Origin of the sequence: Streptomyces sp. NPDC008121, from assembly GCF_042957155.1 — a bacterium.
Classification (GTDB): domain Bacteria; phylum Actinomycetota; class Actinomycetes; order Streptomycetales; family Streptomycetaceae; genus Streptomyces.
Genome location: NZ_JBIBHT010000008.1, coordinates 211,101 through 435,111 on the forward strand (window position 1 = coordinate 211,101; position 224,011 = coordinate 435,111).

General features: G+C 71.7%; 213 protein-coding genes, 4 tRNA genes and 3 pseudogenes (1 of these 220 running past the window's edge). 153 read left to right on the top strand and 67 right to left on the bottom strand.

The annotated features are described in order from the left end of the window. Positions 1-70: 70 nt before the first annotated feature. From ACFZBD_RS26025 to ACFZBD_RS26065, 9 genes are all read left to right on the top strand, one after another. The gene (locus ACFZBD_RS26025) at positions 71-859 is read left to right on the top strand and encodes a TIGR03084 family metal-binding protein (protein WP_391143826.1); all 789 of its coding nucleotides are present in this window, start codon (positions 71-73) and stop codon (positions 857-859) included. Next, positions 859-2,553 (top strand): acyclic terpene utilization AtuA family protein, encoded by a 1,695-nt coding sequence (locus ACFZBD_RS26030; protein WP_391143827.1) that lies wholly within the window; start codon positions 859-861, stop codon positions 2,551-2,553. Before ACFZBD_RS26025 ends, ACFZBD_RS26030 begins: the two co-directional genes overlap by 1 nt. Then, positions 2,550-4,148 carry a carboxyl transferase domain-containing protein gene (locus ACFZBD_RS26035; RefSeq protein ID WP_391143829.1) on the top strand — a complete coding sequence of 533 codons (1,599 nt, stop codon included), beginning with the start codon at positions 2,550-2,552 and terminating at the stop codon, positions 4,146-4,148. Before ACFZBD_RS26030 ends, ACFZBD_RS26035 begins: the two co-directional genes overlap by 4 nt. Positions 4,149-4,155: 7 nt before the next feature. After that, positions 4,156-6,048, top strand: coding sequence for a biotin carboxylase N-terminal domain-containing protein (locus tag ACFZBD_RS26040; RefSeq protein ID WP_391143830.1), 1,893 nt, complete (start codon positions 4,156-4,158; stop codon positions 6,046-6,048). After that, positions 6,045-7,178 (top strand): acyl-CoA dehydrogenase family protein, encoded by a 1,134-nt coding sequence (locus tag ACFZBD_RS26045; protein ID WP_391143833.1) that lies wholly within the window; start codon positions 6,045-6,047, stop codon positions 7,176-7,178. The genes ACFZBD_RS26040 and ACFZBD_RS26045 overlap by 4 nt, the downstream gene beginning before the upstream one ends. Positions 7,179-7,223: 45 nt before the next feature. After that, positions 7,224-8,798: an AMP-binding protein gene (locus tag ACFZBD_RS26050; protein ID WP_391143836.1), complete on the top strand. Its 1,575-nt coding sequence runs from the start codon at positions 7,224-7,226 to the stop codon at positions 8,796-8,798. Further along, on the top strand, positions 8,795-9,517 hold the full coding sequence (locus ACFZBD_RS26055; protein ID WP_391143838.1) for an enoyl-CoA hydratase family protein: 723 nt from the start codon (positions 8,795-8,797) through the stop codon (positions 9,515-9,517). The genes ACFZBD_RS26050 and ACFZBD_RS26055 overlap by 4 nt, the downstream gene beginning before the upstream one ends. Then, on the top strand, positions 9,505-10,083 hold the full coding sequence (locus ACFZBD_RS26060; RefSeq protein WP_391143841.1) for a TetR family transcriptional regulator: 579 nt from the start codon (positions 9,505-9,507) through the stop codon (positions 10,081-10,083). Before ACFZBD_RS26055 ends, ACFZBD_RS26060 begins: the two co-directional genes overlap by 13 nt. A 230-nt stretch (positions 10,084-10,313) precedes the next feature. Beyond that, positions 10,314-11,345, top strand: a complete 1,032-nt coding sequence (locus ACFZBD_RS26065; protein ID WP_391143843.1) for a 2-oxoglutarate and iron-dependent oxygenase domain-containing protein — start codon at positions 10,314-10,316, stop codon at positions 11,343-11,345. Here the strand turns inward: ACFZBD_RS26065 and ACFZBD_RS26070 are convergent. Then, a complete protein-coding gene (locus ACFZBD_RS26070) occupies positions 11,324-12,424 on the bottom strand; it encodes a citrate synthase (RefSeq protein WP_391143846.1) in 1,101 nt (366 codons plus the stop codon). The two genes, ACFZBD_RS26065 and ACFZBD_RS26070, sit on opposite strands and share 22 nt — an antisense overlap. A 223-nt stretch (positions 12,425-12,647) precedes the next feature. Here ACFZBD_RS26070 and pdxH point away from each other — a divergent pair, with 223 nt between their 5' ends. From pdxH to ACFZBD_RS26090, 4 genes are all read left to right on the top strand, one after another. Beyond that, the gene (pdxH, locus tag ACFZBD_RS26075) at positions 12,648-13,274 is read left to right on the top strand and encodes a pyridoxamine 5'-phosphate oxidase (protein ID WP_391144384.1); all 627 of its coding nucleotides are present in this window, start codon (positions 12,648-12,650) and stop codon (positions 13,272-13,274) included. A 205-nt stretch (positions 13,275-13,479) separates the two neighbouring features. Then, a complete protein-coding gene (locus ACFZBD_RS26080; RefSeq protein ID WP_391143848.1) occupies positions 13,480-14,658 on the top strand; it encodes a hypothetical protein in 1,179 nt (392 codons plus the stop codon). 479 nt (positions 14,659-15,137) lie between these two features. Continuing rightward, a complete protein-coding gene (locus ACFZBD_RS26085; RefSeq protein WP_391143851.1) occupies positions 15,138-16,490 on the top strand; it encodes a PAS domain-containing protein in 1,353 nt (450 codons plus the stop codon). A gap of 122 nt (positions 16,491-16,612) precedes the next feature. Then, positions 16,613-19,510: a hypothetical protein gene (locus ACFZBD_RS26090; protein ID WP_391143854.1), complete on the top strand. Its 2,898-nt coding sequence runs from the start codon at positions 16,613-16,615 to the stop codon at positions 19,508-19,510. A 129-nt stretch (positions 19,511-19,639) separates the two neighbouring features. On the opposite strand, the gene ACFZBD_RS26095 is transcribed toward ACFZBD_RS26090, so the two are convergent. From ACFZBD_RS26095 to ACFZBD_RS26110, 4 genes are read right to left on the bottom strand one after another with little or no spacing between them, the layout of a single operon-like run. After that, entirely contained in the window at positions 19,640-20,908 is a 1,269-nt protein-coding gene (locus ACFZBD_RS26095) for an FtsX-like permease family protein (RefSeq protein WP_391143856.1), read from the bottom strand. Then, entirely contained in the window at positions 20,908-21,633 is a 726-nt protein-coding gene (locus ACFZBD_RS26100) for an ATP-binding cassette domain-containing protein (protein ID WP_391143859.1), read from the bottom strand. Before ACFZBD_RS26100 ends, ACFZBD_RS26095 begins: the two co-directional genes overlap by 1 nt. After that, entirely contained in the window at positions 21,630-22,688 is a 1,059-nt protein-coding gene (locus ACFZBD_RS26105; protein ID WP_391143862.1) for a peptidoglycan-binding protein, read from the bottom strand. The genes ACFZBD_RS26100 and ACFZBD_RS26105 overlap by 4 nt, the downstream gene beginning before the upstream one ends. After that, complete coding sequence (locus tag ACFZBD_RS26110; protein WP_391143865.1) at positions 22,685-23,197, bottom strand: hypothetical protein; 513 nt, start codon at positions 23,195-23,197, stop codon at positions 22,685-22,687. Before ACFZBD_RS26110 ends, ACFZBD_RS26105 begins: the two co-directional genes overlap by 4 nt. Before the next feature lie 89 nt (positions 23,198-23,286). Between ACFZBD_RS26110 and ACFZBD_RS26115 the strand changes: the two genes are divergently transcribed. After that, on the top strand, positions 23,287-23,955 hold the full coding sequence (locus ACFZBD_RS26115; protein WP_391143868.1) for a response regulator: 669 nt from the start codon (positions 23,287-23,289) through the stop codon (positions 23,953-23,955). Beyond that, entirely contained in the window at positions 23,952-25,178 is a 1,227-nt protein-coding gene (locus ACFZBD_RS26120; RefSeq protein WP_391143871.1) for an ATP-binding protein, read from the top strand. Before ACFZBD_RS26115 ends, ACFZBD_RS26120 begins: the two co-directional genes overlap by 4 nt. Positions 25,179-25,204: 26 nt before the next feature. Here the strand turns inward: ACFZBD_RS26120 and ACFZBD_RS26125 are convergent, their stop codons facing one another. After that, positions 25,205-25,972 carry a sugar isomerase domain-containing protein gene (locus ACFZBD_RS26125; protein WP_391143873.1) on the bottom strand — a complete coding sequence of 256 codons (768 nt, stop codon included), beginning with the start codon at positions 25,970-25,972 and terminating at the stop codon, positions 25,205-25,207. A gap of 149 nt (positions 25,973-26,121) precedes the next feature. Between ACFZBD_RS26125 and ACFZBD_RS26130 the strand changes: the two genes are divergently transcribed. Beyond that, positions 26,122-26,814, top strand: a complete 693-nt coding sequence (locus ACFZBD_RS26130) for an iron dependent repressor, metal binding and dimerization domain protein (RefSeq protein WP_391143876.1) — start codon at positions 26,122-26,124, stop codon at positions 26,812-26,814. Between the two features lie 389 nt (positions 26,815-27,203). Next, positions 27,204-28,082 (top strand): alpha/beta fold hydrolase, encoded by an 879-nt coding sequence (locus ACFZBD_RS26135; protein ID WP_391143879.1) that lies wholly within the window; start codon positions 27,204-27,206, stop codon positions 28,080-28,082. Positions 28,083-28,271: 189 nt separating this feature from the next. Here ACFZBD_RS26135 and ACFZBD_RS26140 read toward each other — a convergent pair. Next, positions 28,272-28,493, bottom strand: a pseudogene (locus ACFZBD_RS26140) (DUF397 domain-containing protein); the annotation flags it as partial. Continuing rightward, positions 28,490-29,308, bottom strand: coding sequence for a Scr1 family TA system antitoxin-like transcriptional regulator (locus ACFZBD_RS26145; RefSeq protein WP_391143882.1), 819 nt, complete (start codon positions 29,306-29,308; stop codon positions 28,490-28,492). The gene ACFZBD_RS26145 and the pseudogene ACFZBD_RS26140, both read right to left, overlap by 4 nt. 82 nt (positions 29,309-29,390) lie before the next feature. Between ACFZBD_RS26145 and ACFZBD_RS26150 the strand changes: the two genes are divergently transcribed. After that, a complete protein-coding gene (locus tag ACFZBD_RS26150) occupies positions 29,391-29,801 on the top strand; it encodes a hypothetical protein (protein ID WP_391143885.1) in 411 nt (136 codons plus the stop codon). A gap of 98 nt (positions 29,802-29,899) precedes the next feature. After that, positions 29,900-31,201 carry a hypothetical protein gene (locus tag ACFZBD_RS26155; protein WP_391143887.1) on the top strand — a complete coding sequence of 434 codons (1,302 nt, stop codon included), beginning with the start codon at positions 29,900-29,902 and terminating at the stop codon, positions 31,199-31,201. On the opposite strand, the gene ACFZBD_RS26160 is transcribed toward ACFZBD_RS26155, so the two are convergent. From ACFZBD_RS26160 to ACFZBD_RS26175, 4 genes are all read right to left on the bottom strand, one after another. Next, positions 31,141-31,593, bottom strand: a complete 453-nt coding sequence (locus ACFZBD_RS26160) for an SSI family serine proteinase inhibitor (RefSeq protein WP_391143889.1) — start codon at positions 31,591-31,593, stop codon at positions 31,141-31,143. The two genes, ACFZBD_RS26155 and ACFZBD_RS26160, sit on opposite strands and share 61 nt — an antisense overlap. A gap of 324 nt (positions 31,594-31,917) precedes the next feature. Beyond that, a complete protein-coding gene (locus ACFZBD_RS26165) occupies positions 31,918-33,561 on the bottom strand; it encodes a transporter (RefSeq protein WP_391143892.1) in 1,644 nt (547 codons plus the stop codon). After that, positions 33,558-34,493: an ATP-binding cassette domain-containing protein gene (locus ACFZBD_RS26170; RefSeq protein WP_391143894.1), complete on the bottom strand. Its 936-nt coding sequence runs from the start codon at positions 34,491-34,493 to the stop codon at positions 33,558-33,560. Before ACFZBD_RS26170 ends, ACFZBD_RS26165 begins: the two co-directional genes overlap by 4 nt. A 73-nt stretch (positions 34,494-34,566) precedes the next feature. Next, complete coding sequence (locus tag ACFZBD_RS26175) at positions 34,567-35,253, bottom strand: bifunctional DNA primase/polymerase (RefSeq protein WP_391143896.1); 687 nt, start codon at positions 35,251-35,253, stop codon at positions 34,567-34,569. A gap of 293 nt (positions 35,254-35,546) precedes the next feature. Between ACFZBD_RS26175 and ACFZBD_RS26180 the strand changes: the two genes are divergently transcribed. After that, complete coding sequence (locus ACFZBD_RS26180) at positions 35,547-36,929, top strand: transcriptional regulator (protein WP_391143897.1); 1,383 nt, start codon at positions 35,547-35,549, stop codon at positions 36,927-36,929. 142 nt (positions 36,930-37,071) lie between these two features. Beyond that, positions 37,072-38,778 carry a hypothetical protein gene (locus tag ACFZBD_RS26185; protein WP_391143900.1) on the top strand — a complete coding sequence of 569 codons (1,707 nt, stop codon included), beginning with the start codon at positions 37,072-37,074 and terminating at the stop codon, positions 38,776-38,778. A 28-nt stretch (positions 38,779-38,806) separates the two neighbouring features. Here ACFZBD_RS26185 and ACFZBD_RS26190 read toward each other — a convergent pair whose 3' ends face one another. Then, positions 38,807-40,108 carry an ABC transporter substrate-binding protein gene (locus ACFZBD_RS26190; RefSeq protein ID WP_391143902.1) on the bottom strand — a complete coding sequence of 434 codons (1,302 nt, stop codon included), beginning with the start codon at positions 40,106-40,108 and terminating at the stop codon, positions 38,807-38,809. 181 nt (positions 40,109-40,289) lie between these two features. On the opposite strand from ACFZBD_RS26190, the gene ACFZBD_RS26195 reads away from it, so the two are divergent. Both ACFZBD_RS26195 and purU read left to right on the top strand, forming a co-directional pair. Then, positions 40,290-40,736, top strand: coding sequence for a hypothetical protein (locus tag ACFZBD_RS26195; RefSeq protein ID WP_391144386.1), 447 nt, complete (start codon positions 40,290-40,292; stop codon positions 40,734-40,736). A 46-nt stretch (positions 40,737-40,782) separates the two neighbouring features. After that, on the top strand, positions 40,783-41,634 hold the full coding sequence (gene purU / locus ACFZBD_RS26200) for a formyltetrahydrofolate deformylase (protein ID WP_391143905.1): 852 nt from the start codon (positions 40,783-40,785) through the stop codon (positions 41,632-41,634). Positions 41,635-41,692: 58 nt separating this feature from the next. Here purU and ACFZBD_RS26205 read toward each other — a convergent pair whose 3' ends face one another. Then, the gene (locus ACFZBD_RS26205; RefSeq protein WP_391143908.1) at positions 41,693-43,060 is read right to left on the bottom strand and encodes a zf-HC2 domain-containing protein; all 1,368 of its coding nucleotides are present in this window, start codon (positions 43,058-43,060) and stop codon (positions 41,693-41,695) included. Next, the gene (locus tag ACFZBD_RS26210; protein WP_391143911.1) at positions 43,057-43,638 is read right to left on the bottom strand and encodes a sigma-70 family RNA polymerase sigma factor; all 582 of its coding nucleotides are present in this window, start codon (positions 43,636-43,638) and stop codon (positions 43,057-43,059) included. The genes ACFZBD_RS26205 and ACFZBD_RS26210 overlap by 4 nt, the downstream gene beginning before the upstream one ends. A 220-nt stretch (positions 43,639-43,858) precedes the next feature. On the opposite strand from ACFZBD_RS26210, the pseudogene ACFZBD_RS26215 reads away from it, so the two are divergent. Together ACFZBD_RS26215 and ACFZBD_RS26220 are read left to right on the top strand one after the other, a co-directional pair. After that, a pseudogene (locus ACFZBD_RS26215) lies at positions 43,859-44,224 on the top strand (STAS domain-containing protein); the annotation flags it as partial. Between the two features lie 126 nt (positions 44,225-44,350). Next, entirely contained in the window at positions 44,351-44,854 is a 504-nt protein-coding gene (locus tag ACFZBD_RS26220) for an EF-hand domain-containing protein (RefSeq protein WP_391144389.1), read from the top strand. Positions 44,855-45,042: 188 nt separating this feature from the next. On the opposite strand, the gene ACFZBD_RS26225 is transcribed toward ACFZBD_RS26220, so the two are convergent. Both ACFZBD_RS26225 and ACFZBD_RS26230 read right to left on the bottom strand, forming a co-directional pair. Next, entirely contained in the window at positions 45,043-45,807 is a 765-nt protein-coding gene (locus tag ACFZBD_RS26225) for a TipAS antibiotic-recognition domain-containing protein (protein WP_391143913.1), read from the bottom strand. 695 nt (positions 45,808-46,502) lie between these two features. Beyond that, a complete protein-coding gene (locus ACFZBD_RS26230; RefSeq protein WP_391143916.1) occupies positions 46,503-48,029 on the bottom strand; it encodes an AMP-binding protein in 1,527 nt (508 codons plus the stop codon). Positions 48,030-48,173: 144 nt separating this feature from the next. Here ACFZBD_RS26230 and ACFZBD_RS26235 point away from each other — a divergent pair, with 144 nt between their 5' ends. The 4 genes from ACFZBD_RS26235 (at position 48,174) to ACFZBD_RS26250 (ending at position 52,258) form a co-directional block, all read left to right on the top strand. Continuing rightward, complete coding sequence (locus tag ACFZBD_RS26235) at positions 48,174-49,364, top strand: amidohydrolase family protein (protein ID WP_391143918.1); 1,191 nt, start codon at positions 48,174-48,176, stop codon at positions 49,362-49,364. Then, a complete protein-coding gene (locus tag ACFZBD_RS26240; protein WP_391143921.1) occupies positions 49,364-50,503 on the top strand; it encodes an acyl-CoA dehydrogenase family protein in 1,140 nt (379 codons plus the stop codon). Before ACFZBD_RS26235 ends, ACFZBD_RS26240 begins: the two co-directional genes overlap by 1 nt. A gap of 7 nt (positions 50,504-50,510) precedes the next feature. After that, a complete protein-coding gene (locus tag ACFZBD_RS26245) occupies positions 50,511-51,392 on the top strand; it encodes an acyl-CoA dehydrogenase family protein (protein WP_391143924.1) in 882 nt (293 codons plus the stop codon). 395 nt (positions 51,393-51,787) lie between these two features. Then, the gene (locus tag ACFZBD_RS26250; RefSeq protein ID WP_391143926.1) at positions 51,788-52,258 is read left to right on the top strand and encodes an ATP-binding protein; all 471 of its coding nucleotides are present in this window, start codon (positions 51,788-51,790) and stop codon (positions 52,256-52,258) included. A 30-nt stretch (positions 52,259-52,288) separates the two neighbouring features. On the opposite strand, the gene ACFZBD_RS26255 is transcribed toward ACFZBD_RS26250, so the two are convergent. Continuing rightward, positions 52,289-53,239, bottom strand: a complete 951-nt coding sequence (locus tag ACFZBD_RS26255) for a cyclase family protein (protein WP_391143928.1) — start codon at positions 53,237-53,239, stop codon at positions 52,289-52,291. A 102-nt stretch (positions 53,240-53,341) separates the two neighbouring features. On the opposite strand from ACFZBD_RS26255, the gene ACFZBD_RS26260 reads away from it, so the two are divergent. Both ACFZBD_RS26260 and ACFZBD_RS26265 read left to right on the top strand, forming a co-directional pair. Further along, on the top strand, positions 53,342-54,274 hold the full coding sequence (locus tag ACFZBD_RS26260; RefSeq protein ID WP_391143930.1) for an SDR family oxidoreductase: 933 nt from the start codon (positions 53,342-53,344) through the stop codon (positions 54,272-54,274). After that, positions 54,271-55,326 carry an alcohol dehydrogenase catalytic domain-containing protein gene (locus tag ACFZBD_RS26265; protein WP_391143933.1) on the top strand — a complete coding sequence of 352 codons (1,056 nt, stop codon included), beginning with the start codon at positions 54,271-54,273 and terminating at the stop codon, positions 55,324-55,326. The genes ACFZBD_RS26260 and ACFZBD_RS26265 overlap by 4 nt, the downstream gene beginning before the upstream one ends. A 122-nt stretch (positions 55,327-55,448) precedes the next feature. On the opposite strand, the gene ACFZBD_RS26270 is transcribed toward ACFZBD_RS26265, so the two are convergent. Beyond that, positions 55,449-56,420, bottom strand: a complete 972-nt coding sequence (locus ACFZBD_RS26270) for a helix-turn-helix domain-containing protein (protein ID WP_391143935.1) — start codon at positions 56,418-56,420, stop codon at positions 55,449-55,451. A 49-nt stretch (positions 56,421-56,469) separates the two neighbouring features. On the opposite strand from ACFZBD_RS26270, the gene ACFZBD_RS26275 reads away from it, so the two are divergent. Beyond that, positions 56,470-57,762 (top strand): MFS transporter, encoded by a 1,293-nt coding sequence (locus tag ACFZBD_RS26275; RefSeq protein ID WP_391143938.1) that lies wholly within the window; start codon positions 56,470-56,472, stop codon positions 57,760-57,762. A 63-nt stretch (positions 57,763-57,825) separates the two neighbouring features. Next, positions 57,826-59,130, top strand: a complete 1,305-nt coding sequence (locus ACFZBD_RS26280; RefSeq protein ID WP_391144391.1) for an MFS transporter — start codon at positions 57,826-57,828, stop codon at positions 59,128-59,130. Here the strand turns inward: ACFZBD_RS26280 and ACFZBD_RS26285 are convergent. The 5 genes from ACFZBD_RS26285 to ACFZBD_RS26305 form a co-directional block, all read right to left on the bottom strand. Further along, the gene (locus tag ACFZBD_RS26285) at positions 59,127-59,753 is read right to left on the bottom strand and encodes a flavin reductase (protein WP_391143939.1); all 627 of its coding nucleotides are present in this window, start codon (positions 59,751-59,753) and stop codon (positions 59,127-59,129) included. The genes ACFZBD_RS26280 and ACFZBD_RS26285 overlap by 4 nt on opposite strands. A gap of 65 nt (positions 59,754-59,818) precedes the next feature. After that, positions 59,819-60,979, bottom strand: a complete 1,161-nt coding sequence (locus ACFZBD_RS26290) for a hypothetical protein (RefSeq protein ID WP_391143942.1) — start codon at positions 60,977-60,979, stop codon at positions 59,819-59,821. A gap of 64 nt (positions 60,980-61,043) precedes the next feature. Beyond that, positions 61,044-61,781, bottom strand: coding sequence for an enoyl-CoA hydratase-related protein (locus ACFZBD_RS26295; protein WP_391144393.1), 738 nt, complete (start codon positions 61,779-61,781; stop codon positions 61,044-61,046). A 75-nt stretch (positions 61,782-61,856) separates the two neighbouring features. Next, positions 61,857-64,100 carry an acetate--CoA ligase family protein gene (locus ACFZBD_RS26300; RefSeq protein ID WP_391143945.1) on the bottom strand — a complete coding sequence of 748 codons (2,244 nt, stop codon included), beginning with the start codon at positions 64,098-64,100 and terminating at the stop codon, positions 61,857-61,859. 140 nt (positions 64,101-64,240) lie between these two features. Next, positions 64,241-65,479: an NAD(P)-binding domain-containing protein gene (locus ACFZBD_RS26305; RefSeq protein ID WP_391143947.1), complete on the bottom strand. Its 1,239-nt coding sequence runs from the start codon at positions 65,477-65,479 to the stop codon at positions 64,241-64,243. A 157-nt stretch (positions 65,480-65,636) separates the two neighbouring features. On the opposite strand from ACFZBD_RS26305, the gene ACFZBD_RS26310 reads away from it, so the two are divergent. Both ACFZBD_RS26310 and ACFZBD_RS26315 read left to right on the top strand, forming a co-directional pair. Next, a complete protein-coding gene (locus ACFZBD_RS26310) occupies positions 65,637-66,089 on the top strand; it encodes a DoxX family protein (protein WP_391143950.1) in 453 nt (150 codons plus the stop codon). After that, entirely contained in the window at positions 66,086-66,487 is a 402-nt protein-coding gene (locus ACFZBD_RS26315; RefSeq protein WP_391143952.1) for an OB-fold domain-containing protein, read from the top strand. Before ACFZBD_RS26310 ends, ACFZBD_RS26315 begins: the two co-directional genes overlap by 4 nt. 100 nt (positions 66,488-66,587) lie before the next feature. Here ACFZBD_RS26315 and ACFZBD_RS26320 read toward each other — a convergent pair whose 3' ends face one another. Then, positions 66,588-67,475 carry a sigma-70 family RNA polymerase sigma factor gene (locus ACFZBD_RS26320; protein ID WP_391143954.1) on the bottom strand — a complete coding sequence of 296 codons (888 nt, stop codon included), beginning with the start codon at positions 67,473-67,475 and terminating at the stop codon, positions 66,588-66,590. A gap of 86 nt (positions 67,476-67,561) precedes the next feature. Between ACFZBD_RS26320 and ACFZBD_RS26325 the strand changes: the two genes are divergently transcribed. Next, positions 67,562-68,020 carry a carboxymuconolactone decarboxylase family protein gene (locus ACFZBD_RS26325; protein ID WP_391143955.1) on the top strand — a complete coding sequence of 153 codons (459 nt, stop codon included), beginning with the start codon at positions 67,562-67,564 and terminating at the stop codon, positions 68,018-68,020. Between the two features lie 31 nt (positions 68,021-68,051). Here ACFZBD_RS26325 and ACFZBD_RS26330 read toward each other — a convergent pair whose 3' ends face one another. Together ACFZBD_RS26330 and ACFZBD_RS26335 are read right to left on the bottom strand one after the other, a co-directional pair. Next, on the bottom strand, positions 68,052-68,297 hold the full coding sequence (locus tag ACFZBD_RS26330; RefSeq protein WP_391143957.1) for a DUF397 domain-containing protein: 246 nt from the start codon (positions 68,295-68,297) through the stop codon (positions 68,052-68,054). Further along, complete coding sequence (locus ACFZBD_RS26335; protein ID WP_391143960.1) at positions 68,294-69,157, bottom strand: Scr1 family TA system antitoxin-like transcriptional regulator; 864 nt, start codon at positions 69,155-69,157, stop codon at positions 68,294-68,296. The genes ACFZBD_RS26330 and ACFZBD_RS26335 overlap by 4 nt, the downstream gene beginning before the upstream one ends. Positions 69,158-69,248: 91 nt before the next feature. Between ACFZBD_RS26335 and ACFZBD_RS26340 the strand changes: the two genes are divergently transcribed. Then, positions 69,249-69,677 carry an ATP-binding protein gene (locus ACFZBD_RS26340; RefSeq protein ID WP_391143962.1) on the top strand — a complete coding sequence of 143 codons (429 nt, stop codon included), beginning with the start codon at positions 69,249-69,251 and terminating at the stop codon, positions 69,675-69,677. 25 nt (positions 69,678-69,702) lie between these two features. Here the strand turns inward: ACFZBD_RS26340 and ACFZBD_RS26345 are convergent, their stop codons facing one another. From ACFZBD_RS26345 to ACFZBD_RS26355, 3 genes are all read right to left on the bottom strand, one after another. Beyond that, a complete protein-coding gene (locus tag ACFZBD_RS26345; protein WP_391143965.1) occupies positions 69,703-70,218 on the bottom strand; it encodes a DinB family protein in 516 nt (171 codons plus the stop codon). Positions 70,219-70,381: 163 nt separating this feature from the next. After that, positions 70,382-70,801: a DnaJ family domain-containing protein gene (locus ACFZBD_RS26350; RefSeq protein WP_391143968.1), complete on the bottom strand. Its 420-nt coding sequence runs from the start codon at positions 70,799-70,801 to the stop codon at positions 70,382-70,384. A 162-nt stretch (positions 70,802-70,963) separates the two neighbouring features. After that, positions 70,964-71,167, bottom strand: coding sequence for a cold-shock protein (locus tag ACFZBD_RS26355; protein ID WP_008738468.1), 204 nt, complete (start codon positions 71,165-71,167; stop codon positions 70,964-70,966). A 271-nt stretch (positions 71,168-71,438) separates the two neighbouring features. On the opposite strand from ACFZBD_RS26355, the gene ACFZBD_RS26360 reads away from it, so the two are divergent. Continuing rightward, complete coding sequence (locus ACFZBD_RS26360) at positions 71,439-72,305, top strand: MqnA/MqnD/SBP family protein (RefSeq protein ID WP_391143972.1); 867 nt, start codon at positions 71,439-71,441, stop codon at positions 72,303-72,305. Positions 72,306-72,316: 11 nt separating this feature from the next. Here ACFZBD_RS26360 and ACFZBD_RS26365 read toward each other — a convergent pair whose 3' ends face one another. After that, positions 72,317-73,372: an alpha/beta hydrolase-fold protein gene (locus tag ACFZBD_RS26365; protein ID WP_391143973.1), complete on the bottom strand. Its 1,056-nt coding sequence runs from the start codon at positions 73,370-73,372 to the stop codon at positions 72,317-72,319. 142 nt (positions 73,373-73,514) lie between these two features. Here ACFZBD_RS26365 and ACFZBD_RS26370 point away from each other — a divergent pair, with 142 nt between their 5' ends. From ACFZBD_RS26370 to ACFZBD_RS26390, 5 genes are all read left to right on the top strand, one after another. After that, positions 73,515-75,239 (top strand): protein kinase, encoded by a 1,725-nt coding sequence (locus tag ACFZBD_RS26370; RefSeq protein WP_391143976.1) that lies wholly within the window; start codon positions 73,515-73,517, stop codon positions 75,237-75,239. A 58-nt stretch (positions 75,240-75,297) separates the two neighbouring features. After that, positions 75,298-76,497, top strand: a complete 1,200-nt coding sequence (mqnC, locus tag ACFZBD_RS26375; RefSeq protein ID WP_391143979.1) for a cyclic dehypoxanthinyl futalosine synthase — start codon at positions 75,298-75,300, stop codon at positions 76,495-76,497. A gap of 5 nt (positions 76,498-76,502) precedes the next feature. After that, the gene (locus ACFZBD_RS26380; RefSeq protein ID WP_391143981.1) at positions 76,503-77,156 is read left to right on the top strand and encodes a hypothetical protein; all 654 of its coding nucleotides are present in this window, start codon (positions 76,503-76,505) and stop codon (positions 77,154-77,156) included. Between the two features lie 139 nt (positions 77,157-77,295). After that, positions 77,296-77,988: a demethylmenaquinone methyltransferase gene (locus ACFZBD_RS26385; RefSeq protein ID WP_391143984.1), complete on the top strand. Its 693-nt coding sequence runs from the start codon at positions 77,296-77,298 to the stop codon at positions 77,986-77,988. Between the two features lie 65 nt (positions 77,989-78,053). After that, complete coding sequence (locus ACFZBD_RS26390; protein WP_391143986.1) at positions 78,054-79,337, top strand: geranylgeranyl reductase family protein; 1,284 nt, start codon at positions 78,054-78,056, stop codon at positions 79,335-79,337. Here the strand turns inward: ACFZBD_RS26390 and ACFZBD_RS26395 are convergent. Then, on the bottom strand, positions 79,303-80,298 hold the full coding sequence (locus tag ACFZBD_RS26395; protein WP_391143989.1) for a helix-turn-helix domain-containing protein: 996 nt from the start codon (positions 80,296-80,298) through the stop codon (positions 79,303-79,305). The genes ACFZBD_RS26390 and ACFZBD_RS26395 overlap by 35 nt on opposite strands. Positions 80,299-80,328: 30 nt before the next feature. Here ACFZBD_RS26395 and ACFZBD_RS26400 point away from each other — a divergent pair, with 30 nt between their 5' ends. Beyond that, positions 80,329-81,267 carry an NAD(P)-binding domain-containing protein gene (locus ACFZBD_RS26400; RefSeq protein WP_391143991.1) on the top strand — a complete coding sequence of 313 codons (939 nt, stop codon included), beginning with the start codon at positions 80,329-80,331 and terminating at the stop codon, positions 81,265-81,267. Positions 81,268-81,369: 102 nt separating this feature from the next. Here the strand turns inward: ACFZBD_RS26400 and ACFZBD_RS26405 are convergent, their stop codons facing one another. Continuing rightward, positions 81,370-82,197 carry an NlpC/P60 family protein gene (locus ACFZBD_RS26405; RefSeq protein WP_391143993.1) on the bottom strand — a complete coding sequence of 276 codons (828 nt, stop codon included), beginning with the start codon at positions 82,195-82,197 and terminating at the stop codon, positions 81,370-81,372. A gap of 690 nt (positions 82,198-82,887) precedes the next feature. On the opposite strand from ACFZBD_RS26405, the gene ACFZBD_RS26410 reads away from it, so the two are divergent. The 15 genes from ACFZBD_RS26410 to nuoN are packed head-to-tail and all read left to right on the top strand — an operon-like array spanning position 82,888 to position 98,825. Continuing rightward, entirely contained in the window at positions 82,888-83,247 is a 360-nt protein-coding gene (locus ACFZBD_RS26410; RefSeq protein ID WP_030494815.1) for an NADH-quinone oxidoreductase subunit A, read from the top strand. 19 nt (positions 83,248-83,266) lie between these two features. Then, a complete protein-coding gene (locus ACFZBD_RS26415; RefSeq protein WP_355779461.1) occupies positions 83,267-83,821 on the top strand; it encodes an NADH-quinone oxidoreductase subunit B family protein in 555 nt (184 codons plus the stop codon). Next, positions 83,818-84,549 carry an NADH-quinone oxidoreductase subunit C gene (locus ACFZBD_RS26420; protein ID WP_391143997.1) on the top strand — a complete coding sequence of 244 codons (732 nt, stop codon included), beginning with the start codon at positions 83,818-83,820 and terminating at the stop codon, positions 84,547-84,549. Before ACFZBD_RS26415 ends, ACFZBD_RS26420 begins: the two co-directional genes overlap by 4 nt. Then, positions 84,549-85,871: an NADH-quinone oxidoreductase subunit D gene (locus tag ACFZBD_RS26425; protein ID WP_391143998.1), complete on the top strand. Its 1,323-nt coding sequence runs from the start codon at positions 84,549-84,551 to the stop codon at positions 85,869-85,871. The genes ACFZBD_RS26420 and ACFZBD_RS26425 overlap by 1 nt, the downstream gene beginning before the upstream one ends. Beyond that, positions 85,868-86,611 (top strand): NADH-quinone oxidoreductase subunit NuoE, encoded by a 744-nt coding sequence (gene nuoE / locus ACFZBD_RS26430; RefSeq protein WP_391144001.1) that lies wholly within the window; start codon positions 85,868-85,870, stop codon positions 86,609-86,611. The genes ACFZBD_RS26425 and nuoE overlap by 4 nt, the downstream gene beginning before the upstream one ends. Further along, positions 86,608-87,960: an NADH-quinone oxidoreductase subunit NuoF gene (gene nuoF / locus ACFZBD_RS26435; protein ID WP_391144004.1), complete on the top strand. Its 1,353-nt coding sequence runs from the start codon at positions 86,608-86,610 to the stop codon at positions 87,958-87,960. Before nuoE ends, nuoF begins: the two co-directional genes overlap by 4 nt. Continuing rightward, positions 87,957-90,446: an NADH-quinone oxidoreductase subunit G gene (locus ACFZBD_RS26440; protein ID WP_391144007.1), complete on the top strand. Its 2,490-nt coding sequence runs from the start codon at positions 87,957-87,959 to the stop codon at positions 90,444-90,446. The genes nuoF and ACFZBD_RS26440 overlap by 4 nt, the downstream gene beginning before the upstream one ends. Then, positions 90,443-90,592, top strand: a complete 150-nt coding sequence (locus tag ACFZBD_RS26445; protein WP_391144009.1) for a hypothetical protein — start codon at positions 90,443-90,445, stop codon at positions 90,590-90,592. Before ACFZBD_RS26440 ends, ACFZBD_RS26445 begins: the two co-directional genes overlap by 4 nt. Continuing rightward, the gene (gene nuoH, locus ACFZBD_RS26450) at positions 90,589-91,980 is read left to right on the top strand and encodes an NADH-quinone oxidoreductase subunit NuoH (RefSeq protein ID WP_391144012.1); all 1,392 of its coding nucleotides are present in this window, start codon (positions 90,589-90,591) and stop codon (positions 91,978-91,980) included. Before ACFZBD_RS26445 ends, nuoH begins: the two co-directional genes overlap by 4 nt. Further along, complete coding sequence (nuoI, locus tag ACFZBD_RS26455; RefSeq protein WP_391144014.1) at positions 91,955-92,548, top strand: NADH-quinone oxidoreductase subunit NuoI; 594 nt, start codon at positions 91,955-91,957, stop codon at positions 92,546-92,548. Before nuoH ends, nuoI begins: the two co-directional genes overlap by 26 nt. Further along, positions 92,545-93,387: an NADH-quinone oxidoreductase subunit J gene (locus tag ACFZBD_RS26460; protein ID WP_391144017.1), complete on the top strand. Its 843-nt coding sequence runs from the start codon at positions 92,545-92,547 to the stop codon at positions 93,385-93,387. The genes nuoI and ACFZBD_RS26460 overlap by 4 nt, the downstream gene beginning before the upstream one ends. After that, positions 93,384-93,683 carry an NADH-quinone oxidoreductase subunit NuoK gene (nuoK, locus tag ACFZBD_RS26465; protein ID WP_069927518.1) on the top strand — a complete coding sequence of 100 codons (300 nt, stop codon included), beginning with the start codon at positions 93,384-93,386 and terminating at the stop codon, positions 93,681-93,683. The genes ACFZBD_RS26460 and nuoK (ACFZBD_RS26465) overlap by 4 nt, the downstream gene beginning before the upstream one ends. An 11-nt stretch (positions 93,684-93,694) precedes the next feature. Then, complete coding sequence (gene nuoL / locus ACFZBD_RS26470; RefSeq protein ID WP_391144020.1) at positions 93,695-95,590, top strand: NADH-quinone oxidoreductase subunit L; 1,896 nt, start codon at positions 93,695-93,697, stop codon at positions 95,588-95,590. A gap of 5 nt (positions 95,591-95,595) precedes the next feature. Further along, positions 95,596-97,167, top strand: a complete 1,572-nt coding sequence (locus tag ACFZBD_RS26475; RefSeq protein ID WP_391144022.1) for an NADH-quinone oxidoreductase subunit M — start codon at positions 95,596-95,598, stop codon at positions 97,165-97,167. Beyond that, the gene (gene nuoN / locus ACFZBD_RS26480) at positions 97,164-98,825 is read left to right on the top strand and encodes an NADH-quinone oxidoreductase subunit NuoN (RefSeq protein ID WP_391144025.1); all 1,662 of its coding nucleotides are present in this window, start codon (positions 97,164-97,166) and stop codon (positions 98,823-98,825) included. The genes ACFZBD_RS26475 and nuoN overlap by 4 nt, the downstream gene beginning before the upstream one ends. 111 nt (positions 98,826-98,936) lie before the next feature. Here the strand turns inward: nuoN and ACFZBD_RS26485 are convergent, their stop codons facing one another. From ACFZBD_RS26485 to ACFZBD_RS26510, 6 genes are all read right to left on the bottom strand, one after another. Further along, positions 98,937-101,648 carry a fumarate reductase/succinate dehydrogenase flavoprotein subunit gene (locus tag ACFZBD_RS26485; RefSeq protein WP_391144028.1) on the bottom strand — a complete coding sequence of 904 codons (2,712 nt, stop codon included), beginning with the start codon at positions 101,646-101,648 and terminating at the stop codon, positions 98,937-98,939. Positions 101,649-101,713: 65 nt separating this feature from the next. After that, complete coding sequence (locus ACFZBD_RS26490) at positions 101,714-102,403, bottom strand: ATP-binding cassette domain-containing protein (protein WP_391144030.1); 690 nt, start codon at positions 102,401-102,403, stop codon at positions 101,714-101,716. Continuing rightward, a complete protein-coding gene (locus ACFZBD_RS26495; RefSeq protein ID WP_391144032.1) occupies positions 102,400-103,335 on the bottom strand; it encodes an ABC transporter permease subunit in 936 nt (311 codons plus the stop codon). The genes ACFZBD_RS26490 and ACFZBD_RS26495 overlap by 4 nt, the downstream gene beginning before the upstream one ends. Beyond that, positions 103,332-104,678 carry an ABC transporter substrate-binding protein gene (locus ACFZBD_RS26500; RefSeq protein WP_391144033.1) on the bottom strand — a complete coding sequence of 449 codons (1,347 nt, stop codon included), beginning with the start codon at positions 104,676-104,678 and terminating at the stop codon, positions 103,332-103,334. The genes ACFZBD_RS26495 and ACFZBD_RS26500 overlap by 4 nt, the downstream gene beginning before the upstream one ends. Before the next feature lie 15 nt (positions 104,679-104,693). Then, on the bottom strand, positions 104,694-104,921 hold the full coding sequence (locus ACFZBD_RS26505) for a ferredoxin family protein (RefSeq protein WP_384238753.1): 228 nt from the start codon (positions 104,919-104,921) through the stop codon (positions 104,694-104,696). Positions 104,922-104,960: 39 nt separating this feature from the next. Next, positions 104,961-105,731, bottom strand: coding sequence for a UTRA domain-containing protein (locus ACFZBD_RS26510; protein ID WP_391144037.1), 771 nt, complete (start codon positions 105,729-105,731; stop codon positions 104,961-104,963). 303 nt (positions 105,732-106,034) lie between these two features. Between ACFZBD_RS26510 and ACFZBD_RS26515 the strand changes: the two genes are divergently transcribed. Beyond that, positions 106,035-107,015 (top strand): helix-turn-helix domain-containing protein, encoded by a 981-nt coding sequence (locus tag ACFZBD_RS26515; protein WP_391144039.1) that lies wholly within the window; start codon positions 106,035-106,037, stop codon positions 107,013-107,015. A gap of 39 nt (positions 107,016-107,054) precedes the next feature. After that, the gene (locus ACFZBD_RS26520) at positions 107,055-107,942 is read left to right on the top strand and encodes a carbohydrate-binding protein (protein ID WP_391144041.1); all 888 of its coding nucleotides are present in this window, start codon (positions 107,055-107,057) and stop codon (positions 107,940-107,942) included. A gap of 174 nt (positions 107,943-108,116) precedes the next feature. Here the strand turns inward: ACFZBD_RS26520 and fahA are convergent, their stop codons facing one another. After that, positions 108,117-109,343, bottom strand: a complete 1,227-nt coding sequence (gene fahA / locus ACFZBD_RS26525; RefSeq protein ID WP_391144042.1) for a fumarylacetoacetase — start codon at positions 109,341-109,343, stop codon at positions 108,117-108,119. A 285-nt stretch (positions 109,344-109,628) separates the two neighbouring features. Between fahA and ACFZBD_RS26530 the strand changes: the two genes are divergently transcribed. Next, the gene (locus ACFZBD_RS26530; protein WP_391144044.1) at positions 109,629-110,909 is read left to right on the top strand and encodes a peptidase; all 1,281 of its coding nucleotides are present in this window, start codon (positions 109,629-109,631) and stop codon (positions 110,907-110,909) included. Between the two features lie 70 nt (positions 110,910-110,979). On the opposite strand, the gene ACFZBD_RS26535 is transcribed toward ACFZBD_RS26530, so the two are convergent. After that, positions 110,980-112,977 (bottom strand): CocE/NonD family hydrolase, encoded by a 1,998-nt coding sequence (locus tag ACFZBD_RS26535; protein WP_391144047.1) that lies wholly within the window; start codon positions 112,975-112,977, stop codon positions 110,980-110,982. A 9-nt stretch (positions 112,978-112,986) separates the two neighbouring features. Then, entirely contained in the window at positions 112,987-114,492 is a 1,506-nt protein-coding gene (locus tag ACFZBD_RS26540; protein WP_391144050.1) for an oligopeptide:H+ symporter, read from the bottom strand. Positions 114,493-114,667: 175 nt separating this feature from the next. Here ACFZBD_RS26540 and ACFZBD_RS26545 point away from each other — a divergent pair, with 175 nt between their 5' ends. Continuing rightward, on the top strand, positions 114,668-115,678 hold the full coding sequence (locus ACFZBD_RS26545; protein WP_391144052.1) for a polyprenyl synthetase family protein: 1,011 nt from the start codon (positions 114,668-114,670) through the stop codon (positions 115,676-115,678). A 155-nt stretch (positions 115,679-115,833) separates the two neighbouring features. Then, positions 115,834-117,021 (top strand): sigma-E factor regulatory protein RseB domain-containing protein, encoded by a 1,188-nt coding sequence (locus ACFZBD_RS26550; protein ID WP_391144054.1) that lies wholly within the window; start codon positions 115,834-115,836, stop codon positions 117,019-117,021. Between the two features lie 98 nt (positions 117,022-117,119). Here the strand turns inward: ACFZBD_RS26550 and ACFZBD_RS26555 are convergent, their stop codons facing one another. The 5 genes and pseudogenes from ACFZBD_RS26555 to ACFZBD_RS26575 form a co-directional block, all read right to left on the bottom strand. Further along, positions 117,120-118,433 (bottom strand): M28 family peptidase, encoded by a 1,314-nt coding sequence (locus ACFZBD_RS26555; RefSeq protein ID WP_391144056.1) that lies wholly within the window; start codon positions 118,431-118,433, stop codon positions 117,120-117,122. Positions 118,434-118,695: 262 nt separating this feature from the next. Further along, complete coding sequence (locus ACFZBD_RS26560) at positions 118,696-119,271, bottom strand: VanZ family protein (protein WP_391144396.1); 576 nt, start codon at positions 119,269-119,271, stop codon at positions 118,696-118,698. Positions 119,272-119,615: 344 nt separating this feature from the next. Beyond that, positions 119,616-120,068, bottom strand: coding sequence for a VOC family protein (locus ACFZBD_RS26565; RefSeq protein WP_391144058.1), 453 nt, complete (start codon positions 120,066-120,068; stop codon positions 119,616-119,618). Positions 120,069-120,229: 161 nt separating this feature from the next. Further along, a pseudogene (locus ACFZBD_RS26570) lies at positions 120,230-120,421 on the bottom strand (IS5/IS1182 family transposase); the annotation flags it as partial. Positions 120,422-120,561: 140 nt separating this feature from the next. Beyond that, positions 120,562-121,143, bottom strand: coding sequence for an AAA family ATPase (locus ACFZBD_RS26575; protein ID WP_391144061.1), 582 nt, complete (start codon positions 121,141-121,143; stop codon positions 120,562-120,564). 171 nt (positions 121,144-121,314) lie between these two features. Between ACFZBD_RS26575 and ACFZBD_RS26580 the strand changes: the two genes are divergently transcribed. The 16 genes from ACFZBD_RS26580 to ACFZBD_RS26655 all read left to right on the top strand — a co-directional run bounded on the left by ACFZBD_RS26580 (position 121,315) and on the right by ACFZBD_RS26655 (position 136,012). Further along, a complete protein-coding gene (locus ACFZBD_RS26580; protein ID WP_391144062.1) occupies positions 121,315-121,746 on the top strand; it encodes a hypothetical protein in 432 nt (143 codons plus the stop codon). Positions 121,747-122,228: 482 nt separating this feature from the next. Further along, entirely contained in the window at positions 122,229-122,522 is a 294-nt protein-coding gene (locus ACFZBD_RS26585; RefSeq protein ID WP_391144063.1) for a hypothetical protein, read from the top strand. A gap of 52 nt (positions 122,523-122,574) precedes the next feature. Further along, positions 122,575-123,561, top strand: a complete 987-nt coding sequence (locus ACFZBD_RS26590; RefSeq protein ID WP_391144065.1) for an ATP-binding cassette domain-containing protein — start codon at positions 122,575-122,577, stop codon at positions 123,559-123,561. Continuing rightward, positions 123,558-124,613 carry an ABC transporter permease gene (locus tag ACFZBD_RS26595; RefSeq protein ID WP_391144067.1) on the top strand — a complete coding sequence of 352 codons (1,056 nt, stop codon included), beginning with the start codon at positions 123,558-123,560 and terminating at the stop codon, positions 124,611-124,613. Before ACFZBD_RS26590 ends, ACFZBD_RS26595 begins: the two co-directional genes overlap by 4 nt. After that, positions 124,610-126,127: a YcaO-like family protein gene (locus ACFZBD_RS26600; RefSeq protein ID WP_391144069.1), complete on the top strand. Its 1,518-nt coding sequence runs from the start codon at positions 124,610-124,612 to the stop codon at positions 126,125-126,127. The genes ACFZBD_RS26595 and ACFZBD_RS26600 overlap by 4 nt, the downstream gene beginning before the upstream one ends. 188 nt (positions 126,128-126,315) lie before the next feature. Continuing rightward, positions 126,316-126,966 (top strand): TOMM precursor leader peptide-binding protein, encoded by a 651-nt coding sequence (locus ACFZBD_RS26605; protein ID WP_391144071.1) that lies wholly within the window; start codon positions 126,316-126,318, stop codon positions 126,964-126,966. A gap of 133 nt (positions 126,967-127,099) precedes the next feature. Further along, positions 127,100-128,719, top strand: a complete 1,620-nt coding sequence (locus tag ACFZBD_RS26610; RefSeq protein ID WP_391144072.1) for a nitroreductase family protein — start codon at positions 127,100-127,102, stop codon at positions 128,717-128,719. Next, complete coding sequence (locus ACFZBD_RS26615; RefSeq protein ID WP_391144075.1) at positions 128,716-129,510, top strand: hypothetical protein; 795 nt, start codon at positions 128,716-128,718, stop codon at positions 129,508-129,510. The genes ACFZBD_RS26610 and ACFZBD_RS26615 overlap by 4 nt, the downstream gene beginning before the upstream one ends. Before the next feature lie 118 nt (positions 129,511-129,628). Continuing rightward, complete coding sequence (locus ACFZBD_RS26620; protein WP_391144078.1) at positions 129,629-129,793, top strand: thiocillin family RiPP; 165 nt, start codon at positions 129,629-129,631, stop codon at positions 129,791-129,793. 141 nt (positions 129,794-129,934) lie between these two features. After that, the gene (locus tag ACFZBD_RS26625) at positions 129,935-130,102 is read left to right on the top strand and encodes a thiocillin family RiPP (RefSeq protein ID WP_141302866.1); all 168 of its coding nucleotides are present in this window, start codon (positions 129,935-129,937) and stop codon (positions 130,100-130,102) included. Between the two features lie 47 nt (positions 130,103-130,149). Continuing rightward, positions 130,150-130,335, top strand: coding sequence for a thiocillin family RiPP (locus ACFZBD_RS26630; protein WP_260615470.1), 186 nt, complete (start codon positions 130,150-130,152; stop codon positions 130,333-130,335). A gap of 71 nt (positions 130,336-130,406) precedes the next feature. Next, positions 130,407-130,586 carry a thiocillin family RiPP gene (locus ACFZBD_RS26635; RefSeq protein WP_055642953.1) on the top strand — a complete coding sequence of 60 codons (180 nt, stop codon included), beginning with the start codon at positions 130,407-130,409 and terminating at the stop codon, positions 130,584-130,586. A gap of 227 nt (positions 130,587-130,813) precedes the next feature. Further along, positions 130,814-131,866 carry a PqqD family peptide modification chaperone gene (locus tag ACFZBD_RS26640; RefSeq protein ID WP_391144081.1) on the top strand — a complete coding sequence of 351 codons (1,053 nt, stop codon included), beginning with the start codon at positions 130,814-130,816 and terminating at the stop codon, positions 131,864-131,866. Beyond that, positions 131,863-134,502: a hypothetical protein gene (locus ACFZBD_RS26645; protein WP_391144083.1), complete on the top strand. Its 2,640-nt coding sequence runs from the start codon at positions 131,863-131,865 to the stop codon at positions 134,500-134,502. Before ACFZBD_RS26640 ends, ACFZBD_RS26645 begins: the two co-directional genes overlap by 4 nt. Continuing rightward, complete coding sequence (locus ACFZBD_RS26650; RefSeq protein WP_391144085.1) at positions 134,499-135,374, top strand: lantibiotic dehydratase C-terminal domain-containing protein; 876 nt, start codon at positions 134,499-134,501, stop codon at positions 135,372-135,374. Before ACFZBD_RS26645 ends, ACFZBD_RS26650 begins: the two co-directional genes overlap by 4 nt. Positions 135,375-135,388: 14 nt before the next feature. Next, complete coding sequence (locus ACFZBD_RS26655; RefSeq protein WP_391144088.1) at positions 135,389-136,012, top strand: GPP34 family phosphoprotein; 624 nt, start codon at positions 135,389-135,391, stop codon at positions 136,010-136,012. Positions 136,013-136,132: 120 nt separating this feature from the next. Here ACFZBD_RS26655 and ACFZBD_RS26660 read toward each other — a convergent pair whose 3' ends face one another. Both ACFZBD_RS26660 and rarD read right to left on the bottom strand, forming a co-directional pair. After that, a complete protein-coding gene (locus ACFZBD_RS26660) occupies positions 136,133-137,110 on the bottom strand; it encodes a helix-turn-helix transcriptional regulator (protein ID WP_391144090.1) in 978 nt (325 codons plus the stop codon). Positions 137,111-137,406: 296 nt separating this feature from the next. Beyond that, positions 137,407-138,399, bottom strand: coding sequence for an EamA family transporter RarD (rarD, locus tag ACFZBD_RS26665; protein ID WP_391144400.1), 993 nt, complete (start codon positions 138,397-138,399; stop codon positions 137,407-137,409). Positions 138,400-138,694: 295 nt separating this feature from the next. On the opposite strand from rarD, the gene ACFZBD_RS26670 reads away from it, so the two are divergent. From ACFZBD_RS26670 to ACFZBD_RS26680, 3 genes are read left to right on the top strand one after another with little or no spacing between them, the layout of a single operon-like run. Then, positions 138,695-139,522, top strand: a complete 828-nt coding sequence (locus ACFZBD_RS26670; RefSeq protein WP_391144092.1) for a hypothetical protein — start codon at positions 138,695-138,697, stop codon at positions 139,520-139,522. Continuing rightward, positions 139,519-142,068, top strand: coding sequence for an ABC transporter substrate-binding protein (locus tag ACFZBD_RS26675; protein ID WP_391144094.1), 2,550 nt, complete (start codon positions 139,519-139,521; stop codon positions 142,066-142,068). Before ACFZBD_RS26670 ends, ACFZBD_RS26675 begins: the two co-directional genes overlap by 4 nt. A gap of 2 nt (positions 142,069-142,070) precedes the next feature. Beyond that, positions 142,071-144,284, top strand: a complete 2,214-nt coding sequence (locus ACFZBD_RS26680; protein WP_391144404.1) for an ABC transporter substrate-binding protein — start codon at positions 142,071-142,073, stop codon at positions 144,282-144,284. 69 nt (positions 144,285-144,353) lie between these two features. Here ACFZBD_RS26680 and ACFZBD_RS26685 read toward each other — a convergent pair whose 3' ends face one another. From ACFZBD_RS26685 to ACFZBD_RS26705, 5 genes are all read right to left on the bottom strand, one after another. Beyond that, on the bottom strand, positions 144,354-145,406 hold the full coding sequence (locus ACFZBD_RS26685) for a thiamine pyrophosphate-dependent enzyme (RefSeq protein WP_391144097.1): 1,053 nt from the start codon (positions 145,404-145,406) through the stop codon (positions 144,354-144,356). Beyond that, positions 145,399-147,336, bottom strand: a complete 1,938-nt coding sequence (locus ACFZBD_RS26690) for a 2-oxoacid:acceptor oxidoreductase subunit alpha (RefSeq protein WP_391144099.1) — start codon at positions 147,334-147,336, stop codon at positions 145,399-145,401. The genes ACFZBD_RS26685 and ACFZBD_RS26690 overlap by 8 nt, the downstream gene beginning before the upstream one ends. 279 nt (positions 147,337-147,615) lie before the next feature. Further along, positions 147,616-148,287 carry a response regulator gene (locus tag ACFZBD_RS26695; protein WP_391144100.1) on the bottom strand — a complete coding sequence of 224 codons (672 nt, stop codon included), beginning with the start codon at positions 148,285-148,287 and terminating at the stop codon, positions 147,616-147,618. Positions 148,288-148,657: 370 nt separating this feature from the next. Continuing rightward, positions 148,658-149,944 carry a sensor domain-containing protein gene (locus ACFZBD_RS26700; protein WP_391144103.1) on the bottom strand — a complete coding sequence of 429 codons (1,287 nt, stop codon included), beginning with the start codon at positions 149,942-149,944 and terminating at the stop codon, positions 148,658-148,660. A 344-nt stretch (positions 149,945-150,288) separates the two neighbouring features. Next, positions 150,289-151,473, bottom strand: a complete 1,185-nt coding sequence (locus ACFZBD_RS26705) for a sensor domain-containing protein (RefSeq protein ID WP_391144105.1) — start codon at positions 151,471-151,473, stop codon at positions 150,289-150,291. A gap of 201 nt (positions 151,474-151,674) precedes the next feature. Between ACFZBD_RS26705 and ACFZBD_RS26710 the strand changes: the two genes are divergently transcribed. From ACFZBD_RS26710 to ACFZBD_RS26770, 13 genes are all read left to right on the top strand, one after another. Continuing rightward, positions 151,675-152,082, top strand: a complete 408-nt coding sequence (locus ACFZBD_RS26710; protein ID WP_391144107.1) for an NADH-quinone oxidoreductase subunit A — start codon at positions 151,675-151,677, stop codon at positions 152,080-152,082. Continuing rightward, positions 152,073-152,681: an NADH-quinone oxidoreductase subunit NuoB gene (locus tag ACFZBD_RS26715; protein ID WP_391144109.1), complete on the top strand. Its 609-nt coding sequence runs from the start codon at positions 152,073-152,075 to the stop codon at positions 152,679-152,681. The genes ACFZBD_RS26710 and ACFZBD_RS26715 overlap by 10 nt, the downstream gene beginning before the upstream one ends. After that, the gene (locus tag ACFZBD_RS26720) at positions 152,678-154,360 is read left to right on the top strand and encodes an NADH-quinone oxidoreductase subunit C (protein ID WP_391144111.1); all 1,683 of its coding nucleotides are present in this window, start codon (positions 152,678-152,680) and stop codon (positions 154,358-154,360) included. Before ACFZBD_RS26715 ends, ACFZBD_RS26720 begins: the two co-directional genes overlap by 4 nt. Next, positions 154,357-155,325, top strand: coding sequence for an NADH-quinone oxidoreductase subunit H (locus ACFZBD_RS26725; protein ID WP_391144113.1), 969 nt, complete (start codon positions 154,357-154,359; stop codon positions 155,323-155,325). Before ACFZBD_RS26720 ends, ACFZBD_RS26725 begins: the two co-directional genes overlap by 4 nt. Beyond that, complete coding sequence (locus ACFZBD_RS26730; protein ID WP_391144116.1) at positions 155,325-155,984, top strand: 4Fe-4S binding protein; 660 nt, start codon at positions 155,325-155,327, stop codon at positions 155,982-155,984. The genes ACFZBD_RS26725 and ACFZBD_RS26730 overlap by 1 nt, the downstream gene beginning before the upstream one ends. Beyond that, the gene (locus tag ACFZBD_RS26735; protein ID WP_391144119.1) at positions 155,981-156,586 is read left to right on the top strand and encodes an NADH-quinone oxidoreductase subunit J; all 606 of its coding nucleotides are present in this window, start codon (positions 155,981-155,983) and stop codon (positions 156,584-156,586) included. Before ACFZBD_RS26730 ends, ACFZBD_RS26735 begins: the two co-directional genes overlap by 4 nt. Further along, positions 156,586-156,966, top strand: coding sequence for an NADH-quinone oxidoreductase subunit NuoK (gene nuoK / locus ACFZBD_RS26740; RefSeq protein ID WP_391144122.1), 381 nt, complete (start codon positions 156,586-156,588; stop codon positions 156,964-156,966). The genes ACFZBD_RS26735 and nuoK (ACFZBD_RS26740) overlap by 1 nt, the downstream gene beginning before the upstream one ends. Beyond that, a complete protein-coding gene (locus ACFZBD_RS26745; protein ID WP_391144124.1) occupies positions 156,963-158,954 on the top strand; it encodes an NADH-quinone oxidoreductase subunit L in 1,992 nt (663 codons plus the stop codon). Before nuoK (ACFZBD_RS26740) ends, ACFZBD_RS26745 begins: the two co-directional genes overlap by 4 nt. A gap of 27 nt (positions 158,955-158,981) precedes the next feature. Then, positions 158,982-160,535 carry an NADH-quinone oxidoreductase subunit M gene (locus tag ACFZBD_RS26750; RefSeq protein WP_391144406.1) on the top strand — a complete coding sequence of 518 codons (1,554 nt, stop codon included), beginning with the start codon at positions 158,982-158,984 and terminating at the stop codon, positions 160,533-160,535. Next, on the top strand, positions 160,532-162,085 hold the full coding sequence (locus ACFZBD_RS26755; RefSeq protein WP_391144126.1) for a proton-conducting transporter membrane subunit: 1,554 nt from the start codon (positions 160,532-160,534) through the stop codon (positions 162,083-162,085). The genes ACFZBD_RS26750 and ACFZBD_RS26755 overlap by 4 nt, the downstream gene beginning before the upstream one ends. A 199-nt stretch (positions 162,086-162,284) precedes the next feature. Further along, on the top strand, positions 162,285-163,148 hold the full coding sequence (gene htpX / locus ACFZBD_RS26760) for a zinc metalloprotease HtpX (protein WP_391144129.1): 864 nt from the start codon (positions 162,285-162,287) through the stop codon (positions 163,146-163,148). Continuing rightward, positions 163,145-163,546, top strand: a complete 402-nt coding sequence (locus ACFZBD_RS26765) for a YccF domain-containing protein (protein ID WP_391144131.1) — start codon at positions 163,145-163,147, stop codon at positions 163,544-163,546. The genes htpX and ACFZBD_RS26765 overlap by 4 nt, the downstream gene beginning before the upstream one ends. Before the next feature lie 76 nt (positions 163,547-163,622). After that, positions 163,623-163,892 (top strand): GlsB/YeaQ/YmgE family stress response membrane protein, encoded by a 270-nt coding sequence (locus ACFZBD_RS26770; protein ID WP_391144133.1) that lies wholly within the window; start codon positions 163,623-163,625, stop codon positions 163,890-163,892. Here ACFZBD_RS26770 and ACFZBD_RS26775 read toward each other — a convergent pair. From ACFZBD_RS26775 to ACFZBD_RS26785, 3 genes are all read right to left on the bottom strand, one after another. After that, positions 163,884-164,525 carry an alpha-ketoglutarate-dependent dioxygenase AlkB gene (locus ACFZBD_RS26775; RefSeq protein ID WP_391144136.1) on the bottom strand — a complete coding sequence of 214 codons (642 nt, stop codon included), beginning with the start codon at positions 164,523-164,525 and terminating at the stop codon, positions 163,884-163,886. The genes ACFZBD_RS26770 and ACFZBD_RS26775 overlap by 9 nt on opposite strands. Further along, on the bottom strand, positions 164,522-165,025 hold the full coding sequence (locus tag ACFZBD_RS26780) for a methylated-DNA--[protein]-cysteine S-methyltransferase (protein ID WP_391144139.1): 504 nt from the start codon (positions 165,023-165,025) through the stop codon (positions 164,522-164,524). Before ACFZBD_RS26780 ends, ACFZBD_RS26775 begins: the two co-directional genes overlap by 4 nt. Positions 165,026-165,144: 119 nt before the next feature. After that, positions 165,145-165,633, bottom strand: a complete 489-nt coding sequence (locus tag ACFZBD_RS26785) for a YajQ family cyclic di-GMP-binding protein (protein WP_356886185.1) — start codon at positions 165,631-165,633, stop codon at positions 165,145-165,147. Between the two features lie 183 nt (positions 165,634-165,816). Between ACFZBD_RS26785 and ACFZBD_RS26790 the strand changes: the two genes are divergently transcribed. After that, positions 165,817-165,898 (top strand) — tRNA-Tyr (locus tag ACFZBD_RS26790). Between the two features lie 80 nt (positions 165,899-165,978). Here ACFZBD_RS26790 and ACFZBD_RS26795 read toward each other — a convergent pair. Together ACFZBD_RS26795 and ACFZBD_RS26800 are read right to left on the bottom strand one after the other, a co-directional pair. Further along, on the bottom strand, positions 165,979-166,635 hold the full coding sequence (locus ACFZBD_RS26795) for an NAD(P)H-binding protein (protein WP_391144140.1): 657 nt from the start codon (positions 166,633-166,635) through the stop codon (positions 165,979-165,981). A gap of 2 nt (positions 166,636-166,637) precedes the next feature. Beyond that, entirely contained in the window at positions 166,638-167,906 is a 1,269-nt protein-coding gene (locus ACFZBD_RS26800) for an amidohydrolase family protein (RefSeq protein WP_391144141.1), read from the bottom strand. 217 nt (positions 167,907-168,123) lie between these two features. On the opposite strand from ACFZBD_RS26800, the gene ACFZBD_RS26805 reads away from it, so the two are divergent. From ACFZBD_RS26805 to ACFZBD_RS26845, 9 genes are all read left to right on the top strand, one after another. Then, positions 168,124-168,196 (top strand) — tRNA-Thr (locus ACFZBD_RS26805). Positions 168,197-168,240: 44 nt separating this feature from the next. After that, positions 168,241-168,313, top strand: a tRNA-Met gene (locus tag ACFZBD_RS26810). An 89-nt stretch (positions 168,314-168,402) separates the two neighbouring features. After that, a complete protein-coding gene (gene rpmG, locus ACFZBD_RS26815; protein ID WP_003956487.1) occupies positions 168,403-168,567 on the top strand; it encodes a 50S ribosomal protein L33 in 165 nt (54 codons plus the stop codon). 95 nt (positions 168,568-168,662) lie between these two features. Continuing rightward, on the top strand, positions 168,663-169,115 hold the full coding sequence (locus tag ACFZBD_RS26820) for a MaoC family dehydratase N-terminal domain-containing protein (RefSeq protein ID WP_391144142.1): 453 nt from the start codon (positions 168,663-168,665) through the stop codon (positions 169,113-169,115). A gap of 3 nt (positions 169,116-169,118) precedes the next feature. Then, a complete protein-coding gene (locus tag ACFZBD_RS26825) occupies positions 169,119-169,547 on the top strand; it encodes a MaoC/PaaZ C-terminal domain-containing protein (protein WP_391144145.1) in 429 nt (142 codons plus the stop codon). Between the two features lie 81 nt (positions 169,548-169,628). Continuing rightward, positions 169,629-170,198 carry a TetR family transcriptional regulator gene (locus tag ACFZBD_RS26830; protein ID WP_391144146.1) on the top strand — a complete coding sequence of 190 codons (570 nt, stop codon included), beginning with the start codon at positions 169,629-169,631 and terminating at the stop codon, positions 170,196-170,198. Between the two features lie 78 nt (positions 170,199-170,276). Beyond that, positions 170,277-171,719, top strand: a complete 1,443-nt coding sequence (locus tag ACFZBD_RS26835; RefSeq protein ID WP_391144148.1) for a DHA2 family efflux MFS transporter permease subunit — start codon at positions 170,277-170,279, stop codon at positions 171,717-171,719. Between the two features lie 108 nt (positions 171,720-171,827). Next, complete coding sequence (locus tag ACFZBD_RS26840) at positions 171,828-172,883, top strand: UDP-N-acetylmuramate dehydrogenase (RefSeq protein ID WP_391144150.1); 1,056 nt, start codon at positions 171,828-171,830, stop codon at positions 172,881-172,883. A gap of 117 nt (positions 172,884-173,000) precedes the next feature. Then, positions 173,001-173,756, top strand: coding sequence for a hypothetical protein (locus ACFZBD_RS26845; protein ID WP_391144152.1), 756 nt, complete (start codon positions 173,001-173,003; stop codon positions 173,754-173,756). On the opposite strand, the gene ACFZBD_RS26850 is transcribed toward ACFZBD_RS26845, so the two are convergent. Together ACFZBD_RS26850 and ACFZBD_RS26855 are read right to left on the bottom strand one after the other, a co-directional pair. Continuing rightward, positions 173,701-174,744, bottom strand: a complete 1,044-nt coding sequence (locus ACFZBD_RS26850; protein ID WP_391144154.1) for an adenosine deaminase — start codon at positions 174,742-174,744, stop codon at positions 173,701-173,703. The genes ACFZBD_RS26845 and ACFZBD_RS26850 overlap by 56 nt on opposite strands. 130 nt (positions 174,745-174,874) lie before the next feature. Next, positions 174,875-176,101: an aminotransferase class I/II-fold pyridoxal phosphate-dependent enzyme gene (locus ACFZBD_RS26855; protein ID WP_391144157.1), complete on the bottom strand. Its 1,227-nt coding sequence runs from the start codon at positions 176,099-176,101 to the stop codon at positions 174,875-174,877. Positions 176,102-176,304: 203 nt separating this feature from the next. On the opposite strand from ACFZBD_RS26855, the gene ACFZBD_RS26860 reads away from it, so the two are divergent. The 15 genes from ACFZBD_RS26860 to ACFZBD_RS26930 all read left to right on the top strand — a co-directional run bounded on the left by ACFZBD_RS26860 (position 176,305) and on the right by ACFZBD_RS26930 (position 197,454). Then, positions 176,305-176,377: transfer RNA gene (locus tag ACFZBD_RS26860), tRNA-Trp, on the top strand. Positions 176,378-176,480: 103 nt separating this feature from the next. Further along, a complete protein-coding gene (gene secE, locus ACFZBD_RS26865; protein ID WP_391144159.1) occupies positions 176,481-176,768 on the top strand; it encodes a preprotein translocase subunit SecE in 288 nt (95 codons plus the stop codon). A gap of 43 nt (positions 176,769-176,811) precedes the next feature. Further along, on the top strand, positions 176,812-177,711 hold the full coding sequence (nusG, locus tag ACFZBD_RS26870; protein WP_391144162.1) for a transcription termination/antitermination protein NusG: 900 nt from the start codon (positions 176,812-176,814) through the stop codon (positions 177,709-177,711). Positions 177,712-177,888: 177 nt separating this feature from the next. Beyond that, the gene (rplK, locus tag ACFZBD_RS26875) at positions 177,889-178,323 is read left to right on the top strand and encodes a 50S ribosomal protein L11 (RefSeq protein ID WP_030318720.1); all 435 of its coding nucleotides are present in this window, start codon (positions 177,889-177,891) and stop codon (positions 178,321-178,323) included. Positions 178,324-178,427: 104 nt separating this feature from the next. Further along, on the top strand, positions 178,428-179,156 hold the full coding sequence (gene rplA / locus ACFZBD_RS26880; RefSeq protein ID WP_391144164.1) for a 50S ribosomal protein L1: 729 nt from the start codon (positions 178,428-178,430) through the stop codon (positions 179,154-179,156). 170 nt (positions 179,157-179,326) lie between these two features. Beyond that, positions 179,327-180,244, top strand: coding sequence for a hypothetical protein (locus ACFZBD_RS26885; RefSeq protein ID WP_391144165.1), 918 nt, complete (start codon positions 179,327-179,329; stop codon positions 180,242-180,244). A gap of 265 nt (positions 180,245-180,509) precedes the next feature. Then, positions 180,510-181,040, top strand: coding sequence for a 50S ribosomal protein L10 (gene rplJ, locus ACFZBD_RS26890; protein WP_365715440.1), 531 nt, complete (start codon positions 180,510-180,512; stop codon positions 181,038-181,040). Positions 181,041-181,154: 114 nt separating this feature from the next. Continuing rightward, a complete protein-coding gene (gene rplL, locus ACFZBD_RS26895) occupies positions 181,155-181,538 on the top strand; it encodes a 50S ribosomal protein L7/L12 (RefSeq protein ID WP_391144169.1) in 384 nt (127 codons plus the stop codon). A 544-nt stretch (positions 181,539-182,082) separates the two neighbouring features. After that, positions 182,083-185,565, top strand: coding sequence for a DNA-directed RNA polymerase subunit beta (rpoB, locus tag ACFZBD_RS26900; RefSeq protein ID WP_391144171.1), 3,483 nt, complete (start codon positions 182,083-182,085; stop codon positions 185,563-185,565). A gap of 108 nt (positions 185,566-185,673) precedes the next feature. Beyond that, a complete protein-coding gene (locus ACFZBD_RS26905) occupies positions 185,674-189,573 on the top strand; it encodes a DNA-directed RNA polymerase subunit beta' (protein WP_391144173.1) in 3,900 nt (1,299 codons plus the stop codon). Positions 189,574-190,244: 671 nt separating this feature from the next. Then, positions 190,245-190,616, top strand: coding sequence for a 30S ribosomal protein S12 (gene rpsL / locus ACFZBD_RS26910; RefSeq protein ID WP_003948652.1), 372 nt, complete (start codon positions 190,245-190,247; stop codon positions 190,614-190,616). 2 nt (positions 190,617-190,618) lie between these two features. Next, the gene (gene rpsG / locus ACFZBD_RS26915) at positions 190,619-191,089 is read left to right on the top strand and encodes a 30S ribosomal protein S7 (RefSeq protein WP_007445917.1); all 471 of its coding nucleotides are present in this window, start codon (positions 190,619-190,621) and stop codon (positions 191,087-191,089) included. Between the two features lie 39 nt (positions 191,090-191,128). After that, positions 191,129-193,258: an elongation factor G gene (gene fusA, locus ACFZBD_RS26920; RefSeq protein ID WP_391144175.1), complete on the top strand. Its 2,130-nt coding sequence runs from the start codon at positions 191,129-191,131 to the stop codon at positions 193,256-193,258. Positions 193,259-193,410: 152 nt separating this feature from the next. Then, positions 193,411-194,604, top strand: coding sequence for an elongation factor Tu (tuf, locus tag ACFZBD_RS26925; protein ID WP_147980746.1), 1,194 nt, complete (start codon positions 193,411-193,413; stop codon positions 194,602-194,604). A 174-nt stretch (positions 194,605-194,778) separates the two neighbouring features. Further along, positions 194,779-197,454, top strand: coding sequence for an N-acetylmuramoyl-L-alanine amidase (locus ACFZBD_RS26930; protein WP_391144177.1), 2,676 nt, complete (start codon positions 194,779-194,781; stop codon positions 197,452-197,454). A gap of 137 nt (positions 197,455-197,591) precedes the next feature. Here ACFZBD_RS26930 and ACFZBD_RS26935 read toward each other — a convergent pair whose 3' ends face one another. The 6 genes from ACFZBD_RS26935 to ACFZBD_RS26960 all read right to left on the bottom strand — a co-directional run bounded on the left by ACFZBD_RS26935 (position 197,592) and on the right by ACFZBD_RS26960 (position 205,308). Then, the gene (locus ACFZBD_RS26935; protein WP_391144180.1) at positions 197,592-199,547 is read right to left on the bottom strand and encodes a PIG-L family deacetylase; all 1,956 of its coding nucleotides are present in this window, start codon (positions 199,545-199,547) and stop codon (positions 197,592-197,594) included. Between the two features lie 281 nt (positions 199,548-199,828). Beyond that, entirely contained in the window at positions 199,829-200,506 is a 678-nt protein-coding gene (locus tag ACFZBD_RS26940; protein WP_391144184.1) for a toxin glutamine deamidase domain-containing protein, read from the bottom strand. A 16-nt stretch (positions 200,507-200,522) separates the two neighbouring features. Next, on the bottom strand, positions 200,523-201,671 hold the full coding sequence (locus ACFZBD_RS26945) for an ADP-ribosylglycohydrolase family protein (protein WP_391144409.1): 1,149 nt from the start codon (positions 201,669-201,671) through the stop codon (positions 200,523-200,525). A 414-nt stretch (positions 201,672-202,085) separates the two neighbouring features. Further along, on the bottom strand, positions 202,086-204,281 hold the full coding sequence (locus ACFZBD_RS26950; RefSeq protein WP_391144187.1) for a putative T7SS-secreted protein: 2,196 nt from the start codon (positions 204,279-204,281) through the stop codon (positions 202,086-202,088). Beyond that, positions 204,281-204,982, bottom strand: a complete 702-nt coding sequence (locus ACFZBD_RS26955; RefSeq protein WP_391144188.1) for a hypothetical protein — start codon at positions 204,980-204,982, stop codon at positions 204,281-204,283. The genes ACFZBD_RS26950 and ACFZBD_RS26955 overlap by 1 nt, the downstream gene beginning before the upstream one ends. After that, on the bottom strand, positions 204,979-205,308 hold the full coding sequence (locus ACFZBD_RS26960) for an SseB family protein (RefSeq protein ID WP_391144190.1): 330 nt from the start codon (positions 205,306-205,308) through the stop codon (positions 204,979-204,981). The genes ACFZBD_RS26955 and ACFZBD_RS26960 overlap by 4 nt, the downstream gene beginning before the upstream one ends. Before the next feature lie 487 nt (positions 205,309-205,795). On the opposite strand from ACFZBD_RS26960, the gene ACFZBD_RS26965 reads away from it, so the two are divergent. From ACFZBD_RS26965 to truA, 32 genes are all read left to right on the top strand, one after another. Then, positions 205,796-206,947 (top strand): hypothetical protein, encoded by a 1,152-nt coding sequence (locus tag ACFZBD_RS26965; RefSeq protein ID WP_391144193.1) that lies wholly within the window; start codon positions 205,796-205,798, stop codon positions 206,945-206,947. Between the two features lie 430 nt (positions 206,948-207,377). Beyond that, positions 207,378-207,686, top strand: coding sequence for a 30S ribosomal protein S10 (gene rpsJ / locus ACFZBD_RS26970; RefSeq protein ID WP_003948644.1), 309 nt, complete (start codon positions 207,378-207,380; stop codon positions 207,684-207,686). 13 nt (positions 207,687-207,699) lie between these two features. Next, positions 207,700-208,344, top strand: a complete 645-nt coding sequence (gene rplC, locus ACFZBD_RS26975) for a 50S ribosomal protein L3 (protein ID WP_147980750.1) — start codon at positions 207,700-207,702, stop codon at positions 208,342-208,344. 7 nt (positions 208,345-208,351) lie between these two features. Then, positions 208,352-209,002, top strand: a complete 651-nt coding sequence (gene rplD / locus ACFZBD_RS26980; RefSeq protein ID WP_158989419.1) for a 50S ribosomal protein L4 — start codon at positions 208,352-208,354, stop codon at positions 209,000-209,002. Then, entirely contained in the window at positions 209,002-209,325 is a 324-nt protein-coding gene (gene rplW, locus ACFZBD_RS26985; protein WP_355105121.1) for a 50S ribosomal protein L23, read from the top strand. Before rplD ends, rplW begins: the two co-directional genes overlap by 1 nt. Positions 209,326-209,364: 39 nt before the next feature. Then, positions 209,365-210,201, top strand: a complete 837-nt coding sequence (gene rplB, locus ACFZBD_RS26990; RefSeq protein WP_391144198.1) for a 50S ribosomal protein L2 — start codon at positions 209,365-209,367, stop codon at positions 210,199-210,201. Positions 210,202-210,213: 12 nt separating this feature from the next. Beyond that, positions 210,214-210,495 (top strand): 30S ribosomal protein S19, encoded by a 282-nt coding sequence (gene rpsS, locus ACFZBD_RS26995; RefSeq protein ID WP_024755409.1) that lies wholly within the window; start codon positions 210,214-210,216, stop codon positions 210,493-210,495. A gap of 42 nt (positions 210,496-210,537) precedes the next feature. Then, positions 210,538-210,885 (top strand): 50S ribosomal protein L22, encoded by a 348-nt coding sequence (gene rplV / locus ACFZBD_RS27000; RefSeq protein ID WP_004571827.1) that lies wholly within the window; start codon positions 210,538-210,540, stop codon positions 210,883-210,885. After that, on the top strand, positions 210,885-211,733 hold the full coding sequence (gene rpsC / locus ACFZBD_RS27005) for a 30S ribosomal protein S3 (protein ID WP_017239578.1): 849 nt from the start codon (positions 210,885-210,887) through the stop codon (positions 211,731-211,733). The genes rplV and rpsC overlap by 1 nt, the downstream gene beginning before the upstream one ends. A gap of 5 nt (positions 211,734-211,738) precedes the next feature. Continuing rightward, positions 211,739-212,158, top strand: coding sequence for a 50S ribosomal protein L16 (rplP, locus tag ACFZBD_RS27010; protein WP_015035580.1), 420 nt, complete (start codon positions 211,739-211,741; stop codon positions 212,156-212,158). Further along, complete coding sequence (rpmC, locus tag ACFZBD_RS27015; RefSeq protein WP_017239580.1) at positions 212,158-212,382, top strand: 50S ribosomal protein L29; 225 nt, start codon at positions 212,158-212,160, stop codon at positions 212,380-212,382. The genes rplP and rpmC overlap by 1 nt, the downstream gene beginning before the upstream one ends. Beyond that, positions 212,382-212,666, top strand: coding sequence for a 30S ribosomal protein S17 (rpsQ, locus tag ACFZBD_RS27020; RefSeq protein ID WP_158989424.1), 285 nt, complete (start codon positions 212,382-212,384; stop codon positions 212,664-212,666). Before rpmC ends, rpsQ begins: the two co-directional genes overlap by 1 nt. A 100-nt stretch (positions 212,667-212,766) precedes the next feature. Further along, positions 212,767-213,135 (top strand): 50S ribosomal protein L14, encoded by a 369-nt coding sequence (gene rplN, locus ACFZBD_RS27025; protein WP_003956455.1) that lies wholly within the window; start codon positions 212,767-212,769, stop codon positions 213,133-213,135. A gap of 2 nt (positions 213,136-213,137) precedes the next feature. After that, the gene (gene rplX, locus ACFZBD_RS27030; RefSeq protein ID WP_391144204.1) at positions 213,138-213,449 is read left to right on the top strand and encodes a 50S ribosomal protein L24; all 312 of its coding nucleotides are present in this window, start codon (positions 213,138-213,140) and stop codon (positions 213,447-213,449) included. Next, positions 213,449-214,006 (top strand): 50S ribosomal protein L5, encoded by a 558-nt coding sequence (gene rplE / locus ACFZBD_RS27035; protein WP_147987686.1) that lies wholly within the window; start codon positions 213,449-213,451, stop codon positions 214,004-214,006. The genes rplX and rplE overlap by 1 nt, the downstream gene beginning before the upstream one ends. Before the next feature lie 5 nt (positions 214,007-214,011). Beyond that, positions 214,012-214,197 (top strand): type Z 30S ribosomal protein S14, encoded by a 186-nt coding sequence (locus ACFZBD_RS27040; RefSeq protein ID WP_003956452.1) that lies wholly within the window; start codon positions 214,012-214,014, stop codon positions 214,195-214,197. Between the two features lie 207 nt (positions 214,198-214,404). Next, a complete protein-coding gene (gene rpsH / locus ACFZBD_RS27045; RefSeq protein WP_030209003.1) occupies positions 214,405-214,803 on the top strand; it encodes a 30S ribosomal protein S8 in 399 nt (132 codons plus the stop codon). A 21-nt stretch (positions 214,804-214,824) separates the two neighbouring features. Next, positions 214,825-215,364: a 50S ribosomal protein L6 gene (gene rplF, locus ACFZBD_RS27050; RefSeq protein ID WP_391144208.1), complete on the top strand. Its 540-nt coding sequence runs from the start codon at positions 214,825-214,827 to the stop codon at positions 215,362-215,364. A gap of 3 nt (positions 215,365-215,367) precedes the next feature. Then, complete coding sequence (rplR, locus tag ACFZBD_RS27055; RefSeq protein WP_056651228.1) at positions 215,368-215,751, top strand: 50S ribosomal protein L18; 384 nt, start codon at positions 215,368-215,370, stop codon at positions 215,749-215,751. A 45-nt stretch (positions 215,752-215,796) separates the two neighbouring features. After that, complete coding sequence (gene rpsE, locus ACFZBD_RS27060; protein WP_017239585.1) at positions 215,797-216,399, top strand: 30S ribosomal protein S5; 603 nt, start codon at positions 215,797-215,799, stop codon at positions 216,397-216,399. Further along, entirely contained in the window at positions 216,399-216,581 is a 183-nt protein-coding gene (gene rpmD, locus ACFZBD_RS27065) for a 50S ribosomal protein L30 (protein WP_041130781.1), read from the top strand. The genes rpsE and rpmD overlap by 1 nt, the downstream gene beginning before the upstream one ends. Position 216,582: 1 nt before the next feature. Next, positions 216,583-217,038, top strand: a complete 456-nt coding sequence (gene rplO, locus ACFZBD_RS27070) for a 50S ribosomal protein L15 (protein WP_391144213.1) — start codon at positions 216,583-216,585, stop codon at positions 217,036-217,038. Positions 217,039-217,251: 213 nt separating this feature from the next. After that, complete coding sequence (gene secY / locus ACFZBD_RS27075) at positions 217,252-218,571, top strand: preprotein translocase subunit SecY (protein WP_391144215.1); 1,320 nt, start codon at positions 217,252-217,254, stop codon at positions 218,569-218,571. Continuing rightward, positions 218,571-219,218, top strand: a complete 648-nt coding sequence (locus tag ACFZBD_RS27080) for an adenylate kinase (protein WP_391144216.1) — start codon at positions 218,571-218,573, stop codon at positions 219,216-219,218. Before secY ends, ACFZBD_RS27080 begins: the two co-directional genes overlap by 1 nt. A 97-nt stretch (positions 219,219-219,315) precedes the next feature. Beyond that, positions 219,316-220,152: a type I methionyl aminopeptidase gene (map, locus tag ACFZBD_RS27085; protein WP_391144219.1), complete on the top strand. Its 837-nt coding sequence runs from the start codon at positions 219,316-219,318 to the stop codon at positions 220,150-220,152. 216 nt (positions 220,153-220,368) lie between these two features. Beyond that, the gene (infA, locus tag ACFZBD_RS27090) at positions 220,369-220,590 is read left to right on the top strand and encodes a translation initiation factor IF-1 (RefSeq protein ID WP_003956442.1); all 222 of its coding nucleotides are present in this window, start codon (positions 220,369-220,371) and stop codon (positions 220,588-220,590) included. Between the two features lie 66 nt (positions 220,591-220,656). After that, positions 220,657-220,770 (top strand): 50S ribosomal protein L36, encoded by a 114-nt coding sequence (rpmJ, locus tag ACFZBD_RS27095; protein WP_003956441.1) that lies wholly within the window; start codon positions 220,657-220,659, stop codon positions 220,768-220,770. A gap of 199 nt (positions 220,771-220,969) precedes the next feature. Beyond that, positions 220,970-221,350 carry a 30S ribosomal protein S13 gene (rpsM, locus tag ACFZBD_RS27100; protein WP_365718491.1) on the top strand — a complete coding sequence of 127 codons (381 nt, stop codon included), beginning with the start codon at positions 220,970-220,972 and terminating at the stop codon, positions 221,348-221,350. Between the two features lie 66 nt (positions 221,351-221,416). Next, positions 221,417-221,821 (top strand): 30S ribosomal protein S11, encoded by a 405-nt coding sequence (rpsK, locus tag ACFZBD_RS27105; protein WP_003956432.1) that lies wholly within the window; start codon positions 221,417-221,419, stop codon positions 221,819-221,821. Between the two features lie 130 nt (positions 221,822-221,951). Continuing rightward, complete coding sequence (locus tag ACFZBD_RS27110; protein WP_069171149.1) at positions 221,952-222,974, top strand: DNA-directed RNA polymerase subunit alpha; 1,023 nt, start codon at positions 221,952-221,954, stop codon at positions 222,972-222,974. A gap of 174 nt (positions 222,975-223,148) precedes the next feature. Next, positions 223,149-223,640 (top strand): 50S ribosomal protein L17, encoded by a 492-nt coding sequence (rplQ, locus tag ACFZBD_RS27115; protein WP_391144222.1) that lies wholly within the window; start codon positions 223,149-223,151, stop codon positions 223,638-223,640. An 89-nt stretch (positions 223,641-223,729) separates the two neighbouring features. Beyond that, positions 223,730-224,011 carry the 5' end (the start) of a tRNA pseudouridine(38-40) synthase TruA gene (truA, locus tag ACFZBD_RS27120; RefSeq protein WP_391144225.1) on the top strand. 573 nt of this gene lie beyond the right edge of the window, so the window shows 282 of its 855 coding nt (coding positions 1-282); its start codon is at positions 223,730-223,732; its stop codon lies off the right edge, out of view.

A 224,011-nucleotide genomic window follows, 5' to 3' on the forward strand; every position in this document is an offset into this window, starting at 1 on the left:
CCATGCTCCTCGGCACGCCCGTGTCCCACCGTTCACGCCCGTGTCCCACCCTTCCCGAGGGGAGCGCACCGTGTCCGACCCCGCCGTCGTCCTCGACGATCTGCGTGAGGAGAGCGAGGAGGTCGACCGGCTCGTCCGAGGGGCGGCCGACGAGAGGTGGGCCGCGCCCACCCCCGCCCCCGGCTGGACCGTCGCCCATCAGATCGCCCATCTCGCCTGGACCGACCGGGCCGCCCTGCTCGCCGTCACCGACCCCGACGCCTTCGCCGCCGAGACGGAGAAGGCGATGGCCGCGCCCGACCGATTCGTCGACGACGGGGCCGCCGAGGGCGCCGCGCTGCCGCCGGCCGTGCTGCTCGACCGCTGGCGCGAGGGGCGCGAACGGCTCCAGGAGGCCCTGCGGGCCGCACCGGCGGGCGCCCGGTTCCCCTGGTACGGGCCGCCGATGAGCGCGACCTCCATGGGAACCGCGCGGCTCATGGAGACCTGGGCGCACGGCCGGGACGTCGCCGACGCCCTCGGCGTCGTGCCCGAACCGACCGCCCGGCTGCGGCACGTGGCGTGGATCGGCCTCAGGGCCCGCGACTACGCCTATCTGGTGCGGGGCATCCCGGCGCCGGCCGAGCCGTTCCGGGTCGAACTGACCTCCCCCGACGGCGAGGAGTGGGTCTACGGCCCGCCGGACGCCACCCAGCGGATCACCGGGCCCGCCCTCGACTTCTGCCTCCTGGTCACCCAGCGGGTCCACCGCGACGACACCGCCCTGACCGCCGAGGGCGCCGACGCCGAGCGGTGGCTCCGCATCGCCCAGGCCTTCGCCGGCCCCGCGGGCCCCGGCCGCCCGCGCCGGGACGCCTGATGGACGTCCTGCGGATCGGCAACGCCTCCGGCTTCTACGGCGACCGCTTCGACGCCGTCCGCGAGATGCTCACCGGCGGCGAACTCGACGTCCTCACCGGCGACTACCTCGCCGAACTCACCCTCCTCATCCTCGGCCGCGACCGGCTCAAGGACCCGTCCTCCGGCTATGCCAAAACCTTCCTGCGCCAGATGGAGGAGGGCCTCGGCCTCGCCCACGAGCGCGGGGTGCGGATCGTCGCCAATGCCGGCGGCCTCCACCCCGCAGGGCTCGCCGACGCCCTGCGCGCCCTGGCCGCCCGCCTCGGCGTCCCCGCCCGGATCGCCCACGTCGAAGGCGACCTCCTCCCGCCCCCGGACGGCGCCCTCACCGCCAACGCCTACCTCGGCGGCGCGGGCATCGCCGCCTGCCTGGAGGCCGGCGCGGACGTCGTCGTCACCGGCCGGGTCACCGACGCCGCCCTCGTCACCGGCCCCGCCCAGTGGCGGTTCGGCTGGAGCCCGGACGATCCCGGGTGGCACGACAGGCTGGCGGGCGCCGTCGTCGCCGGACACGTCCTGGAGTGCGGCACCCAGGCCACCGGCGGCAACTACGCCTTCTTCGCGCAAGCCGGCCACGACGTCCGCCGCCCCGGCTTCCCCCTCGCCGAGATCCACGCCGACGGCAGCTCCGTCATCACCAAGCACCCCGGCACCGGCGGCGTCGTCGACATCGGCACCGTCACTGCCCAGCTCCTTTACGAGACCTCCGGCGCCCGCTACGCCGGACCCGACGCGACCGCCCGCCTCGACACCGTACGGCTCACCCAGGCGGGCCCCGACCGGGTCGCGATCGACGGCGTGCGCGGAGAGGCCCCGCCCCCCACCCTCAAGACCGGACTCACCCGCCTCGGCGGCTTCCGCAACGAGGTCGTCTTCGTCCTCACCGGCCTCGACATCGACGCCAAGGCGCGCCTCGTCCGGGACCAGATCGACGACGCGCTCGACCGCGCCGGCTCCCGGCCCGCCGAACTCCGCTGGGAACTCGCCCGCACCGACCGGCCCGACGCCGCCACCGAGGAGACCGCGAGCGCCCTCCTCCGCCTCGTCGCACGGGACCCCGCGCCCGAACCGGTCGGCCGCGCCCTCACCGGCGCCGCCATCGAACTCGCCCTCGCCAGCTACCCCGGCTTCCACGTCACCGCCCCGCCCGGCAAGGGCGCCCCCTACGGCGTCTTCGAGGCCGCCCACGTGCCCGCCGTCGACGTCCCGCACACCGCCGTCCTGCCCGACGGGACCCGGCTCGCCCTCCCCGTACCCGCGCGGACCCGGGAGCTGGAGCCGCTGCCCGCGCCGCCGCTCCCCGAGCCGCTGCCGCCGGGACCGGTGCGGCGCGCCCCGCTAGGGCTCGTCGCCGGAGCCCGCAGCGGCGACAAGGGCGGCGACGCCAACGTCGGGGTGTGGGTGCGGACCGACGCGGCCTGGCGCTGGCTGGCCCACACCCTGACCGTCGAGCGGTTTCGTGCGCTGCTGCCGGAGACCGCCGGGCTCCGCGTCGTCCGCCACGACCTGCCGAACCTGCGCGCGGTGAACTTCGTCGTCACCGGCCTCCTCGGCGAAGGCGTCGCCTCCCAGGCCCGCTTCGACCCCCAGGCCAAGGCCCTCGGCGAATGGCTCCGCGCCCGCGCCCTCGACATCCCGGAGGAACTGCTGTGACCGTCCTCGCCTCCGCCCTCGACACGGACGGATCCGACTACGCCGCCCACCGCGCCGCCATGCTCGACAAGCTGGCCGCCCTCGACGCCGCGCACGCCACGGCGCTTGCGGGCGGCGGCGAGAAGTACGTCCAACGGCACCGCCGGCGCGGCAAGATGCTCGCCCGCGAGCGGATCGAGCTGCTGGTCGACCCCGACACGCCCTTCCTGGAGCTGTCGCCGCTCGCCGCCTGGGGCAGCGACTATCCGGTGGGCGCCTCGATCGTCACCGGCATCGGCGTCGTCGAGGGCGTCGAGTGCCTGATCACCGCCAACGACCCCACCGTGCGCGGCGGGGCCTCCAACCCGTGGACGCTGAAGAAGGCCCTGCGCGCCAACGAGATCGCGTACGCCAACCGGCTGCCGTGCATCGCGCTCGTCGAGTCCGGCGGCGCGGACCTGCCCTCCCAGAAGGAGATCTTCATCCCGGGCGGGGCGCTGTTCCGGGACATCACCCGGCTGTCGGCCGCCGGGATCCCCACCCTCGCGGTCGTCTTCGGCAACTCGACGGCCGGCGGCGCGTACGTCCCCGGCATGTCCGACCACACCGTGATGATCAAGGAGCGGTCGAAGGTCTTCCTCGGCGGTCCGCCGCTGGTGAAGATGGCGACGGGGGAGGAGAGCGACGACGAGTCGCTCGGCGGCGCCGAGATGCACGCCCGGACGTCGGGGCTCGCCGACCACTACGCCGTGGACGAGGCGGACGCGCTGCGCCAGGCGCGCCGGATCGTCGCCCGCCTCAACCACCGCAAGGCGCACCCCGATCCGTCCCTCGCCGAGCCCCCGGCGTACGACACGGACGAGCTGCTGGGGATCGTGCCGGGGGACCTGAAGACGCCGTTCGACCCGCGCGAGGTGATCGCCCGGATCGTGGACGGCTCCGACTTCGACGAGTTCAAGCCGCTCTACGGACAGAGCCTGGTGACCGGCTGGGCGTCCCTGCACGGCTATCCGGTGGGCATCCTCGCCAACGCCCGGGGCGTCCTGTTCTCCGCCGAGTCGCAGAAGGCCGCGCAGTTCATCCAGTTGGCGAACCAGCGGGACATCCCGCTGGTCTTCCTCCACAACACCACCGGCTACATGGTCGGCAAGGAGTACGAGCAGGGCGGCATCATCAAGCACGGCGCGATGATGATCAACGCGGTGGCGAACTCGAAGGTCCCGCACCTGTCCGTGCTGATGGGCGCCTCCTACGGCGCCGGCCACTACGGCATGTGCGGCAGGGCGTACGACCCGCGGTTCCTCTTCGCCTGGCCGAGCGCCAAATCGGCCGTCATGGGCCCGCAGCAGCTCGCCGGCGTCCTCTCGATCGTCGCCCGCGCCTCGGCCGCCGCCAAGGGACAGCCGTACGACGACGAGGCCGACGCCGGTCTGCGCGCGATGGTCGAGGCGCAGATCGAGTCGGAGTCGCTGCCGATGTTCCTGTCCGGGCGGCTGTACGACGACGGCGTCATCGACCCCCGCGACACCCGCACGGTCCTCGGGCTGTGCCTGTCCGCGATCCACACGGCACCGGTCGAGGGCGCCCGCGGCGGCTTCGGCGTCTTCCGAATGTGAGGCTTCGATGATTCAGTCGGTACTGGTCGCGAACCGGGGCGAGATCGCCTGCCGGGTGTTCCGTACCTGCCGGGAGCTGGGCATCGCGACGGTCGCGGTGTACTCCGACGCCGACGCCGGTGCGCTGCACGTCCGCGAGGCCGACGCGGCGGTCCGGCTGCCCGGCGCGGCCCCCGCCGAGACGTATCTGCGCGGGGACCTGGTGGTGAAGGCGGCGCTGGCGGCCGGCGCGGACGCGGTCCACCCGGGCTACGGCTTCCTGTCGGAGAACGCGGACTTCGCGCGGGCGGTCCTCGACGCGGGCCTGGTCTGGATCGGGCCCCCGCCGGCCGCGATCGAGTCGATGGCGTCGAAGACCCGGGCGAAGGAGCTCCTCGGCATCGCCCCGCTCTCCGCCGACGACGTCACCGGGGCCGACCTCCCGGTCCTGGTCAAGGCGGCGGCGGGCGGCGGCGGCCGGGGCATGCGGATCGTCCGCGACCTCGCCGACCTGCCCGGCGCGCTGGCCGCCGCGTCGGCCGAGGCGGCGAGCGCGTTCGGCGACGGCGAGGTGTTCGTCGAGCCGTACGTCGAGAACGGCCGCCACGTCGAGGTGCAGGTCCTCGCCGACACGCACGGCACGGTGTGGACCCTGGGGACCCGCGACTGCTCCCTGCAGCGCCGGCACCAGAAGGTCGTCGAGGAGGCCCCGGCGCCCGGTCTGCCGCCGGCGCTGGAGGCCTCGCTGGTGGAGACGGCCGCCCGGGCGGCGAAGGCCGTCGGCTATGTGGGCGCGGGAACGGTCGAGTTCCTGGTCGCGGACGGCCGGGCGCACTTCCTGGAGATGAACACCCGCCTCCAGGTGGAGCACCCGGTGACGGAGGAGGTCCACGGCGTCGACCTCGTCGCCCTCCAGATCGCCGTCGCCGAGGGCGCCCCGCTCCCGGGAGACGCCCCGCCCGCGCGCGGCCACGCGATCGAGGCCCGGCTGTACGCCGAGGACCCGGCGGCGGGCTGGACCCCGCAGACCGGCACGCTGCACGCGCTCGCGTTCCCCCCGGGCACGCGCGTCGACACCGGCTACGCCCCGGGCGACACCATCGGCGTGCACTACGACGCCATGCTCGCCAAGGTCGTCGTCCACGCCCCCACCCGCGCCGAGGCCGTCCGCCGACTCGCGCACGCCCTGGAGACGGCCCGGGTGCACGGGCCCGTCACCAACCGGGGCCTGCTCGCCGCCTCCCTGCGGCACCCCGACTTCCAGGCGCCGGAACGGCTCGACACCGGCTTCTACGAACGGAACCTCGACGCCCTCACCCAGGCCCCGCCCGGGGAGGCGTACGCCGCCGTCGCCGCCGCGCTCGCCGAGGCGGCCGCCCGCCCCGGCCGGTTCGGCGGCGGCTGGCGCAACGTCCGCGCCCAGGACCAGAGCCGGACCTACGGCCCGCACGAGGTGCGCTACCGGCCCACCCGGGACGGCGGCCACACGGTCACCGCCCCCGAGGGGGTCCGCGCGGTCCACGCCACCCCGCACCGGGTGCGGCTCGACATCGGCGGAGTCGTCCGGGACTTCGACGTCGCCCGGTACGGCGACACCGTCCACGTCGGACCTCACCGGCTCACCGCGCGCCCCCGCTTCCCCGACCCCCGCGAGCAGACCGCGCCCGGCTCGCTGCTCGCACCCATGCCCGGCACCGTCGTCCGGGTCGCGGACGGCCTCACCGTCGGCGACCGGGTCACCGCCGGTCAGCCGCTCCTCTGGCTGGAGGCCATGAAGATGGAGCACCGCGTCACCGCCCCCGCCTCCGGCACGCTCACCGCGCTCCACGCCGCCCCCGGCCGCCAGGTCGAGGTCGGTGCCCTGCTCGCCGTCGTACAGGACTCCGTACAGACCGAAGCACAGGAGGAACAGACCGTATGAGCACCGTCATCGAACCCCCCGAGCACACCGCCCTGCGCTCCGCCGTCTCCGCGCTGGGCCACCGCCACGGCCGCGGCTTCGACCGGGCCGCGTTGTGGGCCGAGGCCGGGAAGCTCGGTTATCTCGGGGTGAACCTGCCCGAGGAGTACGGCGGCGGGGGCGGCGGCATCGCCGAACTCTCCATCGTCCTGGAGGAGGCGGGCGCGGCCGGCGCGCCCCTCCTGATGATGATCGTGTCCCCGGCGATCTGCGGCACGGTCATCGCCCGGTTCGGCACCGAGGAGCAGAAGGGCGCCTGGCTGCCGGGCCTCGCCGACGGCAGCCGCACGATGGCCTTCGGCATCACCGAGCCCGACGCCGGGTCCAACTCCCACCGCATCACCACCACCGCCACCCGCACCGAGGACGGCTGGACCCTCAACGGCCGCAAGGTCTTCGTCTCCGGCGTCGACATCGCCGACGCCACCCTCGTCGTGAGCCGCACCTCCGACGCCCGCACCGGCAATCTCAAGCCCTGCCTCTTCATCGTGCCGCGCGACGCGCCCGGCTTCGGCCGCCAGGTCATCGAGATGGAGCTCGCCGCCCAGGAGAAGCAGTTCGAGCTGACCCTGGACGACGTCCGCCTCCCCGCCGACGCGCTCGTGGGCGACGAGGACGCGGGCCTGCTCCAGCTCTTCGCCGGACTCAACCCCGAACGGATCATGACCGCCGCCTTCGCCATCGGCATGGGCCGCTACGCCCTCGACCAGGCGGTCGCCTACGCCAAGGAGCGCCAGGTCTGGAAGGCGCCGATCGGCGCCCACCAGGCCATCGCCCACCCCCTCGCCCAGGCCCACATCGAGCTGGAGCTGGCCCGGCTGATGATGCGGAAGGCCGCCGTCCTGTACGACGCGGGCGACGACATCGGGGCCGGCGAGGCCGCCAACATGGCGAAGTACGCGGCCGGCGAGGCCTGTGTGAAGGCTGTCGACCAGGCCGTCCACACCCTCGGCGGCAACGGCCTCACCCGCGAGTTCGGCCTCGCCCAGCTCGTCACCGCGGCCCGCGTGGCCCGGATCGCCCCCGTCAGCCGGGAAATGATCCTGAACTACGTGTCCCACCAGTCCCTGGGTCTCCCCAAGTCGTACTGATGCACGCGATCCTGACGCCACCTTCCACCACTCCAGGGGGCACGCATGGTGTTTCACAGCGAGTACGCGGACGTCCCGGCCGTCTCCCTCCCCATCCACGAGGCCGTCCTCGGCCGGGCGGCCGAGTTCGGCGACGCCCCGGCCCTGATCGACGGGGCCGGCGAGCTGACCCTCACGTACGCCCAGGTCGACGCCTTCCACCGGCGGATAGCCGCCGGGCTCGCCGAGGCGGGCGTCCGCAAGGGCGACGTCCTCGCCCTGCACAGCCCCAACACCGTGCTGTTCCCGGTGGCGTTCTACGCCGCCACCCGGGCCGGCGCGTCCGTCACCACCGTCCATCCGCTGTCCACGCCGGAGGAGTTCGCCAAGCAGCTCCGGGACTCCTCCGCGCGCTGGATCGTCACCGTCTCCCCGCTCCTCGGCCCCGCCCGCCGGGCCGCCGAACTCGCGGGCGGGATCGAGGAGATCCTCGTCTGCGACACCGCAGGGGACTGCCGCTCCCTCCAGTCGTTCCTGGCCTCCACCGCCCCCGAGCCGCACGTCGCCATCGACCCCGACGAGGACGTCGCCGCCCTGCCGTACTCCTCCGGCACCACCGGCGTCCCCAAGGGGGTGATGCTCACCCACACCTCCATCGCCACCAACCTCGCCCAGCTCGAACCCTTCGTCCCGATGGGTCCCGGCGACCGGATCCTCGCCGTCCTGCCGTTCTTCCACATCTACGGCCTGACGGCCCTGATGAATGCCCCGCTGCGGCAGGGCGCCACCGTCGTCGTGCTGCCCCGCTTCGACCTCGACACCTTCCTCGCCGCGATCCAGAAGCACCGCATCAACGGGCTGTACGTCGCCCCGCCGATCGTCCTCGCCCTCGCCAAGCACCCGGCCGTCGCCGACTACGACCTGTCCTCCCTGGAGTACGTGGTCAGCGCCGCCGCCCCGCTCGACGCCTCCCTCGCCGAGGCGTGCTCGGCCCGGCTGAAGCTGCCCCCGGTCCGGCAGGCGTACGGCATGACGGAGCTGTCCCCGGGCACCCACGTCGTCCCGCTCGACGCCGTGGACCCCCCTCCCGGCGCGGTCGGCAGGCTGCTGCCCTCCACCGAGATGCGGATCCTCTCCCTCGACGACCCGGCGCGGGACGCCGAGCCGGGCGCGGAGGGCGAGGTCGCCATCCGGGGCCCGCAGGTCATGAAGGGGTACCTGGGCCGCCCCGACGCGACCGCCGCCATGATCGACGCCGACGGCTGGGTGCACACCGGCGACGTCGGCCGGGTCGACGCCGACGGCTGGCTGTTCGTCGTCGACCGGGTCAAGGAGCTCATCAAGTACAAGGGGTTCCAGGTCGCCCCGGCCGAGCTGGAGGCGCTGCTGCTCACGCACGACGGCGTCGCCGACGCGGCGGTGATCGGCGTCCCGGACGAGGACGGCAACGAGGTCCCGAAGGCGTACGTCGTCCGGCAGCCGCACGCGCCCGGTCTGACCGGCGAGGACATCATCGCGTTCGTGGCGGGGCAGGTTGCCCCGTACAAGAAGATCCGGCGGGTGGAGTTCACCGACACGGTCCCCCGGGCCGCGTCGGGGAAGATCCTGCGCCGCGAGTTGAGGGAGCGAGAAGGCTCATGACGCTGGTCTCCGCCGTCGAGGAACGCGGCATCACCACCCTGACCCTGGACTCGCCCGGAAACCGCAACGCGCTCTCCGCGGGGCTGGTCGCCGAGCTGGCCGAGGCGCTGACCGCGTGCGGGAAGGACCCGCGGGTACGGGCGGTGGTGCTGACCCACTCCGGCTCCACCTTCAGCGCGGGAGCGGACCTGAAGGCGCCGCCCAACCCGTACACCTTCGTGTCGCTGCTGCGGCAGATCGTCGAGCTGCCGAAACCGGTGGTCGGCGTGGTGCGCGGACACGCCCGGGCGGGCGGCCTGGGGCTGCTGGGCGCCTGCGACCTGGTGGTGGCCTCCCCGGAGGCGGACTTCGCGCTGACGGAGGTGCGGATCGGGGTGGCCCCCGCCGTCATCTCGCTGACGCTGCTGCCGAAGCTGGAGCCGCGGGCGGCGGCCCGCTACTACCTCACGGGCGAGCGCTTCGGCGCGGCGGAGGCGGCCCGCATCGGCCTCGTCACGGCCGGCGAGGAGGAGCTCGAGCCGATCCTGGACGGGCTGCGCAGGGGCTCGCCGCAGGGCCTGGCCGAGTCCAAGCGCCTGGTCACGGCTACAGTCCTGGAGACCTTCGAGCAGCACGCGGAGGAGCTGGTGCGGCGCTCCGCCTCGCTGTTCGCCTCCGCCCAGGCGCGCGAAGGGATGACGGCCTTCCTCGAACGACGGGACCCCGAATGGGCGTTGTGACCGCTCCCAAGCAGGACCGCAGCCGGGCCACCCGGCAGCGGCTCCTGGAGGCGGCGGTGTCCTGCCTGGCCGCACACGGCTGGGCGGGCTCCACCGTCTCCGTCGTCGCCGAACGCGCGGGCGTCTCGCGCGGCGCGGCCCAGCACCACTTCCCGACCCGCGAGGACCTCTTCACGGCGGCCGTCGAGTACGTCGCCGAGGAACGCTCCCAGGCCCTGCGCACCCTCGCGGCCCGCGACCGGCGTGAGGTGGTCGCCGCCCTCGTCGACCTCTACACCGGCCCGCTCTTCCGCGCCGCCCTCCACCTGTGGGTGGCCGCCTCCGACGAGGAGCAGCTGCGCGCCCGCGTCACGGACCTGGAGGCCCGCGTGGGCCGCGAGTCCCACCGCATCGCGGTCGAACTCCTCGCCGCCGACGAGTCCCGCCCCGGCGTCCGCGAGACGGTCCAGGGCCTCCTCGACATGGCCCGCGGCCTCGGCCTCGCCACCCTTCTCACGGACGACCGCGCCCGCCGCGAACGGGTGGTGGCGGAATGGGCCCGCCTGGTGGACGAGGCGCTGGGCTGACGGGACCCCGCAGGAGGCGAGCCCTGTGAGGGCGGCCACATACAGCCCCGCGCCCCCGCAGTACGCTGGTCGCATGCTTTCGCTCGTACGCCGCCGCCACGTGGACTTCCTCCGCGTCGCGAGCATGGGCTGTCGGCCGTCCGTCTGACCCCGGCACGCCCACCCCTCCCGGTCACCCCGGCGGAGACCCCGCCCGGCCGGGCCCCGTACACCCCACGCGGACGCACACCATGACCTACAGCTCCCAGCTCCCCATCGTCGACCTCGCCGCCGCCGACCGCGGCCCGCAGGCCCGGCGGCTGCTCCACGCGCAGCTCCACTCCGCCGCCCACGACGTCGGCTTCTTCCAGCTCGTCGGGCACGGCGTCACCCCGGCCGAGACCCAGGCGCTCACCGCCGCCATGCGGGCCTTCTTCACGCTGCCGCAGGCCGACCGGTTCGCCATCGACACGACGTACTCACCGCACTTCCGCGGCTACACCCGGGTCGGCGACGAACGCACCGGCGGCTCCCGCGACTGGCGCGACCAGCTCGACATCGGCGCCGAGCGCCCCGCCCACGTCCCCGCCCCGGGCGAGGCCCCGTACTGGTGGCTCCAGGGCCCCAACCAGTGGCCCGCCGCCCTCCCCGAGCTGCGCCTCGCCGCCCTGAACTGGATCGAGCGTCTCAGCGGGGTCGCCGAGCGGCTGCTGCGCGAGCTGCTCGTCTCCATCGGCGCGCCCGCAGGCTTCTACGACGACATCTTCGGCGCCCAGGCCCACCCGCACCTCAAGCTGGTGCGCTACCCCGGCTCCGCCGCCGACGGCGACGGGCAGGGCGTCGGCGCCCACAAGGACTACGGCTTCCTCACCCTGCTCCTGCAGGACCACGTCGGCGGGCTCCAGGTCGAGCGGGAGGACGGCGTCTTCCACGACGTACCGCCGCTGCCCGGCGCCTTCGTCGTCAACCTCGGCGAGCTCCTCGAGGTCGCGACGAACGGCTACCTCCTCGCCACCCACCACCGGGTCGTCTCCCCGCCCGGTGCGACGGAACGCTTCTCCGTCCCGTTCTTCTACAACCCGCGCCTGGACGCCCGCATCCGCCCGCTGGAGTTCCCCTACGCCGAGTCGGCGCCCGGCGTCACGGCCGACCCGGCGAACCCGCTGTTCGCCGAGTACGGCCGCAATGAGCTCAAGGGCAAGCTGCGCGCCCACCCGCTGGCGGCGGCCCGCCACCACGCGGGCCTGCTCACCGGCGGGAATCAGCCCGCGATGTCGTCGTAGCCCTCGATCTCGCGCGGGTTGCGCTGGCCCGGGCCGGTGTAGCGCGCCGACGGGCGCACCAGGCGGCCGGTCCGCTTCTGCTCCAGGATGTGCGCCGACCAGCCGGCCGTACGGGCGCAGGTGAACATCGACGTGAACATGTGCGCCGGGACCTCGGCGAAGTCGAGCACGATCGCCGCCCAGAACTCCACGTTCGTCGCCAGGACCCGGTCCGGGCGGCGGTTGTGCAGCTCCTCGAGCGCCGCCTTCTCCAGCGCCTCGGCGACCTCGAAGCGCGGCGCGGCCAGCTCGCGCGCCGTGCGGCGCAGCACGCGGGCGCGCGGGTCCTCGGCGCGGTAGACGCGGTGGCCGAAGCCCATCAGCCGCTCGCCCTTGTCCAGGGCCTGCTTGACGTACGCGGTGGCGTCGCCGGTCCGCTCGATCTCCTCGATCATGCCGAGGACACGCGACGGCGCTCCGCCGTGCAGCGGCCCGGACATGGCGCCCACGGCGCCGCTCAGCGCCGCCGCCACGTCCGCGCCGGTCGAGGCGATGACGCGCGCGGTGAAGGTGGAGGCGTTCATGCCGTGCTCGGCGGCCGACGTCCAGTAGGCGTCGACGGCCTGGACGTGCTTGGGGTCCGGCTCGCCGCGCCAGCGGATCATGAACCGCTCGACGACGGACTGCGCCTTGTCGATCTCGCTCTGCGGCACCATCGGCAGGCCCTGTCCGCGCGCCGACTGGGCGACGTACGACAGCGCCATGACGGCGGCCCGGGCGAGGTCCTGGCGGGCCTGCTCGGCATCGATGTCGAGCAGCGGCTTGAGCCCCCACACCGGGGCGAGCATGGCGAGCGCGGACTGGACGTCGACGCGGATGTCGCCGGAGTGCACCGGGATCGGGAAAGGCTCGGCGGGTGGCAGACCGGGGTTGAACGCCCCGTCGACCAGCAGGCCCCAGACGTTGCCGAACGAGACGTGGCCGACCAGATCCTCGATGTCGACGCCGCGGTACCGGAGGGCGCCGCCCTCCTTGTCGGGTTCGGCGATCTCCGTCTCGAACGCGACGACTCCTTCGAGTCCGGGTACGAAGTCGGACATCAGGCGGCTCCTCTATCGATGATCAATCATCCGTCGGGGCGGGCATGGTCGGAAGTAACAGTCATCCAGCCGAAGAGTCTGTACGGTTCCGACGATGCGGGGAAGCGTGACATCCGGCACACTCCGCCGATCCGGCGAGGAAGGGTTAGCGTCCCGTGGTGCCGGGCAAACTCCGTCGCTACGGCAGGATGGCCCCGTGACCGACGCTCTCGATCCCGCCGACATGCGCGAGCAGTACCGGACCCCGCGGATCTCCGCGGCCGACCTCGCCCCCGAACCGATCGAACAGTTCGCGCGCTGGTTCAAGGAGACCGCCACGAGTCCGGCGATCCACGAGCCGAACGCCATGGTCGTCTCCACCGCCACGCCCGAAGGCCGCCCGTCGTCGCGGACGGTGCTGCTGAAGCACTTCGACGAGGCGGGCTTCGTCTTCTACACCAACTACGGCTCCCGCAAGGGCGAGGAGCTGGCCGCCAATCCGTACGTCTCGCTGCTCTTCCCCTGGCATCCGCTGGCCCGTCAGGTCATCGTGACCGGCCGGGCGGCCCGCACGGGCCGCGACGAGACGGTGGCGTACTTCCGCACCCGCCCGCACGGCTCGCAGCTCGGCGCCTGGGCGAGCCGCCAGTCCTCCGTGATCGAGTCGAGCGCGGAACTGCTGTCGCGGTACGAGGAGTTGGCCGCCCGCTATCCGGAGCGCGAGCAGGTGCCGGTGCCGCCGGAGTGGGGCGGCTTCCGGGTCGTGCCGGAGGCGGTCGAGTTCTGGCAGGGCCACGAGAACCGGCTGCACGACCGTCTGCGGTACGTCGGCACCGGCGAGGGCTGGCGGATCGAGCGCCTCTCGCCCTGACGTCGAGTTGCGGGACGGGGTGGGGAAGCGAAGAGTGGTGGGTGGAACGCGTGGGACACCGTTGAGCAGTGGATCTCCGGTGACTTCGGACCGTACGACGGTCGGACTTCGGGCCGTACGACGGTCGGACCCGTTCGGCGGGCCGAGCCCGCAAGGGCACGCCGACACCCCCCGGAACGCACCTCGGAACGCACCTGGAATCGTCATGCCCCTCATCGCCCGGCGCCGGATCTCCCGTCTGGTCGGCGCCTCCTGTCTGGCCGCGGCGCTCGCCGTACCGGCGGGGGTGGCCACGGCCGCGTCCGCGGCCGACGCCGCCCCGCGCACACCGGCCGCGGTGCTCGATCCGCCCAATCCGCCGCCCGAGCCCGAGGCCCCGCAGCAGCCGCAGGAGCCGGCGGATCCGCCGGCCGAGCCGGACGCCCCGCAGGAGCCGCAGGAGCCGGCCGATCCGCCGGCCGAGGAGGACCCCGCCGACCCGCCCGCCGAGGAGGAGGACCCGGGTCAGCAGCAGCCGCAGCAGCTCCAGCAGCTCACGAACACCGAGCGGCAGGAGACCGTGGCCCTGGTGGACAAGCTCCCGGCCGCGGAGAAGGCGAAGCAGAAGGAACAGCTGGACCAGGCGCTGAAGGACATCGACGACCCTTCGACGCCGAAGGAGGCGAAGGCGGCGGCCGAGCGGTACGTGGAGGGGCTCAACGCGGGGCTGAAGAAGATCCAGGACCCGAAGACGCCGCCGGCGGAGCTGGCCGCCTACAAGAAGATGGTGGCCGGGCTCAACCAGGCGCGCGCGCTGAGCGGGGACCCGAAGCTCAGCGCGGGCGAGAAGGAGTTCTACCGGGCGATGACGGCCACGCTCGGCGGGGGCCTGAAGAGTCTGGACGCGCCGAACCAGAATCCCGCCGAGAAGGCGCAGTTCATGCGGTTCCTGACGCTCCTCAGCGACGGGGTGCTGGCCACCCAGAAGCCCGCGACGGCTCCGAAGGAGAAGGTGGACAAGGAGAAGGTCCAGAAGAAGATGGAGGACGTCGCCAAGGCGCTGGTGGTCGTGGGCAACCCGAACGCGACGCAGCAGCAGAAGGACGACGCGCAGAAGACGCTGGACGAACAGGCCGCGGCGCCGCAGAACCCGCAGTACCTGGCGCTCGTCGAGGAGCTCAAGCGCCTGAAGGCGCCGACCGCCTGCCTCGACGCGGTGCAGAACCGGACCGCCCAGGCCGGCTGGCCCGACGGATCCCTGTGGGGTCTGACCGACCCGGCGTGCGAGGACACGGTGGCCGCGGGCGCCGCCGACACCGACAGCCGGTGGAGCGCGCTCTTCGAGTGCGTGCGGGAGGAGCCCTTCTCCACCTGCGCGGTGAACATCCCCAAGGAGAACGAGTGAGGGTGACGCACCACGGCCCCACGACCGAGCCCCCCGCGATTCTCCGCGGGGGGCTCGGCCGTACGCACACGTCCTGGGACGCGGACGACCCGTGGGCCTTGGTCCCGTCCGCTCGAGTTCGGACGAGAGCCGGCCGGACTTACCGGCGGCCCACGGGTCGGGTGACTGCTGGGGTTTTCGGCAGCTGACCTGCCGAGGCACAGAGTGCGACGACAGGCCTTAGCCCGCAGTCACCTCACGAGTCCGAAAAGAAACCATTTTTTCGGATCACCTCCTTTCGCGTGTACCCACACCTTAAGAACCCCGGAGCGAGGGCTCAAGTGTTTTTTCGCGCGAGGTCCCACGAGCTCGCACGGTGTCCGTTCGTTTCCGGGGCGCAACTTTTTCGTTGAACGGGGTGTGTCCTGCGTCACGTTCCAGTTGAATTGGCCGGGGCGTGCGGATGCACGCGCGTACACCGTCCTGCCAGGGGGTTCGGGATGAGTGCTTCCACGAGCGAGACCGCGGAACGGGCGGCCGACGGGCAGGGGCCCGGGGCGGATCTGCTCGCCGCGCTGCTGGACGGGATGGACGCGGCGCTCTGCGCCCTCGACGCGGACGGCACCGTCACGCACTGGAACCGCGAGGCCGAGCGGATCCTCGGCTGGTCGGCCGCGGAGGCCGTCGGGCGGCGCGGCTTCGAGGGGTGGGCGGCGCGCAGCGCGGACGCGGCGGAAGCCCTCGCGCGGCTCATGACGGCCATGGGGGCACCGGGCCGGCAGGTCCACGAGTTCGCGTTACTGCGCAAGGACGGCGGCCGGGTGCTCGTCCGCACCCAGTCGGCGGGGGTGCGCGGCGCGGACGGGTCACCGGCCGGGGTGTACTGCGCGTTCAGCGAGGTGCACGCCCAGATCGACCTGGAGCGGTCGATCGCGCTCAGCGAGGCCCTGTTCGAGGACGCGTCCTGGGGCGTGGTCCTGGTCGACGTCGATCTGCGGCCGACCGTCGTCAACGGACACGCGGCCCGGGCGATGGGGGTCGGCCCCCGGACCCCGCTGGGGCGGCCGCTCGGCGAGCTGGTCGTCCAGGGCGTGGAGGAGCTGGAGGGCGCGCTCCAGCACGTGCTGGCGGAGGGGGCGCCCCGGGCGGCCGCCGAGGTGTGGGTGACGCTGCGGTCGGCGGAGGGCGAGCGCCGGCGGTGCTGGCGCAACGCCTTCGTGCGGCTCTCGTCACCGCTGGCCGAGGAGCCCGTGCCGCTCGGCGTGGGCTGGCTGTTCCAGGACGTGACCGAGGAGCGGCTGGCGGAGCAGGAGGCCGACCGGCTGCGGTTCCGCTACAGCCAGCTGCACCGGGCGGGCGCGGCGGCGGCGGAGTGCGAGGACCCGATGGAGGCGGCGACCGTGCTCCTGGACTTCGCCCTGGCGGGCTTCGCCGACCACGCGCTGGTCGACGTCACGGCGGGCGAGCGCCGCCTGTCCCGCGCGGCGGCCACCCCCGCGGGCGCCCCGGGCCCGGTCGCCCCGGTCACGGGCGGCGGCATCCCGCTCCGCTACCCCTCGGGCCACCCCGCCCTCCAGTCCCTCTCCCGCCAGGGCCCGATCCGCGCCTCGGCCCCCACGTCACCCCCGGAGGCCGCCGCGGCCTGGGCGGCGGAACGCCACTGGCCCCGCGACGCGGCCCACGCCCTCTGCCTCCCCCTGCGCAGCCGCGGCCGCACGGTCGGAGTGGCGACCTTTCTCCGCTCGCCCTGCCGCCCCTCGTTCGAGCGTCAGGACAAGGTCTACGCGGAAACGGTCGCGGCCCGGGTGGCGGCGTATCTGGACCTGGCGGCCCTGGAGACCACGGAGAGGTGAGGGCCAACCCTCGCGGGGGCGGGCTGTGGACAACGCCGGAGCGTGTGTCGGTCACGTGTGCGATCATCGCGACAGATCGGTCAGGGGACCGGTTCGGAGTGAAATTCCCGGGGGGGGGAATCGTGCGATACCGCGTGCTCGCGCGCGCCGGCTCGAAGAGACCGGCTGCGTACGTCACCACCGTCCTGCTGGTCCTGTCCGCGCTGCTGTCGCTGCTCCTGCCCGCGCCCGTCGCCTCGGCCGCGCCGGCCGCGCCGGCCGACGAGACGTGCGGTACGGCCGCCGTCGCGGGCCTCAACAGGGGCACCCTGGAAGCGGCGGACGAGGTCGACTGTTTTGTCCTGCCGTTCCCCGCGGGCGCCGTGATCACGATGCCGCAGGACCGGATGGCGGGCTCGGCGGTGCCCGCGATCGAGATCGTCGACGGTGCGACCGGCACGAAGCTCTGCGAGCCGGCGTACCACGCCCCGGGGACCTGCAAGCTGGTCGGAGCCGGGCCGCACCACGTGAAGGTGCGTGCCTCGGACGGGACGATCACGCCGGGCGTCCCGTACGGCTTCTTCCTGCGGCGCGTCGACGAGGTCGGCGGCTGCCCAATGTTCCCCGCCGGCGACTTCACGGCGGAGACCGCCGAGGCCCGCTTCAGCACGGCGGACGGCGCCTTCGCGCACTGCGTGAGCATTCCGGCCTCCGACCACTCGGAGATGGAGATCGTCCAGGCCCGGAGGATCAGCGGGGCCAAGGACGCCAATGTCCGCTTCTGGGTGGTCGACGACACCGGTCGGCACGTCTGTGACCAGCCGGACTACCGCAACTACTGGGCGCGGTGCGACCTGGCGGCGGGCCGGTCGTACAGCGTCGTCGTCGCCGGTCACGGCGGGGCCGGCGCGTTCGGCCTCGTCCGACGCGACGTGACCGCGACCGCCCGCGGCTGCGAGACCGGCAAGGCGACGGCGGTGGGCGGGCCGGCCGCGGTCGGCACCTTCTCCTCGTGGCCGGGCGCCCCGGTCTGCCGGCAGGTGACCACGGACGACGCCCGCGACGTCCTGTACGTCAACGAGCGCGACGGCCACAACGACGCGTACCACGCGGTCTTCGGCCCGCAGGGCCAGCTCTCCTGCAACCTCACGTGGGACCAGTGCGCGGTGTCGGGCGCGACCCGCTACCAGGCCATCGTGACCACGCGCTCGAACAGCTCCTACGCCTCGGCCCCGTTCCGTCTCGACGTCCAGCGCATCCGCACGCCCGACGGCCCGGCGCCCGAGTGCGCCCGTCCGGTGAACATCAGCTACGGCTACGGTCCCCTCGCCGGCCGCCTCGACGAGGAGCACACCGCGGTGTGCGCGGCGCTGCCGACGTACACCGGCGACGCCTTCGACGCGGTGATCGAGGACACCGAGACCGAAGGCCGGCGCGCCGTCCTCTCCGTCTTCGACGTCTCCGTCGACCAGTGCACCGACTTCAGCACGAGGATCGACTGCTCCGTCGGCTCGGGCCCGCGCCGGCCGAAGCCCACGGTGATGGTCCTCGGCCTGGCGGAGTGGAGCTCCCGGGCGGCCTACTCCACCGAGTTGGTCTGCGCCCAGCCCGTCTGCGGTGCGGACGAGGTGGCTTTCACCGCCCTCACGCCGGCGGTCGCCGCCTCCGGGACCAAGGCCCGGGTCACCGTGTCCGGGACGGCCCTCCGGGCCGAACACCGGCTGCGGATCACGCATCCGTCCGGGACGACGGTGGAGAGCACGACGCTCGCGGTCTCGGCCGACCGGCGTTCGATGACGGCCGAGTTCGACCTGACCGGCGCTCCCGTCGGGGCCTGGTCCGCGGTGGCGGTGCACGGTCCCTCCAGTCCCCAGCGGGTCACCTCGCTCGGCACGTTCGCGGTCACCAAGCCCGGCACCGCCGGTCTCGGCCTGTTCCAGCCCCTCACCCCCACGCGCCTGATGGACACCCGGGCGGGGATCGGCGTGCCGAAGGCGAAGGTCGGTCCCGGTGGGACGGTCACGCTCCAGGCGGCCGGTGCGGCCGGGATTCCGGCGAGCGGGGTGACGGCCGTGGTCCTGAACGTGACGGCGACCGCCCCGACGGCGGCGGGTTTCGTGTCGGTGTATCCGGCCGGTACGGCCCGCACCAGCGCGTCGAACCTGAACTTCTCGGCCGGTCAGACGATCCCGAACCTGGTCGTCGTGCCGGTGGTGAACGGGAAGGTGAGCTTCTACAACCGCGCGGGCTCCGTCGACCTCCTCGCCGACGTCGCCGGGTACTACACCACCGCCGAGCCGGGCTCCACGTACAAGCCGGTCACGCCGACCCGGCTGATGGACACCCGGGCGGGGGTCGGCGTGCCGAAGGCGAAGGTCGGTCCCGGTGGGACGGTCACGCTCCAGGCGGCCGGTGCGGCCGGGATTCCGGCGAGCGGGGTGACGGCCGTGGTCCTGAACGTGACGGCGACCGCCCCGACGGCGGCGGGCTTCGTGTCGGTGTATCCGGACGGTACGACCCGTACGAGCGCGTCGAACCTGAACTTCACCGCCGGGACCACCATCCCCAACCTGGTGATCGTCCCCGTCGTCAACGGGAAGGTCAGCTTCTACAACCGCGCGGGCTCGGTCGACCTCCTCGCCGACGTCGCCGGGTACTTCACGACCGACGGAACGGGCTCCGGGTACGAGCCGGTCACCCCGACCCGGCTGATGGACACCCGGACGGGGCTCGGGGTCCCGCGGGCCAAGGTGGGAGCCGACCGGACCGTCACCCTCCAGGTGGCGGGCAGGAACGGTGTCCCGGACGGGGTCACGGCCGTGGTCCTGAACGTGACCGCGACCGCCCCGACGGCGGCGGGCTTCGTGTCCGTGTATCCGGACGGTACGACCCGCACCAGCGCGTCGAACCTCAACTTCACCGCCGGGACCACCATCCCCAACCTGGTGATCGTCCCCGTGGTCAACGGGAAGGTCAGCTTCTACAACCGCGCCGGCTCGGTCGACCTGCTGGCCGACATCGCCGGCTACTACACCGGATAGCCGGGACGGCCGGAGCACGGCCGCAGACGACTGAGGGGGCCGTGGCGAGAAGTCGCCACGGCCCCCGGTCGTGCCATTCCCCGTCCCCGTCCCGTCCCCGTCCCCGTCCCGGCCCTCGTCCCCCTCGCCCTACGCCTGCAGTGCCAGCGTCGGGGACAGGCGCGACGCCCGGACCGCCGGGTAGAGGCCGGCCACCGTGCCGATCACCAGCGTCGCGCCGAAGCCGCCGCCGACGGCCCAGGGCGGGACGACCCAGGGGAGGCCGCCCGTGGACGCGTACACGCCCGTCGCCGCCCCGCCGAGGGCCACGCCCGCGAGGCCGCCGAGGCCGGACAGCATCAGGGACTCCGTCACGAACTGGATCCTGATCTGGCCCCGGGTCGCGCCGAGCGAGCGCCGGAGGCCGATCTCGTGGCGGCGTTCCAGGACCGAGATGATCATGGTGTTGGCGACGCCGACCCCGCCCACCAGGAGCGCGATCCCGCCGAGCCCCAGCAGCAGCGACGAGAACGCGCCCTCGGTCGCCGCCTTCGCCTGAAGGGCCGAGGAGGGGTCCCCGACCGCCACGTTCTGCGGGTTCCGCGGGTCGATCGTCGAGGCGAGCAGGCTCTGGACGGTGCGTACGGACGCGTCCGTGGACCGCTCGTACACCGCCGTCGGATGCCCGTCGAAGCCGAGCAGCCGCTGCGCGCCCTCCCAGCCCACCAGGGCCGAGCGCTCGATCTCCGGCGCCAGCGGCAGCGGGTCGAGGATGCCGACGACGGTGAAGTACCGGTCGCCGATCCAGACCTGCCGGCCCGGCTCGCCGATGCCGAGCCGCTCCGCCGCCACATGGCCGAGGACGACGGACGGATAGCGGCCGTTGGCCGCGTTCAGCCAGGTGCCCGAGGCGGTGCCGCCGCGCAGCACGTCCAGCATGCCCTCGGTCGCCGCCTTCACCGCGATGCCGCCGGTCTCGCCCTCGGGGATCTTCTCCGAGCGCCGCACGGAGTGCTTGAGGTCCGCGGTCGCGCCGACGTCCTCGACGCCGTCGATCCGGCCGACCATGCCCACCGCGTCCTTCGGCAGCTTCACCTCCTCGCCGCTGAACATGCCCTCGCCCGGCTTCGCGACCAGCATGTTGGTGCCGAGCGCGTCGAGCTGGCGCATCAACTGCGCCTGGCTGGAGGCCGAGATGCCGACCACCGCGATCATCGTGGCGATGCCGATCGCGATGCCGAGCGCCGAGAGCACCACGCGCACGGGACGGCTGCGCAGCCCGGCCGAGCCGACGTGCAGGACGTCCCGCGGCCCCAGCCGCGCGGCCCGCAGCCCAGCCCGCGGGCCCCGCGCCCCCTTCCTCCGCGCGGACCCGTCGCCGCCCGTGCGCCTTCTCTCCGCCCTTCCCGTACGTGCCATCAGGCGGCGACCTTCCCGAGCGAGGTGTCCGCCACGACCCGGCCGTCCCGGATGCGGACCTGGCGCGGCAGCCGCCCGGCGATCTCCGTGTCGTGGGTGATGACCGCGATCGTCGCGCCCTGCGCGTTGAGTTCGTGCAGCAGCTCCATCACCGCCTCGCCGGACGCCGAGTCCAGCGCCCCGGTCGGCTCGTCCGCGAGCAGCAGATCGGGCTCCCCGACCACCGCCCGCGCGATGGCGACGCGCTGCTTCTGTCCGCCGGACAGCTCGTGCGGCCGGTGCTTCATCCGGTCGGCGAGCCCCACGCGCGCCAGCGCCTCCGCGGCCATCGCCCGCCGCCGGGCCCGGGGCAGCCCGGAGTACAGCAGCCCCTCGGCGACGTTCTCCAGCGCGCCGACCCCGGGCACCAGATGGAAGGCCTGGAAGACGAAGCCGATGTGCCGGGCGCGCAGCGCCGACAGCCTGCGGTCGGTCAGCGCGGCCACGTCGTGGCCGGCGATCTCCACCGTCCCGGCGCTGGGCCGGTCCAGGGTGCCGACGATGTGCAGCAGGGTGGACTTCCCGGAGCCGGACGGGCCGACGATGCCGAGGAGTTCCTCCCGGTGGACGTGCAGGTCGACCCCGTCGAGGGCCCGCACGCCGCCGGCGTACTCCTTGGTGACTCCGGAGAGGCGCACGACCGTGGCCGCCGGGGCGCCCGTGTCCTTCGGGGTGGTCGTCGTCATGCGGACGGCACCCCGACCTTCATGCCCTCGCGCAGCCCGCCGCCGCTGACCTCGACCCGGCCCTGTCCGAACATGCCGAGTTCGACCTCGACGTCCCTGGCCCGGCCGTTCTCCACGACCTGGACGCCGAAGCCGCCGCCCGGCAGGGCGAGCAGCGCGTTGACGGGCACCGAGAGAACGTTCCTGCGGGTCTCGCCGGTGAGGTTCACGACGACCGGCGACTGGTCGACCCCCTTGATCTTCCCGGGGTCGTCGAAGGAGACCGTGATGTCGATCTTCGGGGTGCGGTCCTGCGGATCGTCGCCCGCCGACGCGGTCCTGCCGACCGAGGACACCTTGCCCGGCGCCCGCGTCCCGTCCGGCAGCTCGACGGTGACCCGCGTGCCGGCCTTCGCCCGCCCCGCATCCGCGACCGGCAGCTTGAACCCGACGACCCGCTCGGAGCCGCTGACGGTGAGCACCGGCCGCCCCGGCCCCACCTGGTCGCCGGTCGCCGCGCCCGCCTCCTTCACGCGCACCGCGCTCCCCGCGAAGGCGATCGCGTCGGGCCCGAGGGTGCCGGTCCGCTTCAGGTCGTGCGACTTCTGCCACCGCTTCACGGCGGCGGCGGTCTTCTCCGTGTACTCCTCGTCGACGGTGAAGCCGGTGTACCCGAGGGCCGCGAGGTTCTCCTCCACCTGCCGTACGTCCTTGCCCTCGTCGCCCGTCTTCAGCGTCCGGTACATGGGCTCGGAGCCGTACATCAGCCGGACGGGCCTGCCGTCGACCTCGTACAGCCGCTCGTCCCGCTCCACGACGGAGCCGGTCGGGGCGATCCAGTTCAGGGTCCCCGCCGCGCCGCCGTTGATCTTCCGCTCGCCGAGGTAGCCGAGCGTGCCGTCCTGCTGGGAGCTGTCGCTGAGGTCGCCCCGGGTGACCGGGGTCGTCGCGGGAGGCAGCCCCGAGCGCTCGGCGACGGGCCGCGGCTCGGGGGCGGTCAGGGCGGTGGCGGCCGCGCCGGCTCCGGCGACGGCGACGATCGCCGCCAGGGCGACGACGAGCCTGCGCCGGCTCATCGCGACACGCTCTCGCAGGCCTTGTTGGCCTTGTCGAACTTCTCCTTCTCCGCGCCCTGCGGCATCGGCCGGGCCTCCGCCATCGCGCCGCCGCCCCCGAACGTCGGGTCGGGCATGTCGACGCCGTTCTTCCGCATGCACTGGGCGTACTTGATCATCTTGTCCTTGTCGGCCTGGGTCAGCTCCTTGCCCATGCCGGCCCCGCCCTTGTCACGGCAGGCCTTGAACGCCTTCTCCATCTTCTCCTTCGACATGCCGTCGCCGCCGATGGTCAGGCCCACGCCCTCCTCGCCCGGCTTCGGCTCGGGCACGTCGAGCCCCTGCTCGCGCAGGCACTTGCGGTGCTCCAGCGCCTGGTCGGCCTTCTTGCCCTCGTCGCTGACCGTCTCGCTCCCGCCGCCGGCCTTGTCGCCGCCGTCGGCGGTGCAGGCGGTCGTGAGGAGGGAGAGGGCGGCCAGGCCGGTCGCGGCGGCCAGCGTGATGTTCCGTCGAGTCGTCCGAATCGTCATGGGCGGGAGCCTGCCGCGGAGGGATGTTTCGCTTCTCTCAGCGGAAGGGTTAACACCGGCGAAAGCCCCCCGTCGGGTACACAGGGCCCATGCGCGTACTGGTGGTGGAGGACGAGGCGTTCCTGGCCGAGATGATCGCCGAGGGGCTGCGTCGTGACGCGCTCGCCGTGGACGTGGCCGGCGACGGCCTGGAGGCGCTGCGGAAGCTGCAGTTCGGGGAGTACGACGTCCTCGTCCTCGACCGCGACCTGCCCGGGATGCACGGCGACGACGTCTGCCGCCGGGTCGTGGAGCAGCGGCTCCTGACCCGGATCCTGATGCTGACGGCGGCGGGGACGGTACGGGACCGGGTCGAGGGCCTCGGCCTCGGCGCCGACGACTATCTGGCCAAGCCCTTCGCGTACGACGAACTGCTCGCCCGGGTCCTCGCCCTCGGCCGGCGCGCCCGGCCCGCGCTGCCGCCCGTCCTCGAACGGGCCGGCCTGGTCCTCGACACCGCACGCCGCCAGGCCAGCCGCGACGGACGCCACCTGCACCTGTCCCGCAAGGAGTTCGCGGTCCTGGAGGCGCTGCTGCGGGCCGAGGGGGCCGTCGTCAGCGGCGAGGACCTCATCGAGCAGGTCTGGGAGGAGCACACCAGCTACCGCACGAACGCGGTACGGGTGACCCTGAGCAAGCTCCGCGCCAAGCTGGGCGAGCCGCCGGTGGTCGAGACGGTCCCGGGCGCGGGCTACCGCATCACATCGGGGCGGGCATGAGCGTCAAAAGCTTCCTGCGGGGCGAGCGGGCCCGGCTGACGGCGCTCTACGGCGGGCTGCTGCTGCTGGCCGGCGGACTGCTCACCGCGGTGGTGTACCTGCTGGTCAAGGAGGGGCTGTACTCGACGATCAGCGTCGCGGTGAACGGCGCCGTCCCCGCGAAGCGGCTGGACGAGCTGCCGGCCTCCTCCCTCCCGGCGTCCCCCGCGCCGTACGCGCTGCCGAGCTGGTCGGAGGCGGCCCGGTCCGCGAGCCCCGGGGCGCTGCCGCCCGGGGTGACCCGGGGCATGACGGTCACCAGCCGGGTCAGCGACGCGGTCGAGAACGCCGCCCTGGAGCGGCTGCTGACGGTCTCGCTGCTGGTCCTCGCGGTGTACGCCGTGCTCTCCGTGGTCCTCGCCTGGTGGATGGCGGGCCGGGTGCTGCGCCCGGTCGCCGTGATCACCGAGACCGCCCGCCGGCTCTCCGGCGAGAACCTGCACGAGAGGATCGCCCTGGACGGCCCGCCGGGGGAGCTGAAACGGCTCGCGGACACCTTCGACGGCATGCTGGGACGGATGGAACGACTGGTGTCGGCGCAGCAGCGGTTCGCCGCGAACGCCGCGCACGAGCTGCGGACCCCGGTCGCGGTGCAGCGGGCCGCCGCCGAGATCGGCCTCGCCGGGGAGCCCGACCAGGAGCGGGTCGCCCGGATCCGGGCCAAGCTGATCGATGTCGCCGACACGAGCGAGCGGATCATCGAGGGCCTGCTGCTCCTCGCCGCCTCCGACCAGGGGCTGGTGGCGCGGCGCCCGGTGGCGGTGCACGAGGTGGCCCGCCGGGCGGTGGACGCGCTGGCGGCCGAGGCCGCGGCGAGCGGGGTGACGGTCACCCTCGACGCCCGCCCGCTGACGGTCCCCGGGGACGCGGTGCTCCTGGACCGGCTGGTCCACAACCTCCTCGCGAACGCGGTACGCCACAACGTCCCGGGCGGCCGGGTGCGGGTGCGGACGGGCCCCGACGGCATCGAGGTGGTGAACACCGGCCCGGTCGTCCCGGCCGCCACGGTCCCGCTGCTCTTCGAGCCGTTCCGCCGCCTGAACGAACGCACCCACGCCCCGGGCGGGGGCGTCGGCCTGGGGCTCTCGATCGTCGACTCCGTCGCCCGCGCCCACGCGGCGACGGCGACGGCCACGGCGAACCCCACCGGCGGCCTCACGGTCCGGGTCCGCTTCGGCCCGTGAACCGCGCGCCCGCAGGGGCGGGCCCCTCAGTGCCGGAAGAAGATCCGGTCGCCGTACTCCGTCATCACGCGGCCGTTCCACTCGTGGCCGCCGTCCACGTTCCCCGAGCGCAGCAGCGGGGGCTCGATGCCCAGGCGGACCAGTTCCTCGGCCGCCGCGGCCATGGTGGCCTGCATCAGGGCGCTGGTGACGACGGTGGAGGCCGGGGCGAAGGGGGCCTCGATGTCCGGGTGGCTCAGCTCGGCGTCGCCGACGGCGATCCGGGAGTCGAGGACGATGTCGCAGTGGTCCTTGAGGTACGTCCCCGACACGTGCCGGGACTTCGTCTCGGTCGCGTACGCCACCGAGGTCACCCCGATGACCTTCAGGCCGAGCGCCCGCGCGTTCATGGCCATCTCGACGGGCAGGGCGTTGCGGCCGGAGAGCGAGACGATGATCAGGACGTCGCCCGCGGTGGCGGGGGAGGAGTCGAGGACCGCGCCCGCGAGGCCGTCGACGCGTTCCAGGGCGGAGCCGAGGGTGGCGGGCATGACGTCCACGCCGACGACGCCGGGCACCGCGAGGAGGTTCATCAGGGCCAGACCGCCGGCGCGGTAGACGACGTCCTGCGCGGCGAGCGAGGAGTGGCCCGCGCCGAACGCGAAGAGGCGGCCGCCCGCGGCGACGGCCTCGGCGATGGCCGTACCGGCGGCGGCGATCTCCCCGGCGTCCTCGTCGCGGACCCGCTGCAGGAGGCCGATCGCGGCGTCGAAGAACTGTCCCGCCAGCTTGCTCTCGCGCGCGCCGTCGCCCATTCCCGAAGCTCCTTCTCGTCGTGTCGCGGATCACGTTGCGGTCTGGACCATTGCTCTGTCAATACCGCCCGTCCGCGCGGCGGCACGGTTGTCGGCGCGATGCGTCAGAATTGGGGCAGGGCCAGCGCACGACTCATCGAGGGGCACGTATGTCCGGACTGATCGACACAACGGAGATGTATCTCCGCACCATCCTCGAGCTTGAGGAGGAAGGTGTGGTCCCTATGCGCGCCCGGATCGCGGAGCGGCTCGACCAGAGCGGCCCCACGGTGAGCCAGACGGTGGCCCGTATGGAGCGCGACGGTCTGGTGACCGTCGCCGGCGACCGCCATCTGGAGCTGACGGAGGAGGGCCGCCGCCTGGCGACGCGGGTCATGCGCAAGCACCGCCTCGCCGAGTGTCTGCTCGTCGACGTCATCGGTCTGGAGTGGGAGCAGGTGCACGCGGAGGCGTGCCGCTGGGAGCACGTGATGAGCGAGGCCGTCGAGCGGCGCGTCCTGGAGCTGCTGCGGCATCCGACGGAGTCGCCGTACGGCAATCCCATCCCCGGGCTCGAGGAGCTGGGCGAGAAGGCCGAGGCGGAGTCCTTCCTGGACGACTCCATGGTGTCGCTGGCCGATCTCGACCCGGGCCGGGAGGGCAAGACGGTGATCGTCCGCCGGATCGGCGAGCCGATCCAGACGGACGCCCAGCTGATGTACACCCTGCGCCGCGCGGGCGTGCAGCCCGGATCGGTCGTCAGCGTGACGGAGTCGGCGGGCGGCATCCTGGTCGGCAGCAGCGGCGAGGCGGCCGAGCTCGAGGCGGACGTGGCGGCGCACGTCTTCGTCGCCAAGCGGTAACCCGCCACCCGATTTACGTCGGATGCGCCACGCCCGCTTCCTCGGCGTGCCACGCTGGGTCCAGCCGTGCGAGGCCGGGAGGGGTGGGCGGATGAGGGCGTCGGGGGCGGTGCGACGAGCGACAGAGGGCCCCGGCGCCCATGGGCGCCGGGGCCTGTCCTCCCCTGTGCTGACCCGGAGCCCCGAGCTCCCAGGGTCATTCCCTGCGGACCGTTTTCCCCGAGCGGTCCGCCTCCCGCTGAAGATCTCCCCTCGGCGGCGCGCGTCAATCCTTGAGTGCCGTCACTCGAACGAGGGGTGTTGTGTGGCAGACCCCCATTTTCGAATACAGGTTCGATAGTCTGACGGTGCTCGACACGCTCGATGGGAAAGAGGGGGTGCCAGGGAACATGGTGCGACGTCTCGACGTCACCGGAGCCGCCGGCGTACGCCTGGCTGCCTGGGAGTACACGGAGCAGGGAGTGCCGGGGGCCCGGCGCGAACGGGGACCGGGCGCCGCCGCGTCCGGGGTGTTACTGCTCCACGGCCTGATGGGCCGTGGCTCCCACTGGGCGCCCACCGCCGGCTGGCTCGCCGGGCGGCACCGCCCCGTCGCCCTCGATCAGCGGGGCCACGGCGCCAGCGACAAGCCCGCGTCCGGCCCCTACACCCGCGAGGCGTACGTCGCCGACGCGGTCGCCGCGGTCGAACAGCTCGGCCTCGGGCCGGTCACCCTCATCGGCCACTCCATGGGTGCCCTCACCGCCTGGCAGGTCGCCGCCGAGCATCCCGAGCTGGTCCGCGCGCTGATCATCTGCGACATGCGGGCCTCGGCCCTTGGCGCCGCCTCGCAGCGGGAGTGGCAGGACTGGTTCCGCCGCTGGCCCCTCCCGTTCGCCTCTCTCGCCGAGGTGCGCCAGTGGTTCGGCGAGGACGACCCGTGGGTCGAGCGGCCGAATCCGGGCCGCGGCGAGTTCTTCGCCGAGGTGATGACCGAGCGCCCCGACGGCTGGTATCCGGTCTTCGACCCGGCCCAGATGCTGACCTCCCGCGAGACCTGGGTCCACGACGCCCACTGGGAATCCCTCGCCCAGGTCCGCTGCCCCACCCTGGTCGTCCGTGGCCTCGACGGCGAACTGGGCCGCGCCGAGGCCCAGGAGATGGTCCGCGTCCTCCCCCACGGCGCCTACGCCGAAATCCCGGACGCCGGCCACCTCCTGCACTACGACCACCCGGAGGCCTGGCGGGAGGCGATCGAGCCGTTCCTCAACGGGGTGCTGACGTCCTGACGGTGGGCGTGCGCCGTACCCGCTGTGCGTGTGCGGCGTCGCTCACCGCGTACCTGCCTGGGCCAGGCGCCGGTCCAGCTCGTCGTCCAGGTCCTGCTGCTTGGCCGGCTCAGGGGCGTAACCGTTCCACTTTTTGAGGGCGGCCAGCGCCTTCTCCTCGGCGAAGCGGGTCGGATAAGTCAGGTCGCGCAGGAACGCGGACCAGGCGGAGGGGGTGAGGGTGAGGGCGGGGCGGGTGGTGTCCTTGGAGTCGCGGACGTGGACGGTGTGGGGGCAGGTGGCGACCTCGACGCAGTTGCCGCCCTGCTCGCTGCTGTAGGAGGACTTGGTCCAGGCGATGGCGACCTCGACGCAGTCGCCGCCCTGCGGGCCGCTGTAGCTGCTTTTGAACCAGATGAGGTCGGTGCTCATAGCTCTCGTGCCACCTGTTCGATCAGTCGTGCCGAGTCTTCCGGGGTGAGGGCCTGCGCCCGCAGCGAGCCGTAGCGGGCGAAAACATCCCCCACGTCCGGCTGTTCGCTGAGAAAGTACCTCCCACCTTGTCCCTCGACATAGACAAGTTGACTGCGACGCTCGGCAGTCTCCAACAGAGTGAAGGGTCCATCGAGCCCGGCATGAGTCTCTCGGGTCTCTGACATCACCTGGATGGTGACGTTGCGCAACTCCGCGTACTGGCGCACGTGCAGCAGGTTCTTCCTCAGGACGTCCGGGCCGCCGAGCGGTTTGGTGAGGGCGGCCTTCTCCAGGACGAAACTGATGAGGGGGGCGGGCTTGCGGAAAAAGACCTCCTGTCGGGCGACTCGGGCGGCGATCGCCGTCTCGATCTCGTCGTCGTCCAGGGCTGGCACCGCGCATCGGAAGACGGCCCGCGCGTACTCCGCAGTCTGGAGCAGTCCCGGAATCAGCAGGCACTCGTACTTATGGATGCCCGCCGCCCTGGCCTCCTCCAGCAGATAGTCCTCGAACCACGCCGCCACCCCACTCACCGTCACCTCCTCCGCCACTTCCAGAAGTGCACCTTGTGCACACAGCAGCTCGTCCGCGATCGCGACGAAGTTCCCCTTCGCCCGCCGCTCCCCGCGCTCGATCATCGCCACCTGGGACTTGGAATACCCGGTCTCCTTGCCCAGCGCGTCCTGCGACACCTTCGCCCGCTCCCGGTAGAAGCGCAGGAGGCGGCCGAAGACCTTCGCCGCCCCCGGGCTCCCGTTGTTTCCGATGTTCACACCAGACCTCCCCGAGTGCACAGTCCGCCACAGACATCGTGTGGCGCTGGTCACAGTAGAGCGGCGCCGGAAAGCTGGCGTCATGAATTCGCGCAAGTCACTTGACAGGGTGCCGTCTTGGGTTCCGGTGGACGGGCATGCCCTGCGGCACGCGGGCGTGCACTTCGACGCCGTACGGATCGGGGGCTTCCTCGGGGAGGACGTGGCGTACCGGCTCATGGAGTACACGGACTTCCAGGCCGGGCCGATCGTCCGCCAGGCCACCGGCGAGCGGTACCTCTACTTCCTGCTGCCACCGCGGACCGCCGCCGCCTATGCCTGGCCGGCCCCCGCGAGGGCGCTGAGCAGGAGCGGCGGGGCGCTGGCCTTCGTCGGGATCCCGGCGCTGCGCGGCACGACCTGGCCGCTGGACTGGCGATCTCGCCCGACGCTCGAAGATCCGTTCGTGCGACCGGAGTTGTTGCACGAGATGGTTGTGTGTGCGGTACGGTGACCGCGACATCACGCTCCGTGAGAAATGGAGCGGTCCCCGGGGGTGCGCCAACACCATCCGAGGACCTTCACCGCGAGTACTTCGAAGGAGTACCCGAAATGCTTCGGCATGTTATCGCGCCCGTTCGCTCCTACACCAAGGCCTCGAACGATGTCGTGCGCCATCCGCGTCTCAACGTGGAAGCCAAGCTTCTGGTCCTCTACATGCAGGGCCTGCCCGAGAGCGACGCCGACAAGCCCCTCAGCGAGCATGCCACTGCGCTGAATCTGAAGCCCTGCGCCTTCAAGCGGGCGAAAAAGTGCCTGATCGCCTGCGGTTACTTCCACCAGTGGAAGTGGCAGGGCGCGCGCGGGCATTGGTTCACGGATCAGTTGTTCACCAACGTCACCCTCACGCGTGAGGAGGCGAACGCCGTCCGCGACGGCCGGCCACCGACCGGCGTTTCGCCGACGGTCGGTTCCCCGGATGTCCCGCGTGTCGGCTGCTCTCCTACAGAAGAGAAAGACCAAGAGAAGAAGAACCTTCCCCACCCCCCTCCCGAAAGGCCGGACCCGGCGCCGACGGCACCCGACCCGGCCCCGGAGCCGGCCCCGGATCCCGTCACGGATCCGGAGCCGGATCTCGGGCCGAGCCCGGAGCCTGCCGTAGATCCGGAGCCGGCGCCTGACCCGACGCCTGATCCGGCACCGGCGCCTGAGGCGGAGCCACAAGCGGCGGCACCCGGCGCGGAGCCCGGCGCGGAGCCGAGCGCCGGACCCGCGCCGGAATGCCCCGACCCCGCCCCCGACCCCGAAGTCGTCGAGGCCGAGCGGCTGTTGCTGTCGCTCCGCCACCGCAACCGGGATCTGCACCTCGGTGCCCGGGAAGCGCGCGGTCTCGCCGAGGCGGCGGCGGAGTGGCTGCGGCGCGGGGTGTCCGCCGCCGATCTGTGCCACGCCCTGACCCACGCGCTGCCCCGCACGGGCATCCGCTCGGCCGTGGGCTTCCTGCGCTACCGGCTGGTCGAGAAGCTGCCCGCACCGGTCGCCCCGCCGCCCACGGCCTCCCTGGAGGCCCTGGGAGCCCCGGGGGCCCCGGGAGCGCCGGACGCTCCCGGAGCCCTCGCCCCGGGAGCGCTGGTCTCCTGCGACGGCCCGGGGGACGATCACGTCTTCCGGCCGGTCGGGGGTGAGACCCGCTGCCGCCGGTGCCGTACGGAGCAGGCCGCCCGGCAGGGCTCCCGGCCCGGCGGCCCGCCCCGGGCACCCTGGCGGACGCTCGTCGAGGAGGCGGCGGCACACGCCCTGGGGAGCGCGCCGGGCGGCCTGCGGCACCTGCCGGTGCCGGGGTCAGGCGGCGGTCAGAACGAGAAGACCGTGCCGCGGGCCATGCCGGCGTTCATCTCGCACTCGTTGCCGTAGGTGGCGGACCAGCTGATCCGCTTGCCCTTCCAGACGCCGTCGCCGGTCACCGTGACCGGGTCCCAGATGCGCGTACAGGGGGTGTTGCCGCCGCCCCACATCGTGGTCAGCGCGGCCAGGTCGCCGTTGACGGACTCCAGCTCGGCACAGGCGGCCTTCGGGGCCGGGTGGGTGCCGCTCGGGCGCGGTGCGCAGTTGAGGGTGACCGCCCTCGCGATGGACGCCGTGGCGGCGTCCTCGCCGTGACCGACCGTCAGCACCAGCGCCGACGGCGGGTACAGACCCGCGGGGGCGGCGGGCGCCGCGTGGGCGACGCCGGTGGTCGCCGTTCCGACGAGCGCGAGGCCAGTGGCGACGGCGGCGGAGAGAGCGGCTTTACGGAGGTAACGCACGGGATGGATCCCTTCGGAGGGTTTGGGTTGTTGCGATTGCGGTCCGGAGTCTTGTCGACGCGAAGGGTGATCGCACATCGCCCGGCCGTTTCCGGCCGTATACAGCGATGTGCACGTGTCACCGACTGAACGATCGGTCGTCTGGGCAGCTCGAAAGGGGTGCAACACCAGTTCGGGTACTACTCCGAAGGGGTGAGGCCGGGATTGGTACAACCAGGAACAAACCGCTGACCTGCGGTGACGCGAAATTGGTTCAGTCTTGCAGCACTCATGAACGTGCGGGGTCGACCGGAACCCTCCGGTCGACCCCGCACGGAAGGGGGCTCAGCCCTTGCTGACCGCCGTGAGAATCTCCGGCAGCCGGTACGCGGTGCGCGGCGCCGCCAGCCGCAGGCCCGCCCACACCAGCAGCCCGCCGTAGACCGCGCCGAGCGGGAACAGCAGCCACAGGAAGGAGTGCAGGTCGGCGACGTGGAGCCAGATCGTCGCCCCGATCACCGGGCCGCACAGCAGCGCCCCCGCGACCATGCCGCCGAGGATCGACATCCAGGCCAGGCCGCCCTGGCCCGGGGCCGCGCTCTTGAAGGCGCCGTCCTGCGGGATCGAGTACGGGAAGGCCGCCGAGGTGAACGCCCCGGCCCCCGTCATCGCGCCCAGCAGGGCCAGGGCGAGGCCCAGCCCCTCCGGCAGCGCCGACCAGTCGCCCAGGAGCGCCGCCGTGCCCACCGTCACCAGGACCGTGAACGGGAGCGTGACCAGCAGCAGCGCCAGCGCACGCGCGCGGAGCTCGGCGTAGGCGTCCGCCGGGGTCGAGATCGTCTGGGCGACCATCCAGAACGCCGAGGTGTCCTGCCCGAACTGGTTGTACATCTGGATGCCGAGCATCCCGGTGGCGAAGCAGGCGAAGTAGATCGACCCCGTGCCCTGGACGGCGTTGAGGAACGGCACGATCGCCCCGACCGCCAGCGAGGAGACCCAGGACGCCTTCGTCTTCGGGTCCCGCCACATGTAGCGCAGGCCGCGCTCCATCACCGTGCCCGTACGGCCGCCGGGCAGCAGCCGCGCCAGGCGGCCCCGGCCGGCCTTGTCCGCCGCGGTCGCGCCGCCGGCCGCCCCGATCGTCGAGCCGTCCGGCGCCGTCATCAGCGTGACCAGGCTCCGCTGCCACCACACGAGGAGCGCGCAGAGGACGAGGACCGTCACGGCCGACTGCCCCGCCGCGACGCCGTAGTCGCCTCTGGACGCCGCGTCGACGGCCGCGACCGCCGACGCGGGCGGCAGCCAGCTCACGACGGCCGTGACCGGCTCCAGCGAGGACAGGCCCCCCGCCCTGCCGAGCTGCTGCGCCCCGAAGTTGACGAACTGGATCCCCACCGCGATCAGCAGACCGCTCAGCACCGCCAGATCACGGCCCTTGCGCGAGGTCAGCAGCCGTACGTTGGCCGCCGCGACCGCCCGCGCCAGCGCCACGCACACCAGTACCGTCAACGGCACGGCCACCACCGCGACCAGCACGCCCGCAGCGCCCCGCGCCAGGGCCAGGACGGCGCCGAGCGCCATGCACAGCGTGAACGCCGGACCGATGCCGATCAGCGAGGAGACGAGCAGCGCCCGGACCAGCGGCCGGGGCCGCAGCGGCAGCATCACGAGCCGTGAGGGGTCCAGCGTCTCGTCGCCGCCCGCCGCGAACAGCGGCATCACCGCCCAGGCGATCGCCAGCACGCCGATGAGCAGCACGGCGATGATGTCGGCGTCGGCGTTGCCCCGCATCAGCACGAAGGCCAGGAGTATCGCGGCCGCGAAGACCGCGGCGCACACGGCAGAGGTGACGAACACGGCGGTGCGTCCGCTCGACTGGCGCAGTCCGTTGCGCAGCAGCGCCAGCTTGAGCCCGACGAAGACGGAGGTGAGGGAGGGCGCGGAGGGGGAGGGGGCGGAGGCCGCCGGCGCGGCCGTCGGGGCGCTCATCGTCCCGTACCGCCGCTGCCGCCCGCGCCGTTGCCGCCGCCGAGATCCTTCCCGGCCCCACCGGCTCCACCGGTCCCACCGGCACCCGCGTCCCGGATCGCGCCGCCGCCCAGCCAGTCCAGCGACTCGCCGGTGTCCCGGCCCTGCGCCCCGACGAGCTCCAGGAACGCGGCCTGCAGGGAAGGCGCCTCGCCGCGGACCTCCGCGAGCGGGCCCTGCGCGCGGATGCGGCCGGCCGCCATCACCGCGACCCAGTCGCACAGCGACTCCACCAGCTCCATCACGTGGCTGGAGAACACGACGGTCGCGCCCGACGCGGTGTACCGCTCCAGGACGCCCCGGATGGTCTGCGCGGAGACGGGGTCGACACCCTCGAACGGCTCGTCCAGGAAGAGCACCTCGGGGTTGTGCAGCAGCGCGGCCGCCAGACCGATCTTCTTGCGCATACCGGTGGAGTAGTCCACCACCAGCTTGTGCTGCGCGCCCGCCAGGTCCAGGACGTCGAGCAGCTGGGTGGCCCGCTTGTCGACCTCCGCGCCGGGCAGGCCGCGCAGCCGGCCGGTGTACGCGAGGAGTTCCCGCCCCGACAGCCGCTCGAAGAGGCGCAGCCCCTCCGGCAGGATGCCGATCCGGGCCTTGACCTGCGCCACCGACTCCGGATCGGCCCAGACGTCGTGCCCGGCGACCAGGACGCGCCCCTGGTCGGGACGGAGCAGGCCGGTGATCATCGAGAGGGTGGTCGTCTTGCCCGCGCCGTTCGGTCCGACGAGGCCGATGAACTTCCCCGCGGGCAGGACGAGATCGACGCCGTTCACCGCGATCTGCTGGCCGAAACGCTTCCACAGCCCCTCGACGCGGACGGCGGGCGTCGCACCGGTGTCCGGTGCGCCGCCCGCCGCGTGGAACGCTTCGTCGAATGCCTGGTCAGGCATGGTCCGTCAACCCCTCGGTCGTCCCCGTGCGATGGAGGGACAACCTTACGGGGACGGCTCCTTGGCCGTCCGGTCAAGCGTTGCGGTCCCTCGCCGCCGCCGCTTCCCGGCCACACGCGTACGCGAGGGGGCTGATCAGCTCCTCCGCGTCGGGGAGCCAGCGGTTGGCGGCGGTCGGCCGCCGCGCCCACTGCACGGCGCCGTGCCCGCCGACCCGGGTGGGCGGCGCCGCCACGTAGTGGCCCTCGCCGCGCGTGAGCAGGTCGATCGAGGTCGGGGCCCAGCCGAGCTTGCGCACCAGGTCCGGCACCTTCGTCGCGGCACCGGGCAGGACGAAGAAGAACATCCGGCGGTCGGGGGTGCAGGTCACCGGGCCGAGCGTGAGCTCCATGCGCTCCATCCGGGCCAGCGCGAGGAAACCGGCCGCCTCGGGCACGTCGATCGCGTCGAAGGTACGGCCGGTCGGCAGCAGGATCGACGCCTTCGGCTGCTTCGACCACATGCGCCGCGCCCCGACGGCGCTGCCCGTCGCCTGGGTCGACCAGTCGGGCCTCGCCGGGTGGGCGCCCGGCGAGACGCAGCTGTCGACGCCGCAGGAGCAGCGCTCCCTGCCCTCGACGGCTTCCAGCCAGGTCCCGGGGAACACGTCCCAGTGCCGCTCTTCCGCGTACCGCACGGCGCAGTCCAGCAGCTGCTCGCCTCGCTGCTTGGGGATGTGTGCGGCTTCCGTGACTCCCATGGTCTCTTCCACGGTGAACACAACTGCCGCCGTCACCTGGAGTTACGGGCATGGCCCAAGAGCGGTGCGGGGCATCGATCCTGCACGCGGGGCGCATGGGTGCACGGGCGGGGGCGCGCGTGAGGCCCGGGCGCGAGGGCGGGGTAACCAGGGTGGGGGCCGGCGGCGGCGAGGGAGCGGCCGATGCGTCCGGTTTCGCGTGTTCACATCGGCATTGACCGGATATCCGTCGGGCAGTGATCAGTTCACTTCAGTCGGGTTCGACCGATCACCGACCGGAGCCACCGATCACGACCGGCCTCAGGGGGTTTGTCATGGCAGCCAGGCCACTCGTTGCCCGTCAGCCGAACGAACGGCTGCAGGCGCTCATTCAGGAGGCCGGGTGTTCCAACGCCGGCCTCGCCCGCAGAGTCAACATGGTCGGGGCCGAACGCGGCCTGGACCTGAGGTACGACAAGACGTCCGTGGCGAGGTGGCTGCGCGGGCAGCAGCCGCGCGGCCGGGCGCCCGGCGTCATCGCCGAGGCGCTGGGCCGCAAGCTGGGACGCACGGTCACGATCGACGAGATCGGGATGGCGAACGGCCGGAACCTCGCGGGCGGTGTGGGGCTGCAGTTCGCGCCGACCGTGCTGGGCGCGATCGAGCAGGTCTGCGAGCTGTGGCGCAGCGACGTGGGGCGCCGGGACTTCCTGTCGGGTTCGACGGTGGCGGCCTCCGCGCTGGTCGAGCCGAGCCGGGACTGGCTGATCACCGGCGCGGACGCGCAGGTGGCCCGGTCGGCGGGGGCGCGGGTCGGGTCGGCGGACGTGGCGGCGGTCCGGGCCATGACGAGCGCGCTGGTCGACCTGGACCGGCGGTTCGGCAGCGGGCACGTGCGGCCGGTGCTGGTGCACTACCTCAACAGCGCGGTGTCCGGGCTGCTTTCGGGATCGTACCGCGAGTCGGTGGGCCGGGAGCTGTTCGGGGCGGTCGCGCGGCTCACCGAACTGGCCGGGTACATGGCCGTGGACACCGGGCAGCCGGGTCTGGCCCAGCGCTATTACATCCAGGCGCTGCGGCTCGCGCAGGCGGCGGGCGACCGCGGCTACGGCGGCTATGTCCTCGCGGCCTCGATGAGCCACCTGGCGGCGGACCTGGGCAACCCGCGCGAGATCGCGCAGTTGGCGCGGGCGGCGCAGGAAGGGGCGCGGGGGCACGTCACGCCGAGGGCGGAGGCGATGTTCTACGCCGCGGAGGCCCGGGGGCACGCGCTGCTCGGGGACGTCCGCTCCTTCGAGGTGGTGGCGGGGCGTGCCGTACGCGCGCTGGAGCAGGCCGATCCGGAGTCGGGCGAGGACCCGGCGTGGATCGCGCACTTCGACCACGCCTATCTGTCGGACGAACTGGCGCACTGCTACCGCGACCTGGGGATGCCGGCGGAGGCGGCGCGGGCGGCGGAGGACTCGCTGCGCGGGCATCCGGAGACGCGGGCGCGGCGGCGGGTGATCGGCCTGGTGCTGCTGGCGTCGGCGCAGCTGCAGCACCGGGAGGTGGAGCAGGCCTGCGACACGGGCTCGCGGGCGGTGGAACTGCTCGCCACGCTGCGGTCGTCGCGGGGCGCGGAGTATCTGGACGATCTGAAGGACCGCTTCGAGCCGTTCGCCCGGGAGCCGGCGGTACGGGAGTTCGGGGCGCGGCTGGAGACGCTCGCCGCGTGACGGGGGTCACGAGGGCCCGGGCGGTGCGGCGGCCCGGGCGCGCGTGGGGGCTTTGTAGCGGGTTTCACACGCGTGTGCGGACCGCTGGGCGCACCCGGTAGCGTGAGCCGACGATTCCGTAGGTCCATCAGTAGGAGTCCCGGTGACGCAAAGCGGACAGGGTCCGGAGCCGCAGTATCCGCCGGCGGTACGGCCCGCGCACGAAGGTGTCGTGCTGCCCGCAGAAGGCGGCGCGGAGGGCGGCCCGGCCGCCGGCCCCGCCGGCGGTCAGCCGTGGGGCGGTGCCTGGGGTCCCGGCGGCGGCCGTCCGGGCGGCGGGCAGCCTCTCCCCCCGGCGCAGCCGCTGCCGCCGGAGACGGTGCCGGGCGCGGCCGCGGACATGCAGGCGACGCAGTACATCGCCCCGTTCCCGCCCCACGGCGGGCAGCCGGGCCCCATGCCGGGTCCGATGCCGGGCGCCGCGCAGGGTCAGGGCGGGGCACCCGGGCAGGGCCACGGGCCGGGCCCGATGCCGGGTCCGATGCCGGGCGCCGCGCAGGGTCAGGGGCCGGGGTCCGCGCCGGGGGCGATACCCGGGGCGCACCCGCACCAGTCGTCCGGGCCGCTTCCGCCGCAGGGCGGGTACGGCTATCCGCAGCAGGCGCAGGCGTCCGGGGGAGACCCGCGCGGGCAGCAGGCGCCGGGGCCGCTTCCGCCGCAGGGCGGCTACGGCTATCCGCAGCAGGCGCAGGCGTCCGGGGGAGACCCGCGCGGGCAGCAGGCGCCGGGGCCGCTTCCGCCGCAGGGCGGCTACGGCTACCCGCAGCAGGCGCAGGCGGCCGGCGGGTACGGCTATCCGCAGGCCGGGGCCGCCGACGACATGCAGGCGACCCAGCACATCCCGCCGGTCACCGGGCAGGGCGGCGGCTCCGACACCCAGTTCCTGGGGACCGGGCCGCTGAGCCGGCAGCCGGCCGGCGCCTCCGACGCGACGCAGTACATCGCTCCCGTACCGTCGCAGCCCGCCGGTGAGCGGCAGCCGCCCGCCGAGTTCGACAACCTCTTCCGCAGCGACTCGACGCAGCACCTGCCGCAGCAGCCGCCGCACCACCAGGCCCCCCAGCCCCCGCAGCACCACCAGCCTCCGTACGGGAACCAGCCGCAGGGGCCGCGGCCGCCGCAGCCTTACGGATTCCAGGACGCCTACTACGACGGCGACGACGAGCCCGCGCCGCGCCGGAAGTCACCGGTCGCGCTGATCGCCGCCGTCGTCGTCGGCTGCGCGGTCGTGGGTCTGGGCGCCGGGGCGCTGCTCAGCGGCGGGGACGACGACAAGGGCGAGAAGCCCGGCCAGAGCGCGAGCGCCGGTACGGGCGCCCCGTCCACCACCGCCCCGACCGAGAAGGCCGCCGAACCCGCCGAACCGCAGGCGCAGGCGCTCGACAAGCTGCTCGCGGACAGCAACAACAGCCGGGACGCGGTGATCCGCTCGGTCGAGTCCATCAAGCAGTGCAAGAACCTCGACCAGGCCGCCACCGACCTGCGGGGCGCCGCCGCGCAGCGCCGGGAGCTGGTGACGCGCCTGGGGGGCCTGTCCGTCGACAAGCTGCCGGACAACGCCGCGCTGACCGCCGCCCTCACCAAGGCGTGGCAGGCGTCGGCCTCCGCCGACGACCACTACGCCGCCTGGGCCGTCCAGATGAAGGCCAAGAAGGCGTGCAAGGGGGGCAAGGCCCGGAGCACCAGCCGGACGGCCGAGGCGAACAAGAAGAGCGGCGAGGCCACCACCGCCAAGCGCGAGGCGGCCGGGCTGTGGAACCCGACCGCCACGAAGTACGGCCTGCCGCAGCGGACCCCGACCCAGCTCTGAGGCCGGACGTCCGCGTCCGCAAGGGGGCTCAGGGAGCGCTGAGGACGGTCTCGCCGACGTCGACGAAGCCGGGCTTCTGTGCCACGAGCCGCCCCTGGCGGACCACTTGGAACGTCACCTCGTGGTTGACGATCCGGGGGAAGCCGGGGGCGCCGAGCATGTCCTCGTAGTGCCATCGCAGTTCGGGTGTGAGGCCGCCGGTGTCGATCCGGACGCCCTGGTCGAGGGCGTGCGAGACGGCGCTCGCCTCGATGGAGTCGGTGTCGAGGGACTCGATCACCTGCTTCAGGACGGTGTACGCGATCCAGGTCGTCTGGACGCCCGCGTCGGAGGGGTCCACGCGGTTGTCGGCGAAGGCGTGCTCCTGGATGACCTTGCGCATGGGCTCCCAGCGCGGGTCGTCCGCCTCCGGGTACCAGCCGGTGACGTACGCGCCCTCGAAGGGGCTGCGGGCGCCGCCCGTGCGGTCGATGACCGGCTGGCTGACGCTGCCGAGGACCGAGGAGATCCGTACCCCGGAAGTCTTCTTCGCGTCGCCCCCGCCGTCCCCGCCGTCCTCCGTGGCCGGGCTCCCGTTCGCGGGCAGGCGGCGGAAGGAGTCGAAGAAGGTCTGGGTGCGCTCGCCCAGGACGGCGGCCACGCAGCCGTCCTCCCGCCCGGCCTTGCTGCGGGCGCGGCCGGCCTGCTGGGTGTACTCGGCGGCGTCCTCCAGGGCCGGGATGTCGGTGGCCCCGCCGTGCCGGGAGGTGCGGAGCCCGGAGTCGAGGAGGGCGGGCAGCTTGTCGCCGGCGATGGTGTCGGGCCGGACGAGGGAGACCTTGCGGCAGGACTCGGCGAGCTGCATGCCGTGGCCGGCCATGAGGGAGGCCTGGCCGCCGTTGACCGGATAGGAGAGCGGGCTGGTGAACTCGTCCTCGGAGATGCCGTAGCCCCCGACGTACGGGATGCCCGCCGCCTCCAGGGGGGCCATGAAGCCCCGGCCGTTCTGGCTGTAGGAGCCGACGACGGCGACGACGTCCTCGCGGACCGCCCGGCGGGCGCAGGCGGCGGCGCCGGCGGAGGTGTTCTGTTCGTTGCAGGTGAGGATGCGCAGCTCGTGGCCGTCGATGCCGCCCGTGGAGTTGATCCAGCGGGCGTAGGCCTGCGCCATGGCGGGCATGCCGGGCATGTTGGTGGCCCGGGTGCCGTCGGGTGCCCAGGTCATCACGGTGACGGGCTCCCTGGAGCCCCCCGTGGCCCCAGGGATCACGCCGCAGCCGGCGAGCAGTGCCGCGCCTGCCGTCGCCGTCGTGACGTACGCGAGGAGTGAGGTCAGTCGCCTACCGGTCATGGGCATGCACATTTCCGCCTCACGGGTAACGCGGGAGTGAGCATGGTTCAACGGTGGGTGACGCGAAGGTGAATTACGGGGGCCGGTCGGCCGTCAGGAATGGGGAACGTACGATCGAAAGGTGTCCAGTCCTGTCTCCGGTTCGGTGAACTCTTCCCGTCGCGGCCGTCGCTCCCCCACCATGGGCGGCATGCCGCTCAACGACATGCCCTGGTGGCGCTGGCGCAGTAACGTGCGCTCGGCGCTGCACATGCTCTCCGACCCCGGGTTCCACGAGACGACCTGGCTGGCCGGCCACGAGGGGTACGGCGACGTCACCGACGCCGTCTACCGCCTGGTCGAGGACACCTGGCTGGACAACTGGTCCGCCGAGAAGTACGTCGGGACGATCTTCCGCGACTCGGGCGAGGCCGCCCTGGTGGACGTCGCCGTGCTGCGCGTGCTGCGGATCATGCACCAGGTGGGCCCCGACGCGCCGGTCTCGGCGTACATGGAGCACCACGGCTGGCCGGAGGCGGTCCGGGCCGCCCGCGAGGCACACGTGCGGATGGCGTCGGCGGACGGCGAGGACCCGGACGAGCCGCCCCGCTCCCTGGACGTCCTGCGCATCATGACGCGTTCCGCCTGACGGACGCCGTCCCTGACGGGCCCGCGCCGTGTGGCAGGCTAGCGGGATGACCGACCAGTACGTCCTCACTCTCTCCTGCCCCGACAAACAGGGCATCGTGCACGCCGTGTCGAGCTACCTCTTCATCACCGGCTGCAACATCGAGGACAGTCAGCAGTTCGGAGACCGGGACACGGGTCTCTTCTTCATGCGCGTCCACTTCTCGGCGGAGGCGCCGGTCACGGTGGACAAGCTGCGGGCGAGCTTCGCGGCGGTGGGCGACGCGTTCACGATGGACTGGCACATCAACCGCGCCAACGAGCGCATGCGGGTCGTGCTCATGGTGTCGAAGTTCGGTCACTGCCTCAACGACCTGCTGTTCCGCTCGCGGATCGGGGCGCTGCCCGTCGAGATCGTGGCGGTCGTCTCCAACCACACCGACTTCGCCGAGCTGGTGAGCTCGTACGAGATTCCGTTCCGGCACATTCCGGTCACCAAGGAGAACAAGCCGGAGGCGGAGGCGGAGCTGCTGGAGCTGGTCCGCTCCGAGCGGGTGGAGCTGGTCGTCCTCGCCCGGTACATGCAGGTGCTCTCCGACGACCTGTGCAAGCAGCTCTCCGGCCGGATCATCAACATCCACCACTCCTTCCTGCCGAGCTTCAAGGGCGCGAAGCCCTACCACCAGGCGCACACGCGCGGGGTGAAGCTGATCGGCGCGACGGCGCACTACGTGACGGCCGATCTCGACGAGGGGCCGATCATCGAGCAGGAGGTCGAGCGGGTGGGCCACGAGGTCACCCCGGACCAGCTGGTGGCGGTCGGCCGCGACGTGGAGTGCCAGGCCCTGGCCCGCGCCGTGAAGTGGCATGCCGAGCGGCGCATCCTCCTCAACGGCCGCCGCACGGTCGTCTTCGCCTGACGTCTCGCGGCCCGGGCGGCCGGGCGGTCCCTGCCGGACGGGGTTCTCGGCACACGCCCTACAGCCTGCTCAGTGACGCCGCCGCGAAGAGGACGTCCCTGATCGCCTCCCGGTCGCCGTCCTGACCGGCCGCCGCCTCCTCCGGAGGCACGTGGCCCGCGACGAGCTGGCAGAACTCGACCCCGTCCATGGCCACCTGGGCCACCGCGTGGTCCGGGGAGCCGACGGCCGCCGGGGAGTCCAGGGCTATGTACCAGTGGCCGCCGCCCGAGCCCTCGACCTCCAGATGGAGCGAGCGGCCGGGGGCGCCCGCCGCGACCAGATGGCGGGGCGGTGAGGCCAGGCCCGCGCGACGGCGTCCCGCGAGGGCGGCCGGAAGCAGCCGGGCCGCCAGGTCGATCATGTCGTGCAGGTGCGGGCCGCTGGGCGGTTCGTACGGATACGCCACCGCGTTGGCGATGTCGTCGGCGTGCACCCAGCATTCGAAGGCCCGCTCCAGCAGCGAGTCCCGCAGCGGCAGCGCGAAGTCGCCGTAGGTGACGGTCATGTCGGCGACGCCCCGCCCGGCGAAGGACACCGTGCGGATCAGCGTGTGGCTCTGCTCCCGCCACGGCTCGCGGACCTTGCGCGTCGGCGGATGGTACGAGCCCTGCCAGTACGCCTCCGTGCGCGCCGTGGGGGCCTGTTCCGGTGCGTCGGCGCCCAGCGGGTCGTCCAGGCCGAGCGCCGTCGAGACCAGGCCGTCCACGGTCAGCAGATGCCCGATCACCCCGGCGACGGTCGTCTTGCGCCGGGCCGGGCGCTCGCCGTCGAACCACTTCAGCCGCACCGGGGCGTGCCACTCCGACTCGCCGATGTCCCGCAGCAGCGCGTCGAGGCGGGCGGTCTCCGCGTCGTACGGGGTCGCCCAGGCGGGCACCGGGATACGGGCGGGGCGGCGGCCCAGGCAGTTCTCCAGGACCCGGGAGCGCAGCAGCGGGTCGAGGTCCAGGTCCCGCTCGGCGTGCAGCAGGCCGACGGCGTCCCGCAGCCGCAGCGCCTCGTCCGCGCAGGGGGCGCACTCGGTCAGGTGGTCCTCGACGGCCTGGGTCTCCTCCGGGGAACACGCGGAGAGTGCCCAGGCCCCGAGCAGGGACTTGAGCACGGCATGGGTCGGGGGCGCGGCGGGCGGCACGGGCGCGGGCTCGGCCACGGGCGACGTCACCGGCTCGGGCGGGGGAGCGGGCGCCGGGTCGGACGCCGTCACCGCGTCGGGGCCGGGCAGCGGCTCCGGGTCCCGCATCGACTCCGGTTCCGGCTCCGGCTCCGGCTTCGACGCGGGCGCCGGGGGCGCGGAGAGGTCCGCGTGGTCGTCCGGGGCCCAGCGCGGCCCGGGTATGCGGGGAGCGCGCGCGACCTCGTCCGGGTCGCCGTTCGCGTCGTTCACAGCGAACGTCCGTAGCCGGGCGGTGAGGAGTTCTCCAGCGGGCGGGTGTTCGCCGTGGACAGCAACTGCAGTCCGAGCCGCAGCCGGCGCCGCGCCTCGTCCTCCGTGACACCGAGGTCGGCCGCCGTCTGGCGATAGTCGCGCCGCTGGAAATAGGCCAGTTCCAGCGCGGCCCGCAGCGGCGCCGGCATCGACGTCACGATGTAGTCCGCGCGAGCCGCGACCGAGGCCCGCCGCACCTTCTGCTCCAGCTCCTCCGCCGAGCCCTCGCCGGTCTCCGCGAACGCCGTCGCCTCGTTCTGCCGCAGCCGGTGCACGGCCTGCCGCTGGGTGAGCTTGGCGACCCAGGAACGGAGGTTGCCCTGCTTCGGGTCGTAGGCGTCGGGGTTCTCCCAGACGTAGCCGAAGACCTCCCGGGTGACCTGGTCCGCCGCGTCGTCGTCGTCCAGCACCCGGTGGGCGAGGCTGTGCACCAGGGAGGCGAACCGGTCGTACAGCTCGCCGAGCGCGGCCGCCTCACCGCGCGCGAGCCGCTGCTGCATCCTGCGGTCCCAGCGCGGTGGTGTGTCCTTCGCCATACGAAGCCCTCCGGAGCTCTTCGGCGCCCTCCCGACCCGAGTTCACCGTCCAAAGTAATGCGCCGCACCGGCACACACCCCCCTTTGCGACAAGTGCGCCCCCCGGACCGGCCCTGGATGGTAAGGAAAGCGTCATTCCGTGCACGATGGGTTTCAGTGCGACGAGAGCGGGCAGCGGGAGGGGACAGGAACGACTCCCTCCGCTTGAAGGGCGCGCCGCGTGACGCTCACCGTCGACGAAGACGAGCAGGGCCCCTGGACCGTGCTGCGGGTCCAGGGGGAACTCGACCTGGTGACGTCCCCTGTGGTCCGCAGACGCGTGCACGCGGCCGTCGCGGTCGGCCGCCACCACGTCGTCCTCGACCTGTCCGGCGTCGAGTTCTGCGACTCCAGCGGGGTCGGCGTCCTCATCGCCTCCCGCCGGCTGATGCGTTCCTGCGGCGGCCGGCTGCGGATGGTGCTCCCCGCGCGCGGCGACCTGGAGGGCTCGCACGTCAACCGGGTGCTGGCCGCGCTGGGCGTCCGGCGGCTCTTCGACGTGTACGCCGACACCGCCGACGCGGTCGACGAGCGCGCCCGCCCGCTTCCCGTGGACTCCCTCGCCGGTCAGACCGCCTCCGTACCCCCGCAGTCGTCCTCCGGGCGGCGCCTGACCGCTCCGCCCCTCTCGGCATAGGGCGCCTCCGCGTCGTAAGGTCCGCACATGGAGCCCATGGAATCCGAGCAGCTCTACCAGCGCCGTATCGCCTCCCGCTTCGCCGCGTTCGATCAGGACGGTGACGGGACCATCTCCCGCGAGGACTTCAACACGGCGGCGAAACGCCTCCTGACGGAGTTCGACACCTCCTTCCGCTGTGACAAGGGCCAGGCGCTGGTCACCGGCGCCGAGGCGTTCTGGCAGGGCATGGCGGGGATCGCCGACGTCGACGGCGACCAGCGGGTGAGCCAGCAGGAGTTCGTCGGCGGCGCGATCAAGCGCCTGCACGACCACCCCGAACGCTTCGCCGAGATCGCCCGGCCCTTCCTGCACGCCCTGTTGGCCATCGCCCCCACCAGGGACGACGTGGAACGGGCGCTGCGGGCGCTCGGCATCGAGCAGTCGGCGGCGTCCCTGAGCGCCCGTTCGCTGCCGGCCGACGACGCGGGCAAGATCGACGAGGAGGCGGCCGTGACCGCCTTCGCCCGCTACTTCATGACGGAGGTCCGCGAGGCCTAGGTCGTGTCCGACGGGTCATGTGACCGGCGAGTGGCGAGATCGTTCCGGTGGGTGTTCGGCGGGTCGGTGATGACGCGTCCACTGCCGCCCCGGCTCACGTTCTCCGGAAGGTGCGGCACCGTGAGCGTCGCAGCCGTTCGCCTCCGGCTGCGCCCATGACCCGCCGAACAGCCTTGAGCCGCGTGCGGTCAACTCAGCCGGTTGTCGGCGTACACAGCCATCGCATCGCGCTGGTAGACGGCGAGACCGTCGGCGATCTTGTCGAAGTTGGCCCGCATCCGCGGGTCGTCGACATAGGTCTGGCCCACACCCTTGTACGCGGCCGCGGTCGGGGTCCAGAACCGGCAGATGCCCTGGTAGTTGGCGTCCACCTCGTCCTGAACCGCAGGGTCGGACACCGGCGTGCCGGCCATCATGAACTCCGCCATACGGATCATCTGCGCCGTCACCTCACGTTGCCAGCGCTCCATCTCCTCGGAGGTCATCGCATCGACGGCCTGCCGGGACTGCTCCCATGCCTGCGGCCACCGCTCCCGTACCTCGGCCTCTGCCGCGGAGGGGGCCTGGAATCCCTCGAACAGGTTCTCCGGCTTGTTGATCTTCGTCATATCGCCCTTGCCCTTGCCTTCTTCCAGTTCGGCGATGGTGCGGCCGACCGTACGGGCCAGCGTCTCCAGCCGATCCCGCTCCGCGAGCAGCCGTCGGTGGTGCTCACGGAGCACAGTCACCTGGTCGAGCCGGCGGTCCAGGACCGTCTGGATCTCGCGCAGCCCCAGGCCCAGCTCCCGCATCAGCAGGATCTGCTGCAACCGCAGCAGATCGGCCTCCTCGTAGTAGCGGTGCCCGTTGCTCCCGATCCGCGCGGGCGGCAGCAGGCCGATCTCGTCGTAGTGCCGCAGCGTCCGCGAGGTCACCTTGGACATCCGCGCCACCTCCGCGATAGGCCAAACCACTGCCGGTGCCTCCCTCGCCGGGCCGGTCTCTCCGGCCACACACATGACCGTAGAAGTTGCCGCAACGGAAAGCGCAAGCCCGAAGCCCCCGCCGCGGACCTGTCGTTCACACCGGCGGTGGTGCGCCCCACAACGGCGAGAGCGAGGAGCCGGCCGAATCCGGATGCCCTAAACCCTGTGTGACCGACCTATGACTCTATGGTGCCCCGGGGGCAGGCGTGCCCCTATTGCGTTCCGGGGCGCGACGGCCCGTCGCTTGGGTTCGGGTCTGTCTGTTTGCAACACATGAAGAAGCGTTCATACGAATGCGACGAGTACGTCTCCGGAGTGCGTGCCGAGCGTTCGAACTGCTCCGGGGCGGACGCCCACAGGGGTACGGATGACGAGCACACGCCGTGCCTCTACTGCCGGGCGTTGGAGCAGGCCGACAAGGAGGCCGGCCGCCGTTCCCGCCGGGAGGGATAGCGAATCGTCGCGGCGCCCCGGTCGGCTGCGGAGGGGGCCCGTGTCCGGAGTGCGGCGCTGTCCTGTCGGCGTCGGGGCGACAAGGGATCGGGCCGAGCGCGCACATCCCCGCCATGCTGGAGAGCCGACGTGCTCGACCGGTGGTTCAGGAGTCTAGGGATCGGGCGAGTGCGGAGGCCCGGCCCGCGAGGCGTGTCGGCAGGGGGGCGGGCCTGAGCGGGGCCGCCGGCTCAGGTGTACCGTTCGCGCAGCTTGTACTTGAGGACCTTCCGCAGGGTCTCGTTGCGGGGCAGGGCCTCCACCACCTCCAGTTGCTCCGGCAGCTTGTGGACGGAGAGGCCCTGCGCGCGCAGGAAGTCCGTCACCGACGCCAGGGTCAGCGGGCCCGCCCCGGGCGGCTGTTCGATCACCGCGCAGACCCGCTCGCCGCGTTCGGCGTCCGGCAGGCCGACGACGGCGGCGTCGCCGACGGCCGGGTGCCGGTGCAGCAGGTCCTCGATCTCCTTGGCGGAGATGTTCTCTCCCTTGCGGATGATGATGTCCTTGATCCGGCCGGTGAGGACCAGGTGCCCGCTCGGCGTCAGGTGGCCCACGTCGCCCGTGATCAGGAAGCCGTCCTCGTCGAAGGCGGCCGCGGTCTGCGCCGGGTCCAGATAGCCCTGGCAGACCGCCTCGCCGCGGAGCCGGACCCCGCCGTCGTCGGCGATGCGTATCTCCATGCCCGCGGGCGGCCGCCCCTCCGTGGTCGCCAGGTTCTCGGCGGTGTCGTCCGGCGACCCCATGGTGATCATCGGGACCTCGGTCATGCCGTACCCGTGGGTGAGCTCGCAGCCCATCTCCCGCACCACCGCGTGGTAGACCTCCGGCGGCTTCGGCGCGCCGCCGCCCGCGAGCAGCCGCAGGGTCGGGATGAGCGGCTCCCCGGGCCGCTTGCGCTGCTCGGCCAGGAACATCGAGTAGAAGGCGGTGGACCCGCCCGCCACGGTCACGCCGTGCGCGCGGTACTCCTCCAGCGCGTCGGGGAGCGCGAACTGTTCGAACATCACCGCGGGAAAGCCGTACAGCAGGAGCATCACCGTGTAGTCGGGCCCGGCGATATGGGCGTACGGGAAGGCCATCGAACCCACGTCCTCGGGGGTGAGGTGCAGCGCGTGGGCGAGGCAGGAGCCGCCCGCGATCAGGGAACGGTCGGTGTGCAGCACGCCCTTGGGGTCGGAGGTGGTGCCCGAGGTCCAGTAGATCCAGCGGACCGAGGCCCCCTCGGCGGGCGGCGGCGGCAGGACGGCGGGGTCGCCGTCGGGCAGGGAGTCGTACGCCTCGAAGACGCCGCGTGCGCCGAGCCGGCGGGCCATCTCCGTGTGGTCGAAGCCGCGCCACACCCCGGGCACGGCGAAGAACTCGGCCTTCGACTCGCGCAGCGCGAAACCGACCTCGCGGTCGCGGTAGAAGGGGATGACCGGCGACTGCACGGCGCCGAGGCGGGCCAGGGCGAAGGTGAGCACCGCGGTCTCGATGCGGGTGGGCAGCTGCCAGGCGACGACGGTGCCGGGGCGGACGCCCATGGCGTACAGGCCGGCGGCGCACCGCTCGGCGCGGTCGCGCAGTCCGCCGAAGGTGAGGGACCGCTCGCCCTGGAGCAGGACGGGCCGGTCGGGGGTGCGGCCGGCCCGCCGTTCGACCAGCTCCCACAGGGTGCGCGAGCCGCCCAGCGCGTGCGCGGTGGCGGTCTCGTCCGGGGCGTGGGTGGTGTCGGTCACGGCGCCTCCTCGGTCTCGGCTGAACCTGACGAAGCGTCAGATGGTGCGGAGAGCGTAGAGGCCCGCTCCTTGTCGGTCCAGGGGTGCGGAGCTAGCCTGAGAGCCGACGGTATCTGACGGGTCATCAGAAATGGGAGTGGGTCCATGACCGAACTGCCCCGCATCATCAGCGTCGACGACCACGTGATCGAACCCGCGCACCTCTTCGAGACCTGGCTCCCCGCCAAGTACCGCGACCGCGGACCGAAGCCCCTGACCGCCGGGATCGGGGAGCTGGCCTACGTCGGCGGCAAGTACCGGATCACCATGGACCCCGACGGCCCGCCGACCGACTGGTGGGTCTACGAGGACCTGAGGTTCCCGTACAAGCGCAACATCGCCGCCGTCGGATTCGACCGCGACGACATGACGCTGGAGGGCATCACCCGCGCCGAGATGCGCCCCGGCTGCTGGGACCCGGCCGAGCGGCTCAAGGACATGGACCTCAACCACGTCGAGGCGTCCCTGTGCTTCCCGACCTTCCCGCGCTTCTGCGGCCAGACCTTCGCCGAGGCCCACGACAAGGAGGTCGCCCTCGCCTGCGTGCGCGCCTACAACGACTGGATGGTCGAGGAGTGGTGCGGCGACAGCGGCGGCCGGCTCATCCCGCTCTGCATCATCCCGCTCTGGGACATCGACCTGGCCGTCGCCGAGATCCGGCGCAACGCCGCCCGCGGGGTCAGAGCGGTGACCTTCTCCGAGATCCCCACCCACCTCGGACTGCCGTCGATCCACTCCGGCTACTGGGACCCCTTCTTCGCCGTCTGCCAGGAGACCGGCACGGTCGTCAACATGCACATCGGCTCGTCCTCGCAGATGCCGGCCGCCTCCCCCGACGCCCCGCCCGCCGTCCAGGCCGCCCTGAGCTTCAACAACGCCATGGCCTCGATGATGGACTTCCTCTTCAGCGGCGTCCTGGTGAAGTTCCCGGCGCTGAAGCTCGCCTACAGCGAGGGCCAGATGGGCTGGATCCCGTACGCCCTCGAACGCGCCGACGACGTCTGGGAGGAGCACCGCGCGTGGGGTGGGGTGCGCGACCTGGTCCCCGAGCCGCCCTCCACGTACTACTACCGGCAGATCTTCTGCTGCTTCTTCCGCGACAAGCACGGCATCGCCTCGCTCGACGTCGTCGGCCGGGACAACGCCACCTTCGAGACCGACTACCCCCACGTCGACTCCACCTTCCCGCACACCAAGGACGTCGCCCTCGACCACGTCAAGGGGCTCGACGACGAGACCGTGTACAAGCTCATGCGCGGCAACGCGATCCGGATGCTGGGCCTGGACCTCGTCTGATGGACCTGACGTACACCGCCGAGGAGGAGGAGTTCCGGGCGCGGCTGCGGGCGTGGCTCACCGCCGTCCTGCCCACCCTGCCGCCCAGGCCCGACCCGCTGGACTGGCCGGGCCGGCGCGCCTACGACTGCGGCTGGCAGCGGCGGCTGTACGAGGCGGGCTACGCGGACGTGCGCTGGGACGCCCCGCCGACCCGGCTGCTGATCTTCCTGGAGGAGACCGAGCTGGCCGGCGCGCCCTACGTCGGCGCCAACTTCGTCGGGCTCCTGCACGCCGGGCCGACCATCGCCGCCGAGGGGACGCCGGAACAGCGCGAGCGCTGGCTCCCGCCCGTGCTGCGCGGCGACGAGGTGTGGTGCCAGGGGTTCAGCGAGCCGGACGCCGGCTCCGACCTCGCCTCCCTGCGGACCCGCGCCGTCCGGGACGGCGACCACTACGTCGTCTCCGGATCCAAGATCTGGACCTCGCACGCGGAGGTCGCCGACTGGTGCGAGCTGCTCGTGCGGACCTCGTCGGACCCGGACGCCGGGAAGCACCGGGGCATCAGCTGGCTGGCCATGCCCATGGACACGCCCGGGATCACCGTCCGGCCGCTGCGGACGCTCGCCGGCTCGGCCGAGTTCGCCGAGATGTTCCTCGACGAGGTGCGGATCCCCGTCTCCCACCGGGTCGGCGAGGAGAACGACGGCTGGCGCGTGACGATGGTGACCCTCTCCTTCGAGCGCGGCACCGCGTTCGTCGGCGAGGTCGTCGCCTGCCGCCGGGTCCTCGGCGAACTGGCCCGCACCGCCCGCTCCAACGGCACCTGGGACGACCCGGCGGTCCGGCGGGCGCTCGGCAGGCTCGCCGCCGAGTTCCGGGCCCTGTGGCGGCTGACCCAGTGGAACGTCAGCGAGGCGGAGGCGACGGGCGGAGTGCCGGGGATGGGCGGCTCCGTCTTCAAACTGCGGTACTCCCACGCCCGCCAGGAGCTGTACGACACGGCCGCCGCCGTCCTCGGCCCGGACGCCCTCGACCTCGGGCACGAGTGGACCCAGGACCGGCTGTCCTCGCTCTCGTACACGATCGCCGCCGGCACCTCCCAGATCCAGCGCAACATCGTCGCCGAGCGCATCCTCGGCCTGCCGAAGGGACGGTGAGCGGCACGTGGACTTCCGGCTGACGGACGACCAGCAGGCGCTCAGGAAGGGCGTACGCGAGCTTCTGGAGCGCCGTTTCGACCGCGACGCGCTGCGGGCGGCGGCCGAGACCCCCGGCCGCCTGGACCGGGCGCTGTGGCGGGAGCTGGGAGCCGCCGGGTTCTTCGCGCTGCGGGTGCCGGAGGCGGACGGCGGCGTCGGCCTGGGGCTGCCGGAGGCGGTGCTGGCCTTCGAGGAGGCGGGGCGGGCGCTGCTGCCGGGCCCGCTGGTGGCGACCCACCTGGCGGCGGGGGAGGTGGCGGGCGCCGCCGAGGGCGAGGTGGTGGTGACGGCCCCCGACGGGCCGCTGGTGGAGTGGCTGGACGCGGCGGACGTGGTCCGGGGCGACGTCGGGGGCGCCCGGCCCGTGCGGTCGGTGGACCCGCTGACGCCGCTGCACCGCCTGCCGGGGACCGCCGGGGCGGCGGGGGAAGGGCGACTGACCGCCGCGCTCCTCACCGCCGCCGAGCAGCTCGGGAGCGCGGCGCGGACCACCGAGACCGCCGTGGCGTACGCGCGGACCCGGGAACAGTTCGGCCGGCCCATCGGCGCCTTCCAGGCCGTCAAGCACCTGTGCGCGGGCATGCTCGTACGGACCGAGGTCGCCCGCGCCGCCGTCTACGCCGCCGCCGTGACCGGCGACCCCGTCGAGATCGCCGGGGCCAAGCTCCTCGCCGACGAGGCGGCCGTGGACTGCGCCCGCGACTGCCTCCAGGTGCACGGCGGCATGGGCTTCACCTGGGAGTCCGACGTCCATCTGCATCTGAAGCGGGCCTGGGTGCGGGCCCGGCGGTGGATGCCCAGGGCCGTCGCCGAGGAGGCGGAGGCGGCGCACCTGTCGCCGTGGTGACCCCGCGCGCTCACGGAGCGTCGATATCGGGTTGTGTCCTTCGGGCGGGCCGTCACGGCCCGGAGTCGGGGCGCCGCTCCGGTACCCTCCGTGGGATGCGAGTGGTTGTGCTCCCGGTTCGTCCCGGTGTTGCCCGTGCGGCGGCTCCGGCGCCCGGAATGCCTGCCGCTCGCGCCCCCTGGAGGCGCCGTACGCGCCCCTGTTCGACTACCCGCAGCGCGCGTCGCACAGTATGGGCCATGCGTACTCCTTCGCGCTGGAATATGCCCGAAGCGCTTGTTGCGGTGACTGTACGTCAACCATGCTGTCTCGCAAGGAAATCACGTTCCGTCAGGGCGTCGATGGCTGTTGTGAGGCGCGAGGCGATGTGTCCGCCGGTTCGGATGGTGTGAGCGGTGCAGGTGCTTCAGGTTCAGTTGGAGGTCGGGCCCGACCCGGCCGAGGTGGGGCGCGCCCGGCGATGGGCCCGTTCGAGGCTCGCCGGATCGGGCATAGGGGACGACGAGCCGCTCGCCGACACGCTGGTGCTGCTCATCTCCGAGCTCGTCACCAACGCCGTGGTGCACACCGGCTGTCCGGCCGTGCTGCGCATGCTGTTCGGCGCGGGCTGTCCGGAGGCGGGGACGGTACGGGTGGAGGTCGCCGACCGGAGCGACCGCCCGCCCCGCCCCCGCCACGCCGAAGGCGAGGACACCAACGGCCGCGGCCTCGAGCTGGTCGACGGCCTCGCCGACCGGTGGGGCTGGCAGCCCGAGGGCGCCGGGAAATCCATCTGGTGCGAGATCGACCGGGGAGCACCGACGGCCGCACCGGCCGTCACACCCCCCGCCGGGCCGCCCGCCCAGGTCTCCGTGGCGCATTACTGACCGCACGGTCATGCCCGTCGGGCCCCGGCGTCAGAGGATCGCGACCGGGGCCACCGGCGTGCCCGTACCGCCCACGAAGGGCTCGGGCATCGCGGAGAGCAGGAAGGCGTAGCGGCCGCTCTGTGCACAGGCTGTGGACAGACTTTCCAGATTCCAGTTCTGGCCCTGGAGCATGCCCATCTCCACCAGGTCGAGGGCGTGCACCGGCAGCCAGAGATCCTCGATCTCCGGCGGGAAGATCTCGAAGGTGAGCGTGTCGTTGGCGACGGCCGCCACGTCGCGGGCGTGGAACCACTCCGGCGTACGGATCGACAGCCCCGGGGACGGAAAGGCGTAGCCGTGCCTGTCCCCGGCCAGATACGACCGCATCTGGCCCGTGCGCACCAGCACGATGTCGCCGGACCGCACGGACACCCGCCCGAACTCCGCCGCCTCGTCCAGATCCTCCGGCGTCACCGCGTGATCGCCCGGCAGCCGGTCCACCCCCTTGGCGGAGGCCACGTCCAGCAGCACGCCCCGGCTGACGACGTGCCGGGCCGTGTGGATGCCGCTGAACTCGGAGCGGCCGTGCGGGGTGATCGTCGCCGCCGGGCGGCCGTTGTAGATCCGGCCCGAATGCGAGACATGGGTCAGCGCGTCCCAGTGGGTGGCCGCCTGCAGCCCGAACGTCACGGCGTCGTCGCTGGTCGCGACCGTACCCGGCCCGAACAGCTCCTGATTGACCTGGACCATGACGTGCAGCGGGTTCACCCGGCCCGGGATCATGCCGGTCTGCACGCCGTCCTGCTTCAGATCGAGGGCCAGCGGTATCCGCTGGCCCGACCGGACCGACAGGACCGCCTCCCGCACCACCGCGTCGGTGATCAGGTTGAGCGTCCCCACCTCGTCCTGCGGACCCCAACGCCCCCAGTTGTTGACCCGCTTGGCGATGTCGTGGAAAGCGGGGGGCAGCGCCGGGGGGTGAGCGGCGGGACGTGACATCGGGGCCTCCGCGGGTCTTGTTCTCCGGTATCCGACGGGCCGTAGAATCCAGCTGACGAACGAATCTAACGGACCGTCAGAAAATGCGGGAAGGGGTCGGGCGTGGGGAACTTCTTGGCAGGCAAGGTCATCGCCGTCACGGGCGCGGGGCGGGGCATCGGACGGGCCGTCGCCCTCGCCTGCGCGGCCGAGGGCGCGCGGGTCGTGGTCAACGACTACGGCGTCTCCATCGAGGGCGGGGAGCCGACCTCCGAGGTCGCGCTCCGTGTCGTCAAGGAGATCGAGGCGGCCGGCGGCACCGCCGTCGCCGTCGCCGACGACATCTCCACGATGGCCGGCGGGCAGCGGATCGTGGACGTGGCGCTCACGGAGTACGGACAGCTCGACGGCGTCGTCTGCGTCGCCGGCATCCTGCGCGAGCGGATGCTCTTCAACATGTCGGAGGAGGAGTGGGACCCCGTGGTCGCCACCCACCTCAAGGGCACCTTCACCGTCTTCCGGGCCGCCTCGGCGGTCATGCGCCGGCAGGGCGGCGGCACGCTCATCGGCTTCACCAGCGGCAACCACCAGGGCTCGGTCGCCCAGGCCAACTACTCCGCGGCCAAGGGCGGGATCATCTCCCTCGTCCGCAGCGCGGCCCTCGGCCTGCACAAGTACGGGGTCACGGCGAACGCGGTCGCCCCCGTCGCCCGCACCCGGATGTCGGCCAACGTGCCCATGGAGCTGAAGGAGATCGGCGAACCGGAGGACGTGGCCGCCCTCGTCGTCTACCTGCTGTCCGACCGGGCCAGGGAGGAGCGGATCACCGGCCAGGTCTACACCATCGCCGGTCCCAAGATCGCGGTCTGGGCGCAGCCCAGGGAGCTGCGCGCGGGGTACGCCGAGGGCGGGGCGTGGACGCCGGAGCGGATCGCCGACTTCCTGCCGGGGACGGTCGGGACGGACCCGATGCCGATGCTGGCGCGCCTGGAGGAGATGTCCCGGGCCGCCGCCTCGGGGAGCCGCCCCAACGCCGGGACGGAGCCGACGTCATGAGGGGGGTGGTGTTCGACGGCAGGCGGGTCGAGGTCGTGGACGACCTGGAGATACGCGACCCGGGACCCGGCGAGGTGCTCGTCGCGGTCGCGGCCGCGGGGCTCTGCCACAGCGACCTCTCGGTCGTCGACGGCACGATCCCCTTCCCGGCGCCCGTCGTCCTCGGCCACGAGGGCGCCGGAGTCGTCGAGGCCGTCGGCCCCGGCGTCACCCATGTCGGCCCCGGCGACCACGTCGCCCTCTCCACCCTCGCCAACTGCGGGGCCTGCGCCGACTGCGACCGCGGCCGCCCCACCATGTGCCGCAAGGCGATCGGCAGGCCAGGGCAGCCGTTCTCCCGGGCGGGGCGGCCGCTGTTCCAGTTCGCCTCGAACTCCTCCTTCGCCGAGAAGACCGTCGTCAAGGCCGTCCAGGCCGTACGGATCCCCTCCGACATCCCCCTCACCTCGGCGGCGCTCATGGGCTGCGGGGTCCTCACCGGCGTCGGAGCCGTACTCAACCGCGCCCGGGTCGACCGCGGCGAGAGCGTCGTCGTCATCGGCACCGGCGGCATCGGGCTCAACGTCCTGCAAGGCGCCCGGATCGCCGGCGCCCTCACCGTCGTCGCCGTCGACACCAACCCGGCGAAGGAGGAGACGGCCCGCCGCTTCGGCGCCACCCACTTCCTGACCTCGGCCGACGGCGTACGGGAGATCCTGCCCACCGGCGCCGACCACGTCTTCGAGTGCGTCGGACACGTGGGCCTCGTCCGCACCGCGATCGACCTGCTCGACCGGCACGGCCAGGCGATCCTCCTCGGCATGACCGCCCCCACGGCGGAGGCGAGCTTCCCGCCCGCCGCGATGTTCCTGGACAAGTCGATCCTCGGCTGCCGCTACGGCTCCTCCCGGCCGCAGAAGGACATCGCCCTCTACGCCGAGCTGTACCGCGAGGGCCGCCTCCTCCTCGACGAGCTGGTCACCGCGACCTACCCGGTGGAGGACTTCGCCAAGGCGGCCGAGGACGCGGAACAGGGGCGGGTCGCGCGGGGGGTGCTGACCTTCGGGTGCTGACCTTCAGGTGAGGGCCGGCGCCCGCCGGGCCGGTGTACGACGGGCGCCGATCGCAGGTCGGGTGGGTGCCGGCCGGGCCGGTGCCCGGGGCGCCTCGCGTGCGGGGTGCCGGGTGCCGCCGGTCAGTCCGCCGCGCCCGCGCGGAAGGTGCGGCGGTAGGCCGTCGGGGTCACCCCGATCGCCGCCTGGAGGTGCGAGCGCAGCGACTGGGGCGTGCCGAAACCGGCGCTGTGCGCGATCCGGTCGACCGGCAGGTCGGTGGACTCCAGGAGGTGGCGGGCGTGCTCCACCCGCTGCCGGGTCAGCCACTGGCCGGGGCTGACACCCACCTCCTCCCGGAAGCGGCGGGTGAACGTCCGCACGCTCATCGACTCCCGGGCCGCCAGGTCCCGCAGCTGGATCGGCTCGTGCAGGTGCGCCAGCGCCCAGGCGCGCGCCGCCGTGGTGGTCGCCGTCCCCGGCTCCGGGAGGGGGCGTGCGATGTACTGCGCCTGCCCGCCGTCCCGGTGCGGCGGTACGACGGTCCTGCGGGCCACCTCGTTGGCGACCGCCGTGCCGTGGTCCCGGCGCACGATGTGCAGGCACAGGTCGATCCCGGCCGCGACGCCCGCCGAGGTCAGCACGTCGCCGTCGTCGACGAAGAGGACGTCCGCGTCCACCAGGACACTCGGGAAGAGCCGCTGGAAGTGCGCGGCCGAGGCCCAGTGCGTGGTGGCCGGCCGGCCGTCGAGACGGCCGGCGGCGGCGAGGACGTACGCGCCGGTGCAGATGGAGACGAGCCGGGTGCCGGGCCGGATGTGGGCGAGCGCGGCGGCCAGCTCGTCGGTCAGCCGGCCCTCCTCGTAGACGGGCCCGAGTTCGTAGGAGGCCGGAACGACCACCGTGTCCGCCGTCGCCAGCGCCTCCGGTCCGTGCTCCACGTGGACGGCGAAGTCCGCGTCCGTGGCGACCGGCCCGGCGACCGGGGCGCAGGTCACGATCGTGTAGAGCGGACGGCCCGCGGCGTCCTTGGCGCGGCCGAAGATGCGGTGCGGAATGCCCAGTTCGAAGGGGAGGAGACCGGGCAGGGCCAGGACGGCTATGCGGTGCGGCACGAGGAAATCCCTTTGTGGTCCAGACCAATTACTGCTACAAGTCGGGTCCGTGACGGACAAGCCATCGGAGCACTCCCCGCCCCACCCGTACAAGTCCGGGGTCCGGGACGCCCCTCCCGTGCCGATCGGGGCCCCGGCCCTCTGGAACCGTAACTTCCGGCTCTTCTTCGTGGCCAGGGCCGCCGCCGTGTTCGGCGAAGGCATGGTCCCGGTCGCGCTCGCGGCCGGGCTGCTCGGCGCCGGGCACTCCGGCTCCTCCGTCGGCTACGCCCTGGGTGCCTGGATCGGTCCCTTCGCGCTCTTCGTCGTCGTCGGCGGCGTGCTCGCGGACCGCTTCACCGCCCGCCGGATGATGATCATGGCGGATCTGCTGCGGCTGCCCGGCGCGGCCGTCCTCGCGGTCTCCTTCGCCGCCGGCGGCCCGCCGCTGTGGAGCGTCTACGCGCTCTCCGCCCTCAGCGGTGTCGGCGCGGCCCTCTTCCAGCCCGGCGTCGCCTCCACCATCCCGCGCATCGCCCCGGACGTGCAGCGCGCCAACGCCGTCCTGCGGGTCGTCGAGTCCCTGATGACGATGGCCGGCCCGGCGGTGGCCGGACTCCTCGTCGCGCTCTCCGGCGCGGGCGCGGCCTTCGCCGCCAACGGCCTGACCTTCGTGGTCAGCGCCCTCTGCCTCTTCCTCATGCGGATCCCGGCCGCCCCCGCCGACACGGCCGTGCGCGGCTCCCTCGGCTCCGAGATGGCCGTCGGCTGGCGGGAGTTCCGGGACCGCAGCTGGCTGTGGGGGGTCATCGCGATCTGGACGGTGTACGGGCTGACGGTGGCGGGCCCGATGGTCCCGCTGACCGCCACCCTCGTCACCGGGGAGCACGGCTCGGCGGCGTACGGCGTGCTGATGGCCGTGCAGGGCGCGGGAAGCGCGGCCGGCGGCCTGCTCGCCCTGCGGCTGCGCCCGCGCCGACCGCTGGCGGCGGGCGCGGTGGCCCTGCTCGGCCTGCCGGTGAACCTCGTCCTGCTCGGCTCGGGCGCGTCCGTGCAGGTGCTCGGCGCGGGCCAGTTCCTGGGCGGGGCGGCGTTCGCGTTCTGGCTGGTGATGTGGTCCACCTCGGTCCAGACGCACGTGCCGCAGGACGCCCTGAACCGCATGCACGCCTACGACGTGGCCGGATCGCTGCTGATGATGGCGGCCGGCCGCGCGCTCGCGGGCCCGGCGGCGGAGGCGGTGGGCGCGGAGCGGGTGCTGCTGGCGGGGGCGGGGATCGCGGTGCTCGTGGTGGCGGCGCTGCTGCTGGCCCGGCCGATCAGGACGCTGCCGCGGGCCGGCGGCCCCGCCGTAGGGGGATGATGTCCCGATCCTTGCGAAAGCTGTCATTCGGGCCAATGGCGAGGGCGGGGCCGGCCCCCGAAGCTGTGTGACGTGACCCAGACAACCGAGACCCCCGCACCGCCCGCTTCCGCCCGCACGCCCCGCGTCCACCGCGCCTGGTCCGTCGCGGCCGTCACCTTCGTCACGGTCATCGGTGCGGCCGCCTTCGCCTCCCTGCCCGGACTGCTGATCGATCCGCTGCACGAGGAGTTCCGCTGGTCGCGCGGGACGATCGGCTTCGCGGTCTCGGTGAACCTCGCGCTCTACGGCCTGACGGCGCCGTTCGCCGCGGCCCTGATGGACCGGTTCGGGATCCGCCGGATCGTCGCCCTCGCCCTGGGCGTGATCGCCCTCGGCTCCCTGCTGACCGTGTGGATGACGGCGGCCTGGCAGCTCGTCCTCTTCTGGGGGGTCCTCGTCGGGCTGGGCAGCGGCTCGATGGCGCTGGCGTTCGCGGCGACGGTGACGAACCGGTGGTTCGTGGCCCGGCGCGGCCTGGTGACCGGCCTCCTCACGGCCGCCGGCGCCTCGGGGCAGCTCGTCTTCCTGCCCCTGCTCTCCTGGCTGGTCGAGAACCACGGCTGGCGCCCGGCCTCGGTGACCGTCGCCCTGTCCGCCCTGGCCGTCGTCCCCTTCGTCTGGCTGCTGCTGCGCGACCACCCCGCGGACGTGGGCCTCGCGCCGTACGGCGGCGAGTACGCCGAGAAGCCCGCCCCGGCCGTCGGCGCGGCGCGCCGGGCGGTGACCGTCCTCCTCAAGGCGACCCGCACCGGCCCGTTCTGGCTCCTCGCGGGCACCTTCGCGATCTGCGGGGCGACCACGAACGGACTGGTCCGCACGCACTTCGTGCCCGCGGCCCACGATCACGGCATGCCCGTCGTCGCGGCGGCCTCGCTGCTCGCCGTGATCGGGGTCTTCGACGTCGTCGGCACGATCGCGTCGGGCTGGTTCACGGACCGCTTCGAGTCGCGGCGGCTGCTCGCGGTGTACTACGCGCTGCGCGGGGTCTCGCTGCTCTTCCTCCCCGTGCTGCTCGCCCCGGCCGTCGACCCGCCGATCCTCTTCTTCATCGTCTTCTACGGCCTGGACTGGGTCGCCACGGTCCCCCCGACGATCGCCCTGTGCCGCGAGCACTACGGCGAGGACGGCGCGATCGTCTTCGGCTGGGTCCTCGCCTCCCACCAGGTGGGCGCCGCGGTCATCGCCTTCGCCGCGGGCGCGGCCCGCGACCTCTTCGGCTCGTACGACGTCGTCTGGTACACCTCGGGCGCCTTGTGCGCTGCGGCGGCCCTGATGGCCCTGGTGATCCGCCGCAGCGACCCCGGAAAGATCGGCAGCACTCTCTAGGGGGCCGTCCGGTCGCTGAACCCCCCGAACCGCCCTCGGTGGAAGAGCAGCGGTCCGCCCTCGTCATCGGCCGGGGTGCCCAGCGCCTCCACCCGGCCCACCACGATCAGGTGGTCGCCGCCCGTGTGCACGGTGGCGATGGTGCAGTCGATCCAGGCCGGGGCGCCGGTCAGGCGGGGTGAGCCGGTCGCCGGGGCGGCGTCGTACTCCACCCCCGCGAACTTGTCCGCGCCGCTCCTCGCGAACCCCAGGCACAGGTCCCGCTGGTCCGCGCCCAGGACGTTGACGCAGAAGACGCCGGCCCGGGCGAGCCGGGGCCAGGTCGTCGACGTACGGGCGACCATGAAGGCCACCAGGGGCGGGTCCAGGGAGAGCGAGGCGAAGGACTGGCAGGCGAACCCGGCCGGACCGTCGGGATCGAGGGCCGCCACGACGGTGACCCCGCTCGCGAAGTGCCCGAGGACCCGCCGGAACTCGGCCGGGTCCACGGGCGGCCGCTCGTCCTCCCGTACCGCACGCAGCAGCGGCCGTGGATGCGGTTCGACGGCCGTCGGCGATCCGGCCGATCTGAGGTATCGGACGGCGGTGGCCGCCATCCCGGCATGTCCCATCACAGCACCCATTGAAGCTGACGAACCGTCAGATGGGAACCCGTGGGGCCCGGGACTCCCGCCCCGGGCCCCCGGCGTCAGATCAGCGCGTCCTTGTACGCGATGTTCACCCGGCGGTCCCCCGACAGGCCCGAGGCGAAGCCGAAGGTCAGCCGGGGCAGGAACGAACCGGGACGGGCCGGGTCGGGCACCAGCATGATGTTCATGCCCTCCGGCTCACGGAATTCGAGGCTCTTCAGCGCCCGCGTGAGGCCGCGCTCCGAGACGCCCGTGTTCAGGTCGATCTTCGTGATGTGCGTGGTGCCGACGTCCGCCGTGTTCGTCGGGCCGCCGCCGGTGTACGCCTCGCCCTCGTACATGTAGATGTACGAGCCGTAGAGGCAGAACCCCTGCGCGTCGTACACGGGCCGCGGCAGGTCCGCGAAGTGGTGCAGCGGCGCGCCCAGCGGCGCGGCGGACGCGGTGTCCAGGTCCCACACCGCGCACTGCCACTGGCCGTTGCGGTTGAAGCGCACCAGCACACGGCGGTGCTGCATGTCGACGACCGGCCGCGGCGAGGTCAGCGTCGTACCGGCGCCCGGCAGCTTGAGCGGGTCGGGCGTGCGGTCCTTGAAGTTCATGGCCGTACGGTCCGCCGCGTCGTCCCAGTGGAAGCTGCGCGGCGGCTGGTCGGCGGCCGGACCCACGTACTTGATCCGGCAGAGCCTGCTGCCGAAGCCCGTCTTCTCGGAGTTCGGCTTCGAGTCGTACTCGATCCAGATGTACGGCGCCGAACCCGCCGCCGTCGCCTCGATGCCGATCTGGGCGCCGTGCCCGAACCCGCGCAGGTACATGCGCCCGAGCTTGGTCGAACCGTCCGCGCTCAGCTTGGTGATGGCGATGTCGCCTTCGAGCTTGCGCGTGGCGTAGGAGACGCCGTCGTCCGGGTTGTACATGACCTGGGCGACGTACCAGTGCTTGTTGAGGTGGTCGTAGCCCGCGCACTGCATCACCGTCGGACACCACGCCTGCTTGTGCATGAACAGGGCGGTCGCTCCGTCGCCGAAGTCGAAGGACGGCGAGACGGGCAGCGCCAGGGCCCCCGCCTCCGCCGTTACGGCCCCCGTCGGCGCCCCGGCCCGCGCCGTGGCGCCGGCGGTCCCGGCGGCCGCACCCCCCAGGACCAGACCCGCGGCCGCCCCGCCGCCGAGCCGTATGAGCCCTCGCCGGCTGACCGGCCCCGTTCCGAACGTGCCCATGATGTTCCCCTCGTGAACCCTCGTGAAAAGGATGTTGAGGGGACAACCTAACCGCCGGGATGATCTAGCGGCCCTCGTACCGCGGTGCCCGCCGTTCCCTGAAGCTCGCCACCCCCTCGTTCGCGTCCCGGGTCGTCATGGTGATCTCGGCCGCCGCGGCCTCCGCCGCGAAGGCGCGGGAACGGTCCCCGTCCAGGGAGGCGTTGACGAGCTGCTTGGTCAGCGCGAGCGCCCGCGTCGGGCCCTGGGCCAGCCGCTCGGCCCACTCCCGCGCCGTCTTCTCCAGCTCCTCCGCCGGGACGACCCGGTTCACCAGACCCAGCTCACGGGCGTCCCGCGCCGGGACCGCGTCGCCGAAGAACATCAGCTCCTTCGCCCGCTGCGGCCCGATCAGCCGGGGCAGCAGATACGCCCCGCCCCCGTCCGGCACGAGACCCCGCCGTACGAACACCTCGATGAAGGACGCCGACTCGGCGGCCAGCACCAGATCGCAGGCGAACGCCAGATGCGCCCCGATGCCCGCCGCCGTCCCGTTCACCGCCGCGATCACCGGCTTCTCGCAGTCCAGTACGGCCCCGATCAGCCGCTGGGCCCCCCGCCGGATCATCCGCGCCACGTCCCCGGCCACCCGCTCGCCCGGCGCCCGTTCCCCGCCGGCCGGGGGCGCCCCGCGCAGATCCGCGCCCGCGCAGAAGCCCCGACCGGTCGCGGTCAGCACCACCGCCCGTACGTCCGGGTCGGCGGAGGCGTCCCCGAGCAGCGCGATGATCCGCTCCCGCTGGTCCCAGGTGAGGGCGTTCATCGCCTCCGGCCGGTTGAGCGTGATCCACGCGACGCCGTGCTCGACGCGGTGCAGTACCTCTTCCACCAGGGCTCCTTACCGGCACACCGCGAGGGCGTCCAGGGCCACCGCGCCCTGCCCGCGCGGCAGCACCATCAGCGGGTTGATGTCCAGTTCGGCGAGGTCGCCGTCGAGTTCGAGCGCCATCCGCTGCACCCGCAGCACCACCTCCACCAGCGCGTCCACGTCCGCCGGCGGCGCCCCCCGCACCCCGTCGAGCAGGGCCCGCCCGCGCAGCTCGCCCAGTATGTCCCGCGCCTGCTCCTCGCCGAACGGCGGCACGCGCACGGCCGTGTCCCGCAGCACCTCCACCAGGACCCCGCCGAGGCCGACCGTCACGGTCGGCCCGAAGAGCGGGTCCCGGGCCACGCCCACCACCATCTCGATCCCGCGCCCGACCATCTGGCAGACCAGGATCCCGTCGAGGTCGACGCCTTCGTAGCGGGCGATGTCGGTCAGTTCGCGGTACGCGTCCCGGACCTGGCTCGCCGAGGTCAGCCCGACCTTCACCAGTCCCAGCTCCGTCTTGTGGGCGATCTGGGCGCCGGACGCCTTCATCACCACCGGGTAGCCGACCTGCCCGGCCGCCCGCACCGCCGCCGCCGCGCTCGTCACCAACTGCTCGCGCGGCACCCGGATCCCGTACGCCCGCAGCAGCTGCTTCGCCGCGTGCTCGCTCAGCCGGTGACCCGGCCGCATCAGGGCCTGCGCCTTGCGGAAGGAGGGGGAGGGGGTGCGGGGGGCCTCGTCGAAGGGGGAGCGGTACGCGGTGGTGAAGCGGTGGTGGTCGAGATGCGCCTTGACGGCCCCGATGCAGTTGGCGAACGTACGGAAGGTCGCGACGCGCGAGGAGCCGAGCAGGGTCTCGCGGTAGGCCGCCTCGGTCCCCACCGGCGACCCCCACACGACGCACACCAGCTTGTCCGTGGCCTCGGCCGCGTCGACCAGGTCCCGGGCCAACCGGTCGCTCATCGGCGGGAAGGGCCCGGTGATGGGACAGATGAGGACCCCTACGGACGGGTCGGCGAGGATCGCGTCGATGATCTTCCGGCCGCGCCAGTCGCCCACCGGATGGCCGCCGTTGTCGACCGGGTTCGCCACGTTCAGATACTCCGGGATCCACTGGTGCAGCTCGTCCTGCCTGGCCTCCGACAGGGTCGGCAGCCGCAGTCCGGCGGCGGTGGCCAGGTCGGAGAAGTGCGCGCCGGTGCCGCCGGAGATGGAGTAGACGACGACCCCGTCGGCGACGGGCCTGCGGGCTCGGGCGAGGAGGGCGGCGGTGTCCTGGAGCTGGTCGAGCCCGTCGACCCGGATCACCCCGAACTGCCGCATGGCGGCGTCCACGACCCGGTCCGCGCCGGTCAGCTTGCCGGTGTGCGAGGCGGCCGTCCGCGCCCCGGTCTCGGTGCGCCCGACCTTGACCGCGACGACCGGCACGCCCTCGCGCGCGGCCCGGTCGGCGGCGAGCAGGAAGGAGCGCCCGTCCTTGAGCCCTTCGACGTAGCAGGCGATGGCCCCCACCTCGGGCCGGGTCGCGAAGTACGAGATGAAGTCGGCGGTCTCCAGGTCGGCCTCGTTGCCGGTGGGCGCCCAGTGGGAGAGCCGTATCCCCAGCTCCTGGAGGGTGTGGACCGGCCGGCCCTGGTGTCCGGACTGGGTGATCAGGGCGATCGCCGGGCCGTCGAGGTCGTCGCGGAAGCGCTCGAAGGCGTTGAGGTTGGTGTTGGGCCCGAGCAGCCGGACCCCGGAGCGCCGCACGGCCTCGGCGAGCCGCTCCTGGGCGTCGGCGCCCGCCTGCCCGGTCTCGGCGAACCCGGACGCGAACGCCACCGCGAACCGCACCTTCGCCTCGGCCAGCTCCTCGATCACGGGCAGCGGGTCGGCGACCAGGAGCACGGCGAGGTCGACGGGCTCCGCGAGCGTGGCGGCGAGCGCCCCGACCGACGGCACGCAGGGGATCCCGAAGACGGAGGCGCGGGTGGGATGCACGGGCACCAGCTCGGCGCCGACCCGCTCGGCCCAGGCGACGAGCTGCCGGGTGATCCCGGTGTTGGGCCGCCCCTCGGCGTCGGACGCCCCGACGACGGCGACGGACCGCGGCCGGAAGAACCGGTCGAGGTCCGGCACGGGCGCGTGCAACGGCCGGCCGCTGACGTCCCGGTCCCCGTCCACGGCGGTGACCCCGTGGACGGCGCTGCCGGGCGTCCCGGCATGTTCTCCGCAGGCGACCACGCGGGCGCGGAGATCGGTGGTGAAGGTGCCGTGAGTCGATCCAAGCATCGTTCCGCCCGTCCCTCGTCGTGACCTGACGCACAGTCAGATTACAAGTCTGACGCCGCGTCAGGAACACTCTTGCACCGACGAGCGCGACGGGTGCTTCCGAAGGCCGTCCGGGAGGCGGGCGGGAGGCCGTCCGGGAGCTATCGGACGGACGCCTTCCGGCCCTCCTGGCCCTTCCACCCCTCCTGGCCCTTCCGGCCCTTCCGTTCCTCGCGACCCTTCCGGCCCTGCGTCCTGGCGATCGCCCGCGCGATCTTCCCGGCATCGCGCGCCATCTCCCGGAGCATCCCGCTGATCGGGTTGGTGAACCCCGTGAAGTACAGGCCCGGCGCCTCGCCCGGTGTCCGCCTCCCGTGGGTCAGCGGGCCGCCCCGCTCGTCGAGCACGCCCAGGTGGCCGACCAGGGGTTCCAGGCCCCGGCGGTAGCCGGTCGCGGCGATGACGGCGTCCGGGGCGAGGCGGGAGCCGTCCGCGAGGACCACCTTGTCGGTGTCGAAGGACTCGACCGCGCCGACGATCTCGACCTTCCCGGTCCGTACCGCGTCGACGAGGCCCACGTCCTGCACCGGCACCGCCCCCTCGCGCACCCGCGAGTACAGGCCGGTGTCCGGGCGCGGAAGGCCGCGGTCCGTCAGGTCCGGCAGCAGGATCCGGCACATCAGCGCACCCATCCGGTCCACCAGCCGCACCGGCAGCCGCCGCACCAGGATGCCCATCCGCTGCGCGGGCCAGCCGGCCGTCGAGCGGCGGACGATGTGCGGCACCGTGCGCACCGCGAGCCGTACCCGCGCCGCCCCGCCCTCCGCGAGGTCGGCCGCGATCTCCGCGCCTGTGTTCCCCGCCCCGACGACCAGCACGTCCCGCCCGGCGTACGGGGCCGGGTTCCGGTACGCGCTCGCGTGCGCGAAGTCGCCCGTGTACCCGTCGAGCCCGGGCCAGTCGGGCAGCCGCGGCGTGTGGTTGTAGCCGGTGGCCACGACGACCGCGCTGCCCGTCAGCCGGCGCCCGCCCGTCGCGTGCAGCAGCCAGCTCACGCCGTCCTCGGCCCGCTCCACCCGCGAGACCTCCACCCCCGTCACGATCTCCAGCTCGTGGACGTCGGCGTACTTCTCCAGGTAGCGCACCATGTCCGCGCGGGCGACCCACCGACCGAAGGAGCGGGGTATGGGGAGCCCCGGCAGCGCCGAGAGCCGCCGGGTGGTGTGCAGCCGCAGCCGGTCGTAGTGGGAGCGCCACGAGGCGCCCACGGCATCCGACCTCTCCAGGACGACGGCCCGTACGCCCTGCTCGCGCAGGGTGGCGGCGACGGCGAGTCCGCCGGGGCCGCCACCGATGACGTAGACGGGGTGGCCGGGGTGCTCGTGGGGGGTGTGGTCCATGAACGCCGAGCGTAACGACATGCTCACTTGTTGGGTCTCGGTCAAGAGGGGGTTCGGTTGCGAATCGGTCACGCCTGCAAGGGGCTTGCGCGGACGGTGTGAAGTCCGCTGAACTGACGTATCGTCAGATTTTTCGTTCGGGAGGGGTCCGGAAGCGATGCAGACCATCTGGCTCACCGGCGCGGAATGGCTCGCCGTCCTCCGGATCGGCCTCGGCCTGTGGTGGCTGGAGAGCTGGCGCCACAAGGACCGGAAGGCCTGGTTCGAGCGCGGCACCGGCATCGCGTGGGCGGCCGACGTCGCCGCCGAGCACCGCTGGCGCGCGGTACGGACCGGCTTCGCCCGGGTCGTCGCCCCCCGCCCCAAGCTCATGGCGTACGTCGTCGTCTACGCCGAACTCGCCCTCGGCCTCGGCCTGGTCCTCGGTTTCCTCACGCCGATCGCCCTGGTCGGCGGCCTGCTCCTGAACCTGCTCTACCTCGTCCTGATGATCCACGACTGGGCCGAGCAGGGGCAGAACGCGATGATGGCCCTGACCTCCGTCGTCGCCCTCTTCGCCATGTCCTGGCAGACCCTCTCCCTCGACCACGCGATCGGACTCTTCGGATGACCGCCGCCACCCCGGACGTCGACGCCTTCACCCGCCCCTACTGGGACGCGGCCGCCGCCGGCCGCCTCCTCCTGCGGCGCTGCGGCGCCTGCGGCCGGGCGCACCACTACCCGCGCGAGTTCTGCCCGCACTGCTGGAGCGAGGACGGCGGCTGGGAGACCGCGAGCGGCCGCGCCACCCTCTACACCTGGTCCGTCGTCCACCGGAACGACCTCCCACCGTTCGGCGCGCGCGTGCCGTACGTCGCCGCGGTGGTCGACCTCGCCGAGGGACCCCGCATGATGACCGAGGTCGTGGACGTCCCCGAGACCGACCTCCGCGTCGGCATGGAGCTGGAGGTCGGCTTCCGGGCGGAGGGGGACGTCACCGTCCCGGTGTTCCGGGCGGCCGCGGGCTGAGAACGGCGGGGACGGCGCTCTCGGCCCGCGGGGTCGGGGCGCGGGTCCCGACGGGCTCACGCTGTACCCCGGAAGGGCTCACGCCGTTCCCCGCAGGGAGTCACACCGGTTCCGGCAGGTCCATGAGCGCGAGTTCGGCCGGGTCGACCACCGCGGTGATCTCGGTGATGCGGCCGTCGACGACGGTGAAGGCGAGAACGGCGAGCGGGGTGCCGTCGACGCTCCAGGAGATGACGCCGGGGCGGCCGTCGACGATCGCCGCATGGCCGCGTGCCGCACTTCCCGCCAGCCGGGCGCGGCCGGCGACTTCGGTGGCCCCGAGCGTGACGAACCGGCCGTTCGGGCTGTGGACGGTGAACCTCACCTCGGGATGGAGCAGCTGGAGCAGGTGCTCGAACCGGCCCTCACCGGCCGCGGCCAGGAAGGCTCGTACCACCTCGCGCTGCCGCCGTTCCGTACTCTCCGGCCGCCGGGCGGTCCGCACCTTCCTGCGGGCACGGCTCGTGAGCATCTTGGTCGCGTCGGCGGACTTGCCGAGGATGGCGCCGATCTCCCCGTGGGGCACGGCGAACACGTCGTGCAGGACGAACGCCAGTCGTTCGTCCGGGCGCAGCGAGTCCAGGAGCGTGAGGAGCGCCAACCCCACGGAGTCCCCGAGCGCCACGAGGTCGTCCGGAGCGGAACCGTCGTCGAGCGTCACGGTGTACGCGGCCGGCTGGTCGTCCAAGGGGACTTCCGGGCGCGTCCGGCCCGACCGCAGGACGTCCAGGCTGATGCGGCCGACCACGGTGGTCAGCCAGCCGCCGAGGTTGTGGAGGGCGCCGGGGTCCTGCCGGGAGAGACGCAGCCACGCCTCCTGGACCACGTCCTCCGCGTCGGCGGGTGATCCGAGCACGCGGTGGGCGATGGCGCGCAGCCGATCGCGGTGGGCCTCGAAGGCATCGGCGAGGGAATCGGCGATCGGATCCGTGGGCTGGGTGCCGGGCATGGTGTTACCTCCCTGGAAGCTGCTCCGTCATAGGGGTGACGGGCGCGAGCCCCGCGACGTAACCCGATGAAGGAGAGCACCCTCGCATGGAGAACCGACTCAAGAACAAGAGCGTGGACAACCCCGACCTGTGGACCGCGATCCGGCACCTCCACCAGGCGATAGCCGCCGGGGGCGTCGACCCGAAGCTGCTGACACTCGTCCACCTGCGCGTCAGCCAGATCAACAGCTGCTCGGCGTGCGTCTACGCCGCCGTGACCGGGGGCAAGAAGGCCGGTGAGACCGACGAGCGGCTGCACCTCGTGGCGGCATGGCGCGAGGCGCCGTTCTACACCGGTGCGGAGCGGGCGGCACTGGCGCTGGCCGAGGCCGCGACCCGCTTGCAGGACGGTGCGGAGGGCGTGACCGACGAGGTCTGGGACGAGGCCAACGCCCATTTCACCGAGGAGCAGATCGGCGCGATCAACCTGGAGATCGCGCTCACCAACTTCTTCAACCGGCTCAACCGCACCGTCAAGGAACCGGCCGGCCGTACCTGGGGCTGAGCCCGGCACGGCACGACGGACTTCCTACGGCTCACACGACGGGGGCCACGACCACGAACGCCGCCCAGGCGGAGGGGGTGAGGGCGAGCTGGGGGCCGTCGGGGTCCTTGGAGTCGCGGACGTGGACGGTGGTGGGGTGGGCGGCGACCTCGACGCACTCGCCGCCTTCGCCGCTGCTGTAGCTGGACTTGCGCCAGTCGTAGGCGACTTCGATGCACTCGCCGCCCTCGGAGTCGCTGTAGCTGCTTTTGAACCAGGCCAGTTCCGTCGTGTTCATCGCTCTCCCAGCAGTTTCTCGATCCAGTCCAGGGACTCCTGAGGGGTGAGTGCCTGCGCCCGGATGATCCCATAGCGCTCGGCGTAGGTGCGCGCCTCCTCCGGGTCCGTAATCAGCCGCGCGTGTCCGTAGATCTCGGTGTATGCCACCTCCCGGCGCCCGCGCGGCGTCAGCAGAGTGAACGCGCCACCCAGGTAAGGGTGTTCGTGCCGGTCCTGGGGCATCACCTGCAAGTCGATCGTACGACGCATCGCCACGTCCCGGATGCGGCGGAGCTGCTCCCGATGCACCTCGGGGCCGCCGAAGGGGCGGAGGAGGACCGCTGCCTCCAGTACGAAACTGATGGTCGGCGCCGGCCACTTGTCGAGGATGGCCTGACGGGCCAGGCGGTCCGCCACCCGCTTCTCGACGGTCTCCTCGTCCAGCATCGGGCGTCGATGGGCGAAGAGCGAGCGCGCGTACGCCTCCGTCTGCAGAATCCCCGGTACGGCCTGCACGGCGTAGTAGTGCAGCGCCACCGCCTCCGCCTCCGCCTTCGCGAAGTCCCGGAACCAGTCCGGATGCCTCGTCCTCGCCTTCGCCAGCGCCTCCCGTACGTCGTCGACGGTTGCCGCCAGGACACCCCGCGCCCCCAGCGCCTGGTCCGCCCGCAGCAGGAAGTCCGGCTGGGGTGTCCGTACTCCCCGCTCCACCGAGGAGATCAGGTCCTCGCTGCAGTGCGTGGCCTCGGCCAGTTCCGCCTGGCTCAGGCCCGCGTTCTTGCGCAGGGCCTTGGTGATCTTTCCGAGCGCACTGAACAGGTGCGCCGTACCGTCGACTTCGGAGGGCCGTTCCGGCCGCTCCTCGTGGTTCCCCGACATGCGTACCGCCTTCTTGGCGTACTCGTACCGTTACTCAGCGTCGTGGCGTCGCTGCTGGTCAGGGTAGGGCGGGGCGGCCAGGCTCGGGGGCATGAAGTCCGAAATCGCCACTCCAACCGGTGAGCCCCCCGCCGCGTTCGCGCAGCGCCTGTCGGCCACCCGCCGCGGCGCCCGTCTCGCTCGTCTGCTCGCCGTGCAGCAGCTCCGCGACTGGGGCGTGACCGCCACCGATGCCGTGGAACTCGTCGTCGCCGAGCTGGCCGCCAACGCCGTCACGCACGGCCGGGTGCCCGGCCGCGACTTCGAGGTGCGGCTCGCCCTCGCCGAGGACCACGTCCGGGTCGAGGTGTCCGACGCCCGTGGCGAGCGGGAGCCCGAGCCCGTCGCCGTACCGGACGAAGGGGGGTACGGGCTGCTGCTGGTCGCGGCCCTCGCCACCGCGTGGGGCGTCGAGAGCCGCTGCGTCGGCAAGACGGTGTGGGCCACCTTCGCCCTCGCCGGCCGCGGCGACCGCTCGTGAGCCCCCGGCCGCCCCGGTCGTCCCGTCAGGCGGTCGCCCGGCGCTCCACCACGCCCCGGACGTACGCCGCCTGGCCCACGTGCTGGTTGTCCTCCGCGACCACGCTGACCAGGCGTACGCCCAGGGTGACCGGCGGGTCCCAGGAGTCGTCCACGATCCGGTCGAGGTCCTTGTCGGACAGCGAGCGGACGTGTTCGAGGGTCCGCTCGTGCACGGCGTCGTAGTAGCCGAGCAGCAGCTCGGCCGGGGCGCGGACCTGGCCGACCTGCTTGCTGGAGTGGCCGAAGCCGATCGTGTCCTTCGGGAACGGGAGGCCGAAGCGGGACGCCCAGTCGCTCTCCGTCCACACCTGCTCGGTGTCGAAGGCGCCCGCGATGTGGTCGTCCTGGACGCGGGCCAGGTGCCAGGCCAGCCAGGCGATCGAGTTCGCGTCCTCGTCGACGCGGAACGCCAGCTCCTCCTCCGACAGTCCTTCGACGGCCCCGTGCACGGCTTCCCGTACGCGGTCGAACAGGTCAAGCAGCAGCTCGGCGCTCTTCATCCGGTCACTCCTCCACGGTGGGCGCGCGCGGTCCGGCCGGATCGCGCGGTGCTCTCCTCCCAGTGGGCCACCGAAGGCGGACCGGGCCGGGGCCGCGCGGCCGGGGCGGGGCCGGGAGCCGGGCGAGGTTCACCTGGCCGGGGGAGGCGCCCGGGGGCGGGGCTCAGCCGTCCCGCCGCGTCCGGTCCTCCCGGCCCTTCCGCCACTCCTCGACCATCGCGTCGACGTCGAACGGCTTCAGGTTCAGCGGCGGACCGGACGGCGGCCGCTTCAGGGCCTCGGCGATCTTCTTGTTGATCTCGTCGAGGATCCGGCGGACCTGGGACTCGGAGACGGCCCGGCCGGCCGCCTCGACGGCGTCCTCGGCCTCCTTGCGGAGGGTGAGCGACGGGGGCAGGACGGAGCCGCCCTCGCTGTGGATCTTTCCCTTGATCCACCACAGCTCGTCGTAGGGCGCGCGGTCGTCGTCGAGAGGCCGTCCGAAGCCGGCCAGCCGCTTGAATTCGCCCCGTTCCGCCGCCTCGCGGATCTGCTTGTCCACGAATGACTCGAAGCTGACGCCGGGGGGTTTGCGTTCGGTCATGCGTCCAGCGTACGAAGCCGGGCGGGCGAGGGGGAGGGGCAGGAGGGCGGAAGCGGGTGCGCGGGGGCCGGGAAAGGCAGGAGCCCCGCTTCGCGCCCGAAGGCACGGAGCAGGGCTCCTTGGGTACTTCTCTAGCCGTGCGCGACCGCCGACCCGGGCAACTTAGGCCGGGGTGACGTTCTCCGCCTGCGGGCCCTTCGGACCCTGCGTGACGTCGAAGTTCACGAGCTGGTTCTCCTCAAGCGAGCGGAAACCAGACGCGTTGATCGCGCTGTAGTGGACGAAGACATCCGGGCCGCCGCCGTCCTGGGCGATGAAGCCGAAGCCCTTTTCAGCGTTGAACCACTTGACGGTTCCGGTAGCCATAAGCCCTCCTTGGGCCAAAGGGTTGCCCTGCTCCAGAACCTGCAAAGAAGTCTGAAAACTACAAAAGCCTGCGGGTCACATGCTCCGCAGGCTCTGTACTGCAAGGGAAACCAAACTGCAACTTGCGACGAGCGTAGCACGCAGGGTGCGGTGCGCACTAGAGGGAAAGATCACGTCACTCGCGCGTTTGCATCACGCGTCGGAGGGGCCGACGTGCCGACGCGCCGCCCCCGGCGATGTCCACCGTACGAGACGGGTCTAGCCTCGCGCTGTGGACAATGCAACCGATGACCACCAGCGCAGCCGGCCCCGCGTCGGGCACATCCAGTTCCTGAACTGTCTGCCCCTCTACTGGGGCCTGGCCCGCACGGGAACGCTCCTCGATCTGGAGCTCACGAAGGACACTCCGGAGAAGCTCAGCGAGCGCCTGGTGCGCGGCGATCTCGACATCGGCCCGATCACCCTCGTCGAGTACCTCCGCAACGCCGACGACCTCATCGCCCTGCCGGACATCGCCGTGGGGTGCGACGGCCCCGTCATGTCCTGCGTGATCGTCTCCCAGCGTCCGCTGGAGCGGCTGGACGGTGCGCGGGTCGCGCTCGGTTCCACCTCCCGCACCTCCGTGCGCCTGGCGCAGCTGCTGCTCGCCGAGCGGTACGGCGTCGAGCCCGAGTACTACACCTGCCCGCCCGACCTGGGGCTGATGATGCAGGAGGCGGACGCCGCCGTCCTGATCGGCGACGCCGCCCTACGGGCCTCGCTGCACGACGCCCCGCGCCTGGGGCTCCAGGTCCACGACCTGGGGCTGATGTGGAAGGAGTGGACGGAGCTGCCGTTCGTCTTCGCGGTGTGGGCGGCGCGCAAGGACTTCCTGGCCCGGGAGCCGGAGACGGTCCGCGAGGTGCACGAGGCGTTCCTGGCCTCGCGCGACCTGTCGCTGGTGGAGGTCGCCAAGGTCGCCGAGCAGGCCGCCCGCTGGGAGTCCTTCGACGAGGCGCTGCTGGAACGGTACTTCCGGACGCTGGACTTCCGCTTCGGGCCCGAGCAGTTGGCGGGCGTCCGCGAGTTCGCCCGCAGGACCGGCCCGACGACCGGCTTCCCCGCCGACGTACGGGTGCAGCTGCTCGGCGCCCGGTAGGACGCACCGGCCTACGGCGCGGGGACCGGGCCCTGCATGTGGCCGCTGATCCAGGCGATCGAGCCCTCGCCCATGCCCCGCACATAGCTCTTGGCGTTGTGCCCGCCTCCCTGGATGACCTGGAGGCGGGTCTTCACCGGGCCCTTGGTGTAGCTCTTCATGAACGCCTTGATCCGGGCCGCCCCCGACTCCTGGGTGCCGATCTGGAACGCCAGGTACACGTCGTTCGCCCGGGTGTCCGGCTTCGCGCCGAGCGCCTGGGCGAGCCGCTCCGGATTGATCGCCTGCCGCTCGGCCTCGTGCCCGGCCCACAGCGGCGAGTCCGGGACGATGTCGGGTCCGGAGGCGATCACGGCCTTGAACCGGTCCGGCCGCTGGAGAACGGATTTCAGCCCGACGAAGCCGCCCGAGGACGAACCCATGAACGCCCAGCCGTCCCGGGACGCGAACGTACGGAAATTGGCGCGGACGAAATCCGGCACGTCCTCGGTCAGCCAGGTCCCCATGCGCGGTTGGCCCGGAATGTCGCTGCCGTCGTAGTAGAAGTCGTCGTCCGGATTGAGGACGGGCATCACGACGATGAACGGAAGGCTCTTGCCGGCCTTCGACCACGTGCTGATGCTCGACTGGAGTTTGAGGTCCGTCCCCATCCAGTAATTCGTCGGATAACCGTTTCCGCCGGGCAGGGCCACCAGGACGGGAAAGCCGCTGTCCGCGTACGCCGGGTCGAAATACTGCTCCGGCGCCCACACCCACACCTTGCCCGTGAACCCGGACTTCTCGCCCCGCAGGGTGGTGACCCCGATCTTGGTGCCGTCCTCCAGGGTGTTGGCCGTGGTGAAACTCGCCTTGGGGCCGGTGGGGAGAACCGTCTCCGGGACCTTCGTCGCCGGCTTCGCCCGGACGTTCGCGGGGTGGTCCGGGGCCGGCGTACGGGGCTGCGCCGTCGACCTCGGGGTGTCGAACGTGACCGGCGCGCCTTCGTCGGAACAACCGGTGACCAGGACGGCCGCCGCGCCGAGGGCGAGGGCGGCGGCGACGATCCGGGACGGGTGCTGGCGATTCATGGTGCGGCTCCGGGTGCTTTCGGACACGACGGGGGATGACGGAAGGGAGGAGGGGCGGGAGCGGCGTTCGGTTGGCTCGATACCGTCTCGAATCACCGTGACACGGGCCACGAGGGCCGTCGCGCGCCCTGGAGGGGAAGACATGCAGCCGCTCGAAGCAGAGGAACCGAGGACCATCGGTGGCTACCGCATCCTCGGAAGGCTCGGTTCCGGCGGCATGGGGCGCGTCTACCTCGCCCGCAACGAAGGCGGCAGGACCGTCGCCGTGAAGATCGTGCACCCGCACTTCGCGCTCGACGAGCAGTTCAGGGCGCGGTTCCGGCGGGAGGTGGAGGCGGCCCGTCTGGTCGGCGGGCGGTGGACCGCTCCGGTCCTCGACGCCGACCCGGAGGCCGCGGTGCCCTGGGTGGCGACCGGCTACGTCGCCGGGCCGACGCTCGCCCGGGCCGTCGAGAGCGTCGGCCCGCTGCCGGAGCACACCGTACGGACCCTGGGCGCCGGCCTCGCCGAGGCGCTGGCGGGCGTCCACGCGCTGCGGCTCGTCCACCGCGACGTGAAGCCGTCCAACGTCCTCCTCACCCTCGACGGCCCCCGGCTCATCGACTTCGGCATCGCCCGGGCCTCGGACGGCACGGCCTCGCTCACGGCGACGGGCGTCTCCATCGGCTCGCCCGGCTACATGGCGCCCGAGCAGATCCTCGGCCGGGGAGCGAGCGGCGCCTCCGACGTCTTCTCCCTCGGCGCGGTCCTCGCCTTCGCGGCGACCGGCGCCCCGCCCTTCCCCGGCGACTCCTCCGCCACGCTGCTGTACAAGGTCGTCCACGAGGAGCCCGAACTGGGCGCGCTCGCCGGGGAGCTGCGGGAGCTGGTGGCGGGCTGCCTCGCCAAGGACCCGGCCTCCCGCCCGACCCCGGCCGCCGTCGCGGCCCGCCTCGCCCCGGCGGGCCCGGCGGCCCTGGTCTCGACCGGATGGCTCCCGGCGCCCCTGGTCGAGGAGGTGAGCCGTACGGCGGTCCGCCTCCTGGAACTCGACGCGCGCGGCCCGGGGGAGTCCCCGGGCACGGAGCCGGGCGCGGGCGTGGCGGCGGGGGACCCGCACGTCTCGGGGCCCGTCCCCTTCACGGCGCCCTCGGTGGCCCCTCCCGGCGCCTTCGGCCCGCCGGTGGAACCGCCGCCCGGCCTCTGGCCGAGCCCCGGAACCGCCCCCCTGGGCGGCGGGCCCGTCCCCCGCCCCCGTGCGGCCGACCGGTCCGAGGCGGAGACGGGACACGGCGGCACGGGAGGCGGCGGGACGGGCGGCACGCGGAGGCTGTCGTTCTCCCTCGCCGGCCGCCGGGCCGGCTGCACCGTCGCGCTCACCGTCACCGCCGCCCTCGCCGCCGTCACCCTCGGGGCGGGCCACCTCCTCGACCTGATGCCGGGCGGCGACCGCGACGCCTCCGCCGACCGGACCGGGGCGAGCCCGTCCCGGCCGCCGGCCGCCACCTCCGCCCCCGACGGCGCCGTGCCCACCGCCTTCCTCGGCACCTGGACCGGCCCCACCACCGAGCGCAACGGCTCCCCGCACGGCGACGTCACCGCCGTCGTCACCCGGGGCCGCACCGGCGAGGACGTCGTCCGCACCAGCCACGTCATCAGCGTCCTGGGAACCACGGTCCGGTGCCACGGCATCGGTCGGCTCACCTCCGCCTCCGCCACCCAGCTGCGCATCGCCGACCGCACCGACCCCGACCGGCCCGGCACCGAGGGCCTGTGCACCGGCGGCACCTCGTCGTTCACCCTCACCCTCGGCAAGGACGGCACCCTCGCCTACCGCTCCGACGAGGAGGCCGCGGGCCGCCCGACCGGCACCCTGCGGAAACGGTGAGAGACGCTGGCGTAGGCTGGCTCGGTCAGTCCAGCACCCCTCCGAAAGGGACCACCCGGTGACCGAGAAGGCCGACCTTCAGTCCGTCCTCGACCGCGCCGCAGAGGGTGGCCGGATCACCCCCGAGGAGGCGCTCGACCTGTACCGCTCGGCGCCGCTGCACGCGCTCGGCTCGGCCGCCGACGCGGTGCGCCGCCGCCGGTACGCGGGTACGGAGCACATCGCGACGTACATCATCGAGCGGAACATCAACTACACGAACGTGTGCGTCACGGCGTGCAAGTTCTGCGCCTTCTACGCCCCGCCGACGGCGAAGACCAAGGGCTGGACGCGCGACCTCGACGACATCCTGCGCCGCTGCGCGGAGACGGTCGAACTCGGCGGGACGCAGATCATGTTCCAGGGCGGGCACCACCCGGACTACGGCGTCGAGTACTACGAGGAGCACTTCGCCGCCATCAAGAAGGAGTTCCCGCAGCTGGTCATCCACTCCCTCGGCGCGTCCGAGGTCGAGCACATGGCCCGGATCTCCAAGGTGTCCGTGGAGGAGGCGATCCAGCGCATCCACGCGGCCGGCCTCGACTCCTTCGCCGGCGCCGGCGCCGAACTGCTGCCGGCCCGGCCGCGCACGGCGATCGCCCCGCTCAAGGAGAGCGGAGAGCGGTGGCTGGAGATCATGGAGATCGCCCACGGGATGGGCGTGGAGTCCACCTCCACGATGCTCATGGGCACCGGCGAGACCAACGCCGAGCGGATCGAGCACCTGCGGATGATCCGTGACGTGCAGGACCGGACGGGCGGCTTCCGGGCCTTCATCCCGTACACGTACCAGCCGGAGAACAACCGCCTCAAGGGCCGTACACAGGCGACGATCTTCGAGTACCTGCGGATGATCGCGGTGGCCCGGCTCTTCATGGACAACGTCGCGCACATCCAGGGGTCCTGGCTGACCGTCGGCAAGGAGGCCGGCCAGCTGTCGCTGCACTACGGCGCCGACGACCTGGGCTCGATCATGCTGGAGGAGAACGTCGTCTCCTCGGCCGGCGCCAAGCACCGCTCCAACCGCATGGAGATCATCGACCTGATCCGCAAGGCGGGCCGGGTCCCGGCGCAGCGCGCGACGACGTACGAACACCTCCTCGTCCACGACGACCCGGCGAACGACCCGGTGGACGAGCGGGTCGTCTCGCACATCTCGTCGATCGCGATCGAGGGCGGCACGGCGCACCCGGAGCTGAAGCTCCTCGACGCCAACTGACGCGTGTGCTGACGATCCACGCGGCGGACCTCCTGCTGCCCGGCGGCGGCCGCGCGCCGGTGCCGGGCGGGGCGGTCGCGGTACGGGGCGCGGAGATCGCCGCCGTCGGCCCGTACGAAGAGCTGGCCGCCGCCCACCCGACCGCGCGGGTCCGCCGCTGGCCGGGCGTCCTCACCCCGCCGCTGCTCAACCCGTACGGCCCCGAACTGCTGGAGCGGGCGTACCACCCGGATCCGCGGGAGGCCGACGTGCTCGGCACCGAGCCGATCACCGGCGAGGCCCTCGCCGCGCTCGCCCCGGACGAGACCCGCTGGGGCGCGAGCGCCCGGCGCGGCCTCCAGCGGATGCTGGCGCACGGCACGGTGGCGGTCGCCGGTGAGCTGCGGCGGGGAGCGGTCGTCGACGCCGTCCGCCGGGCCGGCCTCGGCGTCGTGGAGCGCTCCGGGGCCCCGGCGGGCCCGCCGTCGCTGGACCCGTTCGCGGGGCGGGCGGCCCAGGAGGCCTTCCTGACGCCGCTCGGCGCGGCGGGCGCGGCCGCCGCGTTCGCCGTCTTCGACGTACCGACCGGCCCCGACCCGTACCGCGCCCTCGCCGAGGCGGGCGCGCGCACCTGCGTCGCCACGGTCCTCGCCGGCCGCCTGGTCTTCCGCCGCCGCTGACACCGCCCGCCCGCCCGGCACCCCCGGGACCGGGGCGGAGGCGCACCGGCATGCCCCCCGCCGGTGGCGGGAGGCGTCCTGAGACAATGGGGCCGTTACCTCCGTACCGCCCGTACCGATCCTGCGAGGCCGAACGCCAGTGACCCGCGCATCCTTGGACAAGCAGCCGCACGAAGTCGCCTCGATGTTCGACGACGTGGCGGCGAACTACGACCTCACCAACGACGTGCTGTCGCTCGGGCAGGACCGGCGCTGGCGCAAGGAGGTCGCCAAGGCCGTCGACGCGCGGCCCGCGCAGAAGGTCCTGGACCTGGCCGCCGGGACCGGGACCTCGTCGCTGCCGTTCGCGGCGACCGGGGCGTTCGTCGTCCCCTGCGACTTCTCGCTCGGCATGCTCCGTGAGGGCAAGAAGCGGCACGGCTGGCTCCCGCTGACCGCCGGTGACGGGACGCGGCTGCCCTTCCGCGACGACGCCTTCGACGCGGTGACGATCTCCTTCGGCCTGCGCAACATCCAGGACACGGAGGCCGCGCTCCGCGAGCTGTACCGGGTGACGAAGCCCGGCGGCCGCGTCGTGATCTGCGAGTTCTCGCACCCCACCTGGGCGCCGTTCCGCACCGTGTACGAGGAGTACCTCATGCGCGCCCTGCCCCCGGTGGCCCGCGCGGTGTCCTCCAACCCCGACGCGTACGTCTACCTCGCCGAGTCCATCCGGTCCTGGCCGGACCAGCCGGCCCTCGCCGGGCTCCTGCAGAAGTCCGGCTGGTCGAAGGTCGCCTGGCGCGACCTCTCGGGCGGCATCGTCGCCCTGCACCGGGGCTTCAAGCCGTAACACCCCGCGATACCCCCGCCCTACACTGCAACCGACCTTCCCTCGACCCTCCGGGAGACCCCGCCGTGACCGAGCCCCTCTCCGAGCACAGCGCAGATGTGATCGTCGTCGGGGCAGGCCCGGCCGGTTCCACGACCGCGTACTACCTGGCCAAGGCCGGCCTCGACGTCCTGCTCCTGGAGAAGACCGCCTTCCCCCGCGAGAAGGTGTGCGGCGACGGCCTCACCCCCCGCGCCACCAAGCAGCTCGTCTCCATGGGCATCGACATCTCCGAAGAGGCCGGCTGGCTGCGCAACAAGGGGCTGCGGATCATCGGCGGCGGCTCCCGGCTCCAGCTCGACTGGCCGGACCTCGCCTCCTACCCGGACTACGGACTCGTCCGCAAGCGCGACGACTTCGACGAGCAGCTCGCCCGGCAGGCCCAGAAGGCCGGTGCGCGGCTGTACGAGCGGTGCAACGTCGGCGCCCCGATCGTCGACGACCGCACCGGCCGGATCACCGGCGTGCACGCCAAGCTCGGCGAGGAGAAGCGCGAGGTCACCTTCCACGCGCCGCTCGTCGTCGCCGCCGACGGCAACTCCACCCGGCTCTCCCTCGCCATGGGCCTGCACCGGCGCGAGGACCGGCCGATGGGCGTGGCCGTGCGGACGTACTTCACCAGCCCCCGGCACGACGACGACTACCTCGAGTCCTGGCTGGAGCTGTGGGACCGCCGCGGCCCGCAGGACCGTCTCCTGCCCGGCTACGGCTGGATCTTCGGCATGGGCGACGGCACGTCCAACGTCGGCCTCGGCATCCTCAACTCCTCCTCCGCCTTCAAGGAGCTGGACTGGCGCGAGGTCCTCAAGGCCTGGTGCGCCTCCATGCCGGAGGACTGGGGCTTCACCCCGGACAACATGACGACGCCGATCCGCGGCGCCGCCCTGCCGATGGCCTTCAACCGCCAGCCGCACTACACCAAGGGCCTGCTGCTCGTCGGTGACGCGGGCGGCCTGGTCAACCCGTTCAACGGCGAGGGCATCGCGTACGCCATGGAGTCCGGCCAGATCGCCGCGGACGTCATCGTCCAGGCCCACGCCCGGGCGACCCCGGCCCAGCGGGAGCTGGCGCTGCACAACTACCCGAAGATCCTCAAGGACACCTACGGCGGGTACTACACCCTCGGCCGCGCCTTCGTGAAGGTCATCGGCAACCCGAAGATCATGAAGATCGCGACGCAGCGGGGTTTGACCCACCCGGTCCTGATGAAGTTCACCCTGAAGATGCTGGCGAACCTCACCGACCCGACGGGCGGCGACGCGATGGACCGCATCATCAACGGCCTCTCGAAGGTGGCCCCGAAGGCGTGAACGCCCGGCGGTAGTCGCTCGGCGAGACCCCGACGGTCCGCAGGAAGTGACGGCGCAGGTTCGCGGCCGTGCCCAGACCGCTGCGGGCGCCGATCTGCTCCACGGGCAGGTCGGTCGACTCCAGGAGCGTCTGGGCGCGGGCCACGCGCTGCTGCAGCAGCCACTGCAAGGGCGTGGTCCCGCAGGCCTGCTGGAGCCTGCGGTGGAAGGTGCGCGGGCTCATCCGGGCCCGCCGCGCGAGGTCCTCGACGGTCAGCGGCTCGGCGAGCCGCTCGGCCGCCCACTGGAGCACGCCCCCGAGCCCGTCGTCGTCGCGGGGCGGCACCGGCGCCTCGATGAACTGTGCCTGGCCGCCGGCGCGGTGCGCCGGCACGACCAGACGGCGGGCGAGCTGCCCGGCGACCGCGGCCCCGAGGTCCCTGCGTACGAGGTGCAGACAGAGGTCCAGCGCGGCGGTGGCCCCCGCGCTGGTGAGAACGGACCCCTCGTCGGTGTAGAGCACCGAGTCGTCGACCACGACCTCCGGGTGGCGGGCCGCGAGCTGCGCGGTGTGCTGCCAGTGGGCGGTGGCCCGGCGGCCGTCGAGCAGCCCGGCGGCGGCGAGGGCGAAGGCGCCGGTGCACAGGGAGACCATCCGGGCGCCGGAGTCGGCGGCCGCCCGCAGCGCTTCCACCAGCTCGGCGGGGACCTCCGCGCCCTCCTCCACGACCGCGTCGGGGACGGACGGCACGATGACCGTGTCCGCGCCGGCGAGCCCGTCGAGGCCATGGGTCGTCCGGAGCGCCAGGACGCCCCCCGGATCGCCCTCCCCGCACAGCCGCAGCTCGTACCAGGGGTCGGCGAGGCCCGGGTGCGGGATGCCGAAGACCGTGGCCGCGATGGCAAGTTCGTACATCTCCCACAGGGTCGTCCCGACCCGGGGGTCGGGGACGACGGCGAGGGCGACGGTTCCGGGGTTCATGACCCCGAGCCTATGGCGGGAACGGTGCGGATGTCGTCAGTCCTGCCACTGTCGGCCGGTTCCGGCCGCTGGAACGGTGAGGGCATGAACGCGAACACGCACACGCACACCCCCACCGCCGTCTCCGTCCTCGGCCTCGGGCAGATGGGCGCCGCCCTCGCCGCCGCCTTCCTGGCGGCGGGCCACCCGACCACCGTCTGGAACCGCACCCCGGCCAAGGCCGAGCCGCTCGTCGACCGGGGCGCCGCCCACGCGGCCACGGTCGCCGAGGCGGTCGCGGCGAGCGACCTGATCGTCGTCTGCGTCCTCGACTACCCCGCCGTGCGCGCCCTCCTGGGCCCCGAGGCACCGGCGCTGCGCGGCAGGACCGTCGTGAACCTGACGACCGGCTCACCGGAGCAGGCCCGCGCGGAGGCCGAGTGGGCGGCGGGCCACGGCATCGGCTATCTGGACGGCGGCATCATGACGACGCCGCCCGGGATCGGCGACAGCGCCCACATGATCCTGTACGCGGGGGACGCCGAGCCGCTGGCACGGTACCGCCCGGTCCTCGCGGTGCTCGGCGACCCGGTCGACCTCGGCCGGGACGCCGGACTCGCCTCGCTCTACGACGCCGGACTGCTGGGGCTCATGTGGTCGGTCTTCGGCGGCTGGCTGCACGCCACCGCCCTCACCGGGGCCGACGGAGTCACGGCCCGGGACTTCACCAGGGTCGCCGACCGCTGGCTGCGGACGGTCGCCTGGTTCATGGGCGGGTACGCGGAGCAGATCGACCAGGGCGAGTACCCGGGTGCGGACGCCACCATCGACGTCCAGGTGGCGGCGATCGGACACCTGCTGCACGCGGGGGACGCCCGGGGCGTCGACGGCCGGCTGCCCCGGCTGCACCTGGAGCTGATGCGGAGCGCGGTCGACGCGGGCCACGGCGGCGACAGCTACGCCCGGCTCATCGAGGCGTTCAGGAAATAAGCCGCATACGGGGCCTGTCGCCGGCGGGCGGCATACGGAAGGGCCGTCGCTCCCCCGAGGAGTGACGGCCCTTCCGTGCCCGGGCGTACTGCCCGGCGTGGATCAGAGGACGCGCACGGCGCCCGAGGGGGTGTCCCAGTCCAGGGACCGCTCGACCACACCGGTGGACGGGTTCTGCGCGCCGACGTAGTTGCCGCCGCCCACGTAGATCGCCACGTGGTAGGAGCCGCTGCGGCTGCCCCAGTAGAGGATGTCGCCCGGCTGCAGGTTGCTCAGCGAGACGGACGTACCCATCGACGACTGGTCGCTGGAGATGCGCGGCAGGTCGACGCCGGCCTGGCGGTAGGCGGCCTGGACGAGCCCGGAGCAGTCCCACGAGTTCGGGCCGGTGCCGCCCGAGATGTAGGCGTCGCCGACCTGGGCGCGGGCGAAGGCGACGATCGCGGCGGCGGAGCCGGTGGCCACCTGGCCGCCGTCGTCGCTGGAGGAGGAGCTGCCGGAGGAGTCGTCCGAGGAGGACGCGGCGAGGGTCGTGCGCTCCGCGGTCCGGGAGGCGCGCTGACGGGCTTCCTCGCGGGCCTTCTCCGCACGCTCGGCCTCCGCCTTGCGGTCGGCCTCGGCCTTGGCCTTCTTGGCCTCCTGGGCGGCCTTGCGGTGCGCGGCCTCCTCCTGAGCGCGCAGGCTCAGGTCGAGGGCCTCCTGCTGGGACGCCTCGGCCGAGGCGGACACGGCGCTCGCCAGGTCGGTCTCGAGGGAGCCGAGCGTGGGCATCTCGATGGTCTCGGTCACAGGGTCGGCGTTCGCCGGCCCGGCAGCACCGGCCACCGCGATGGTGCTGAGGACGCCACCGGCGACTCCGGCACGGAGCGCGAGCTTGGACGCGCTGCGGCGGGGCTTCCGGTGGCTGGGTATGTGAGCGGTCTGGGACATGAGAACAACCGCTATCAGGGGTTCACGGTTCCCATCAAGAAACGTGTGTTGCGCCACAGTTATGACCGGAACCACTCAATCCGCTTCTGTGACGCCCTTATTGACGCCGTAACGGGCAATTCGGGCACGCCCCTTCAGGCCCGTGATCACGGGTTTTCCGCGAAAGGTCCGAATTGACCGGCGCTTACCACCTCTTCACGCGGTTGGCCAAGCCCCATAGTTGACGGCCCGTAGGCTTGGTGACGCAGGTCACAAGGCGGCAACTCCGGGGCCATGCGGGGCTCTCGCGCCCGCCGGAGCGCGTCCACTTCGCTCCGCGTGACCCCTCGGCCGGGTGAGGTGAGCCCCCTATCACCCGTGCGAGTCCATCGCGAATTTGCCTGTAGCTGACACCATTTGATAGAGCAAGGCCGCCCCGACCAGCGACGATCGCTGTCGATGTCACGTCTCGTGCTCATGTGGCTACTTCTCGTATGAAGATCACCGTTCATCCGAATTCATGATCGTTCGCCTCGTGGTGGAGATCACAAAGTCCTTGGCGCACCCCGTGTCGCAGATCACAGAGCGACAGGCATAAGATGCGAGTCAATCGGGCTTGTGAACTGCCTCACATGTACGCGATCTTCGAGGCGGCGATCCGGATGCCCGCTGCGGTCCAAAGGTCAAGGACGACTGGAAGGAGCGAGGAGCGTGAATGCGTACGCGCCCATCCTCGTGCTCGGCGCCCTCGGGGCAGGGTTTGCGATCTTCTCCGTGGTCATGGCCACGCTAATCGGCCCGAAGCGGTACAACCGGGCCAAACTCGAGGCGTACGAGTGCGGCATCGAGCCGACGCCCACTCCCGCCGGAGGGGGCCGCTTCCCGATCAAGTACTACCTGACGGCGATGCTCTTCATCGTCTTCGACATCGAGATCGTCTTCCTCTACCCCTGGGCGGTCACCTTCGACGCCCTGGGGCTTTTCGGGCTCGTGGAGATGCTGCTCTTCGTGCTCACCGTCTTCGTCGCCTACGCGTATGTGTGGCGGCGCGGCGGCCTGGAATGGGACTGAGGGGCTGAAGGGCACACTCATGGGACTCGAAGAGAAACTGCCGAGCGGTTTTCTGCTCACGACGGTCGAACAGGCAGCGGGCTGGGTGCGCAAGTCGTCCGTCTTCCCCGCCACCTTCGGCCTCGCCTGCTGCGCCATCGAGATGATGACGACCGGCGCCGGCCGGTACGACCTGGCGCGGTTCGGCATGGAGGTCTTCCGCGGCTCGCCGCGCCAGGCCGACCTGATGATCGTCGCCGGCCGGGTCAGCCAGAAGATGGCGCCCGTCCTGCGGCAGGTCTACGACCAGATGCCCGACCCCAAGTGGGTCATCTCCATGGGGGTCTGCGCCTCCTCGGGCGGCATGTTCAACAACTACGCGATCGTGCAGGGCGTCGACCACATCGTGCCGGTCGACATCTATCTGCCGGGCTGCCCGCCGCGCCCGGAGATGCTGATGGACGCGATCCTCAAGCTCCACCAGAAGATCCAGACCTCCAAGCTCGGCGTCAACGCGGAGGAAGCGGCCCGCGAGGCGGAGGAGGCGGCGCTCAAGGCCCTGCCGACCATCGAGATGAAGGGTCTGCTCCGGTGAGTGACGAGACACCCAATCCCGACAAGGAGCTCAGCGAGCAGAACCTGCCGGGCCAGCGCGGGGACCACGGCGAGGAGGTCCGGGTCCAGCGCGGGATGTTCGGCGCCCAGAGCGGAGCCGACACCAGCGGCTACGGCGGCCTCGTCCGCTCCGTACGCCTGCCCGGCCCGGCCACCCGCCCCTACGGCGGCTGGTTCGACGAGGTCGCCGACGAGCTCGAAGGCGCCCTCGACGAGCAGGGCCTCCTCCCCGGGAACGCCATCGAGAAGACGGTCGTCGACCGCGGCGAGCTGACCTTCCACATCGCCCGCGAGCACCTCGTGCGGGTCGCCCGCACCCTGCGCGACGACCCCGCGCTCCGCTTCGAGCTCTGCACGGGCGTCTCCGGGGTCCACTACCTCGGGGACAAGGGCCGCGAGCTGCACGCCGTCTACCACCTGCGCTCGCTGACCCACGGCCGGCTGATCCGGCTGGAGGTCGCCGCCCCGGACGCCGACCCGCACATCCCGTCGCTCGTCGCGGTCTACCCGACCAACGACTGGCACGAGCGCGAGACGTACGACTTCTTCGGCATCGTCTTCGACGGCCACCCCGCCCTCACCCGGATCATGATGCCGGACGACTGGCAGGGCTTCCCGCAGCGCAAGGACTACCCCCTCGGCGGCATCGCCGTCGAGTACAAGGGCGCCCAGATCCCGGCTCCTGACCAGCGGAGGTCGTACAGCTGATGAGTACTTCACATGCCTCCGCACGGGAGACGACCGAAGGCACCGTCTACACCGTCACCGGCGGCGACTGGGACGAGGTCGTCGAATCGGCGGCCAAGGCCGACGACGAGCGGATCGTCGTCAACATGGGCCCCCAGCACCCCTCCACCCACGGAGTGCTCCGCCTGATCCTGGAGATCGACGGCGAGACCGTCACCGAGGCCCGCTGCGGCATCGGCTACCTCCACACCGGCATCGAGAAGAACCTCGAGTTCCGGACCTGGACGCAGGGCACCACCTTCGTGACGCGCATGGACTACCTCACCTCGTTCTACAACGAGACGGCGTACTGCCTCGGCGTCGAGAAGCTGCTCGGCATCACCGAGCAGATCCCGGACCGGGCCAGCGTCATCCGCGTCCTGCTGATGGAGCTCAACCGGCTCTCCTCCCACCTGGTGTGCATCGCCACCGGCGGCATGGAGCTGGGCGCCACCACGATCATGATCTACGGCTTCCGGGACCGCGAGATGATCCTGGACCTGTACGAACTGATCACCGGCCTGCGCATGAACCACGCGTTCATCCGCCCCGGCGGCCTCGCCCAGGACCTCCCGCCCGGCGCCGTCGACGCCGTGCGCGAGTTCGTGAAGACCATGAAGAAGAACCTGCCGGAGTACGACAAGCTCGCCACCGGCAACCCCATCTTCAAGGCCCGCATGCAGGACGTCGGCTACCTCGACCTCACCGGCTGCATGGCGCTCGGCGCCACCGGCCCGATCCTGCGCTCCGCCGGCCTCCCGCACGACCTGCGCAAGACCGACCCGTACTGCGGCTACGAGAACTACGAGTTCGACATCCCGACCGCCGACACCTGCGACTCCTACGGGCGCTTCCTCATCCGCCTCGAGGAGATGCGGCAGTCGCTGCGGATCGTCGAGCAGTGCCTCGACCGCCTGGAGCCCGGCCCGGTCATGGTCGGCGACAAGAAGATCGCCTGGCCCGCCCAGCTCGCGCTCGGCCCCGACGGCCTCGGCAACTCCCTCGACCACATCAAGAAGATCATGGGCACCTCCATGGAGGCCCTGATCCACCACTTCAAACTGGTCACCGAGGGCTTCCGGGTCCCCGCGGGACAGGCCTACACCGCCGTCGAGTCGCCCAAGGGCGAACTGGGCGTGCACGTCGTCAGCGACGGCGGCACCCGCCCCTTCCGGGTCCACTTCCGCGACCCGTCCTTCACCAACCTGCAGGCCATGGCGGCCATGTGCGAAGGCGGCCAGGTCGCCGACGTCATCGTCGCCGTCGCGTCCATCGACCCCGTGATGGGAGGCGTCGACCGATGACGGACGGACAGACCAGTCTCGGGATGCCCCAGCTCCCCGCCCCCGACTACCCCGCCGAGGTCCGCACCCGGCTGGAGGCGGATGCCAAGGAGATCATCGCCCGCTATCCGGGGTCCCGCTCCGCCCTCCTGCCGATGCTGCACCTCGTGCAGGCGGAGGACGGATACGTCACCCGCACCGGCATGCGGTTCTGCGCCGACCTCCTCGGCCTGACCACCGCCGAGGTCACCGCGGTCGCCACCTTCTACTCCATGTACCGGCGCCGCCCCTCCGGCGACTACCAGGTCGGCGTCTGCACCAACACCCTCTGCGCGGTCATGGGCGGCGACGCCATCTTCGAGGAGCTTCAGGCCCACCTCGGCGTCGGCAACCAGGGCACCACCGACGACGGCAAGATCACCCTCGAACACATCGAGTGCAACGCCGCCTGCGATTTCGCCCCCGTGGTGATGGTCAACTGGGAGTTCTTCGACAACCAGACCCCCGAGTCAGCCAAGGCGATGGTCGACGACCTGCGGGCCGGCCGCCCCGTCGAGCCCACCCGCGGCGCGCCCCTGTGCACCTTCCAGGAGACCGCCCGGATCCTGGCCGGATTCCCCGACGCGCGCGAGGGCGCGGTCGAGGCCACCGGCGGGGCCGGCCCGGCCTCCCTCGTCGGACTGCGCCTGGCGAAGGGCGAAGCCCCGCACCACAAGATCGTCCACCCGCGCGGCGAGTCAGCCGGTGGGGAGGGGGAGTGATGACCTTGGCAGCCGAGATCGACCACAGCAGCCCCGAGAAGCTGCTCGCACCCGTCCTGTCCGCGTTCTGGGACCAGCCCGACTCCTGGACGCTGGAGACGTACAAGCGGCACGAGGGGTACGAAGGGCTGAAGAAGGCCCTCGCGATGTCGCCCGACGACCTCATCGCGTACGTCAAGGACTCCGGCCTGCGCGGCCGCGGCGGCGCCGGCTTCCCCACCGGGATGAAGTGGCAGTTCATCCCGCAGGGCGACGGCAAGCCGCACTACCTCGTCGTCAACGCCGACGAGTCCGAGCCGGGCACCTGCAAGGACATCCCGCTCCTCTTCGCCAACCCGCACTCCCTCATCGAGGGAATGATCATCGCCTGCTACGCGATCCGCTCCGAGCACGCGTTCATCTACCTCCGCGGCGAGGTCGTGCCCGTCCTGCGCCGCCTGCACGAGGCGGTACGCGAGGCGTACGACGAGGGCCTCCTCGGCGAGAACATCCTCGGCAGCGGCCTGAACCTCGACATCACCGTCCACGCGGGCGCCGGGGCGTACATCTGCGGCGAGGAGACCGCCCTGCTCGACTCGCTCGAAGGACGGCGCGGCCAGCCCCGGCTGCGCCCGCCCTTCCCCGCGGTCGCCGGTCTGTACGCCTGCCCCACCGTGGTGAACAACGTCGAGTCCATCGCCTCCGTTCCCGCGATCCTCAACCGCGGCAAGGACTGGTTCAAGTCGATGGGCAGCGAGAAGTCGCCCGGCTTCACGCTCTACTCGCTGAGCGGGCACGTCGCCTCCCCCGGACAGTACGAGGCCCCGCTCGGGATCACGCTGCGCCAGCTCCTCGACATGAGCGGCGGCATGCGCCCCGGCCACCGGCTGAAGTTCTGGACCCCCGGCGGCTCCTCCACCCCCATGTTCACCGACGAACACCTCGACGTCCCACTGGACTACGAAGGCGTCGGCGCCGCCGGCTCGATGCTCGGCACCAAGGCGCTCCAGTGCTTCGACGAGACCACCTGCGTCGTGCGGGCCGTGACCCGGTGGACCGAGTTCTACGCCCACGAGTCCTGCGGCAAGTGCACCCCGTGCCGCGAAGGCACCTACTGGCTCGTGCAGTTGCTCCGCGACATCGAGGCCGGCAAGGGCGCCCTGTCCGACCTCGACAAGCTGAACGACATCGCCGACAACATCAACGGCAAGTCGTTCTGCGCGCTGGGCGACGGCGCCGCCTCCCCCATCTTCTCCTCGCTGAAGTACTTCCGCGAGGAGTACGAGCAGCACATCACCGGCCGGGGCTGCCCCTTCGACCCGGCCAAGTCGACCGCCTGGGCGGACCACCACAAGGAGGTGACGGCATGACGGTGACCACGGCCGGCCCGGCCGGCGGCGCAGCCGCCCTCCCGCCCGAGGACCTCGTCACGCTGACCATCGACGGCGCCGAGATCTCCGTCCCCAAGGGGACCCTCGTCATCCGCGCCGCCGAGCAGCTCGGCATCGAGATCCCCCGCTTCTGCGACCACCCCCTCCTCGACCCGGCCGGCGCCTGCCGCCAGTGCATCGTCGAGGTCGAGGGCCAGCGCAAGCCGATGGCGTCCTGCACCATCACCTGCACCGACGGCATGGTGGTGAAGTCGCAGCTGACCAGCCCGGTCGCGGAGAAGGCCCAGCACGGCGTGATGGAGCTGCTGCTCATCAACCACCCGCTGGACTGCCCGGTCTGCGACAAGGGCGGCGAGTGCCCCCTGCAGAACCAGGCCATGTCCCACGGGCAGTCGGAGTCCCGCTTCGAGGGCCACAAGCGGACCTTCGAGAAGCCGGTGCCGATCTCCACCCAGGTGCTGCTCGACCGCGAGCGGTGCGTGCTCTGCGCCCGCTGCACCCGCTTCTCCAACCAGGTCGCGGGCGACCCGATGATCGAGCTGATCGAGCGCGGCGCGCTCCAGCAGGTCGGCACCGGCGAGGGCGACGACTTCGAGTCGTACTTCTCCGGCAACACGATCCAGATCTGCCCGGTCGGCGCGCTGACCTCGGCGGCGTACCGCTTCCGCTCCCGCCCCTTCGACCTGGTCTCCTCGCCGAGCGTCTGCGAGCACTGCGCCGGCGGCTGCGCGACCCGCACCGACCACCGGCGCGGCAAGGTCATGCGGCGGCTCGCCGCGGAGGACCCGGAGGTCAACGAGGAGTGGGTGTGCGACAAGGGCCGCTTCGGCTTCCGGTACGCCCAGCAGCGCGACCGGCTCACCACCCCGCTGGTCCGCAGCGCCGAGACCGGTGAGCTGGAGCCCGCCTCCTGGCCCGAGGCGCTGGAGGCGGCGGCCCGCGGGCTCGTGCGCGGCCGCACCGGTGTCCTCGCGGGCGGCAGGCTGACCGTCGAGGACGCCTACGCCTACGCGAAGTTCGCCCGGGTCGCCCTCGACACCAACGACGTCGACTTCCGGGCCCGCGTCCACTCGGGCGAGGAGGCCGACTTCCTCGCCTCCCGGGTGGCCGGGCGCGGCCGCGACCTGGACGGCAGCGGAGTCACGTACACCGCCCTCGAAGCCGCCCCGGCCGTGCTGCTGGCCGGCTTCGAGTCCGAGGAGGAGGCCCCCGGCGTCTTCCTCCGGCTGCGCAAGGCCTGGCGCAAGAACGGCCAGAAGACCTACGCCCTGGCCTCGCACGCCACCCGCGGCCTGGTGAAGGCGGGCGGCACGCTGCTGGCCGCCGCCCCCGGCACCGAGACCGAGTGGCTGGACGCCCTCACCTCCCGGGTCGGGCTCGACGGGCCCGGCACGGACGCGGCGGAGGCGCTGCGGCAGGACGGCGCGGTCCTCGTCGTCGGCGAGCGCCTGGCCGCCGTCCCGGGCGGACTGACCGCCGCCGTACGGACCGCGGCGGCGACCGGCGCGACGCTGGTGTGGATCCCCCGCCGGGCGGGCGAGCGCGGCGCGCTCGAGGCCGGCGCGATCCCCACGCTGCTGCCCGGCGGCCGCCCCGCGACCGACCCCCGCGCGCGTGAGGAGGTCGCGGCCGCCTGGGGCGTACGCGAACTCCCGCACGGCTACGGCCGGGACACCGGCCAGATCGTGGAGGCCGCCGCCACCGGCGAACTGGGCGCGCTGCTCGTCGGCGGCGTCGAGGTCCGCGACCTGCCGGACCCGGCACGCGCGCGTGAAGCCCTCGACGCGGCCTTCGTGGTCTCGCTGGAGCTGCGGCCGAGCGAGGTAACCGAGCGGGCCGACGTGGTCCTGCCCGTCGCCGCCGTCGCCGAGAAGGCGGGCACCTTCCTCAACTGGGAGGGCCGGGCCCGCCTCTTCGAGGCCGCGCTCAAGCCCGAGCAGATGACCCGCCGCCTGCCCCCGGCGGACGGGCGCGTCCTCCACATGCTGGCGGACGCCCTCGACGCGCACCTGGCGCTGCCCGACCTGCGGGCCGCACGGCGGGAGCTGGACCGGCTCGGCGGATGGACCGGCCAGCGGGCCTCCGAGCCCGTCGAGCCGGCGCAGCCCGCGCCCCGGCCGAGCGAGGGCGAGGCCGTCCTCGCCGGGCACCGGCTCCTGCTCGACCTCGGCCGGCTCCAGGAGGGCGACGCGGCGCTGGCGGGCACCCGGCACGCCGCGCCCGCCCGCCTCTCGGCCGCCACCGCCGCCGAGACCGGCGTCAAGGACGGCGACCTCCTCGCGGTGACCGGCCCGGCGGGCTCGCTCCACCTCCCGCTCCAGGTCACCGAGATGCCCGACCGGGTCGTCTGGCTGCCGCTGAACTCGGCGGGCGGCGGCGTCCTCTCGGACACCGGCGCCCACCCGGGCGACCTGGTCCGCATCGGTCCCGCGGGAACCGTCGAAGCGGCGGAGGTCCGGTCATGACCGTCTCCCTCGCCCGCCCGGGCGCCGCCGGCTCCCGGGCCGGGGACGGCGTCCCCGCCGGCTCCGGCGCGGTGTTCGCGCCCCGCGCCCACGTCGTCCGGCCGGCCGCAGGCCCGGCCCTCCCCGTACCGGAGGTGCGCGCGTGACCGCCCTCGCCCCACTCGCACAGGCGCCGCACAGCGTCCTGGCCGCCGAAGACCTGTCCATGTTCGGCACGGACCCCTGGTGGCTCGTCGCGATCAAGGCCGTCTTCTGCTTCGCCTTCCTGATGATCACCGTGCTCTTCTCCATCGTGTGGGAGCGCAAGGTCGTCGCCTGGATGCAGCTGCGCATCGGCCCCAACCGGCACGGCCCCTGGGGCCTCCTCCAGTCCCTCGCGGACGGCATCAAGCTGATGCTGAAGGAGGACGTGGTCGTCAAACGGGCCGACAAGGTCGTCTACATCCTCGCGCCGATCATCGCCGCGGCCCCGGCGTTCATGGCGATCGCCGTGATCCCCTTCGGCCCGGCAGGCAACGAGGTCTCGATCTTCGGCCACCGCACCTCGATGCAGCTGACCGACCTGCCGATCGCCATGCTGTACGTCCTGGCGATCGCCTCCGTCGGCATCTACGGCATCGTGCTCGCCGGCTGGTCCTCCGGCTCCACGTACCCGCTCCTGGGCGGGCTGCGCTCCTGCGCGCAGATGATCTCCTACGAGATCGCGATGGGCGCCGCGTTCGCCTCGGTCTTCCTCTACTCCGGGTCGATGTCGACCTCGGCGATCGTCGAGGCGCAGGCGGACCGGTGGTTCATCATCCTGCTGCCGGTCTCCTTCATCATCTACGTGGTCACGATGGTCGGCGAGACCAACCGCGCGCCGTTCGACATGCCCGAGTCCGAGGGCGACCTGGTCGGCGGCTTCAACACCGAGTACAGCTCGATCAAGTTCGCGATGTTCATGCTCGCCGAGTACGTGAACATGGTGACGGTCTCGGCCGTGTCGGTGACGCTCTTCCTGGGCGGCTGGCGGGCGCCGTACCCGGTGTCCACCTTCTGGGAGGGCGCGAACCACGGCTGGTGGCCGATGCTCTGGTTCGTCCTCAAGGTGCAGCTGCTGCTGTTCTTCTTCATCTGGCTGCGCGGCACCCTGCCCCGCGTCCGCTACGACCAGCTGATGAAGCTCGGCTGGAAGGTCCTCATCCCCGTCTCGGTGGTCTGGCTGATGCTGGTCGCCACCGTCCGGGCGCTGCGGAACGAGAACTACGACTTCCAGACGATCGTGCTCTACGTCGCCGGCGCGGTCCTGGCCGTGCTGCTGCTCTCCTTCATCGCCGACATGTTCCGCGACAAGAGGGCGAAGGGCGCGGCGGAGAAGGAGGGCCCCGAGGCCCCGTTCGACCCGATGGCCGGCGGGTTCCCCGTACCGCCCAAGCCGGGGCAGTCCCTGCCGCCGGTGCCGCGGCGCCGGTCCCGCCACGAGGCGGAGCTGGTTGTCAGTGGCGCCCCCGATACTGCTACTGCGAGTGATGGAAAGGAGACGGACGGTGTCTGATTTCCAGAATCCGGTGGCCGGCTTCGGCGTGACCTTCAAGGCCATGTTCAAGAAGCGACTGACCGAGCAGTACCCGGAGCAGCAGAAGACGACGGCGCCGCGCTTCCACGGCCGGCACCAGCTCAACCGTCATCCGGACGGGCTTGAGAAGTGCGTGGGCTGCGAGCTGTGCGCCTGGGCGTGTCCCGCCGACGCCATCTATGTGGAGGGCGCGGACAACACCGACGAGGAGCGCTACTCCCCGGGCGAGCGGTACGGCGCGGTCTATCAGATCAACTACGCCCGCTGCATCCTGTGCGGTCTGTGCATCGAGGCGTGCCCGACCCGGGCGCTGACGATGACCAACGAGTTCGAACTGGCCGACTCCTCCCGCGAGAACCTGATCTACACCAAGGAGCAGCTCCTCGCGGGTCTGGAGGAGGGCATGGTCGACGCGCCGCACGCGATCTTCCCCGGCACGGACGAGCAGGACTACTACCGGGGCCTCGTCACCGAGGCCGCCCCGGGCACGGTCCGTCAGGTCGCCGCGTCCAAGGGGGAGAAGGGCGAGAAGGAGGTGGACGCATGAGCGCCGACCTCACGGCCACCACGCTGGCGGCGTACGCCACCTCCTCTGGCGAGGCCGTCCAGTTCTGGGTCCTCGGCACGATCGCCGTGATCGGCGCCCTGTGCACGATCCTGATGCGCAAGGCCGTGCACAGCGCGCTCTGCCTGGCCGGCACGATGATCATCCTCGCGGTGTTCTACCTCGCCAACGGCGCGTACTTCCTCGGCATCGTCCAGATCGTCGTCTACACCGGCGCGATCATGATGCTCTTCCTCTTCGTCGTCATGCTGGTCGGTGTCACGGCCGCGGACTCGCTGAAGGAGACCATCAAGGGGCAGCGCTGGTGGGCCGCGGCCTGCGGGCTCGGCTTCGGCGCCCTGCTCGTCGCCGGGATCGGCCGGGCCTCCCTGACGGAGTTCAACGGCCTGGGGGCGGCCAACGCCGCCTACGGCGGGAACGTCGAGGGCATCGCCGCCCTGGTCTTCACGAAGTACGTCTTCGCCTTCGAGATCACCGGCGCGCTGCTCATCACGGCGGCCGTCGGTGCCATGGTCCTCACCCACCGCGAGCGCACGGAGAAGGCCCGCACCCAGCGCGAACTCGCCGAACAGCGGGTGCGCGAGGGCCGGCACGTGCCGCCGCTGCCGGCGCCCGGTGTCTACGCCCGGCACAACGCCGTGGACGTCCCCGGCCTGCTGCCCGACGGCACGCCCGCCGAGCTGACCGTGATGCAGACCCTGCGCAAGCGCGGCCAGATCCGCGACGTGTCCTCCGAGGCGCTGTCCGACCTCAAGGCGCTGGAGCAGCGCGCGGAGGAGCGGCTCGGCCGGGACCGGGACGAAGAGGAGGCCTCGCGGTGAACCCCGTCAACTATCTGTACCTCGCCGCCCTGTTGTTCACCATCGGCGCGGCCGGGGTGCTGATCCGGCGGAACGCGATCGTGGTCTTCATGTGCGTCGAGCTGATGCTCAACGCGTGCAACCTCGCGTTCGTCGCCTTCTCCCGCATGCACGGCAACCTCGACGGCCAGATCATCGCCTTCTTCACGATGGTCGTCGCCGCCGCGGAGGTCGTCGTCGGGCTCGCGATCATCGTGTCGCTGTTCCGTTCCCGCCACTCGGCCTCGGTCGACGACGCCAGCCTGATGAAGCTGTGAGGGGCTGAATCGTGGAGAACCTGATCGCGCTGCTGGTCGCGGCGCCTCTGCTGGGAGCGGCCGTCCTGCTGTGCGGGGGGCGGCGCCTGGACAAGTCCGGGCACTGGCTCGGCACGCTGCTCGCGGCCGCCTCCTTCGTCATCGGCGTCGTGCTGTTCACCGACATGCTGGGCAAGGGCGCCGAGGACCGCGCCCTGCACCAGCGGCTGTTCACCTGGATCCCCGTCGAGGGGTTCCACGCGGACGTCGCCTTCCAGCTCGACCAGCTGTCGATGACCTTCGTCCTGCTGATCACCGGTGTCGGCTCGCTCATCCACGTGTACTCCATCGGGTACATGGAGCACGACGAGCGCCGCCGCCGCTTCTTCGGCTATCTGAACCTGTTCCTCGCGGCGATGCTGCTGCTCGTCCTCGCGGACAACTACCTCCTGCTGTACTTCGGCTGGGAGGGCGTCGGCCTCGCCTCGTACCTCCTGATCGGCTTCTGGCAGCACAAGCCCACCGCGGCGACCGCCGCGAAGAAGGCGTTCCTGGTCAACCGGGTCGGCGACATCGGCCTGTCGATCGCGATCATGCTGATGTTCACCACCTTCGGGACCTTCGCCTTCGGGTCGGTGCTCGGCTCGGTGGGGGAGACGTCCGAGGGCACCCTGACGGCCATCGGCCTGATGCTCCTCCTGGCGGCCTGCGGCAAGTCGGCCCAGGTGCCGCTGCAGTCCTGGCTCGGGGACGCGATGGAGGGCCCGACCCCGGTCTCGGCCCTGATCCACGCGGCCACCATGGTCACCGCCGGTGTCTATCTCATCGTCCGCTCCGCCGACATCTTCAACGCCGCCCCGGACGCGCAGCTCGCCGTCACCGTGGTCGGCGCGGTCACGCTCCTCTTCGGTGCGATCGTCGGTTGCGCGAAGGACGACATCAAGAAGGCGCTCGCCGGCTCGACCATGTCCCAGATCGGCTACATGATCCTGGCGGCCGGCCTCGGCCCCATCGGCTACGCCTTCGCGATCATGCACCTGGTGACGCACGGCTTCTTCAAGGCCGGGCTCTTCCTGGGCGCCGGTTCGGTCATGCACGGCATGAACGACGAGGTGGACATGAGGAGGTACGGCGGCCTGCGGACGTACATGCCGGTCACCTTCGTCACCTTCGGCCTCGGCTACCTCGCGATCATCGGCTTCCCGGGCCTGTCCGGCTTCTTCTCCAAGGACAAGATCATCGAGGCGGCGTTCGCCAAGGGCGGCACCGAGGGCTGGATCCTCGGCGCGGTCACCCTGCTCGGCGCCGCCATCACCGCGTACTACATGACCCGCGTGATGCTGATGACCTTCTTCGGCGAGAAGCGGTGGCAGGCCGACGAGAAGGGCGAGATGCCGCAGCCGCACGAGTCCCCGAAATCGATGACGGTCCCGATGATCCTGCTGGCCGTCGGCTCCGTCGGCGCCGGCGCCTTCTTCGGCATCGGCGACCGCTTCGTCCACTGGCTGGAGCCGGTCACCTCGTTCGAGCACGGGCACCCCCCGCTCAGCGCCGCGGTCATCACCTCCGCCACGGTCGCCGTCATGGTGATCGGTGTCGCGACCGCCTACGTCCAGTACGGCCGCAGGCCCGTCCCGGTGGTCGCCCCGCGCGGCTCGCTCCTCACCCGGGCCGCCCGCCGCGACCTGCTCCAGGACGACCTCAACCACGCCGTCTTCGTCACGGGCGGCACCCACCTCACCCGCTCGCTGGTCTACGTCGACCACACCCTGGTCGACGGCGTGGTCAACGGCACCGCGGCCTCCGTCGGCGGACTGTCCGGCCGGCTGCGCAGGCTGCAGAACGGCTACGCCCGCACCTATGCGGTCTCCATGTTCGGAGGTACGGCGGTGCTGATCGCCGCGACCCTGCTGATGAGGGCGGTGTAACTCCCATGTCCTTCCCTCTTCTGACGGTGACGGCAGCGGTGCCGGCGGTCGGTGCGATCCTCACCGCCGCCGTGCCCGCGGCCCGCCGCACCGTCGCCAAGTGGCTGGCGCTGTTCGTCTCCCTCGTCACGCTCGTGCTCGCCGTGCTCGTCTTCGCGCGCTTCGAGCCCGGCGGCGAGCGGTACCAGCTCGTCGAGTCCCACTCCTGGATCAAGGACTTCGGGGTCCGCTACGAACTGGGCGTGGACGGCATCGGGGTGGCGCTGATCGCGCTCACCGCGCTGCTCATCCCGTTCATCATCCTGGCCGGCTGGCACGACGCCGATCCCCTGGAGACGAAGTCCAGCCGCTGGCGGCCGACGCAGGGCTTCTTCGCCCTGATCCTGATGGTCGAGGCGATGGTGATCCTCTCCTTCGAGGCCACCGACGTCTTCCTCTTCTACATCCTCTTCGAAGCCATGCTCATCCCGATGTACTTCCTCATCGGCGGCTTCGGCGACCGGGCGCACGCGGGCTCCGACGAGAACGCCGCCGCCCAGCGCTCGTACGCGGCCGTGAAGTTCCTGCTGTACAACCTGGTCGGCGGACTGATCATGCTGGCCGCGGTCATCGGGCTGTACGTCGTCGCCGGGAACTTCTCCCTCACCGAGATCGCCGAGGCGCGGGCGAGCGGTCAGCTGGAGATGGCGACCAACACCGAGCGGCTGCTCTTCCTCGGCTTCTTCTTCGCCTTCGCGGTGAAGGCGCCGCTGTGGCCGCTGCACACCTGGCTGCCGAACGCGATGGGGGAGGCGACCGCTCCGGTCGCCGTGCTCATCACCGCGGTCGTCGACAAGGTCGGCACGTTCGCGATGCTCCGCTTCTGCCTCCAGCTCTTCCCGGAGGCCTCGAAGTGGGCGACGCCGGTGATCATCGCCCTCGCCCTGATCAGCATCGTGTACGGCGCGCTGCTCGCCGTCGGCCAGCGGGACATCAAGCGCCTGGTCGCCTACGCCTCGATCTCGCACTTCGGCTTCATCATCATGGGCATCTTCGCGATGACCACCCAGGGCCAGAGCGGCGCCACGCTCTACATGGTCAACCACGGGATCTCGACGGCCGCGCTGATGCTGGTGGCCGGCTTCCTGATCTCCCGGCGCGGCTCCCGGCTCATCGCCGACTACGGCGGTGTGCAGAAGGTCGCCCCGGTCCTCGCCGGCACCTTCCTGATCGGCGGTCTGGCCACCCTCTCGCTGCCCGGCCTCGCGCCCTTCGTCAGCGAGTTCCTGGTCCTGGTCGGCACCTTCGCCCGCTACCCGGTGGCCGGCATCATCGCCACCACCGGCATCGTCCTGGCCGCGCTCTACACCCTCGTCCTCTACCAGCGGACGATGACCGGCCCGGTGAAGGAGGAGGTCCGGACCATGCCGGACCTGCGGGCGCGGGAACTGGCCGTCGTGGCCCCCCTGATCGCCCTGCTGATCTTCCTCGGGGTGTTCCCGAAGCCGCTGACGGACATCGTCAACCCGGCCGTCAGCCACACCATGTCCGACGTGCAGCAGAAGGACCCCAAGCCCGAAGTGGAGGCGGCCAAGTGAGCACATCCGCCGTCGCGCCAGCCGTCCACAGCCTGTGGACGACGGCCGCCGAGCCGTTGAACAAGATCCCGTCACCCCACATCGAGTACGTCCAGCTCTCGCCCGTCCTCATCGTGGTCGGCGCGGCGATCCTCAGCGTCCTGGTCGAGGCCTTTGTGCCCCGCCGGGGCCGGTACTACAGCCAGGTCTTCCTCAGCGTCCTGGCCCTCGTCGCCGCGTTCGCCGCCATCGTCGGCCTCGCGGCCGGCGGGTACGGCTCCACCAAGGCGCACATCGCCGCCATGGGCGCCATCGCCGTCGACGGCCCGGCGCTCTTCCTGCAGGGCACGATCCTCCTCGCCTCGATCGTCGCCGTCTTCACCTTCGCCGAGCGCCGGCTCGACCCGGCCGACCACGGCCACAAGGTCGACTCCTTCGCCGCAGAGGCGGCCGCCGTGCCCGGCGGCGACCAGGAGAAGGCGGCGGTCAAGGCCGGGTTCACCACCACCGAGGTGTTCCCGCTGGCGCTGTTCGCGGTGGCCGGCATGCTGGTCTTCCCGGCCGCCAACGACCTGCTGACGCTGTTCATCGCCCTGGAGGTCTTCTCCCTCCCGCTGTACCTCCTCTGCGCCGTCGCCCGCCGCAAGCGGCTGATGTCGCAGGAGGCCGCGGTCAAGTACTTCCTCCTCGGCGCCTTCTCCTCCGCGTTCCTGCTGTTCGGCATCGCCCTGCTGTACGGCTACGCCGGCTCCGTCTCGTACGCCACCATCGCGAACGTCGTCGACGGCAACGTCTCCTCGGCCGACCCGGCGCTCGCCGCCACCATGGGCAACGACGTCCTGCTGCTCATCGGCTTCGCCATGGTGCTGATGGGCCTGCTGTTCAAGGTCGGCGCGGTGCCGTTCCACATGTGGACCCCGGACGTCTACCAAGGCGCCCCGACCCCCGTCACCGGCTTCATGGCCGCCGCGACGAAGGTCGCCGCCTTCGGCGCGATGCTCCGCCTGCTGTACGTGGTGCTGCCCGGCCTCACCTGGGACTGGCGGCCGGTCATGTGGGGCGTCGCCATCATCACCATGCTGGGCGGCGCGGTCGTCGCGATCACCCAGACCGACATCAAGCGGCTCCTGGCGTACTCCTCGATCGCGCACGCCGGGTTCATCCTGGCCGGTGTCATCGCGGCCACGCCCACCGGCGTCTCGTCGGTGCTGTTCTACCTCGGCGCCTACTCCTTCGTGACGATCGGCGCGTTCGCGGTCGTCACGCTGGTGCGCGACGCGGGCGGCGAGGCCACCCACCTGTCCAAGTGGGCCGGTCTGGGCCGCCGTTCGCCGCTCGTCGCGGCGGTCTTCGCGGTCTTCCTGCTCGCCTTCGCCGGCATTCCGCTGACGTCCGGCTTCTCCGGCAAGTTCGCGGTCTTCAAGGCGGCGGCGGAGGGCGGCGCGGGCGCGCTGGTCGTCGTCGGTGTCGTCTCGTCGGCGGTCGCCGCGTTCTTCTACATCCGGGTCATCGTGCTGATGTTCTTCAGCGAGCCCAAGGCCGACGGACCGACCGTCGCGGTGCCCTCGGGCTTCACGACGGTCACGATCACGGCCGGTGTGGTGGTGACGCTGGTGCTCGGCGTCGCGCCGCAGTACTTCCTGGACCTCGCGAACCAGGCGAGCGTGTTCGTCCGGTAGACCGCACGGCGCCCGACGACGACAGGGCCCGGCCCCCGCTCAGGCGGGGGCCGGGCCCTGATCCGTGTCCCGGAGCCCCGGCACCGGCCGCCGGCCCGCTCCGAGGGGCCGTCACCGGGCGGCGGCGACCTCGCCCCGGGCGGCGTAGGCCCGGACGTCGGCGTCCGGGTCGCCCGCCGCCCGCGCCAGCACCGGGCCCGTCCCCGGATGGCGCAGCAGCGCCAGGACCGCCGCCTTGCGGACGTCCGCGTTGGCGTCCCCGAGCGCCTCGGCGAGGGCGGGCACCGCCGTCCCCGGGGCCGCCGCCGCGAGACCGGCCGCCGCGCCCACCCGGACCTGCCAGGCCGGGTCGCCGAGCGCCCGGACGGCGTCCGCGGCGTACGGCTCCGGGCATCCGACCGTCCCGAGCGCCTGGAAGGCCGCGGCCCGCACGAGGGCGTCCTCGTCGCCCAGGAGCGGAGCGAGCAGGTCGGGGGTCGTGCCCCGGGCCGCCGCGAGGCCCTTCGCCACCGCCACCCGCACCTCGCGGGACGGGTCGCCCGCCGCGTCGGCGAGGGGGCCGAGCGCGTCGACCGAGACCAGCGCGCGGACCGCCTCCGCCCGGACCTCCCGGCGCGGGTCGGACAGCAGACCGGCGAAGAGCGTGGCCGAACCGAGCCGCAGCACCCGCAGCACCGTCAGCGCGGCGGCCCGGGCGCCCGGGTCCGGGCCGGCCAGCGCGGCGACGAGCGGCGCCCGCAGGGCGGCCTCCGGCGGCAGCGTCTCGACCAGCTCGCGCAGCGAGTCCCCGGCCACGGCCCGTACCGCCGCGTCCTCGTCGAGCAGCGCCCCCGCCAGCGCCGGACCCGTACCGGTCGGGACCGTCTCGGTGAGGGCGGCCACCGCCGCCCGCCGCACGGCGGGGTCCGGATCGGTCAGATAGGGCCGCAGCGCGTCCAGGTCCGGCTCCGCCTCGGCCAGGGCGTGCAGCTCCAGGATCCGGGGCGCGTGGCTGACGGCGCCGTCCGCCACCCGTACCTCCGGCGCGCGTGCCCCGGAGCCGACGGGGGCGAGGTCGCGGGGGCCCGCCGTGGCGACGTGCTCCGGGTGGACCTCGCCGAGATGCCGGGAGGCGCCGCCGACGGGGGCGTAGTCGTCGACCGGTACGAGATAGGGCGCGACCGGCCGGGCCGTGAACTCCATCGTCCCGGACGGCGACTTGCGCAGGTCCAGGTGGTGCAGCCAGTCCCGGTCGTCCCGCTCGGGGTGGTCCGTCCGCGCGTGGTAGAGGCCCCAGCGGGACTCCGTGCGGGCGAGGGACGAGCGGGCCGCCATCTCGGCGCAGTCCCGGATGAAGGAGACCTCCGCGCAGCGCATCAGCTCGTGCGGGGTCGTCGCGCCCATGGCGTCGATCTCCGTCCGCATCCGCTCGAAGTGCTCGACCGCCAGGGAGAGCCGGGCCCCCGACTTGGGCGGGGCGACGTAGTCGTTCACGAACCGGCGGAGCTTGTACTCGACCTGGGGCTGCGGCGGACCGTCGGGGTGGCGCAGCGGCCGGTAGACCAGCTCGTGCGCCGCCCGGAGCTGGTCCTGCGGCAACTCCCCTTCGTACGCGCGGTACTTGGCGGCGTCCGCACCGGCCAGGTCGCCGAAGACGAAGGCGCCGATCATGTAGTTGTGCGGGACGCAGGCCAGGTCGCCGGCGGCGTAGAGGCGGGGGACGGTGGTCCGGGCGTGGTCGTCGACCCGGACCCCGGAGGCCGAGTGCCCGCCGCACAGGCCGATCTCCGAGATGTGCATCTCGATGTCGTGGGTGCGGTAGTCGTGGCCGCGGCCCGCGTGGAAGGTGGCGCGGGTGGGGCGTTCGGTGGTGTGCAGGATCGATTCGAGGGCGGCGACGGACTCCTCGGGGAGGTGGCTCAGCTTGAGGTAGACCGGGCCGCGGTCGGAGGCCAGCTCCTCGGCGAACTCGGCCATCATCTGCCCCGACCAGTAGTCGGAGTCGACGAACCGTTCGCCGTGCCGGTTGACCTGGTAGCCGCCGAACGGATTGGCGACGTAGGCGCAGGCCGGGCCGTTGTAGTCCTTGATCAGCGGGTTGATCTGGAAGCACTCGATCCCGGTCAGCTCGGCGCCCGCGTGGTACGCCATGGCGTAGCCGTCGCCCGCGTTGGTGGGGTTCTCGTACGTGCCGTAGAGATAGCCCGAGGCGGGCAGCCCGAGCCGGCCGGCGGCGCCGGTCGCCAGGATCACCGCGCCCGCCCGTACGGTGACGAAGCCGCCGGTACGGGTGTGGAGGCCGGCCGCGCCGATGGCCCGCCCGTCCGGGTCGGTGAGGATCCGGACCGGCATCACCCGGTTCTCGATCCGGATGCGCTCGCGCATCTCGCGGCGGCGCAGCTGCCGGTAGAGGACCTTCTTGACGTCCTTGCCCTCCGGCATCGGCAGGACGTACGACCCCGAGCGGTGGACCTGGCGGACCGCGTACTCCCCGTGCTCGTCCTTCTCGAACTTCACGCCGTACGACTCCAGGCGCTGGACCATCGCGAAGCCGCGGGTCGCCGTCTGGCGGACGGTGGACTGGTCGACGACGCCGTCGTTGGCGCGGGTGATCTCGGCGACGTAGTCGTCGGGCTCGGCCCGGCCGGGGATGACCGCGTTGTTGACGCCGTCCATGCCCATGGCGAGGGCCCCGGAGTGGCGGACGTGCGCCTTCTCCAGGAGGAGGACGTCGGCACCGTGTTCGGCGGCGGTGAGCGCGGCCATCGTGCCGGCGGTGCCTCCGCCGATGACGAGGACGTCGCAGGAGAGTTCCTCGGCGTCCGCGAGGGCGGGGATCTGCATCGGAGGGCCTTTCGGGCGTCGGGCGTCGTGGGGCGGGCGGTTTCCGGGGTGCGGGGCCTCGGACGTCAGGCGGGGAGGGAGGTGAGGGAGGAGAGGAGGTCGCGGCGCAGACCGGAGAGGTCGGCGCCCCGGTCGCGCGGCCGCGGGTTGTCGAGGACCGTGCCGGTGCCGAGGACCGCGATCCGGTCGCCGAGGTAGAGGGCCTCGTCGACGTCGTGCGTCACGAAGACGACGGTCGCGCCGGTGCCGTGCAGCACCTCGACCAGGAGGTCCTGCATGCCGGCCCTCGTCTGCACGTCCAGGGCGCCGAACGGCTCGTCCATGAAGACCGCCCGGGGCGCGGGAGCGAGGGCCCGGGCGAGCTGGACGCGCTGGCGCTGACCGCCGGAGAGCTGGTGCGGCAGGCGCCGCGCCTGGTCGGCGAGCCCGACCCGGCCGAGCCACTCCTCGGCGGCGGCCCGCCGCTCGGCACGCGGGACGCCCCGGATGGCGAGGGGCAGTTCGACGTTGGCGCGGGCGGTGCGCCAGGGCAGCAGCGCGTCCTCCTGGAAGACCAGGGCCCGGTGGTCGGCCGGGACGGTGACCGTGCCGGCGAGCGGCGGCAGGAGCCCGGCGAGGGTGCGCAGGAGGGTGGACTTGCCGCAGCCGGAGGGGCCGACGACGGTGAGGAGTTCGCCCGGGGGGACGGTGAGGCGGACGGGGGTGGGGAGCGGGGAGTGGGGCCGCCCGAGGACGACGTCGTCGAGAACGATCACGGCTGCTCCTGGAGCGGTTGCGGGGCGACGGGCGGACGCGACCGCCCGGCCGGCGGGCCGCCCGGGCCTGCGGCCCCGGCGGGGCGTGTGCCCGCGACGGCGGGGGCCGCGGAGGAGCTTTCCGCACCACCGGCCGGCGCCGGTGCGAACGGCCTCGGGGCGGCGGACTTCGTGGGGCGGGCGGCCGAGCGCGGCCCCACCACACGGCGCCCCGCCGCCTCGACCGCCGTCGAGGTCAGCCAGCCCAGCGCGCCGATCGTCGCCATGCCGACGAAGACCGCCGGGTAGTCCACGACCGTGTAGTCCTGCCAGGTGCGGTACCCCACCCCGTACTCCCCGGAGATCATCTCCGCCGAGATCACACAGATCCACGAGACGCCGATCCCCACCGAAAGGCCGCTGAAGATCCCCGGCAGCGCCCCCGGCAGGATCACCGAGAACAGCACCCGGACCCGCCCCGCGCCCATCGTGACGACGGCCTCCTCCCACAGCGGGGGCAGCGCCCGTACGGCGTGCCGGGTGGAGACCAGGACCGGGAAGAACGCGGCCGCGCCCGTGATGAAGACGATGCCCTGCTCGTTGCTGGGGAACAGCAGGATCGCCACCGGCACCAGCGCGATCGCCGGGATCGGCCGCAGGACCTCCAGGACAGGACCGAGCAGGTCGGACACGAGTCCGGAGCGGGCGATCGCCGTCCCCAGCGCGATGCCCGCGACCGCCGCGAGCGTGAAGCCGGTGACGATACGGGTCAGGCTGTCGACCAGGTCCTGCCAGTACGCGTCCGTCGTCAGCCGCGCCGCGAACGCCTCCCCGACCTCCGTGACCGTCGGGAACTGGTCGAAGCGCAGCCAGAGACTGACGTCGTAGTACGTCACCGCCTGCCACACACCGAGCGCCGCCACCAGCGACAGCACCCGCAGCACGTACCTCATGACGCCAGCGCCCGCGCGTAGTCGACGGTCCGCGCCGTCGGGTGCGCGGCCCGGTAGGCGGCCGCGCCGGCCTCGGTGACGAACGGCTTCACCGTCCCGCCGTCGGCGACCCACACCGCTCGGTCCGCGAACCAGAGCGTCCCGGTCACCGTGTCGGGGACGTACGCCACCCGCACCTTCGCCCGGTTCGCGGCGACGTGCCGCAGCGCCTCGGCCGGGGTGGCGAAGGAGACGGTACGGTCGGCGCCCTTCAGCCAGACCTCGCTGCGGGACGGCGGGGCGAGCGTCGCGAGCTGCCGGTCGTAGGCGGAGCCGTAGACCTTCCGTACGTACGTGTCGTCGACGAAGCCGTCCACGTCCACGTCCTTCACCAGCTTGGCCGACCGCAGCACCGGCACGTCCTCCTTCAGCGCCGCGACCAGCCGTGGCTTGAGGGTCGGATCGAAGGTGGCGATGCCGTTGGGGCCGTTGTAGAGGTGGACGACCTCGGCCGGCAGGCCCGTCTCGGCGGCGACCTTCTCGCTGGCGGCCACCGGGTGCTCGCGGAGATAGGCGGTCGCGGTGCGCTGGGCCCGCAGGAACGCCTCCACCACGGCCGGGTGCCGCTCGGCGAAGTCGGCGCGGGCGGTGACCCCGTGGAAGGTGGGGAGGTTCAGCTCGGCGCCGTCGTACAGCGCCTTCGCCTTGCCCTGGAAGGCGAGCAGCCCCGGCCAGGCGACGAACTGCGACAGCGCGTCGGCGCTCCCGGCGGTCAGGGCCGAGGCCCCCACGGCCGGCTGCTGGTTGAGCTTGCGGATGTCCTTGTCCGGGTCGAGCCCGGCGCGTTGCAGCGCCCGCACGAGTGTGCCGTCCGCGGCCGAGCCGACGCTGGTGGACACCTTCCCGCCGCGCAGCTCCTTCAGCGACCGGCGTGCGGAACCGGGCGCGGTGACGACGGTGTTGAGGCCGCCGCGCAGGTTGTAGCCGGTCACCGACACGAGCTTCGTCGGGCGCTTCAGCTGGGTGCCGCGGGCGGCGTTGAGGAGCAGCGGGAAGTCGCCCATCGAGCCGATGTCGATCTTCCCCGCGGTCATCTGGGCGGTGATCGGCGCGCCGGTGGCGTAGTCCTGCCAGACGACCTCGTACGTCCTGCCGTCCTTCCGGCCCTGGGCGCGCAGCTCGTCCTCGAAGGCGCCGAGCGTGCGCAGGAGGGTGCCGGCCGTGACGGTGTTGATGGTCTTGGACTGGTAGCCGACGGTCACGGTGACCGTCGAGCCGTTTCCGGCCTCCGCGGGACCGCCGCAGCCGGCCAGCGGCAGGACGAGGGCCAGGGCGGCGAGGGGGACGACAAGCTTGCGGGACATGGGCGTTCGGGCCTCTCAGCGGAGCAGATAGGGCATGTTGACCGTGACCGCGCCGGTGGGACACCGGGCCGCGCACGGGCCGCAGTACCAGCACTCGTCCACGTGCATGTACGCCTTGCCGCTGTCGGGGTTGATGGCGAGGGAGTCCAGCGGGCACATCTCCACGCAGAGCGTGCAGCCGTCGATGCACTTCGACTCGTCGATGGTCACGGGCACGTCGGCCCGCTGGGGCGCCAAGGGCATGGCTGTCTCCAGTGGATGGCGGGGGAGGGGGGCGAAGGGTTACGCGGACCGGTGGAGCAGGCCGCTCATCGTGATCCGGTCGCCCCGGAACCGGATGAACTCCAGGTCCACGGGGCGCCCGTCGCGCAGGTGGGTGAGCCGGTCCAGCATCAGCAGCGCCGCGCCGCGCGGTGCCTGCAGGACGGCGGCGGAGTGCGCGTCGGCGTTGACGGCCTCCAGGGTGATCTCGGCGTGGCCCAGGGGCGTGCCGGTCAGCGCTTCGATGAGGCGGAACACATCGGTGTTCTCCAGGTCGCAGCCGAGGAGTTCGGCGCCGATGTCCATCGGGACGTAGGTGAGGTCGAGGGAGAGCGGGAGGCCGCCGAGCCGGCGCAGCCGCTCGATGTAGAGGACGTCGCTGTGCTCGGGGATCCCCAGCCGCCCGGCCACCGGCGCCGGGGCGGCGACCGGTCCGACCGTACGGACCTCGTTGGTGACCGTGCCGTGCTCGTGCAGGGTCTCGGCGAGGCCCTGGAGCCGGTCGAGGCCGTGCGGGTACTTCTCGCACACCACGACCGTGCCCACGCCGGGCTGCCGCTCGACCAGGCCCTCGGCGCGGAGCAGGTCCAGGGCCTGACGGACGGTGTTGCGGGAGACCCGGTAGTCGGCGCCGATCCGGTCCTCCAGGGGCAGGACGCCGCCGGGGAAGCGGGCGGCCAGGATCTGGTGGCGCAGGAGGTCGGCGAGCTGTCGCGCCTGGTCCGCGCGCAGCCGCCGACGGCGCGCGGCGGCGACCGGGACGGTGTGCTCACGAAGGCGTTCGGCTGGCATGCGACGGACCATACCGAGGCGCCCGCGGCGGTGGTGTTGCCACAGCATTGCGCCATCTGATGCCGTAACAGCACGGCTCTGACCTGCGGTTTCCGGGGACGGTGGGCAAGATCTGCCACCTGCCGCGCCGCCGGACGGCGCTCCGTCCCACCTGGCGGACAGGAGCGGGCGCGGGCGCGTGGTTCCGTGGTCCGGCCGCGCGTGGCAGGGTGGCGGCCCGGCGAGCGGCCGCGGGCCGGGTTCCGGAGCCGGACCGCGGGGCCTTCCGCCGGACCGCCGGCGGGAGGGGAGAGGAGAACGGCGATGCGCGGGTCCACCGTCTTACCGGGCACCCCTTGCGAGGCGCCCCGGGAGGGATCGCCGCCCATGCACCGGCTGGAGGTGCCGATGCCGAACACGATGCCGTTCGCGATCGGCACCTTCGACACCATCGGGCCGATGTCCCGCGCCGACTTCCCGCACCGGCACACCTTCTACGAGATCGTCCACGTCACCGCCGGCACGGGCGCCCATGTCGTCGACCTCACCCGCGCGGAGCTGGCCCCGCCCCATCTCGGCGTGATCGCCCCCGGCCAGGTCCACCACTGGGAGCGCCTCCGGGGCCTCGACGGCACCGTCGTCCTCTTCACGGAGGACTTCCTGATCGACCACCCCGGCGACCGGGACCTGCTGCGCCGGGTCGCCGCGCGGCCCTGGGCGACGCTGGGGCAGGCGGCCCACGAGGAGACCGCGCGGATCCTCGGCGAGCTCGCGGCCGAACACCACCGCCGGGCCGACGGGTTCGACTCCGTCCTGCGGGCCCTCCTCCACGTCCTCGTCGTCCGGGCCGCCCGCGCGACGGACCCGGCGGCCGCCGGCGCGGGTGGGGACGGCGGGTCCGCCGGCGGGTCCCACCCGGCGTCCGCGGGCCGGGCCGGGGCCGTCGCGGAGGAGTTCGTCCGGCTGCTCGCCCGCGCGGAGCCCGCCCTGTGGTCGGTGGGCGACTGCGCCGGGCACCTCGGCGTCACGCCCGGCTACCTCACCGAGGCCGTCAAGGCCGCCACCGGCCGTACCGCGGGCCAGCTCCTCCGCGCGGCCCGCACCCACGAGGCCAAACGGCTGCTCGTCCGTACGGAGTTGTCGGTGCGCCAGATCGCCGACCGGACCGGGTTCGGGGATCCCGCCTACTTCTGCCGGTTCTTCCGCAGGGAGACCGGGCTCAGCCCGGGCGACTTCCGGCGCGGCGCCGATATTCACCACGACCCCCGTGTTCCGTCCATCGATCGCCCCGGGGCGCCCGCCTAGGTTCGTTGCCGATCCCCGAAGCCCCCACAAGGAGCAGAGATGGACGGCGAGACGACCCCGCACGGCGAGACGACCTCCCACGGCGAGACGACCCCGCACACCGCCCCCTCCTCCGCGCCGCGGCCGAGCCGCAAGGCGGTGCTGCGGGCGGCGCTGGCCGCCTCCGTGGCCGTGCCGGCCACCCTGATGGGCGTCCCCGCCCTGGCCCGTACCACCGTCCGGGACGGGGCGGCACCCGCGCTCACCCCCGCCTGCGACGACGGCGACGACCCGACCCCACCGCAGATGGAGGGCCCCTACTTCAAGCCGAACTCGCCGCGCCGGACCTCGCTCCTGGAGGCCGGGACGCCCGGCACCCGGCTCACCGTCACCGGATACGTCTTCGGACGGGCGTGCCTGCCCGTCCCCGGTGTCCTGCTCGACTTCTGGCAGGCCGATGTCAACGGCGCGTACGACAACACCGGATTCCGTTTCCGCGGGCACCAGTTCACCGACGCGCAGGGCGCCTTCCGGCTCACCACGATCGTCCCGGGCCTCTACCCGGGGCGCACCCGGCACCTCCACGTGAAGGTGCAGGCCCCGGGCCGTCCCGTCCTCACGACGCAGCTGTACTTCCCCGGCGAGCCGCGCAACAACACCGACGCGCTGTTCGACCCGCGGCTGCTGATGACCGTGAGGGACGCGGGAGGGGCGAAGGAGGCCGCCTTCGACGTGGTGCTCGACCTGCCCCAGGGCCCCGGCCCCGGCCCGTCCCCGACCGGCGGCCCCACCACCCCGCCCCCCGCCGGCACCTGGCGCCCGGGCACCTCCTACACGGCGGGCGACCGGGCCACCCACGGCTCCGTCGCCTACGTCTGCCTCCAGTCCCACCTCGCCCAGCCGGGCTGGGAACCGCCGTCGGTGCCGGCCCTCTGGCGCGCCGTCTGAACCGGCGCGCCCCCGGGTCCGTGCTCGGAGTGTGGAGACGCTCCTCAAGACCGCCGAGGCGCCGACGCACGGCAGAGCCCGCCGGAGCGCGGCGCCGGGAGGCCCCGGCACCCCTGATCGGGGTGCCGGGGCCTCTTCGCGCGTGCGGCGCCGGGGCGGGGCGGTACGGCGGGCTCAGGCGGAGGGCGCGATCCGTCCGGTGACCTCGCCGAGTCCGACCCGGGTGCCGTCGGGGCCGGGCGCCCAGGCGGTCAGCGTGACCTCGTCGCCGTCCTCCAGGAAGGTGCGCTTCCCGGTGCTCAGGTCGAGCGGGTCGCGGCCGTTCCAGGTCAGCTCCAGCAGCGAGCCGCGCTGTCTCACCTCGGGGCCCGAGACGGTGCCGGAGCCGTAGAGGTCACCGGTCCGCAGCGAGGCGCCGTTGACCGTCATGTGGGCGAGCTGCTGGGCGGCCGTCCAGTACATCGTCGAGAACGGCGGCTCGGAGACGACCTCGCCGTTGATCGCGACCGTGATCCGCAGGTCGAAGCCGCCGGGCTCCTCGTCGTCGGTGTCGTCGAGGTACGGCAGCAGGTCGACGTCCCGGGCCGGCGGGGCCACGCGGGCCGCGTCCAGGGCCTCCAGGGGGGTCACCCAGGCCGAGACGGACGTCGTGAACGACTTGCCGAGGAACGGGCCGAGCGGGACGTACTCCCAGGCCTGGATGTCACGGGCCGACCAGTCGTTGAGCAGCGTCAGGCCGAAGACGTGGTCCCGGAAGTCGCCCAGCGCGACCGGGGTGCCGAGCGTGGAGGGGGTGCCGACGACGAAGCCGACCTCCGCCTCGATGTCCAGCTTCACCGAGGGGCCGAAGACCGGCGCCGGGTCCGTGGGCGCCTTGCGCTGGCCGGCGGGGCGGACGACCTCGGTGCCGGAGACCACGACCGTGCCCGCCCGGCCGTGGTAGCCGATGGGCAGGTGCTTCCAGTTGGGGGTGAGCGCGTCGCCGTCGGGGCGGAAGATCCGGCCCACGTTGGTGGCGTGGTGCTCGCTCGCGTAGAAGTCGACGTAGTCCGCCACGGCGTACGGCAGGTGCAGCGTGACGGAGTCCAGCGGGTGCAGCAGCGGCTCTATGTCCGGGCGGTGCGCGGGCACGGTCACCCAGGCGGTCAGCGCGCGGCGCACGTCCCGCCAGGCGGTGCGGCCGGCGGCGAGCAGGGGGTCGAGGCTGGGGCGGGCGAGCAGGGCGGCGTAGGGCGAGCCGAGCGCCTGCGCCGCCGCCCCCGCGTCGAGGACATGCCCGCCGATGCGGACGCCGACCCTCCGCCGGTCGGGCTCGTCGGCGGTGGAGAAGACGCCGTACGGAAGGTTGTGCGGGCCGAAGGGATCGCCTTCGGCGAGGTCGAGCGGGGACTGCTCGGGCATCGGTGCTTGCCTCGCTTTCCACGGGTGTGGGGGACACGTTACGGGTCGTACCGCGCGGCGCAGATGACATGGGTCACACAGAAAGTGGGCCCCATGTGCACAACTGTCCACGTTCGAGGGCTTTATGCGTCCTGTGGGGCTCCTGTGCGCGCGAGATCCCGTGAATCCCGCTATTCCGCGCGCTTATTCGGGTCATACGATCGCTCCCGTGCCGCGCCGCGTGACGTATCCGCGGGCGCGGCCTCCCCGACTCTTGTCATCTTCTTCGACCAGAAAAGGTCCGCCTTGAAGATCCGCCGCATTCTCGCCACCGCCGTGGCCGCCGCCGTGACCACGCCGGTCGTATTCCTCTCCGCCGCTCCCGCTTTCGCGGACACGAAGCCGGCCGGGGCCCAGACGCAGGAACAGAAGCCGACGATCGAGCAGCTGAAGCTCGCGGTCGCCGCGGCGCAGAAGACGTACGACGCCGCGGTGATCGCCGCGAGCGACGCCACCAAGGCGCGTGAGGCCGCGCTGAAGGACGACACGGTGCTCGCCAAGGCCGCGGCCGAGGCGAAGAAGACCGCCGACGCCGCCGCCACCGCCAAGGCCGAGGCCGACAAGGCCGTCGTCGACGCCCAGGCCAAGGTGGACGCGGCCGTCGGCGAAACCGCCAAGGCCGAGGCCCAGAAGGTCCTGGACGAGGCGACGAAGACCGCCGAAGCCGCCGCCACCGCCAAGACCGAGGCCGACGCCAAGCTGGCCGCGGCCTCGACGGCCCGGGACGACGAGCGCGTCGGAGCGGTTCGTGCCGAGAGCGCCGCCCTGCAGGCCAAGGAAGCGGCCCACAAGGCCCTCAAGGCCGCCGAGAAGGCCCTCGCCGCCGCCGAGGACGGGGAGGGCGAGGAGCCCGGCGAGGACTGCGTCGAGGAGTCCAAGCTGACGGCCGCGCTGACCGGCCCGAAGAAGGTCGTCGCCGGGACGAGCGCCGTCTTCACGCTGAAGATCAGCAACGGCACCACGAAGTCGCTGGACGAGGTCGGTGCCTACGCCGAGGCCTTCAACATGGACTCGACGGAGGAGAAGGACTTCGACAAGCACCTGGACCTGACCTGGTCCACCACGGCCAACCCGACCTGGCAGTCCTTCGACGGCGAGACCGGCGCGATCGGCGGCGCGGTGAAGCCCGGCGGTCACGTCGACATCAAGCTGCGCCTCACCGTCGACGCGAAGTCCCCGGCCGGTGACGGCATGCTGTTCGCCGCGGGCGGCTACGAGAACAAGAACGGCTCCTGCGGCTGGTCGAAGGAGGCCGCCGACCTCGAGTTCGGCATCGTCGCCGCCTCCAAGCCCGGCACCGGCACCGGCACCGGTGGCGGCAACGGCAACACCACCGAGCAGGGCGGCACCTCCACCACCCCGGTGAACGGCGGCGGCAACGGCAACACCGCCACCAACGGCGCGCTCGCCACCACCGGTTCCGACGACGCCATGCCGCGGATCGCCCTCGCGGGCGCGGCGGCCGTCGCCCTCGGCGCCGGTGCCATGTTCGTCGTCCGCCGCCGCAAGGCCGGTGCGGACGCCTGACACGCAGCGTGAGAAAGGGCCCGCATTCCACTCCGGAATGCGGGCCCTTTCCCTTTCGTCCATCCGGACGTCATCCCGCCGTGCGCGGAATCCGCTTCTCCCACGTCCGGTGGAAGAGAACGTCGTCGCCCTCCTTGCACACCACTTCGTTCGAGGTGACGAATACCTCCGCCTCACAACTGATCTCGGAACGGCTGTCGACGGTGACGTCCCACGCCAGTTCCGGCCGGTGCAGCCGGATCGACCATTCCGAACGGGTACGCGCCGACAGCGGCCCGCTCTCCTCGATCGTGTAAGTCTCCAGCGCGTCCTCGCTGAATTCGAGGCCGTCCGGATAGACCCGCGTCCCGCCGTACCGGGGACCGACCTCCAGGCGCCACTCGCCCTTGGCCACGTCCCGCACCACCACCCGCTCCGGGCGGGGCTCCTCCAGGGTCGCCGGGAAGCTGACGCCCAGCGGCTCCGACTGCTCCGGCTCCTCCCACCGGACGGTGTCGTCCGTGTGGCGGCGGACCGGAAGGGTGAGGTGCGAGGCGGCAGGGTCGAGGGTGAAGCCCCCCGCGTCCGGCTGGGGCCAGATCCACGGCCAGTACGCCGAGGAGACCGCGAGCCGGACCCGGTGACCGGGCGGGAAGGTGTGGCCGATGCCGTTCAGCTCGACGACGAACTCCTCGCTCTCGCCGGGCCGCGCCGGCGCCACCCGGTCCCGGCCGTGGCGGGCGGAGAAGTTCAGCACCCCCCGGGTGACGAGCGTCGAGGAGCCGTCCGGGGCGATGTCGCAGAGGCGGGCGATCACCTGCCCCGTCGGCGCCGCCGGGCGCAGCGTCAGGCTCGCCCGCGGCCGGCCCAGGATCTCGATGGGCCCGCCGTCCTCCGGCACCGGGAAGTCGAAGCAGGCCGAGTGGGCGTCCTCGTCGCGCTGGTCGGGCGGCAGGTCGCCGTCGTTGCCGAAGGGGAAGAACCGCCCCGCGTCCAGGCCGGTCTGCTGGGGCGAGTCGACCACGACCGGTTCACCCTGGAAGCCGTACGTCACCGGGGCGACGTGCGGCGAGGGCCAGGCGGGGTCGGCGACCCAGCGGCCCGGCAGCTCCTCGTACACGGTGGACGGCGGGTGCGTCCCGCTGATCCACGAGCGCAGCAGCGGCTCCGCCATCACGTCGTTGTCGGCGCCCTTGAGGTGGTGGTCCCACCAGCGCAGGGTCTCCTGCAGGAAGCCGATCGCCGGGCCCGGCGGCAGACCGCGGTCCGGGTACTGGTGCGACCACGGCCCGATGATCCCGCGGACCCGGTCCGGGGCGAGGTGCTCGACCAGCCGCAGGACGGTGTCCCGGTACGGGTCGTGCCAGCCGCCCACCGCCAGGACGGCTGCCCGGATCGCGCCGTAGTCCTCGCAGACACTGCCGTGCCGCCAGTAGTCGTCCCGGGTCTGGTGGGCCAGCCAGGTGTGGATGAAGGGGTCCACGGCCTCCAGGCGCCGCAGCCACATCTCCCGCCACTCCTCGCCCACGTGCAGCGGGTCGGGCGGGCGGCAGACGAAGGCGAGCATGGTGGCCGCCCAGGCGTGCATGTCGACCGCGAGGACGGAGCCGCCCATGTAGTGGACGTCGTTGTCGTAGCGGTCGTCGGTGGAGCAGACGGTGACGACCGCCTTCAGCGGCTCGGGGGCCAGCGCGGCGATCTGGAGCGAGTTGAAGCCGCCCCAGGAGATGCCGAACATGCCGACCTTCCCCGTGCACCAGGGCTGCTCGGCGAGCCAGTTCACCACCGCCACGCCGTCGGCCAGCTCCGTCGCGTCGTACTCGTCGCCCGGCAGCCCCTCGCTGTTGCCGTGGCCGCGCACGTCGACGCGTACGGAGGCGTAGCCGTGCCCGGCGTACCAGGGGTGCCGCTGCCAGTCGCGCGGCGCGGTCCAGTCGGAGAGGCGGTACGGCAGGTACTCCAGGAGGGCCGGCACGGGCTCGTCCGTGACCGGCCGCCAGACGCGGGCGTACAGCCGCGTGCCGTCCGGAAGGGGGACGCGGACGTCCTCGCGGGTGGTCTCGTACGGAAACTCGGTGCGGATGCGCATGTCAGGTCCTCAGTGGACGGGGTGCATGGTCCGGCGCAGCCAGGGCGCCATCGCGATCACGACGAGGCCCACCGCCACCGCGACGGCGCCGTTGACGCCGAAGTACACGGGCTTGGAGACGTCGTCGTACAGCTTCACGGTCTGTGCCTGGATGCCGTTGGCGAGAGCGAGCGAGAGGAACCAGAGGGACATCGTCTGGCTGCTGAACGCCTTCGGGGCGAGCTTGCTGGTGGCGGACATCCCGGAGGTCTCCAGGAGGACGTCGCCGAGGCCGAGCAGCAGATAGGAGCCGACGATCCACCACGCCGCCATCCGGTACGTCTCGTCCGCGTGGCCCGAGGTGGGCAGCACCATCAGGAGGAACGACAGGCCGCCCAGCACCACCCCGAAGGCGATCTTGTTGGAGACGTGCGGCTGCCGGGGCCCCATCCGGACCCAGACGGCGGCCACGACGGGCGCCAGCGCCACCTCGAAGGCGCCGAGGGCGGAGGCGTACCAGCTGGCCGGGAAGTCGAAGCCGAGGATGGTGGTGCGGGCGTTGTTCGCCGCCAGCAGCATCATCGTGGAGTACGCCTGGAAGAGGATGAAGTTGAAGGCGACCGAGGCCAGGAAGAGCACGACGTACGGCCGGAGGCGGCCGCGCTCCTCGGGGGTGACCCGGGGGCTGCGGAACATCACCCAGAAGTAGACGACCGGCGCGATCACCGAGATCAGGGTCAGCAGGTCGACGAAGCGGTCCATGGTCAGCCAGCCGACCCCGGCGAGCAGGCCCCCGACGGCGGCCACGGCGACCACCCCGCCGACGATCGTCAGGACGGCCCGGCGCATGGCGTCCGGGGCGAGCGCGAATTCGGCGGAGTGCTTTCGCCCGGCCAGGTGACGGCGGCCCATCACGTACTGCACGAGACCGAAGGTCATGCCGACCGCGGCGGCGGAGAAGCCCCAGTGCCAGCCCTGGTGCTCGCCGAGCCAGCCGGTGATCAGCGGGCCGGCGAAGGCGCCGATGTTGATCGCCATGTAGTACAGGGCGAAGCCGGCGTCCCTGCGGTCGTCGTCGGTGCGGTAGAGCTTGCCGACCATGGTGGCCACATTGGGTTTGAGCAGGCCGGTTCCGGCGCTGATCAGGCCGAGTCCGACCCAGGTCATGGCGGCCGTCGGCACCGCCATGGAGTAGTGGCCGCAGGCGATCAGGACGCCGCCCCAGAGGACCGCGCGGTAGGAGCCGAGGATCCGGTCGGCGAGCCAGCCCCCGGCCACCGAGACGAGGTAGACGAGCGTGCCGTACGCGGCCGAGACGGAGGCGGCCGTGCCCGGGTCCATCCCGAGACCCTCGTTCGCCACGGAGTCGGCGAAGTAGAGGACGAGGATCGCCTGCATGCCCAGGAACGAGAAGCGCTCCCAGACCTCCAGGCCCGACAGGGTGAGCAGCCCCTTCGGCTGCCCGAAGAAGGCATGATCGTCTTCGGGCGGTGGCCGCTCGTCGTTCGTGTCGCTGTCGATCGCCGTTCCGGACAAAACGCCTTCTCCTGGTCGTATGAGGTGATCACGAACATACCGGGGGTGGCGGGCGGGCGCCCATGGTGATCGAAAGCCGACCGGATACGCTGACTTGAGCGAATCGAGCGACACATCGACAATCCGTGTGATCGTCGGCAGTATCAGCAGGCGTCATCAGACAGGAGACTCCCTCGTGACCGTCGTCGGGCCGTTCGGTCTTAGCGTGCGGGACCAGGCTCTTGAGGCCGATGTCCAGACCGGATTGGCGGCCGTGGAGGCAGGTCTCCTCGACGCCACCAAGAGCGGGATCCCCTTCATCACGGAGGCCGCGCAGCACCTCGTCCTGGCCGGCGGCAAGCGCTTCCGGCCGCTGCTGGTGATGCTCGCCGCCCAGTTCGGCGACCCGTACGCGCCCGGCGTGGTGCCCTCGGCCGTCGTCGTCGAGCTCACCCACCTGGCGACGCTGTACCACGACGACGTCATGGACGAGGCGGACGTCCGCCGGGGCGTCCCGAGCGCCAACGCGCGCTGGGACAACTCCATCGCCGTCCTCACGGGTGACTTCCTCTTCGCCCGCGCCTCGCACACCCTGGCGGACCTCGGACCCGAGGCCGTCCGCATCCAGTCCGAGGCCTTCGAACGCCTGGTCACCGGCCAGATCCTGGAGACCGCCGGACCGCAGGGCGACCGCGACCCCGTCGACCACTACCTCGACGTCCTCGGCGGCAAGACCGGCTCGCTGGTCGCCGTCTCCTGCCGCTTCGGCGCGATGATGGCCGGCGCGGACGAGAGCGTCGTCGACATCCTCACCCAGTACGGCGAACGGCTCGGCGTCGCCTTCCAGCTCGCCGACGACGTCCTCGACATCGCCTCCGACTCCCACGAGTCCGGCAAGACCCCCGGGACCGACCTGCGCGAAGGCATCCCGACCCTCCCCGTGCTGCGGCTGCGCGCCGCCGCGGCGGCGCACGGGCGCCCCGAGGACGTCGAGCTGGTCGAGCTCATCGACGGCGACCTCACCGACGACGTCCGCCACGCGGAGGCCCTCCGCCGCCTGCGCGCCCACCCGGCCCTGGAGCAGGCCCGCCGGGACACCGTGCGCTACGCCCAGGAGGCCCGGGACATGCTGGCACCGCTGCCGGAGGGGTACGCGAAGGCGGCCCTGCGGGAACTGTGCGACGCGGTGGTCCACCGCGCGGGCTAGATTCCCAGGCCGGCGCCGTGATCCACCGCGCGGGCTAGGGGTTCCCAGGGTTCTCTCATCCCGTAGCAGTACGCAAGGTTGCGCCCGGAGTCTGACGATTCCGTACCGCCGATTTGGTCAGATGGATGTCATCGACCACGGAGGTAGAGCAGACCATGGCACCGAACGACAGTACTGAGACCACCGGGCGCACGAGCCGCAAGCTGAGCCGTTACGTCGTCCCGGTCGCGGTGGCCGGCGTGGCCGCCGCGACCATAGGCCTGGTCCCGGCCCTGGCGGCCTCGGGCGACCCCGAGCTGCCGGAGATCACCGCCCAGGAGCTCGTCGAGAAGATCGCCGCCTCGGACACGCAGACCCTCTCCGGCACGTTCAAGGTCAGCACGGACCTGGGGCTGCCGTCGCTGGCCGGCTTCGCGCAGGGCCTGGGCGGCGGGTCGGGGTCCTCCTCGGCCGACCCGCAGGACAAGCTGACGGAGCTGATCTCGGGCACCCACACGCTGCGCGTCGCGGCGGACGGCCCCGACCGGCAGAAGCTGACGTTCCTGGACGGCTCGGAGGAGTACAGCCTGATCCACAACGGCGGCGACGTCTGGGCGTACGACAGCAAGTCGAACGAGGTCCTCCACGAGAAGGCGGACGGGGCCGGGAAGGCGCCGGAGGAGGAGCTCCCGGGCACCCCGAAAGAGCTCGCGGACGAGGTCCTGAAGGCGGCGGGCGACACGACGTCGATCACGGTGGGCGGGACGGCGAAGGTCGCCGGCCGGGACGCGTACCAGCTGGTGATCAAGCCGAAGCAGAGCGGTTCGACGGTCGACTCGGTGAAGATCGCGGTGGACGCGAAGACCGGGACGCCGCTGAAGTTCACGCTGGCGTCGGTGCAGGGCGGCAAGCCGGTCCTCGACGCGGGCTTCACGAAGGTCGACTTCGGCAAGCCGGCGGCCTCGACGTTCGACTTCGAGGTGCCCAAGGGCGCGAAGGTGACCGAGGGCCTGGACGGGGCGGAGCACGGCAAGTCGCCCGAGGACCTGGAGAAGGAGTTCGGCGGCCTCGAGGGCCTCTTCGGCGGCAAGGGCGCGGGCGCCGAGGGCCCGAACGTCATCGGCGAGGGCTGGACCTCGATCGCCACGTTCGACACCGGGGCCGCGGCCCCGAAGACGGACGAGGCCCCGGCGGAGTTCCAGGGCTTCCTGGACGCGCTCGGGGACAAGGTCACCGGCAAGTTCGGCTCCGGCACCGTCTTCAAGACGAAGCTGGTGAACGCGCTGATGACGGACGACGGCAAGGTCTACGTCGGCGCCGTGACGCAGCAGGCGCTGGTGGACGCGGCCGACGCCGCGAAGTAGGGCCGGAGGGGACCCCGGGCGGGTCGGGGGCGATGGTCACCGACCCACCCGGGAGTTCGCACGCGTACGCGCCGCTGCGTCCTGCCGGCGCGTACCGCTTACGGGAACGTCAGCTTGAAGGAGTTGATGTACCCGGTGTCGGCCGAGGCCTTGTCCTGGACGCGGAGCTTCCAGGCGCCGTTGGCGACCTCCGAGGAGGCGTTCACGGTGTAGGACTGGACGATGTTGTCGGCGCTGCCGCCGGAGCGGTTGTGCAGGTTGTAGACCGAGCCGTCGGGGGCGACGAGGTCGACGACGAGGTCGCCCTTGTAGGTGTGGACGATGTTGACGTCGACCTTGAGGGCCGAGGGGGCGTTGCCGGTGACGCCGGTGACGTTGACCGTGGAGGTCACCGCGGCGCCGTTGTCCGGGACGGACACGTCGGCGGTGTTCTCGAAGACCTTGCCGGGCGGGGTGGTCGTACCGGCCGACAGGGTCCAGATCGCGTGGGCGACGGCGTCGCTGTTGCGGTCGAGGGCCGTGTCGTTGATGTTCGAGGTCGTGTCGCAGGAGGAGTGGTAGCAGCGGTCGAAGGCAGTGGCCGTGCCGCCCCACTTCTGGACCTGGGCGCTGCTCTTGACCCGGCTGGCGCCGGTGAACAGACCGCCGACGGGTATGCCCACGTTCTTGAAGGAGGCGTGGTCGGAGCGGCCGTCGCCCTCGGTCTCGATCTCGGTGGGGACACCGATACCGGAGAAGTAGCTCTTGAACGTCTGCTCGATGGTGGGGTCGTCGTCGTAGACGAAGTAGCCCGGGTTCGGCGAGCCGATCATGTCGAAGTTCAGGTAGCCGCTGAACTTCGACCGCTCGGTGGACGGCAGGTTGTTGACGTAGTACTTCGACCCGACGAGCCCGAGCTCCTCGGCGCCCCACCAGCCGAAGCGCAGGTGCTTCGTGGGCTGGAGGCCGGCCCGGGAGACGGCGAGCGCGGTCTCCAGGACGGCGGCGGAGCCGGAGCCGTTGTCGTTGATGCCGGCGCCGGAGCTGACCGAGTCGAGGTGGGCACCGGCCATGAGGACCTGGTTCGGGTCGCCGCCGGGCCAGTCGGCTATCAGGTTGTAGCCGGTGGCGCCGCTGGAGGTGAACTGCTGGATGCTCGTGGTGTATCCGGCCGCGTCCAGCTTGGCCTTCACGAAGTCGATGGACGCCTTGTAGCCGGGCCGGCCGTGGGCGCGGTTGCCGCCGTTGGCGGAGGCGATCGACTGGAGGTCGTTCAGGTGCTGCTTGACGTTGGCCAGCGGGATGTCGGGCGCGGCGAGCGCGGCACCGGGGGCCGCGGGGGCCGCGGACGCCGTGGTCCCGGCGAGCCCGCCGAGGGCCATCGCCGCGACGGCGGCGAGCGTGGCGGTACGTCTGGGAACGGAGAACTTCATGTGGGGGCTCCGGATTCCGAACGGGGATGGGACGGAACGTGCGAGACGCCCCGCGGCATGGGCCACGAGGCGCTGGAGCTGAACATGGTGCGTGTGTGCGTCGTACGGCTGTGCGTGCTGAATGTTCAGTGAGAGTTTGACGTGCCGTCAAGAGCGGAAACCGGTCACCCCCGTTCGCTCACCGGACGTCCACCGGGGCGGCTCCGCGCCCTCACTCCGTATCCCCGAGGGGGCGAGGGGGCCCGCTCCGCGGGTCTTCTCGTCAACCGCGCCGGTGGGATGGCGCCTGCTTCTCTGGGCGCCCGCGCCGATCCATCCGGGCCAGTCGACCGCCCATCAGGCAGATGAGCGCGCCGAGTGCGGCGCCGGCGGAGTTCACGATCACATCATCGATGTCCACGACCCGCCCGGCCGCCATCACCCACTGCACGGCTTCGATCGACAAGCCGAGCAGCGCTCCGATCGCCACGGGCCCCCAGGAGCCGTACGTGGGGTAAGCGAAGCGAAAGGCGACTGCCAAGGGAACGAACATCAGCAGGTTGGCGATCTGCTGACGTACGTACATCGACCGTTCGAGCCCTTCCATGGCTGCGTGATCGAAAAGGATCCCTTGGCCGGGAACCAGCCATACCTGGTAGTCGCTCGACCCGATCGCCTGGTGGGGCGTCAACGTCGCCACGAGCACCAAGACCACGAGGACGGCGAGGGCTGCGCGCGCGCCGCGGGATGGCGCCCGTCCTCTCCGCTCGCCCCTGAAAACGCTCGTGCAGACAGCCAGAAGCGCTACGAGAAGCACTGCCACGGAGTACGAGTTGATGTACAGAAGGATGCGCCACATCGGTTCCACCAAGGATTGCCATGCGTGAGGCGCCCACCACCGACCGGGCGACCATGGCGGCCGCCCGGCTCCACTACAGCAGGTGATCGACACCCCTCAGGGCTGACCGTATCCACACGACCGGCGCCGTGCACCGCGCGGTGAGCTGCTCCAAGGCGAAGAAGGGGCAGGTGCGCGCGCACGACGCAGGGTCGGAATGACCGCCGGGGAGACGCTGCGCACGGGGTCGCCGCGGCGCTCTGCCGGCCGCACACCTTCGGTGGTCCACGGCCCCCGTGCGTCCCCCGTCGCGGTAGGGCGGCGCGGCCGTGCGACGCCCGGCCGCGCGGGGCCGCGGGCCGCCCTTACTGCACGCAGAACTCGTTGCCCTCGGGGTCCGTCATCACCACCCACGTACCCCCCTGCTCCGACACCCGGCGCTGGACCGACGCCCCCAGCCCCTCCAGCCGGGCGACCTCGGCGTCGCGGGCGTCCGGGCCCGGGTGGAGGTCGAGGTGGAGGCGGTTCTTGACCGTCTTCTTCTCCGGGACCCGCTGGAAGAGGATGCGGCGGCCGAGACCGGCGTCCGACCTCTCGTCCCGGGGGTCGTCCGGGTGCCGGACACCGGCGAGATCACGCCATGCGAGGCGGCCGGAGACCATCTGGGTCGCCTCGGCGGGCGCGGCTTTGATGGAGAGGAGGTGGTCGATGAAGGCGCTGTGGTCCTCCTCTTCGTAGCCGAGGGCGGCGGCCCAGAACGCCGCCTGGGCGTGCGGATCGGTGCAGTCGAGCACGAGTTTCCAGTGGATCGGAGTCATGTCACCCCTTCTACTGCCGAGATGACGCGGGCGGCCACAGGCGTGCTGCCGCGTCACCCTGATGGCCAGCCCCGCCGCCCGGCGGCGGAACGCCGGAACCCGTCCGAGGGCGTGTCTCGAATGTCCTGGTCACAGCCATCCATTGATGGTTGCGATGAGGACGGCCGCTTCGTAGGTACGCGGCGGCCTGGACCGGGACGGGAGACGCGGATCTTCTCCAGGACGGGTCCGAACTGCGGAGGGTCCCCTCGCTGCCCGGCAGTGATCACGATCGACATCGGCTTCTGGCCCTGCTCGACGGCCAGATGCAGTTTGGTCGTCAGACCGCCACGCGACCGTCCAAGGCCTTGGTCGTCCGGCTCGGTGCCGACACCCCCGGGCGGCTCCTTGTGCAGATCCCTCTTTTCCACGCCCCGGCGCCCTGCCCCCGGGCAGCAACGGCGCCAACCGTTCCCACTGGGTATCCGTCAGATCTCCACGTGCCACCTGGCGATCAGCGCAGAGGCTGATCGACTGCCGAACCGGATGCTAGACCGGTCGCAGACAGGATCGCTTCGACTGTCTCTTCAATCGTCTGCGCAGCGTTGTCGATCCAGATTCCCTGCTGCCCGAGCTCGGAGCGCATCGCCTCATCCAGTGGCGACCAGTCCGTGGCCAGGGCCTTCTCCCGAGCCTGGTTGCGCCGCCACGCCTCTGCCGGGCCGGGAGCCAGGATGACGAGGTGGAGCGGCACGGCCGCCAGCGTCGTGCGATAGAAGTCAAGGTGGGAACGACGGACCACGACATCATCGAGTACCGGGATGAAACCGGCGCGCACGAAACTGTCCGCCAGAAGGCACGCGTTGCGGGCTCGCAGGAAAATCTGCCGGTCGGCTTCCGCATTCGCGGCTGGTGAGGGCCATTGCCCACCGCTGACGATCATCTGCTGGAGCGCGTCCACCTCGATATGGGCCGACATTCGGAACCGGCCGGCCAGCGCAGCGGCCACCGTCGACTTGCCACTACCGGGGATGCCGGTCAGCAGGACGGCCCCGGCGGCCGACTCGCGGTCGACGGGCACCAGATCCAAGCTCATACGGGTTCTCCAAGCGCGAACGATCGAGGCCTTGGGAGAGTACGCGCTGCCCCATCGTTCGCCGAGTCAGCAACCGCTTGATCCACTTTCGACACAGACCCTGGTAGGGGGCTGTGAACGCCCGCCTCTAGGCCGCGCATCGAAAGTGGATCACGCGCATAGGGTGTCGCCATGTCGCTGAGCCAACTAGTCCTCTCGTCCGGTCGTTCGATCGAGCTCACCGAGCTGCGCATGTCCTCGACCTACGGGGGGATGTTGGAGGGCTACCCGTGCAAGCCCATCAACGACATGAAGGTACGCGGGGCTCAGTGGCAGGCTGAAAGTGCGTTTCCCTCCACGCCGGTCCATCTGGCCCTCCCCTCCTGCGAGTACCCGGACCAGACCGCCGGCCCTTTCGGTCCCGTCGAGGTACTACCTGCCGTGACCTGTATCGGCGCCTTCCGCTCGACAGCCGTCGCCCCTGAGCTTGACCCGGTGCTGCACCGCTCCGCCCTCATTGTGGTCTGGTTCCAGACTGGGTTGGATGTCCCCTCGGGCGAGGACGCCGACCCTGCGCTGTGCAGCCTTCCCTGGGAAGAGCTGGCTCAGGACTATGAGCTCTAGCGATAGGTGCCGCTCGCAGCCATTCGTTGACGGCCGCGATGAGGACGGTCGAAAGGTGGCGGTCGGCCACCGAGGGAGCCGAGCCAACAACGGCTCCAGCGCCGACCGCTGCTCGTCCGTGAGATCTCCCCGCCCCTGTGAACCGTGATCAGTCATCGCTCACGACGCACTTCGATACACGGCCTGAACCCGCCCCGGCTCCCGGAGTTCGTCTCCGAGTCGGGGCTCGCGTGCGTCCGGCCTCCGGGGCCGGGCCCGCCCCGCATCCCGCTCGGACGCCGTCCGGTCCCGAGGGTGGGCGCCCGCCCGGATCCCGGTCGGGCCCCCGCGCCGACCAGCGATTTCCCTCCTCCGTCAGCTTGTTGCAAGCCCTCCTGCAGCAAGCTGACACCGGATTCCATGGAGCGCCCCCTATCCCGCTGGCATTGTCTTTCTCAGCGGAAACGCAGAGGGAACACGGAAACGGAACCCAGGGGGAAACAGTGCGGAACCGATTCACTTCGGCAGCGGTTTGTCTGGCTCTGACGATCGCCGGTTTCACCGCGGCGGCGGGCAATGCGGCCGCCGCCGGGCAGGGCGAGGGGCGGACCGACGTGCGGACCGCCGGCCAGTACGACGGACAGCACGGCGGCGACCAGTGGCCGGTGTCCGTACCGCCCGAGGTCAGCGACCTGATGTGCGCCATCCAGGCCGGCCTCCAGAACCTGCCGCACCTGCCGCACGGGCCGCACCCGATTCAGATCCCGCACTGCAAGCCGGTCAACGGCTGGCAGTAGTTCCCGCCCCTTTCTCCGACCGCAGATTCGAAGGGCGAGAGCAGAGATGGCCATGACACGTCAGCTCCCCAGTGCCACGCAATACCAGGGAAGTGCGGAAAACGTCCTCGAAGTCGCCGACCTCCGGGTCAGATACGCCGACATCGAGGCGGTGGCGGGGATTTCCTTCTCCGTCGCACCGGGCGAGATCTTCGGACTCCTCGGCCGCAACGGAGCCGGCAAGACCAGCACCATCTCGGCCATCGCCGGTCTGCGCCGGCCCGATGCGGGACGGATCCGCATCCTCGGCGAGGACGCGCTCGCACGGACCGACGTCCTGCGCGCCTCCCTCGCCCTCCAACCCCAACAGGCCAGTCTCTTTCCCCGGCTGAAGGTCAGGGAGACCCTGGAGACCTGGGCCGCGCTCTACCCGGCGCCCCGGGACGTGGACGCCCTGCTCGACGAGATCGGGCTGACCGAGAAGGCGGGGGCACGCTCCGCCCGGCTCTCCGGCGGTCAGCAGCAGAGGCTGCTCCTCGCCACCGCACTGGTCGGTGACACCCCCGTCGTGGTCCTCGACGAGCCCACCACCGGCCTCGACCCGCACGCCCGGCACGCCGTCTGGGACCTGATCCGCAGGGCCCAGGCCGGCGGCACCACCTTCCTGCTCACCACCCACGCCATGGCCGAGGCCGAGGAGATGTGCGACCGGCTCGCCGTCATGCACGAAGGACGGATGGTGGCGGCCGGCTCCCCGACGGAGCTGATCGCCCGGCACGCCCCCGACGGCGTCGTGGCGGTACGGACCGAGGACGCCGGCCTCGCCGACCGGGTGCGGGCACGCTTCGGCGACGCCATGACGGCCGTCGAGGCGACCGGCCGCTCGGGCCGGATGCGGTTCGAGGTGACGGCGGACGACCCGCACGCCACCGCGGCCTGGATCACCGGGCTCGATTCCACGGCCGACGTCCGGCCGCGCCCCGCGACCCTGGAGGACGTGTTCCTCCGCCTCACCGGAACCTCGCTGGAACCGGGACCGGAACAGGAGGAGAAGCGATGACCCCCATCGGCCTCAGCGCACCACCCGTATCGACGACGCGCCAATGGAAGGCGCTCTCCCGGGCCATGACCCGGCAGCTCCTGCGCGATCCCGCGGCGCTCTTCTTCAGCGTGGTCTTCCCGCTGCTGATGGCGGTGTTCTTCGTCGTCCTCATGCAGCTCACCTGGATCAGGGGCCCCTTCGACCTCGCCGTGGTCGGCCCCACCACCCAGGCGACCGCCCTCCAGCAGGCCATCGGCGACGGCAGCACCGCCGTCGCCGTCCCCGAGGCCGGTCCGCAACCCGGCAAGACGGCGGTGATCGTCCCCGACGCGGCCGCCCGCACCCTGCGGATGGCCGTCGATCCGGAGCAGCCGTCCGTGGTCGCCGCCGTGCGCGGCGCCCTGGAGGGCACCGCCTGGGAGGGCTGGGAGGTGACGGCCGTCGGCACCGACGGATCCGCGCTCTTCGACCCCATGGCCTTCGTGATCCCCGGCGTCCTCGCCTTCGCGCTGCTCTCGCTCGCCCTGACCGGTACCGCCTCCGCCCTGGTGGCGATGCGGGCCAGCGGCACCCTGCGGCTGCTGTCCACGACACCGGCCCGCCGGCCCGCCGTCCTGCTCTCGCTGCTCCCGGGCCGCGGCCTGCTGGCACTGGCCGTGCTGGCCCTGATGGGAGCGGGCGCCGTCGCCGGCGGACTGCTGGAGCCGGCCTCGATGCTGCGGCTGCTGCTGACCACCGCCATCGGACTGGTGATGCTGCTCGCCCTGGGCTACCTGCTCGGCGGACTGCTCTCCTCACCCGAGGTGACCAACGCGATCTCCGGGCTGCTCACACCGGTCCTGCTGATGAGCACCGGACTGCTCTTCCCCCTCGAACTCCTCCCCGACTCGGTGGCCGGGCCGCTCTCCTGGACCCCGCTGGCGATGTTCGGAGACGCCCTGCGCCACGACGTGGTCGGCGGGATCACCCGCCACGCCCTGTGGCTCGACTGGACAGTGATGGCGGCGACGGCCGCGGGGCTCACGGCCCTCGCGGCACGGACGTTCCGCTGGGACACGGAGCGTGGATGATGACGACCTACCCGCCGGCCGAGACCGGAACCAAGACCGCGACCAGAAGCACGACCACGACCGCGACCAGAAGCAAGAACGCGACCGCGACCGTGACCAGAAGCACGATCTCGACCGCGACCGGAACCAACACCGTGACCGGGCCCGCGACCGCGGACCACCCGCCCCTCCCCGAATCGCTCCTCCGGATCGGTCAACTGGCCTCCTCCTACGGCCTGGTGAACCGGGTGACCCGGCTCCCCGTGGCCGAGGGCGAGCCCGACTTCCCGATCTTCACCGCCTCGCTCGGCAACCCCGGCGAAGTACTCAGCGAACAGACCGGCTGGGAGCACAACCCCAGCTCCGGGAACTTCGACGGAGCCGGCGGCGACCTGGACCCGGAACGCGCCGCGCACCTCGCGGTCGCCGAATCGCTGGAACGTTACTCCTCCTGCGCCCGCGACCCCGAGCAGATCATCTGGGCGACCGCCGCCGAGCTCGGCGAGGACGCCGTCCCCAGCGACCGCTGGCCCCGCTGCTCGCCGGCCGAACTGGCCGACCCCCGCAGCGGCCTGGTCCCCACCGACCCCGAAGGCCCGATGCGCTGGGTCCGCGGCTGGTCCTTCACCCGCAACCGCCCGGTGTACGTCCCGGCCATGCAGGTCTGGCTGAAGAACCCGGTGGAGTCCATGGCGGAGCGCTACGTCCACCCGGTCTCGACCGGCTGCGCCGCGCACTCCGACCCGGCCGCCGCCGTCGTCAACGGCATCCTGGAGATCGTCGAACGCGACGCCATCGCGCTGACCTGGCTCCAGCGGCTGCGACTGCCCCGGCTGGAGTTCGACCCGGCCGAACTGGCGCCGGAGTTCCGGGCCTTCGTGGAGCGCGGCAGCAGCGAACGGCTGCGGACCCACCTCTACGACGCGACCACCGACCTCGGCATCCCGGTGATCTACGGAGTGCAGCTCGCCGACGACGACCGGGTCATCGCCCAGCTCGTCGCGGCGACCGCCGAACTGGACCCCGGCAAGGGCATCGCCAAGCTCTACCGCGAGGCGTCCTCCCTGCGGATCGCGCTGCGCCACATGGCGCGGGCCGCCGAGAAGGACGCCGCCACCGCCGGCGCCCCGGTGGCGGAGGAGGACATCGTCAGCGTCGTCGACGGCGCCCTGCTCTCCGGCCCGCTCTCCCAGCGGCACCGCTTCGACTTCCTCCTGGAGGGCGAACGCCCGGTGCACGGGCTGCGCGACCTTCCCCGGGCCCCGTCCGAGGAACCGCTGCCGGCCCTGGCCTGGCTGCTGGAGCGGCTGCACGCCGCGGGCTGCGAGGTCATCGCCGTCGACCTCACCACCGACGAGGCCGAGCAGGTCGGAGCCACCGTCGTACGGATGCTCATCCCCCAGCTCATGCCGCTGTCCTTCGTCCACCGCGCCCGCTACCTGGCGCATCCCCGGCTCTACGCGGCGCCCGCCGCCATGGGCCACCCGGTACGCGGCGAGGCCGACATCAACCCGCACCCGCAGCCCTTCGCCTGATCCAGCCGCAGCCGTACCCGTACCCGCAGCCGTACCCGCAGCCGTACCCGTACCCGCAGCCGCAGCCGCAGCCGTACCCGCAGCCGCAGCCGCAGCCGTACCCGCAGCCGCAGCCCTTCGCCTGATCCCGACCGGGCGGCCCTCCGCCCGGGACCACCCGCTGTGAACGTCCGACGAGGAGTCCGAAGATGACCGATCCGCGCCTGCTGGTCCTGACCGCGGGAGCCTTCGGCGCGGCCGTCGCCGAAGGTCTTGCCGCCCGCTACCCCGGGTCGACCGTGCTCGACGTGAACCAGGGCACCCACCCCAGCCTGTGGCCCGACAGCGACCTGATCGTCCTGGCCACCGGTCAGGGCCGGGAGGTGCTGGCCGACATGGTGGACGCCAGCGCCCACGCCTGGGAACGGCCCTGGTTCCCCGTCCAGGCCGGCCCCCTCGATCTGCGGTGCGGACCGGTGGTCGTGCCCGGCCGCACCGCGTGCCACCGCTGCTACACCCGCCGCCGCGCCCAGCACACCGCCCCGGCGGCCGACCACACCCCGGACGGCGGGGCCACCGCGCCCCCGGTCTCCGGACACGCCCCGCACCACGTCGCCATCGCCGTGGGTCTGGCGGACCAGGCGGTCCGCGAGGCCCTGGCCGGACCCGGTGAGCCGGGCGCGGCCGAGGGCATCGGCGCCACCGTCCGCACCTTCGGGCTCGTGGAGGGCGCCACGTCCACCTCGGCGGTCGTCGCCGTGGACCGGTGCGCCCGCTGCCGGCCGGCCCGTACCCCCGAGAGCCGCCTGGAGCGGTTCACCGCGATCGCGGCGGAGCTCGCGGCCCTCCCGGGCCGATGACCCCGACCGCCCGTGAGCCCGCCGCCCGGCAGCCCGTACGCGGGGCCCCGCGCGCCGAGCCCGTACGCCGCGCCCCGCACCACCCGCTCGTTCGACCCGAACTCGTACGACCCGAACCGGAAAGGAGGCCTCGATGCCGGACCACTCTGTGATCACCGCCGAAGCCATGGCCTCGGCCGCCCTGAACGACCCGCAGTTCCACGTCCCGGCCCGCCCCAGACTCCGGCGCGGACTCTCCCTGCACCACACGCCGGAGGCCCTGGTCGTCGAAGGCACCCCCAAGAAGCAGCTGCTGCGCGGCGCCGCCGCCCGCGAACTGCTGCCCCGGATGCTCCCGCTGCTCGACGGCAGCCGAGGCCACGAGGACGTCGCCGACGCCCTGGGCATCCCGGCCGGCACCGTCTTCAAGGCCCTCTCCCTGCTGTGGACCTGCGGTCTGATCGAGGAGGCCGCCTCCCCGGAGAGAGCCTCCCGGGCGGCGGCGGTGCCCGACACCCTGGCCGACTTCCTCTCCCGTATCGGCGACTCCACCGGAGCCAACCACGCCTGGGAGGAGGCCCTGGACCGGCTGGCCCGGGCCCGTGTGGACGTCTTCGGCGGCGGCCCCCTGGCCGACGCCGCCCGCCGCCACCTCTCCGGCTCGCTCGTGGACACCCGTACCGGCTCGGGCACCGCACCGGCACCCGGGACCACCCTCGCCGTCGCCGCCGGCCTCGACCCGGACGCCTCGGCGGCGCTCGCCGCCTCCTGCGCCCTGGCCGGCGTCCCGCTGATCCGCCTGGCGCTCACCGGCCGCACCGCCCACCTCGGGCCGTACGTCGACCTCGCCTTCACGCCCTGCCTGGCCTGCCGCACCGCCGAGGATCCGGCGGACGACCGTCCTCCGCTGCCCGGCGACGCCGACCTGGCCGCCGCGCTCTTCGCCCGCGACCTGTTCGCGCTGCTCTCCCGGAGCACGCCCGGTCCGCTGCCGTCCCAGTGGCGCACCGTCGACCTGGCCGACCTCTCCCAGCAGCGCCGCTCGGCCGCCACCCGGCCCGGCTGCCCGCACTGCTCGGCGGCGCCCGGCGACCCCGTCGCCCCACCGCTCGCCGCGCGCTACGAGGCGGCGATCGCCTTCCCGCCCAAGGAGTACGCCGACGGCAAGGCCCACCAGGCCCACTACAAGCCGTCGAACATCGCCCTGCAGAACGACGAGAAGACCTGGCCCGTCGCGGCGGCCGTGCCCCTGCCGGAGCCTCCGCTGGAGCTGCTGCGCACCCCGCTGCCCACCGCCCTCGACGACCGGACCGCCGCCCTGCTCCTCGCCGTCACCGCGGGCCGCAGGGGCGTCATGCCCGGCCGGGTGCAGCGCTGGACGGCGAGCGGCGGCAACATCGGTTCCGTCGTCGCCCACCTCGTGGTCCGCGACGTCCCCGGTCTGGAGCCCGGCGTCTACGGCTACGTCGCCTCCGAACACCGGCTCGCCCGGCTCGCGGCCGACCCCGGCGCCGTTCCCGGCGAGGCGCCCCTGACCGTCGTCCTCACCGGCGACTTCACCAAGGTCGCCAAGAAGTACGCCGCGTTCGCCCTGCGGATCGTCCTGCTCGACGCCGGCTGCGCCACCACCACGCTCCGCGCCGCGGCGACCGCACTGGACCTGCCGTGCACCGTCCGCACCCGCTGGGACGACCTCGCGGTGGCGGCGGCCCTGGGGATCGACCCCGATCTGGAACCGATCACCACCCTCGTCGACCTGGGAGGAGCCCCGTGAGCGCCCCGCACGAACTGGCCATGGACATGCTGGCGTCCTTCCGCGAGCAGCGCGGCACCACCGCCACCGCTCTCGCCGAACGTCCCGCGCCGGCCCCGGCGTTCAGGACCGTACCCGACCCGGCGCCCCTCGGACCGGCCGTCACGGTCGACCCGTACACGCCCCCGACCGCGCCCCACGACCTGCTGACCACCCTCGAACACCGTCGCTCGCTGCGCGGCTTCTCGCCGGAGCCGCTGCCCGCCGGACTCCTCGCCGGGATCATGACCCGCGCCCTGGACCTGGACGCCGCCGGCGGCGGAAACGCCCCCGGCCCCCGGGACGCCGCCGGCGGCGGGGACCGGACCGACCCGGAGACCGACCCGGAGACCGGGCCGGACTGTCCGCTCGAACTGACCGTCGTCGCCCACCGGTTGACCGGCGTCGAGCCCGCCATCCACCGCTTCGACCCCGCGGCCCGCTCCTTCACCCCGGTGATGGAAGTGCCCGGCGGAGCGGCCCGCTACGGCCTGACGCTGCAGCCGGAGTTCTCCGACGCCGCCGCGATCATCTCCATCGGTGTGCCGCTGGACGCCGCCGTCCACCGCCACGGAGGGCACGGCTACCGGCTGCTCCTCACCCGCGCCGGCTCCGCCGCGTACGCGATGTGGCTGGACGGAGTCGCCCACGGGCTGGTCGGCAGCGTCTTCGCCGGCTTCATCCCCGCCGCCGTACGCGGCCCGCTGCTCAGCGACGGAACGAGCCGCCAGCAGATCTTCGCGCTGGCCCTGGGCCTGCCGCCGGCCCCCTGAGACGTCCCGCCCACGGCGCGCTGGCCCTGGGCCTGCCGCCGGCCCCCTGAGACTTCCCGCCCCCGATCGGGAGCGGGAGCACGAGAACCATTCCACGACACCTGAGGAGGTGCCTCGCATGGAGGACATCGAGCTGTACGCCGTCGACGCCGACGAGCTGGCGATCGAGGAGCTGCCCGAGGGCAACGCCCTCGCGAGCTGGGCGTCCGCCGGATCCGCCTCGACCGCGTCCTGCCCGGCGACGTCCGCGTCGTCCGTCAGCAGCGCGTCGACCTACGGGTGATCCACCCGTCCCACCGGAGGCCCGCCGGGCCGGCGACGTCCGCGTCGTCCCACGGCGGCGCATCCACCCACGGGTGATCCACCCGTCCCCCGGACGGCCCGCCGGGCCGCCCGAGCCACCCACCACACGGAGGTGAACACCATGGAGAACAACCTCGAGCTCTACGTCATCGACGGTGACGAGCTGGCCATCGAGGAGCTCCCGGAGGGCAACGCCCTCGGCTGCTTCTTCTGCGCCGGATCCGCTTCGACCGCGTCCTGCCCCGGCACGTCCGCGGCCACCGCGTCGTCCGCCTCGACCATCGGCTGACGTTCCGCCCCACCCGCCCCTCCCACCAACGGAAAGGAACTCCTCACATGCAGGACTTCGACGACCTCGAACTGGACCTGTCCGCCGACGAGCTCGCCTCGGACGCGCTCGGTCTCGAGCCCCTGAAGGAGGGCGTCGCCCTCGGCACCTGGGCGACCGCCGGCACCGCCTCGACGGCCTCGTGCCCGACGAGCACCGCCTCCTCCTCGGCGAGCGCCTCCAGCTTCGGCTAGAGAGCCCGTCCCACCGTCCCCACCCTCGACCGCCTGACCGTCAGGCGAACGAAACGAAAGGAAGTGAGCGCATGAACGAGAACCTCGACAACGAGCTCGAACTGTGGTCGGAGTCCCTGGACCTGGAGGTCCTCCAGGACGCGGTGAGCCCCGGCTTCACCACCGCCTTCTGCGGCGCCTGCGCCGGCTCCGCCAGCTGCCCCGTCGGCTGCGTCGGCTCCATGAGCAGCGTCTCCAGCCAGGGCGGCTGATCAGCCGAGTCGGATCCTGGGCTCCGGGGTGGTCCTAGTACCCCGGGGCCCAGGGCCCTTCGTCACCAGTCCGGTTCGCTTTCCCCGAACCGGACCGCACCACACCAGATTAGAGCCAGGCGGCCCGGCACGACAGCGGGCCCGGCCGCCGCAGCGGAGGGAGGAACCGCGCCGTGGATGTGTGCACTGCACCCAAACTCCGGGAGGATCTGGAGATCATCCGAGGGATGGACGACCACCCCTTGGTGTTCGACCCGCAGGGCGGGACCTACCACCGGCTGACCAAGTCGGCGGCGGCCCTGCTCCGCCAGTTCGACGGAACGCACTCGCTGGACGAGCTGTCGACCCTCATGGCCGAACGCCGGGGCGTCCCCGCCGAAGGCGTACGCGGCGAGCTCGACACCTTCGTGGGCGAACTGACCCGCAGCGGCCTGCTCGTCGGCACCGAAGCCGAGCGCGCACCCAAGAAGCGCGCCGGCGGCCGCTTCGGCACCACCATGCTGATGCCCCGCTTCGTCATCACCCGCTCGCTCCCGACGGTCCTGGAGCCCGCGGCCCGGCTGCTGCGCCAGGTCCCGGCCTGGCTGTCGGTCGGCGTCTTCGCCGGCGGCGGCCTCCTCGGCATCCTGCTCGGCCTCTACACCGTCCTCACCTCGGCCCCGCCCGCCGAGGAGCTGCTGGGCACCGGCACCCTCGTCGCCATCGGCCTGATGCTCTTCCAGATCCTCGTGCACGAGAGCGCGCACGCCATGGTCTGCCAGGTGCTCAAGGTGCCGGTACGGGGTCTCGGAGTGGCGCTGCTCTTCTACTTCATGCCGCTCGCCTACGTCGACCGCACCGACGCCTACCGCGTCCGCTCCCGAGGCGGCCGGGTCCTGCTCGCCGTCGCCGGACCGCTCAGCGACGGCTGGTTCACCGGAGCCGCCGCCCTGCTCGTCCTGACCGTGGACGGACCGGTCGCCCAGGTGGCCGGAGCGCTCCTCCTCTTCCAGATGCTCAACCTGGTCACCAACATCAACCCGATGCTCCCGAGCGACGGCTACGCGGCGCTCGAAGCCGGGTTCGGCCTCGTCGACGCGCGGGGCCGCGCCTTCGCCCTGCTGAAGCACCGCCTGCTGGGCCGCCCGCTGCCGGGCTTCCTGGAGCGGATGCCGGCCCGCAGCCGCCGCCTCCACGTCGCCTACGGCATCGTGTGCAGCGTCTACACCGTGGCGCTCGGCTACTTCGTCATCCAGTCCCTGATCTGGTCGTTCGCACTGGTCGGACGGTCGATGCCGTGACCGCCCCCGACACCGATGTGGTCCCCGCCATGAAGCCGCCCCCCGAGACCGCCGCCGCCGGCACCCGCCCCGACGCCGGTACGCGCCCCGACGCGCCGACCGCCTTCGAGACCGCCCCCGCAGCCGGCGCCCGCCCCGCCCCCGCCGCGCCGACCGCCTTCGAGACAGCCTCCGAGGCAGCCTTCGAGACCACCCCCGAGATCTCGGGACCGCTGCTCACCCGTGTGGGCGGCCTGCCCACCGAGGCCCTCGACCTCACCGGTCCCGCCACCCGGCGGGCGATCGCCGAGGCCGCGGACGCCCACGCCGAACTGGAGCGCCGGCGCCCCGCCCTGGAGGACGTCTGCTTCCCGCTGGTGCCCCTCCTCGACGACGAAGTGCCGCTGCGCCGCCAGGTGCTGGCCGCCAAGCGGGCCGTCCACCGGCTGCGGGCCCTTCCCTGGGGCGACGCACTGCCGCCCCGGATCGCCGAACTGGCGGGCCCCGACGGGACCGAGGCCTTCACCGGCTGGCAGGCCGCCGCCCGGCGGCGCGACGAGACCACCCGACGCCTCGACGCCCTGCTGGCCGAGGACCGGGCGGCGGCCCCGACCGCGCTCGCCGGCCACCTCGACGACCCGGGGTTCGCCCGCGCGGCGGCCCTGGCCGCCCCCGACTGGCTGCGGCACGGCCGCCCGCGCCGCCGCCCCGCCGAGACCCGCAACCTGCGCACCCTCTACTCCTACGTCTCCCGCGCCGCGGTGAAGACCAGTCCGTTCTCCACGCTGACCACCGTCGGCACGGCCGGCTCCACCGGGACGGCGGCCCCCGCCGCCCACAGCTACGCCGCCACCGCCCTCGCCCAGCTGGCCCTGCGCTGCCTGGCCCGCGAGGCCGACACCGCCGGCCTGCTGCGCTACCGGCTCGCGCCGGTCAGGCCCGGCGGCCCCGACGCCCCGGGCGGGCTCGTCCTGGTCCCCGAACCCGTCGCCGACGGCGGTCTGGCCTGGCGGCTCGACCGGGTGGTGGAGGCCGACCACGCGGCGCCCTGGCTCGCCGGCTTCGCGTCCGACACCGAACACTCCCTGGACGGACTGCTCTCCGGGCTCGGCGGCCCGGACCCGTTCCGCCGCTTCCGGCGCCTTCTGGACACCGGGCTCATCACTCCCGTACCGCCGTGGCGGCGCGACGAGGACCCGGTGAGCGCCCTGGCGGAGCTGCTCGCCGACCACCCGGACGACGGGCTCGCGGCCGAGGTGCGGGAGCTGCGGGACTCCGCCGCCGCCCTCGCCGCCGCCGACGAGGGCGCCCGGACCGAGATCCTGACCCGGGCCCGGCACACCGCCCGGCGCTGGGCCCGGCGGGCGGGCCTCGACCGCTTCGCCTCCGGGGAGGTGCTGTACGAGGACGTCGCGACCGACCTCGCCCTGCCCGACGTCCTCGACGTGCCCGAGGTCCGCGCCGACCTCACCGAACTGGGCCGCCGCATGCGCCCGTTCATCTTCCGCTCGCACCTCTACGACGTGCTCGTGAACCGCTTCACCGCCGAGTACGGACCGGGCGGGAGCTGCGCCGACGTGCTCGGGTTCCTCATGCGGGTCGCCGTCGACGGCGACGCGCAGCCCGACCTCGACCAGGCGTCCGTCGCCGATCGCGCCGCGCGCGAGACGGCGGGGGAGCGGGCCTGGCTCCCGGTCGGGCCGAGCAGCGCGCCGCCCGCCGCGTCCGTCCTGTTCCAGCTCGCCGCCTCTGGCCGGCAGGCCGTCCACGACGGCGACTACCGGCTGGTCGTCAACCAGTTCAACCCCGGTACGGGCGGGCTCGTGACCCGCTTCGGACCGCTCCTCGGCCAGGGTTTCCGTGACCGGCTGCGCGAGCACGTCCGCGCCTGCTGGCCCGACCGCACCTGCCGGGAACTCGTCCTGTGGACGGAGATCAACACCGCCCAGTCGCGGTCGGCCGGTCTGCTGCCGCCCTTGCTGCTGCCCGGCGAGACCCCGGCGGCCGACGGACTGGACCTCGCCGACACCGTCCTCACACACGACCCCGCGCAGGGCACCCTCGCGCTGCGCGACCGCACCGGCGAACCGGTCGGCCTGGCCTACCTCGGGCTGGTCCCGCCGCACCTCTTCCCGCCGTTCGCCCGACTGCTCGCCGTGCTCGCCGATCCGTGGGTCAACGGTTCACCGCACTCGGACTACGTCCTGCCGTTCGGTCTTCAGGAACAGCGCCGCGACGAGGTCGTGCCGACCACCCGCACCACCTTCGGCCGGGTCACCGTCAACCGCGCCTCGTGGGTCGTCCCGGCGGCCGCGCTGCCGGTGCCGAGGCCGGGCGAGAGCGACGCCGAGACGGCGCTGCGCGCCGAGGAGTTCCGGCGCGCGCACGGAATGCCGGAGGAGGTCTTCTGCCACCGGCTGACCGGCTTCGGACCGGCCGAGCAGGGCACGGACCGCAAACCCCTGTGGGTCTCGCTGACCTCTCCGCTCTCCCTGTCCGTCCTGGCCCAGTGGGCCGGACCGGCCACCGGGCACCTGCGCCTCGTCGAAGCACTGCCCGACAGAGCCGCGCATCCGCTGCGGGACGGGGCGGGCGGCACACGGGCGGCCGAGCACATCTCGCTGCTGCGCTGGCGGCGACCGGAGGAGGAGGCATGAGCGTGACGGTTCCCGACCGGGACTGGTGGTACGTACGGGTCTACCCGGGCGGCCCCCGCCTGATGGACGCGGCGGCCCGCACCGTCGTGCCGTGGCTGGCCGCGCAGGCCGGGCGGCTGGGCAGCGAGGAGTGGTTCTTCCTCCGGTACTGGGACGCCACCGGCCACCACCTGCGCCTGCGGCTGCGCGCCGGGTCCGGCGCGGTGGACGCGCTGGACGGCGCCGCCCGCGAGGAGCTGACCGGCCTCCTGGACACGCTGGAGGAGCGGCCCGGGGACACCGAAGGGCTGCTGCCCGGGGCGCTGCCGGCCGGACCCACGGCCCGGGGCGTCACCCCCGCGCTGTACGCGCCCGAACTGGCCAAGTACGGCGGCCCGGTCGGCGTCGCCGTCGCCGAGCGGGTCTTCCGCCTGGACAGCGCGCTGCACGCCGAGCTGGACCTCGCCGGCCTGCCCCGGCGCTTCGAGCGCGCCGCGTACGCCGTCCACCTCGCGCGGGCGCTCACGGCCCGGGTCCTGACCGAGGAGGAGCGGGACGTCTTCTGGGTCCGCCACCGCACCCGGTGGGGCTGGCAGCTGCGCATGGCCGCCGACGGAGAGCAGCTCCGGCCGCTGCTGCGCGGCGTCTCGGCCGGCGTGCGGGAGCAGGGCGTGCCCGCCCCCGCCGTACGGGAGCGGGTCGAGGCGCACGCCGACGCGCTGGCCGGACTCGTCCTGCGGGCCCCCGGCTCCCGGGACCACCAGCTGCTGCACCACCTGCACATGGTGATGAACCGGCTGGGCTTCCCGCCGGGCGAGGAGGCGGCGCTCGGCATGCTGGCAGGGCAGACTGCCAGGAAACCGGCGGCAGTTGCCGGCGCGGTGCCCGTATGAGAGGAACACCTGAGATGACCCTGGCAGGCGACATGATCCTGCTCGCCTTCGACGCGGACGGGGACGGGCTTCCGGTCCGGCAGTCCCTGGCACCGGCGGTGCGCGGAGCGCTGCTTGCCGAACTGCTCGACGGCGGCGCCCTGGTGGACGAGGCGGGCACGGCCGAGGCGGCGGGCGAGGCCCCGCGGGACGCGGCGCTCCGGCAGGTGTGGCAGCGGATCTCGGCGGAGCCCGGACGGAAGTGGCTGCACTGGGTCCGCAAGGACGGCCGCGCGTCGATCCACGAGGTGCTGCGGGGCCTGGAGAAGGACGGCCTGCTGGAGCAGAGCACCAGCCGGGTCTTCGGCGTCTTCCCGCTGAACCGTGCCGGTCTCACCCCGGCCGGCCTCGCCGCCGCCGGGGAGGTACGGGCCGCGGTGGCCGCCGCCGCGGAGGACCCGGCCTCCGGCGCGGCGGGCGACCGGGCCGCGCTCCTGGCCGGACTCGCGTACGCGGGCGGCCAGTTGGGCACGACCCTGCCGGCCGACCGGCGCCGCGCCCTCAAGGACCGCCTGACGGCCCTGTCCGACGCCGCCGCCCCGGTCTCGGCGGCGGTCCGCCGTGCCGTCCAGGACCTCCAGGGCGCGGCCGTCTCTTAGGGCGTGTCCTGGCGGCGGGCCCGGCCTCCGTCCGCCGGGGCGCGGGTTCGGCCCGGCCCGGCGCCGCTAGTTCCGCCCCGGTGTCGCCCGCTCGGCGCCGCCCGCCCGCCCCGGTGTCGGTCAGATCCAGCCGCGTTCGCGTGCCAGCAGTGCGGCGTGCGGCCGGCTGGAGGCGCCCAGGACGCGCAGCAGGTCGGCGACGTGGCGCCGGTAGGTCCGCACCGACATGCCCAGGTCTCTGGCGCCGATCTCGTCCTTGCCGACGTGACACATGGATTTCAGCACCTCGCGCTCGGTCTCGGCGAGACCGCCCGGGCACTCCTCGGTGTCGGCGATGATCGCCGACAGGTCGGTGGCCTGGCACCAGATCTTCTCGAAGAGGGCGAGGATGCCGGAGACGAGGCCGGTCTCCCGTGCGACCAGCGCGCCGCGCGAGGTGTTCTCGGGGTCGATCGGGACCAGGGCGGTGCGCCGGTCGTAGACCAGGATGCGCTCCGAGAGGTCGTCCGTCGTCCGGATCTGCGCGCCCTTCGCGGTGAGTTCGCGCAGGTAGCCGACGGTCAGCGGGTCGTCGAGGGCTTCCCGGAGCACCACGTTGCGGATGCGGACGCCCCGGCTCAGGCAGCGCAGGTCCAGCGGGCGGGAGTGCTCGATGTTCTCGGGCGTGAGCGCGGTGTACGGCTCGACGGAGAGGATCTCCTCGCGGGCGAAGAAGGCGAGGTCGTCGATCCGTCCCCGGATCTGCGCCACGTTCTCCATCCGCTCCACGGACTGCGGCGAGGCCAGCGCCGGGCACTGCTCGTCCCGCAGTTCGGCGACGAGGTGCCGGGAGCGGGTGACTTCCTGCAGTTCCTGGTGCAGTTCGCGCAGCCGCAGGTCGGTGAGCCGGTCCACGGCGACCGCCGGGTCGGTCGGGCACACGGTCTGCCGGTCGGTCGGGTACAGCAGCCCGAGCTCGCGCAGCCGGGCCTGGGCGTCGGCCACGGCCGCGCGGTCGGCGCGGAGCAGGAGGTGGATGTCGCCGTCGGTCGTGTCCGGATTTCTAAGGAAATGGCGGTAGATGCTCTCCTCCAGTTCGGAGAGTCCCAATACCCGCATGCCTGTTGCCACCATCTCGAGCCCCCCGCGCTCTTGTGTGCACACCGGCATCGCGATCCGCCTGGTCAGACGGTTGCAGCCCCGCGGCCGGATGGTGGGATGGATGGTAATGCCCAGGCAAATCAGCCGCACGGTGGCGTGATCATGGTGTGACGCGGATCACGTGGCGGAGGGTGGTGGGAACGCGACCGGCCGTGTCCCCTCGCCACCGGCCCTCTCGCGGCCGAAAGGGCTCGGCGACCCGCCGCTGGGGCCCTGTGGGGCGCCACGCCTGGCGCACGCGAGCCGGGGACGGTTCACGCGAGGGGGCCGCGGTCTCCCTCCGTGAGGGGGGCCTTCGCCCCGGCCGTCGCGGCCCGCGCGGCCTCGACCGTCCCCGCAGTCCCCGCCGTTCCCGCCGTCTCCGCCGCCCGGACCGCGTCGGCCAGCGCCTGCGCCGTCGCCGCCTCGACCGCCGCGCGGCTCCGGCGGGCCGTCCGCAGCGCGTCCCACGTCAGCAGCGTCAGGGCCAGCCACACCAGCGAGAAGCCGGCCCAGCGCTCCGGCGGCATCGCCTCGTGGAAGTAGACGACGCCGAGGCCGAACTGGAAGACCGGCGCCAGGTACTGCAGCAGCCCCAGCGTCGACAGCGGCACCCGGATCGCGGCCGCCCCGAAGCAGACCAGCGGCACGGCCGTCACGAGGCCGGTCGCCGCGAGCAGCGCCGCGTGGCCCGCGCCCTGCGTGCCGAAGATGATGTTCCCGCTCGCGCCGAGCCAGAGCAGATAGGCGAGGGCGGGCAGGAACTGGATCGCGGTCTCGGCGGCCAGCGACTCCAGGCCGCCGATGTTGACCTTCTTCTTCACCAGGCCGTAGACGGCGAACGAGAACGCCAGCATCAGCGAGAGCCACGGCGGCCGCCCGTAGCCGATCGCGAGGACGAGCACCGCCGCGAAGCCGATGCCGACCGCCGTCCACTGCACCGGCCGGAGCCGCTCCTTCAGGAGCAGCACGCCCATGGCGATGGTGACGAGCGGGTTGATGAAGTACCCCAGGGAGGCCTCGACGACCTGGCCGGAGTTCACGGCCCAGATGTACCCGCCCCAGTTGACGCTGATCACGGCCGCGGCCACGGCTATCAGGCCCAGCTTGCGCGGCTCCCGCGCCAGCTCGCGTATCCAGCCCCAGCGGCGCAGCGCGAGCAGCGCGACGCCGACCGCCAGCAGCGACCAGACCATCCGGTGGGCGAGGATCTCGATCGCCCCGGCCGGCTTCAGGAGCGGCCAGAAGAGCGGGACCAGGCCCCACATCCCGTAGGCACCGATCCCGTACAAGAGCCCCGCTCGTCCCTCGCTGTGCTTGTCCACGTAAAAGCTCCTGCCCTGCGCCGCGCCGTCCTGTCGACGGTAGCGCCGCGAAGGGCGGGCTGTCATGTCCGTACCGCCATACGGTCATGACCTTCCGGCTCGGTGGCGGTCCGCCCCGGTATGTCGCGGGAGGGCAACCGGTTGGTCCCAATGATGTTGTACGCAGGGCATGTTGGCGCTTACTGAGCGTACGATCTGCCCACCATCCGGGGAATGCGTGAGCGTGCGTGGGGGATGCGTGACGTACGGACACCGAAGACTGCTGCTCTGCTGCGCCGTGCTGGCGGGCGGACTGATCCTGACCGGCTGCTCGGACGACGGCGCCGACGGCGGACGGCCCGACGGCAAGGCGACCTCTCCTACGACGGGTGCACCGCCCGGGGACCCGGCGCCGAGCCCCACACCGACCAGGCTCGGCTTCACCGCCGACCCGGCACGGGCGCCGAAGACCACCGCCGACGCGAAGAGGCTCGCCCTCGCGGTCGTCGCGGGACCGGACTCCTGGGGCCCCGACTTCGTGAAACGCGCCCCGTACCTCAGCGCCGACGACTACTGGCCGGTCCTCGGCCGGGGGTGCGACTGGGAGGGCGGCAGCCGCCCGGCCACCGTGCTCTACAGCGTCACCGCCTCCAGCGAGATCCCCGCCGGGGCGGGCAAGGGACTCCTGCGGGTCTCCGCCACCGTCACGGTCCACCGCACCGAGACCGCCGCCGACTGGGAGATGGCCCAGACCCTCGAAGAGGCGCTGCGCTGCCCGGACCAGCGGCTGCGCGACGGCGAACGCATCACCGGCCTCATCTCCATCGGCAACCCCTTCGGCGTCGGCGGTAACTTCACCGCCTCCGACTCCCTCGGCGAGATGGGCCGGTACCACAACGACGCCGTCGCGGACGGGCCGCAGGGCCAGAAGTACGCCTGGTACCAGTCCCGGGTCGGACAGGTCACGGTCGCGGCCGTCGCCAAGGGCGCGCCCGGCCACACCGACCAGGAGATCGACAGCGCCCAGGTCCAGGCACTCGTGGCCATGATCGGGCGCGCGGAGACGCAGTTGGAGGCGCAGTCATGAGCCGGGAGAACCGAGAGGGCGGCGAGGCGCGCGAGAACGACGGCCGGCCGGAGCGCCCCGGCGGCGGCGGGACCGCCCCCGAGCCCGGCAGACCCGGTCCCCTTGACCCCGCCAGACCCGACGCCCGCGAGCCCGGCAGACCCGGCGCCCCCGAGGGCCCTGCGGCCCCCGCCACCCCCGGCCTCCCCGAGGACGCCGCCGTCCCCGAACTCCCCGCCACCCCCGGCGCCTCCGGGAGCCCCGCGCCCCCCGCCGTCCCCGAACCCCCCGCCACCCCCGGCGCCTCCGGGAGCCCCGCGCCCCCCGCCACCCCCGCCCCGCCCCCGCCGCCCGTCCCCGCCCGCGCGCCCGGGGATCTTCAGCCGTTGGCCGCGGGCGATCCCTCCTCGCTCGCCGGGTACCGGCTCCTCGGGCGTCTCGGGGCCGGTGGAATGGGCGTCGTCTACCTCGGGCGTACGGACCACGGCGAACTCGCCGCCGTCAAGGTCACCCACGCCGACCACGCCGACCACCCCGACTTCCGGGCCCGCTTCCGGCGCGAGGTCGAGGCCGCCCGCCGGGTCTCCAGCCCCTGGGCCGTCCCCGTCACCGGCGCCGACCCCGACGCCCCCCACCCGTGGATGGCCACCGCCTTCGTCCCCGGCCCCTCCCTCGGCGAGGCCATCCGCGACCACGGGCCGCTGCCCGAGCGGAGCGTACGGATCCTCGGCGGCGCCCTCGCCCGCGCGCTCGACGCCGTCCACACCGCCGGGATCGTCCACCGCGACGTCAAGCCGGGGAACGTCCTCCTCGCCGTCGACGGCCCCCGCCTGATCGACTTCGGCATCGCCCGGGCCGTCGCCGAGACCTCGCTCACCTCCACCGACATGGTGGTCGGCACCCCCGGCTTCCTCGCCCCCGAACAGGCCCAGGCGCACGGCGCCGCCGTCGGCCCGGCCTGCGACGTCTTCTCGCTCGGCGGCCTCCTCGCGTACGCCTCGACCGGCCGCCCGCCGTTCGGTACGGGAGGCGTCGACGCGCTGCTCTACCGCACGGTCTACGACGAGCCCGACCTCGTCGGCGTACCGGACGGGCTGCGGGACGTCCTGCGGGCCTGCCTCGCCAAGGACCCGGCCGCCAGGCCCACGACCCAGGGGCTCGTCGCCCTCCTCGCCGAGGACGCCCCGGGCCCCGACGCCGACTGGCTCCCCGCTCCCGTCGTCCGCACCATCGCCGAACGCTCCGCACGGATGCTCGCCCTCCCCGACATCGACGCCACCCACGTCGGCGCCGGCCGGACGGGCGAGGGCGCCGGGGCCGCCGGGACCAGCAGACGGAGGTTCCTGCTCCTCGCCTCCGGGGCGGCCGTCCTCGCCGCGGGCGGCGGCGCGGCCGCCTGGGCCGGGCTCCGGGACGACGAGCGGGGCGGAAGCGACGGCGCGGGCGGCGCCCCGCGCTGGACCATCGGCGTCCAGGCGGACCTCACCGGCCCCGCCAAGGACATCGGCACCGCCCAGGAGCGCGGCGCCCGCCTCGCCGTCGAGCGGTTCAACGCCCGCGCCGACAAGCCCTTCACCCTCGACGTGAAGGTCTCCGACGACGGCGGGGACAAGGAACGCGCCCTGGCGGCGGCCCGCCGGCTCACCACCGACCCCCGCGTCCTCGGCGTCCTCGGCCCCACCTCCGACTACACCGCCCAGAACGCGCTGCCCGCGTACGACGAGGCCCGCATGCCCCTGCTCATGGTCTCCCCGGGGCTCAACCTGCTGACCGCCGGCCAGGCCGAGGGCAAGGGCACCACCGTGCTGCGGGCCTGCCCGCAGCACGCCACCGCCGGCATGCACCTGGCGTACCACGTGCTGCACCGCACGCGGAGCACCCGGCCGGGTCTCCTCCAGGAGCGCGTCGACGACACGTACGCCTGGCAGTACATGCGCGGCACCGATTTCGGCTTCCGCTACGCCGAGGTCGTCCCCCACCCCCGGGTGGTCCCGGCCGCGACCACCGACTACCGGCGGATCGTCGCCGAGATGATGGCCGAGGGCATCGACGCCTACGTCCACTGCGGCCTCACCGACAGCGCCGTCCTGGCCGCGAAGGCGCTCGACGAACTCGGCTTCACCGGCATGAGGATCACCGGGCAGCACGTCTTCGGCCCCCGCTTCCTGAAGGAGGCCGGGCCCGCCGCCGAGGGCTGGGTGGTCGGCGCCCCCGTCGTCGACCCCACCACCAGGAAGCAGGCCGCCGCCTTCGTCGCCGCGTACCGCCGGCGGTACGGCACCGTCCCGGCCTTCTACGCGGGGGAGGCCTACGACCTGGTCACCCTGTTCGCCGCGGAGGCCGTGAAGGCCGGGAAGGCGGCGGGCGGCTCACCGGACCGCACCGCCCTCGCGCCCCGGCTGCGCAAGGCCACCTACGAAGGAGCCATGGGCGGGTACGTCTTCGACGCGAAGACCGGCGACCTGGCGACGGGGGCGGTGGGGACCTTCCTGTACGCCGTCGAGAACGGGCGCTACAAACCGCTCGGCTTCGCCCCCGCCGGCCCGCCCAAGACCCGCGGGGCGTGACCGTGCAGGCCCTGCGCCCGGCCGATCCGTCGACGATCGCCGGATTCCGGCTCCTGGGCCGCCTCGGTGCGGGCGGCATGGGGGTGGTCTACCTCGCCCGCTCGTCCGGCGGGGCGCTCGCCGCGCTCAAGCTCATCCGGGCCGAACACGCCGCCGACCCCGGGTTCCGTGAGCGGTTCCGCCGCGAGGCGGCGGTCGCCGAGTCGCTGACCGGCCGGTGGGTGGTCAAGGTCCTCGGCTCCGACCCGGAGGCCCGGGAGCCGTGGCTGGCCACCGAATTCGTCCCCGGCCCCTCGCTCGCGGAGGCCGTCGCCGTGCACGGGCCGCTGCCCGAGACGACCGTACGGCCCCTGGGGGCCCGGCTCGCCGAGGCGCTGACGGACCTGCACCGGGCCGGGCTCGTGCACCGGGACGTCAAACCCGCCAACGTCCTCCTCGCCCTCGACGGGCCGCGCCTGATCGACTTCGGCATCGCCCGCTCGGCCGGGGCGACCGCCCTCACCGCCACCGACGTGATGATCGGCACGCCCGGCTTCCTCTCGCCGGAACAGGCGCGGGCCGCCGGGGCGGGCGCGGTCGGCCCGGCGAGCGACGTCTTCTCGCTGGGTTGCGTCCTGGCCCACGCGGCGACCGGCCGCCGCCCGTTCGGTACGGGGACGGTGGCCGTGGTCGTCTACCGCACCGTCCACGAGGAACCCGACCTGGACGGCCTGCCGCCCGCCCTCACGGCCCTGGTCGCGGCCTGCCTGGCCAAGGACCCGACGACCCGCCCCACGGCCTCCGAGATCCGGGCCGCCCTGTCCGCCCCCACCCCCCTGGGGGCCGCCGGGGACTGGCTGCCGCCCGGGCTGCCCGCGCTGATCGCGCAGCGGTCCGCCCGCGTCCTGGATCTGCCGGTGGCGGAGCCGACCCTGCTGGTCGCCCCGCCCGCTCCCGCCCGCGCCGCGCCCTCGCGTCGGCGTCTCCTCGTGCTCGGCTCGGCAGCCGCCGTCACCGGGGCCGGCGGCCTGACCGCCTGGCTGGCGAATCGCCCGCCCGCCGCCCCCGCCGGCGGCGGCCGGGCCGGCCCCCGGCCGACGTACCGCATCGGCGTCCAGACGGATCGGAGCGGCCCCCGCAAGGCCGACGGCCTCGCCCAGGAGCGCGGGGTGCGGCTCGCCGTCGAGACCTTCAACGCCCGCCGGGACCGGCCCTTCGACCTGGCGGTGACGGTCCGCGACGACGGCGGGGACCCGCGCCGCGCCGCCGAGGCGGCGCACGCCTTCGTCAAGGACGCCTCCGTCATGGCCGTCATCGGCCCGACCACCCGAGAGACCGTCGTCGCCGGCTCCGCGACCTACCACCGCAACCGGCTGGTCCTGCTGAGCGTCGCCATCGGCGTCGACCAGGTCGACATCGTGGGCCAGACCGCCACCCCCACCTACCGGGAGCTGCGCGTCCACCACGACATGCACCTGCTGCCCGTCACCAGCGTCGCCCTCGTGCGAAGCGCCCGGCGGATGGCCGTGGTGCACGACCGGGCGGCGGGCGACTTCGCCTGGCGGACCCTCAACTCCGTCAGGGCGAGCATGAAGGAAGTGGAAGGCGGCACCACCACCGACCACCGCGTGCCGGCGGACGAGGACGACTTCGGACCGGCGGTCCGCGAGGCCCTCGCCACCCGCCCGGACGCCGTGTTCTACTCCGGCGCCTCCCCGAGCCGGGCCGCACTCTGCGCGGGGGAACTCGCGCGCCAGGGGTACACCGGCCTGCGCGGCAGCGTCGAGTACGCCCTCGGCCCCGAGTTCCTCTCCCTCGCCGGACGGGCCGCCGACGGCTGGTACTTCGGCACCACCTACGTCGACCCGGCGCTCGTCCCCGCGGCGGCGGCGTTCACCGCCGCCTACCGCACCCGCTGGGGCCTGGCCCCCTCCGCGCCGGTCGAGCGGTTCGCGGCGGAGGCGTACGACGTGGTCCTCGGCCTGGCCGACGGCCTGCGGGAGCTGGTCAGCACCCACCAGGGCATCGAGCGGGGCGCCGTACGGGAGAGGTTCCGGGTCTTCCCGTACCAGGGCATCACCAAGGCGTACGGCTTCGATCCCTCCAACCCCACCTTCTTCAAGCCGGCGAAGGCGCGCACGGAGCTGTTCCTGTACCGGATCGAGCGGGGCGCGCCCCGCTTCCTCGGGCATTTCGAGAAGGCGGCGCAGGCGCTGAAGCCGAAGCCGAACACGTAGACGGATCCGGAGACGGACGAGGGGCGCGGCAGCCGAGCCGCCGCGCCCCTCGTGACGTCCTCGTCGCCGCTAGCCGATCACGGTCCAGGTGTCGTTGCCCGCGAGCAGCTGGCCCAGGTCGCCCTTGCCGTGCTGCTCGATCGCCGCGTCCAGCTGGTCGGCCATCAGCGTGTCGTACACCGGCCGCTCCACCGACCGGAAGACCCCGATCGGGGTCTGGTGCAGCGTGTCCGGGTCGGCGAGCCGGGACAGCGCGAACGCGGTGGTCGGGGAGGTGGCGTGGGCGTCGTGGACGAGGACGGCGCTCTCGTTCTCGGGGGTGACCGGGACGACCTTCAGGTCGCCGGTCGCCGGGTCCCGCACGACGCCCTTGGCCAGGTCGGTGCCGAAGCGGATCGGCTGACCGTGCTCCAGCCGGATCACGGCCTCCTGCGCCTGCTGCTTGTCCTTCAGGACCTCGAAGGCGCCGTCGTTGAAGATGTTGCAGTTCTGGTAGATCTCCACGAGCGCCGTGCCGGGGTGGTCGGCGGCCTGCCGCAGCACCTCGGTGAGGTGCTTGCGGTCGGAGTCGACCGTCCGCGCCACGAACGACGCCTCGGCGCCGATCGCAAGCGACACCGGGTTGAAGGGCGCGTCGAGCGAGCCCACCGGCGTCGACTTGGTGATCTTGCCGACCTCGCTGGTGGGGCTGTACTGCCCCTTGGTCAGGCCGTAGATCCGGTTGTTGAAGAGGAGGATCTTGAGGTTGACGTTGCGGCGCAGGGCGTGGATCAGGTGGTTGCCGCCGATGGAGAGCGCGTCGCCGTCGCCCGTGACCACCCAGACCGACAGGTCGCGGCGCGAGGTCGCGAGGCCGGTGGCGATGGCGGGGGCGCGGCCGTGGATGGAGTGCATCCCGTAGGTGTTCATGTAGTACGGGAATCTGGACGAGCAGCCGATGCCGGAGACGAAGACGATGTTCTCCTTCGCCAGGCCCAGCTCCGGCATGAAGCCCTGCACGGCGGCGAGGACGGCGTAGTCGCCGCACCCCGGGCACCAGCGCACCTCCTGGTCGGACTTGAAGTCCTTCATCGACTGGGCGGCTTCTGCCTTGGGCACGAGCTTCAGGAGTGACTCAGGCATCGATGGCCTCCTTGAGTGCCGTGGCGAGCTGCTCCGCCTTGAACGGCATGCCGTTCACCTGGGTGTGGCTGCGGGCGTCGACGAGGTACGTCGCCCGGACGAGCGTGGCGAGCTGCCCGAGGTTCATCTCGGGGATCACCACCGTGTCGTACCGCTTCAGGACCTCCCCGAGGTTCCGGGGGAAGGGGTTGAGGTGGCGCAGGTGGGCCTGGGCGATGGGGCGGCTCTCGCGGCGGAGCCGGCGGACGGCCGCCGTGATCGGCCCGTAGGTGGAGCCCCAGCCGAGGACCAGGGTCGTCGCGCCGTCCGGGTCGTCGACCTCGACGTCCGGGACCTCGATGCCGTCGATCTTGGCCTGGCGGGTGCGGACCATGAAGTCGTGGTTGGCGGGGTCGTAGGAGATGTTGCCGGTGCCGTCCTGCTTCTCGATGCCGCCGATGCGGTGTTCGAGGCCGGGCGTGCCGGGCAGGGCCCACGGCCGGGCCAGGGTCCGCTCATCGCGCTTGTACGGCCAGAAGACCTCGGTGCCGTCCGCCAGCTCGTGGTTGGGTCCGGAGGCGAACTGCACGCGCAGGTCGGGCAGTTCGTCGAGGTCCGGGATCCGCCACGGCTCGGAGCCGTTGGCGAGGTAGCCGTCGGAGAGGAGGAAGACCGGTGTGCGGTACGTGAGCGCGATCCGGGCCGCGTCCACGGCCGCGTCGAAGCAGTCGGCGGGGGTCCTCGGCGCCACGATCGGCACCGGGGCCTCGCCGTTGCGGCCGTACATGGCCTGGAGGAGGTCGGCCTGCTCGGTCTTGGTGGGCAGGCCGGTGGACGGGCCGCCGCGCTGGATGTCGACGATCAGCAGCGGCAGCTCCAGGGAGACCGCGAGGCCGATGGTCTCGGACTTCAGCGCGACTCCGGGGCCGGAGGTGGTGGTGACGGCGAGCGCTCCGCCGAAGGCGGCGCCGAGCGCGGCGCCGATGCCGGCGATCTCGTCCTCGGCCTGGAAGGTGCGGACGCCGAAGTTCTTGTGCCGGGACAGCTCGTGCAGGATGTCCGAGGCAGGCGTGATCGGGTAGGAGCCCAGGTAGAGCGGGAGGTCCGCCTGCCGGGAGGCGGCGATCAGGCCGTAGGAGAGGGCGAGGTTCCCGGAGATGTTGCGGTACGTGCCGGGCGGGAAGGCCGTGGTCGCCGGGGCGATCTCGTAGGAGACGGCGAAGTCCTCGGTCGTCTCGCCGAAGTTCCAGCCGGCCCGGAACGCGGCCACGTTCGCCTCGGCGATCTGCGGCTTCTTGGCGAACTTCTGCCGCAGGAACGTCTCGGTCCCCTCGGTCGGCCGGTGGTACATCCAGGAGAGCAGCCCGAGCGCGAACATGTTCTTGGAGCGCTCGGCCTCCTTCCGGGACAGGCCGAACTCCTTGAGCGCCTCGACCGTCAGCGTGGTCAGCGGGACCGGGTGGACCCGGTACGCGTCCAGCGAGCCGTCCTCCAGGGGGGAGGTGTCGTAGCCGACCTTGGCCATGGCGCGCTTGGCGAACTCGTCCGTGTTGACGATGATCTCGCCGCCGCGCGGCACGTCCCCGATGTTGGCCTTCAGCGCGGCCGGGTTCATCGCGACCAGGACGTTCGGGGCGTCGCCCGGGGTCAGGATGTCGTGGTCGGCGAAGTGCAGCTGGAACGAGGAGACGCCCGGCAGGGTGCCGGCGGGGGCCCGGATCTCGGCGGGGAAGTTCGGCAGCGTCGAGAGGTCGTTCCCGAAGGACGCCGTCTCGGAGGTGAACCGGTCACCCGTGAGCTGCATGCCGTCCCCGGAGTCGCCCGCGAAGCGGATGATCACCCGATCGAGTCGGCGTACTTCCTTGTCCGGGCCGTGGTGGGGCGCCGCCGGGGCGCTGCGCTGCTCCCCGACCAGGGCCTCACCGGCCTCGTTGCTGACCTGGCTGGTCACTGAACTGGACCTCCCTCGCGGCAAGGGTCTTCTCCGCCGAAGCGGGAGAAGGCTCGGGAGACGACCGGTCGGACCGGCCGTCCCGTGGCCCACCCTACGACGGGGGATAGGGCCTTCCCGGGACTTCTCGCATCGTGGACCTCTTCGTGAGACGCCCTCTTGCCCTGGATTGTTACGTTCTGTCGCTCCCGCTGTGTTGCTGGAGCGTCACGCTCCGCTTATTTTCCGCCTTCGAGGACCCTCCAGGCCGCTCTCCTTACCTGACAGAGTGTCAGGTCCTCAGGACTTCAGGTAGGTCAACACCGCGAGTACCCGACGGTGATCCCCGTCACTCGGGGAGAGCCCCAGCTTCAGGAAGATGTTGCTGACGTGCTTCTCCACCGCACCGTCGCTCACCACCAGCTGCTTCGCGACCGCCGAATTCGTCCGCCCCTCCGCCATCAGGCCCAACACCTCCCGCTCACGCGGGGTGAGGTTGGCCAGAACGTCCTGCTTGCGGCTGCGCCCCAGAAGCTGCTGGACGACCTCCGGGTCCAGCGCCGTACCGCCCCTGGCCACCCGGACCACGGCGTCCACGAACTCCCTGACCTCCGCCACCCGGTCCTTCAGCAGATAGCCCACGCCCCGGCTGGAGCCCGCCAGCAGCTCGGTCGCGTACTGCTCCTCCACGTACTGCGAGAGCACGAGCACCCCGACCTCCGGGTACTCCTTGCGCAGCCGCACCGCCGCGCGGACGCCCTCGTCCGTATGGGTGGGCGGCATGCGCACGTCGGCGACGACCACGTCCGGCAGCGCGTTCTCCCCGGCGAGCCCGGCCACGGTCTTCACCAGCGCCTCGCCGTCCCCGACACCGGCGACGACCTCGTGCCCCCGGTCGGTCAGGAGCCGGGTCAGCCCCTCGCGGAGCAGCACCGAATCCTCGGCGATGACCACCCGTACCCTGTCCGCCACGTCTTCCACGCCCACGACCCCGCTGCCCTCGTTCCGACGTGCGCCGTCGCGATCTGTCGACCTCGCGGCGCTGCGATCCCTGCGATCCCTGGTGCGCCGGTGTGATGATCCGGCGCGGTTCCAGCATCGCAGGAAGAGGGACGCGGGGGAGCGTGATCGGGTTCAGGGACGGCGGAGGCTTGATCGGTCGGGGGTCGGGGGCCGGGGGCGGGGTCGGGCTCGGGAGCGGAGCCGGGATCGGGCTCGGGGCCGGGGCCCGCGTGCCGCGCCGTCACTCCTCGGGCGGCGCACCTGCCCGGGCTCCATGCCCGCCCCAGCGTCACGCGCCAGGCAGCTCAATGCGCGCCCGGGTCTCCCGCCCGCCCCGCCGTCACGCGCGCCAGGGCAGCTCGGCCGTGACCGTCGTCGGGCCGCCGGCCGGGGAGTCGACCGCCAGGACGCCGTCGACGGCGTCGAGCCGCTCCGTCAGCCCGGCGAGGCCGTGGCCCGCGGCGACGTCCGCGCCGCCCCGGCCGTCGTCCCGGACCTGGAGCAGCAGCCGGTCGCCCGACCGCCACACCTCCACCCAGGCGCGGCGGGCCTCGGCGTGCTTGGACACGTTCTGGAGCAGCTCGGAGACGGTGAAGTACGCGATGCCCTCGATCGCCGGGACCGGGCGGGCCGGCAGGTCGACCTCCACCGTCACCGGGACCGTGCAGCGGCCGGCGATCGAGGAGAGGGCCGCGTCCAGGCCGCGGTCGGTGAGGACCGCCGGGTGGATGCCCCGGGCGAGATCGCGCAGCTCCTGCAGCGCGGTCTTCACCTCGCCGTGCGCCTCCTCCACCATCCGCGCCGCCGTGTGCGGGTCCTCGGCCAGCTTCTCCTTCGCCAGACCCAGGTCCATCGCGAGCGCCACCAGCCGGGCCTGCGCGCCGTCGTGCAGGTCGCGTTCGATCCGGCGCAGGTCGGCGGCGGCCGTGTCCACGACCACGCCCCGGTCCGACTCCAGCTCCGTGACCCGCGTCGCCAGACGCGACGGACCGAGCAGCCCGGACACCATCAGCCGGTCGACGGCGACCAGCGCGCGGATCACCCACGGCCCGACGAGCACGAAGAGCAGACCGACGGCGCTGGTGACCGCGATCTCGAAGGGCGAGTCCAGATAGAAGTGGTGCGTCCCGTCGCCATACAGCTGGATGCCGTCCTGCCCCGCGTACAGCGGGAAGACCCACTGCCACAGCGGGTACGTGAAGAGGGCCCAGGCCCAGGCCCACAGCGTCAGCGCCACCGAGAAGGCGAAGACCGCCCACGGGAAGTGGAGGAAGGCGTACAGCACGTGCCGCCAGGAGGCCCCGCTCTTCAGCGTCGCCCCCATCCACGACATCGGCCCGCCGCTACGGCCCCGCACCGGCTCCGGCGCCGCCACGTCGAGGCCGAGCAGACCGCGCGCCCGGGCCCGCTCCACCGCGCCGAAGCCCCGGCACATCGCCAGCCCGCCGGCCAGGACCGGAATGCCGAGGAAGGTGATCAGCAGACCGGCGCCGGCCGCGACCATGGCGACGGTGAGGGAGAAGTACAGGGTGCCGAGCGGCAGTCCGAGCAGAAGGTAGCCGAACTCGCGCCAGGTACGGGCCTCGAACGGCGCGCGGATCGCGGCGGGGAGACGAGGGGTGGCCATCGCTGGTGTCCGTTTCTGCTGGAAGGGGTCGGGTCGGGGTCGCGGATCGGTAGGCCGGGGTGCGGGGTGAAGGGGCCGGGGTCGCGGATCGGTAGGCCGGGGTGCGGGGCGGCAGGGCCGGGGGCGCGGGCGGTAGGCGGGGAACGTCTGCCGTCGGCGGCGCCCGCCCTCCCCGCCCCACGGCTCAAGACTTCCGTTCCGCGCCGCGCCGGACCATGAGGCGAGTGGGCGTCCTCGCCCGGGGGTTTCCCCTACCTCCGGGGCAGGGCGCACCCGGGCACGGCAGAGCGCCCGGGGCAGCGCGTCCCCGCCGGGCGTGACGGCCAGGGTGTCCCGGGCGGGCCTCAGGAGGAAGAAGAGGTCGCGGCGGCGGAACGTTCCCGCCACGGCAGCTCGGCGGTGACCGTCGTCGGCCCGCCCTCCGGCGAGTCGAGGACGAACAGCCCGTCGACCGCCCCCAGCCGCTCGGCCAGCCCCGCCATCCCCGTACCGCCGTCCAGCCGGGCCCCGCCGCACCCGTCGTCGCTCACCTGGAGCAGCAGCCGGTCGTCCCGGCGCCACACCTCCACCGAGGCGGACCGCGCCCGGGCGTGCTTGGACACGTTCTGGAGCAGCTCCGAGACGGTGAAGTACGCGATGCCCTCGATGGCCTCGGCCGGGCGCCGGTCGAGATCGACGGTCACCTTCACCGGGACCGTGCAGCGGGCGGCGATCGAGGAGAGGGCCGCGTCCAGGCCGCGGTCGGTGAGGACCGCCGGGTGGATGCCCCGGGCGAGATCGCGCAGCTCCTGAAGCGCCAGCTTCACCTCGCCGTGCGCCTCGTCGACCATCGCGGCCGCCGCCTCCGGGTCCTCCAGAAGCTTCTCCTTCGCCAGGCCGAGTCCCATGGCGAGCGCCACCAGCCGGGCCTGCGCCCCGTCGTGCAGGTCGCGTTCGATCCGGCGCAGGTCGGCGGCGGCCGTGTCCACGACCACGCCCCGGTCCGACTCCAGCTCGGCGACCCGCCGTTCCAGCTCGTCGGAGGGCGAGAGCAGACCGCGGACCATGCCCCGGTCGGCGTTGGTGAGACCGCGCGCGACGAAGGGCAGCACCGGCCACAGCACCAGCAGGGCGACCAGGGTCGCCGTGAAGGTGAGGACCCCCCACGGCAGCCGGATGAAGCTGTACAGGACGGTGCGCCAGGCGACCGGATCCTTCAGCGACGACCACAGCCACGGGAAGAACCCGTGCCGGCGCGGCAGCCGGCTGGGCTCGTCCACGCGGACGCCGAGCAACGCCCGGGCCCTCGCCCGCTCGGCCCGCCCGAGACCCCGGGCCCCGGACAGCCCGAAGGCGAGCAGCGGCAGCCCGATGACGGTGACGGACAGGCCGACGCCGAGGAGGACCGTCACCACCGTGTACACGAAGCCCACCAGGGCGTACGGCAGATTGGCGAGGAGGAACGCGACCTCCCGCCAGGTCTGCCGGCCGTAGGTGATGCGCGCGGGCGGCAGTCTGTCGGTGCCGGGGCTCTCGGTGTCGACGCTCATGGTCCCCAGCCTGCCGGTCGGGGGTCCGGCGACGCCATGGGGTTCGTGGGTGAGCCTCGGTAGGGATATCCCCACCGGGACCCCCGCACGGGGTTCCGCCGCACACCCGCCGCCCACTCCTCGGCACGACCACTTACCCGCTCTTTAGGAGGGCCTAGACTCCCGTCCGTACAGATCGTCGAGACGGGCAGGGAGCGAGGGGTGGACGTGCCGGATCCGACCGTACGGGCGGGACTCGCGGCGGACTACTTCCAGACGTACTCCGTCGTCGGACTGCTCGCCGCCCTCGGCGTGCTCTTCGTCGCCGTCGCCTTCGGCGCGGGCCGGCTGCTGCGGCCCGTCGCGCCGACGCCGGAGAAGCTGCTGACGTACGAGTGCGGCGTCGACCCCGTCGGCGAGGGCTGGGCCCACACCCAGGTCCGCTACTACGTCTACGCTTTTCTGTACGTCATCTTCGCCGTGGACTCGATCTTCCTCTTCCCCTGGGCGACGGTCTTCGCGGCGCCCGGCTACGGCGCGACGACGCTGGTCGAGATGTTCATCTTCCTCGGCTTCCTGGCCGTGGGACTGCTCTACGCGTACAAGAAGGGCGTCCTGTCATGGACGTGACCCCGCAGACTCCCCGGACTCCCCGGACTCCCCAGGGGCCGACGCCGCTGCCGGCGCCGACGCTGGGGCCCCTCGCCCGGCTCGCCCCCGAGCCGATGAAGGTGGTCCTCAACTGGGGCCGCCGCTACAGCCTCTGGGTCTTCAACTTCGGCCTCGCCTGCTGCGCGATCGAGTTCATCGCCGCGTCGATGGCCCGCCACGACTTCATCCGGCTCGGCGTGATCCCCTTCGCGCCCGGACCGCGCCAGGCCGACCTCATGATCGTCTCCGGCACGGTGACGGACAAGATGGCGCCGGCGGTCAGGCGGCTGTACGAGCAGATGCCCGAGCCCAAGTACGTCATCTCGTTCGGCGCCTGCTCCAACTGCGGCGGCCCGTACTGGGACTCGTACTCCGTGACGAAGGGCGTCGACCAGATCATCCCCGTCGACGTCTACGTCCCCGGCTGCCCGCCGCGGCCGGAGGCGCTGCTCCAGGGGATCCTGAAGCTCCAGGAGAAGATCGCCCGGGAGTCCCTGGGCGAGCGCTACGCGGGCCGCGGCCCGTCCGTGGGCCAGCTGACCAGCGGCCTGGTCACCCCGCCGGACGGTGCGAAGTGAACGCGTACGACACCCTGCCGGACTCCGTCACCGAGATCTTCGGCGCGGAGGCGACGGCGGAACGCGCCTACGACCTGCTGACGGTCGACGTGCCGGCCGGTTCCTGGATCGCCGCGCTGGAGACCGCCCGGGACGAGCTGGGCTGCACCTACTTCGACTGGCTGAGCGCGGTCGACGAGCCGGGCACCGGCTTCAAGGTCTGCGCGCACGTCGTGGCGCTGGAGGGCGGCACGGTCCGCCGCCTGCTGGTGCGCACCACCGTCCCGCACGAGGCGGCCTCGCTGCCGACGGCGGTGGAGGTCTACGCGGGCGCGGCCTGGCACGAGCGCGAGACGTACGAGATGTTCGGGGTGACCTTCACCGGCCACCCGAACCTGGTCCCGCTGCTCCTCCCCGAGAACTTCGAGGGCCACCCGCTGCGCAAGGACTTCGTCCTGGCGGCCCGGGTCGCCAAGGCGTGGCCGGGCGCGAAGGAACCGGGGGAGCCTCCGGCCGGTGCGGGCCACGGCGGGCCCAAGCGCCGCCAGATGCTGCCGCCGGGCGTCCCCGATCCGAACGAGTGGGGCCCCCTCAAGGGCCAGCTCCCCCCTGCCCCGGCCCGCACCCCCCGCCCCGCCGCCGACCGACCGCCCCGCCGCACCCGTACGACGACGGAGGGCTCGGCGACCCAGGCGACGGCCCCGGAGACCACGGCTCCCGCACCCGCTCGTCGTACCCGTTCGGTGTCGGAGGGCTCGGCGAGCCAGGCGACCGGCGCGGAGGCGACCCCGGAGGGCTCGGCGAGCCGGGCCACGGCGCCCGAGGCCGGTCCCGCGCGACCGGCGCGCCGGTCGCGCTCGGTGAGCGAAGGCTCGGCGACGCAGCGCGCCGAGGCCCCGGAGCCGCCGGCCGAGGAAGGTGCGGCCGCCCCGACCCGGCCGCCGCGCCGCTCCCGCAGCGCCGCCGACGGCTCGGCGAGCCAGACCCCGGCCGCCCCCACGACCCCGCCCCGCACCCGCAGCACGGACGCCCCCTGGCACCACGCGAAGCCCGCCTTCGACCCGGAGCCCGCGCCGGAGGCCGAAGGCCCTCGCGAAGGCGAGGCAGCCTCCCAGCGCCAGGCGGCTCCCGAGGGCGAAGGCTCCCGCGAGGGCCAGGCAGGCCCCGAGGGCCACCCGGCTCCGGAGGCCCACCCGGCTCGGGAGGGCGGAGCCCCCCGCGGAGGCGAAGCAGTCCCCGAGGCCCACCCGGCTCCCGAGGCGCACCCGGCTCCGGAGGCCGCAGGCCCGCGCGAGAGCCAGGCAGCGCCCGAGGGCGAAGGCTCCCGCGGAGGCGCCCACCCGGCTCCCGAGGGTGACGGCCCCAGCGAGGGCCAGGCAGCCTCCGAGGCCCACCCGGCTCCGGAGGGCGAAGGCTCCCGCGGAGGCGAAGCGGTCCCCGAGCCCCAACCGGCTCCCGAAGGTGATGGCCTCAGCGAGGGCCAGGCAGCCTCCGAGGGCCAGGCGCCCTCCGAAGACGAGGCCCTTCCCGACGCCCCCGACGCCTCCCAAGCCCCCGACGCCCCCGACGCCCCCGAAGACGAGACCACCCCCCCGACCCAGCCCTCCCCCGAAGACCGGCCCTCCCGCCCCGACCGGGCGGCGCGCCCGGAGACGGAGGGTGGGGCCACCGACCGATCCGCCGGAGGCGATCCCGCGTGAACGACGCACTCGACGTCGGCCTCCGGCTGCTCGTCGTCTTCGCCGTGTTCCTCGTGCTGCCCCTCGTCGTCGGCCAGACCGAGCACAAGGTCATGGCCCACATGCAGGGCCGCCTCGGCCCCATGTACGCCGGCGGCTTCCACGGCTGGGCCCAGCTCGTCGCCGACGGCGTGAAGTTCGCGCAGAAGGAGGACGTCGTCCCGGCCGACGCCGACCGCCGCGTCTTCCAGCTCGCACCCGCCGTCGCCCTCCTCCCGTACCTCCTCGTCCTCGTCGCCATCCCCATCGGCCCGAGCGAGGGAGCCGTCGGCCAGGTCGTCGACGCCGGCATCTTCTTCGTGCTCGCCGTCATGGGCGTCGGCGTCCTCGGCAGCCTCATGGCCGGCTGGGCCTCCGCCAACAAGTTCTCCCTGCTCGGGGGGCTCCGTACCGCCGCTCAGCTGCTCGCCTACGAGCTGCCGATGCTCCTCGCCGCCGCCTCCGTCGCGATGGCCGCCGGCACCGTCTCCCTCCCCGGCATCCTGAACGCCTTCGAGTGGTGGTGGCTGCCCTGGCAGATCGTCGGCGCCCTCGTCTTCTTCGTCGCCGGCCTCGCCGAACTCCAGCGGCCGCCGTTCGACATGCCCGTCGCCGACTCGGAGATCATCTTCGGCGCGTACACCGAGTACACCGGCCTGCGGTTCGCTCTCTTCCTGCTCGCCGAGTACGCCGGCATCGTCGTCCTGTGCGGTCTGACCACCGTCCTCTTCCTCGGCGGCTGGCACGGCCCCCTCGGCGCCGACGGCCTCGGCTGGGTCTGGACCCTGCTGAAGACCGCGGTCCTCGCCTTCGTCGTCATCTGGCTGCGCGTGAGCTACCCCCGCCTGCGGGAGGACCAGCTCCAGAAGCTCGCCTGGACGACCCTCGTCCCGCTCGCCCTCGCGCAGATCGCGCTCACCGGCATCGTGAAGGTGTCGATCGTCTAATGGCTCCCATCCCCGGCAGCGGTCTGGCGAAAGGTCTCGCCGTCACCCTGCGCGCGATGACCAAGCGCGCGCACACCGCCCAGTACCCCGACGTCCAGCCCGCGCTGCCGCCCCGCACCCGCGGGGTCATCGGGCTGTTCGAGGAGAACTGCACGGTCTGCATGCTCTGCGCCCGCGAGTGCCCCGACTGGTGCATCTACATCGACTCCCACAAGGAGACGGTCCCCGCCGCCGCCCCCGGCGGCCGCGAGCGCAGCCGCAACGTCCTCGACCGCTTCGCCATCGACTTCTCCCTCTGCATGTACTGCGGGATCTGCATCGAGGTGTGCCCGTTCGACGCGCTGTTCTGGTCGCCGGAGTTCGAGTACGCGGAGACGGACATCCACGAACTCACCCACGAGCGCGACAAGCTCCGCGAGTGGATGTGGACGGTCCCCGAGCCGCCCGCGCTCGACCCGGCCGCCGAGGAGCCGAAGGAGATCGCCGCGGCCCGCAAGGCCGTCGAGAAGCAGGCCGCCGCCGAAGCCGCCGCCCAGGCCGCCCAAGCGCAGCCCGAGGCCCAGACCCCCGGCGCCCCCGGCACCCCTGAGACCCCCGGCCCTTCCGGCGCCCCCGGCACCCCCGGCCCCTCCGGCCCCTCCGAGGGAGGCCCCGCGTGAACCTCGCCGCCGCCCACCCCGGCTTCCTCTCGCCCACCGGCGTCGAGATCGCCTTCCTCCTCGTCGGTCTCGTCACCCTCGGCGCGGCCGTCGTCTCGGTGACCACCCGGCAGCTCGTCCACGCCGCGCTGTGGCTGGTCGTCGCGCTCGGCGGCATCGCCGTCGAGTACCTCCTCCTCACCGCCGAGTTCATCGCCTGGGTCCAGGTGCTGATCTACGTCGGTTCCGTCGTCGTCCTCCTCCTCTTCGGTCTCATGCTCACCAGGGCCCCCATCGGCCGCTCCCCGGACGCCGACTCGAACAACCGGCCGGTCGCCCTCGCGGTGGCCCTGGCGGCGGCCGCCGCGCTCGTCTGGGTCGTGGTCGACGCGTTCCGTACGACCTGGATCGACCTGGACGGTCCCGCCCAGGGCTCCACCGCGGTCTCCGGCGAGATCCTCTTCCGGCACTGGGTGCTGCCCTTCGAGGCGCTGTCCGTCCTCCTCCTGGCCGCTCTGGTCGGCGCGATCGTGCTCTCCCGCAAGGACACCGACAGGACGGCCGCCCCCCAGGGCGCCCCGCGCACCGCCAAGACCGCGCCGAAGGACGGGACCGGGAACTGATGCACCTCGCCTACCCCGCCGTCCTCGCCGCCCTGCTCTTCTGCGTCGGCCTCTACGGCGTCCTCGCCCGCCGCAACGCGATCCTGGTCCTGATGTCCGTCGAGCTGATGCTCAACGCCGTCAACCTCAACCTGGTCGCCTTCGACGTCTGGCTCCGCGACACCCTCCACGCCGGCCAGGCCCTCACCCTCTTCGTCATCGCCATCGCCGCCGCCGAGATCGGCATCGGACTCGCGATCGTCCTGATGGTCTACCGCAACCGCGGCACCTCGGACGTCGACCGCCTCCGGGACACCGCCGAGCCCACCGGCCCCGACAGCCCCCGGCCCGGCACGCCGGAGAACCCGTCCGACGACGAGAAGGCCGAGGCCACCGCGTGACCACCACGACCCTCGCCGTCCTCGTCCCCCTCCTGCCCTTCCTCGGCTCCGCCGCCGGCCTCCTCCTGGGCCGCACCGCCCCCGGCTTCGTCCGCCCGCTGGCCGTCCTTCCGGTCCTCGCCGCCGCCGTCCTCGCAGTCCTCGTCGCCGTCCGCCAAGGCGGCGGCACCACCCTCGAGGCCGCCACCCGGCTCACCCCGACCGGCTCCGTCCCCATCGACCTGGCCCTGCGCATCGACGGCTTCGCCGCCCTCGCCGCCGTCCTGGTCGGCGTGGTCGCCACCTGCGTGCAGATCTACTCGACCGGATACCTCCGCGACGACCCGCGCTACCCCTCGTACGCCGCCCTCGTCTCCCTCTTCACCTCCGCCATGCTGCTCGTCGTCTACTCCGGCGACCTGATGGTGCTGCTGGTCGGCTGGGAGATCATGGGCATCTGCTCGTACTTCCTGGTCGGGCACTACTGGGAGACCCCGGAGGCGCGCGCCGCCTCCCTCAAGGCGTTCCTCGTCACCAAGCTCGGCGATGTCCCCTTCCTCATCGGGCTCTTCGCGCTCGCCGCCGACGCCGGCACCTTCCGGATCGGCGGGATCCTCGGCGCCGTCGCCGCCGGCGGCCTCGACCACCCGACGCTGATCGCGCTGCTGCTCCTCGCCGGAGTCGCCGGCAAGTCCGCGCAGTTCCCGCTGCACACCTGGCTCCCCGACGCGATGGCCGGCCCGACCCCCGTCTCCGCCCTGATCCACGCGGCGACCATGGTCGCCGCCGGCATCTACTTCGTGGCCCGCCTCCTCCCCGTCTTCGCCGCCTCGGCCGCCGCCCTGACCGTGCTCGCGGTGATGGCCGCGATCACGATGGTCGGCTCGGGGCTCGCCGCCCTCGCCCAGGACGACATCAAGCGGGTCCTCGCCTACTCGACCATCGGCCAGCTCGGCTACATGGCCGGCGCCCTCGCCGTCGGCGACCGCGGGGCCGCCGTCTTCCACCTCCTGTCCCACGGCGCCTTCAAGGCGCTGCTCTTCCTCGCCGCCGGCGCCGTCATCCACGCCGCCGGCACGAACTCCCTCTCGGCCATGTCCCGGATGAGCGGCCTGACCAAGCGGGTCCCCGACGCGTACTGGACGATGACCATCGCCCTCCTCGCGCTGGCCGCGCTCCCGCCGTTCGCCGGCTTCTTCTCCAAGGAAGCCGTCCTCGTGGCCGCCGAGCACACCGCCCTCGGAGACCGGACCGTCGCCCCCGCCGGGGCCGGCTGGACCGTCCTCGTCGCCGGCCTCCTCACCGCCCTGCTGACCGCCGCCTACGCGACGCGCCTCTGGCTCCTGGCCTTCCGGGGCCGGGGCACCGAGGCCCCCGACCACGGCCGCCAGCCGCTCGCCATGACCACCGTCCTGTGGGTGCTCGCGGTCCCCTCCCTCGGCTTCGGCCTCTCCGTCACGTACCTCGACGACTGGTTCGACGGCCACGCCCTCACCCCGACCGTCACCACCGCCGTCCTCGGCACGGGCCTCGCCGTCGCCGGCGGGCTGGTCACCTTCGCGGTCTGGCAGCGCACCCGCGCCCTCGCGGCCCGCACCCCGATCGGCGCGGTCGCCGCCCACCCCGAGGGCGGCGCCGGGCTCGTCGAGGCCGAGGCCATCGCCGGCCACGCCCCCGCCTACGGCGACGTCGCCTCCGCCCAGGACCCCGCCGACCCCGGCCGCGTCCTCCTCGGCCCGCTGCACCGGCACGCCGCCACCGGCTTCCACCTGGACGCCGTCTACAGCACCCTCTTCGTCCGCCCCGTCCTGGCCGCCGCCTCCCTGGTCCGCTTCCTGGACCGCGAGGTCGTCGACACCTACGTCAACGGCGCGGGCACCGGCACCCGCTGGCTGGGATGGCTCGTCCGCCGCGCCCAGACCGGCAACGTGCAGACCTATCTCAGCGCCCTGCTCGCCGGCTCCGTCGTCCTGGCGATCGCCGCCGTACTCGTCGCCGCCGGAGCGTGAGCCGTGATCGATATCAGCGAATCCGTGATGCAGTTCCTTCTCGTGGCGATCGTCGCCGGGCCGCTCGTCGGCGCCGCCGCCGCGCTCCTGCCCGCGCCCCCCGGCCTCAAGGGCACCTCACCCGCCCAGGCCGTGCTCCGCCACGGCGTCACCGTCACCGGCGTCATCCTGGCCGCCACGATCGTCCTCGCCCTCGGCTTCGACCACGACCGGCCGTCGAGGATGCAGGCGAGCACGGACATCACCTGGATCCCCGCCCTCGACGTGCGGATCCACCTCGGTGTCGACGGCATCTCCCTCCCCCTCCTGGTCATGACGGCGCTGCTGACCTTCCTCTGCGCGCTGTACAGCTACTTCAAGATGCCCACGGGCCCGTCCCCGAAGGCCTTCGTCGCCCTGCTGCTCGTCCTCGAGTCCGGCACCCTGGCCACCTTCGCCGTCCTCGACCTGGTGCTGTTCTTCCTGGCCTTCGAGATGGTCCTCATCCCGATGTACTTCCTCATCGCCCGCTGGGGCGGCGAGGGCAGGCAGGCCGCCGCCTGGAAGTTCATCCTCTTCACCCTCCTCGGCTCCGTCGTCATGCTGCTCGGCCTGCTCCTCATCGGCCTGAAGGCGGGCACGTTCGACATGGTGGCACTGGCCACTGACAACGGCCGTGGACTGACCACGTCCGTGCAGGTCATCGCCGTTCTCGCGATCGGCCTCGGGCTCGCCGTGAAGACCCCCATGTGGCCCCTGCACAGCTGGCTCCCCGACGCCCACACGGCCGCCCCGACCGTCGGCTCCGTGCTCCTCGCCGGCGTCCTGCTCAAGATGGGCACGTACGGCTTCGTACGCATCCTCCTGCCGGTCGCCCCCGACGGCATGCGCGTCTTCGCGCCCTACCTCGCCGCCTTCGCCGTCGCCGGGATCATCTACGGCTCCCTCGCCTGCCTCGCCCTCGCCAGGCCCGGCAACAAGGGCGACCTCAAGCGCCTGATCGCGTACTCCTCCGTCGGCCACATGGGCTTCGTCCTCCTCGGCATCGCGACCATGACCCCCACCGGAGTCAACGGCGCGCTCTTCGCCAACATCGCCCACGGCCTCATCACCGGCCTGCTCTTCTTCCTCGTCGGCGCCCTCAAGGACCGGTACGGGACCGCCGACCTCGACACCCTCGCCGGCGCCACCGGAGCCGCCCTCTACGGCCGCGCGCCGCGCCTCGGCGGTCTGCTCGCCTTCGCCGCCGTCGCCTCCCTCGGACTGCCCGGCCTCGCGGGCTTCTGGGGCGAGATGCTGGCCCTCTTCGGTGCCTTCGACCCGGCCGAGGGCCTCAGCCGCCCCGCCTTCCTCACCTTCATGGCGATCGGCGCCTTCGGCACCCTCCTCACGGCCGCCTACCTCCTCCTCGTCGTCCGCCGCGTCTGCATGGGCGGGCCGCGCGCCGACGACGGGACGGTGGTCGCCGACGTCCGGGGCTACGAGTTCGCCGCCTGGACCCCGCTCGTCGCCCTCACCGTCCTCGCCGGGCTGTGGCCCGCGGTCCTCCTCGGCCTCACCGACCCGGCCGTGCAGCAGCTCCTCGCCGGAGGCAAGCAGTGACCCCTACAGCCGCGAGCCTCGTCCAGTCCGTCGACTGGCTCACGATCGCGCCCCCCACCCTCACCGCGGTGGCCGCCCTCGCCGTCCTCGTCGCCGACCTCTTCGTCCCCGCCCGGCACAAGCGGCTCCTCGGCTGGACCGCGATCGCCGGCCTCGTCGCCTCGATCGCCCTGCTGGTCCCCCTGCGGGCCGGCGACCGCTCCACCTTCTGCCTCACCCCCGAGGCCGCCGAGGCCGCGGAGATGGCCCAGAACGGCGCAGGCCTCGCCGGCTGCAGCTACACCGCCGACCACTTCACGCTGGTCATCCAGCTCCTGGTGCTCGGCGGCGCGCTCCTGACCGCCCTCCTCTCGCTCTCCGACACCGAGGAGAAGCTGCCCGCGGGGGAGTACTGGTTCCTGCTGCTCTCCTCGGCCGCCGGCGCCGCGCTGCTGCCCGCCTCGCGCGACCTGGCGACCCTCGTCGTCGCCCTCGAAGTGGCGTCGCTGCCCGCCTTCGCGCTCGTGGGCCTGCGCCGCGGCGACCGGATGTCCAGCGAGGCGGCGCTGAAGTTCTTCCTCTCCTCCGTCACCGCGACCGCCGTCACCCTCCTCGGCGTCAGCTTCGTGTACGCGGCGACCGGCACCCTGCATCTCACGGAGATCGCCCAGCGCCTCGGCGACGTCCCGGGGCAGCTGGAGACCCTCGCCGAGGCGGGCGTGGTCCTCACCCTGATCGGTTTCGCCTTCAAGACGGCCGCCGTCCCCTTCCACTTCTGGGTCCCCGACACCTACGTCGGCGCCCCGCTGCCCGTCGCCGGCTACCTCTCCGTGGTCGGCAAGGCCGTCGGCTTCACCGGCCTCATCCTGGTGACCGTCGTCGCGTTCCCCTCGTACGCCGACGTCTGGGGCCCGGCCCTCACCGTCCTCGCCGCGCTCACCATGACCGTCGGCAACGTGGCCGCCCTCCGGCAGGCCTCCACGCGCGCGTGGAGCGCGGTCCGGCTCCTCGCCTGGTCCTCCGTCGCCCAGGCCGGCTACCTCCTGGTGCCGATCGCCGCCGCCGCGTACTCCGGCGACGACCAGATCGGCGCCACCGTCGCGTACGCCCTGATGTACGCCGTCGTGAACCTCGGCGCGTTCGCGGTGGCCGCGCTCGTCGCCCGCAGCCACCCGCGCAACCGGATCGCCGACTACCGCGGCCTGTACGCCACCCGGCCGCTCACCGCCCTCGTCATGGGCTTCTTCCTGCTCAACCTGGCGGGCCTGCCGCCGGGCATCATCGGCCTCTTCGCCAAGGTCACCGTCTTCTCCGCCGCCGTCGACGCGGGGCTGGGCTGGCTCGCCGTGATCATGGGCGTGAACGTCGTGATCGGGCTGGTCTACTACCTCCGGTGGACGGCCCTCCTCTTCCGCGCGCCGCAGGGCGCGGAGGCGGCGGACGGCGCACCGGTCCCCGTCCGCGTCCCGGCCGCGCTGACCACGGCGATCGCCCTCACCGCCGTGGCGGGCGTCGTCCTCTCGGGCTACCCGCAGATCGCCCTCCGCTTCGCGGCGGACAGCCTCTTCTGACCCCCGGGGCCGGCCGCCCGCCACCGCCCGGGGCCCGCCCCCCGAGGCGTCCGCCACCCGAACGGCCCACACCGCCCCCCGGTACGGCCCGGGGAACCCGCGCCTCCCGCCTGGCGTTGACCAGTACGGGAGGGTCCACTGGACGAGTGGACCAGTAACTGGCAGAGGGTTCCCCGCCGCACCACTTGGAGGGCGTACCGTGCACCGCCGGCACAACGGGCTGAGGACCGCCGTACTCCTCGGAGGGCTCTCGGCCCTCATCATCCTCATCGGCAGCTTCTTCGGACGTACGGGACTGATCGTCGCGCTCGTCGTGGCGCTCGGCACCAACGCGTACGCCTACTGGAACAGCGACAAGCTGGCGCTGCGGGCCATGCGGGCCCGCCCGGTGAGCGAGTTCGAGGCCCCCGCCCTCTACCGGACGGTCCGCGAGCTCTCCACCCAGGCCCGCCAGCCCATGCCCCGGCTCTACATCTCGCCCACCCAGGCACCCAACGCCTTCGCCACCGGCCGCAACCCGCGCAACGCCGCCGTGTGCTGCACCGAGGGCATCCTGAGCATCCTCGACGAACGCGAGCTGCGCGGGGTCCTCGGCCACGAACTGAGCCACGTCTACAACCGCGACATCCTGATCTCCTCGGTCGCCGGAGCGCTCGCCTCCGTCATCCTCTTCCTGGTCAACTTCGCCTGGCTGATCCCGGTCGGCCGCTCCAGCGACGACGACGGCCCCGGCCTCCTCGGCATGCTCCTGATCATGATCCTCGGCCCCGTCGCCGCCTCCGTCATCCAGCTCGCCATCAGCCGGTCGCGGGAGTACGAGGCGGACGCCTCCGGCGCCCAGCTCACCGGCGACCCGCTTGCCCTGGCCAGCGCCCTGCGCAAACTCGAAGCGGGCACGAAGCAGCTCCCGTTGCCGCCCGAGCCGAGGATCGAGACCGCGAGCCACATGATGATCGCCAACCCCTTCCGGCCCGGCCAGGGGCTCACGAAGATGTTCTCGACGCACCCGCCGATGGCGGAGCGCATCGCCCGACTCGAGCAGATGGCAGGTCGACGCCCGTGAACACCATCCTCAACGTCATCTGGCTGATCCTGTGCGGCCTCTGGATGTTCCTCGGCTACATGCTGGCGGGCGTCCTGCTGTGCATCACGATCATCGGCGTCCCGTTCGGGCTCGCCGCCTTCCGGATCGGCGTCTACGCCCTCTGGCCCTTCGGCTACACCGTCGTCGACCGCCACGACGCCGGCGCGCCCTCCTGCGTCGGCAACGTCCTGTGGCTGATTCTCGCGGGCTGGTGGCTGGCGCTCAGCCACATCGTCACCGGCATCGCGCTCTGCATCACGATCATCGGCATCCCGCTGGGCATCGCCAACTTCAAGCTCGTCCCGGTCTCCCTGCTGCCCCTCGGCAAGGAGATCGTCCCCAGCGACCAGCCCTTCGTCGCCCGCCGGACGTACTGACCACGAGCGGCGCCGCGACGAGCCCGCGGGGGCGGGCCCCGCAACCCGACCCCGCCCCGCGGGCGTCCTTCCCGGCATGAGCATCATCAGCTGGATCGTCCTCGGCCTGCTCGCCGGCGTCATCGCCAAGGTCCTGCTGCCCGGCAGGGACCCGGGCGGCCTCATCGGCACCACCCTCATAGGCGTCGCGGGCGCCTTCGTCGGCGGCTGGATCTCCGCGCGCTTCCTGGACCGCCCGATCAGCACGGAGTTCTACGACGGCGCCACCTGGCTCTCCGCCATCGGCGGCGCGCTGGTCCTGCTGATCGCCTACCGGATCCTTTTCGGCCACTCACGCTCACGCTGAAGACGGGCCCGGGAGCCCGGTGTCCCGCAGGGTGATGTTGAGCCGCCCGGTCAGGCCTAGCTCCGCGTCGGCCGTCCCCGGACACACCTTCGGCACCCCGTGGTACGCGAAACGCGAAGGGCCGCCGAAGACGAAGAGGTCGCCGGAGGCCAACTCCACGTCCGTATAGGGCCGCCCCCGGTTCTCGGTGTTCCCGAACCGGAAGACACAGGTGTCACCCAGGCTCAACGACACCACCGGCGCCCCGGACCGCTCCTCCTTGTCCTGGTGCATGCCCATCCGCGCGCCGGCGTCGTAGAAGTTCACCAGCGCCGTGTCGGGCGTGAAACCGCCGTGCTCGCCGTACGCCTCCACCAGCGCCTCCCGCCCCAGCGCGGCGAGCCAGTCGGGAAGTCCGACCGCCACGTCGGGCAGATAGCGGTACGGCTCCCAGCGCCGCCCCAGACACAGCGACCGCACCGACATCACCCCGCCGCCCGGCAGCACGGTGTGCCGGTACGGCAGGGGCCCGCGCCCCCACTCCCGGCAGGCCGCGACCAACTCCCGCTGCCGGGCGGGCGACAGCCACCCGGGCACGTGCACCGCGCCCGGCGCGACCACGGCCCGCTCGCGCGGGAACAGCCCCTCGGTCACCCCCGGGCGCCCTCGAGCCCCAGGAGCCGCTCCTTGCGCTCCAGACCGGCGGCGTACCCGCGCAGACTCCCGTCCGCGCCGATCACCCGGTGACACGGCCGCACCACCAGCAGCGGATTGCGCCCGATCGCGGTACCGACCGCCCGCACCCCCGCCCCGGAGGCGCCGACCAGCCGCGCGATGTCCCCGTACGAGACGGTCGAGCCGTACGGGATGCCGTCGAGCGCCGACCAGACCCGCCGCTGGAACTCCGTCCCGCTCTCGGCGTACACGAGGTCGAAACGATCCCGCCGCCCGGCGAAGTACTCGTCCAACTGCCCGGCGACGGCCGCGAAAAGCCCCGGCGCGTGCCGCCAGCCGTCCCCGACGGCGACGGCACCCTTCTGCCCGGGCAGCGACAACGACGCGAGCCGCGCGCCACCGTCCTCGGCGACCCGGCCGACCAGCAGCATCTCCCCGAGAGGGCTGTCGACACGGGCGTACACGGTCTCGGGGGTCATGGCTGCTTCCTCTCCTCGCACGCTCGGTCCGCTGTCCAGTCTGCGAGGGCGCGCGGGGGTGACGCTGGCGGTTTTCGGACAGCCAGTCCGGGGGTCCGGCAGGCCGTCCCGCGCGCGTCCTAGCGGTAGTTCACGAACTGGATCGCGAAGTCGAAGTCCTTGCCCTTGAGCAGCGCCTGCACGGCCTGCAGGTCGTCCCGGCTCTTCGAGCTGACCCGCAGCTCGTCACCCTGGACCTGCGCCTTGACGCCCTTGGGGCCCTCGTCGCGGATGACCTTGGAGACCTTCTTGGCGTTCTCCTGGGAGATGCCCTCCTCGATCGTCGCGAAGATCTTGTACTCCTTGCCGGACAGCTGCGGCTCGCCCGCGTCCAGCGACTTCAGCGAGATCCCGCGCTTGATCAGCTTCGTCTCGAAGATGTCGAGGATCGCCTTGACCCGCTCCTCGCCATTGGCCTGCATCAGGATCTTCTCGCCCTGCCAGGAGATCGAGGCGTCGGTGCCCTTGAAGTCGTAGCGCTGCGAGATCTCCTTCGCCGCCTGGTTGAGGGCGTTGTCGACCTCCTGCCGCTCGACCTTGGAGACGATGTCGAAACTGGAGTCGGCCATGACGTGTGGCTCCTTGCGTCGAATGCGTTGCGGTTGCGTGGGATGTACGGCCCAAGCCTAGTCACCCGCACCCACCCCGACGGCTGATCAATCCGGTGGCGGACCACCCCCACGGATCAGGTATCGTTTACGTCGTTGCCACGGAGCACCGCCCACAAGCGGCTCCCGGCAGCGACATCCCATGGCGGTGTGCCCGAGTGGCCAATGGGAGCGGACTGTAAATCCGTCGGCTTAGCCTACCCAGGTTCGAATCCTGGCGCCGCCACGCGATAGAGAAGGTCCCCGGTGCGTGCACCGGGGACCTTCTTCGTTCTCCGACGAGGTCCGTCAGGGTTGGACGGGGGGCTACTCGCCCGCCACCGCCTTCACCGCCACCGAGACCGGGACCGAGCCGCTCACCAGTTCCAGGGTCAGGCCCGCCGTCGCCGGGGTCTCGACGAGTTCCGCGATGACCGCGGCGACGTCGTCGCGGGGGATCGGGCCGCGGCCCGTGTGGGCCTCCAGGCGGATCAGGCCCGTGCCGGCGTCGTCGGTGAGCATCCCCGGGCGCAGGATCGTCCAGTCCAGGGCCGCACGGGAGCGAACCGACTCGTCCGCCCCGCCCTTGGCGCGCAGGTACGCGTCGAAGACCTCGTCGCCCTGGTGGCGGGAGTCCGCGCCCATCGAGGAGACGACGACATGGCGCCGTACACCCGCCCGTTCGGCCGCGTCCGCGAAGAGCACGGCCGCCGCCCGGTCCACGGTGTCCTTCCGCTCCACCGAGCTCCCGGGCCCCGCGCCCGCCGCGAAGACCGCCGCGTCCGCGCCCCGCAGGGCCTCGGCGACCTCGTCGACGGACGCCGACTCCAGGTCCAGGACGACGGGTTCGGCGCCCGCCGCCCGCAGTGCGTCGGCCTGATCCGCTCTGCGGATGAGCCCGACCGCCTCGTGTCCGCCCGCCGAGAGCAGGCGCTCCAGGCGTAGGGCGATCTGTCCGTGTCCTCCAGCGATGACGATGCGCATACTCACGACCGTACGACGGGCCCGCCCGGAGGGCTTCCCGACTCGGGCCGGGACTGGCGCGGAAGATCGAGCGCCGCCGCCGAGTCGCAGTACTCCCGCACCGCGCTCGTCCGGGCCACCACCCGCCCCCGGTGCACCACGATCCGGCTGTACGCGAGGGACAGCACTCCGGTGAGTCTTTCGCCGCGCACGGCGAGGAGTTCGGCGGGGAACCCGGCCTCCACCCGCACCTCCGGCAGCCCCATCGCGGCCCTCGCCCCGGCGCTCACCGCGCCGTAGGCGTCACCGGCCGGCAGACCGCCCAGGGAGGCCAGCAGATAGGCGGCCTCCAGCGGGTCGCCCCGGCCCACCGGGTTGGAGACGTCCCGCAGCGCCCCGCCGCCCGCCGCGAGCCGTACGCCCGCCGCCCGCAGCAGCCGTACCGGCGCCGCGCCCCGCGTCTCGGTGGCACCGCAGCCGCCCTGCGGCAGGCAGACCACCGTCACCCCGGCGGCCGCGAGCTGGTCGGCCGCGCGCCGCGCCGCGTCGGAGGGCAGCCGGGCGAGCCCCGCGCACGGGCCGATCGCCACCCCGGGCCGCAGCCCGCCGGCCATCGCCGCCAGCCGGGCGAGACGCGCCGGGTCGTCACCGTCCGTGTGCAGGTCGACCGGGCAGCCGTGCTCGGCCGCCAGCTCCAGGACCGTCTCGACGTAGCCGCCCGGATCCGGGTCGAGGTCCGGGCAGCCGCCCACCACCCCGGCGCCCATCTTCAGCGCGTCCCGCAGCATCGCCGGCCCGTCCGCGCCGGCCACGCCGGTCAGCAGACGGGGCACCGCCACGGCCGTCAGGTCCGCGAGGCCGCGCAGCGAGCGCCGGGCCTGGAGGACGGCGCCGAGCGGGCCGAGCCCGTGCACGTCCCCGATCCGGACGTGCGCGCGCAGCGCGGTCGCGCCGTGGCCGAGCTGGAGGAGCGCCGCCTCGGTGGCCCGCCGCTGCACCTCCTCGGGGGCGTATGAGACGGGGCCGGGGGTGTCGGCGCTGAGCGCGGTGTCGGCGTGGGCGTGGGGTTCGGCGGCCGCGGGCAGCAGGAGGTAGCCGGCGAGGTCGACACGGGCGCCGCCGGCGGCCAGGCTGCCGGCCGTGCCGACGGCCTCGATCCGGCCGCCGCCGAGGCGTACGTCGACGGTCCGCCCGTCGGTGAGCCGGGCGTTGGCGAGCAGGAGCGAGGTCGAGTCGGCGGTGTCGGCGGCCCAGTCGTCGGGCGGCTGGGGCTGCTTGCTGTCGGCTGACATCGGGCTCCTCAAGGCTCCTCAAGATCAAGATCACGCAGCGTGGGGCCGAGCCTAGGGGCGGTCCGGCCGCCCTTCGAGGAGGAGCGCAAAAGTCGTACTGATGAGGCCACGAGTGGCGTACGGGACGGGTGTGCCCACCGCGTGCGCGCGACCGCGCGGGAGGCGGCGAAACGGATTTGGGCGATCGGCGGAGGACCGTGTAATGTCTTCATCGCTCGCCCCAATAGCTCAGTCGGTAGAGCGTCTCCATGGTAAGGAGAAGGTCTACGGTTCGATTCCGTATTGGGGCTCTGGTGAGAAGGAACCCGCCTCCGGGCGGGAACCGGATCATCAAAGCGGTGTAGCTCAGTCGGTAGAGCAAGCGGCTCATAATCGCTGTGTCACCGGTTCAAGTCCGGTCACCGCTACACACGGTAGCCGATTGTGGGGTCGGTCCTTCGATCGGCTACTCTTTTATGCGTTCATCCGTCCATCCGTCCGTCCAAGGAGCACTCACGTGGCTGCCACCGACGTCCGCCCGAAGATCACGCTGGCCTGCGTGGAGTGCAAGGAGCGGAACTACATCACCAAGAAGAACCGGCGTAACAACCCGGACCGTCTTGAGATGAAGAAGCACTGCCCTCGCTGCAACTCGCACACTGCGCACCGCGAGACTCGCTAATCAGGCTCGTACACGAGGCCGTCCCCACCAGGGGGCGGCCTCGTGTCGTTTGTCGGCAACACATCTCGGCAACAAATCCAGGAGGTATCGAGTCCATGGCGCTCGACCAGTCCTTCGTGGGCCGGACCTATCCGCCCACCGCGCCCTACGAGGTCGGCCGCGAGAAGATCCGCGAGTTCGCGGAAGCGGTGGGTGACGCCAATCCCGCTTACACCGACCGGGAAGCGGCGAAGGCGCTCGGTCACCCCGAGGTGATCGCTCCTCCGACCTTCGTGTTCGCGATCACGTTCGCGGCGGCGGGGCAGGTCATCGAGGACCCGCAGCTGGGCCTGGACTACAGCCGTGTGGTGCACGGCGACCAGAAGTTCGCTTACAGCAGGCCGGTGCGGGCGGGGGACCGGCTCACGGTGACCTCCACCATCGAGGCGATCAAGTCCCTGGCGGGCAACGACATCCTCGACATCCGCGGCGAGGTGCACGACGAGAGCGGCGAGCACGTCGTGACCGCCTGGACCAAGCTCGTGTCCCGCGCGCCCGAGGAGGCCTGAGCCATGGCTGCGAAGATCGCTTACGGCGAGGTCGAGGTCGGCACGGAGCTGCCGTCCCAGTCCTTCCCGGTGACGCGCGCCACGCTGGTGCGGTACGCCGGTGCCTCCGGGGACTTCAACCCCATCCACTGGAACGAGAGGTTCGCGCTCGAGGTCGGCCTTCCCGACGTCATCGCCCACGGCATGTTCACCATGGCCGAGGCGATCCGGGTCGTGACCGACTGGGCCGGCGACCCGGCCGCCGTGGTCGAGTACGGCGTGCGCTTCACCAAGCCGGTCGTCGTGCCCGACGACGACCGGGGCGCGCTGATCGAGGTCAGCGCCAAGGTGGCGGCGAAGCTGGACGACGGCCGGGTCCGGGTGGACCTGACGGCGATGTCGGCCGGCCAGAAGGTCCTGGGCATGTCCCGGGCCGTGGTCGCGCTCGCGTAGCGGGGGAGGGGCGGCCGCCACGAGCGGCCGCCCCGATCTCTTCGCTTGCCTAGTTAGTGATTGAGCACTAACTTTGTACCCATGGTCAGGATGAGTGCCGAGGAGCGGCGCGAGAGCGTCATCCGCGCGGCGATGAGCGAGTTCAGCCGCGGCGGCTACTACGGCACGTCCACCGAGGCGATCGCCCGGCGCGTCGGGGTGTCGCAGCCCTACCTCTTCCGGCTCTTCCCGAGCAAGAAGGCCATCTTCCTGGCCGCCTCGGTGCGCTGCACGGCCGACGTCCGCCGCGTCTTCGAGGAGGCGAGCGAGGGGCTGTCGGGCGAGGAGGCCCTGCACGCCATGGCCCAGGCGTACCACCGGATGATCGCCGAGAGTCCGGAGCGGCTCCTGATGCAGATGCAGGTGTACGCGACGGTCGCCGCCGCGGAGGCGGCCGGCGACCACGAGTTCGGCGAGGCCGTGCGGGCCGGCTGGATGGAGCTCTGGGACTCCGTCCACCTCACCCTCGGCGCCGACATCGGCGAGACCACGACCTTCCTCGCGTACGGCATGCTCATCAACACCCTGGTCGGCATGGGGTTTCCGCCCGAGCACCGGGTCTGGGAGGGGTTCTATCCCTCGTCCCGCCGCCTCGGGACCCTCGACGGATAGAGCGGCGCCGCCGCCCCGCGTCCGGCTTTTCTGCGCGTGAAAGTTAGTCAGCGATAACTAACAACAGGGGACACGACAATGAACCAGCCAATACCCCGCCGCGGCTCCGCCGTCTGGGCCCTCGTCATCACCAGCGTCGCCGGCTTCATGGCGGCCCTCGACAACCTCGTCGTCACCACCGCCCTGCCCTCCATCCGCGAAGACCTCGGCGGGGCGCTCCACGACCTCGAATGGACGGTGAGCGCCTACACCCTCACCTTCGCCGTCCTGCTCATGTTCGGCGCCGCCCTCGGCGACCGGTTCGGCCGCCGCCGGCTCTTCATCACCGGACTCGCCGTCTTCACCCTGGCCTCCGCCGGCGCCGCCCTCGCCCCGGGCATCGACGCGCTCATCGCCGCCCGCGCCGTCCAGGGCGTCGGCGCCGCGATCATGATGCCGCTCACCCTCACCCTGCTCACCGCCGCCGTACCGGCCGCCAAGCGCGGGATGGCGTACGGCATCTGGGGAGCCGTCAACGGCCTCGCCGTCGCCTCAGGACCGCTGATCGGCGGCAGCCTCACCGAGCACGTCTCCTGGCAGTGGATCTTCTGGCTGAACGTCCCGCTCGGCCTCGCCCTGCTGCCCCTCGCCCGGCTGCGCCTCACCGAGTCGTACGGCACCGGCGCCCGGCTCGACGTCCCCGGCACCCTCCTCGCCAGCGGCGGCCTCTTCGGGATCGTGTACGGACTCGTCCGCGGCCCCGTCGACGGCTGGACCAGCGTCACCGTCCTCACCGCGCTCCTCGCGGGCGCCGCCCTCCTCGCGGGCTTCGTCCACCACGGCATCCGCGCCCGCGCGCCCATGCTGCCGATGCGGCTCTTCCGCAGCCGCGCCTTCGCCGGCATCAACGCCGCGAGCCTGCTGATGTTCCTCGGCATGTTCGGCTCGATCTTCCTGCTCAGCCAGTACATGCAGGGCGTCCTCGGCTACTCGCCCACCGAGGCCGGGCTGCGCATGCTCCCCTGGACCGGCATGCCCATGCTCGTCGCGCCGCTCGCCGGCTACCTCTCCGACCGGATCGGCGGTCGCCCGGTCGTCGCCGCCGGCCTCGCCCTCCAGGCCGTCGGCCTCGCCTGGTTCGCGCTCATCGTCACCCCCGACGTGTCGTACGCCGCCCAGCTCCCCGCCCTGATCGTCAGCGGCATCGGCATGGCCCTCTACTTCGCCCCCGCCGCCCACCTCGTCATGTCCGGCGTCCGCCCGTCCGAGCAGGGCATCGCCTCCGGCGCCAACAACGCCCTGCGGGAGGTCGGCGGCGCCCTCGGCATCGCCGTGATGTCCTCGATCTTCGCCGCCCAGGGCGGCTACGACTCGGCGCGCCACTTCGTCGACGGCCTGGAGCCCGCCCTCTGGGTCGGGGCCGGGATGGTGGCCCTGGGAGCGGCCGCGGCGCTGGCCATCCCGCGCCGGCGGACGGCACCGGGGGAGGGCCCGGTCGAGAAGACCGACGGAACCGGCGAACGCCTGCTGACCTCCGCGTGACACGGCCGGCCGTCCCCCTCCGGCCCGGCCGGAGGGGGACGCCTCCCCGCGCGGCCCGCCGCCACCCGTGCCCCCTCCCGGGCGGCGGGGGCCCGTACTCTTGAGCCCGTGCAGGAACTCCACGACGCCCCCCTCGCCCCCCTGACCACCTTCCGGCTCGGCGGCCCCGCCACCCGGCTCGTCACGGCCACCACCGACGACGAGGTGATCGCCGCCGTCCGCGCGGCCGACACCGACGCCACCCCGCTGCTCGTCATCGGCGGCGGATCCAACCTGGTCATCGGCGACAAGGGCTTCGACGGGACCGCCCTGCGCATCGCCACCCGGGGCTTCCACCTCGACGGCACCCGCCTGGAGCTGGCCGCCGGAGAGGTCTGGACGGACGCCGTGGAGCGGACCGTCGAGGCCGGGCTCGCCGGCGTCGAGTGCCTGGCCGGCATCCCCGGCTCCGCCGGCGCCACCCCGATCCAGAACGTCGGCGCGTACGGCCAGGAGGTCTCCTCCACCCTCACCGAGGTCGTCGCATACGACCGGGCCGACCGCCAGGTGGTCACGCTGACCAACCAGGAGTGCGACTTCTCGTACCGCCACAGCCTCTTCAAGCGGCTGCCCGAGCGGTACGTCGTCCTCCGCGTCCGCTTCGACCTGGCCGACGCGGACGGCCTGAGCATGCCGGTCCGGTACGCCGAGACGGCCCGGGCCCTCGGCGTGGAGGTCGGCGACCGCGCTCCGCTGGCCACCGTCCGCGAGACCGTGCTGAAGCTGCGCGCCGGCAAGGGCATGGTGCTCGACCCGGAGGACCACGACACCTGGTCGGCCGGATCCTTCTTCACCAACCCGATCCTCACCACCGAGGAATTCGCCGCCTTCCACGCGCGCGTGGAGGAGCGTCTCGGCCCCGAGGCGAAGGCCCCCGCCTTCCCCGTCGGCGACACCGCCGTCAAGACCTCGGCGGCCTGGCTGATCGACAAGGCCGGCTTCACCAAGGGGTACGGCTCCGGCCCCGCCCGGATCTCCACCAAGCACACCCTCGCCCTCACCAACCGGGGCGAGGCCACCACCGAGGACCTGCTCGCCCTCGCCCGCGAGGTCGTCGCCGGAGTGCGCGAGGCCTTCGGCGTCACGCTGGTCAACGAGCCGGTGACGGTCGGCGTCGACCTCTGAGCCCCGGCGGCGGCCGGCGGGGGCACGCACGCCCGCTGCCGGCGGCACACCGCGCGGCGGGGCACGAACCGGCCCCGTACGCGGGGTTCGAACCGCCCGCCGCCGTACGGAAATGCCTTGCGGCACCCGCCCGCGGCGGCCACGCTGACCGGCATGCTGCTGAAGACCCGCGAGTTCAGGCCCCGCACGGGGCCGCACGCCCACCGGATCGTCCAGCCCTGGCCACCCCTGCGGCACACCACCCTCGACGACCCGCTCGCCGCCCGCTGGAGCTGTCTCCTCGGCGACCACGACGGGCTCTCCCGCCTCGCGGCGCTGTTCTCCTTCGCGGCCTTCTCCCGGCACACCATCGTCCACGTGCCGCTGCGCGAGAGCCTCCCGCGCGCCTTCTCCCCCGGGACACCGGTCGACCTCGTCCTCGTCCACCCCACGGCCGGACTACGCCCCTCCGCCTGGCCCGCCCTGCGCGCCCGGCTCCGTGCGGGCACGCCCCTCACCGTCCGTACGAACGAGGCCCGCACCGCCGCCCACGCCGCCGACTGGCACGAAGACCAGGACCGGCGCCACGAACGGGCGGGCAGCTGGCTCCACCCCGCCGTCCACGCCCGCACGCTCTTCCTCCGCGGCGACCGGGACGTCTTCTGCGCCGCCGCGACCGCCTTCGAGGCCGTCGCCGGCTTCGGCCCGCTGGACAAGCGCGCACGCCAGGGCCACGACGTCCTGCGGGCCTCCCTCACCTCCTACCTGGAACCCGGCTACCGGTGGGAACGCCCCGAGATCGGCATCGGCTTCCAGGCCCACCCTCCCCTGCACCGCTTCAGGCCCCCGGGCTCGCCAGCCAGTCGTCGATCCCGGACAGCAGCTTCCGGCTGACGTCCTCGGGCGCCGCCGAGCCGCGCACCGACTGGCGCGCCAGCTCCGCCAGCTCCGCGTCGGTGAAGCCGTGGTGGCGACGGGCGATCTCGTACTGGGCCGCCAGCCGGGACCCGAACAGCAGCGGGTCGTCCGCCCCCAGCGCCATCGGCACGCCCGCCTCGAAGAGCGTCCGCAGCGGCACGTCCTCGTGCTTCTCGTAGACCCCGAGGGCCACGTTGGAGGCGGGGCACACCTCGCAGGTCACGCCCCTCTCGGCCAGCTTGCGCAGCACCCGCGGGTCCTCCGCCGCCCGCACCCCGTGCCCCACGCGGGCCGCCCTGAGATCGTCAAGGCAGTCCCGCACCGACGCCGGGCCCGTCAGCTCGCCGCCGTGCGGGGCCGCGAGCAGCCCGCCCTCGCGGGCGATCGCGAAGGCACGGTCGAAGTCCCGGGCCATGCCCCGGCGCTCGTCGTTGGAGAGCCCGAAACCGACCACGCCCCGGTCCGCGTACCGCACCGCGAGCCGCGCCAGCGTGCGGGCCTCCAGCGGGTGCTTCATCCGGTTCGCCGCGACCAGCACCCGCATCCCGAGGCCGGTGTCGCGCGAGGCGGTGTCGACGGCGTCCAGGATGACCTCCATCGCCGGGATGAGCCCGCCGAGCAGGGGAGCGTACGAGGTCGGGTCGACCTGGATCTCCAGCCACCCCGAGCCGTCCCGGACGTCCTCCTCGGCCGCCTCGCGGACCAGCCGCTGGATGTCCTCCGGCGCGCGCAAGCAGGACCGGGCGATGTCGTAGAGGCGCTGGAAGCGGAACCAGCCGCGCTCGTCGGTCGCCCGCAGCTTGGGCGGGGTGCCGCTGCTCAGGGCCTCGGGGAGGTGGACGCCGTACTTGTCGGCCAGCTCGATGAGCGTCGTCGGCCGCATCGACCCCGTGAAGTGCAGGTGCAGATGGGCCTTGGGCAGCTGGTCGACGGCGCGGACTGCGTGCTCGGAAACGTGCTCCATTGAAGGATCTTGCCGCACTCGAATGGCGGAACACAGCCCCTTTCCCCGATCGGGACCTTGCCCGAACGCACGGACGGGCCCCCGGTTCCGGAGAACCAGGGGCCCGCACCACCGTCGAACGTCGTGCCGGTCAGTCGCGGGCCTCCGCGAGCAGCTTCTGCATCCGGGAGACGCCCTCCACCAGGTCCTCGTCGCCGAGCGCGTACGAAAGCCGCAGGTAGCCCGGCGTGCCGAAGGCCTCGCCCGGGACGACGGCGACCTCGGCCTCGTCCAGGATCAACGCGGCCAGCTCGACCGAGGTCCGCGGGCGCTTGCCGCGGATCTCCTTGCCCAGCAGAGCCTTCACCGAGGGGTAGACGTAGAACGCGCCCTCCGGGGTCGGGCAGAGGACGCCCTCGATCTCGTTGAGCATCCGCACGATCGTCTGGCGGCGCCGGTCGAAGGCGCGGCCCATCTCGGCGACGGCGTCGAGGTCGCCCGACACGGCGGCGAGCGCGGCGACCTGCGCCACGTTGCTGACGTTGGAGGTGGCGTGCGACTGCAGGTTGGTCGCGGCCTTGACCACGTCCTTCGGGCCGATGATCCAGCCCACCCGCCAGCCGGTCATCGCGTACGTCTTCGCGACGCCGTTGACCACGATGCACTTCTCGCGCAGCTCGGGCATGACCGAGGGGAGCGAGACGGCGGACGCGCTGCCGTAGACGAGGTGCTCGTAGATCTCGTCCGTCAGCACCCACAGGCCGTGGTCGACGGCCCAGCGGCCGATCGCCTCGGTCTCGGCCTCGGTGTAGACGGCGCCGGTCGGGTTGGAGGGCGAGACGAAGAGGACGACCTTGGTCTTCTCCGTGCGCGCGGCCTCCAGCTGCTCGACCGATACGCGGTAGCCGGTGGTCTCGTCGGCGACGACCTCGACCGGGACACCGCCGGCGAGACGGATCGACTCGGGGTACGTGGTCCAGTACGGGGCCGGGACGATGACCTCGTCACCCGGGTCGAGGATTGCGGCGAAGGCTTCGTAGATCGCCTGCTTGCCACCGTTGGTCACCAGGACCTGGGAGGCGTCGACCTCGTAGCCGGAGTCGCGCAGCGTCTTCGCGGCGATCGCGGCCTTCAGCTCGGGCAGACCGCCGGCCGGGGTGTAGCGGTGGTACTTCGGGTTCTTGCACGCCTCGACGGCGGCGTCGACGATGTAGTCCGGCGTCGGGAAGTCGGGCTCACCCGCGCCGAAGCCGATCACCGGACGGCCTGCGGCCTTGAGGGCCTTGGCCTTGGCGTCGACGGCGAGGGTGGCGGACTCGGAGATCGCACCGACGCGGGCGGAGACCCGGCGCTCGGTCGGAGGGGTTGCAGCGCTCATACGGCCCATCGTCCCAGACCCCTTCGCGGGCCGGCACACAGGTTTCAGGGTGCGGACAGGAACGGTCATTCCCGGTCGTACGAGGGCCCGCGGGGGCTCCCACGTGCTTTCTGTTCGACGCAGCGCTCATGAACACGTACACTCACTGCTCGTTGGCCCTCACCGACCACATCTCACGATGCGGTAGGTTGGGGAAGCCACAAAGGGTCGTAGCTCAATTGGTAGAGCACTGGTCTCCAAAACCAGCGGTTGGGGGTTCAAGTCCCTCCGGCCCTGCTACACACACCGCCAGGATGTGTGCGCATGTACGTACTTCGATGCACCGCCGTGCGGATCCACCCGGCACGGCACTGCCATGACCCGGGATCAGGTGAGAAGCGTGACGGACGCCGTGGGCTCCATCGACATGCCTGATGCCGAGGACGAAGCGCCTGAGTCGCAGAAGAAGACTCGTAAGGGCGGCAAGCGCGGGAAGAAGGGCCCTCTGGGCCGCCTCGCGCTCTTCTACCGCCAGATCGTCGCGGAACTCCGCAAGGTCGTCTGGCCCACCCGCAGCCAGCTGACGACGTACACCACGGTAGTGATTATCTTCGTTGTCATCATGATCGGTCTGGTGACCGTGATTGACTATGGCTTCCAGGAAGCAGTCAAGTACGTCTTCGGCTGATTTCTTGTTCCACCCCATCTGTATCCAGGAAGAAGCAGCCACCGTGTCTGACCCGAACCTGAACGACCCCGTCGATTCTGTCGAGTCCGTTGAGGACGAGCTCGACATCGTCGAGGCGGCCGACGAGGACCAGGCTGAGGCTGCTGACGCCGCTGCGGGCGAGGCGGCCGAAGAGGCCGCGCTGAACATCGACGAGGACGAGGCGGACGTCGAGGACGACGCCGACGCCGAGGACTCCGAAGAGGCCGACGAAGACGCCGAGGCCTCCGTCGACGAGACCGTCGAGGACGAGGCCGAGGAGGCCGAGGAGGAGCCCGCCGCTCCCGTCGACCCGATCCAGGCCCTCCGCGACGAGCTCCGCGGCCTGCCCGGCGAGTGGTACGTCATCCACACCTACGCCGGCTACGAGAAGCGCGTGAAGGCCAACCTCGAGCAGCGTGCCGTCTCGCTGAACGTCGAGGAGTTCATCTACCAGGCCGAGGTCCCCGAGGAAGAGATCGTCCAGATCAAGAACGGCGAGCGCAAGAACGTCCGGCAGAACAAGCTGCCCGGCTACGTTCTCGTCCGCATGGATCTGACGAACGAGTCCTGGGGCGTCGTCCGCAACACCCCCGGCGTCACCGGCTTCGTGGGCAACGCCTACGACCCGTACCCGCTGACCCTGGACGAGATCGTCAAGATGCTCGCCCCCGAGGCCGAGGAGAAGGCCGCCCGCGAGGCCGCCGAGGCCGAGGGCAAGCCGGCTCCGGCCCGCAAGGTCGAGGTCCAGGTCCTGGACTTCGAGGTCGGCGACTCGGTCACCGTCACCGACGGCCCCTTCGCCACCCTCCAGGCCACGATCAACGAGATCAACGCCGACTCGAAGAAGGTCAAGGGACTCGTCGAGATCTTCGGTCGCGAGACCCCGGTCGAGCTCAGCTTCGACCAGATCCAGAAGAACTGACCCTCCCGGACCCTCACCGGTCACAGGTTTCCGACCCAGGTCAGAGTGGCTCTCGCAGCCGCTCTGACCTGCTCGGTTTTTAGCCGCACGTCTATACCCGTTATCGTTGTGCGGTATGCCTCCATCCGGATGACCGGATGGCGGGCTGAACACTCTCACTAGGACCCGGAGAGAGCAATGCCTCCCAAGAAGAAGAAGGTCACGGGGCTTATCAAGCTCCAGATCAACGCCGGTGCGGCGAACCCGGCCCCGCCGGTCGGCCCCGCGCTCGGTCAGCACGGCGTCAACATCATGGAGTTCTGCAAGGCCTACAACGCCGCGACCGAGTCGCAGCGTGGCATGGTCGTGCCGGTGGAGATCACGGTCTACGAAGACCGCTCCTTCACCTTCATCACCAAGACTCCGCCGGCCGCCAAGCTGATCCTCAAGGCCGCGGGTGTGGACAAGGGCTCCGGCGAGCCGCACAAGACCAAGGTCGCCAAGCTCACGGCCGCCCAGGTCCGCGAGATCGCCACGGTCAAGCTCCCCGACCTGAACGCCAACGACCTCGACGCCGCGTCGAAGATCATCGCCGGCACCGCCCGCTCCATGGGCATCACGGTCGAGGGCTGATCACCCCCTCGTGACCTCCAGTGGTAGGGCCGGCGCGGCCCGCACCACGACTCCATACCTGCCACGCGGCGTAAGCCGCATGGTGCTACTGCACAGGAGCAGAAGTGAAGCGCAGCAAGGCTCTCCGCAGCGCGGACGCCAAGATCGACCGGGAGCGTAACTACGCCCCCCTCGAGGCCGTCCGTATCGCCAAGGACACCGCCGCCACCAAGTTCGACGGCACCGTCGAGGTCGCCTTCCGCCTGGGCGTCGACCCGCGCAAGGCCGACCAGATGGTCCGTGGCACCGTGAACCTCCCGCACGGCACCGGTAAGACCGCCCGGGTCCTGGTCTTCGCGACCGGTGACCGTGCCGAGGCCGCGATCGCCGCGGGCGCCGACATCGTCGGCTCCGACGAGCTCATCGACGAGATCTCCAAGGGCAACCGCCTGAACGAGTTCGACGCCGTGGTGGCCACCCCGGACCTCATGGGCAAGGTCGGCCGCCTCGGCCGCGTCCTCGGCCCGCGTGGTCTCATGCCGAACCCGAAGACCGGCACCGTCACCCCCGACGTCGTGAAGGCTGTTAACGACATCAAGGGCGGCAAGATCGAGTTCCGCGTCGACAAGCACTCGAACCTGCACTTCATCATCGGCAAGGTCTCCTTCGACGAGACGAAGCTGGTCGAGAACTACGCCGCGGCGCTGGAGGAGATCCTCCGTCTGAAGCCGTCCGCCGCCAAGGGCCGCTACATCAAGAAGGCGACCCTGACGACGACGATGGGCCCCGGCATCCCGCTGGACTCCAACCGCACCCGCAACCTCCTCGTCGAGGAGGACCCGGCAGCTGTCTGACCGGGCCGAGCCCCATAGGGCTCACTGAGTGGTCGAACCGGCCCCCAGCCCCTCTCCGGAGGGGCCGGGGGCCGGTTTTTTCGTGGGCCGATGTCGGCCGTTCGGGTTACCGTGCAGTTCGACCGATGTACGGATGAACAGACGTACCGATGACCACAGGGTGGGGACTCATGAGCATGTCCACGGGGAAGCGCGCCGCCGTCTGTCTGACGGCCGTAGCCGTCGTGGCCGGTCTGGCGGGCTGCCAGGACGGCGAGAAGGGCGGAAAGTCCGCGGGGGCGCCCGAGAACCGCCAGACGGCCACACAGGTCATCCAGGCCGCGTACAAGAAGACCTCGGCGGCCAAGTCCGCGAAGGTCCGGATGACCATGACGATGCCGGCCGCGCTGGAAGGCGGCGGCAGCATGACCATGACCGGCGTCCAGGGATGGAACCCCACCGTCATGGATATGACGATGAAGGGCTCCATGCTCCGGGCGGCGGGCGGGGACGGCCCGAGCCGGATGCGCATGATCATGCTCGACAACGCCATGTACATGGACATGGGCGTCGCGCGGGCCGCGGAGATGGACGGCAAGCGCTGGATGAAGCTCGACCTGAAGGCGGCCGCGGACGCCTCCGGCGACAAGGGCCTGCAGAAGCAGCTGACCGGCGGCCTGGAGAGCGCGAACCAGGACCCGTCCCAGCAGCTCGCCCTGCTGCTCGAGTCGCCCGACCTCAAGCACGTCGGCGCCGAGAAGATCGACGGCGTCGACACCCGGCACTACAAGGGCACGCTCAGCTTCGAGCAGATGCTCGACTCCAACAAGGGCGCCTCCTCCGTGCTCTCGGCCAAGGAGCGCGAGGAGCTGATCGCGAGCGTCGAGAAGGCCGGCATGAAGGGCTACGACACCGAGGTCTGGGTCGACGAGGACGGCTACCCGGCGCGGATGCTCGTCGACATGACCATGGCCCAGGGCACGGTCCGCCTCGAGGCCCACTACTCCGACTACGGCGCCCAGGCCACCGTCCAGGCCCCGCCGGCCGAGGACACCGTGGACCTCTTCGGGATGCTGAAGGAGCTCGGCTCCGGACTCGGCGGCGCCTGAGCCGTACGGGCGGATTTGCTCGTCGCCGATCCCTTCGCGTACTCTTCCCCAGAAGCCAAAGACCGCTGGTCGTTGCCGTGCTCTCGCAAGGGGTGCGGTGGCCGAAGGATTCGCTGAGATGCGAACGACCCGCGCAGGTGACCGTGGAAGAGTTCCCGGATCGTTCGATCCGGTCGAGCTGAGCCCCGTGCGCCTGCGCCGGGGCGTTTTGTTTTGTTCAGCCCCTTCTGAGCGGTCCTCATCACCCGGAAGGAGGCCGACGCTCATGGCAAGGCCCGACAAGGCTGCCGCGGTAGCCGAGCTCAAGGACAAGTTCCAGAGCTCGAGCGCCGTCGTGCTGACCGAGTACCGGGGTCTCACCGTGGCGCAGCTGAAGACGCTGCGCCGTTCGCTCGGTGAGAACGCCCAGTACGCCGTGGTGAAGAACACGCTGACCAAGATTGCGGCCAACGAGGCCGGGATCACTTCGCTCGACGACCAGTTCACCGGTCCGACGGGCGCTGCCTTCATCACCGGTGACCCGGTGGAGTCGGCGAAGGGTCTTCGTGACTTCGCCAAGGACAACCCCAACCTCGTCATCAAGGGCGGTGTCCTTGACGGCAAGGCGCTGTCCGCCGACGAGATCAAGAAGCTTGCGGACCTCGAGTCCCGCGAGGTTCTGCTCAGCAAGCTGGCCGGTGCCTTCAAGGGCAAGCAGTCGCAGGCTGCCTCGCTCTTCCAGGCGCTGCCGTCGAAGTTCGTCCGCACCGCGGAAGCGCTTCGCGTCAAGCTCGCCGAGCAGGGCGGTGCCGAGTAACTCGGCTCGCGCAATGACCCTCACCCCACCAGGGGGGACGGTCGCAGCGGGCCGACAGTACGCCCGCCTACATGTACATCGGCACCAGCCGAATTAGTGGAAGGATCGCCCATCATGGCGAAGCTCTCTCAGGACGACCTCCTCGCCCAGTTCGAGGAGATGACCCTCATCGAGCTCTCCGAGTTCGTGAAGGCCTTCGAGGAGAAGTTCGACGTCACCGCCGCCGCGGCCGTCGCCGTTGCCGGCCCCGCCGGCCCGGGTGCCTCGGCCGAGGCTGCCGAGGAGCAGGACGAGTTCGACGTCATCCTCACCGGCGCCGGTGACAAGAAGATCCAGGTCATCAAGGTCGTGCGCGAGCTGACCTCCCTCGGCCTGAAGGAGGCCAAGGACCTCGTCGACGGTGCGCCGAAGCCCGTCCTCGAGAAGGTCGCCAAGGAGGCCGCGGAGAAGGCCGCCGAGTCCCTCAAGGGCGCCGGCGCCTCCGTCGAGGTCAAGTAACACCTCGCGAGTCTCCTGACTCGCTCAGGCGCCGCTCAGGCGCCTTCTGAAGGGCGATCACCCATCCGGGTGGTCGCCCTTCCGCGTTCCCCGGAGCGGGCGCGTCGGGGGTCGTGGAGGGCGTTCCTGTCGGAGTATGGTGATCTTCGCCGTGCGCCCCCGCTCACCGGGGGGCCTTGACGAACCGCACGCAGCGCGCAATTCTCAGGACGCGTCGTCACAACGATCCGTATCCGAGGCATGGATCGACGACGGAACGGGCAGTATCGAGGTGCGCCACACGGCGCGAGGTACCGCGGAGTTGAGAACAACGAGGGTCGAGAAAAGTACGCCCTGGACATCAGTGAGCCGAGTGGCTACACTGACCCTTTGCGCTGCCTGTTAGCTGCCCCCTGCCCGTCACCAGGGGCATCCCCTCGCATAAGCATCGTGGACACGACCGCCCTGACCTGGCTTTACGGCCACTGTCCGGAACGTCCGTCTTCATGCACAGCTTGGAACCGGTACGCGCGTAGTGAGTCCGAGCCCTCGGAAGGACCCCCTCTTGGCCGCCTCGCGCAACGCCTCGACCAATACGAACAACGGCGCCAGCACCGCCCCGCTGCGCATCTCCTTTGCAAAGATCAAGGAGCCCCTCGAGGTTCCGAACCTCCTCGCGCTGCAGACCGAGAGCTTTGACTGGCTGCTCGGTAACGCCGCCTGGAAGGCTCGCGTCGAGGCAGCTCTCGAGTCGGGACAGGACGTCCCCAGGAAGTCGGGTCTGGAGGAGATCTTCGAGGAGATCTCCCCGATCGAGGACTTCTCCGGGTCGATGTCGCTGACCTTCCGCGACCACCGTTTCGAGCCGCCGAAGAACTCGATCGACGAGTGCAAGGACCGTGACTTCACGTACGGCGCCCCGCTCTTCGTCACCGCCGAGTTCACCAATAACGAGACCGGCGAGATCAAGTCCCAGACGGTCTTCATGGGCGACTTCCCGCTCATGACCAACAAGGGCACCTTCGTCATCAACGGCACCGAGCGTGTCGTCGTGTCGCAGCTTGTCCGCTCGCCGGGCGTCTACTTCGACTCCTCGATCGACAAGACGTCCGACAAGGACATCTTCTCCGCCAAGATCATCCCTTCCCGGGGTGCCTGGCTGGAGATGGAGATCGACAAGCGCGACATGGTCGGTGTCCGCATCGACCGCAAGCGCAAGCAGTCCGTCACCGTCCTCCTGAAGGCGCTCGGCTGGACCACCGAGCAGATCCTGCAGGAGTTCGGCGAGTACGAGTCCATGCGCGCCACCCTGGAGAAGGACCACACCCAGGGCCAGGACGACGCGCTGCTCGACATCTACCGCAAGCTGCGTCCGGGCGAGCCGCCGACGCGCGAGGCCGCTCAGACGCTGCTCGAGAACCTCTACTTCAACCCCAAGCGCTACGACCTCGCGAAGGTCGGCCGCTACAAGGTGAACAAGAAGCTCGGCGCCGATGAGCCGCTGGACGCGGGTGTCCTCACCACCGACGACATCATCGCGACCATCAAGTACCTCGTGAAGCTCCACGCGGGCGAGACCGAGACGGTCGGCGAGTCGGGCCGGGAGATCGTCGTCGAGACCGACGACATCGACCACTTCGGCAACCGCCGTCTGCGCAACGTCGGCGAGCTCATCCAGAACCAGGTCCGCACGGGTCTGGCTCGTATGGAGCGCGTCGTGCGCGAGCGCATGACCACGCAGGACGTCGAGGCGATCACGCCGCAGACCCTGATCAACATCCGGCCGGTCGTCGCCTCCATCAAGGAGTTCTTCGGCACCAGCCAGCTGTCGCAGTTCATGGACCAGAACAACCCGCTGTCGGGTCTGACGCACAAGCGTCGTCTCTCGGCGCTGGGTCCCGGTGGTCTGTCCCGTGAGCGGGCCGGCTTCGAGGTCCGAGACGTGCACCCGTCCCACTACGGACGCATGTGCCCGATCGAGACCCCCGAAGGCCCGAACATCGGTCTGATCGGTTCGCTCGCCTCGTACGGCCGCGTCAACGCGTTCGGCTTCATCGAGACGCCGTACCGCAAGGTCGTCGACGGTCAGGTCACCGACGAGGTCGACTACATCACCGCCGACGAGGAGGACCGCTTCGTCATCGCCCAGGCGAACGCGATCCTGAACGACGAGCTCCAGTTCACCGAGCCGCGCGTCCTGGTCCGCCGCCGAGGCGGCGAGGTCGACTACGTCCCGCCGACCGACGTCGACTACATGGACGTCTCGCCGCGCCAGATGGTGTCGGTCGCGACCGCCATGATCCCGTTCCTCGAGCACGACGACGCCAACCGTGCCCTGATGGGCGCGAACATGATGCGGCAGGCGGTGCCGCTGATCAAGTCCGAGGCCCCGCTCGTCGGTACCGGCATGGAGTACCGCTGTGCCACCGACGCCGGCGACGTGCTGAAGGCCGAGAAGGACGGTGTGGTCCAGGAGGTCTCCGCGGACTACATCACGACCACGAACGACGACGGCACGTACACCACGTACCGCCTGCACAAGTTCTCCCGGTCGAACCAGGGCACCTCCGTCAACCAGAAGGTCGTGGTCGACGAGGGCTCGCGCGTCATCGAGGGCCAGGTCCTCGCCGACGGTCCCGCCACCGAAGACGGCGAGATGGCCCTCGGCAAGAACCTGCTCGTGGCGTTCATGCCGTGGGAGGGTCACAACTACGAGGACGCGATCATCCTGTCGCAGCGCCTCGTGCAGGACGACGTCCTCTCCTCGATCCACATCGAGGAGCACGAGGTCGACGCCCGTGACACCAAGCTCGGTCCGGAGGAGATCACCCGGGACATCCCGAACGTCTCCGAGGAGGTCCTCGCGGACCTCGACGAGCGCGGCATCATCCGCATCGGTGCGGACGTCGTCGCCGGCGACATCCTGGTCGGCAAGGTCACGCCCAAGGGCGAGACCGAGCTGACCCCGGAGGAGCGTCTGCTCCGCGCGATCTTCGGCGAGAAGGCCCGCGAGGTGCGTGACACCTCGCTCAAGGTCCCGCACGGTGAGATCGGCAAGGTCATCGGCGTCCGCGTCTTCGACCGCGAGGAGGGCGACGAGCTTCCTCCGGGCGTGAACCAGCTGGTCCGCGTCTACGTCGCCCAGAAGCGCAAGATCACCGACGGCGACAAGCTCGCCGGCCGTCACGGCAACAAGGGTGTCATCTCCAAGATCCTTCCGATCGAGGACATGCCCTTCCTCGAGGACGGCACCCCGGTCGACATCATCCTCAACCCGCTGGGTGTCCCGTCCCGAATGAACCCGGGACAGGTCCTGGAGATCCACCTCGGCTGGCTCGCCAGCCGCGGCTGGGACGTCTCCGGCCTCGCGGACGAGTGGGCGCAGCGCCTGCAGGCCATCGGTGCCGACCAGGTCGCCCCGGGCACCAACGTCGCCACCCCCGTCTTCGACGGTGCGCGTGAGGACGAGCTCGCGGGTCTGCTGCAGCACACCATCCCGAACCGCGACGGCGAGCGCATGGTGCTCCCCTCCGGCAAGGCGCGCCTGTTCGACGGCCGCTCCGGCGAGCCGTTCCCGGACCCGATCTCGGTCGGGTACATGTACATCCTCAAGCTCCACCACCTGGTCGACGACAAGCTGCACGCCCGGTCGACCGGTCCGTACTCGATGATCACCCAGCAGCCGCTGGGTGGTAAGGCCCAGTTCGGTGGCCAGCGCTTCGGTGAGATGGAGGTGTGGGCGCTGGAGGCTTATGGCGCCGCGTACGCCCTCCAGGAGCTGCTGACGATCAAGTCCGACGACGTGACCGGCCGCGTGAAGGTCTACGAGGCGATCGTCAAGGGCGAGAACATCCCTGAGCCCGGCATCCCCGAGTCCTTCAAGGTGCTCATCAAGGAGATGCAGTCCCTGTGCCTCAACGTGGAGGTGCTGTCCTCGGACGGCATGTCCATCGAGATGCGCGACACCGACGAGGACGTCTTCCGCGCAGCGGAGGAGCTCGGTATCGACCTGTCCCGGCGCGAGCCGAGCAGCGTCGAAGAGGTCTGACGGGAGTCCGGTACGGGGACTCGGTGCACCATCGCTGAGTCCCCGGCCGGCCCCAGGACCCCCGTTTCAGACCCCAAGACTTACAACCCTGAGAGGGATTGACGCATAGTGCTCGACGTCAACTTCTTCGACGAGCTCCGGATCGGTCTGGCCACCGCTGACGACATCCGTCAGTGGAGCCACGGCGAGGTCAAGAAGCCGGAGACCATCAACTACCGCACGCTCAAGCCCGAGAAGGACGGACTCTTCTGCGAGAAGATCTTCGGTCCGACCCGGGACTGGGAGTGCTACTGCGGCAAGTACAAGCGTGTCCGCTTCAAGGGCATCATCTGTGAGCGGTGTGGCGTCGAGGTCACCCGCGCGAAGGTGCGCCGCGAGCGGATGGGCCACATCGAGCTCGCCGCTCCCGTTACCCACATCTGGTACTTCAAGGGCGTCCCGTCGCGCCTCGGCTACCTGCTCGACCTCGCGCCGAAGGACCTCGAGAAGGTCATCTACTTCGCCGCGTACATGATCACGTTCGTCGACGACGAGCGTCGCACCCGCGACCTCCCGTCGCTGGAGGCGCACGTCTCCGTCGAGCGTCAGCAGATCGAGAACCGTCGCGACTCCGACCTGGAGGCCCGCGCCAAGAAGCTCGAGACCGACCTGGCCGAGCTCGAGGCCGAGGGCGCCAAGGCCGACGTGCGCCGCAAGGTGCGCGAGGGTGCCGAGCGTGAGATGAAGCAGCTGCGCGACCGTGCGCAGCGCGAGATCGACCGTCTCGACGAGGTCTGGAACCGCTTCAAGAACCTCAAGGTCCAGGACCTGGAGGGCGACGAGCTCCTCTACCGCGAGCTGCGTGACCGCTTCGGCACGTACTTCGACGGTTCGATGGGTGCCGCGGCGCTGCAGAAGCGCCTGGAGTCCTTCGACCTGGACGAGGAGGCCGAGCGCCTCCGCGAGATCATCCGTACCGGCAAGGGCCAGAAGAAGACCCGTGCGCTCAAGCGCCTCAAGGTCGTCTCCGCGTTCCTGCAGACCGCGAACAGCCCCAAGGGCATGGTTCTCGACTGCGTGCCGGTGATCCCGCCGGACCTGCGTCCGATGGTGCAGCTGGACGGTGGCCGCTTCGCGACTTCCGACCTGAACGACCTGTACCGCCGCGTGATCAACCGCAACAACCGTCTGAAGCGTCTGCTCGACCTCGGTGCCCCCGAGATCATCGTGAACAACGAGAAGCGGATGCTCCAGGAGGCGGTCGACGCCCTCTTCGACAACGGCCGTCGCGGTCGCCCGGTCACGGGCCCCGGCAACCGTCCGCTGAAGTCCCTCAGCGACATGCTGAAGGGCAAGCAGGGTCGATTCCGTCAGAACCTGCTCGGCAAGCGTGTGGACTACTCCGCGCGTTCCGTCATCGTCGTCGGTCCGCAGCTGAAGCTGCACCAGTGCGGTCTGCCGAAGGCCATGGCGCTGGAGCTCTTCAAGCCGTTCGTGATGAAGCGCCTGGTCGACCTGAACCACGCGCAGAACATCAAGAGCGCCAAGCGGATGGTCGAGCGCGGCCGCACGGTGGTGTACGACGTCCTTGAAGAGGTCATCGCCGAGCACCCGGTCCTGCTGAACCGTGCGCCCACGCTGCACCGCCTCGGCATCCAGGCCTTCGAGCCCCAGCTGGTCGAGGGCAAGGCCATCCAGATCCACCCGCTCGTCTGCACCGCGTTCAACGCGGACTTCGACGGTGACCAGATGGCCGTGCACCTGCCGCTCTCCGCGGAGGCGCAGGCCGAGGCCCGCATCCTGATGCTGTCCTCGAACAACATCCTGAAGCCGGCCGACGGCCGTCCGGTCACGATGCCGACCCAGGACATGGTCCTCGGTCTGTTCTTCCTGACCACCGACGGTGAGCTGCGGGACACCAAGGGCGAGGGCCGCGCGTTCGGCTCCACGGCCGAGGCGACGATGGCGTTCGACAACGGTGAGCTCGCGCTCCAGTCGCCCATCGACATCCGCTTCCCCATCGGCACCGTTCCCCCGCGCGGCTGGGTTCCCCCGGTCGCCGAGGAGGGCGAGCCGCAGTGGCAGCAGGGTGACTCGTTCCGTCTGCGGACGACCCTGGGCCGTGCGCTCTTCAACGAGCTGCTGCCCGAGGACTACCCCTTCGTCGACTACTCCGTCGGCAAGAAGCAGCTCTCCGAGATCGTCAACGACCTCGCCGAGCGCTACCCCAAGGTCATCGTGGCGGCGACGCTCGACAACCTGAAGGCGGCGGGCTTCTACTGGGCGACCCGTTCCGGCGTCACCGTGGCCATCTCCGACGTCGTCGTGCCGGAGGCCAAGAAGGCGATCGTCAAGGGCTGGGAAGAGCAGGACGAGAAGGTCCAGAAGCAGTACGAGCGCGGTCTCATCACCAAGGAAGAGCGCACTCAGGAGCTCATCAACATCTGGACCAAGGCGACCAACGAGGTCGCCGAGGCGATGAACGCGAACTTCCCCAAGACGAACCCCATCTTCATGATGGTTGACTCGGGTGCCCGAGGAAACATGATGCAGATGCGGCAGATCGCCGGTATGCGTGGTCTGGTGTCGAACGCCAAGAACGAGACCATCCCGCGTCCCATCAAGGCGTCCTTCCGTGAGGGTCTCACCGTCCTCGAGTACTTCATCTCGACGCACGGTGCCCGTAAGGGTCTGGCCGACACCGCCCTGCGTACCGCCGACTCGGGTTACCTGACCCGTCGTCTGGTGGACGTCTCGCAGGACGTGATCATCCGCGAGGAGGACTGCGGCACCGAGCGCGGTCTGAAGCTGAAGATCGCCGAGAAGGGTGCCGACGGCATCCTGCGGAAGACGGGCGACGTCGAGACCTCCGTGTACGCGCGGATGCTCGCCGAGGACGTCGTCGTGGACGGCAAGGTCATCGCGCCGGCCAACGTCGACCTGGGTGACGTGCTCATCGACGCCCTCGTGGGCGCCGGCGTGGAGGAGGTCAAGACCCGCTCGGTCCTGACCTGTGAGTCCGCCGTCGGTACCTGTGCCTTCTGCTACGGCCGCTCGCTGGCCACCGGCAAGCTGGTCGACATCGGTGAGGCCGTCGGCATCATCGCCGCCCAGTCCATCGGTGAGCCCGGTACCCAGCTGACGATGCGTACCTTCCACACCGGTGGTGTGGCCGGTGACGACATCACGCAGGGTCTGCCGCGTGTCGTCGAGCTCTTCGAGGCCCGTCAGCCCAAGGGTGTCGCCCCGATCTCGGAGGCGGCCGGCCGCGTCCGCATCGAGGAGACCGAGAAGACCAAGAAGATCGTCGTCACCCCGGACGACGGCAGCGACGAGACGGCGTTCCCGATCTCGAAGCGTGCCCGTCTGCTGGTGGGCGAGGGCGACCACGTCGAGGTGGGCCAGAAGCTCACCGTGGGTGCCACCAACCCGCACGACGTGCTGCGGATCCTCGGTCAGCGCGCGGTCCAGGTCCACCTGGTCGGCGAGGTCCAGAAGGTCTACAACTCGCAGGGCGTGTCGATCCACGACAAGCACATCGAGATCATCATCCGGCAGATGCTGCGCCGTGTGACGATCATCGAGTCCGGCGACGCGGAGCTGCTGCCGGGCGAGCTCGTCGAGCGCTCGAAGTTCGAGACCGAGAACCGTCGTGTGGTCACCGAGGGCGGTCACCCCGCTTCCGGCCGTCCGCAGCTGATGGGTATCACCAAGGCCTCGCTCGCCACCGAGTCGTGGCTGTCGGCGGCGTCCTTCCAGGAGACGACCAGGGTTCTGACCGACGCGGCGATCAACGCCAAGTCGGACTCCCTGATCGGCCTCAAGGAGAACGTCATCATCGGTAAGCTCATCCCGGCCGGTACGGGCCTGTCCCGCTACCGCAACATCCGGGTCGAGCCGACCGAGGAGGCCAAGGCCGCGATGTACTCGGCCGTCGGCTACGACGACATCGACTACTCGCCGTTCGGCACCGGCTCCGGCCAGGCCGTTCCGCTGGAGGACTACGACTACGGTCCGTACAACCAGTAAGCGAGTCGCTTGAAGCACTGAAGGGCGGCCACCCCGTTGCGTACGGGGTGGCCGCCCTTCGGCGTGCGCGGCGGGTCCGCGCTCGTGGTGGGCGCGGCGCTGCCCGCGGGGGGCCGGCGGGCGCGCTCCAGGGCGTCGAGCCGGGTCTGGACGGCCGCCTGGGGGAGGGCTGGCGCGCGGGGGCGGTGGCCTGCCAGGACGGTGCCGGGGGGCGGTGAGGCGGCTCACCACGGCGGGGGCCACCAGGCGTCCCCTGGGGCCGGAAGGGGCCGTGGGGCGCGGGAGGGCGGCGAGCGCGGCGGCGGGAGGGCCCGGCCCGCTCACGTGAGCGGCGTCACCCGGCCTCTCGGTCCCCGCCCCGCCGTTCCCCCCGACTCCCGCCCCCACCACGCCCGTTCGCGGCTCCACGCTCCGCCGCGCCGGCCGGGAGCCGGTGCGCGCGGGCATTTGTTTTGACCGGAGTCCGTACGGTAGGTACGCTCAGACCTTGTGCCTGGGGTGTGCCTGGGCTCGTGTGCGTGTCCTCAACCGCATGGCGAGTCCGTCAACAGCCACCGCAATCTGCGCCTTCCCGCCCTCGGCGGAGGTCCGCAGTATTCGACACACCCGACCGCGTGGGTCGGCGATGTTCCAGGTTAGTTTTACGACGGCACACAGAAACCGGAGAAGTAGTGCCTACGATCCAGCAGCTGGTCCGGAAGGGCCGGCAGGACAAGGTCGAGAAGAACAAGACGCCCGCACTCGAGGGTTCCCCTCAGCGTCGTGGCGTCTGCACGCGTGTGTTCACGACCACCCCGAAGAAGCCGAACTCGGCCCTCCGTAAGGTCGCGCGTGTGCGTCTGACCTCCGGCATCGAGGTCACGGCCTACATCCCGGGTGAGGGTCACAACCTGCAGGAGCACTCCATCGTGCTCGTGCGTGGTGGCCGTGTGAAGGACCTGCCGGGTGTTCGTTACAAGATCATCCGCGGTTCCCTCGACACGCAGGGCGTCAAGAACCGTAAGCAGGCTCGCAGCCGCTACGGCGCCAAGAAGGAGAAGTAAGAATGCCTCGTAAGGGCCCCGCCCCGAAGCGCCCGGTCATCATCGACCCGGTCTACAGCTCTCCTCTTGTCACCTCGCTGATCAACAAGATCCTGCTGGACGGCAAGCGTTCCACCGCCGAGCGCATCGTCTACGGCGCCATGGAAGGCCTCCGCGAGAAGACCGGCAACGACCCGGTCATCACGCTGAAGCGCGCCCTCGAGAACGTGAAGCCGTCCCTCGAGGTCAAGTCCCGCCGTGTCGGTGGCGCCACCTACCAGGTGCCGATCGAGGTCAAGCCCGGTCGCGCCTCCACCCTCGCGCTGCGCTGGCTCGTGGGTTACTCCCGCGCCCGCCGCGAGAAGACCATGACCGAGCGCCTCATGAACGAGCTCCTCGACGCCTCCAACGGCCTCGGTGCTGCGGTCAAGAAGCGTGAGGACACGCACAAGATGGCCGAGTCCAACAAGGCCTTCGCGCACTACCGCTGGTAGTTCGACCCCACATCGAGACCGAGAGAAGACTGAAGCCTTATGGCTACCACTTCGCTTGACCTGGCCAAGGTCCGCAACATCGGGATCATGGCCCACATCGACGCGGGCAAGACGACCACCACCGAGCGGATCCTGTTCTACACCGGTGTGTCTTACAAGATCGGTGAAGTCCACGACGGCGCTGCCACGATGGACTGGATGGAGCAGGAGCAGGAGCGCGGCATCACGATCACGTCTGCCGCGACGACCTGCCACTGGCCGCTGGAAGACGTTGACCACACCATCAACATCATCGACACCCCGGGCCACGTCGACTTCACCGTCGAGGTGGAGCGTTCGCTCCGCGTGCTCGACGGTGCGGTGACGGTGTTCGACGGCGTCGCCGGTGTCGAGCCCCAGTCCGAGACTGTCTGGCGTCAGGCGGACCGCTACGGCGTCCCGCGTATCTGCTTCGTCAACAAGCTCGACCGTACGGGTGCCGAGTTCCACCGCTGCGTCGACATGATCGTGGACCGCCTCGGCGCCGTTCCGATCGTCATGCAGCTGCCCATCGGTGCCGAGATGGACTTCCAGGGTGTCGTGGACCTCGTCCGCATGAAGGCCCTGGTCTGGTCCGCGGAAGCGACCAAGGGCGAGATGTACGACGTCGTCGACATCCCCGCCTCGCACACCGAGGCCGCTGAAGAGTGGCGCGGCAAGCTGGTCGAGACCGTCGCGGAGAACGACGAAGAGATCATGGAGCTCTTCCTCGAGGGCCAGGAGCCCACCGAGGAGCAGCTGTACGCCGCGATCCGTCGTATCACCATCGCCTCCGGCAAGGGTGGCGGCGAGAAGACCATCACCCCCGTCTTCTGTGGCACCGCGTTCAAGAACAAGGGCGTCCAGCCCCTGCTCGACGCGGTCGTGCGCTACCTCCCCTCCCCCCTGGACGTCGAGGCCATCGAGGGCCACGACGTCAAGGACCCGGAGCAGGTCATCAAGCGCAAGCCGTCCGACGACGAGCCGCTGTCGGCCCTCGCGTTCAAGATCGCGAGCGACCCGCACCTCGGCAAGCTCACCTTCGTCCGGATCTACTCCGGTCGCCTGGAGGCCGGCACCGCGGTGCTGAACTCCGTCAAGGGCAAGAAGGAGCGCATCGGCAAGATCTACCGCATGCACGCGAACAAGCGTGAGGAGATCGACTCGGTGGGCGCCGGCGACATCGTCGCCGTCATGGGCCTGAAGCAGACCACCACCGGTGAGACGCTGTGCGACGACAAGAACCCGGTCGTCCTGGAGTCCATGGACTTCCCGGCGCCGGTCATCCAGGTCGCCATCGAGCCCAAGTCCAAGGGTGACCAGGAGAAGCTGGGTGTAGCCATCCAGCGTCTCGCGGAGGAGGACCCCTCCTTCCAGGTTCACTCGGACGAGGAGACCGGCCAGACCATCATCGGTGGTATGGGCGAGCTTCACCTCGACATCCTCGTCGACCGCATGCGTCGCGAGTTCAAGGTCGAGGCGAACGTCGGTAAGCCGCAGGTCGCGTACCGTGAGACGATCCGCAAGGCCGTCGAGCGCATGGACTACACCCACAAGAAGCAGACCGGTGGTACCGGTCAGTTCGCCAAGGTGCAGATCGCGATCGAGCCCATCGAGGGTGGCGACACCTCGTACGAGTTCGTGAACAAGGTCACCGGTGGCCGCATCCCGAAGGAGTACATCCCTTCGGTCGACGCCGGTGCGCAGGAGGCCATGCAGTTCGGCATCCTGGCCGGCTACGAGATGACCGGCGTTCGCGTCATTCTTCTCGACGGTGGCTACCACGAGGTCGACTCCTCCGAACTCGCGTTCAAGATCGCCGGCTCGCAGGCCTTCAAGGAGGCCGCGCGCAAGGCTTCGCCGGTCATCCTCGAGCCGATGATGTCCGTCGAGGTCACCACGCCCGAGGACTACATGGGCGAGGTCATCGGTGACATCAACTCCCGCCGTGGCCAGATTCAGGCCATGGAGGAGCGCAGCGGCGCTCGCGTCGTGAAGGGCCTCGTGCCCCTTTCGGAGATGTTCGGCTACGTCGGCGACCTCCGCAGCAAGACCTCGGGTCGCGCAAGCTACTCGATGCAGTTCGACTCCTACGCCGAGGTTCCGCGGAACGTCGCCGAGGAGATCATCGCGAAGGCCAAGGGCGAGTAACTCTCCCAAGTTCACGCTTTAGGCTTGACACCAGTCGCTGGGGCTCATTCCCCCGAAACCCGAGGGATCGGGCCCCGGCGCCTGGCATCCCAGCAAAGATCACCTGGCGCCGATGAAGCAAGGCGTACAGAACCACTCCACAGGAGGACCCAGTGGCGAAGGCGAAGTTCGAGCGGACTAAGCCGCACGTCAACATCGGCACCATCGGTCACATCGACCACGGTAAGACGACCCTCACGGCCGCCATTACCAAGGTGCTGCACGACGCGTACCCGGACCTGAACGAGGCCTCGGCCTTCGACCAGATCGACAAGGCTCCTGAGGAGCGCCAGCGCGGTATCACCATCTCCATCGCGCACGTCGAGTACCAGACCGAGTCGCGTCACTACGCCCACGTCGACTGCCCCGGTCACGCGGACTACATCAAGAACATGATCACGGGTGCGGCGCAGATGGACGGCGCCATCCTCGTGGTCGCCGCCACCGACGGCCCGATGCCGCAGACCAAGGAGCACGTGCTCCTGGCCCGCCAGGTCGGCGTTCCCTACATCGTCGTCGCCCTGAACAAGGCCGACATGGTGGACGACGAGGAGATCCTGGAGCTCGTCGAGCTCGAGGTCCGTGAGCTCCTCTCCGAGTACGAGTTCCCGGGCGACGACCTGCCGGTCGTCAAGGTCTCGGCGCTCAAGGCGCTCGAGGGCGACAAGGAGTGGGGCCAGTCGGTCCTGAACCTGATGGCCGCCGTCGACGAGGCGATCCCGCAGCCCGAGCGTGACGTCGACAAGCCGTTCCTGATGCCGATCGAGGACGTCTTCACGATCACCGGTCGTGGCACCGTCGTCACCGGTCGTATCGAGCGTGGTGTCCTCAAGGTCAACGAGACCGTCGACATCGTCGGTATCAAGACCGAGAAGGTCACCACCACGGTCACCGGCATCGAGATGTTCCGCAAGCTGCTCGACGAGGGCCAGGCCGGTGAGAACGTCGGTCTGCTCCTCCGTGGCATCAAGCGCGAGGACGTCGAGCGCGGCCAGGTCATCATCAAGCCCGGTTCGGTCACGCCGCACACGAGCTTCGAGGCCCAGGCCTACATCCTGTCGAAGGACGAGGGTGGCCGTCACACCCCGTTCTTCAACAACTACCGCCCGCAGTTCTACTTCCGTACCACGGACGTGACCGGCGTCGTGACCCTCCCCGAGGGCACCGAGATGGTCATGCCGGGCGACAACACCTCCATGACCGTCGAGCTGATCCAGCCCGTCGCCATGGAGGAGGGCCTCAAGTTCGCCATCCGTGAGGGTGGCCGGACCGTGGGCGCCGGCCAGGTCGTCAAGATCAACAAGTAATTGTCGATCTGACCTGAGCCACTCCTGACGGAGCCTCAACAGGAGGCCCCCGATCCACCGTTCGCGGTGGGGCGGGGGCCTTCTTGTGTCGCCCCGGTGACAGATGTGGCTGGAGTGGCCGGTTAGCATGCGAACTGTTGTGTGTGTCATGTCCATCAGGGGTGGGGAGACATCTTGAGTTCCGGACGTCGAGCGAGACGGACGACGAAGGCGGCGCTGGTGCGCCGCACCGCGCTGGGGACCGCCGTCGGCGTCCTCGCGGTCCTCGGTATCCAGGCCGCGGCGAACGGCGCCGTCTTCGGTACGGAGGACAAGGCCGGGGCGGGGGACAAGCCCGGTGTGTACAGCACCGAGGCGGGGAACGGCGTGTCGGGCCGGGGCGAGCTGCACAAGCTCGCGCTCACCGACAAGGGCAAGGGCGAGGCCGTCCTGACCCAGCGGACCACCGAGCCGTTCGGCCTCCTCGGCGTCTCCTGGGCGGACTCCGACGAGAAGATCAAGGGCACGATAGAGGCGCGCGCCCGCAGTATCGAGACCGGCGAGTGGTCCGACTGGATCGAGCTGGAGCCGCTGCCGGTCGGCATGGACGGCAAGCGGCCCGGTGCGGGTGCCGCCACCGAGCCGATCTGGGTGGGCGCATCGGACGGCGCCGAGGTCCGGGTGAGCGACGGCGCGGCCGCCGGTACGCTCCCGGGCGGCCTGCAGCTCAACATGGTGGACCCCGGCGGCGCGGGCGGTGAGGCGAAGGAGAACGGCACGCTCGACGCCGAGCCCGCCGCCTTCGTCGCCGACACCCCGCCGACCACGCCCGGTCCGGCGTCGACCGCTCCGCAGCCGAAGATCGTCACCCGCGCCGAGTGGCGCGCGGACGACGAGGTGCCCACGCCCGAGCCCCCGATCTACCTGCCCGGCGGGAAGATCAAGGCCGCCTTCGTGCACCACACGACGAGCGAGGCCTACGACTGCTCGGAGTCGCCGGCCATCGTCCGAAGCATCCTCCGCTACCACGTGACGACCGGCGAGAAGTGGCGCGACATCGGCTACAACTTCCTCGTCGACAAGTGCGGGACCATCTTCGAGGGCCGCGAGGGCGGCATCGACCAGCCCGTGCAGGGAGCGCACACGTACGGCTGGAACTCCGAGTCCACCAGCGTGGCGGTCATCGGCGACTACACCAGCCAGGCCGCCTCGAACCCCGCGCTGATCTCGGCGTCCCGGGTCATCGCGTACAAGCTGGGGCAGTACGGCGTGAACCCGGGCGGCACCGCCCAGCTCACCGCCGGCGCGACGCAGACCAACTACTTCGGTGACAAGTTCGAGGCCGGCAAGGTCTACTCCTTCGCCGCTACCTCCGGCCACCGCAACGGCTTCAACACCCAGTGCCCGGGCATCATGCTCTACCCGCAGCTGCCGACCATCCGCAGCCACGCCACCGGCACCGTCGCCAACCTGAAGGTCGACTCCCTGGGCGGCGGAGCGACACCCGCCGGCGGCGGCTACGAGACGCCCGGCCCACTGACGGTCAACTGGTCCACGTCCACCGTCAACGGCCTCATCCACAAGTTCGAGGTCCTCGTCGACGGTCAGGTCGCCGGCTGGTCCTGGGGCCACATCCGCAGCGCCGCGACCACGGTGACGGGCTACGGCAACCACCAGGTCGCCATCCGGGCCACGCACACCTCCGGCAAGACGACCACCAGCCCGGCCGTCACCGTGACCGTCCCCGGTCCCAAGACGTTCAAGCCCGTCACCCCGACCCGGCTGATGGACACCCGCGCCGGTCTCGGCGTGCCGAGGGCCAAGGTCGGCCCGGCCGGCGTGGTGACCCTCCAGGTCACCGGCGCCAACGGCATTCCGGCCACCCACGTCGGCGCGGTCGTGCTGAACGTGACGGCCACCGCCCCGACGGCGACGAGCTTCGTCTCGGTCTACCCGAACGGCACGCCCCGGACGAGCGCCTCGAACCTGAACTTCACCGCCGGCAAGACGATCCCCAACCTGGTCGTCGTCCCGGTCGTGAACGGCAAGGTCAGCTTCTACAACCACGCCGGCACCGTCGACCTGATCGCCGACGTCACCGGCTATTACACGACCGAGACCACGGGCTCCACGCACGTCAACCACGGCCCGCTGCGGCTCATGGACACGCGCGCCGGTCTGGGCGTTCCGAAGGCCAAGGTCGGCCCGGACAGCGTCGTGACGCTGCCGGTCGCGGGCGTCCAGGGAGTTCCGGAGGAGGACGTCACCGCCGTCGTCCTGAACGTGACGGCGACCGCCCCGACCTCGGCGAGCTTCGTCTCGGTCTACCCCAGCGGCACGGCCCGGACGAGCGCGTCGAACCTGAACTTCACCGCCGGCCAGACGATCCCGAACCTGGTGGTCGTCCCGGTCGTCGACGGCAAGGTCAGCTTCTACAACCGCTCGGGCTCGGTGGACCTGATCGCCGACATCACGGGCTACTTCACCTCGGGCGGTGAGGGCGCGTCCCACATCAACCTGGGCCCGAAGCGGCTGATGGACACCCGCTCCGGCCTCGGTGTCGCCAAGGCCCCGGTCGCGGCCGGCGGCGTGGTGACCCTGCCGGTCGCGGGCGTGCAGGGCGTGCCGGCCGGTGACAAGGTCACCGCCGTCGTCCTGAACGTCACGGCGACCAACCCGACCTCGGCCAGCTTCGTCTCGGTCTACCCGGACGGAACGGCTCGTACCAGCGCGTCGAATCTGAACTTCACCGCCGGCCAGACGATCCCCAACCTGGTGGTCGTCCCGGTCGTCAACGGCAAGGTCAGCTTCTACAACCGCGCGGGCTCGGTCGACCTGATCGCCGACATCACGGGGTACTTCACCAAGTGATCTGAGCGCACGCACGGACGCGGGCCCGTCTCCCTCCGGGGAGGCGGGCCCGCGTCTTTATGCGCTGCGCTGCATGCGGCGCAGCGTGCGGCTCTGTGTGCGGCTCTGCGTACGGCTCTGTGTGCGGCGGGCCGGATTCAGCTCCGTGCGCCGCGCTCCGGCCGCCACAGCCAGGGCCGGGCGTCGGCGCCCAGGCCGACGGCGGTGGGCCCGTCGGGGCCGAGCAGCAGGGCGGTGCCGCCCACGGCGGCCGTTCCCTGCGTACGGGTGTGCAGCCGGCCGGCCCCGCGCAGCTGGATCCGGCCGCGCAGGTCCTTGCCGAGGAGGACGGGCGACCGGCCGTCGCCGGCGGCGGTCACCCCGCCGTACCCGTCGAAGGAGAGGTCGGCGCCGGTGCTCGACAGCAGCTCCGGGGAGGCGGGCGCACGGCGGTACACCACGACGCCGTCGGCGCCGCCGTCGGTGCCCCGGGGGGCGGGGACGGCGGCGACCGGGTCGCCCGCGCCGGCGAGCGGCCCGGCCGGAACCCCGTCGATCCAGTGCGCCACGCTCTCCCGGCCCGCCGCGAGGACGTGGACCCGGCCGGCCCCGTCGACGAGGGCGGTCAGCCCGTCCTGCACCTCGGCGTCCCCGGCGAGGGGCCGCCAGCGGCTCCAGGTGCCGTCGGCGGCCCGTACCCGCGTCGAGACGCCCTTGCCCGCGTCGCGTACGAAGAGATGGACCCGGCCGTCGGGGGCGGTGACGGCCACCGGCACGCCGATCCGGCGCCCCCGGTCGTCGCCGCGCTCCGGATTGCCCAGGCCCCGCCAGGCGCGGAACGGGCCGCCGGGGGAGCGCTGCTCCAGGAGCACGACCTCGCGCCGGTTCGGGCCGCCGTGGCCGCCGAGGGCGGCGAACCGGATCCCGACGAGGAGGACCCGGCCGTCGGGCAGCACCGCCGAGCCCAGCTCGGGCGCGAGCGGCCCGCCCCCGAGGTCCTCGGGCTCGCCCCAGAGCCCCGAGCCCCGCTCCGTCTCGCGCCAGCGCACGGCGCGCAGGCCGAGCACGCCGTGGGCGACGAGCCGCCCGTCCGGCTGGGCGTGGACGGCCGGGCCGCGCCCGGGCCAGCGGTGGTGGGTGGCGCGCACCCACCCCTTCTTGTTGGTGAGGGGGCGGTCGCCGCCGACGCCGTAGTCGCCGCAGCCGGACGGGTTGCCGCACTCCCAGGAGGGGTCGCCGCCGTACGGGACGAGGTGACCGGCCTTCTCGCGGAGGACCTGCGGGGGGAGGTTCTTGGGCCAGTGGCGGTTGTAGTAGCCGCGGAACGCCGTGGCGGCGAACGCCGGTATCGGCGCGCCGTCCCGGGCGGAGTCGGCGACCCAGCGGACGAGCGCCGCCCAGGAGAAGCAGGCGACGGCGGTGTGGTCGCCGTGGTCGGAGTAGCCGGGCTGCTCGCTGTCCCGCTTGCGGGTGGCCTCATCGCTGAGCTGGATGTCCGGGTCGGGGTCGAGGGTCTGCACGACGGTCGGCCGGTACCGCTCCAGGAGGCCCACGAGGACGTCGACCAGCCGGCCGTGGTCGTAGGTCTGCGAACGGCGGACGGGGGAGCCGGCGGAGACGTGGGTGGGGAGTTCGAGGGCCCGGTCGCGCCAGAGGGCGGGCAGGGCCATGTACCGGCGCGGGGTGTGCATGGGCAGGTTGAGGAAGATCAGCTCGACCCGGCGTCCGTTGTGGGCGAGGGTGTCGATCTCGGCCTGCCGGCCGCCGCGCAGGGTGACGACGTCCCGGCGCCAGGTCGCGAACCGGTCGAGCCCGATGGCCTCGGCGTACGCCTGGCGCAGGCCCTGGTGCCGGGCGGAGGAGTAGGCGGCCTTGTCGGGCGAGGCCGCGGGCATCCCCGCGACGCGGTTCACGCCGGTGTGCTCGCCGGCGGTGACGTAGACGGAGACGAGGGGGACACCGGCGTCGAGCATGCGCTGGGTGTCCGGGTTCATGAAGTAGAGGTCGTCGTCCGGGTGCGCGGCGAACTGCATCAGCTGCGCGCGCCCGGAGCGGGCGATCGGCATCCCGGGCGCGGGATCGGCGGCGGGCACGGCCCGCCGTGACGCGGGCACGGAACACCCGCCGAGAACCGCGCTCCCCCCGAGAGCAGCGGCCGCGACGGCCCCCGCGAGCACCCTGCGCCGCCGGGGCCGGGCGGCCCCGGACACGGATATGTCGTCCACTGGTGGTGCTTCCCCCGCGCTGTGTACCGGTCATCGAGCGTTAACGAAGACGGCGACAGCGCCCGAAAGGTTGTGCGGGGATAGGTCACATGGGCGAGGGGTTGCGGGGGAGGGGGCGCGGGGCGTCGGGGTGGGGGCTGCGGGGCTGGCCGGACTGGGGCCGCCCGCCGTCAGGGCTGCGCGGGGAGCGCCCGGAGCAGGACCAGCCGACGGACGTCGGAGGTGTCCAGCACGGCCAGGGAACGCGTGACACCGTCCAGGAAGGTGACCTGGCCCTTGTTGTTATGGGCGTAGAGGAGGTTCCCGGTCGCCTCCTGACCACCGGCTTCACGGCGTACCCAGACGAGCCCACGGGTATCCGGACCCGGTACGTGAAGGGCCTTGATCACGTCGTTCCAGTCGTCCACCGGCACGTGCGAGAAGCCGGGGAAGTACCGGCGGTGCAGCCGGTCCCACCAGCCGGGGGCCTCGTGGGCGGGGCGCCACGGCAGGGCGACGGCGCGGTGGCCGCCGAGCGCTGAGTGCAGCGCCGCCACACAGCCGCGGGCGTTGATGCGACGCGCCTGGCGACAGACCCGGGCGGCGGTCTCGTGCGGGGGAGCCGGTTCCAGGTCCGCCGGCGGGGCGCTGGAGGCGGGGTGGAACGGCGAACTGCCGTCCTTGGGCACGACGAGCGAGGCCGCGAGCATCGGCGACGGCGGGTACCCCGGCTGCGGGAGGGCCCGACAGGACAGCAGCCATGCCGTGTCCGTCTCGTACACCGGCCGCGGCACGGCGAGCTCGACGAGCCCGCCGTAGACCGCGCTCAGCCAGGCGGTCGCCTGCTGCACCGGGTTCTGTGTCTGCATGGTCGGCACGCGGTGGTCAGTCCCAGGCCGTGCCCAGGGCACTGAGACGGTCCCCGTACTCGATCACCTCGCGCCACTCCGGCGGCCAGTACTTGATGCCGTGCACCGCCCCGGCGAAGGCGCCCGCCAGGGCCGCGATCGAGTCGGAGTCTCCGGACGAGTGGGCAGCGCGGCGCAGTGCGTGGCGTGCGTCGCCGCCGACGACCAGGAAGCAGTACAGGGCTGTGGCGAGCGCTTCTTCGGCGACCCAGCCCGCGCCGACCACCGTGCTGGGATCCTGGTCCACGTCCGGCTCGCGCAGCGCCTCGCTCACGCGGTCGAGAGCGCGCAGACATTCGTCCCACCCGAAGGCGATGTAGGTCTCGGGGTCCGGCGCGCCCGCCCGCTGGGCGAGGTCGCCCAGCCAGTCGGCGTGGTAGGTCCGCCGCGAGGCCCGCGCATAGGCGCGAAGTTCATCGAGGAGATGCGGCAGGGGGCAGGCGTTGACGAGGAGCCACACGGCGTGGGCCGTCAGGTCGCTCGCCGCGAGCGCCGTCGGGTGGCCGTGCGTCAGGGCGGCCTGCAGCTGGGCGAGGCCCGAGCGCTGCTCGGCCGTCAGACCGGGCACGAGGGCGACGGGGGCCACGCGCATGTTCGCGCCGCACCCCTTGGAGGTGACGATGCTCGCGGCCTGCCAGGGCACATCGCGTTCCAGAGCCGCGCAGGCGTCCAGGCAGGTCCGGCCCGGAGCCCGGTTGTTGTCCGGGTCGCGCAGCCAGCGCACGAAGTGTTTCCGTAGGGCCGTTTCCGCAGCGGCGGGCGTGAGCGAGGCACCTCCCTGTTGCGCGGCTCCTTGCGGCCTGCGTCCGCCTCGGACGTCCCGCTCTCCCTCGGCCCCCCGTGCCGCGCGCCCCTGTGCGGCGCTGTCCGGACTGCCGGTGGCCTCCGCCAGCGCTTCGCCCACGGCCAGCATCATCTGGGTGTCGTCGGAAACCCGCACCCCGCCGCCCCGGGAAAGGGGCAGCTCCATGGTGTGCCAGGGACCGAACCTGGCCCCGATCTGCTCCATGGTGAGGAACTCCGTCGGGTAGCCCATGGCATCCCCGAGGGCGAGACCGAACAGCACCCCGCTCGCCGGCCGCGTCGCGGCCCCCTTCGGGCGGTGTCCGGCCCGCGCCCGGAGCACGTGGGAATCAGGAGCCTCGGCGAGGGAGCCGGCTACGACATGGCTGGACTTGACGAAGGGCGAGTCGCGGATCATCTCGGCCAACGCTTGGGACGGCGCGAGCCCGCGTGCCTTGGCGTCGTAGAGGCGGCCACCCCACACGTCGCCCTCGTTGAACGCGTCGGAACCGCCGTCCTTCCGCGCGATCCAGTTCGCGGCGGCGTCCCGGTCGTTGATCCACACGTAGCCGATCACCGCACCGCGGGCATCGGCCACGCTGACGTACTGCACGGGCCCGCTGCTTTCGCGGTTGTAGCCTTGCGGCCCGCCCGGCTGGATCAGGAACTGCAAGTCCTCTTCGAAATGCGGATTGGTCGTCCGCTTGACGAAGCGGGGGTCGGATTCCCGTTCGGGGTTCATCAAGGCAGTCCTCTTCTAATTCCCGGGCAGCACTTCGCCGTAGATGTGCAGTTGGCCGTCAGCCTCGAAGGCCCGCGTGATGGAGTAGCTCGATCCACGCCCGAGCAGCAATTCGCGCTCGCCCATGCCGAAATGGCTGACCTTCTCCAGCCACAGGGCAGGCGTTCCCTCCGGAACACGCAGGTGCATCACCGCCGGCATGCCGCTGAACGCGGACACCGGATTGTCTCCGAGCGACGTTGACATGTATCCCTTGTCGGTGACCGTCTGCCCGACCAGTTCCTTAGGGAAATTGAAGTCCAGGTGGCCGACTCCCGACCCGCGAACCACCATGACGTCCTCCTCCAAGCGTCGACCGGCCAGCGCCTTGTCGACCTCCTCGATGTTACGAAGAACATCAGGAGTACCCAATCCCGGGTCTCCGCTTCGCAGGTAGCCGTTCATCTCCCTGTACGTGGCGTACCGGGGGTTTGCCTGCCCGCCATGCTCGTCCGAGTAGTCGAACAGGGACTTCTTGGTCTCCGGAGGGAGATTCTCCGCGTAGTCGTTCCAGTGCTCCCGCCCGTACGCGATCGCCGCATCGTCGTTCGGGAACGAAACAGCGCCGTCGCTGATCTCCGCTGCCGCGACCTCGTGTTTCTGCGCGACATCGAGCCCATGGAACTCGTCCGCCGACACGTGCGGCTCATGCGTGAAACCGTTGTCGGCGTGCCCACCAGGCCCGTCGTTGACCCCCTGAAGCTCCGGATACTGATCGTCCAGGAACTCCTTGGCCGTAGGGCCGTCCACCGAATCCGCGTGGACGGCCCCTTGGTCCACGTGATCCGTGGCCTGGGCCAGGCCGTCCCAGTCCTTGGCGGCGGCCGTGTCATCGACGAGACCCGTCGGAGTCGGGTGTGCGGCGGCGTTGTCGATCGTCCAGCCGGGAGGCAGCTGGGAGACCCCGTTGTCGGGCGCGGCGGACGGTGGCAAGTGCGGGGCCGCCTGGTCCACCAGCCCCGTCGGCGGCGAGGACGGCGCATGTGCGACGTCGTCCCCGTACTTCAGACCCCGCGTCGCCGGATTCGACGCCGCTGCCTCCAGTCCCTCCCGGGCCGCGGCCCGCAGGCCGCCGCCGGCGAAACCCGTGCCCTTCGTGCCGAAGAGCTCCGGGATGAGGCGGCCGATGAATTCGGCCGGGTCCTTCTTGAACCCTTCGACCGCGGCCGTCACCACGCGCTCGGGGTGGGCGACCGTAGAGACCAGGCCGGAGAGCGTCATCGAGACGTTCTGCATGTACGCGGCCGGGTGCGTCAGGTTGTACGGATCGGTCGGGTTGAGGCCGCGGGCGAAGTTGAGCAGTCCCGCCGTGCCCTTGAGGGCGCCGCCCACCACGTGGGTCAGCTCCGTGTTGTACGCCTGGTATCCGTCGACGAGGTCGTCGCCCAGACGGCTGAGCGGCGGAGGTTCGGCCGGGGCGTGGGCCAGAGCCTTCTCCACCCTCGCCTGGGCTTCGGTCGCGGCGGTGTTCCGCTGCTCGCGGGCGTGGGCGAGCAGGGCCTCGGCCTCTTTGACGACCGCCTTTCCGGGGTCCTCGGTCGTGGCGTTGCCGGCGTCCTTGTCCTTCGCGGCCGCCTTGGCCTCCTCCGAGACGCGCTTTCCCTCGCGGTACAGGTCGATGGCGTCGTACGCCACGCCCTGGGCCCACTTCACCGTGTGGGCGTAGGCCTCCAGAGCGCCGGCCGCCGCCTCGCACGCGTCCGCCGCGTGCAGCCACTTCGTGGGATGCACCCCGAACTTCTCGCGGAAGGCGTCGCCGCCCACGCCCTTCCAGCGTGACGAATCGACCTTCCTCATCCCCTGGCCGACCTTTTCGAAGGCCGCCCGGAAGTCCTTCAGGTGCGCCGCGCTCTCGAGGATCGTGGTGGGGTTCCCGCGGACGAGTTCGTTCGCCTCCTCGGTCTGGCCGAGCTGCTTCTCGCCGGGGGTCGCTCCGAGGTTCGACGCGACGCCGTCGCCCCAGTCGGTGACCACGTCGGCGGCGCCGTGCAGACCGTAGGAGTCGAGCCGCTCCCCGGCTCTGTCGCTCGCCCAGTCGACGGTCTCGCCCAGCGCCTTCTTGCCGGAGTCGATGCCGTCCTCGACGGCCCCAAGGCCTTCGTTGATCCCGTCCTCGATGCCTTTGCCCAGATCACCGAGACCGTTGCCGATGTCGTCGAGCAGGCCGCCCATCAGCCCTCGTCACCCCTCTGCTGCGGGGACGTCGCGCCCTGCTGTGGTTGCTGCTGCTGGGCGGCGGCGGCCCGTTCCTCCGGAGAGGGGCCGAACGTGTCGTCGAGCATCTCCTCGTACTGAGCGTCGGAGACGCCGACGGAGGAGTGCAGGGTCTGTGGGTTCACGCCGGGCAGGCCGATCGTCTGGGAGGTCATCAGATCGCGGCCCGCGTCCTTCCAGCCCTGGGCCGAATTGGCCCTCGCCTGGTCGAAGGACTCCTGGCTGTAGTCGACCCCGCCGTAGGCCCCGGACGAGGCGATGTCACCCCACCCCTGCTTCGTGACCTCGTCCTCGGAGGCGTACGGATTGCCGATGGCCGCATTGGTCACGATCTTGAACGTGCCTTCCACGTACTGCTCGGTCTCGTGGTAGCTCCCGGCCGACAGACCCGTGGCGACGGCGAACGAGTTGCCCTCGTTGATCAGGGCGCGCACCCCCCACTCCCAGCGCTCGCAGAACGACGAGAACGTCCCCGTCAACCCTTCGTGGCCCATCGCCAAGCCCGAGAGCGCGATGCCGCCGAAGCCACGCCCTTCCGCCGCCATGCTGTCCGCGCCGAGCTCCTTCAGCTCGCCCAGTGCCAGCGTCAGGCCGTTCGCGATCTCGTTCAGCCCGCTCGTGGCCAGGTCCTCGCCGGCCTCACCCCCGACCCCGCTCACCGTGCGGCCCCCCACTTCTCGGTTCCCGTGACGTTCCGATCCACCGCCGCCCCGTCCGGTACGACTCCGGCCACGGGCGGGAACAGCACCGCGTGCTCGGCGCCGTCCGCCGCGTCCAGGGCCACCCCGCACGGCATGCCCGCGCTCGGCACGGCCACGTCCAGCAGCCGCGACCCGAGCACCGTCTCGTACTCCCACTCGGTTTCGGCCTCGCCCCGGGCATGGGCGTACCGGACCAGTGCGCCCTCGTCGGAGAACGCGAGGATCCACCGCACGCCGCCGAGATCGACGGTCAGCCAGGCCTGGTCCCGGCGCGGTACGACCACCGCCGTCGTACGGAAGAGCGCCAGGACCGCTTCGAACTCGCGTCGCCGGGACTCGGCCCCCGGGTCCAGCGGCGCATCCGGCCCGTCCGGGTGACGGGCACCGGAGAGCGCGGACGACGGGACGGCCCCCCGCGCGTCGGGAGGTGGGGAAGAGGGAGACCACGGAGAGGGCGACCAGGGAGAGGGCGACCATGCCCCCGGAGAAGGATCCGGCGCGGATGCGCCGGCCGCCCCCGTCGGCGGGCCCTGCGGTTCGACAGGCGGTCCTGCGTAGTCAGCGAGCCGAGACCGCCGTACCGGCGTGTCCGAGCCGCCCCCGAAATCGATCACCGCGCCACCCTGGCACAGCTCCGGAGGCCGCCACCAGTCGCGCCTGGGTTATCCGTACATGCCCGGCATGCGGTGCGGGCGGGTGCGAAGACGGTGCGGAGGACCCGTGGGGATCGTGAGACTCTCCCGTTCGAAAACGTTCGACAGGGTGGGGAACATGAGCGAGAAGGAACCGTCGGTCTCCGACGACGAGTGGGCCGCGATCGTCGAAGCCGCGCGGGCGGACGGCGTCGGGGCGGGGGTGCCGAAGGTGCGGCGGTGGAGGTTCCGGCGTGGGGGCGCGGGTGCTCCGCGGCGGGCCGCGCCCGCACGGACGCCGGCGCAGCCGGAAGGGTGGCGCACCGGGCCCGCCTGGCAGGAGATGAACGGGCGCGGCAAGGCCCGGCGCCAGGTGAAGGGCGTCATCGGGATGGTGCTGGTGGTCGCGCTCGGGCTCGTGGCGTTCCGGCCGGAGCTGCTGACCGACCGGCTTCCGGACGGCTGGCTCCCGGGTACGGAGACGACTCCGCTGGCCGCCGAGACCGCGCCGCCCTCCGCGGCGCCGGCGGCCGAGACGTTCCCCGACACCCCGACCCTGAAGGAGCCCTTCAAGGGCTCCCCGGCCCTGCGCTGGGCGGACGGGGCCGCGGGCATCGAACCGCCCCCGGCCAAGGCCGTCGGCTGGATGTCGAAGAAGCAGACGGCCGCGGCGCTCAAGCGGGCCAAGGACTTCCTGGTCGCCGCGAACCTCGACCCGGCCGTGATCAAGGGCGGGAAGCCCACCGCCGCGCTCGCGCTCCTCGACCCGGAGCAGGGAGGTCTCCGGTCCGAGGTGGACACGTGGCTGGCCCACCCCACCGAGAAGGGGGACCCCACGCGGGTCTTCAGCCGCTTCGACCCGAGCGAGGTGCGGCTCGTGGGCCGCGTGGTGAAGCTCCGCGGGCGGATGACCGTGGAGGAGGGCAAGGGTAAGGACGCCGGCACGGTGCTGGTCCGCACCGACTACACCTTCGTCTACCCGCTGGTGAAGACCAGGCCGGGCGCCGACGAGGTGGCCCGGACGATCGTCCGCCGCGAGATCACGTTCAGCTTCGCCGAACCCGGCAGGTTCCGCGTGACGCCGGGCAAGCTGGGCATCTCGTACTGGCACTCGTCCATCGGCAACAGCACGTGCGACCACGCACCGGACGGCTTCCTCCACCCGACGTTCCCGGAGGACCTGCGCGCCCAGCCCGCCCCCGCGCCCTCCGGCCCCGCCACGGATCCCTACGACCGCAGCAAGAGCCTCGACGACCTGCCGGGGGAGTGCGGCACCACCACCCGTACCTGATCGGACCGCCCGGGGCGGGCGGCGCCCACCGCGACCCTGCGTGTAGCCAGACGTGACGTGGGGTACAGTCTTCCGCCCCGATTGGCGGCCGGATGCCCCCGTATGGCAGACTGTCGGGGTTGCTCGGTTGAGTGCCGATGCTGCGCGCCTCCCGTCGGGAGGACCGGAAGCGAGTCCCACAGTACTCGTCGACCCCACGCGGGTCGGACGTACGGGAATCTTCTGGGAAGCGTCAGCGGGGTACCGACCAGGCACTCGGCGGGTGTTCTGCCCCCGGCTCGCGGTCCAGGGACCGCACCCCCTTGGTTGGGAAGTCTTACGGACTTCTGCGTAGAGGGAGTGCGACACGCCCGACCGCGTGGGTCGGAGGCGGAGTCAAGAGAAGCCCCGAGTTCCAGAGCGTTACGAGAGACAGGACTACTGAGTAGCCATGGCGGGACAGAAGATCCGCATCCGGCTCAAGGCCTACGACCACGAGGTCATCGACTCCTCGGCGAAGAAGATCGTCGAGACGGTGACCCGCACTGGTGCGTCGGTCGCGGGCCCGGTGCCGCTGCCCACTGAGAAGAACGTGTACTGCGTCATCAAGTCGCCGCACAAGTACAAGGACTCGCGCGAGCACTTCGAGATGCGCACGCACAAGCGCCTCATCGACATCCTCGACCCCACGCCGAAGACGGTCGACTCGCTCATGCGTCTCGACCTGCCGGCGGGCGTCGACATCGAGATCAAGCTCTGAGGTGACGCGCGAGATGGCAAAGAACATTAAGGGCGTCCTGGGCGAGAAGCTCGGCATGACCCAGGTCTGGGACGAGAACAACCGGGTCGTCCCGGTGACCGTCGTCAAGGCCGGGCCGTGCGTCGTCACCCAGGTGCGCACCAACGACATCGACGGCTACGAGTCGGTCCAGATCGCCTTCGGCGAGATCGACCCGCGCAAGGTGAACAAGCCCCTCAAGGGTCACTTCGCCAAGGCAGACGTCACCCCGCGCCGCCACCTGGTGGAGCTTCGTACCGCTGACGCCAGCGAGTACACGCTCGGCCAGGAGATCACCGCCGCCGTGTTCGAGTCGGGCGTCAAGGTCGACGTCACCGGCAAGAGCAAGGGCAAGGGCTTCGCCGGTGTCATGAAGCGTCACAACTTCAAGGGCCTCGGCGCCGGTCACGGCACGCAGCGCAAGCACCGCTCCCCCGGTTCCATCGGTGGCTGCGCCACTCCGGGCCGTGTGTTCAAGGGCCTCCGGATGGCTGGCCGTATGGGCAACGAGCGGGTCACCACCCAGAACCTGACCGTCCACGCCGTTGACGCGGAGAAGGGTCTGCTGCTCATCAAGGGCGCGGTCCCCGGCCCGAACGGTGGCCTCGTCCTGGTCCGTACCGCGGCCAAGGGGGTTTGAGGAACCGATGAGCACCATTGACATCCTTTCGCCGGCAGGCGACAAGGCCGGGACCGTCGAGCTCCCCGCGGAGATCTTCGACGCCAAGACCAGCGTTCCGCTGATCCACCAGGTCGTCGTCGCCCAGCTGGCCGCTGCCCGTCAGGGCACGCACAAGACCAAGCGCCGTGGCGAAGTCCGCGGTGGTGGCAAGAAGCCTTACCGCCAGAAGGGCACCGGCCGCGCGCGCCAGGGTTCGACCCGTGCGCCGCAGTTCGCCGGCGGTGGCGTCGTCCACGGCCCCGTGCCGCGTGACTACTCGCAGCGCACCCCGAAGAAGATGAAGGCCGCCGCCCTGCGCGGTGCCCTCTCGGACCGGGCGCGCCACTCCCGCATCCACGTCGTCACCGGCGTGGTCGAGGGTGAGGTCTCCACCAAGGCCGCGAAGACGCTGTTCGGCAAGATCTCGGAGCGCAAGAACCTGCTCCTGGTCGTCGACCGCGCCGACGAGGCCGCGTGGCTCTCCGCCCGCAACCTGCCCCAGGTTCACATCCTGGAGCCGGGCCAGCTCAACACGTACGACGTGATCGTCTCCGACGACGTGGTCTTCACCAAGGCCGCCTTCGAGTCCTTCGTGTCTGGCCCCCAGACCGCTGAGACCGAAGGGAGCGAGGCCTGATGTCCGAGGCCACGATCACCAGCAAGACCTTCACGGACCCGCGTGACATCCTCGTCAAGCCGGTTGTCTCCGAGAAGAGCTACGCCCTGCTCGACGAGAACAAGTACACGTTCATCGTGGCGCCCGGCTCCAACAAGACCCAGATCAAGCAGGCCGTCGAGGCGGTCTTCTCGGTCAAGGTCACCGGGGTCAACACGATCAACCGTCAGGGCAAGCGCAAGCGCACCCGCACCGGTTTCGGTAAGCGCGCCAACACCAAGCGCGCCATCGTCACCCTTGCCGAGGGCAACCGTATCGACATCTTCGGCGGCCCGACCTCCTGACGGAGGTCGAGTCGTCCGGAATCGGACGAGGACTGAGAAATGGGAATCCGCAAGTACAAGCCGACTACGCCGGGCCGCCGTGGCTCCTCCGTAGCCGACTTCGTCGAGATCACGCGGTCCACGCCGGAGAAGTCGCTGGTCCGCCCCCTGCACAGCAAGGGCGGCCGTAACAACACCGGTCGTGTGACTGTCCGTCACCAGGGCGGTGGCCACAAGCGCGCCTACCGCGTGATCGACTTCCGTCGTCATGACAAGGACGGCGTGCCGGCCAAGGTCGCTCACATCGAGTACGACCCCAACCGCACCGCGCGCATCGCGCTGCTCCACTACGCGGACGGCGAGAAGCGCTACATCATCGCCCCGAAGAACCTGTCGCAGGGTGACCGGGTCGAGAACGGCCCCGGCGCCGACATCAAGCCCGGCAACAACCTGGCCCTCCGTAACATCCCGGTCGGTACCACGATCCACGCGATCGAGCTCCGTCCCGGCGGTGGCGCCAAGTTCGCCCGTTCCGCGGGTGCCTCCGTGCAGCTGCTGGCGAAGGAGGGCACGATGGCCCACCTTCGTATGCCGTCCGGTGAGATCCGTCTGGTCGACGCCCGCTGCCGCGCCACTGTTGGCGAGGTCGGCAACGCCGAGCAGTCGAACATCAACTGGGGCAAGGCCGGCCGCAAGCGCTGGCTGGGCGTTCGCCCGACCGTTCGCGGTGTGGCGATGAACCCGGTCGACCACCCGCACGGTGGTGGTGAGGGCAAGACCTCCGGTGGTCGCCACCCGGTCTCCCCGTGGGGTCAGAAGGAGGGTCGTACTCGCTCGCCGAAGAAGGCTTCGAGCAAGTACATCGTCCGCCGCCGCAAGACGAACAAGAAGCGCTAGGAGCGGGTTTAGATGCCGCGCAGTCTCAAGAAGGGACCCTTCGTCGACGGACACCTCGTAAAGAAGGTGGACGTACAGAACGAAGCCGGTACCAAGAACGTCATCAAGACCTGGTCCCGTCGCTCGATGATCATCCCGGCCATGCTCGGCCACACGATCGCGGTGCACAACGGCAAGACCCACATTCCGGTGTTTGTCACCGAGTCGATGGTCGGCCACAAGCTCGGCGAGTTCTCGCCGACGCGCACCTTCCGGGGTCACGTGAAGGACGACCGGAAGTCGAAGCGCCGCTAGTAGCGGGGTGGAATGACCATGACAGACACTGGAAGGACAACCATGGAAGCCAGGGCCCAGGCGCGGTACATCCGCGTCACGCCCATGAAGGCCCGCCGCGTGGTGGACCTTATCCGTGGCATGGACGCCACGGAGGCTCAGGCGGTCCTGCGTTTCGCCCCGCAGGCCGCGAGCGTGCCGGTTGGCAAGGTGCTGGACAGCGCCATCGCCAACGCTGCACACAACTACGACCACACGGACGCCTCTTCGCTGGTCATCAGCGAGGCGTACGTGGATGAGGGCCCGACCCTGAAGCGGTTCCGTCCGCGTGCCCAGGGCCGTGCCTACCGGATCCGTAAGCGGACCAGCCACATCACCGTGGTCGTCAGCAGCAAGGAAGGAACCCGGTAATGGGCCAGAAGGTTAACCCGCATGGGTTCCGGCTCGGCATCACCACGGACTTCAAGTCCCGTTGGTACGCCGACAAGCTGTACAAGGACTACGTCAAGGAAGACGTCGCCATCCGTCGGATGATGACGTCCGGCATGGAGCGCGCCGGCATCTCGAAGGTTGAGATCGAGCGCACCCGTGACCGCGTGCGGGTGGACATCCACACCGCGCGTCCCGGCATCGTCATCGGCCGCCGTGGCGCCGAGGCCGACCGCATCCGCGGCGACCTCGAGAAGCTCACGGGCAAGCAGGTCCAGCTGAACATCCTCGAGGTCAAGAACCCCGAGATGGACGCTCAGCTGGTCGCCCAGGCCGTTGCCGAGCAGCTCTCCTCCCGCGTCTCCTTCCGTCGCGCCATGCGTAAGAGCATGCAGGGCACGATGAAGGCCGGCGCCAAGGGCATCAAGATCCAGTGCGGCGGCCGTCTCGGCGGCGCCGAGATGTCCCGCTCGGAGTTCTACCGCGAGGGTCGTGTGCCCCTGCACACGCTCCGCGCGAACGTCGACTACGGCTTCTTCGAGGCCAAGACCACCTTCGGTCGCATCGGCGTGAAGGTCTGGATCTACAAGGGCGACGTCAAGAACATCGCCGAGGTCCGCGCCGAGAACGCTGCGGCCCGTGCGGGTAACCGCCCGGCCCGTGGTGCCGGCGCTGGCGACCGTCCCGCCGGCCGTGGTGGCCGCGGTGGCGAGCGTGGCGGCCGCGGCCGCAAGCCGCAGCAGCAGTCCGCGCCGGCTGCCGAGGCCCCCAAGGCCGACGCTCCCGCCGCCGCTGCCGCTCCGGCTGAGAGCACCGGAACGGAGGCCTGACCGAAATGCTGATCCCCCGTAGGGTCAAGCACCGCAAGCAGCACCACCCCAAGCGCTCGGGTATGAGCAAGGGTGGTACGCAGGTTGCGTTCGGCGAGTACGGCATTCAGGCCCTCACGCCGGCGTACGTGACCAACCGCCAGATCGAGGCGGCCCGTATCGCGATGACCCGCCACATCAAGCGTGGCGGCAAGGTCTGGATCAACATCTACCCGGACCGCCCGCTGACCAAGAAGCCTGCCGAGACCCGCATGGGTTCCGGTAAGGGTTCGCCGGAGTGGTGGATCGCGAACGTCAAGCCCGGTCGGGTGATGTTCGAGCTGTCCTACCCGAACGAGAAGATCGCGCGTGAGGCCCTGACTCGTGCCGCCCACAAGCTGCCGATGAAGTGCAAGATCGTCAAGCGCGAGGCAGGTGAGCTGTGATGTCGGCCGGTACCAAGGCGTCCGAGCTGCGCGAGCTGGGCAACGAGGAGCTTCTCAACAAGCTCCGCGAGGCCAAGGAAGAGCTGTTCAACCTCCGCTTCCAGGCGGCGACGGGTCAGCTCGAGAACCACGGTCGGCTCAAGTCCGTCCGTAAGGACATCGCCCGGATCTACACCCTGATGCGTGAGCGCGAGCTGGGCATCGAGACGGTGGAGAACGCCTGATGAGCGAGAACAATGTGACTGAGCAGAAGACCGAGCGCAACGCCCGCAAGGTCCGCGAGGGCCTGGTCGTCAGCGACAAGATGGACAAGACCGTCGTCGTCGCCGTCGAGGACCGCGTCAAGCACGCGCTGTACGGCAAGGTCATCCGCCGTACGAACAAGCTCAAGGCTCACGACGAGCAGAACGCTGCCGGCGTCGGCGACCGCGTCCTCCTGATGGAGACCCGGAAGCTGTCCGCCTCGAAGCACTGGCGCGTCGTCGAGATCCTCGAGAAGGCCAAGTAATTACCTGAGGGGTTTCCTTCAGGTCAGTTCCGCCAGGCTCGGCGAGGGGCTCCGGTAACGGACCCCTCGCCGGGAACCGGCAGACAAACAGGAGATAGACGTGATCCAGCAGGAGTCGCGACTGCGTGTCGCCGACAACACTGGTGCCAAGGAGATCCTTTGCATCCGTGTTCTCGGTGGTTCCGGTCGCCGCTACGCGGGCATCGGTGACGTCATCGTCGCCACCGTCAAGGACGCGATCCCCGGTGGCAACGTGAAGAAGGGTGACGTCGTCAAGGCGGTCATCGTTCGCACCGTCAAGGAGCGCCGCCGCCAGGACGGCTCGTACATCCGCTTCGACGAGAACGCCGCCGTCATTCTGAAGAACGACGGCGACCCTCGCGGCACCCGTATCTTCGGCCCGGTGGGCCGTGAGCTGCGCGAGAAGAAGTTCATGAAGATCATCTCGCTCGCGCCGGAGGTGCTGTAAGCATGAAGATCAAGAAGGGCGACCTGGTCCAGGTCATCACCGGTAAGGACAAGGGCAAGCAGGGCAAGGTCATCGCGGCCTTCCCCCGCGAGGACCGTGTCCTGGTCGAGGGTGTCAACCGGGTCAAGAAGCACACCAAGGCCGGCCCCCAGCAGGCCGGTGGCATCGTCACGACCGAGGCGCCGGTCCACGTGAGCAACGTTCAGCTCGTCGTGGAGAAGGACGGCAAGAAGGTCGTCACGCGTGTCGGTTACCGCTTCGACGACGAGGGCAACAAGATCCGCGTTGCCAAGCGGACGGGTGAGGACATCTGATGGCTACCACCACCACTCCGCGTCTCAAGACGAAGTACCGCGAGGAGATCGCGGGCAAGCTGCGTGAGGAGTTCTCGTACGAGAACGTCATGCAGGTTCCCGGCCTCGTCAAGATCGTGGTCAACATGGGTGTGGGCGACGCCGCCCGCGACTCCAAGCTGATCGATGGCGCCATCCGCGACCTCACCACGATCACCGGTCAGAAGCCGGCCGTCACCAAGGCCCGCAAGTCCATCGCGCAGTTCAAGCTGCGTGAGGGACAGCCGATCGGTGCCCACGTCACCCTCCGTGGCGACCGCATGTGGGAGTTCCTGGACCGCACCCTGTCGCTCGCGCTTCCGCGCATCCGCGACTTCCGTGGTCTGTCCCCCAAGCAGTTCGACGGGCGTGGCAACTACACCTTCGGTCTCACGGAGCAGGTCATGTTCCACGAGATCGACCAGGACAAGATCGACCGTGTCCGGGGTATGGACATCACCGTGGTCACCACGGCGACCAACGACGCTGAGGGCCGTGCCCTTCTCCGTCACCTCGGCTTCCCGTTCAAGGAGGCGTAAGCGAGATGGCGAAGAAGGCTCTCATCGCGAAGGCTGCCCGCAAGCCCAAGTTCGGTGTGCGTGCGTACACGCGCTGCCAGCGCTGCGGCCGTCCCCACTCCGTGTACCGCAAGTTCGGCCTGTGCCGCGTGTGCCTTCGTGAGATGGCTCACCGTGGCGAACTGCCGGGCGTGACCAAGAGCTCCTGGTAATCCCCTTCATCAGGGATTCCGGAGTCTCTCGGTAAGCAGAGGGTTGCAGAGGCCCACCTCTCCATGGCTTAGGCTAGGAGGGTTGGGCGTCTGCGCCCGTACGACTTACTACGCCGTAGGTCCCCGCGCCGCACCCGTCCCGCCCCTGTGTGGGGAGAGGGATGGCGCATACAGGAAACCCCGGCGAGAGAGGCCGAAGGCCAATTCATGACCATGACTGATCCGATCGCGGACATGCTGACTCGTCTGCGTAACGCGAACTCGGCATACCACGACACCGTGACGATGCCGCACAGCAAGATCAAGTCTCACATCGCGGAAATCCTCCAGCAGGAGGGCTTCATCACGGGCTGGAAGGTCGAGGACGCCGAAGTCGGCAAGAACCTCGTCCTCGAGCTCAAGTTCGGTCCGAACCGTGAGCGCTCCATCGCGGGCATCAAGCGGATCTCGAAGCCGGGCCTCCGTGTTTACGCGAAGTCCACCAACCTGCCGAAGGTCCTCGGCGGCCTGGGCGTGGCGATCATCTCCACGTCCCACGGTCTCCTGACCGGCCAGCAGGCAGGCAAGAAGGGCGTAGGTGGGGAAGTCCTCGCCTACGTCTGGTAGTCGGGAACGGAGGAATAGCTAATGTCGCGTATTGGCAAGCTGCCTATCCAGGTTCCCGCCGGTGTGGACGTCACCATCGAGGGCCGCACGGTCACGGTGAAGGGTTCCAAGGGCACCCTGAGCCACACCGTCGCCGCGCCGATCGAGATCGTGAAGGGTGAGGACGGCGTTCTGAACGTCACCCGCCCCAACGACGAGCGTCAGAACAAGGCCCTCCACGGCCTGTCCCGCACGCTGGTGGCCAACATGATCACCGGTGTGACCCAGGGATACATCAAGGCGCTCGAGATCAGCGGTGTCGGTTACCGCGTCGCCGCGAAGGGCTCCAACCTGGAGTTCCAGCTCGGCTACAGCCACCCGATCCTGGTCGAGGCGCCCGAAGGCATCTCGTTCAAGGTCGAGTCGCCGACCAAGTTCTCGGTCGAGGGCATCGACAAGCAGAAGGTCGGCGAAGTCGCCGCCAACATCCGCAAGCTTCGCAAGCCCGACCCCTACAAGGCCAAGGGCGTGAAGTATGCGGGTGAGGTCATCCGCCGCAAGGTCGGAAAGGCTGGTAAGTAAGCCATGGCATACGGTGTGAAGATCGCCAAGGGCGACGCCTACAAGGGCGCCGCCAAGAAGCGCCGCCACATCCGCATCCGCAAGAACGTGTCGGGTACGGCGGAGCGTCCGCGCCTCGTCGTGACGCGTTCCAACCGCGGTATCACCGCTCAGGTCATCGACGACCTCAAGGGTCACACCCTTGCGTCGGCGTCGACCCTGGACGCGTCGATCCGCGGCGGCGAGGGTGACAAGTCCGCGCAGGCCAAGCAGGTCGGTTCCCTGGTCGCCGAGCGCGCCAAGGCCGCCGGTGTCGAGGCTGTCGTGTTCGACCGTGGTGGCAACAGGTACGCCGGGCGCATTGCCGCTCTGGCTGACGCCGCCCGCGAAGCCGGGCTGAAGTTCTAAGCCCCGGTTCCGGGACTAACGGACGTAACAGAGAGAGGTAATCCAATGGCTGGACCCCAGCGCCGCGGAAGCGGTGCCGGTGGCGGCGAGCGGCGGGACCGGAAGGGCCGCGACGGTGGCGCTGCCGCCGAGAAGACCGCGTACGTTGAGCGCGTTGTCGCGATCAACCGCGTCGCCAAGGTTGTCAAGGGTGGTCGCCGCTTCAGCTTCACCGCGCTGGTCGTGGTGGGCGACGGTGACGGCACGGTAGGTGTCGGTTACGGCAAGGCCAAGGAAGTTCCCGCGGCCATCGCCAAGGGTGTCGAGGAAGCCAAGAAGAACTTCTTCAAGGTTCCGCGCATCCAGGGCACCATCCCTCACCCGATCCAGGGCGAGAAGGCCGCGGGCGTCGTCCTGCTCAAGCCGGCTTCCCCCGGTACCGGTGTGATCGCCGGTGGCCCGGTGCGCGCCGTGCTCGAGTGCGCCGGCGTTCACGACATCCTGTCGAAGTCGCTCGGCTCCGACAACGCGATCAACATCGTGCACGCGACCGTGGCGGCCCTCAAGGGCCTGCAGCGTCCCGAGGAGATCGCGGCTCGCCGTGGTCTGCCCCTCGAGGACGTCGCCCCCGCGGCTCTGCTCCGTGCGCGTGCTGGGGCGGGTGCGTAATGGCTCGCCTCAAGGTCACGCAGACGAAGTCGTACATCGGCAGCAAGCAGAACCACCGCGACACCCTGCGTTCGCTCGGGCTCAAGCGCCTGGGCGACGTGGTTGTCAAGGAGGACCGCCCCGAGTTCCGCGGCATGGTGCACACCGTCCGCCACCTCGTGACGGTTGAGGAGGTTGACTGACATGGCGGAGAACAACCCGCTGAAGGCCCACAACCTCCGGCCTGCCCCGGGCGCCAAGACCGCCAGGACCCGTGTGGGTCGTGGTGAGGCGTCCAAGGGTAAGACCGCTGGTCGTGGTACCAAGGGCACCAAGGCCCGTTACCAGGTTCCGCAGCGCTTCGAGGGCGGGCAGATGCCCCTCCACATGCGTCTGCCGAAGCTGAAGGGCTTCAAGAACCCGTTCCGCACCGAGTACCAGGTCGTGAACCTGGACAAGCTCGGCGCTCTCTACCCCGAGGGTGGAGAGGTCACGGTGGCCGACCTGGTCGCCAAGGGCGCGGTGCGCAAGAACAGCCTCGTCAAGGTGCTCGGCGCCGGTGAGGTCTCCGTGGCGCTGCAGGTGACGGTCGACGCCGTCTCCGGCTCCGCCAAGGAGAAGATCGCCGCCGCCGGCGGCACCGTCACCGAGCTCGTCTGAGACGACTCGATGGCCTGAACATCCGACCGGGGATGCCTCCCAAAAGGGGCATCCCCGGTTGGTCGTTCCTAGGGGGGCATGGTCGCCGGTAAGGTGGCGTGCACTGTCTAGGCTCCGTGCGGTATGCCCGCACGGATTTCGTGACCGTTACCTATTCGTCGAACCTCAAGACCGTCACCTCACGCGCGTAACGCGGGGGTCGCAGGAGGCACCGTGCTTACCGCGTTCGCCCGGGCGTTCAAGACGCCCGACCTGCGCAAGAAGCTGCTCTTCACGCTCGGCATCATCGTGCTGTACCGGCTCGGGGCGCACATCCCCGTCCCCGGCGTCAGCTACGAGGCCGTCCAGCAGTGTGTCGACCAGGCCAGCCAGGGCAACAACTCCTTGTTCGGCCTGGTGAACATGTTCAGTGGCGGGGCGCTGCTGCAGATCACCATCTTCGCGCTCGGCATCATGCCGTACATCACGGCGAGCATCATCCTGCAGCTGCTGACCGTCGTGATCCCGCGGCTCGAGGCCCTCAAGAAGGAGGGACAGTCCGGCACCGCCAAGATCACGCAGTACACGCGGTACCTGACGATCGCGCTCGCCGTCCTCCAGGGCACCGGCCTCGTCGCCACGGCCAAGAGCGGTGCGCTGTTCAGCGGCTGCACGGTGGCCAGTCAGGTCGTTCCGGACCCGTCCATCTTCACCATCGCCACGATGGTCATCACGATGACCGCCGGTACCGCCCTCGTCATGTGGCTCGGTGAGCTGATCACCGACCGCGGCATCGGCAACGGCATGTCCATCCTGATGTTCATCTCGATCGCCGCCGGCTTCCCGGGCGCCCTGTGGGCCATCAAGGAGAGCGGCAAGCTCGCCAAGGGCTGGATCGAGTTCGGCACCGTCATCCTGATCGGCTTCGTGATGGTGGCCCTCGTCGTCTTCGTCGAGCAGGCCCAGCGCCGCATCCCGGTGCAGTACGCGAAGCGGATGATCGGCCGCAGGTCCTACGGCGGAACGTCCACATACATCCCGCTCAAGGTGAACCAGGCAGGTGTGATTCCTGTCATCTTCGCCTCGTCGCTGCTCTACATCCCGGCCCTCGTCGCGCAGTTCTCGAGCTCCACCTCGGGGTGGAAGACCTGGATCGAAGCCCACTTCGTCAAGGGTGACCACCCCTACTACATCGCTACGTACTTCCTCCTGATCGTGTTCTTCGCCTTCTTCTACGTGGCGATCTCGTTCAACCCCGAGGAAGTCGCGGACAACATGAAGAAGTATGGTGGCTTCATCCCGGGTATCCGGGCTGGTCGACCTACTGCCGAGTATCTGAGCTACGTGCTCAACCGGATCACTTGGCCGGGCTCGCTGTATCTGGGTCTGATCGCTCTTGTGCCGACGATGGCGTTGGCAGGCTTCGGTGGCGCCAATGCCAACTTCCCCTTCGGTGGGACGAGCATCCTCATCATCGTGGGTGTGGGGCTGGAGACCGTGAAGCAGATCGAGAGCCAGCTCCAGCAGCGTAATTACGAAGGGTTCCTCCGCTGATGCGAATCGTCCTCGTCGGACCGCCCGGGGCCGGTAAGGGTACGCAGGCCGCGTTCCTTGCCAAGAACCTGGACATCCCGCACATCTCCACGGGTGACCTGTTCCGCGCCAACATCAGTCAGGGCACGGAGCTGGGCGTGAAGGCCAAGGCGTTCATGGACGCCGGCGACCTCGTGCCCGACGAGGTGACCATCGGGATGGCCAAGGACCGCATGGAGCAGTCGGACGCCGCCAACGGCTTCCTGCTCGACGGCTTCCCGCGCAACGTGGCCCAGGCCGAGGCGCTGGACGTGGTCCTGAAGGCCGAGGACATGCAGCTCGACGCGGTCCTGGACCTGGAGGTCCCCGAGGACGAGGTCGTGAAGCGGATCGCGGGCCGCCGCATCTGCCGCAACGACAGCGCGCACGTCTTCCACGTCACGTACACCCCGCCGAAGGCCGAGGGCGTGTGTGACGTGTGCGGTGGCGAGCTCTACCAGCGCGACGACGACTCCGAGGAGACCGTCCGTCGGCGCCTGGAGGTCTACCACACGCAGACCGAGCCGATCATCGACTACTACCGGGCGCAGAACCTGGTCGTGACGATCTCGGCGCTCGGCAAGGTGGACGAGGTCACCGCGAAGGCGATGGCCGCGCTCAAGAAGTAACCCCCGGTTCGTGCGATACGGCCGCGGTGCCCCTCGGGGCGCCGCGGCCGTATCGTTGTTCCGACGACCCGTACTCGATGGAAAGGCCCCCGTCACGATGGTGCAGATCAAGACCCCCGAGCAGATCGCGAAGATGCGCGAGGCGGGGCTGGTCGTTGCCGCCATCCATGCGGCGACCCGTGAGGCGGCCGTTCCGGGCGCCACGACGAAGGACCTGGACGAGGTCGCCCGCAAGGTGATCGCGGACCACGGCGCGAAGTCGAACTTCCTGGGGTACGGAGGCTTCCCCGCGACGATCTGCACCTCGGTGAACGAGGTCGTCGTCCACGGCATCCCCGACGAGAAGACCGTCCTGAAGGACGGGGACATCATCTCGATCGACTGCGGCGCGATCATCGACGGCTGGCACGGGGACGCGGCCTACACCGCCTTCGTGGGCTCGGGGCACGCCCCGGAGCTGATCGAGCTCTCCCGGGTCACCGAGGAGTCGATGTGGGCCGGCATCGCCGCCATGCGGAACGGCAACCGGCTGGTGGACATCTCGCGCGCCATCGAGACGTACATCCGCCGCCAGCCGAAGCCCGGCGGCGGCAAGTACGGCATCGTCGAGGACTACGGCGGCCACGGCATCGGGACCGAGATGCACATGGACCCCCACCTGCTGAACTACGTCGCCCGCAAGCGCGGCAAGGGCCCGAAGCTGGTCCCCGGCTTCTGTCTGGCGATCGAGCCGATGGTCTCGCTGGGCACGCCCCGCACGGAGGTCCTGAGCGACGACTGGACGGTCATCACCACCGACGGGACCTGGTCCTCCCACTGGGAGCACTCGGTCGCCCTGACGGAGGAGGGCCCGCTCGTCCTGACCGCCCCCGACGGCGGCAAGGCGAAGCTGGCGTCGCTGGGCGTGACCGCGGCGCCCGACCCGTTGGCGTAACCGGGGCCCGCGGGCGCCCGGAGCGCCTGCATGGCCGCCGCGGTTCCGGGGATTCTGCGGCGTGGCTCCTTGCGTAAGGATCTTGCCGGGTGGGCAAACTTCCCGGATTCGTCTTTTCCAAGGGGCTGTCGTAGACTGATGCGTCGGCTCTCGTGTACCCGTGTGTCCTCACCCGGAGCGAGAGTCGATCAAGGTAGCCGATTCGAAAGGCGAAGCGTGGCCAAGAAGCAAGGTGCCATCGAAATCGAGGGCACCGTGATCGAGTCCCTCCCGAACGCCATGTTCAAGGTGGAGCTCCAGAACGGTCACAAGGTCCTCGCGCACATCTCCGGCAAGATGCGGATGCACTACATCCGAATCCTTCCGGACGACCGGGTCGTCGTGGAGCTTTCTCCCTACGACCTGACGCGTGGCCGGATCGTCTACCGATACAAGTAGATCTTGCCCGCACCCCGCATCTTCCGTGCGCGGGTGGTGGCACTGACCCGGAGAACCTCACATCCCATGAAGGTCAAGCCGAGCGTCAAGAAGATCTGCGACAAGTGCAAGGTGATCCGCCGTCACGGCCGGGTCATGGTCATCTGCGACAACCTGCGCCACAAGCAGCGCCAGGGCTGACGCACGCCGACCGACCTGCACCTCCGCAGTTCTTCGCGCGACGCAAGCAAACGTACATACGCAGAGCCCGCCCAGCCCGCAAGGGCCGGCGGCACCTCCGGCGGGGGCCGGGGACCCGATACGTACCACCTCTCAGCAGAGAGGTCGGCGGATCGGGAGCGGCTCTGTGTAAGACCCCCGAGCACACAGGAGCCATTGAATGGCACGCGTTTCCGGTGTCGACATCCCGCGTGAAAAGCGCGTGGAGATCGCACTCACCTACGTCTTCGGTATCGGGCGCACCCGGTCCAAGGAGATCCTCGCCTCCACCGGCGTGAACCCGAACACCCGCGTTCGTGACCTGGCCGAAGAGGACCTGGTCAAGATCCGCGAGTACGTGGACGCCAACCTCCAGACCGAGGGTGACCTCCGCCGCGAGATCCAGGCCGACATCCGCCGCAAGGTCGAGATCGGCTGCTACCAGGGTCTGCGTCACCGTCGTGGCCTTCCGGTCCACGGCCAGCGCACCAGCACGAACGCCCGTACCCGCAAGGGCCCGCGTCGCGCCATCGCCGGTAAGAAGAAGCCGGGCAAGAAGTAGTCCTCAGCGGACGCTTGACCACACGGTCTTCGCTGTAGGACCGACCACCTCCCGTAGGAGATATAGATGCCCCCCAAGGGTCGTCAGGGCGCTGCCAAGAAGGTGCGCCGCAAGGAAAAGAAGAACGTCGCTCACGGCCACGCGCACATCAAGAGCACGTTCAACAACACGATCGTCTCGATCACGGACCCCTCGGGCAACGTGATCTCCTGGGCCTCCGCCGGCCACGTCGGCTTCAAGGGCTCGCGCAAGTCCACCCCCTTCGCCGCGCAGATGGCCGCCGAGTCGGCCGCCCGCCGCGCGCAGGAGCACGGCATGCGCAAGGTCGACGTCTTCGTGAAGGGTCCGGGCTCCGGCCGCGAGACCGCGATCCGTTCCCTCCAGGCCACGGGCCTCGAGGTCGGTTCGATCCAGGACGTCACCCCGACGCCGCACAACGGCTGCCGTCCCCCCAAGCGCCGTCGCGTCTGATCTCGGCGACCGCTGCTTGACCTGAGTACGGGCGGTACGCCTCGCAAGAGACGTACCGCCCGTACCCTTGCAGTACGCAGTATCTGTCGGACGTCAAATAGTGGGCGTCCACAACCGAAGGATTCACACCATGCTGATCGCTCAGCGTCCCTCGCTGACCGAAGAGGTCGTCGACGAATTCCGCTCGCGGTTCGTCATCGAGCCCCTGGAGCCGGGCTTCGGCTACACGCTCGGCAACAGCCTCCGTCGTACGCTCCTCTCCTCGATCCCGGGTGCGGCCGTCACGTCCATCCGCATCGACGGTGTCCTGCACGAGTTCACCACCGTGCCGGGCGTCAAGGAGGACGTCACCGACCTCATCCTCAACATCAAGCAGCTGGTCGTCTCCTCGGAGCACGACGAGCCGGTCGTGATGTACCTGCGCAAGCAGGGCCCCGGCCTGGTCACCGCCGCCGACATCGCGCCCCCGGCCGGTGTCGAGGTGCACAACCCCGACCTGGTCCTCGCCACGCTCAACGGCAAGGGCAAGCTGGAGATGGAGCTGACCGTCGAGCGCGGTCGCGGCTACGTCTCCGCCGTGCAGAACAAGCAGCTGGGCCAGGAGATCGGCCGCATCCCGGTCGACTCCATCTACTCCCCGGTGCTCAAGGTCACGTACAAGGTCGAGGCGACCCGTGTCGAGCAGCGCACCGACTTCGACAAGCTGATCGTCGACGTCGAGACCAAGCAGGCCATGCGGCCGCGTGACGCCATGGCGTCCGCCGGCAAGACCCTGGTCGAGCTGTTCGGTCTGGCGCGCGAGCTCAACATCGACGCCGAGGGCATCGACATGGGCCCGTCCCCCACGGACGCCGCCCTCGCCGCCGACCTGGCGCTGCCGATCGAGGAGCTCGAGCTCACCGTTCGTTCGTACAACTGCCTCAAGCGCGAGGGCATCCACTCCGTGGGTGAGCTCGTGGCGCGCTCCGAGGCCGACCTGCTCGACATCCGCAACTTCGGTGCGAAGTCGATCGACGAGGTCAAGGCGAAGCTGGCCGGCATGGGCCTGGCCCTCAAGGACAGCCCGCCCGGATTCGACCCGACCGCCGCCGCCGACGCCTTCGGCGCCGACGACGACGCGGACGCGGGCTTCGTCGAGACCGAGCAGTACTAGTCCCACCGGCGGGCCGGGTCTCCTCGGAGGCCCGGCCTCGTCGCGGTGACACGCCTTCCGGGCCGTTCGCGGCCCGGGCCTCCGGCTCCGGCCGGATCTCCGTCGGGCAGACGCCCGCGCGGACACTGACACCGGTACCTCATACGGCCGGTGCAGATCACAAGGAGAAACACCATGCCGCGTCCCACCAAGGGTGCCCGCCTCGGCGGCAGCGCCGCTCACGAGCGTCTGCTCCTCGCCAACCTGGCGAAGTCGCTCTTCGAGCACGGCCGCATCACGACGACCGAGGCCAAGGCCCGCCGCCTGCGTCCGGTCGCCGAGCGCCTGATCACCAAGGCGAAGAAGGGCGACATCCACAACCGTCGCCTGGTGCTGCAGACGATCACCGACAAGGGCATCGTCCACACCCTCTTCACCGAGATCGCGCCGCGCTACTCCGAGCGCCCGGGTGGCTACACCCGTATCACCAAGATCGGCAACCGTCGTGGCGACAACGCCCCGATGGCCGTGATCGAGCTGGTCGAGGGCGAGATCGCCAAGAAGGCGACCGTCGCCGAGGCCGAGGCCGCCACCAAGCGTGCGGTCAAGGAGGACGAGGCCAAGGTCGAGGAGACCAAGGCCGAGGACACCACCGAGGCTCCGGCCGAGGAGGCGAAGGACGCGTAAGCGTTCTTCCGTTTTTCTCGTGGGCGGGCCCGTACCCCTGGGGTACGGGCCCGCTCCCGTACGCAGAGGGTTTCGAGAGGGAGCAGCGCGTGAGCGACGACGTGCAGGCCGGGTTCGTACGCATCCGGCTCGACCTGTCCTACGACGGCAAGGACTTCTCCGGCTGGGCCAAGCAGCCCCGGGGGCAGCGGACCGTACAGGGTGACATCGAGGAGGCCCTGAAGACGGTGACCCGCTCCACGGAGACGTTCGAGCTGACGGTCGCCGGCCGCACCGACGCCGGAGTGCACGCGCGGGGCCAGGTCGCTCATGTCGACCTGCCCCTCGAGCTGTGGGCCGAGCACCGGGAGAAGCTGCTGCGCCGGCTCGCC

Excerpts from the sequence above, each read along its gene's own strand:
- ACFZBD_RS26030 (WP_391143827.1), top strand. The coding sequence starts at position 859 with ATGGACGTCCTGCGGATCGGCAACGCCTCCGGCTTCTACGGCGACCGC.
- ACFZBD_RS26040 (WP_391143830.1), top strand. The coding sequence starts at position 4,156 with ATGATTCAGTCGGTACTGGTCGCGAACCGGGGCGAGATCGCCTGCCGG.
- ACFZBD_RS26045 (WP_391143833.1), top strand. The coding sequence starts at position 6,045 with ATGAGCACCGTCATCGAACCCCCCGAGCACACCGCCCTGCGCTCCGCC.
- ACFZBD_RS26050 (WP_391143836.1), top strand. The coding sequence starts at position 7,224 with ATGGTGTTTCACAGCGAGTACGCGGACGTCCCGGCCGTCTCCCTCCCC.
- ACFZBD_RS26055 (WP_391143838.1), top strand. The coding sequence starts at position 8,795 with ATGACGCTGGTCTCCGCCGTCGAGGAACGCGGCATCACCACCCTGACC.
- ACFZBD_RS26060 (WP_391143841.1), top strand. The coding sequence starts at position 9,505 with ATGGGCGTTGTGACCGCTCCCAAGCAGGACCGCAGCCGGGCCACCCGG.
- ACFZBD_RS26065 (WP_391143843.1), top strand. The coding sequence starts at position 10,314 with ATGACCTACAGCTCCCAGCTCCCCATCGTCGACCTCGCCGCCGCCGAC.
- ACFZBD_RS26070 (WP_391143846.1), bottom strand. The coding sequence starts at position 12,424 with ATGTCCGACTTCGTACCCGGACTCGAAGGAGTCGTCGCGTTCGAGACG.
- pdxH (WP_391144384.1), top strand. The coding sequence starts at position 12,648 with ATGCGCGAGCAGTACCGGACCCCGCGGATCTCCGCGGCCGACCTCGCC.
- ACFZBD_RS26080 (WP_391143848.1), top strand. The coding sequence starts at position 13,480 with ATGCCCCTCATCGCCCGGCGCCGGATCTCCCGTCTGGTCGGCGCCTCC.
- ACFZBD_RS26085 (WP_391143851.1), top strand. The coding sequence starts at position 15,138 with ATGAGTGCTTCCACGAGCGAGACCGCGGAACGGGCGGCCGACGGGCAG.
- ACFZBD_RS26095 (WP_391143856.1), bottom strand. The coding sequence starts at position 20,908 with ATGGCACGTACGGGAAGGGCGGAGAGAAGGCGCACGGGCGGCGACGGG.
- ACFZBD_RS26100 (WP_391143859.1), bottom strand. The coding sequence starts at position 21,633 with ATGACGACGACCACCCCGAAGGACACGGGCGCCCCGGCGGCCACGGTC.
- ACFZBD_RS26105 (WP_391143862.1), bottom strand. The coding sequence starts at position 22,688 with ATGAGCCGGCGCAGGCTCGTCGTCGCCCTGGCGGCGATCGTCGCCGTC.
- ACFZBD_RS26110 (WP_391143865.1), bottom strand. The coding sequence starts at position 23,197 with ATGACGATTCGGACGACTCGACGGAACATCACGCTGGCCGCCGCGACC.
- ACFZBD_RS26115 (WP_391143868.1), top strand. The coding sequence starts at position 23,287 with ATGCGCGTACTGGTGGTGGAGGACGAGGCGTTCCTGGCCGAGATGATC.
- ACFZBD_RS26120 (WP_391143871.1), top strand. The coding sequence starts at position 23,952 with ATGAGCGTCAAAAGCTTCCTGCGGGGCGAGCGGGCCCGGCTGACGGCG.
- ACFZBD_RS26125 (WP_391143873.1), bottom strand. The coding sequence starts at position 25,972 with ATGGGCGACGGCGCGCGCGAGAGCAAGCTGGCGGGACAGTTCTTCGAC.
- ACFZBD_RS26130 (WP_391143876.1), top strand. The coding sequence starts at position 26,122 with ATGTCCGGACTGATCGACACAACGGAGATGTATCTCCGCACCATCCTC.
- ACFZBD_RS26135 (WP_391143879.1), top strand. The coding sequence starts at position 27,204 with ATGGTGCGACGTCTCGACGTCACCGGAGCCGCCGGCGTACGCCTGGCT.
- ACFZBD_RS26150 (WP_391143885.1), top strand. The coding sequence starts at position 29,391 with ATGAATTCGCGCAAGTCACTTGACAGGGTGCCGTCTTGGGTTCCGGTG.
- ACFZBD_RS26155 (WP_391143887.1), top strand. The coding sequence starts at position 29,900 with ATGCTTCGGCATGTTATCGCGCCCGTTCGCTCCTACACCAAGGCCTCG.
- ACFZBD_RS26165 (WP_391143892.1), bottom strand. The coding sequence starts at position 33,561 with ATGAGCGCCCCGACGGCCGCGCCGGCGGCCTCCGCCCCCTCCCCCTCC.
- ACFZBD_RS26170 (WP_391143894.1), bottom strand. The coding sequence starts at position 34,493 with ATGCCTGACCAGGCATTCGACGAAGCGTTCCACGCGGCGGGCGGCGCA.
- ACFZBD_RS26180 (WP_391143897.1), top strand. The coding sequence starts at position 35,547 with ATGGCAGCCAGGCCACTCGTTGCCCGTCAGCCGAACGAACGGCTGCAG.
- ACFZBD_RS26190 (WP_391143902.1), bottom strand. The coding sequence starts at position 40,108 with ATGACCGGTAGGCGACTGACCTCACTCCTCGCGTACGTCACGACGGCG.
- ACFZBD_RS26195 (WP_391144386.1), top strand. The coding sequence starts at position 40,290 with ATGGGCGGCATGCCGCTCAACGACATGCCCTGGTGGCGCTGGCGCAGT.
- purU (WP_391143905.1), top strand. The coding sequence starts at position 40,783 with ATGACCGACCAGTACGTCCTCACTCTCTCCTGCCCCGACAAACAGGGC.
- ACFZBD_RS26210 (WP_391143911.1), bottom strand. The coding sequence starts at position 43,638 with ATGGCGAAGGACACACCACCGCGCTGGGACCGCAGGATGCAGCAGCGG.
- ACFZBD_RS26220 (WP_391144389.1), top strand. The coding sequence starts at position 44,351 with ATGGAATCCGAGCAGCTCTACCAGCGCCGTATCGCCTCCCGCTTCGCC.
- ACFZBD_RS26235 (WP_391143918.1), top strand. The coding sequence starts at position 48,174 with ATGACCGAACTGCCCCGCATCATCAGCGTCGACGACCACGTGATCGAA.
- ACFZBD_RS26240 (WP_391143921.1), top strand. The coding sequence starts at position 49,364 with ATGGACCTGACGTACACCGCCGAGGAGGAGGAGTTCCGGGCGCGGCTG.
- ACFZBD_RS26255 (WP_391143928.1), bottom strand. The coding sequence starts at position 53,239 with ATGTCACGTCCCGCCGCTCACCCCCCGGCGCTGCCCCCCGCTTTCCAC.
- ACFZBD_RS26265 (WP_391143933.1), top strand. The coding sequence starts at position 54,271 with ATGAGGGGGGTGGTGTTCGACGGCAGGCGGGTCGAGGTCGTGGACGAC.
- ACFZBD_RS26285 (WP_391143939.1), bottom strand. The coding sequence starts at position 59,753 with ATGGGTGCTGTGATGGGACATGCCGGGATGGCGGCCACCGCCGTCCGA.
- ACFZBD_RS26290 (WP_391143942.1), bottom strand. The coding sequence starts at position 60,979 with ATGGGCACGTTCGGAACGGGGCCGGTCAGCCGGCGAGGGCTCATACGG.
- ACFZBD_RS26295 (WP_391144393.1), bottom strand. The coding sequence starts at position 61,781 with ATGAACGCCCTCACCTGGGACCAGCGGGAGCGGATCATCGCGCTGCTC.
- ACFZBD_RS26300 (WP_391143945.1), bottom strand. The coding sequence starts at position 64,100 with ATGCTTGGATCGACTCACGGCACCTTCACCACCGATCTCCGCGCCCGC.
- ACFZBD_RS26305 (WP_391143947.1), bottom strand. The coding sequence starts at position 65,479 with ATGGACCACACCCCCCACGAGCACCCCGGCCACCCCGTCTACGTCATC.
- ACFZBD_RS26310 (WP_391143950.1), top strand. The coding sequence starts at position 65,637 with ATGCAGACCATCTGGCTCACCGGCGCGGAATGGCTCGCCGTCCTCCGG.
- ACFZBD_RS26315 (WP_391143952.1), top strand. The coding sequence starts at position 66,086 with ATGACCGCCGCCACCCCGGACGTCGACGCCTTCACCCGCCCCTACTGG.
- ACFZBD_RS26320 (WP_391143954.1), bottom strand. The coding sequence starts at position 67,475 with ATGCCCGGCACCCAGCCCACGGATCCGATCGCCGATTCCCTCGCCGAT.
- ACFZBD_RS26325 (WP_391143955.1), top strand. The coding sequence starts at position 67,562 with ATGGAGAACCGACTCAAGAACAAGAGCGTGGACAACCCCGACCTGTGG.
- ACFZBD_RS26330 (WP_391143957.1), bottom strand. The coding sequence starts at position 68,297 with ATGAACACGACGGAACTGGCCTGGTTCAAAAGCAGCTACAGCGACTCC.
- ACFZBD_RS26335 (WP_391143960.1), bottom strand. The coding sequence starts at position 69,157 with ATGTCGGGGAACCACGAGGAGCGGCCGGAACGGCCCTCCGAAGTCGAC.
- ACFZBD_RS26340 (WP_391143962.1), top strand. The coding sequence starts at position 69,249 with ATGAAGTCCGAAATCGCCACTCCAACCGGTGAGCCCCCCGCCGCGTTC.
- ACFZBD_RS26345 (WP_391143965.1), bottom strand. The coding sequence starts at position 70,218 with ATGAAGAGCGCCGAGCTGCTGCTTGACCTGTTCGACCGCGTACGGGAA.
- ACFZBD_RS26350 (WP_391143968.1), bottom strand. The coding sequence starts at position 70,801 with ATGACCGAACGCAAACCCCCCGGCGTCAGCTTCGAGTCATTCGTGGAC.
- ACFZBD_RS26355 (WP_008738468.1), bottom strand. The coding sequence starts at position 71,167 with ATGGCTACCGGAACCGTCAAGTGGTTCAACGCTGAAAAGGGCTTCGGC.
- ACFZBD_RS26365 (WP_391143973.1), bottom strand. The coding sequence starts at position 73,372 with ATGAATCGCCAGCACCCGTCCCGGATCGTCGCCGCCGCCCTCGCCCTC.
- ACFZBD_RS26370 (WP_391143976.1), top strand. The coding sequence starts at position 73,515 with ATGCAGCCGCTCGAAGCAGAGGAACCGAGGACCATCGGTGGCTACCGC.
- ACFZBD_RS26395 (WP_391143989.1), bottom strand. The coding sequence starts at position 80,298 with ATGAACCCCGGAACCGTCGCCCTCGCCGTCGTCCCCGACCCCCGGGTC.
- ACFZBD_RS26400 (WP_391143991.1), top strand. The coding sequence starts at position 80,329 with ATGTCGTCAGTCCTGCCACTGTCGGCCGGTTCCGGCCGCTGGAACGGT.
- ACFZBD_RS26405 (WP_391143993.1), bottom strand. The coding sequence starts at position 82,197 with ATGTCCCAGACCGCTCACATACCCAGCCACCGGAAGCCCCGCCGCAGC.
- ACFZBD_RS26415 (WP_355779461.1), top strand. The coding sequence starts at position 83,267 with ATGGGACTCGAAGAGAAACTGCCGAGCGGTTTTCTGCTCACGACGGTC.
- ACFZBD_RS26425 (WP_391143998.1), top strand. The coding sequence starts at position 84,549 with ATGAGTACTTCACATGCCTCCGCACGGGAGACGACCGAAGGCACCGTC.
- nuoE (WP_391144001.1), top strand. The coding sequence starts at position 85,868 with ATGACGGACGGACAGACCAGTCTCGGGATGCCCCAGCTCCCCGCCCCC.
- ACFZBD_RS26440 (WP_391144007.1), top strand. The coding sequence starts at position 87,957 with ATGACGGTGACCACGGCCGGCCCGGCCGGCGGCGCAGCCGCCCTCCCG.
- ACFZBD_RS26445 (WP_391144009.1), top strand. The coding sequence starts at position 90,443 with ATGACCGTCTCCCTCGCCCGCCCGGGCGCCGCCGGCTCCCGGGCCGGG.
- nuoI (WP_391144014.1), top strand. The coding sequence starts at position 91,955 with ATGGAAAGGAGACGGACGGTGTCTGATTTCCAGAATCCGGTGGCCGGC.
- ACFZBD_RS26460 (WP_391144017.1), top strand. The coding sequence starts at position 92,545 with ATGAGCGCCGACCTCACGGCCACCACGCTGGCGGCGTACGCCACCTCC.
- ACFZBD_RS26475 (WP_391144022.1), top strand. The coding sequence starts at position 95,596 with ATGTCCTTCCCTCTTCTGACGGTGACGGCAGCGGTGCCGGCGGTCGGT.
- ACFZBD_RS26485 (WP_391144028.1), bottom strand. The coding sequence starts at position 101,648 with ATGCAGATCCCCGCCCTCGCGGACGCCGAGGAACTCTCCTGCGACGTC.
- ACFZBD_RS26495 (WP_391144032.1), bottom strand. The coding sequence starts at position 103,335 with ATGAGGTACGTGCTGCGGGTGCTGTCGCTGGTGGCGGCGCTCGGTGTG.
- ACFZBD_RS26500 (WP_391144033.1), bottom strand. The coding sequence starts at position 104,678 with ATGTCCCGCAAGCTTGTCGTCCCCCTCGCCGCCCTGGCCCTCGTCCTG.
- ACFZBD_RS26505 (WP_384238753.1), bottom strand. The coding sequence starts at position 104,921 with ATGCCCTTGGCGCCCCAGCGGGCCGACGTGCCCGTGACCATCGACGAG.
- ACFZBD_RS26510 (WP_391144037.1), bottom strand. The coding sequence starts at position 105,731 with ATGCCAGCCGAACGCCTTCGTGAGCACACCGTCCCGGTCGCCGCCGCG.
- ACFZBD_RS26515 (WP_391144039.1), top strand. The coding sequence starts at position 106,035 with ATGCGCGGGTCCACCGTCTTACCGGGCACCCCTTGCGAGGCGCCCCGG.
- ACFZBD_RS26520 (WP_391144041.1), top strand. The coding sequence starts at position 107,055 with ATGGACGGCGAGACGACCCCGCACGGCGAGACGACCTCCCACGGCGAG.
- fahA (WP_391144042.1), bottom strand. The coding sequence starts at position 109,343 with ATGCCCGAGCAGTCCCCGCTCGACCTCGCCGAAGGCGATCCCTTCGGC.
- ACFZBD_RS26535 (WP_391144047.1), bottom strand. The coding sequence starts at position 112,977 with ATGCGCATCCGCACCGAGTTTCCGTACGAGACCACCCGCGAGGACGTC.
- ACFZBD_RS26550 (WP_391144054.1), top strand. The coding sequence starts at position 115,834 with ATGGCACCGAACGACAGTACTGAGACCACCGGGCGCACGAGCCGCAAG.
- ACFZBD_RS26555 (WP_391144056.1), bottom strand. The coding sequence starts at position 118,433 with ATGAAGTTCTCCGTTCCCAGACGTACCGCCACGCTCGCCGCCGTCGCG.
- ACFZBD_RS26560 (WP_391144396.1), bottom strand. The coding sequence starts at position 119,271 with ATGTGGCGCATCCTTCTGTACATCAACTCGTACTCCGTGGCAGTGCTT.
- ACFZBD_RS26565 (WP_391144058.1), bottom strand. The coding sequence starts at position 120,068 with ATGACTCCGATCCACTGGAAACTCGTGCTCGACTGCACCGATCCGCAC.
- ACFZBD_RS26575 (WP_391144061.1), bottom strand. The coding sequence starts at position 121,143 with ATGAGCTTGGATCTGGTGCCCGTCGACCGCGAGTCGGCCGCCGGGGCC.
- ACFZBD_RS26580 (WP_391144062.1), top strand. The coding sequence starts at position 121,315 with ATGTCGCTGAGCCAACTAGTCCTCTCGTCCGGTCGTTCGATCGAGCTC.
- ACFZBD_RS26590 (WP_391144065.1), top strand. The coding sequence starts at position 122,575 with ATGACACGTCAGCTCCCCAGTGCCACGCAATACCAGGGAAGTGCGGAA.
- ACFZBD_RS26595 (WP_391144067.1), top strand. The coding sequence starts at position 123,558 with ATGACCCCCATCGGCCTCAGCGCACCACCCGTATCGACGACGCGCCAA.
- ACFZBD_RS26600 (WP_391144069.1), top strand. The coding sequence starts at position 124,610 with ATGATGACGACCTACCCGCCGGCCGAGACCGGAACCAAGACCGCGACC.
- ACFZBD_RS26605 (WP_391144071.1), top strand. The coding sequence starts at position 126,316 with ATGACCGATCCGCGCCTGCTGGTCCTGACCGCGGGAGCCTTCGGCGCG.
- ACFZBD_RS26610 (WP_391144072.1), top strand. The coding sequence starts at position 127,100 with ATGCCGGACCACTCTGTGATCACCGCCGAAGCCATGGCCTCGGCCGCC.
- ACFZBD_RS26620 (WP_391144078.1), top strand. The coding sequence starts at position 129,629 with ATGGAGGACATCGAGCTGTACGCCGTCGACGCCGACGAGCTGGCGATC.
- ACFZBD_RS26625 (WP_141302866.1), top strand. The coding sequence starts at position 129,935 with ATGGAGAACAACCTCGAGCTCTACGTCATCGACGGTGACGAGCTGGCC.
- ACFZBD_RS26630 (WP_260615470.1), top strand. The coding sequence starts at position 130,150 with ATGCAGGACTTCGACGACCTCGAACTGGACCTGTCCGCCGACGAGCTC.
- ACFZBD_RS26635 (WP_055642953.1), top strand. The coding sequence starts at position 130,407 with ATGAACGAGAACCTCGACAACGAGCTCGAACTGTGGTCGGAGTCCCTG.
- ACFZBD_RS26640 (WP_391144081.1), top strand. The coding sequence starts at position 130,814 with ATGGACGACCACCCCTTGGTGTTCGACCCGCAGGGCGGGACCTACCAC.
- ACFZBD_RS26650 (WP_391144085.1), top strand. The coding sequence starts at position 134,499 with ATGAGCGTGACGGTTCCCGACCGGGACTGGTGGTACGTACGGGTCTAC.
- ACFZBD_RS26655 (WP_391144088.1), top strand. The coding sequence starts at position 135,389 with ATGACCCTGGCAGGCGACATGATCCTGCTCGCCTTCGACGCGGACGGG.
- ACFZBD_RS26660 (WP_391144090.1), bottom strand. The coding sequence starts at position 137,110 with ATGCGGGTATTGGGACTCTCCGAACTGGAGGAGAGCATCTACCGCCAT.
- rarD (WP_391144400.1), bottom strand. The coding sequence starts at position 138,399 with ATGTGGGGCCTGGTCCCGCTCTTCTGGCCGCTCCTGAAGCCGGCCGGG.
- ACFZBD_RS26675 (WP_391144094.1), top strand. The coding sequence starts at position 139,519 with ATGAGCCGGGAGAACCGAGAGGGCGGCGAGGCGCGCGAGAACGACGGC.
- ACFZBD_RS26685 (WP_391144097.1), bottom strand. The coding sequence starts at position 145,406 with ATGCCTGAGTCACTCCTGAAGCTCGTGCCCAAGGCAGAAGCCGCCCAG.
- ACFZBD_RS26700 (WP_391144103.1), bottom strand. The coding sequence starts at position 149,944 with ATGGCCACCCCTCGTCTCCCCGCCGCGATCCGCGCGCCGTTCGAGGCC.
- ACFZBD_RS26705 (WP_391144105.1), bottom strand. The coding sequence starts at position 151,473 with ATGAGCGTCGACACCGAGAGCCCCGGCACCGACAGACTGCCGCCCGCG.
- ACFZBD_RS26715 (WP_391144109.1), top strand. The coding sequence starts at position 152,073 with ATGGACGTGACCCCGCAGACTCCCCGGACTCCCCGGACTCCCCAGGGG.
- ACFZBD_RS26730 (WP_391144116.1), top strand. The coding sequence starts at position 155,325 with ATGGCTCCCATCCCCGGCAGCGGTCTGGCGAAAGGTCTCGCCGTCACC.
- nuoK (WP_391144122.1), top strand. The coding sequence starts at position 156,586 with ATGCACCTCGCCTACCCCGCCGTCCTCGCCGCCCTGCTCTTCTGCGTC.
- ACFZBD_RS26750 (WP_391144406.1), top strand. The coding sequence starts at position 158,982 with ATGCAGTTCCTTCTCGTGGCGATCGTCGCCGGGCCGCTCGTCGGCGCC.
- ACFZBD_RS26770 (WP_391144133.1), top strand. The coding sequence starts at position 163,623 with ATGAGCATCATCAGCTGGATCGTCCTCGGCCTGCTCGCCGGCGTCATC.
- ACFZBD_RS26780 (WP_391144139.1), bottom strand. The coding sequence starts at position 165,025 with ATGACCCCCGAGACCGTGTACGCCCGTGTCGACAGCCCTCTCGGGGAG.
- ACFZBD_RS26785 (WP_356886185.1), bottom strand. The coding sequence starts at position 165,633 with ATGGCCGACTCCAGTTTCGACATCGTCTCCAAGGTCGAGCGGCAGGAG.
- ACFZBD_RS26795 (WP_391144140.1), bottom strand. The coding sequence starts at position 166,635 with ATGCGCATCGTCATCGCTGGAGGACACGGACAGATCGCCCTACGCCTG.
- ACFZBD_RS26800 (WP_391144141.1), bottom strand. The coding sequence starts at position 167,906 with ATGTCAGCCGACAGCAAGCAGCCCCAGCCGCCCGACGACTGGGCCGCC.
- ACFZBD_RS26820 (WP_391144142.1), top strand. The coding sequence starts at position 168,663 with ATGGCGCTCGACCAGTCCTTCGTGGGCCGGACCTATCCGCCCACCGCG.
- ACFZBD_RS26825 (WP_391144145.1), top strand. The coding sequence starts at position 169,119 with ATGGCTGCGAAGATCGCTTACGGCGAGGTCGAGGTCGGCACGGAGCTG.
- ACFZBD_RS26830 (WP_391144146.1), top strand. The coding sequence starts at position 169,629 with ATGGTCAGGATGAGTGCCGAGGAGCGGCGCGAGAGCGTCATCCGCGCG.
- ACFZBD_RS26835 (WP_391144148.1), top strand. The coding sequence starts at position 170,277 with ATGAACCAGCCAATACCCCGCCGCGGCTCCGCCGTCTGGGCCCTCGTC.
- ACFZBD_RS26850 (WP_391144154.1), bottom strand. The coding sequence starts at position 174,744 with ATGGAGCACGTTTCCGAGCACGCAGTCCGCGCCGTCGACCAGCTGCCC.
- ACFZBD_RS26855 (WP_391144157.1), bottom strand. The coding sequence starts at position 176,101 with ATGAGCGCTGCAACCCCTCCGACCGAGCGCCGGGTCTCCGCCCGCGTC.
- rplK (WP_030318720.1), top strand. The coding sequence starts at position 177,889 with ATGCCTCCCAAGAAGAAGAAGGTCACGGGGCTTATCAAGCTCCAGATC.
- ACFZBD_RS26885 (WP_391144165.1), top strand. The coding sequence starts at position 179,327 with ATGAGCATGTCCACGGGGAAGCGCGCCGCCGTCTGTCTGACGGCCGTA.
- rplJ (WP_365715440.1), top strand. The coding sequence starts at position 180,510 with ATGGCAAGGCCCGACAAGGCTGCCGCGGTAGCCGAGCTCAAGGACAAG.
- rplL (WP_391144169.1), top strand. The coding sequence starts at position 181,155 with ATGGCGAAGCTCTCTCAGGACGACCTCCTCGCCCAGTTCGAGGAGATG.
- rpsG (WP_007445917.1), top strand. The coding sequence starts at position 190,619 with ATGCCTCGTAAGGGCCCCGCCCCGAAGCGCCCGGTCATCATCGACCCG.
- fusA (WP_391144175.1), top strand. The coding sequence starts at position 191,129 with ATGGCTACCACTTCGCTTGACCTGGCCAAGGTCCGCAACATCGGGATC.
- ACFZBD_RS26940 (WP_391144184.1), bottom strand. The coding sequence starts at position 200,506 with ATGCAGACACAGAACCCGGTGCAGCAGGCGACCGCCTGGCTGAGCGCG.
- ACFZBD_RS26950 (WP_391144187.1), bottom strand. The coding sequence starts at position 204,281 with ATGGGCGGCCTGCTCGACGACATCGGCAACGGTCTCGGTGATCTGGGC.
- ACFZBD_RS26965 (WP_391144193.1), top strand. The coding sequence starts at position 205,796 with ATGAGCGAGAAGGAACCGTCGGTCTCCGACGACGAGTGGGCCGCGATC.
- rpsJ (WP_003948644.1), top strand. The coding sequence starts at position 207,378 with ATGGCGGGACAGAAGATCCGCATCCGGCTCAAGGCCTACGACCACGAG.
- rplC (WP_147980750.1), top strand. The coding sequence starts at position 207,700 with ATGGCAAAGAACATTAAGGGCGTCCTGGGCGAGAAGCTCGGCATGACC.
- rplD (WP_158989419.1), top strand. The coding sequence starts at position 208,352 with ATGAGCACCATTGACATCCTTTCGCCGGCAGGCGACAAGGCCGGGACC.
- rplW (WP_355105121.1), top strand. The coding sequence starts at position 209,002 with ATGTCCGAGGCCACGATCACCAGCAAGACCTTCACGGACCCGCGTGAC.
- rplB (WP_391144198.1), top strand. The coding sequence starts at position 209,365 with ATGGGAATCCGCAAGTACAAGCCGACTACGCCGGGCCGCCGTGGCTCC.
- rpsS (WP_024755409.1), top strand. The coding sequence starts at position 210,214 with ATGCCGCGCAGTCTCAAGAAGGGACCCTTCGTCGACGGACACCTCGTA.
- rplV (WP_004571827.1), top strand. The coding sequence starts at position 210,538 with ATGGAAGCCAGGGCCCAGGCGCGGTACATCCGCGTCACGCCCATGAAG.
- rpsC (WP_017239578.1), top strand. The coding sequence starts at position 210,885 with ATGGGCCAGAAGGTTAACCCGCATGGGTTCCGGCTCGGCATCACCACG.
- rplP (WP_015035580.1), top strand. The coding sequence starts at position 211,739 with ATGCTGATCCCCCGTAGGGTCAAGCACCGCAAGCAGCACCACCCCAAG.
- rpmC (WP_017239580.1), top strand. The coding sequence starts at position 212,158 with ATGTCGGCCGGTACCAAGGCGTCCGAGCTGCGCGAGCTGGGCAACGAG.
- rpsQ (WP_158989424.1), top strand. The coding sequence starts at position 212,382 with ATGAGCGAGAACAATGTGACTGAGCAGAAGACCGAGCGCAACGCCCGC.
- rplX (WP_391144204.1), top strand. The coding sequence starts at position 213,138 with ATGAAGATCAAGAAGGGCGACCTGGTCCAGGTCATCACCGGTAAGGAC.
- rplE (WP_147987686.1), top strand. The coding sequence starts at position 213,449 with ATGGCTACCACCACCACTCCGCGTCTCAAGACGAAGTACCGCGAGGAG.
- ACFZBD_RS27040 (WP_003956452.1), top strand. The coding sequence starts at position 214,012 with ATGGCGAAGAAGGCTCTCATCGCGAAGGCTGCCCGCAAGCCCAAGTTC.
- rpsH (WP_030209003.1), top strand. The coding sequence starts at position 214,405 with ATGACCATGACTGATCCGATCGCGGACATGCTGACTCGTCTGCGTAAC.
- rplF (WP_391144208.1), top strand. The coding sequence starts at position 214,825 with ATGTCGCGTATTGGCAAGCTGCCTATCCAGGTTCCCGCCGGTGTGGAC.
- rplR (WP_056651228.1), top strand. The coding sequence starts at position 215,368 with ATGGCATACGGTGTGAAGATCGCCAAGGGCGACGCCTACAAGGGCGCC.
- rpsE (WP_017239585.1), top strand. The coding sequence starts at position 215,797 with ATGGCTGGACCCCAGCGCCGCGGAAGCGGTGCCGGTGGCGGCGAGCGG.
- rpmD (WP_041130781.1), top strand. The coding sequence starts at position 216,399 with ATGGCTCGCCTCAAGGTCACGCAGACGAAGTCGTACATCGGCAGCAAG.
- rplO (WP_391144213.1), top strand. The coding sequence starts at position 216,583 with ATGGCGGAGAACAACCCGCTGAAGGCCCACAACCTCCGGCCTGCCCCG.
- ACFZBD_RS27080 (WP_391144216.1), top strand. The coding sequence starts at position 218,571 with ATGCGAATCGTCCTCGTCGGACCGCCCGGGGCCGGTAAGGGTACGCAG.
- map (WP_391144219.1), top strand. The coding sequence starts at position 219,316 with ATGGTGCAGATCAAGACCCCCGAGCAGATCGCGAAGATGCGCGAGGCG.
- rpmJ (WP_003956441.1), top strand. The coding sequence starts at position 220,657 with ATGAAGGTCAAGCCGAGCGTCAAGAAGATCTGCGACAAGTGCAAGGTG.
- rpsM (WP_365718491.1), top strand. The coding sequence starts at position 220,970 with ATGGCACGCGTTTCCGGTGTCGACATCCCGCGTGAAAAGCGCGTGGAG.
- rpsK (WP_003956432.1), top strand. The coding sequence starts at position 221,417 with ATGCCCCCCAAGGGTCGTCAGGGCGCTGCCAAGAAGGTGCGCCGCAAG.
- ACFZBD_RS27110 (WP_069171149.1), top strand. The coding sequence starts at position 221,952 with ATGCTGATCGCTCAGCGTCCCTCGCTGACCGAAGAGGTCGTCGACGAA.
- rplQ (WP_391144222.1), top strand. The coding sequence starts at position 223,149 with ATGCCGCGTCCCACCAAGGGTGCCCGCCTCGGCGGCAGCGCCGCTCAC.